Genomic DNA, 230,686 nt, shown 5'->3' with positions numbered 1-230,686 from the left:
GTCCAGCGGCTGACGCGGCGCCAGGAGCGCCAACGCGCCGATGAGCACGCCCACGCCGACGAGGTGATACCAGGCGGACACATCGTTGAGCCACGCGACGACGCGCACGCCCACGTGGTTGAGCACCGCGTGGGATACGAGGATGACGACGTACAGCGGCAGCACGTGCCACCGGTCGCGCGTCCCCGAGAGCATGTCCGCGACGAACTCGGCGAGTCCGTAGTCGATGCCCGCGGTGATGGCGAACTGCCCCAAGGTGTTGAGCCACGCGGTGAAGAAGCCCACGCGCGGCCCGCCCAGCATCGCGGCCCAGTGGTACAGGGCGCCCGCGGTGGGGAACGACGAGGCGAGCTGCGCCAGACTCGCCGCCACCGACAACGTCATCACCGCCACCAGGGGCCAGCCCACGCCCATGACGAAGGGCCCACCGAAGCGCAAGCCGTGGCCGTAGAGCGTCACCGCGCCGGTGAGGATGGAGATGATGGAGAAGGACACCGCGAAGTTGGAGAACCCGCCCATGCTCCGCAGCAACTGCTGCGCGTAGCCGAGGCGCTGGAGCTGATCGGCGTCGTCCTGGAGCTGACGCTCGGAGGGGGCCATGGCGCCAGCATGGTCTGGCCCGTGCGCGGAGGGGACGCGCGCGGGGAAGGGCTACTCACTGCTGAACAGTCCCTCGGAAAGTCGGCATACTCCCGGCCCGATGGCCCCCACCGCTCGACGAACCCCCGCCTCGCGGACGCGCGCCCCACGGCCTGTCATGGGTCGTGTGAAGTCGCCCGCCGACCTGGCATCGGTGCGAGGAGGGCCTCGGTCGGGCTCTCGGGCTTCAACCTCCCTGACCTCCTGACGCAATCCCTATCGTGCGATGATGAAGGACAATCCCAACCTGGAAGCACTGCGCGCGGCCATCGAGCGGATCGACGAGGAGATCCTCGATGCCTTTCGTCGCCGCATGGCGGTGGCGGAGGATGTGGCCCGGACGAAGCTCGCGGCGGCCTGGCCCTTTCGCGATCCGCACCGCGAGGACCTGCTGCTGCGCAAGGTGCGCGCTCGCGCCGCGAGCCACGGCCTGGATCCGCACGAGGTGGAGCGCATCTACCGCCTGCTGCTGGACATGTCGGTGGCGCGGCAGCAGGGGCTCGTGGCCCGGCTGGACACCACGCCTCTTCGCGTGGGCTACCTGGGCGTCGAGGGCTCGTACAGCCACCTCGCCGCGCGCCAGCGGTACACGGGCCGACCGGGCGGCGTGCTCCTCACCGGCTTCAACCTCGCCCGCGAGGCCGTCCAGGCCCTGCGCAGCGGCGAGCAGGACTTCGTGCTGTTGCCCATCGAGAACACGACCGCGGGCAGCATGAACGAGACCTACGACGTGCTCGCCGAGGGCGGCGTGGTCATCACCGCGGAGCTGGTGAGCCAGGTGGATCACCGCCTGCTCGTGCTGCCGGGGACACGCATCGAGGACGTGCGCGAGGTGCACTCCCATCCGCAAGCGCTGGAGCAGTGCGAGTCCTTCCTGCGCACCCACCTGCCCCACGCGAAGCTCGTCCCCGAGACGGACACCGCGGGAGCAGCAAGGAAGGTGGCGGAGAAGCACGACCGGAGCGCGGCGGCCATCGCCAGCGAGTCCGCCGCGCAGCGCTTCGGCCTGGAGCTGCTCTCCAGCGACCTGCAACCCGCGCTGGACTACACGCGGTTCGTCGAGGTGGGCCGAGAGGCCACGCCGCTCGCGCCCGATGTCCCGTGCAAGACATCACTGCTCGCGGTGCTGGAGCACAAGCCGGGCGCGCTCGGACAGGTGCTCCAGCGAATCACCGAGCGCGGCGTCAACCTCACCAAGCTCGAGTCCCGGCCCATCCCAGGCGCGCCGTGGAAGTACCGCTTCTATCTGGACGTCGAGGGCCACGCCGCATCGGCCGCGCTCACCGCGGTGCTGGAGGACCTGCGGCCGTTGACCTCGTCGCTGCGCGTGCTGGGCACCTACCCACGCGCGGAGCAGCGCGATGCCTGATGCGTCTCCACGCATCGCCTTCCAGGGCGAGTTCGGCGCATTCGGCGAGGAAGCCACGCGCGCGCTCTTCGGCGCGGACGTGAACGCCCTGCCCCACCCCACCTTCCGCGCGGTCTTCGAGGCCGTGGCGCAAGGGCGCGTGGATGGAGGCGTGGTGCCGGTGGAGAACGCCATCGCCGGCCCCGTGGTGGACAACCTGGATCTGCTGCTGGAGTTCCAGCCACCGCTCGCGGGGGAGTGGGTGCTGCGCGTGCGCCATTGTCTGCTCGCGCCGCCCGGTCTCGCGCTCGCGGACCTCGAGCGAGTCCTCTCCCATCCGCAAGCGCTGGCCCAGTGCGCGAGCTACCTGCGCACCCAGGGCCTGCATCCCGTGCCTGAGTCCAACACCGCGGCGGCCGCGAAGCGTGTCGCGCAAGAGCGCCCACCGCGCACGGCCGCCATCGCCAGCCTTGCCGCCGCGCGGCGCTACGGCCTGACGGTGCTGGCGGAGGGCATCGAGGACTCGCCGGACAACGCCACGCGGTTCCTTGTGCTGGGGCGCGCGCCGCCACCGAACGTGGGCACGCGGCGCAAGACGACGCTGTGCGTGAGCGTGAACGACACCGCGCGGGGCCTGCGCGATGTGCTGGGCGCCTTCGCCTCGCGGGACCTCATCGTCACGGGACTCTTCCCGCGCCCGGGAGCCGACACCTGGCGCGCCGTGTGGCTGATGGACGTGGAGGCGGCGGAGGACTCGCCGCGACTCCTCGCCGCACTGCGGGACGCGCGCGCCGCGAGCACCTCGCTTCGGGTGCTCGGCGGCTACGCGACGGGGTGACGCCTAGCGCGCGACCGCGAGGGCCGGGGCACGCGACTCGCTGCCCATGCCATCGCCGTTCGCGACGACCTCGTCATAGGCGCCACGGACGATCTGCACGTAGCGCTGGAGCGCCTTGAGCTGCTCCAGGCGCAGGGCCTGCGGGCCATCGCACAGCGCGGCCTCGGGCTGCGGGTGGAAGTCCACCAACACCATGGAGGCGCCCGCGATGATGCCCTGGCCAATCGCGTGGAAGATGTCCGGCAGCCCGTCCGGCGGCGCCTCGGCGCGACCGATGGCGTGCGACGGATCCACGCACACCGGCAGGCGCGTGAGGCGGCGCACCACGGGCACGTGTGCGAAGTCCACCATGTTGCGGTGCGGGTCGCCCAGGTGCGTCTTCACGCCGCGAAGGCAGAAGATGATCTTCGCGTTGCCCTCGCTCGCCACGTACTCGCACGCGTTGAGGGACTCCTCCAGGGTGATGCCCATGCCGCGCTTGAAGAGCACGGGGAACTCACGCTGCTGGCCGATGCTCTTGAGCAGCTCGAAGTTCTGCGCGTTGCGCGTGCCCACCTGGAGCATGACGCCCGTGGGGTTGCCGGCCTTCTCCAGCGCGTCGCGGATCTCGTCGATGTGGCGCGGGTGCGTCACCTCCATCGCGACGACCTTCACGCCATGCCGGCCCGCCGACTCGAACACCCAGGGGAGGCAGGACGCACCCAGGCCCTGGAACTCGTACGGGTTCGTGCGCGGCTTGTACGCGCCCATGCGCGTCGTCTGGATGCCGCAGCGAGCGAGCGCCGCCATCATCGCGTCCACGCTCTGCGGCGTGTCCACCGCGCACAGGCCCGCGAAGATGTTCACCGAGCGGTCATCGAAGGTGACGCCGTTGTACTCGAAGCCCGTCGTGACGCGCTGGCCACTGTGCCGGCCGATCATCCGGTACTTCTGCGACACGCGGACCACCTGCCGCACGCCCGCGAGCTGCTGGAACGCCTCCACGGGAACCTGCGCCGTGGAGCCCAGCAGGTAGATCTCCGTGATGGTGGACTCCGCCCCGGAGATGACATGCGTCCGAGGCGTCACGCCCTTGTACTGCGAGACGACCTGGAGGACTGCGGACACGACGGACTCGGGGGAATCCGGCTCGAGCATCACGATCATACGGGCTTCTCTCCTGTGGGGCGGCCTCGGCGGGCCGGCCAGAAAATGAGGGGCGAGTGCGCTGTAACACCCGGGCAACGCCCCGCCCTCCGGCCCCGCGCGTGCGCGCGAAGGTCGCCGGAATGGCCGGGCGGGGACGGGGCAACACGCGGAGCAGGCGGGAGGATTCCCGGCGGCTCAGGCTCCCGCCGGGCGCAGCCGACTGGCGAGCTGCGCATAGTGGTCGCGCTGGGCCGTGTCGCCCAGGTGCGCCCACACATCCGACAGCGCCTTGGCGGCTTCCACGTAGGCGGGGGACAGCTCCAGCGCCAGCTCGAAGACCTGCCGAGCCAGGCGATAGCGCGCCTTGTCCGGACGCCGAGGGCCCTGGGTCAGCAAGGCGTTGCCCACCGTGTAGACCTCGACGGCGGCGGCCTCGCGGTAGCCCGGGGCGCTGTTGAGCTGGACGGCGCGCTCCATGAGGGCCGCGCCCGCCTCGGGCTCTCCCAGCTCCAACTGACAGAGGGCGGCGTCGCGGTGCGGATCCGCCAGGGTCGGCTCCAGCTCGATGGCGCGCTGAAAGCAGCGCAGCGCCTCGGGGGTCCGACCGAGCTGCTTCAGCGACGACGCCTTCGCGGTCAGCGCTGGAAAGTGACTGGGGTCCTCGGCCAGGACCTTGTCGAACGCCTGGATCGCGGCCTCATGGCTGCCGGCCATGGAGCGGTGAACGCCCTCGCTATAGGCCGCGAACAACGACTTGGACGACATCGTGACCCCTCGGGACAGGGTGGCGATGGCCGCGCGGGAGCGCGACCGGGTTCGCGAGCCTGACACCGGAGAAGGCCGGATGGAAAGGCGCCCCCCCGACTCGGACTGATGGCACCTATTCAGATGCGCAAGCCGAGCTGCACGCCCGGCCACAGCACCACCTTCCGCGTGCCTGCTTCGCTCGCCAGCCGACTGATGTGCCCCACCGTCTGGCCGCTCGTGGCGTGAAGGACGTTGAAGGTCGGGCCGCCGATGAGCGCCAGGTGCGAGGTGAGCTGCCAGCCGCCGATCAGCCGCGCCTGATGGAGCAGCCGGTTGGAGTCCCACCCCTCCTCGAGACCGAAGACGTTGTGGGAGATGACATCCACGTCCGCGAAGAGGCGGTCGGTCAGCGGCAGGTGCGCGCCGAGCCCCAGACCGAGCGTCCAGTGACGCTTCTGGCCCGGCATGTCCCCGATGCCCGCGACGAGCGTCGTGTAGAAGGTCCGGCTGCCCAGCTTGAGGGACACGTTGCCGGGGTTGATGTCGCTGCCGAACACCTCCAGGTGGAACTGCCCGTTCTGCGCGATGCTCAGCAGGCCCACGGGCACGCCCTCCATGTCGGTGGCCACGTTGACGACGCCGAGCTGCAGGCCGCGCATCTTCCCCGCGATGTTGATGAGGCCCACCTGCGCGCCCGACACGTCCGTGCCCACGTTGACGATGGACAACTGCATGCCCTCGGCGGTGTCCGCCCAGCTCAGGCCCGCGGCCCCCTGGATGCCCTTCATGTGGCCGCGCACCATGTTGACGCCCGCGGAGAGCTGCACACCGGAGAGGTCCCCCTCGATCCAGTTGGCCCCCGCGCCCAACTGCGCGCCGCGCAGCGACCCTCCAGAGATGTTGGCGCCCGAGGAGAGCTGGTACGCCGAGCCGCCCTTGCCCGCCATGTTCACGCCCGAGGAGGCCTGAACGCCGTCAATCCGGCCACGCACCCAGTTGGCGCCCACGCCGAGCATCACGCCCGAGGCATCGCCCTCCGAGTAGTTGCCGCCCAGGCCCAGCATCACGCCGCGCATCGATTCCGTGGCCCAGTTGCCGCCCAGCGCCAGCCCCACGCCATCCAGCCGCGACATGCGCGCCACGCCCAGTGAGAAGGACACCGAGTTGTCTCGCTCGCCGCCCCCCATCATGTCGTTCGTCTGAACCCCAGGGGCGATGCCCAGGTTGAGGAAGGTCTGCTGACGCGGCGCGGCCTGCTGCGGCGCATCCACCGCACCGGCGGCAACGGGACCGCCCACCGCGGGACCGCCGCGAAGGGCCGTCAGCTCACCCGTGACGGCGTGGAAGTCCGCGTCCGCGAGCGCCGCGCGCGCGCCCTCGCGCACCACGATGGCCGCCTCGGAGCCCTCGCCCCGGCGCTCACGGGTGATGACATAGCGCCCGGGCTGGAGGCCCAGCTCGGTCGAGCGACCCGCCAGCTTGTTCAGCTCCACCACGAGCCGGCCGGGCTCGTCGCGCACGAACATGCGCCCCTCGAGACCATCCTCCAGCACGAGCGCGGCGGACGTGGCGCGCAGGTCCGTCATCACCAGGTCGCCCGTGCCCGCCAGCTCGATGTCATAGGCCGGGTGCTGCGCGCCCGCGCGCGTCTTCTCCGTGCGCGCGAGCGTCTCGTGGAAGGCGAACTGGTAGGCCTCGTGCAGCGTCACGCGGCCGTCCCCCGTGGAGTCCGCCGCGCCGCGCAGGCCCGACACCAGGTTGTGCGTGAAGAACGAGCCGCCGATGCGATCCGACTCCTGGGACACCTCGTCCTCGGAGGACGACGTGAGGATGGCGTGGCCCCGCACGGCCGACGACGCGTCCACGAGGAACGCGGGACGCAGCACGCCCCCCTTCTGTCGCGCCAGGGTGCCGGACGCGCACGAGTCGAGGATGGCGATGCGCACATCGGCGGGCAGCGCCTCCAGCGCCTTGCGCAGCTCCGAGTAGCCGAAGCGATCATTCTTCAGCAGCAGGCCCTCCTCGTCCGAGTGGCCCGAGTAGTAGATGAGCGCCTCGGTCCGCCCCGCCCCGCGAGCCGCCTTCACGCGGTCTGAGAAGCGCCGCAGCGCATCCACCAGCCCCGCGCGGTCGCTGTCCACCAGGAGGATCCGATCCGCGGGCTGCACGCCGCCCAGCTCCACCAGGACGTCCCCGAAGGCGCGCGCATCCGACGCCGCGTAGCGCAGCGGCAGGCGGTTCGTGCCGCCATCGTTGACGCCGACCAACAGCGCGAAGCGGCGCACCGTCACGCCCGAGGGCTCGTTGGGGGCCGCCGAGGCGAGCCAGGGAAGCAAGAGGAAGGTCCAGGGGAGCCAGCGCATCACGGCACCTTTTCCAATGTGAAAGACGTCTGGGCCAGCGATTCTGGCAGAGGGAGGCGCACTTCACGCGCGGACTGCGGCTGCTGCGCCACCCGGCGTGCCGCCTCTAGCACGGCTGCGACGTCGACCGGCGAATCACTCGTCACGAAGACGAAGCGCTCGAACGAGGGGGCGTCATCCAGCTCGTACGCGTTCGGCAGGGACACGGCCTCCCCCGCCTTGAGCGCGGTGGAGCCCGTGAGACGCTCGGGGAAGTGCAGCGTCACCGCGCCCCGACCGTCCAGGGACACCACGGCACCATGGCGGCGGCCACCGGACAAGTAGCTCAGCTGCAACAGGTCCCCACGGTGCGCCTGGGAGTGGTTCGACAGCGATTCGGGCTCGCGCGCGCCCTGGCGGTGGACGAGCAGCCGGGCCGCGCCCTTGATGCGCACCGTCTCCCACTCCAGCGGCGAGACTCCGGTGGCGCGCGTCTCGGGCGTCAGGTCGCGCGAGGCGCTCAGGACCAGGAGGACCAGGCACGCCGCCACGGGAAAGCCCAGGGTCAGCGAGCCGAACCAAGGGTGCGCCACGGTCGCGCGCTCGGCGGCGAGCGCCTGGGTTCGGCGGCGGCGCTCCACTTCAGCGGCCACCTGGGCGGGCGCGAAGCGCTCCAGGGTGCGGCGGGAGTCCTCCTCCAATCGGGCCAACCGAGCGGGGCCATCCAGCTCGGCCAGGAGGCGGGTGCGAGCGGCGACGTGAGAGGCGGGCAGCTCGTTCAGGGCGATGCGCTCCAGTAACCACTCCGGCGTGTGGGCGACCATGGCTCAGGCGACCTCCCGACCCAGACAGCGCGGACCCGAGACCTGGCGGCCTGCCTCGGCCCCTTCGCCCACCTGCGTCTCCCCCGGCTCATGTGTGGAATCCACGGTGTTCTCCTGGTCTCGCGCGGGGGATCAGCGCCCTCACACGCCCAAACGAACACCAGGGCGGGCCGGGAGTGTCACCGGCCCCGTCCACGCTCCCTACTGTCAGAGGGAGAGCACCATGAACTCCTCGTCGAGGTAGGTGTCCCCCATGCGCAGGGCGCGGCGCTCCAGGCCATACGGCTCGAACCCCAGCGACAGGTAGAGCGAGCGGGCCGCCACGTTGTCCGCGACCACCGCGAGCAGCAGCCGCTCCACGCCGGGCATCCGCCGCCCCTCTTCGATCAGGGCCAGCAGCAGGCGCCGACCCAAGCCCGTCCCGCGGGCCTCGGGCGCCACGTACATGCCCCACACGGTGGCCTTGTGCCGGGTCTTGTGGCGCCCCTCGCGCCGCAGCCCGACCACGCCCACCAGCGAGCCCGCGAGGAACGCGCCCACCGCGACCCGCTCCTCCGGTGCCCCCGCCCCGAGCCGCGCGCGCATCTCCTCGATGGGCAAGGCAGCATCCTCCTCGGGAAGAGAGCCGAAGGAGTGGGCGCTCTCGCGCAGCGCGCGCTGGCGCAGGGCACGAACCTGCTCGGCTTCATCGGGGCGAAGTCGTCGCAGGGTCACGGCATCCGTCGAACTCACCGGGCATCCTCCTCGAGGACTCTTCCGAAAGCGTGGGCGCTCTCGCACGGCGCATGAACCGGATCAGCGTCCGCGGAGCGAAGCCGCCACAGGGTCACCGCGGCGGTCAGTCGCACCGGGACTCTTCCTCCAAGACAGCAGTGAAGCCAGCCTCGAAGTCCGGATGCAGAGGCGCCCAGCCGAGCGCCTTCAAGCGCGCGGCGGAGATGGCGCGGTCGCCGCGCAGCGACTCGTGCATCTGCGCCAGCGGGACCGTCGAAGGGAGCGGCAGCCCCAGGCGCTCGCAGAGCCAGCCCACCGTCTGCGCGAGCGTGGCGGGCCGGTCATCGGCCACGCAGTAGACGGCGCCTGGGACACCGCGCTCCAGCACGACGTGGATGGCCCGGCCCAGATCGTCCACGTGAATGCGACTGAGCCGCCCTCCCCCCGACTCGGGAAGCCGCAACGCCCCGGTGCGCAGCCGCAGATGGGCACCACGACCCGGCCCGTAGATGCCCGCGATGCGCAGCACCACGGCGCCCACCGCGAGATAGCGCGCCTCGGCCTCCAGCCGCCCCCGAGACATGGGCGTCGAGGGGTCCACCGCGGTGTCCTCGTCCACCTGGCCCCGCGCGGATCCATACACGCCCGTGGAGGACAGGTAGACCAGCCGCGCGGGAGGCGCCGTCGCGAGCACCTCGGCGACCCGCGCATCGAGCCCCGCCTCTGGAGGCAGCGACACGACCACGTGCGCGCCGGGCGCCAGCAAGAGCGCCGCCTCCAGCGAGCCCACGCGAGCCCCCGCCTGAGTAAGCCGCGCGCGCCGGTCCGGGTCACGCGTCGCGGCCAGGACCTCGCGGCCCGCCGAGGCTTCCGCCACGGCAAGGCGCGTCAGCGTGTACCCCGAGCCCAGCAACACCAGTGGAGGCGACATGCCCGCGCGATAGCGGGCTCGGGCTCCGCGCGCAAGTCGGCGTCAGAACTCAGCGCTCGCGCGCGGGTCGACGATGCCGCACTCCTTGATTTTGTAGAGCAGCGCCTTGTAGCTGATCCGCAGCTTGGTCGCGGCGCGCCGCTTGTTCCAGGCCGTGCGCTGGAGCATCACGAGGATGGCCTCGCGCTCGGCCAGCATCGCCGCGCGCTTGCCAATGTCCTTGAGCGACAGCTCCCCGGCAGGCGGAGGTGGAGGCGGAGGCTGGGGCGCATCGAACGGATTCGCGTAACGAGTCGGCGGCACGACCGCGTTCACCACCGGCTCGGGGACACCACTCCCCGAAGCCCCACCCCGCGCGGGCATCTCCAGCACCTGCACACCGGGGCTCACGGGCGCGCGAGCCGGCTCCTCGGCGCGCGGCAGAGGCGTGCCATCGTCGCCGCCATACGCGGTGGGCAGCGAGGGCGCGCTCGCGGGGCTGCGACTCGCCGCATGCAACTCATCGAGCACCAGCGTTGGGTCCTTCAGCACGCACAGCCGCCGGACCATGTTCTCCAGCTCGCGCACGTTGCCGGGCCAGTCATAGTCGGCGAACGCATGGAGCACCTCCGAGGGCAGCTCCGACGCGGCGTGGATGAAGTTGCGGCCGTACTTCTTCAGGAAGTGATCCGTGAGGGGCAGCACATCCTCTTTGCGCTCACGCAACGGAGGCAGTCGGATGGCCACGACATTGAGGCGGTAGTACAGGTCCTCGCGGAAGTTGCCGAGGGCGATCTCCTTCTCCAGGTCGCGGTTCGTGGCCACGACGACGCGGCTGTCCACCCGGACACTCTTCTTGCCACCGACGCGGAAGAACTCCTCGTCCTGGAGCACCTGGAGCAGCTTGGCCTGGAGGCGGATGGCCATCTCACCAATCTCGTCCAGGAAGATGGTGCCCTGATCCGCCAGCTCGAACTTGCCTGGCTTCTCCGCGGTGGCGCCCGTGAAGGCCCCGCGCTCATGGCCGAACAGCTCGCTCTCCAGCAACTCACCCGGCAGCGCGGCGCAGTTGACCTTGATGAAGGGCCGGCCGCGTCGCTGACTGCGCGCGTGAATCTCCCGGGCGATGACCTCCTTGCCCGTGCCGGACTCGCCCAAGAGCAACACCGGCACATCGGTGTCCGCGATGCGCTCGACGAGCGCGCGCGCCCGGCGCATGGAAGAAGAATTGGAAATGAGCGCTCGAGCATCCACGCCCGAGTCCGAGGTCGCCGCCAGTGCCCGCCCCCCTCCGGCTCCCGCACGCTCGGGGACACGAGGCCCCAGGGCTCGCGACAGCACATCCTGGAGTTCGTCATTCCCGAACGGCTTCGACAGGTAATCGCTGGCCCCCATCTTCATCGCGCGCACCGCGTCGTCCGCGCCCGCCAGCGCGCTGAGCACGATGACCGGCGCGCTGCCCCCTGAGCTGCGATAGCGTCGCAGCACGTCCAGTCCACTCAGCTCCGGCATCACCACATCCAGGAGCATGGCGTCAAAGGAGCCGCCCGAGAGCATCTCCAAGGCCTGGGCCCCGCTGGCGGCACAGCGCACCTGATATCCCGCGCTGCCCAGCAGCTCGGACAGAAAGGTGCGCACCGACTCCTCGTCATCGACCACCAGTACCGCGATCCGATCCATCCCCTCGCCTCCGCTCGCCCTGTGCATCGAACCCTCCCGCCTTCCTCACACGGACAGCCGGGTCGGTGCCCCGGCGGCCCGCCGAATCTCGCGCGTGCGGCGCAGCGTCTGGAGGGCAGCGCTCAGCAACTGCATGGGCGTGCCCACCGTGTCTGGGAAGCTCACCGCCCCCAACCCCAGCGCCGTCTGCACCACGCGCCCCTCCACCTGGAAGCGCGCCGCGTCGAATCGAGCCCCCACCCGGGCCACCACGTCCTGCACCGTCTCCGTGGGCGTCCCCGGCAGCAGCACGGCGAACTCGCATTCGCCCACGCGCGCCACCGCGTCCGCCTCCCGCACCGTCTGCCCCAACACCACCGCGCAGTACACGAGCAGCCGCTCCGCCATCCCCCGCCCATACTCCTTGCGGAACGATGCCCAGCCATCCACCCGCGCCGTCAGCACGCTGAAGTTGCCGCCGTAGCGCTCCGCGCGCCGCATCTCCAAGCCGATCAACGCGAGCAGGAACGGTCGGTTGTAGAGCCCCGTCACCGCGTCATGCAGCGCCAGCGCGGTGCTCGACTCCTCGCCCACCGCCGCGCGCTCCACCGCCTGCTTCAAGCGCAGCTGCGCATGCAGCTTCATGGGCAGCTCGTCCCCACTCCCCGAGCGCGGCGCCACGTCCACGCACTGCCCTTTCTGCAGGCAGTGCCGCCACGCCTCGGGGTCGTGTGGATCCACCAGGTACATCAACGGCACCGTGCCTCGGCTGATCTGCCGCAGCCGCCTCGCCACCTGCACCGCCGCGAAGTCCGGCGCCTGCGCGGCCAACAGCGCGGCGTCCGGACGCACCACTTCGAACAGGGGCGCCGCCGCGTCGAAACGCGTCACGGGAACCACCCGGAACCCCGCCTCCCCCAGCAGGGCCCGGGTCCGCTCCAGGGCGTCAGCCCGGGGCTCGACCAGCAGCACCGTGGGAGGCTGTCCCGCCCGCCCCACGCGCTTGTGTCTCACACCCACCGTCGCGCCCTCCCCGACAGCACTTTTTGACCCACGATGCCCTCCGCCCGCCGCCCGGAATTACAGCCCCTCCCCCTCCTCCACGGCGTGCATCCCCCTGGATTTCCAGGTGAAGGGCGCGGCCCTACCCATCCCGGGCGAGCGATTTAGCAACGGGTATGCCACCCATTGCCTCACGCACCCGGGCTTCCAGGGACTCGGCATCCACCTGGAGCGTGAAGGCGGGCACCCCGTCGATGACCACCACGGGGATTTCGTAACGCCAGCGGGTCAGAAGCTCAGGGTCCTCGAGGATGCTGAGGATCCGCAGCTCGAAGGGGATGCGAGCACGCACCTCCTCGACCACGACCCTCGCCTTCTCGCAGAGGGAGCAATTGGGTTTCGAGTAGATATCGACTCTCATGCGTTGCAGGATGGGCGTTCGATGCGTGGCCTGTCTGGTGACTTCTCGACGATGCCCCTCAAGGACCTCGTCGTCCATCTCGGGAATCGCCGCGCCACAGGCACCCTGAGGCTGGAGCGGGGGGACGTGCGCAAGCAGTTCGCGCTGAGCGAGGGCCACGTCACCAGCGCCAGCTCCAATCAGGCGCGCGAGTTCTTCGGTCAGTTCCTCATCAACATGGGGCACCTGACGGAGGACCAGTTGGAGAAGGCCTTCGCCACGCAGGCCGAGACGCGCATCTTCCTCGGGAAGATCCTGGTGATGACGGGCCTGGTGCCCGAGTCCACGGTGCGCAACACGCTGAGCCACAAGTTCCGCGAGATGCTGCTGGACGCGTTCCCCTGGCAGGACGGCGACTTCGCCTTCGAGGCCGCGGACGACGCGCCCGACATCGAGGGCCTCGACATCCGCGTGGACCTGCTGGACGTGCACCGCGAGGGAGAGTTCCGCGAAACCGCGTGGGAGGCCATCCGCGCCGTGTTCCCAATGGGCGGCGTGCGCCTGACGGTGGACGAGCGCAAGCTGCCCGAGCGCAAGCCCGGCGGCGTGGACGAGCGCATCGTCCAGCACATCAAGGAGGGCCTCTCCATCGACGGCATCGCCATGGCGATGCACGCCACGGACTTCTTCCTCTATCAGCGCCTCTATGCGCTCTATCGCCTGGACGCGGTGAAGGTGTCGGACGAGCCGCCCGAGGCCGCGCCCGTGCGAGCCTCCGGCCCCGTCGTCGTCGTGGAGGACGAGGACGCGCCCAGCGACGGAGTCATCGGCTCGGAGTCCTCATCCGACGAGGTGCTCCAGGCCGCGCAGATGTTCATCGACGCGGGCAACCTGCGAGACGGCGAAGCCCTGGCGCGCCGCGCGCACGAGATGTCGCCCTCCCCTGCATCCACCGCGCTGCTCAAGTCCGCCGAGGCGAAGCTGCTGACGCTGCTGCGCAAGGAGCTGATGGAGCCCGGGCGCGTGCCCGGCTTGCTGGTGACGCCCGCGCAGCTCAAGTCGACGCCGCTGTCCGCGCCCGAGCGCTATCTCCTGTCGCGCGTGGATGGCCGGCGCGACGTCGCCGCCATCGTCCACGTGTCGCCGCTCCAGGAGTTGGAGGCGCTGAAGTTCTTCCAGGGCTTCGTGGACGCGGGGCTCTTGCAGCTCACTCCGCGCTGAAGCCTCAGTGCTTGCCCGCCGCCGAGGCCGGCGCGGTGAGCTCCACCGGCGCGGGCACTCGCTCCAGGCCCAGGCGCAGCGCCTCGCGGCCCAGGTACGAGCCGCGGATCCGCCACTTCGGATCATTCACCACCAGCGCCGCCACAGCGACGCGTGGATGCTCCTTGGGCGCGAAGCCCACGAACCACGAGTAGTCGTGGAACGGCTCGCGATCCGCCAATGTGCCCGTCTTGCCCACCGCGCCATCCACGCGGAAGCCCCGCTCCCGGAAGATGTGGCGCGCGGTGCCGTGCGTGACCGTCTCCTCCATCATCGCGGTGAGGGCGCGCGCGGTGGTGGGCGTGAGCACCGCCTCGCCCTCGGGCGGAGGCGTCGTGACGTCGGGCTCGAACAGGACGGGGTCCACCCAGCGGCCTCCATTGGCGGCCACGGCGGCCAGCAGCGCGCCGTGCAGCGGCGACAGGAACACGTCACCGAAGCCCGCGCCGGTGTTGGCCAGTCCGAACTCGTCCTCGGGGATCGCGGCCAAGGACACGTCGGTGGGGACCGCGAAGGGAATCTCCCGATTGAAGTGGAAGCGCGCGGCCATGCGCCGCAGGACGTCCACGCTCAGGTGCTTGTGCGTCATCTTCGCGAAGATGACGTTGGCGCTCTTGCCCATGGCCAGCGCCAACGACAGACATGCGCCGTCGCGCTCGCTGTCCTCCAGGTGCTTCTCGGACAGGCGCCGCTTGCCGCCGTGGAAGCACTCCTCGGTCTCGGGCGTCACGCCCGCCTCCAGCAGCGCGCTGCCGGTGACGAGCTTGAAGATGCTCGCCGCGGGGAACGCCGCGCGCACCGCCAGCCCGCGCAGGTCCGGCCGCGATTGCGAGTGCTCGGCCATGGCCAACACCCGGCCCGTGGCGGGTTCCAGCACCACCGCCGCGCCGAACGGCACTTCATACGTCCGAAGAATCTGCGTGAGCGCGGCCTGGAGCACCGGATCGATGGTCAGCGCCCGCGCCTTCGCGCCCTTCCCCTCCTTCACCACCAGTTGCTCACCCTCCAGCTTCGCGCGGGCGAGGAGGTCAACAGCATGAGGCAGCCCCTGGACCTTGAGCAGCGGAGGCGCCTTCTCGCGCGACGGCACCGCCGACGGAGGCACGAGCCCCAGCATCGCGAGCGTCCCCGCGTCCGCGCCAGCTCCCCCAGCGGCCAGGCGGCCTCCCACCGGCAGTCCCGCATCCGCGACGGCCACCGCCGAGGACTCCGGAGACACACCTGAATCCAGACTTCGCCCCGCGGTAGCCGCCGCCTCCGCCGCGGAGGAAGCCTGCGCCGCTCCTGCGTCCTGGCTCCGTTCCGTCACAGCACCCGCATCGACCACGGCCAGGGGCTCGACTCGGGGTGAACTCGGTGACGGAGCGGGCTCCGTGGCACCGAGGAGGAGCGCGAAGGGAACCAGGAGCGCGGGGACGGCGAAGAGGCGACGGTGCATCGTGCTCGGGGGGTTCGGGGGGCGGGGGGATCCTATTCGCTCCCGGCGCGCTGTCCACGTCCGCTTTCCCGTCTGCTAGGGTCCGCGCCCATCTTGGACGGATTCAAAGAGACAGTGGTGATTTGGAGCGCCGAGCTGCGCCGAGCCGTACGAAGCGGCCGCGTCGTGGTCCTCCTCGGGCTCTACAGCATGTTCTCGGCCCTGGTGCTGCTCGTCGTCGGCTATGCCACGCGGGAGATCCAGGCCCAGGTGAACGCGAAGCTGGCGGAAGTGGGCGCGGACGCAGAGGCGTCGGCGCGCGCCGCGGAGGAAATGCACAAGGGGATGCTGGGCATCCTCACCAGCAACGACGCCGCGATGATGGAGGCCTTGTCGCAAGTGCCTCTCGTGGTGCTCATCGTCTTCAAGGTCACCCTCTTCTTCTTGCCGGCCTACGTGGCGCTGATGGGGTTTGATCAGCTCAGCGGTGAAGTGGGCCCGCGCTCCATCCGCTTCCTCACGGTGCGCGCGCGGCGCTCGTCGGTGCTGACGGGCAAGTTCCTGGCGCAGGCCACGCTCCTGGTGGGGCTCGTGCTCGTCGTGGACCTGGCCATCTTCATCTACGCGCGGATGACGAACCCGGACTTCAGCGCCGCGATGCTGGTGCTGAACCTGGTGAAGTTCTGGTTGGCGGCGGTGGTGTTCTCGCTGGCGTACGTGGCGCTCACCGCGCTGTGCTCCAGCCTGTTCCGGCTGCCGGCCGTGAGCCTCGTCTTCAACTTCGTCCTGCTCTTCGTCTTCTGGCTGATGGACACCATCGGGCGCGGGGTGGCGGACACCAACCCGATGCGCTTCGTGCGCTACCTGTCGCCGTCGTACTACGCGGGCAATCTCCTGCACCCGCAACTGTCTGAGTTCGGCGCGAGTGGCGCGGCCTATGCCGCGTTCGCGCTCGTCTTCCTCCTGGGCGCCCACGGCGTCCTGCGCGCGAGGGACCTGTGAGCGAGTTGGCCATCGAGCTGTTCAACGTCACCAAGCGCTTCGGCCCCAAGGTCGCCGTCAAGGCGGTGAGCCTCCAGGTGCGCCGCGGAGAGGTCTACGGACTCATCGGCCCCAACGGCGCCGGCAAGACGACGACCTTCTCCATGATGTGCGGCTACCTCTATCCGTCCGAGGGCTCGCTCCAGGTGATGGGTGTGGACCCGACGTCGCCCGGAGCCCTCAAGCGCGTCCTGGGCGCCCTGCCCCAGGACGCCGTGCTTCCGCCCGGCTGGGAGGTCGGTGCCCTGCTCACGTACTGGGCCAAACTGTCTGGTCTTGAACAGCCGGAGACCGAAGCGCGCGGCGCTTTGGAGAAAGTGGGCCTCACGGAAGCGTGGTCGGTGCAGACCCAGGCGCTGAGCCACGGCATGGCCAAGCGCGCGTCCATGGCGCAGGCGCTGATGGGCCGCCCGCCGCTGGTTCTCCTGGATGAACCCACCGCCGGATTGGATCCGCGCATCGCCGCCCAGGTGCGGCAGGTCATCAAGGACATGCGCGGCCAGAAGCAGACGGTGGTCGTCTCCAGCCACAACCTCCAGGAGCTGGAGGAGCTGTGCGACGCGGCCGCCATCCTCGACAAGGGCACACTGGCCAAGGCCGGCACCATGACGGAGCTGACGGGCCAGGGCGCGGAGTTCCGCGTGCAGATCGCCCAGGGCGACGTCATCCTCCCCGAGCTGACGGCCATGCCCGGCGTCACGGCCGCGCGCATGGAGTCCCCGGGCGTGCTGCTCGTGCGCTTCGAGGGACAAGCACACCCTCCCGAGCAGGTCATCAGCCGTGTCGTGGGCCACCTGATCCACCACGGCGTGCTCATCCTCGGCGTCAGCCGGGGCCAGCGGCTGGAGGATCGCGTGCTTCAGCTGGTCTGAAGTCGCGGGCTCACCCTGCCTTGCGCACCCACCCGACGTAGTGGTGGGTGCCTCGGCGCTCCAAGCGAACGAGCAGGTGGCCGGTCGCCTCGCACCACGCGGGGAGATCCGCTTCCAAGCCCACGTCCGTGGAGATGAGTTCCACCAGCGTCCCGGGCGCCACGCGGCGCATCGCCTTGGCAATCTCGAGGATGGGCACCGGGCAGAACGCGCCGGAGGTATCCACACGCACGGCTGCTTCCATGGGGTGAGTCTGTCATGCGCCCCCCTTCGCCGCCGAGGTGGAATATTTTCGAAAAGCGGTCAGTTTCCGGCCCCTTGGGGGCCTGGACGCGGCAGCCGCGAGCGCTCCCGCATGGCTTGCGGTTCTCGAAATCCCTCTGTTAAGTACCCCCGCCTTCCTCCACACCACACACACTGACACCCGCTTGGCGTCCGCAGCCGGACCGATGGCGAAGGAGCAAATCCAACCCATGAAGCCCCATGTCATCGTGGCCCTGCTGGTGGGCCTGGTGCTCGGGTTCGTTGGCGGCCGCGCCACCAACGCCTCGAAGAGCACGAGCAACACGCCCGCCGCCCAGGCCGCTGCCCGGCCGAACGCGCGCCCCGTGGATCCGACGGTGTTCAAGGTCCCCATCGAGGGATCTCCCGTGCGAGGCGGCGAGAACGCGCTCGTCACCATCGTCGAGTTCTCCGACTACCAGTGCCCGTTCTGTAGCCGCGCGCATGTGACGGTGAAGAAGCTCGAGGACGACTACGGCAGCAAGCTGCGCGTCGTCATGCGGCAGAACCCGCTCTCCTTCCACCCGCGCGCCCGGCCGGCCGCGCTCGCCGCGCTCGCCGCCGGTGAGCAGGGCAAGTACTGGGAGATGCACGACATGCTCTTCGCGAACCAGAAGAGCATCGAGGACGCGGACCTGGAGAAGTACGCGACCCAGTTGGGGCTCAACCTCGAGAAGTGGAAGAGCGACATGGCCAGCCCCAAGCTGGCGGACATCATCGCCAAGGACTCCTCGGCGTCCTCGCAGTTCGGCGCCAACGGCACCCCGGCCTTCTTCATCAACGGCCGCTTCCTGTCCGGCGCGCAGCCCATCGAGAACTTCAAGGCGCTCATCGACGAGGAGATGACCAAGGCCGAGGCGCTCGTGAAGAGCGGCGTGCCCGCCTCGCAGGTGTACGCGAAGACCATCGAGAAGGGCCTGGAGCGCGCCCCGTCCCGCCCGCAGCAGGGTCAGCCGGCCGGCCCCACCGTGTTCAAGGTGGACGTGCCCTCGGACTCGCCCGTGTTCGGCCCGTCCAACGCCAAGGTCACCATCGTCGAGTGGTCCGACTTCGAGTGCCCGTTCTGCGGCCGCGTGATGCCCACGGTGCAGAAGATCAAGGAGACGTACCCGAAGGACGTGCGCATCGTGTGGCGCAACCAGCCGCTCTCCTTCCACGCCAGCGCCAAGCCGGCCGCCATGGCCGCCATGGCCGCGCATGAGCAGGGCAAGTTCTGGGAGATGCACGACAAGCTGTTCGCCAACCAGCGCGCGCTCGATGGCGCCTCCCTGGAGAAGTACGCCCAGGAGCTGAAGCTGGACATGGCGAAGTTCAAGGCCGCCGTCTCCACCAACAAGTTCAACACGAAGATCGAGTCGGACATCGCCGCCGGCAACGTGGTGGGCGCCAACGGCACCCCGACCTTCTTCGTGAACGGCCGTCAGATCGTCGGTGCGCAGCCCTTCGAGGCCTTCAAGACGATGATCGACGAGGAGATCGCCAAGGCCGACAAGGCGCTCGCCGCCGGCACGAAGCCGGAGGACCTCTACACGAAGCTGAACGCGGACAACGTCGCGGCGGCTCCGGCCGCTCCGTCGGCCCCTTCCGCGGGCGCGCCGCCCGAGGGCGCCGTGCAGAAGATCGAGCTGGGTGAGGCGCCGGTGAAGGGCCCGAAGGGCGCCCCTGTCACGCTCGTCGCCTGGTCCGACTTCGAGTGCCCGTTCTGTGGCCGCGTCATCCCGACGCTCCACCAGCTCGAGCAGGACTACAAGGGCAAGGTGAAGTTCGCCTTCAAGCACCAGCCCCTGCCCATGCACCCGAACGCGAAGCCCGCCGCGCAGGCGTCCATGGCGGCCCACGAGCAGGGCAAGTTCTGGGAGATGCACGACAAGCTGTTCGCCAACCAGCGCGCGCTCGACCGCGCCTCGCTGGACAAGTACGCCCAGGAGATTGGCCTCAACATGGCCAAGTTCAAGGCGGCCATGGACAGCAACAAGTTCGACAAGCAGATCGAGGCGGACATGGCCGCCGGCGCCGCGGTGGGCGCCAGCGCCACGCCCAGCTTCTTCATCAACGGCCGCCCCCTCGTCGGCGCGCAGCCGCTCGAGGCCTTCAAGCGCGTCATCGACGAGGAGCTGAAGAAGGCGGGCGGCGCGGTGGCGGCGGACGCCAAGTAGTCGTCCCCTCCCCTCGCATCCGTTGAAAGCACAAGGCCGTCGGACTCCACTCGGAGCCGACGGCCTTCGTGTTTCCGGGCGTGGGGAACTCAGGAGACGGCGATGGCGTCGATTTCCACCTTCGAGCCACGCGGCAGCGCGGCCACCTGCACCGTCGCGCGCGCCGGCGGAGCGCCGGTGAAGTAGCGGCCGTAGACCTCGTTCACCCGGGCGAAGTCACCCAGGTCGGTGAGGAAGATGGTGCAGCGCACCACGTGGGAGAAGTCACAGCCCGCGGCGGCGAGCACGGCCTTCAGGTTCTCCATCACCCGCTCGGCCTGCGCGACGACGTCGCCCTGGACCATCTCCATGGTGGCGGGGTCCAGGGGAATCTGGCCGGAGAGGAACGTCATCTTCCCCGCCTCCACCTGGACGGCCTGCGAGTACGGGCCAATGGCCTTGGGGGCCTGGTCGGAATGGATGACTTTGCGAGCCATGGAGCGCACCTCGGAGTGAAGCGGCGCCCCAAGCGGGGGCCGCGGGTTTCCGGGGCCCTGTAGCACAACCGCGCGCCGTTAGATTCGCTCGACGGAGTAGACGCCGTTGAGACGCTCGATGGTGCGCATCAAGTCGGTGAGCTGCTTGAGGTCGGAGATGGTGACCTCGAAGGTGTTCACCGCGCGGTCATCCCCCGTGGCGCGGCAGTTGGCCTGGGAGATGTTGACGCCCTTCTTGGAGAAGATGTTCGTCATGTCCGCGAGCAGACCGGGCCGGTCCGCCGTGAGCACTCGCAAGGTGACGGGCCGCTTGAAGTCGCCTCTCACGTCCCACGTCACGTCCACGCGCCGCTCGGGGTCCGTGGCCAGGGCCTTCTCGCACCCCACCGTGTGCACCGTCACGCCCCGCCCACGGGTGATGAAGCCAGCGATGGGGTCACCCGGAACGGGGTTGCAACAGCGCCCGAAGCGGACGAGCACGTCATCCACGCCGCCAATCTGCACGCCGCTGCGGCTACTGCGGCCCACCAGGCGCTTGGCCAGGTCGGTCATGCGCGACAGGCCCGGCAGCATGGAGGTGGACGAGCCCGAGGTCGCGGCCGTCGCGCCCGAGGCGTCACCCGATCGGGCGTTCGCCTCCGCAGCGCTCAGCTTCTCCTGGGGCACGAAGCGCTGGACGAGCTGCTGCGGCGTCACCTTGCCGTAGCCAATGGCCACGAGCAGGTCGTCCTCGACGCGGAAGCCGAACTCCTCGGCGACCTTCTTCATCTCGCCGGACTTCATCTGCTTGTTGAAGTTGAGCTGGAAGCGGCGGAACTCGCGCTCGGCCAGCTCGCGTCCCAGCTGCAGGCTCTTGTCGCGCTGCTGCTGCTTGATGAAGCCGCGGATGCGCTGCTGGGCCCGGCTCGTCTTGACGAAGGTGAGCCAGTCCTTCGAGGGGTGCGCCTGCGGACTGGTGAGCACCTCCACGGTGTCGCCGTTCTTCAGCTTGTAGCGCAGCGGGACAATCTTCCCGTTCACCTTCGCGCCCACGCACCGGCTGCCCACGTCCGAGTGGATGGCGAAGGCGAAGTCCACCGGCGTGGCTCCGCGCGGCAGGCTGCGCACGTCGCCCTTGGGCGTGAAGACGAAGACCTCGTCGGTGAAGAGGTCCACCTTCACCGTCTCGAGGAACTCCTTGGGGTCCTTGAGATCCTGCTGCCACTCCATGAGCTGGCGCAGCCACGCGAACTTCTCATCGTCCTTGGAGATGGACGCGCGCCCTTCCTTGTAGGCCCAGTGCGCGGCGATGCCCTCCTCGGCGATCTTGTGCATGTCCGGCGTGCGGATCTGCACCTCCACGCGCTCGCTCAACGGACCAATCACCGTGGTGTGCAGCGACTGGTACATGTTGGGCTTGGGGATGGCGATGAAGTCCTTGAAGCGCCCCGGCACCGGCTTCCACATCTGGTGCACCATCCCGAGCGCCTCGTAACACGAGGGCACCGAGGGCGTGACGATGCGGAACGCGATGATGTCGTGGATCTGATCGAAGTCGATCCCCTGCGCCTTGATCTTCTTGTAGATGCTGTAGACGTGCTTGAAGCGACCGCTGACCTCGCCCTTGAGGTTGCGCTCCTCCAGCTTCGAGCGCACCAGCGCGACGGTGTCCTCGATGTACTTCTCGCGCTCCTTCTTGCGCTTGTTGAGCTGCTCCTGGAGCGCGAAGAACTCCTGCGGCTTCACGTAGCGGAAGGACAGGTCCTCCAGCTCGGTCTTGATCCACGAGATGCCCAGCCGGTTGGCCAGCGGCGCGTAGATGTCCAGCGTCTCCTGGGCAATGCGCGCCTGCTTCTCTTCGGACATGTGATCCAACGTCCGCATGTTGTGCGTGCGGTCCGCCAGCTTCACGAGGATGACGCGGATGTCCTGCGCCATCGCGATGATCATCTTCCGGAAGTTCTCCGCCTGCTTCTCCTCTTGGGAGAGCGTCGCGGACGCGGAGAACTTGGAGAGCTTTGTGACGCCGTCGACGAGCTGCGCCACCTCCGGGCCGAACAGCTCGGTCAGCTCCTCGGCGGTGGCGAGCGTGTCCTCGATGGTGTCGTGGAGCAGACCCGTGACAATGGAGGCTTCGTCTAGCTTCAGCTCCGCGAGGATGCCGGCAACCTCCAGCGGATGGACCAGGTAGGGCTCCCCGGACTTGCGGAGCTGTCCCTGATGGACCTTGGCGGAGTAGACGTATGCCTTCTTGATGATGTCCAGATCAGGGTCAGGGTGGTACGAGGCAACCCGCTGGAGAATGTCGTTCAGGCGAATCATCGAGGCGTTGGCAATCGTAACTGCCGAAATCATGAGGGGCAATGTTGCCCCGGGGTCGATTTGCGGCCCCGAGTGACCGGACCGCATGCGGCCAGCCCAGTGCCGGCGCATTTGCTTTCATTGACCCGACGTTTTACGCGCCAATAGATTCGCCCCCCGCCCATGTCACAGCTCCTGCTGTCCGCACTTCCCGTGGTGTGCCCGAACTGTGACGGCCTCAATCCGCCTCGCTCGGCGGCCTGCGCCCTGTGCAGCCAGGCACTCGTCTCGGCCCCCGCAGCCAGGCCCGTGGCGCCAGCGGGGACCCCTCCACGCCCCGCCGCGCCCCCGCCCGCCCCAGCGGGACGGCCTGTCGCGGTCGCCACCTTCCCCCGAGCGGGCGAGCCCACCGCACCCCCGACCCCTCCGCCGCCCCCAAGCGCCGTGCCGCCAGGCATGAGGCCGTCCGCTCGGACGCCGCCCCCCACCGCGGCGGCAGGCCTCGCCCTCGAGCCCCGGACGCCCGCGCGCACCGCACCGCCCGTGCTGGGCCCCGCCCAGGCCCCCGCGGCACCTCAGCCCGCGCCTCCGGGTCGGACGCCCACGGCGCCGGCGAACACCCGGCCGCCCCCGCCCGTGCCCGACAGCGCCCTGCCCAACCGCCCGGGCACCGCCCCTGCCGCCGCGCCGGCACGGCCAGCCCCGGTGGCTTCGCGGTTCGGACTGGCCGTCATCGCGGGCTCCATGCGTGGCCAGCGCTACAAGCTCCCGGTCACCGGCTGCGTGGTGGGCCGCCAGCGCGGCGCCATCCTCTTCGCGGATGACGTCTTCGTGTCGCCGCTGCACGCCACCTTCCTCGTGAAGGAGGGGGCGCTGTTCGTTCGAGACGAGACGAGCGCGTCCGGCGTCTACGTCACCATCTCCAGCACCGAGGCGCTGGTGCCTCGCGCGCTGTTCAGCGCCGGCCAGCGCCTGTTCCGCTTCACGGGTCGCGCGGATGCACCGGCGCCCATTTCGGGCCGGCCGGCCATCTACGGTGCCCCCGTGCCGCTGGGGCAAGCGGTGTACGGCGTGGAGGAAGTCCTCATGGGCGGTCGCGCTGGCCGAGCAGTCGTGACGGCCGCGCCGCTGCTCACGCTCGGGCAGGCGCACTGCGACCTGTCCTATCCCAATGACGAGGGCATGTCGGGTCGGCACTGCGAGCTGAGCCCCACACCCATGGGCGCGCTCCTGCGCGACCTCTCGGGAGGACTGGGCACCTACGTCCGCGTGCCGCCCATGGTCGAGCGGCCGCTGCGGCCCGGCGATCGCGTTCGCCTGGGCCAGCACGTCGTCCAGGTGGAGACGCTGGGCTAGCGGAGCCTTACGGCTCGGGAGCGGCCACCACCGGCCCGCCGAGCCGCTCCTCGATGTACGTCCGCGCCTTCGAGTCGGACGCATCGCGCAGGTGGCGCGTCCACCAACCACGCGCCTCGCCCAGGTTCTCCCGCTGCCAGTACAGCTCGCCCAGCTTGAGGGCCAGCTCGGGATCCGGATTGAGCTGGAACGCCTCCTTGTACATGGACGTCGCGAGCCCCAGGTCCTTGGCGGCCAGGGCCCGGTCTCCATCCAGGCTACGCTGCCGCGCGCGATCCACGTTGCGGGCGGTGTTGGGGATCTCCTGCTCGTACAGGGGACGCTCGGGGTCCGGCTCGCCGCCAGTCAGCGGCACCGGCGCGTTGCGGGGCAGCGCGTAGGGCGCGTCCGGCCCGCTGCTCGAGCTGCCCATGAAATAGAAGTAGTAGACGAAGAACCCCACCGTCCCGATGACGAGCATCAGGGTGAGGGCCTTGAAGAACAACGACAGGCCCCCTCCCCCTCCGCCGGGGTTGGTGGCCACCATCGAGTCGGTGCGCTCGCGCCCGGCGGACATCTCGGCCGCCCCCGCGGGCAACGGCGCTAGCACGTCGGGGAGCGCGCGGACCGTGGCCTCCACCGTCTGATCATTCCAGCTGCGCGCGCTCGCATCCTGGGTGTCGTGCGACTGTGCGTTGGGGGCCAGGGCCTTGCGCGGCAACGGCGCCAGCACGTTGGAGGGCTGCGGCCGGCGGGGCGCGGCGTCCGCGCGACGGCGCTCCTTGTCCACCGCGGCCAGCTCCGCCTTGAACGCCTCGGCGTTGGCGGGGCGATCATCCGGGTTCTTGGAGAGCGCGCGGAGGATGAGCCGCTCCATCGCGGGACTGATGCGCGCATCCGGGCGACGCTTCGTCGGCGCGGGCGGCTCCTCCGTGAGGTGCTTCGTCGCGAAGCCCACCGCGGAGTCCGACTCGAAGGGCAGCAGACCCGTCATCAGCTGGTAGAGGATGACGCCCACCGCATACAGATCCGAGCGATGGTCGAGCTGCGCGCCCCGCGCCTGCTCCGGCGACATGTACTCGGGGGTGCCGCAGACGAAGCCCGCGCGCGTGAGGGCGGGACCGTCGTCCTGGGAGTCGGTGATCTTCGCGATGCCGAAGTCGAGCACCTTGACGAAGTCCGGCTCGTTGCGCCGCTGCTCCACCATGATGTTCTCGGGCTTGAGATCCCGGTGGATGACCCCCGCGCCGTGGGCGTCGGACAGCGCGCTCAGCACCTGGTTGACGATGCGCGCGACGCGGCTCTCGGCCAGCGGCCACTCACGGCTGAGGATCTGGTGCAGGTCCTGGCCGGCGACGTACTCCATCGCGATGAAGAGCGCGCCGTCCTCGGCCTGACCGAAGTCCAGCACGCTGATGGAGTTGGGGTGGTTGAGGCGGCTGGCGGCCTTGGCCTCGCGCTGGAAGCGCGCCACGGTGCGCTCATCCGACAACAGCGTGTGGCGCAGCACCTTCAGCACCACCACCTTGTCGAGCGCGATCTGCCGGGCCCGGAACACGCGGCCCATTCCCCCTTCGCCGATGAGGGCCTCGACGCGGTATTTGTGGGCGATGGTCTTGCCCACGTACTCGTCGCCTTCCGGCGCGCGCACGAGTGTCGCCCCGCAGGCGGGGCAGTACCGGGAGGAATCTTGGGCGTCAGCGCCGCAGGAGGGGCAGAGCAAGTCAGCGTCCCGTGAGGTGGGGCCGGGACTTCACCACGTCGCTCGGGTCACGAGCAAGCCACGCGTAGTGCCCCCATCGTCGGCCCACCCCTGCTAGAACGCGGAGACTCCCATGGACGCCGTGGAATATTGCCCCCGCTGTGACACCGAGAACCCTCGGGACGCCACCGTGTGCCGCGCCTGCGGCTCGCCGCTGCGTTCCGGCACGATGGTGATGGCCGTCGCGGCCGTCTCCTCCCGGCCTCAAGTCTCCATCCGCGTCGTGCGCGCCGACGGCGGCCCCGAGTCCCTCGTGCGCATGCAGCGCGACACGCTCACCTGCGGGATGCAGGCGGACATCGCCCTCAACGATGATCCGTTCATCATGCCGGTGCAGGCGCGCTTCTTCTTCTCCGGCTCCCGGCTCGCGGTGGAGGACGTGGGCGGCGCCAACGGCGTCTTCGTCCGCCTGCGCCAGGAGCGCGAGCTGCCCACAGGCGGCGAGCTGCGCCTCGGACGTCAGCGCATGGTGCTGGAGCCCATCCCCGCGCCCGCCCTGGGCCCCGGAGGCACCCAGGTCTGGGGCTCACCGGATCCGGGCTACCGCCTCCGCCTCGTGCAGCTCCTCGAGGGCGGCCTGCGCGGCGCGGCCTTCCCCCTGCGCGAGGGGGACAACCTGCTGGGTCGAGAGCAAGGCGAACTCACCTTCCCCACGGACGGCTTCGTGTCCGGCCGGCACGCCTCACTCACTGTGAGAGGGGATCGACTCATGGTGCGGGACGTGGGTTCGTCCAACGGCACCTTCATCCGGCTGGCGGGCCCCACGTTCGTGGACAACGGGGACCACTTCCTCATCGGACGTCAGCTGCTGCGGGTCGAGATTCAAGCCGCGGCGGCCTGAGCCTCGAGGCGGGGCCGCACGGTGCATGGCGCCGCGCGGCCCCAACGTCCTGCTCACCCGTACGACTTCTCCTTCTTCTCCTGCTCCTCCTTGCAACGGATGCACAGGGTCGTCACGGGACGCGCCTCCAGGCGCTTGGGCGAGATGTCCTCCTCGCAACGCTCGCAGATGCCGAAGGTCCCGTCCTCGATGCGAACGAGCGCCTTCTCAATCTTCTGCAGGAGGAACTTCTCCCGGTCACGCAGGCGGAACACCATCGACTGCGCGTACTCGGAAGACGCCAGGTCGATCTCATCCGGCAGGTCGTCCGTATCGAAGGAGGACTCCTCTACCAGGGTTTTCTTGGCGCTCTCGATCAGGCTCGTCTTGCTGTCCTCGAGCATCTTCTTGTAACGCTTGAGATCTTTCTGGTTCACAGCGAGTGCTCCGGTGCGGCGAGGGGAAGAGGCCCTACCCTCAAAAAAAGGGCCCGAAAGCTTTATTCATGCGGTGGGCAGTGTCAAGGTGACCTGACCCGGATCCGGCGGTAACGGAGGGACAGCTTGAGCGAGAACACGAAGTTCGATCGGGAATTCTTGCGCTCGGTCCTCGCGCTGGCCGGCAAGCCGGACGTCGATCACTTCCTCTACATCTGCGACACGCCCATCCCTACTGAGGAACTCCGGGGAAGGCAGGCGCGCAAGAAGCTCGTCTACGCGGTAACCCTGGACAAGCTCGCGCAGGAACTTCTGGCGAAGAAGTTCCGAGCCCTGGTGATTCCCGCCTATGACTATTCGCGGACAGAGCGAGTGAAGGTGGCGCTCGTGTCCGCGCTCTCCCAGGGAGCGTTCAAGGAAGGCGATCTCGTCTTGTGCATGACGGGGAAGGTAGGACGCCCCCCTGACACGCTCATGCAGATGCGCATCGGAGGCTCCCTCGATGACCGGCTGGCCATCGAGGGCGTGAAGCTCGGGGAGGAGTTCAACTCCCAGGTCGTGGACGCCCTCATCCAGCTCGCGCTCCAGATTGGCCAGGAGGGCTTCGAGGGTCACCCCATCGGGACCATCATCACGATTGGCGACCACACGACGGTCCTGGAGAAGAGCCGCCAGATGACCATCAATCCATTCCAGGGCCTGTCCGAGGCGGAACGGAACGTGCTGGACCCCAAGATTCGCGAGGCCATCAAGAACTTCTCCGTGCTCGATGGCGCGTTCGTCATCCGCGAGGATGGTGTCGTGCTCGCGGCGGGGCGCTACCTGTCGGCCACCGACGACTCGGTGAAGATTCCCTTGGGGCTGGGAGCACGCCACGCGGCCGCAGCCGGCATCACCTCCACCACGGACTGCATCGCGCTGGTGGTCAGCCAGACCTCGGGCGCGGTCCGCCTCTTCAAGGGCGGCAACATCGTCCTCGAGCTGCACCAGACGGCGCGCCGCACCTGATCCACGCGCCGCGGGATGGAACGCGCCGCCCGGAACTCACGGACGGCCCCGCGCCCCATCCTCCCGAGGAGTCAATCCGCGGGCGTCCGCTCTGGGCCGGAGCGCTGCTCCTCTCGGTAGATCTCCGCCAGGGCGTGCGCCTTCTCGACCTCGTCGCGGGCCGCTTCGAGCGCGAGCACCTGCTCGAAGCGCTGCACCCGTGCCCGCAGCGCCTCGGTGACGACACCACCCGCCGCGATGCGCGCCGAAGCACTCTCTCGCTCCGAGCGAAGCTCCACCACGCGAGCCCCCAGCTCCGCCGCGGCCTCGAGCAACAGCCGGGAATCCTGCTCCACGCGTTCGAGTGAGGCGCGCGCGGCGGCGCGGAGCTGCTCGGCCTGAGCCCGATCTCGCTCCAGCACCTCCACCCCGCGCGCATCGCCCCGGGTCTCCGCCGTGAGCCGTCGCGAGGCGATGTCCTCCAGCCGGCGGGTGTATCGCTCCACGGAGCGACTCAAGTCCCCCTTCAAGGCCAGCAGGGTGGCCGCCGACTTGCGCACCTCCGAGCCCTGGCGCTCCAGGCCCTCGATGAGCGAATCGAACGTGGCCAGCGGACTCACCGGCGCCACAGGCGCCTTCTTCTTCCAGAAACCGAACATGGCGCTCCCGCGACGAGCCTATCCGAATGGCCGACACAACAAGCGGACCCGCGCGAGGGCCTCGGCCACCGGCTGACCACCGGCCGACAGCACCGTCAGGTAGCGCCCCGACGAGAGCCCATAGACCGTGAGGAGGTGCTGCAAGAGCACGACGCTCTCAGTCGCGCGCTGGTCCGCGGGAGCGAGCGAGGCCGCCTCCGCCAGCGCCTCCAAGATGTCCCGCACCCGAGCAACCGTCTCCGAGCCAGGCAGCTCGCCCGAGAGCGACCGCGCGGGATGCTCGGGGAACAGCGCGTCGAACGATGCCTCCACGGCCACGACCGCTGGCGCATCCCGCTTGGCCGCCACGGCCTCCAGCGCCTCCAGATGCGGGGCGAGCGCATCCAGCGCCTCGGCGGTGGCCTCCACCTCGCGAGGAAGCAGCGTGTGCCAGGGCGTGTCGAACTCGGTGCGGGCCCAGCGGATCTCCTCATCCGAAAGCTGGTGATAGAAGGCGCGCCCACCCGCGGCCCGCTGCTCCAGGACCAGGGACTTGAGGTCGGGGTTCTCTTCTCCCAACGAGATGAAGCTCAGCGCGATGTCGAGCGCATCGATGGGCGCGCGCATCCGGCGGATGAGTTCGAGGTCCACCCGGTCCTCGCCATCGGTGACCAGGACCACGGTGGCCCGAGCGAGATAGGGGTCCTTGCCCTGCGCGGCTCGGATGGAATCGAACGCGGACAGCAGTGCCAGCGAGATGTCCGTCTGCCCCTCCGCGGGCGAGAGACGGAACAACTTCTCAATCTGCCGAGTCGCCTCGCTCGACGTGTCCACGCGGGCCAACTCGGTGGGAATGTCGTTGAAGAAGCTGAAGTAGATGGGGTCGAAGGGCTCGCCGCGCCGGGCCTTCACGCGCAGGTTGTTGAGCTCCGCGATGATGAGGGCGTCGCGGAACCGAGCACGCGCGCCATGCATGGACCCGGACGCGTCGCACACGTAGACGCGAACCGCGGTGCGCTTCACCTTCTTCGAGCGGCGGGGAGGAACCTCCTCCAGATACGCACGAACGAGCTGTCGGTGCGCCGCGAGGTCATGCAGCAACAGCCGTGGATCCGTGACGACGAAGTGCTGCACGTCGTGCAGGCTGCCCGTCGTCTCGAAGCTCATCCGCTGCGTGGGATAGGGCACGCGACGAGGCTTCGGCCGAGCCGAGGCAGGAGACTCCTCGACCACCTCGGCGGACAGCGTGTCCTCGACGTCAAAGTACCGAGCACATCCCGCGGCAAGCTCGAAGGTCGCGAGCTGCTCTGGCTTCAGTGAGAACGCCAGGTCCGCGAGGAGATCATCCGCGCCCCCCAGCTCTTTCCGCCCCTCCGGGGACACAGGAGTCTCGCGAGGGGCCTCTCCCAACCATCGAGAGAGCGTCTCCCGCTCCGCCTGCTCGACCATCGTCGTCAGCTTCGACTCCGCGGGCAGGAGAGGAACCAGAGCCCCACGAGCCACCGCGGCGAGCTGCGCATCCCCAGCCTCCAGCGCGGTCTCATACAATCCCCGCAGCGCCGAGTACGCCACCCGAGGTTCAGTCCGAGCCCGCGTGCGCACCTCCTGAATCAGCTCGCCCAACGAGCGCGTGACGGGGCCCATCCGAACGCGCTCACGCGCCTCTGCCACTTCATTGCGCAGCGCCATGCCTCGCTCGCGGTCATCCTCCAACCCCAGCCGGAGCAACAACTCATGGGCCACGTCGAGATCGCGCCGCTTCTGCGCCACATCACTGACGTTCGAGCGAGCCCGCTCCGCGAGAACCTCGGCGACCGCGAGGCGTGCACTCGCCGGCGGGCGAACGTACGAAGTCGACGCTGCGCGCGGGAAGACTTCGAATGCCTCATTCCCTTCACGGGTCGTGGCTTCGCGAGAAAACAACTCAGCCACTCTCACAGCGCGGGCCAGCTGAACGAAGCCGCGCTCGATGGCCGTAAGCGCTCCGTCAGGCAGTTCCCGAGCACGGTGCGAGCGCTCCGCGCGAGCCACGCACTGAGCATACTCGTCGAGGGCTTCAGCGGCACGTCCCTCAAGTCCCTGGGCCAGCGCCCCCGCCCTTCCCCGCTTCACCCCCAGACGACGCAACAAGCGCGCATCCGCCGACGTGTGCACCCCGACGCGATCCAACGCCTTGTCGAGCGCACTCAGCACCGGCAGCGACAGGTCCTCCGGACCTCGAAGCCTGCGACCCAACAGCGCCCACGGCATCGCTCCGCCGGCAGAAGGCTGCCGCAGCGCATCCACGCGCGAGCGCAACTCGGAGAGTCGACGCGAGAGCACGACTCAGGCCCCTTGCCCGTCGACGGCGCGGTGCACTCGTCGAAGCGAAGTCATGCCGCGGTCCGCCGCTCCAGGACGTGCCGACTGAACTGGCCGAACTCCTCATCCATGCGCTTCAGCATCGCGACCAGCTCGCGCGCCCGACCGCCTACCTCGCCCGAGATGCCACTCAGCACCGCGAGCGCGGCCTGGAGACGAACCAGCTCCCCCTCCTTCAATGCCAGCAACGGGAAGCGGCTGCGCACGAGCCGGTCGAAGGTCCGTTCCGCATCGGTGCGCTCAGTCAACGACTCAGGCGGCGGAAGCACCGAGAGGAGTTGCGACAACCACCCCCGCAAGTACGTGACCCGAGACGCAAGGAAGACAAGCTCCGCCCGCGCGACGGCGTCGCGAACGCTCTCGGAGAAAGTCTCACCCGAGGCGACTCCATCGGTTGGCGCGAGCAGTCCCTCCAGTCCGATCAGGGCTGAGAACTCACCTTCGAGCGCCCGAGCAGACACTTCCTCGCGATAGTGTGCGTACGCATCGCCGTTCAGTGCCGAAGCGGGAGCAGGAGGAGTGCTCGCGGGCTGTCGCGCCAAGGAACCAGCATGCTCACGGATGCGCATCTCGATGAGTTCGCGGCACTCGGTGATGAGCGCCTCGGGAGCCACGCCCTCACGGCGAAGGTTCTCGGTGACGGACTGGAGCGCGCGAGCGTATTGCTGAAGCCGATCGAACGGCGTCGACCCCAGCACTTCACGCGCATAGGCCACGCCGAGTGGCCGAAGCAGTTCCTGTTTCAGCCCTGGCTGGCTCGCATCGAGCGACAAGAGCGACTGATCAATCTGGGTGAGCCGGCGCGAATCGGCCGTGAGCGCATCGAGCGGATCCTTCCGCGCTCTCTGAGGCTGCCCTTGATAGGCCACGACCACCCGTCGCCGCAGCGCCGTGACGACCCGCTTTCGCGCCACGCTGTCCGCCTCACGGAGACGGATCTGGGCCTCTGGAAGCCCTTCCATGAGAATCGCCGCGAGTTCGCTCGTCATCCCGAACTCTTCTTCCAGGTTGCTCGCGAGCCCCACCACGCTGTCGACCTTGAACCCATCCTCGAAGGCCAGCCCTTCCGCGGCCAGTGCCCACAACTCGAGCGCCTGCGACAGAAACCGAGCCGTGAATGCGCACAGGTTCGGAAAGACGGATTGCAGTTCGGGAACAGCTCGGCACAGCGCGAGGACGTCACGAACCGCGGCCAACAGCGGCATGCCCATTCGCCCCTCGCCGGGAGCAGACATGCCGCGAGCCAGCCGCTGCTCTGTCACAGCAACGAGCGAGCGCGCTGCGCCCAGGAGTGGGGTCCGGTTCTGCGCATGGCGAGGCCCTGGAACAAGCTTGCCCAACAGGCCCTTCGCCGTGAGCGAAACCGCCGCCGGCTGCCACGCACGTCCCAGGGACTCAACGCTGGCGGCATCCTCGCTCGCGGCCAGGGCCGCAGCCTCTCGCTCCAAACCACCGCCCAACTCTTGACGCACCTGGGCCAGTGCATCATCGAAAGCGCGCTGCTCAAGTCGGACAATCTCCAACTGTGCCCGCTCGCGAGGATCCACCGAGGCCTTGAGCAACGCCTCGGTCTCGGCGCCATGCGGCCCGCCCAGCAAGAAGAACCATCGCAGGGCATCCAGGTCCTCTACCGTTGCTTCCAGCGCCCGGTCCGGGCGCCGGTAGATCTGATCGCGCACCACCGCAGCCTTGAGGGCCCACATCGCCTTCACAATGGAGCGCTGCGAGAAGTACTTGGTGGGCACGTAGTCGGGGAGCTTGGAGACTTGCGCGACCAGCACGCGTTCCAGCGCATCCGCCAGCAGTTCCACGCCCTCCAGGACATGGCCTGGAACGGTGACTCGCTCCACTTGCGCCTGGAGCATGTCCAGTTGCTGCAAAGTCAGAGCGGCCTTCAGGTCGGGCCGAGCCCCGCCAACGAAGCGCTGCAACATCGCCGCCCGGCTCTCTCGTCGGGCAAACGCCTTCGGGACGAAGCAGATGAAGCTCATCCGGTCCGCGAACGCCAACAAGAGCTCGGGAGACTGAGCAAGGACCTCGGAGAGGTACCGATTGCTGGTCATGATGACGCATTCGGTCCGCCCGACCGTCACGCGCCTTCCGTGCTTCAGCTCCCGCTCGTACAGGACGTTGAGGATGGAGCGCAGCAGCATGTCCCGGCCATCGAACACCTCGTCGAGGAAGGCATGCACCGAACCCAGCATGCCCTCCTCGGTCAGGTACTCCGTCCGGCCCGTCTCCGTGAGCACCTTGAAGTCCACCGGACCGATGAGGTCCGCCTGCACGGTCGACTCGGCGATCTGCTTGGAAAAAAGCGATGGGAGGCCAGAGGCCTCGTCCGTGATGCGGCCCAGCACCGAGCTTGCGATGGCGCTCTTGGCCGTTCCCGGAGGCCCCACGACGAGCACATGCTCTCGACACAGCAGCGCCAGCTCAATCTGCGTGAGGACCGCCTCGCGTTCGAGGAACGTCTCTCTGAGTTCACCAAAGAAGCGACGAAACGCCTGGGCAGCCTGCGGGTACGTCGACATGAGAGGAGTCACGGGGCGTCTGGAGCAACGTGGAGGGCGGCATGGTAGCCGCCCTCCTCCGCCTATTTGAAGTGCACCGCACAACTCCCATCCGAGCACTGCCGCCCGGCGATTCGAAAGCGATACCGCGCGAAGACCCGGTAGGCCATGTCGATGACCTGCCGCAGACCGGGCACGTAATAGACGTACAGCAAGCGCCCCAAGGGGCGACGGCCCAGGGCACGCACAATGGCCTCGGCTCCTTCGACCACCCGACCATCCGCCTGGACCAGTTGCATGGCCCGCTCGCACCGATCCGCCGAGATGCCAGGGAATGAGTCCAGAACACCTTCGTCCCGAAAGGAACGCAGCTCCGTTCCCTGGCCTCCGAGCAGCCGCTTCATCTCCCGCGCTGCCCCACTGCAGATGCGGCAATGCCCGTCGTAGAGGACGACATCATGGCCTGGCGCCGTCGTCTGAAGTCGCGTCATGGACCACCTCTCCTGGATGGATATGTCAGCGCGCCCGCAGCATGTCATGGAGCTTCCCGTGCACGCTGCGCCAGATGTCATGCTGCCGTTCAATGGGGTCCATCAGCTTGAGCCCCACGCTCGTGGCTGGGGAGCTACCCTGGAAGGCTGAGTACTGGCGAACACGCGTGCCGCCCCGACCGTCGTCCTCGAACACGAAACGGTTGGTACCGCGCAGCGGATGGCCATCCAGGGTGGTGATGTGCACCGTGCGTTTCTGAGCGTCGAGGTGCACGGAGATGGGTGCCCACACCGGGGGCATCCCTTTCTCCTCGAGGAACAACTTGGCGCCATCCGCCAAGGAGGTCGTGGCCGGGCGCAGGACGATGCCCGCCGCGCCAAAGAGGGCGTTGGGCTCGCGCACGAACGTCCGATAGGCCGTCTCCGCCGACACACCCGGAACCACGCTGGCATAGTCCGTCAGCGACGTTGGCGCCCCAGCGATGGGCGGGCTGGGCTCCAACATCTTCAGATGCTGCCGCGCGTACGCATCCACCGCGGCGCCACCGCGCAGGAGTTGGCTCGCTGCGGCCGCTTCCGATTGCATCGCCGTCAACGCGCCCTGTTTGGCCTGCTCACGCAGATTCCCCGTGGGCCGGGGCGGAAACATGCCACCAATCGCGAAGTCGAACTGATTGCCCTCCCCAGTCCGAGGCCTCTCGGCTCCACCGGTCGCAGCCTTCGGATGGGGCATCTCGCCTCGAAAGACTTCCACGGAGTTCCGAACCGAGTCGCTGCGTTCCGACACGGAGCTGCTTGAGAAACCACGCAGCGATGAACTCGGCACGGGCACAGCGTCAGCCGGTGGCGTTTCCGGCAGCACAGGGTTGGTCGACGACTCGATACGGGACATGTCAGGCACCTTCGAGACAACGAGGTGCCGGCCCACGTTGCAGCGCGAGGACCACCGCCCCCGAGAGCGAAATCAAGGGGTTGTCACGCTCGGACGTCCAGGCCCTCGCACGACCGTCTCGCTCGGCGGAAGCAAGCAGAGCAACCGCGCACAAGCGCTCCAAGAACACGAAGGCCGGCGCCCTCGAGGAGGACACCGGCCTTCAGCTCAGCTCAAGCGCGAGCCACGCGTGGCTCGACGATGGTGCTCAGCGACTCAGGACTGACGGAACTCCGCATCCACCACGTCGTCCTTCTTCGCGCCCTGCTGGCCACCAGGAGCGGCCTCAGGCCCCGCGTCCGCACCCGGCGCGCCCTCGGGGCTGCCACCCGTGGCCCGGTACATCGCCTCAGCCGCCTTGTAGCTGGCCTGCTGCAGCTTATCGAGCGCCGCCTTGATAGCGTCCTTGTCCTGGCCTTCGCGGACCTTGTTCAGCTCCGCCACCGCCTCCTCGATGGACTTCGTCACGTCCGGACCGAGCTTGTCCTTGTTCTCGCGGATCATCTTGTCCGCGGCGTAGGACTGGCTCTCGGCCTGGTTCTTGACCTCCACCAGCTCGCGACGCGCCTTGTCGGTGGCCTCATTGCTGCGGGCGTCGTTGACCATCTTCTCGACCTCGTCCTTCGCGAGACCAGACGAGTGGGAGATGGTGACCTTCTGCTCCTTGCCCGTCGCCTTGTCCTTGGCGGTGACGTTCAGGATGCCGTTCGCGTCGATGTCGAAGATCACCTCGACCTGGGGCACGCCGCGCGGCGCCGGAGGAAGGCCCGTCAGGTGGAAGCGGCCGAGGCTGCGGTTGTCGACCGCCATCTCGCGCTCACCCTGGAGGACGTGAATCTCCACCTGGGTCTGTCCATCCGCCGCCGTGGAGAAGGTCTCCGACTTGCGCGAGGGAATCGTGGTGTTGCGCTCGATGAGCTTGGTCATCACGCCACCCAGCGTCTCCACGCCCAGGGACAGCGGCGTGACGTCCAGCAGGAGGATGTCCTTCACCTCGCCGGAGAGCACACCCGCCTGCACCGCGGCACCCACCGCCACGACCTCGTCGGGGTTCACCGAGCGGTTCGGCTCCTTGCCGAACAGCCGCTTCACGGCCTCCTGGACCATCGGGATGCGCGTGCTGCCACCCACGAGAACGACCTCGTTGAGGTCCTTCGCCTCCAGCCCCGAGTCCTTGAGACACTTGCGGCAAGGCTCCAGCGAGCGCTCGACGAGCTTGTCGATCATCGCCTCGAACTTCGCGCGCGTGAGCTTCACGTTCAGGTGCTTGGGACCCGACGCATCCGCCGTGAGGAACGGCAGGTTGATCTCCGTCTCCATCGCGCTCGACAGCTCGATCTTCGCCTTCTCCGCCGCCTCCTTCAGGCGCTGGAGCACCATCTTGTCCTTGGAGACATCGAGCCCCGTGTCCTTCTTGAACTCGGCGATCAGCCAATCCATGATCGTCAGGTCGATGTTGTCGCCACCGAGGTGCGTGTCGCCGTTGGTGGCGAGCACCTCCACGACGTTCTCGCCCACCTCGAGGATGGAGATGTCGAAGGTGCCGCCGCCGAAGTCGTAGACGGCGATCTTCTCGTCCTTCTTCTTGTCCAGCCCGTACGCGAGCGCGGCGGCCGTCGGCTCGTTCACGATGCGGCGAACCGTGAGACCCGCAATCTCACCGGCGTCCTTGGTGGCCTGGCGCTGGGCGTCGTTGAAGTACGCCGGAACGGTGATGACCGCCTCGGTCACCTTCTCGCCCAGGTAGTTCTCCGCGGCGCGCTTCAGCTTGAGCAGCACCTGCGCGCTGATCTCCGGCGCACTGTACTGCTTGCCGTCGATCTCCACGCGAGCATCGCCGTGCTGGCCCTTGGACACCTTGTACGGAACGAGCTTGGCCTCGTCGCCCACTTCCTCGTACCGGCGCCCCATGAAGCGCTTCACGGAATAGATGGTGCGCTCCGGGTTCGTGATGGCCTGCCGCTTCGCCACCTGACCGACCAGGCGCTCCCCGTCCTTCGTGAACGCGACCACCGAGGGCGTGATGCGGCTGCCTTCCTCGTTGACGATGACCTTGGGCTCGCGACCCTCCATGATCGCGACCACGCTGTTCGTGGTGCCCAGGTCGATCCCGATAATCTTGCCCACGGTTGCTATCCTCCGGAAATGACTGCGGTTTTCCTACAAAGTCCTGATGTACGCCCAACGTAACCACCCACCCCTCGGTGTCAAACGAGCGAGGGGATTTCCGATCCTCCTGGTGGGAAGGTGGGGCTGGTGAAGGCGTCGCGCAGTCCACATCGGCGGGTTCGTCCCCCACGTCACCCGCCCGCCACCTTCACGGAACGGGTGCGTAACGCGCTCTACACCGCTGTCACCCGCCGGTAGCAACCCAAGCCCTCTCCGATGACCAGCGAACCTCGCAACCCGCTGGAATCACAGTGAGTCCCACCCGCTAACGCCCCGCGTCAGCGACTGGCGAGAAAACTGCACAAAGGGGCGAGCGTCGCGTCACGAGCCTCCCTGCCCCCCTCCTTGGAGCCCATCATGATGGTTCAGCCCCTCCGCTCTCCGGACCTCCGTCGAGCCCCCGCGGCCGAGTCCGAGCCGAAGGTCGCGGTCATGCTGAACGCCAACGCGCGCAAGGTCGACGCCCGGGTCGTGAAGATGCTGTCCCACGTGGTTCCGGAGCAGGACCTGTTCCTCTCTCGCTCGGAGCTGGATGCGCGCCGCATCGCCCAGACCGTCCTGGAGCGCGGGTACCCCACGGTCTTCACGGGTGGCGGCGACGGCACGTTCATGGGCTTCGTGAATGAGGTCCTCCAGCAGGTGGGGCCTCGCGGACGGTTCGCGGGGCAGCAGGCGCCGCGCTTCGGCATCCTCAAGCTGGGAACGGGCAACGGCATCGCCGCGCACGTGAATGCCTCGGGGGCTCGCGGCGACGGCATCCTGAACGACGTGCTCCGCGCGCGTGCGGGAGAGGTCCCCGGTCACCGCGCCATGGACCTGTTGCTGGTGGATGGCCAGCGGGCTCCGTTCGCGGGCCTGGGCGTGGATGGGAAGATCCTCAACGACTACATCTGGGTGAAGGAGAGCCTGGGCAAGGGCATGCTCAAGAGCGTGCTCACCGGCGGTGGCGGCTACTTCTCCGCGGTCGCCTTCAAGACGGTGCCCTACTACCTGACGGGCTCCGTCCAGGTGGAGTGCGAGGTCATCAACGGCGCCTCCGAGGCCTATCGCATCGGACCGGACGGGCGTGACGTGGGCGAGCCGCTCGCCCCCGGCGCGGTGCTCTTCCGTGGCGAGGTGATGATGGCCGCCGCGGGGACCATGCCCTACTACGGCTATGGGTTCCGGATGTTCCCCCATGCCAGCGCGCGGCGGGGCTTCATGCAACTGCGGCTCGGCCAGGTGACCCCCACGCAGGTCCTCACCAACCTCCACAAGCTCTGGAACGGTCGGTGGAACCACGAGGGCATCCACGACTTCCACACTCAGGGCGCCACCATCCGGTTCAACCGCCCCATGCCCTTCCAGGTGGGTGGGGACGCGGCGGGCTACCGCGACGAAGTGACCCTGGCCGTGGCGCCCGAGTCCATCGAGTTGCTCGACTTCCACGGCGCCATGCAGTGAGGCACCGGGCCTCCCGCCCCGAGCTTCGGGCGGGAGCAGCCCAGGTCAGCCGCGATCCCTTGAGGCCGGCGGCTTCTCCCCCGGCTCCTTGCGGCGGCCCACGACGAAGGCATAGCTCGCCCCCGTCCGGCCATTGTGCTCGCGATGCAGGGCCAGCTCCGCGCGCGGGCGAGCCGCCTCCTCAGCGGACATCTCTGCGAGGTGGGCTTCCATCTCTTGGTAGAGCGCGTCCAGCTCAGAGTCGTGGAGCGTCTCGGCGGCCTCGGGCTCGAAGCCAGCGGACTCCATCGTCTGCATCAGCTCGCGCGGGACCAGCAACGGAGCACCGAGCCGCTGCTCCCAGAAGTCGAGGGCTGCCTTGGGCGCGTGCCGCCCCACCCGGGCCGGATAGGTAAAACCGAGCCGGCCTCGCTTCGCCAGCAGCGGGCGCAGCCGCCCCAGTGCATCCGTCAGCGCGTAGGGCACTCGCCCCGCGATCAGAATGGCATTGAAGCTCGCCTCGGGAAGGTCCAGCGCGGTCAGTGAGACCTTGCGAAGCTCGACCCGCTCCAGGACGCCGCGAGCCAGGGCTTGTTCTCGCACGGAGGCAAGCAGGCCATCGTCCGTGTCCGCGGCCACGACCGCGCAGTTCAGCTCTTGAGCCAGCAGCAGGGCCGCGCGACCATCAGGACCCGCGCCCAGCACCAGGACACGTGATCCCGGCTCGAGCTGCGCCACCTTGGCGAACCGGCGCGTCGCCTCATCCGTGCCGAACGCGCGCTGGGCGCTGGCGGGTTGATACAGCGGGAAGTGCACAGCGAGGCTCATGTGGTTCCCTCTTATACCCACCCCGGCTGGACTTCCAGCCGGGGACCACCCGAGCCGACCCGCGACAGGCGCCTCCACCCTGCCCGCCTCACAGGTAGTAGACGATCCGCTTGTCCTGGTGGAGCTGGGCGTAGATGGAGCGCCGTTGCTCCTCGGAGAGCAGGTACACCGAGACGCTGAGCGACACGTACTTGCCCTTGCTGCTGGGCTGCTCGTGGATCGAGTCCGGAGAGATCTCCGACCCCATCATCCGCCGGAAGAGTTCACGGACGTGCTCGGCGAAATCGGGAGCCTGAGCCCCCATGACCTTGAACGTGTAGACCGACGGGTACTCGATGAGCGGCTTCTTCTCCTCGTCGGGAGGAACTGGCGACTCTGGGGATTCGTTCTTCATGAGGCTCTCGATGCGTGGCGGCGAACGGCCCGCTAGAGGAGGTTCGCCGCGAGCTCTGCCAGGGCGCTTCGTTCACCCTTGGCCATGGTGATGTGACCCGCGATCTTCTCGCTCTTGAACCGGTTCACCACGTGAACCAGTCCGTTGTTGGTCGCGTCCACGTACGGGTTGTCGATCTGGAACGGGTCGCCCGTGAGGATGATCTTCGTGTTGTCACCCACGCGGGTGATGATGGTCTTCACTTCGTGCGGCGTGAGGTTCTGGGCCTCGTCCACGATGATGTACTGGTTGGGGATGCTGCGGCCGCGGATGTACGTGAGCGGCTCGATCTCCATCAACCCCAGGTCCAACAGCTCGTGGTAGCCGCGGCCGGCCTTCTTGTCCGCGCGGCTGAGGTTCATCAAGAACTCCACGTTGTCGAAGATGGGCTGCATCCAGGGATTCAGCTTCTCCTCGACGCTGCCGGGCAGATAGCCGATGTCGCGTCCCAAGGGGAAGATGGGCCGGCTGACGAGCAGCTTCTGGTAGAGCCCCTCCTCGGTGACCTTCTGGAGCCCCGCGGCGATGGCGAGCAGTGTCTTGCCCGTGCCCGCCTTGCCGACGATGGTGACCAGCTTGATGTCGTCGTTGAGCAGCAAATCCAAGCAGAAGGCCTGCTCCATGTTGCGCGGCCGGACGCCCCAGGTGCCCTCCTTGCTCTGGCGCGCCAGCGGGACGAGCCGCCCCTTGAGGCCGTGGAAGCGCGCCATGGCGGTATGGGAAGGATTCGTCTCGTCCTTGAGCAGCACCAGCTCGTTGGGGAAGAGGCGGTCGGCCTGGGCGATCTCCTCCTCGGCACCGGGGCGGTAGAGCTGATCCACCTGGTCTCGCGGCGCCAGCAGCTCGGTGAAGCCGGTGTACAGCTCGGTGATCTCGACCCGCTCGGTGTCGTAGTCCTCGGCGATGAGGCCGAGCGCGTCCGCGCGGATCCGGAGGTTCGTATCCTTGGTGATGAAGACCGCCTGGGTCTCCGGCTCCTTGCCCATCAGGTCGATGGCCACCGCGAGGATGCGGTTGTCCATCAGGTTGCTGTCCGCCATGGAGAGCGGCAGCTCGCGGGACGAGAAGCACACGCGCAACATGCCTCCGTGCGGCAGCGGCACCCCCTCCTTGAGCGAGCCCTCCGCACGGAACGAATCGAGGTAGCGCGCCACCAGGCGGGCGTTGCGCCCCAGCTCGGAGAGATCGCGCTTGAACTGATCAATCTCCTCGATCACGTAGATGGGGATGATGACGTTGTTGTCCTTGAATCCGTAGATGCTGCGGGGATCGTGAAGCAGGACGTTCGTGTCGAGGATGAAGTTCTTTCGCATCGTGGGTGGCGCGACCTGACGAGGTTCGGGTGCGACCGCTGACGGCGTGCGACGGGGGTGAGAGTCCAATATAGGCTTCGCCTCACGAGGAAGCAGCCGCCTTCCCGTCCGAAAGGCGAGCTGTCGGAAAGTCCACGCGGCAGGAGTGCCGCGTTCGGGCTCCCTAGGTTGAACGCCCAGAGCGTGCGACCGCGTCCCGTCTGACCTCGGGCTCGGCCCGACGAGGATGCGGAGCGAGCGGATCATACCCAAGCATCTCCGCGACCCGCTCGGGGGGCGGCCCAGGCGGCATCCGCTCCCAGGGGAAGCGTGCCTGGAGGGCCTCCTCGTCGATGGCCAACAGCGCGTCCGCGTGCTGCCGATATGCCTCGCGCCACGAGCGGGACTCGAAGCGCCGGGCCATCCGCCGTGACAGCGGCGTCACCATGGGCAACGGCGTGAAGAGCGCGGGCTGCTCTTGGCTGTCGCGCAGACATCCCAGCTCCACGGCCCACGCGAGGAGCCACCGCGGGCGCTGTCGCCCCGCACGGCGCAAGGCCGAGAAGCGCCCCTGCGCTGCGCCATCCACGAACCGAAAGGTCCGCTCGTACACTGACGCGGCGGCGAACGTGGAGGGAGTCAGCGCGAGGGCCTCGGCGCCGATGCGAGTCGCCATCAGGAGGAGAATCTCCAGGATCTCCTTCGACAACGAGAGGCCCGGATGAGACTGCCCAGGAAGGGGCGGCCGGGTCCAATCGAAGTGACGACCCGGGTGCTGAAGCAGAATGCTGTCGAGGTAGAGAATCTCCGTCTCGGCGAGTGTTCCCGTCAATCCAATCTCAGCCCCCGTGGTCCGGCGTAGGGCGAGATCCGCGACGGGGGCGTAGAACCGACGGCTCCAGAACGTCAGGCGAGGATGGAACGGGTCCTCGCTGGAGAGGCGCAGCTCCAAGGGCCCCACCCGGTCCTCGACCCTCTGGACGAGACCGTACGCGCGCAGGGCATGCACCACGCCCTCGCGACTGTACGTGCCGAACGCGAGGCTCGCCCGGTGAGCGTTCAGCTCCAGCCCCAGGTCCTCGAGCGAGAGTTCGTCACTCGACGACGCCGAGAGATCCGCCGTGCGCAGGCGCTGATAGATGCGGCGGAAGGCGGGGCTGACCTGCTGCGTCCGGGACATGGAGTCTTCTCAATCGTAGCGGATCTCGACGAGGGTGAGTTCGATCTCCCCACGTGGGCGGCGGACCTCCACCGTCTCGCCTGGGGACTTGCGCAGAAGCGCGCGGCCGATGGGGGACTCGACGCTGATGCGGCCTCCCGAGGCGTCGATCTCATCCGAGCCGACTATCTGGTAGGTCGTGCGCTCGCCGTCTTCGTCCTCCAGGGTCACAGTGGCGCCGAAGTAGACTTTCGAGCGATCGGTCTGTTCAGCCGGGGTGACGATGGTGGCCGTGTCCAGGCGGCGCTGGAGGAAGCGAATGCGCCGGTCGATCTCCCGCAGGCGCTTCTTGCCGTAGATGTACTCGGCGTTCTCGGAGCGGTCCCCCTGGGCAGCCGCGGCGGAGACCTCGGCTGTCACCTTGGGCCGGGCTTCGTTCAGGAGTTGGAGCAGCTCCCGGTGCATGCGCTCGGCGCCCGCGCGCGTCAGGTAGCGGCGGAAGGGAGCAGCCTCGGCGCCTTCGTCGAGGTCATCGTGCTCGTCGGGAGATGCGTCCTGGGACATGCCCCTTCTATACCGCCCCTGGGTGACAGCGCGGCGGCCGCATTGGCCGAGACGTTCACCGGGAGTCCTCCCTGCCCCGTCAGGAAAGGTGCCATGCGCACGCCAGTGGAAGTCCCGCGGCACTGCTGGTAGGAAGCGCGTCGCCGGTCGGGCAGGCGGCCCGTGACTGCAGGTTTTCGAAAAAAGAATAGTGCGAGTCGCTAGCTCAGCTGGTAGAGCACCGGCCTTTTAAGCCGAGGGTCGGGGGTTCGAGCCCCCCGCGACTCAAGTACGTGTCGTCCCCGTCGTCTAGAGGCCCAGGACGCTGGCCTTTCAAGCCGGTAACACGGGTTCGAATCCCGTCGGGGACACTGGAACAGCCCCGTAAGCACCTGAAGCACAGGTGCTTACGGGGCTGAACCGTTCATAGGGATTCGCTGGAGTTCGGTCGATTACGTACAGAAATCGTCCCTGAAACTCGCCGCTCCACTCCCCGGCTGATCCTCGAATGGAATCAGCCTAGTTCCAGTCGCGATCCAGCACCCGTCGGCCCCGGCTCAGCGGCAATCACGTCAGCCCTCACAGGGGTGCCAGACGCCCGAAGTCCGGCACTGCGGAGCAGAAGCGAAAGCCCCGTAAGCTGGAGGCTCAGCTCGAAGGTTGTGCGGTGCGGTATGGTCCACCTCCGATGGATCTCTCGTCCCGCCTACCTCCGCAGCAACGTCGTTCCGCGCTTGAACAGCTCTCCCGTGACCGGCTCATCCGCCTTTCCGACCACTTCGGCCTAGATGTCGGTGACCGTCGAGTGGCCGAGAACCACATCGACGCCATCATTCGGTCCAGGTCCGTAGACTTCGGGGAGCTGCTTGGCCTGCTCAAACGCGAGGAGCTTCAGTCCATCTGCGAAGCTCTGGGACTGGACCGAGGTGGTCGCGAGAAAGAGGTTCTCGTCCGGCGCATCCTGAACCTCGGCGAAGCCGATGACGAAGCTGGGCCTGCCGCTGAGGATGTGTCCGTGGACACCCTGCCTCAAGCGGGAATACGTAAGCAGGCCCGCACCTCGAAGAACGGCGGCGATCTCGGCTTTGAGGCCACCCTTTGGCAGGCGGCCGACAAGCTCCGGAACAACCTCGATGCCGCTGAGTACAAGCATGTGGTCCTCGGCCTGATCTTCCTCAAGTACGTCAGCGATGCCTTCGAAGAGCGCCGGACCCAGCTTCTGGCCGAAGCCGACCAGGGTGCAGACCCCGAAGACCCGGACGAGTACCGGGCCGAGAACTTCTTCTGGGTACCAAGAGAGGCCCGTTGGGCTCAGCTCCAGGCGCAGGCGAAACAGTCGACTATCGGCAAGCTCGTGGACGACGCAATGGTCGCCATCGAGCGTGACAACCCCAGCCTGAAGAGCGTCCTGCCGAAGGAGTACGCACGCCCGGGACTGGACAAGCAGCGCCTCGGTGAGTTGATCGATCTCGTCGGCAGCATCGGCCTCGGAGACAGGGAGAACCGCAGCAAGGACATCCTTGGCCGGGTCTACGAGTACTTCCTCTCGGAGTTCGCCAGCGCCGAGGGCAAGAACAGCGGCCAGTTCTACACGCCGCGCCCCGTCGTGAAGCTGCTGGTGGAGATGCTCGCGCCCTACCGGGGCCGCGTCTACGACCCCTGCTGCGGGTCAGGCGGCATGTTCGTGCAGAGCGAGAAGTTCGTGGAGGCGCATGGTGGCAGGCTGGGGGACATCAGCATCTTTGGGCAGGAGTCGAACCCCACGACCTGGCGCTTGGCGAAGATGAACCTGGCGATCCGGGGCATCGACGCGAACCTCGGACCGGAGAACGCCGACAGCTTCCATCGGAACCAGCACAAGGACCTCAAGGCCGACTATGTGCTGGCGAACCCGCCCTTCAACGACAGCGACTGGGGCGGGGAGCGTCTGCGCGAGGATGTCCGGTGGAAATTCGGTGTCCCGCCGGCCGGCAACGCCAACTTCGCCTGGGTGCAGCACTTCATTCACCACTTGGCCCCTACTGGCACGGCCGGATTCGTGCTCGCCAACGGCAGCATGTCCTCGAACCAGAGCGGCGAAGGAGAGATCCGCCGGGCGATCATCGAGGCTGACCTGGTGGACTGCATGGTGGCTCTGCCGGGCCAGCTCTTCTACTCGACGCAAATCCCGGTGTGCCTGTGGTTCCTGGCACGCGACAAGAAGAACAACAGGCTGCGGGACCGGCGCGGCAAGACGCTCTTCATCGACGCCCGGAAGCTCGGGCGGATGGTGGATCGGACTCACCGGGAGCTGACCGACGAAGAGATCGCCCGCGTGGCAGCCACCTACCATGCTTGGCGCGGGGACAAGGGCGCCGGCAAGTACGAGGACGTGGCCGGCTTCTGCAAGGCCGCGCGGCTGGAGGAGATCAGCAGCCACGGCTTCGTCCTGACCCCTGGCCGGTACGTGGGCGCCGAGGACGTGCAGGATGATGATGAGCCCTTCGCCGCGAAGTTCCACCGCCTAACCTCGACCCTGGAAGCACAGTTCTCCGAAGGGGCGCGGCTGGAAGCGGCGATCCGGGAGAACCTTCGTCGGCTAGGTGGTGCGAACCGATGAGCGGTGCCTGGACGGAAGTTCGACTTGGCGATCTCGTCTCGGTTCGGCATGGGTGGCCGTTCCGGAGCGAGTTGTTCTCCGACGAGTTGACGGGCCGCCCCATCGTGGTTGCCATCGGCAACTTCAATTACTCGGGCGGGTTTCGATTCGATTCAACCGCCGTGAAGGAGTACACGGGCGAGTACCCGAAGGAGTATGAGCTGGCTCCTGGCGACGTGCTTCTGGTGATGACCTGCCAGACGGCGGGAGGCGAGATCCTAGGGATTCCTGCTCGCGTTCCGAACGACGGAAGGACGTACCTCCACAACCAGCGTTTGGGGAAGGTCGTGCTTCAGCGCCGCGATGCCGCGAGCCTCGACTACCTGTACTGGGTGTTCCTCTCGCGGCCATTCAACCAGCATCTGTTTCAAACCGCCTCCGGCACGAAGATCCTCCACACCTCTCCCGGACGCATCGAAGCGTGTCCCGTGCGGTTGCCTCCGCTCGATGAGCAAAAAGCAATCGCAGGGGTTTTGGGCGCCCTCGACGACAAAATCGACCTCAACCGCCGCATGAACCGGACCCTGGAGGCCATGGCCCAGGCGCTGTTCCGGTCCTGGTTCGTGGACTTCGATCCGGTCCGGGCCAAGGCCGAGGGTCGCCAGCCGGAGGGCATGGACGCGGAGACGGCGGCGCTGTTCCAAAGCCGGCTCGTGAACTCGGAGCTGGGCGAGATTCCGGAAGGGTGGAGTACCCAGGCCCTTTCGTCGTGCATCGAATTACGTACCGGAGGAACGCCCCGGACAAGTGAATCTCAGTACTGGGGCGGCGAGATCCCATGGTTCTCCGTGAAGGATGCTCCAGCCGACGGTGACGTGTGGGTAATTCATACCGAAAAGACGATCACGCAACTTGGCCTGGAGAACTGCGCTGCTGAGCTGCTCCCACCAAGGACAACGATCATCAGCGCGAGAGGGACAGTCGGAAAGCTCGCGCTGACTGCTGTGCCGATGGCGATAAACCAGTCCTGCTATGGAGTCCGATCCAAACAACACGGAGCGGATTTCTTCGCCTACTACCTATTGAAGAGTACGGTAGACCGCCTTCGGGCGCGCACTCACGGGTCGGTCTTCGACACGATCACGCGAGAGACCTTTTCGACCCTGAGCGTGGTCCTCCCTCCGGCCGCAGTGCAGAGGCGCTTCGAATCCGCGGTTTTCAGCATCCTCGGCCGAATCGAGCTGAATCTGCGGGAATCGGTGACGTTGGGCCAACTCCGCGACCTGCTCCTCCCGAAGCTCATCTCCGGTGAAATCCGCGTCAGCGACGCCGAAGCCCAACTCGCTGCCAGCGCCTGACCATGAGCCCGACACTCACCGAGTTTGTCGCAGAAGAAGAGGCGCTCCGGTACTTCGAGGAGCTGGAGTACTCGGTGGTCGTCGCCCAGAAGAACGAGCCTGGGCCTGATCGCAAGAGCCTGGGCGAGGTCACCTTGGTGAACCGGCTCCGGACCGCCATGGAGCGGATAAACCCCGGGCTGCCGGCAGCGGCTCTGGACGAGGGGCTCCGGAAGGTCCTGATTCAGGAGCACCCCTCCCTCGTTCAGGAGAACCGCCGGAATCACCGGCTTCTCGTCGATGGCGTGGAGGTCGAATACCTTCGGGACGGTCGCGTCGTCGGGGATCGGGTGCGGCTGATTGACTTTGAGGACCCCGACAACAACGACTGGCTGGTGGTGAGCCAGTTCACGGTGGTCGAGGCGGGCCACAACCGCCGTCCCGACATCCTCGTCTTCCTCAACGGCATCCCCGTCGCCGTCATCGAGTTGAAGAACGCCGCCGCCGAGGACGCCACCATCTGGACGGCCTTCCACCAGCTCCAGACCTACAAGAAGGACATTCCGTCCCTCTTCCGCTTCAACGAGATCCTCGTCGTCAGCGATGGCCTGGATGCGCGCATTGGCTCGCTCACGGCGAACCGGGAGCGGTTTGCCCCATGGCGGACCATCGAGGGTGAGGCTCTTGCGCCCTCAAACCTGCTCGGGCTGGAGGTCCTCGTCCGGGGCGTCTTCGAGAAGCGCCGCCTCCTAGACTTCATCCGGCACTTCGTTGTCTTCGAGGAGGACGGCGCGGAGGTCGTGAAGAAGCTCGGCGGCTACCATCAGTTCCATGCCGTGCAGCAGGCGGTGGAGGCCACGGTTCAAGCCGCACGGCCGGAAGGAGATCGGCGCGTCGGCGTGGTCTGGCACACGCAAGGCAGCGGCAAGAGCCTCACCATGGCCTTCTACGCCGGCAAGGTCATTCTGCATCCAGCCATGCAGAACCCGACACTGGTGGTTCTCACCGACCGGAGCGATCTCGATGACCAGCTCTTCGCGACGTTCAGCCGCTGCCATGAACTACTCCGGCAGAAGCCGGTTCAGGCGGTAGACCGCGCTGACCTCCGGCACAAGCTGCGGGTCAACAGCGGCGGCGTGGTCTTCACGACCATGCAGAAGTTCGCACCCGAGGAGAAGGGCGACCGGTTCCCGCTGCTCTCGGACCGCCGGAATATCATCGTCGTCGCCGACGAAGCGCACCGGAGCCAGTACGACTTCATCGACGGGTTCGCCCGTCACCTTCGCGACGCCCTCCCCGGAGCCAGCTTCATCGGCTTCACCGGCACGCCCATCGAGACCACGGACAAGAACACCCGGGCGGTGTTCGGCGAGTACATCAGCGTCTACGACATCCAGCGTGCCGTCGAGGACGGCGCCACGGTGCCGATCTACTACGAGGGGCGCCTCGCCAAGTTGGAGCTGCAGGACTCGGAACGTCCCAACATCGACCAAGAGTTCGACGAGGTCACGGAGGGGGAGGAGGAGGTCCGCCGGGAGCGGCTCAAGAGCAAGTGGGCCCAGCTCGAAGCGGTGGTCGGCACCGAGAAGCGGCTTGCCGTCATCGCCAAGGACCTGGTGCGGCACCTGGAGCGCCGGCTGGAGACCATGGAAGGCAAGGCCATGGTGGTCTGCATGAGCCGGCGGATCTGCGTGGACCTCTACCGCGAGCTGACCAAACTGCGGCCGGAGTGGCACAGCGACGATGACGAAAAGGGCAGCATCAAGGTCGTGATGACCGGCTCGGCGTCGGACCGACTGGACTGGCAGCCACACATCCGCAGCAAGGGGCGTCGCGAGGCGCTCGCGACCCGCTTCAAGAACCCGAAGGACGAGCTGAAGCTGGTCCTCGTCCGGGACATGTGGCTGACCGGGTTCGACGCCCCCTGCGTCCACACCATGTACGTGGACAAGCCGATGCGCGGTCACGGGCTCATGCAGGCCATCGCCCGCGTGAACCGGGTGTTCAGGGACAAGCCAGGCGGTCTCGTCGTGGACTACCTGGGCCTCGCTGATCAGCTCAAGTCCGCCTTGGCCACGTACACGGAGGCCGGTGGCAAGGGCAGCACCGCCATCGACCAGAACGAGGCCGTGGCAGCGATGCTGGCGCGCTTCGAGGTCTGCCAGGCCATGTTCCATGGTCTCGACTACCAGGCGGCGCTCAGCGCGCCAAAGGTGCTGCTCAACTTCCTGCCCACTGCACAGGAGCACATCCTGAAGCAAGAGGACGGGAAGGACCGCTTCGTCCAGACCGTCACCGAGCTGAGCCGCGCGTTCGCGCTGGCAGTGCCACACGAGGACGCTCTTCGGGTTCGCGACGAGGTGGCGTTCTTCCAGGCGGTAAAGGCGGCGCTGGTGAAGCGAGCGGCAGTGGACGCCAAGCCCGAGGAAGACCTCGACCACGCCATCCGACAGATCGTTAGCCGCGCCGTTGCCGCATCCGAAGAGGTCGTGGACATCTTCCAGGCAGCCGGCCTGAAGAAGCCGGACATCAGCATCCTCTCGGATGAGTTCCTCGCCGAAGTGCGCGGCCTGCCGCAGCGAAACCTGGCCTTGGAGCTGCTCCGGAAGCTGTTGAACGACGAGCTGAAGAAGAGATCGCGGACCAACCTCGTCCAGTCCCGGAACTTCTCGGAGATGCTGGAGCGCGCGCTCCGGACCTACCGGAACAGGGCCATCGAGACCGCACAGGTGATCGACGAGCTGATCAAGCTCGCCCATGAGATGCGTGAGGCCCAGGCGCGTGGCGACGATCTCGGACTCTCCGACGACGAGCTGGCCTTCTACGATGCCCTCGGCCTGAGCAATGCCGCGCTCCAGTTCATGGGCGAGCCGGTGTTGAAGGCCATGGCCCGGGAACTGACCGAAATCATCCGCCGGAATGTGACCATCGACTGGGCACAGCGGGAGACCGCCCGGGCGAAGCTCCGAACCCTGGTGAAGCGGTTGCTCCGCAAGTACAAGTACCCGCCGGATCGGCAGGAAGTGGCGACACAGACGGTGATGGAGCAGGCAGAGCGACTCTGTGAAACCTGGGCCGAGGACGGACTATTGGGGGCGCCAGCGCCTGCGAGCCCGGACGCTCCGACCAGCGTGGTTCAACTGCCGACGCAGGAGTATCGGCACGGTCCGGCGAGGCCGCTAATGGCCGCTGAGACTGGCCCGAAGTTGGATCCCCCACCGAAGCCCCGCCGCCGGTAGTGGGTGGGTCAATCCAGCGCGCCTCAGCTCTCGAGCGCCAACGTCACGGCCTTGAACTCCTCCGTGTAGCTACGCCGTGGACGTCGCGGCTTCTCCTCTTCCTTCATATCGGACACCGTACCTGCCTCTTCCTTGGTGTCCAGTGAGGTGGATCAAGCCCAGTCCGTTTGAATTGGGGGATACACCAGTGCGACCACCTGCCCACGTGCCGATCCAGCCGGACGGGATTCGAACCCGTGTTACCGGCTTGAAAGGCCAGTGTCCTGGAGTCCTTGGGCGCGGAAGCACACGTTATAAGCGATTGGAGTGACTGAGCTTTTGGGGGCCGTCCAAAGCCAGCGGGTCCCCATGTTCGGCGGTCATAGGTAACCCCTACGACGTAATGGGTAGTTGACGGCTGGGACACTGGAACAGCTCCGTAGGAGCCTGAAGCACAGGTGCTTACGGGGATGAACCGTTTTCGGCGCCTGCCGGAGCCCGCCTCGGCGTCTTCTTCCTCGTCAGAAGCCATTCCTCGGCTTTTCGTGGAATACCGGCACGGCTAAGGTCCGCGGCCGTGAATCATCCGGCGACAGCTCGACTCTCTGGCTGGGGCAACAACCTCCGGGTCGACTGCGTGCTGCGCGAACCGGCGTCGACCGCGCAGGTGGCGTCCGTGATGGATCGCTCGGGCACGATCGCGCGCGGGCTCGGCCGCAGCTATGGCGACGCGGCGCTGAACGCGGGCGGGCAGGTGCTGGGACTGCGGTGGCTCGATCGCTACCTCGGATTCGAGGCCGATACCGGCGTCTTGACCTGTGAAGCCGGCGTCAGCCTGGAACAGATCATCCACGACTTCGCGCCTCGCGGATGGTTCCCCCTCATCACTCCCGGCACCAAGTTCGTCACGGTCGGCGGGTGCATTGCCAATGACGTGCACAGCAAGGCGCACCACGCCCATGGCAGCTTCAGCAACTGCGTCGAGGCCATCACCGTCCTCCTCGCCAGTGGCGAAGTCGTTCAGGCGAGCCGCGATGAAAACGCCGACCTGTTCTGGGCGACGTTCGGCGGCATGGGCCTGCTGGGCACCGTGCTGAACGCGCGCATCCGTCTGAAGAAGATCGAGACCACCTACTTCCGGCAGAAGTCGGTGCCCGTGAAGGACCTCGAAGCCATGCTGGCCGCGTTGGAGGAGAACGATCGCGCGTTCTCCTGGTCGGTGGCGACGTTGGATGTGATGGCGACTGGCGCACGGCTCGGCCGTGGCGTGGTGTCGGTTGGCGAGCCCGCCACGCTCGCCGAATTGCCCGCGCGCCTTGCCGCCAACCCACTGCGTGTGTCGGGTCCGCCCAAGCTCGCGGTGCCATTCGAGCTGCCGAACTTCACGCTCAATCGGCTCACGATTCGCGTGGTCAACGCTGTCATTCAATGGCTCCTGCGTGGAGCGCCCGCCTTTGGCCATTACGAAGGGTTCCTCTACCCGCTCGACAAGATTGCCTATTGGAACCGCGGCTACGGCCGGCGCGGCTTTACCCAATATCAATTCGTCATCCCGCTCGAGGATGGCCTGCGCCGCATGCGCGAAATCCTGGGCACCATCCTCTCGTCGGGAGAACTGCCCTTTCTCAACGTGCTCAAACGCCTCGGAAAAGAAAGCGGCGGCGTGCTGTCCTTTCCTCGCGAGGGCTATACGTTCGCGATCGACTTTCCCATTCGGAAGAACACGGTGACGCTGCTGCGCAGGCTGGACGCGATGGTGCTGGACGCGGGTGGGCGTGTCTATCTTGGCAAGGACTCCTACGTCGAAGCCTCCACCTTCCGCGCGATGTACCCCGCGGTCGAGCGCTGGCTCGCGGCCAAAGCCAAATATGACCCCCAAGGGGTCTTCACGTCAGACATGGCACGCCGCCTGGGTTTGACGTCTCGGCCCTGAATTCCAAACCCCAGAGGACACCCTCCCGGACCACCTATTCACAACATTGACTCTGAATTGTCGCGGAGTGGTAGGCTCTGATCAGTGATGGTGGTTCGCGTCGATTGTTCACCTCGGGGGCTGACTCTTGGACGTTGGAATTGTTGGTCTGAGCGGCCGCTTCCCGCAGGCCCATGAACACCATACGTTCTGGCAAGGGCTGTTAAGGAATCACAATTTCGTCGAGCCGGTTCCCGCCGAGCGCTGGTCTCATGCGCACTTCGTCGGTGACGCGGCCTCGAAAGCGTTCGTCGCGCATCAGTCGCGGTGCCGACACGGGTCGTTCGTCCCCGACTATGACTGCTTTGACGCCGGGTTCTTCGACGTCGATCCGGATGGCCTGGCCATGCTCGATCCCCAGGCGCGGATCGCGATGGAGGTGGCCTGGTCTTGCATCGAGGATGCGGGATACCGCCCGTCACAGCTCGGGCATGACGTGGGCGTGTTCGCGGGGTTGACCTACGCGGACTACCAGAAGCTCATCCCCCAGAGCACGCACCTGTACGCGCTGGCCTCGCGGCTCGCGTACTTCTTCGACTTCCGAGGCATCAACACCACCGTCGACGCGGGCTGTTGCTCCTCGCTCATGGCGATCCACCTCGCCTGTCAGGCCCTTCGCTCTGGCGAGTGTCGGCGGGCGCTGGTCATCGGGGCGAACCTCCTGATGCACCCGGACCACTACTCCACCTCCTCCTCGATGATGAGCCCCTCCGAGGAACCACGGTCTCGTCCGTACGGTGCGGACAACGGATGGATTCCCGCCGAGGGCGTGGTGGCGCTCATGCTCCGGCCCCTGGACTCCGCGCGGGATGACGCCGACCACGTCTACGGCATCATCAAGTCGAGCCACGTCGCCCAGGAAGGTCGAACCTCGTGGTTCACCGCCCCAAGCGCGGCACGCCAGGCTCAATTCCTCATCGAGAGCTTCGACCGCGCGAAGATCGACCCGGCGACGATCAGCTGCGCCGAGACCGCAGCCAACGGTTCTCTCTTGGGCGACGCGATCGAGTTCGATGGCATGAGCCGGGCGTTCCAGCACTCCACCGATGCGACCGGCTTCTGCGCCATCAGCTCGGTGAAGTCGAACGTCGGCCACGGAGAGAGCGTCTCGACCCTGCTTCAGCTCAGCAAGGTGCTGCTCCAGTTCGAGACCCGGACCCTGCTCCCCACGCAAGTGTCTGGCGAGCGCAACCCGAACATCGAGTTCGAACCCTCGCCGTTCTTCTTCTTGGCCGAACCGAGGCCCTGGAAGCCACAGCTCTCCATCCTGGGCTCGACTGTCGACATCCCACTGCGGGCCTCGATCACTTCGTCCGGGACGGGCGGGATGCTCGGTCACCTCATCCTCGAAGCCCCCGAGGACGCGCCGCCGACCGTCCACCGCGCCTTCGCGAAGTATCTGATCCTGCTCTCCTCCAGCACCCCGGAGCAGCTCCGCGAGACGATCCAGACCTACCTCTGGTTCTTCAAAGAGTCTGGCGTGCGCCAGCGCGCTGGAGCGCAGCGCTACTCGCCCCTGAACATCATGTACACGCTCATCGTGGGGCGACAGGCGTTCCCCGCTCGCGCCGGCTTCGTGGTCGAGACGCTCGACGATTTGATTCGCCTGTTCGACCACTTCCTGGCTGGCGAGCAGAATCCATCCATTCTCACCGCCTCCGACGTCGCGGTGGATGGCCCGACCGCATCCGAGTGCATCCGGAAGCGTGCCTGGCATGAGCTCGGCCGACTCTGGGTGCAGGGGCAGGACTTCGACGCCGAAGCGATGTTCGAGGGACTTCCGGTGAGGCGGCTCTCGCTTCCCACGTATCGCTTCCGCCGGACTCGCTTCCCGCTCCCGCGCCCGCGCCACCCGCATGAGGACACCGCGCCGTCGGCGGAGCGCGTGCTCGCGCCTGCTCCCGAGTCCACCGCGCGCGCGACTCCGCCTCCAGCGCGCGGAGATGTGCCAGCCACGACAGCACGAGCGCTCCTTCTTCAGCTCGTCGCCGAGCGCCGAGGCACAGCAGTCGAGTCTTCGGATCTTCAGCGGGGCTATTCCGAGCTGGGGCTGACCTCGCTCGAGTTGGTGGCGGTCGTGAAAGGACTCGAAGCACGGACCGGACTCCGCATCCTCCCGTCGGTCTTGTTCGATCACCGAACCCTGGCCGAGCTGGCAGACCATCTCGAGGCGAAGCACCCCGGGCGGTTCACGGTGCGGCCTTCCGCGGATCCGATTCCCTCCCCACCGAAGGCTCCGGCCCAAGAGCAGGGAGAGGCGGATCCCCTGTCACGCTTCAAGCAAGGCCGCATGACACTCGAGGAACTGGAAGCACTGCTCGACGAGCAAGGCGCGTGAGAGCCCCGAATCCATCGATCATGCCGCCCGCGACAACGAGCGTGGACGCGCTCCCCATCCTCTTCGAGCGCTTTGAGGCGGAGTTCCTCCAGGCGTTCATGCTGCGGACCGTCGAGACGAAGTTGCTCGAGTTGTTCCGGCAAGGACGGGTCTTCGGCACGGTCCACACCTGCATCGGCCAGGAATTCTCCGCGGTCATGGTGGCCAAGTACCTCGAGGCCCGGGACGTGGTGCTCTCGAACCACCGGTGCCATGGGCATTACCTCGCTCGGACGGGTGACATTCGCGGCCTCATCGCCGAGGTGATGGGCAAGGCGAGCGGCGTCTCGCGCGGGATGGGAGGGAGTCAGCACCTGTCGGCGGACGGCTTCTTCTCCAATGGCATCCAAGGGGGAATCGTCCCAGTCGCCGCGGGCGTGGCGCTCCACCATCGGCTCGCGACGAACGGCGCCATGAGCGTGGTCTACCTGGGTGATGGCACCTTCGGCGAAGGCGCCGTGTACGAGACCTTCAACCTCGCGTCCAAGTGGGAACTGCCGGTCCTGTTTGTCGTTGAGGACAACGGCTACGCCCAATCCACCGCGTCACACCAAACACTCGCGGGGAGCTACTCAGCTCGCGCCGAGGCCTTCGGCATCCCTTATCTCGAGGCCTCCATCTGGGACCTCGCGCATCTCGACGACACCGTGCGGGAGGCCGTGGCGCGCGTCCGTCGTGAATCGCGAGCGGTGATGCTGCGGATTCGCCTGTATCGACTGGAGGCGCACTCCAAGGGCGACGACGACCGAGAGCCCTCGGAGATCTCGGCGTACCGGGACATTGATCCGCTGACTCTTTTCGTGCGGGCACATGCACGGGACGAGCGCGTCCGGTCGCGGATGGATGCCATTGAGGCCGAAACCTTGGCCATCGCCACCGCGCTTCTCGATGAGCCGGTCAGCACGCTCACGCTGCCTGCGGCCGCGCCCGGGGTGGTCTCCACCGCTCCGGTGTCCTTCGAGGCACTCCCTCAAGCACAGGCCATCAACCAGGCGCTGTCGCGCTTCCTGGAACGCGAGCCGCGCGGCGTGGTGATGGGCGAAGACATCCACTCGCCCTACGGTGGCGCGTTCAAGGTTTGCAGTGGCCTATCGGATCGGTTTCCGGGTCGCGTCCTCACCACGCCGATCAGCGAGGCCGCGATCGCGGGCCTCTCCAATGGCCTCGCTCTCATGGGGACTCCGGTCGTCGCCGAGATCATGTTCGGCGATTTCATCACCCTGACCTTCGACCAGATCCTCAACCACGCGGCCAAGTTCAAGCTGATGTACGGAGACGACCGGAGCATGCGCGTCGTCTTGCGGGCGCCCATGGGTGGCCGGCGGGGCTACGGCCCCACCCACAGCCAGTCCCTGGAGAAGCACCTCGCGGGGATCCCCGGCACGGAGCTCTTCATCCTCCACGGCCGGACGCGAGTGGGCGCCTTCTACGACACCCTGCTGACCCGGTCGACCACGCCCGCGATCGTCATCGAGAACAAGCTGCTGTACACGCGGCGAGGTGACCGGAGCGCGCCCCTGCATCACTCGCTCCTGGAGACCACTGAATCCTATCCGGCGACGGTGCTGCGCCCAGCCGGTCCTCCCGACATCACGCTCGTGGCCTTCGGCCAGACGAGCGATCTGGCCGAGGAGGTCGCGACCCGGCTCTTCGAAGAGGAGGAGATCGCTGTCGAGGTCATCCTCGTCCTTCAGGCCTCTCCGCTGCACCCGGAGCCGATTCTCAGCTCCGCGCGCCAAACCGGACGGCTCGTGGTCGTCGAGGAAGGTTCTTCAGGTCACGACCTGGGCGCCGAAGTGATCGCCATGGTGAGCGCGCGGTGGACGCAGCGCACACCCCTCGCGGTCCGCAGGCTCGCGGCGAGACCGATGGCCATCCCCTGTTCGAAACCGCTTGAGGAGCAGGTGCTGCCCAGTGCCGATGAGCTGCACGCACTCTGCCTGGACGTGTTCTCGTGCTGACGAAGATCTTCGTTCCCCGAGTCAACGCCAACGACGACACCGCCGTCATCGTCGAGTGGTCCGTTCCTCCCGGTACCCGCGTCGAAGAAGGCACGCCCATCGCGGTGGTGGAGACGTCCAAGGCGACGCTCGACGTCACCGCGACCGCGGCCGGCTACCTCTACCCCGAGCACGCGGCTGGCACCGAAGTGGCCATCGGCGCGCTCATGGCCACGGTCAGCGATGCTCCGTTGAGCGAGGACGAGCGGCGGGGACTGCACCGCGACGTCTCGGCATCGACCGCCGAGTTCGTCAAGGTGACCGCGAAGGCGCGCAAGCTCATCCAGGAACATGGGCTGTCGGAGGCGGACTTCCCTGGGACGGCCCGCATCGCGGTGGAGGATGTCGAGCGACTCCTCCAGCAGCGCTCGACCGCCGCGACTCCCGCGCCGACTCAACGCCCGCCGCGCGCGCCTGAGGAGCCCGCTGCTTCCCTCCCTCCGAACCTCGAACGGCTCGAGCTCACTGCGTCCAAGCGGCACGAGGTCCGCGCGATGGCCTTGAGCAGCACGCGGACTGAACGCCCGCCGCGCGCACCCGAGGAGCCCGCTGCGTCCCTTCCCCCGAACCTCGAACGGCTCGAGCTCACCGCGTCCAAGCGGCGAGAGGTTCGCGCGTTGGTCTCGACCAGTGCCTCGGTCGTCCCGAGCGAGGTCGTGGTCCCCGTGGACTTCCGCAGGCTGCAGCGGAACCTCACCCGGCTGTCCGAGCTGCACCAGTACCCACTGACCGTAAGCGATGTGGTGCTCCACCTGTGCGGTCAGCTCCTGCCTCGCTACCCGGCATTCAACGGCGTCTTCGAGGCAGGCCACCCGCACCGATACAAGTCCGTGAACATCGGCTTCGTCCTGAACACGGGCCAGGGGATCGAGGTGCCGGTCGTCCGCGACGTGGACCGGCTCGCGCTGCTGGAGGTCGCCAAGGAAGTCCGCGCCTGCATCCTGAAGTACACGAAGGGACAACTCTCGAGCCGCGATTGCAGCAACGGCTCCTTCACGCTGACGGACCTGTCCGGCGAGGGCGTCCTCCAGTTCCGCCCGGTCCTCAACGCGATGCAATCGGCCATCCTGGGCATCGGCATGCATCGCCCGAGCGGGCAGGCCAATCTCATCCTGGCCTTTGATCATCGCATGGCCGATGGCCTGCTCGCCGCGCGCTTCCTCAACGAGCTTCGGACGGCGCTCGAAGGCAGCGCCGAGCCTCTTCCGATTGAGCCGCCGCGGCAGAGCGAACGCGTTCTCCGAGGACGTTCACGGGCCGAGCTGCTCCAGGCCTTCAAGCTCGACCAGATCAATGAGGACGTTCTCAAGGCGCACCTCCGACGGAAGAAGGAGGTCCACGGCGTGCCACTGTCGCATCGGCAGGCCGGATTCTGGGTCCTGCAGCGGATGGCACCCGCGACGACGGCCTACAACGCCTCGATCGGTTTCACGCTCGAACATCTCGACATCGAGAAGTTCGAGGCGGCCTGCCGCCTGCTCTTGGAGGAACATCCGTTTCTCGGCAGCACCTTCGCCGAAGAGCGTGGCGCTCCCGTCCAACTCACGCCGGCCGAGCCCGAGCTCGCGTTCTCGTACGAACAGGCGGTGCTCGATGGTGATGCCGCGCGCGAGCGGCTTCGGAGCGTCGCCAACCGCCCTTTCTCGCTCGAGCGCGGGCCGCTGTGTCGCATCCATGTGTGCCAGAGCGGAGCGCGCAGCTGGGTGCTGATGTGCGTGCACCATGCGCTGATCGACGGTTACTCGACGCCACCGCTCCTGACGTCCCTCTTCGAGAAGTATGCGCGCCTCGTGCGGGGTGAGGTTCCCCGCCTGCTGCCCCCTCGCGCCGACCACGCGGCGTTCGCCGCTTGGGAACGGGACCTGGTCGACGGGCCCTCGGGACATGAGCACCGCGCCTTCTGGCTCGCCGAACTCGACGGCCCCCTGCCCCACCTGGAGCTCCCGACCCACCGGCCGCGAGGGCGAAAGCCATCCGTGCGTGGTGCGACCGTCTCCCGGTGGCTCGAACCCGGACGCGCGGCCGCGGTCGAACAGTTCTCGCGGAGCCAGAACGTCTCCAAGCCCGCGATCTTCCTCTCCGCCTTCGCGACCCTGCTCCATCACTACACGGGACTGGATGACATCATCATCGGGGTCCCCGGCCGTGGCCGTCCCCCCGAGTTCACGGACGCCATCGGCTGCTTCATGAACATGTTGCCGCTGCGCGTTCGTGGAATCGCCGCGCGCTCGTTCCTGGGCACCAGCCAGCGGGCACGGTCCGCCCTGCTCGATGGGCTCTATCACGGCGACTACCCGTTCCAGGCCATCGTCCGAGAGCTCGCCAAGCGCCAGCCGCTCGCGACCCCACCGGTGTTTCAGGTCGCGTGTGTGTACCAGGATCTCCCGTTCGCACGGCTCGAACAGGAGCTCGGCATCCAGCTCCTCGACGACCTCGTGCAGGAGGGCCAGTACGAGTTGAGCCTGGAGATTGTCGAGAAGGCGGGACGCTATCGCCTCCACCTCAAGTACGACGCCGAGCTGTTCGACGCGACGACCCTCGAACAGGTGATGGAGGATCTCCTCCAGCTCCTCGACGCATCGCTCGCCGACCCCACGCGGATCCCCGCAGATGGCGAGCGGCGGCGCTTCCCGATTCGCGAGCCCTTGGCGGCTCCGGCCACGGTCGCTTCGCCCGTGCAGTCAGCGTCGACGCCGGAGCAAGTAGGGGCTGTCGAGGCGGCGCTCCTGGAGATCTGGCGCGACGTCCTCCGCACCTCGGAGATCCGCACGACCGATCGCTTTGCCGAGGTGGGCGGAAGTTCAGCGCTTGCCGTCGTGGTCGCTGACCGCATCGCCACTCGCTTCGGCTGTGAGGTCGACGTCACCACGTTGTTCAAGTGCCCCACGATCGCGGCGCTCACCGCGCATGTCCTCGCCAACGCGCCCGCATCTGCTCCCGTCGCCCCGGTGAGCCGGGGACAAACGCCCCCTGCTCGCGACGACGCTGGGCGAGCCACAGACAAGGACGAGCGGCTCGCGATCATCGGGATGTCCTGCAACCTCCCCGGTGCGAACAACCCCCGTGAGTTCTGGGAGAACCTCCGCCACGGCCGCGAGAGCGCGACCTGGTTCTCGCCCGACGCGTTGCGCGCGGCCGGAGTGTCCGAAGCGACAATCCAGGACCCTCACTACGTGCCGGTCCAGTACAGCCTCCGTGGCAAGGAGCACTTCGACGCGGGGTTCTTCAGGATCCCCGCGAAGAACGCGACCCTGATGGACCCGCAGGGCCGCCTGCTGCTGATGCATGCGTGGAAGGCCATCGAGGACGCGGGCTACGTCCCCGAGGAGATTCCGGACACCGCGGTCTACGTCGCCACGACCAACGCGCTCTATCTGTCCCCCGTCATCTCCGCGGCGGAGCAGCGAAGCAACTCCGAGGGCCTGGTGAGCTTCATGTACGCCCAGGCGGGGACGATCCCCACCACGATCTCGTACCACCTCGGACTGCAAGGCCCGAGCGTGTTCGTGGGAACGAACTGCTCCTCGTCCTTGGTCGCCCTTCACTCCGCCGCACAGGCCCTGCGCGCCGGAGATGCGCGATTGGCGCTGGTCGGTGCGGCCAGCATCTCGTCCTTGCGGTCATCTGACATTGGCTACGTGTTCCAGGAGGGGATGAACTTCGCGAGCGATGGCCATTGCCGGGCCTTCGACGCCAACGCTGACGGCATGGTGCCCGGCGAGGGCGTAGGCGTGGTCCTCCTGAAGCGAGCCTCGGACGCGCTGGCGGACGGTGACCGCATCTATGCGTTCGTGCGCGCCACCGGGATCAACAACGACGGCGCCGAGAAGATGGGCTACCACGCGCCCAGCGTCTCGGGACAATCGCGGCTGGTCGAGCAGGTCCTCGCGCGGAGCGGCGTGACCGCCGACACCGTCACCTACGTCGAGGCGCACGGCACGGGGACGAAGCTCGGCGACCCCGTGGAGATCAAAGCGCTCACCGAGGCCTACCGCCGCGACACGGACAAGACCCAGTACTGCGGGATCGGCTCGGTGAAGCCGAACATCGGCCACCTTGACGCCGCAGCGGGCCTCGCGGGGCTCATCAAGCTGAGCCTGTGTCTGTCCAAGGCCGAGATTCCGCCCTCCATCCACTATGAGCGCCCCAACCCCGCGATCGACTTCGCGCGGACGCCTTTCTTCGTGGTTACCGACCACCGGCCCTGGCCTGCGTCGCCCGGCCCTCGGCGAGCGGCGATCAATTCGCTCGGCATCGGCGGAACGAATGCCCACGCCATCCTCGAGGAGCATCGCGAGGTCCGAGGCCCGAGCCCCACGGACACGGGGCCCATACCGTTTCCCCTCTCCGCCCGGACCGACGAGCGGCTCCGTGCATATGCCAGCGAGTTGGCTGCGTTCCTCTCCGGGCCCGACGGCTCCTCCTTGTCCCCCACGGACGTCGCGTTCACGCTGCAGCGGGGCAGGAAGGCCATGGAGCGGCGGCTGGTGATCTTCGCCAGCGACCTCGTGGCCCTGCGTGCGGCGCTCGGTGAGTTCGCGCGCGACGGAAAGGGCGGCGCGGGCTGCTACGTGGCCTCGACCGATGCGGAGGGCTCGCGGGGCTGGCCGGAGCTTGCCCAGCGATGGATCAACGGAGGGGCGGTCGACTGGAGCGCGCTCCCCGGATCCACGAAGGGCCGGCGGGTGAGCCTGCCGACCTACCCCTTCGAGGAGAAGCGCTATTGGGTATCCGAGGAGCGCTCCGCCGCTCCGGTGCCACCGCCCCGCTCCGATGACGCGGGAGAGACTCGGGTCCTCGCGCCGCGCTGGTGCCCCATCGACTTGCTTCCCGCTCCCAGGGAGGAGACATCGGGCGAGGTCCTCGTCGTCGGCGGGACCCGCGAGCAGGCCGATGCGCTGAGGCGACACCATTCTGGGCTCCGTCACCTGCCCTCCCCCGAGGAGGCGCTGGGCTCGGCGGGTTTCCCGGCGCATGTGGTCTGGATTACCGACGCCCCTCGGATCAACGACGTGACCGCCGAGCACACCATCGCTCGCTGCCACGAGATCCTTCGAGGCGTGTTCCGGTTCGTACGGGCGTGCCTCGCGGCGCGTGTCGCGTCACGTCCCATCCACTGGACCTTCGTCACGACACTCGGACAAGCGGTGTCGAGCGGCGACGAGGTTGATCCGTGTCACGCGGCGCTCCACGGGCTCGTGGGTTCGCTCGCAAAGGAGCATCCCGAGTGGCGGGTGCGCCTCCTGGATGTCGAACCGGGTTTCGACTTCACGACCCGCGCATGGATGGAGTTGCCGTGGAGCGCGCGCGGCGACGCGCTGGCACTTCGAGCGGGCCGCTGGCACGAGCTGAAGCTCGCCCGCGTGGACGGCCTGGAGCGCGGCGGCCCCCCGTACAAGCACGGCGGCGTCTACGTCATCGTCGGAGGCGCGGGCGGCATCGGTGAGCTCTGGTCGCGCTGGATGATCGAGCGCTACCGCGCCCAGCTCGTCTGGATTGGCCGCCGAGAGGAAGACACGGAGCTTCGAGCCAGATTGGACTCGCTCGGGAGGCTCGGCGCGCGCCCGGTGTACATCCGCGCCGACGCGACGGATCGCGGCCAACTCGAAGCGGCGCACCGGCAGATCAAGAGCCGGTTCTCGGAGATTCACGGCGTCGTCCACTCCGCGGTCGGCGTTTTCGACCAGCGCATCTCGGAGGTCGACGAGGGCCGCTTCCAGGAGATCCTCTCGGTCAAGGTCGATGTCTCCGTGCGCCTCGCGCAGGTGTTCGGATCCGAGAAGCTCGACTTCGCCCTGTTCTTCTCCTCGATCGCGGCGTTCGAGAAGGCAGGCGGGCTCGCGGGGTACGCCGCCGGGAGCTGCTTCAAGGATGCCTTCGCCGAGCGGCTCGCGGCGCAGTGGCCATGTCCGGTCAAGGTGGTGGACTGGGGATACTGGTCAGTGGGTACCGGGGCCGCGCTCGCCCCCCAGGCCAAGCAGCGGCTGGTGCAGGGCGGGATCGCACCGCTCGAAGTAGAGCCCGGGATGGGCGCGCTCCAGGACCTCATCGCGGGGCCGTTCAACCGCCTCGTCGTGGTCCGAACGAATCGGACCGATGCCCTCGACGGCATCCTCGCTCCTGGGCGGCTCACCGTCCTGCCCGGCCCGTCCGTTCTCCCGGGCGTCCCGCAACCCTCGGCGGCGGACCTGAAGGCCCACGAGCAGTTTGCCAGGGAGTTCGAGGGCTCCCTCGCCGCGAACGCGGAGCTGATGCAACGGCTCGGCGAGTTGCTGGGGGCCATCCTGCATGAGCCCGGCCTTCGCTCGCGGGTGAGCCAGCTCTCGCCGATGTACCGGCGCTGGTACGAGACCGCCCTCGAACTCGTCCCGTCAGGGCCCGACACCGCCCCTCTGGCGGAGCGATGGGACCGCTGGGACCGGAGTGTGGAGGGCGTGCGCACGCACCCGGAGCTCCCCGCGCGAGCCCAGCTCGCCGATGCGTGCCTCCGCGCGCTCCCGGACATCTTGCTCGGGCGGCGCAGCGCCACGAGCGTGATGTTCCCCAACGCTTCGATGGCGCTCGTCGAGGGGATCTACAAGCACAACCGTGGCGCGGATCACTACAACGCCGCCCTCGCGGATGTTGTCGCCACATACCTCGCTCGCCGCCTGGAGGTGGACCCCTCCACCCCGCTGCGGATCATCGAGGTGGGCGCGGGCACCGGCGGGACGAGCGAGGCGATCCTCAAGCGCCTCGAACCGATGGCCCGGCACGTTGGCGAGTACGCGTACACGGACGTGTCCAAGGCGTTCCTCTTCCATGCGGAGCGGACCTATCAGCCCAGGTACCCCTACCTGAGACCTCGGCTGTTCGACATCACGCAGGCGGCGTCGACGCAGTCGATCGAGCTCGGGACCTACGACGTGCTCGTCGCCGCGAACGTCATTCACGCGACGCCTGACATCCGAGCGACCCTGCGCAACCTCAAGACGGTGCTGCGCAACGGCGGACTCGTCGCGCTCAACGAGATCAGCGACCGGAACCTCTTCGCTCACATCACCTTCGGACTGCTGGAGGGGTGGTGGAACGCGGTTGACGCTCCCTTGCGAATGCCGGGCTCACCGGGCCTCACTCCCGACGGATGGCGCCAGGCGCTCGCCGCCGAGCACTTCGCCGGTGTGACGTTCCCAGCGTCCCCCATCCACGGTCTCGGCCAGCAACTCGTCATCGCGCAGAGCGACGGAGTGGTCCAACACGGCGAGGTGCTCACGTCCGCGCCCAAGAAGACGGCGCCCACGCCGGCACCGGCGGCCGCTGCGCAAGGGATGCGCGCCACGGCCACGCGGTACCTTCGCCAGCTCTTCGCCGACGTGTTGAAGGTGAGCATCGACGAGATCGCCCCGTCCGCGGGCTTCGACGAGCAAGGCCTCGACTCGATCATCTTCAGCCAGATCAACAGCCGGCTCGCGGCCGATTTCCCCGGAACGAGCACCAATCTTTTCTTCGAGCACCGGACGATCGAATCGCTCGTCGAGCATCTCCTCACCGAGCACGGAGACAAGGCCGCTGAGCGGTTCTCGCCGTCCGCGTCTTCGTCCACACCCGTGGCACCGATGGCTCCCGCACCGATGGCTCCGGCTCCGCGCCCGAGCGTCGTGGCATCAGCGGACGATCCCATCGCCATCATCGGCCTGTCGTGCCGCTTCCCCCAGGCCGACTCGATTGAGGCTTACTGGAGTCACCTCGAGGCGGGCCGCGCCTGTTTCCAGGATGTTCCCGCGGAGCGATGGTCGCTCGCGGACTTCTACGAGCCGGACCCGGAGCGCGCCGTCGCCCTGGCTCGCAGCTACTGTCGACGCGGCGGGTTCATCGATGGCTTCGCGGACTTCGACCCGCTCTTCTTCAACATCTCGCCGCTCGATGTTCGCGACATGGATCCGCAGGAGCGGTGGGTCCTCACCTGCTGCTGGGAAGCGCTGGAGGACGCCGGCTACTCCCCACGGACCTTGCGCCGACACCAGGGCACGACGGGGGTCTTCGTTGGTGTGACCAAGGCAGGATTCAACCTGCACACCCATCGCGGCTCGACCTTCGCGAACTCGCGGATGCCCGTCACATCCTTCAGCTCGATGGCGAACCGGGTGTCCTACCATCTCGACCTCAACGGTCCGAGCATGGCCATCGACACGATGTGCTCGTCCTCGCTGACCGCGCTGCATCAGGCCTGCGAGTCGCTGCGCCGGGGAAGCTGCCAGGTCGCCATCGTCGGGACCGCCAACCTGTACCTGCACCCGAGGACGTTCACGGATCTGTGCCTCGGCAGGATGCTGACTCCGGGCGACACGATCGAGTGCTTCAGCGCGACTGGGCGCGGCTTCCTCCCCGGTGAAGGAGCCGCGGCGGTCGTCCTGAAGCCGCTGTCCGCGGCGATGGCCGACGGCGACCGGATCGAAGCCGTCATCCGTGGCACGGCCGTCAATCATGGCGGCAGGACCAACGGGTACACCGTCCCCAGTCTCGCGAGTCAGCGGGACTTGCTCTCCGAGGCGATCCGTCGCTCGGGCGCCCGTTCCAACGAGATTCAGTACGTCGAGTCGGCGGCGAACGGATCCGCCCTCGCCGACGCGAACGAGTTCCATGCGCTCCGCGCCGCGCTGGGTGAGCGGCGGGAGAGCTCATGCCTCGTGGGCACCGTGAAGCCGAACATCGGTCACCTCGAAGCGGCCTCGGGACTGTCGCAGCTGTTCAAGGTGGTGATGCAACTCCGTCACCGGAAGCTCGCGCCGACCCGGCTCGGGCCTGGAGGGCTGAATCCTGCCTTGGACTGGAACAGCGCGGGCCTCGAACTCGTGACGGCGTCTCGGCCATGGCCTGCCCCGTCCTCGGGGCCTCGCCGCGCCGTAGTGATGTCGGTGGGAGCGGGCGGCTCGAATGCGGCCGTGGTGGTGGAGGAGCATGTGTCTTCGTCTCCTCCCGCGAGCCTGGAGACAGCGGGCGCTCACCTCGTGCCGCTGTCGGCGCGCACCACGGAGCAGCTCCGGAAGATCGCGGAGCGGCTCGCGAGCCACCTGGCGACGACCGACGTCCCGATGGATGCGGTGGCGTACACCCTCGCCACGGGCCGCCAGCCCTTGCGCGTGCGGCGTGCCTTCGTCGCGCAGGACCGCGCGAGCGCGGTGCGCATGCTCACGTTGATCGCCGCCGGTGAGGAGGTTCCTGGTCTCTCCAGCGGTGACTCGAAGGGCCACGCGGAAACGAGCCAAGCGGAGCTCGACGCCGCGGTTGAGCGACGCGACCTGCCCGCGCTTGCCCAATGGTGGGTCCAGGGACACGACACCTTCGATTGGGCGCGGCTGTATCCCCATCCGCGCCGGTGCCGCCTGCCGGCCTACCCGTTCGAGCAGCGCCGCTTCTGGTACGAGCCGCTCCCGGCCGATGCGGAAGCGTCCCCGGGCTCGTCGAGCAGGGGTCCCACGCAGCGTGTGCCGGACGAAGTGCGGGCGTCGATTGTCAGCGAGCTCAAGTCGGTGCTGCTCCTCGACGGCGAGGTCGAGATCGACGCGGAGTCGACGTTCCAGGAACTCGGACTGGACTCGCTCGGGGTCGTGAAGTTCATGCAGGCGCTGGCGCAGCGTCTCGGGTTGAGCCTGCCCGAAACGCTCGTCTTCGATTACCCGACGCTCGGCGCCCTCGCGGGCTACATCGCCGAGCGCACCACTGCGGTGAAGCGCAGCGCGGCTCCGCCCGCCCCCGCTCGGACTCCCTTCGAGCACCACGTGGCCCAGGTCATCGGGGGCCACCCGGAGGTCGTCCCGCTCCAGCTCGAGGGCGAAGGCGAGATCCTCTTCTGCATCCATCCGATGTCGGGCGACGTCGGGCTGTACCAGAAGATCGCCGATGCGAGTGAGCGCCGCTTCCGGGTCCTTGGGATCAAGGCACGCGGCTGGCTCGCGAATGACGAGCCACTCCGCTCCATCGAGGCGATGGCGGCGCATTACGCGGGCGCGATCGCGGCGGTCCAACCCGAGGGCCCGATCCACCTCTTCGGCGCCTCGATGGGCGGCACGGTCGCCTACGAGATCGTGCGCGCACTGCAGTCCCGGGGTCGCCGCGTCGGAGCGCTGTTCCTCGCGGAGTCCCCCGTGGTCGAGGACCCCGAGGGCGCCGCGCTGTGGGACTCCGACGCTCGGCAGAACCTGATCATGAACGCAAACTTCCTCATGATCACCCTGCTGCACATGGACCCGGAGTTCCGGCGTCGCAAGGCGGCGGGCCAGCTCCGGTGGGCGGACCTGGAGATCCGCGCCGATCGTGTCGCCGAAGTCCCCCTGGAGCAGCTCGCGCGGCACCTCGTGGAGCTCGTGCGCCACACCGGTGTCCGAAAGGAGGCCGAGGGCCTGGCGGCCACGTTGCGATCGATGGCGGACATCCACCTCGCCAACCTCAAGGCGCTCAATCGCTATCGCGCGAGTCCCCTGTCCGGGGCCGATGGACTTGTCGCGGTTCTGCTGCGGACGCAGAGCGCCCACGCGTGTTCACCGGACGTCTACAACCCCGACTACCTACTCTCGGTCCAGCGGGCCCGTGGCTCGATGGCGCCCTTCTTCCAGGCATGGGGCCGGGTGCTCCCGGGGTTCGAGACCCATCTCGTCCCGGGCGCGAACCACTTCGACCTGATGAACACGGAAGCGGCGAGCCGCGCGATCGCCAACCGAATCGCGGACCACATGCTGCGCGCGCCGGCGCCACGGACCGTGGCGAGCACGCCCGACGACCTGGAGGGGATCGCCATCATCGGGATGTCCGGGCGATTCCCCGACGCCGACGACGTCTCCCAGTTCTGGAGGAACATCCGCGACGGCCTCGGCAGCGTCCGCGCCGCGCCGTCGGATCGCGGATGGAACATCGAGGACTACTACGACCCTCGGCCGCAGACCCCGCGAAAGACCTACGCGCGCAAGGGCGGCTTCCTCTCCGATGTCCAGAGCTTCGATCCGCTGTTCTTCAACCTCACGCCGCGCGACGCCGCGCTGCTGGATCCGAGCGTCCGAATCTTCCTCCAGGAGTCATGGCGGGCGATCGAGGACGCCGGGTACTCCGCCCCCGCCAGCGCTGGCCAACCTTGGGGCGTCTTCGCGTGCGCGAAGGGGGACTACGCCTACCGGATTGGCCAGGGCGACCCGACCTACATGGCGCCCACCGACGCCACCGCCGCCGGGCTGCTGTCCTACTTCCTGGACCTCGTCGGACCGTCGCTGACAGTCGACACCGCGTGCTCCTCGACGTTGGCGGCGGTGGCCATGGCGTGTGACAGCCTCTCGCAGGGGCAATGCTCCGTGGCGATCGCGGGCGGCGGAGGCATCTACACGACGCCGAACATGCTGATCTCCTCCAGCCAGTCGCTGCTCTATTCACCGGACGACACCTGTTACACGTTCGATGAGCGCGCGAACGGCACCGTGATGGGAGAAGCCGTCGCGTCCGTCGTCCTCAAGCCGCTCCGCCAAGCCATGGCCGATGGAGACCGCATCCACGGGGTCATCCGTGGGTGGGGGATCAACCAGGACGGCAAGACCCACGGCTTCGCCGCGCCGAGCGCGAAGTCGCAGAGCCAGTTGCAAGAGCAGGTGTATCGCCGCTTCCGCATCCACCCAGAGACCATCAGCCTGGTGGAGGCCCACGGCACCGGGACGAAGCTCGGGGACCCGATCGAAGTGCGGGCCCTGACCCAGTCCTTCCGTCAGTTCACCCAGGCGCGCGGCTACTGCGCGCTGGGCTCGGTCAAGACCAACATCGGGCACGCATTCTTTGGCGCCGGCGTCGTCGCGCTGATCAAGGTGTTGGGCGCGCTCCGACACCGCCAGCTCCCACCCACGCTGAACTTCGAGACCCTCAACTCGCAGATTGAGCTCGCCGACAGTCCCTTCTACGTCAACACGGCGCTGCGGAGCTGGGAGGTGCCGGCGGGCACTCCGCGACGGGCGGCGATCAACGCCTTCGGCGCCACGGGGACGAATGTCCACCTCGTCGTCGACGAGTGGCCCGAGACATCACCCGCCGGACGCCCGGAGCGGGCCACTGAGCCTCTGCCAATCGTGCTCTCCGCCAAGACTCCCGAGTCGCTCCAGGCGGCCGTCCAGAATCTGCGGAGCTTCCTCACGGAGGGTCGGGAGGAAGCCAGTCCCCGACCACGCCTCGAGGATGTGGCCTTCTCGCTCGCGGGCCGGACGCACCTGAGCGAGCGACTGGCGTTCATGGCGCGCGACCTCTCCGAGTTGGAGCGGATCCTCGGCGCGCTCACCGCGGGCGACGTACCGCAGGGATGCCATCGCGGGCGCGCGAAGGGCTCGCGGCCGAATCGGAGTCCATCCGCCAGCGGGGGCGCAGGCGTAGAGATCGCGCAGGCGTATGTGGCGGGTGAGACCATTGACTGGACGCAGGTCTTCCGAGGTCGCTCCCCCACGCGCATCCGCCTCCCGACCTATGCCTTCGCGAAGGAGCGGTGCTGGGTCGACATGCCGGTGTCGCCGGCCTCGCGGACCGCAGAGCCCTCGCCGCGCGCCGAGACGATGTGCTTCGAGCGGAGCTGGGTCCCCGCGGGCTCTTCGTCCACACCAGGAGACGTGGAGCAGCACGCGCTGCTGTGTGACTTCCCCGGGGACTTCGACGTCGCAGCCGGAGCGAGCGGTCCGCGCCTTCACGTCTCGCGTCTGTCTTCGTCGGCGGTGAACCCGGCCGAACATTTCCGCGACCTCGCGGCGCAGGGTCTCACGCAGACCCAGGCCCTCCTCGCCGGGCCGCGCGAGCAACCCGTCCTGGTGCAACTCGTCATCCGAGCGACGCCCGAGTCCGAGCTCACCGCGGGAGTCGGTGCGCTCCTGCAGACGGCCGCCCAGGAGGATCCGAGGTTCCGGGCACAGATTGTCCGCGTCCCCTCGGAGGCTTCACCGGCCGAGGTGCGAGCAAAGCTCGTCGAGGCCAGGGCGTACGCGACCACTCAGATCCGCTGGCGCGCGGGCCGCGCGGAAGGAGCGGACTGGGCCCCCGCGAAGGTGGCGCCCCCTTCCGTCGGTACTCCGTTCAAGGAAGGCGGCGTCTACCTCATCACAGGGGGCGCGGGAGGAATCGGCCGGCTCGTCGCCCAGGCAGTCGCGCGGTCCACTCGCAAGGTCACCCTGCTGCTCGCGGGCCGCTCCCAGCCCGGGCCCGAGCTTCAGCACATATTGGATGGACTCAGCGCGCCCGGCGTGACGCTCCGCTACGAGCGATGCGATGTCTCCCACCCAGGCGACGTTCGCCGTCTCGTCCAGCTCGCGACCCAGGAACATGGCGGGCTCCACGGCGTCTTCCACTGCGCGGGAGTGACGCGCGACAGCCTCGTCCGGAACAAGCGCCGAGAGGACTTGGACTCGGTGTTCGCGGCCAAGGTGTCGGGGGTCGTGGCCCTCGATGAGGCGACGCGCGATCTCGACCTCGACTTCTTCATCCTGTTCTCGTCCGGAGCAGGCGCGTTGGGGAACGTGGGACAGGCCGACTACGCGATGGCCAACGCGTTCCTGGACGGCTTCGCCGAGCTGCGAAACCAGCGGGTGGCATCCGGAGCGCGGGCGGGACACACGCTCTCGGTCGGCTGGCCGCTCTGGAAAGACGGCGGCATGAAGCTCGACGCCTCACACGAGGCACGGCTGCGGTCGGAGCTTGGAGTCGTCGCCATGCCCGCGGCGGAGGGGATCCACGCGCTCGTCGAGCTCCTGCGCGCACGGGTGACCTACGCGTGCGTGGTCCACGGGTACCGCGCCGTCGTGGAGGCACGGCTCGCCACCGGGATGAAGACCGCTCCGGCACCCATCGCGGAGAGGGAGAGCGCGCCCGCGTCCGCCACGCGTGAGAAAGACCTCCGAGGCCGCGTCCTGGACCGGGTTCGCTCGCTCGTCGCGGACGTCATCCAGCTCGACCCAGCCCGACTGGACACCGAGGAGCCGCTGGACGGGTACGGCATCGACTCGATCGTCATCGGCGAGATCATGAACCGGCTCGCGGCCGCCTTCGGCGGTCTGCCGAGAACGCTCTTCTACGAACATCAAAGCCTCACGGCGATCGCCGCGCACCTGGCTTCCACACGTGCCGAGGAGTGCATCACGTGGACGGGAGGCGGCATCGCGGAGCAGGTCCAAGAGCGACCGGCGGCCCCGGTCCGCGCCCCCGCCAGAGCCCGCGACGACATCGCAATCATCGGCGTGTCGGCGCGCTTCCCAGGGGGTGCGACACCCGACGAACTGTGGCGCACCCTCGTGGATGGCGCGTGCCACATCCAGACCGTTCCTCCCGAGCGATGGTCGCTGGACGGGTTCTACGAGCCCTCGCGCGATCGCGCGCTCCGGACCGTCAAGAGCTACCTGAAGCACGGAGCGTTCCTGGAGGACTTCAGCAGCTTCGATCCCCTCTTCTTTGGGATCTCTCCGAGCAGTGCCCGCGACATCGATCCGCATGAACGCCTGATGCTGATGTGCTGCTGGCATGCCCTGGAGGACAGTGGGTACTCACGGAGCACGCTGCGGCGGAAGCATGCGGGGAACGTCGGAGTCTTCGTCGGAGTGACGAAGTCCGGCTTCGCGCTCCACACGCACCTGACCGACGACCTCGAGAGCGCGCGACTGCCGCTGACTTCGTTCGGCTCGTTCGCGAACCGGGTCTCCTACAGCCTCGATCTTCAGGGCCCGAGCCTCGCCGTCGACACGATGTGCTCCTCGTCGCTGACGGCATTGCATGAAGCCTGCGAGCACATCCGTCGCGGCGACTGTGAGGTGGCCTTCGCTGGCGCGGTCAACCTCTACCTGCACCCTCGGAACTTCATCGACCTGTGCCAGATGCGGATGGCGAGCGGGGATGGACAGGTCCGCTGCTTCTCGAAAGACGGAGACGGCTTCGTTCCTGGGGAGGGCGTCGCCGCCATCCTCCTGAAGCCGCTCGAGCAGGCGCTCGCCGATGGTGACTCCATCCGTGGCGTCATCACCGGCAGCGCGCTCAACCACGGCGGCCTGACCCACGGCTACAGCGTGCCGAGCCTCGCCCGGCAGCGCGAAGTCATCGACCGGGCGCTCTCGCGCGCGGGGTGCGCGGCCAGCGAGATCGACTATGTGGAGTCGGCCGCGAACGGCTCGTCCCTGGGCGATGCGCTGGAGGTCGAGGCGCTCAGTCAGCTCTTCGGCCACGCCGGGGCGCAGAAGCCCTTCCTCGGAAGCGTGAAGCCGAACCTCGGACACCTCGAAGCCGCTTCCGGGTTCTCGCAGTTGTGCAAGGTGCTGCTCCAGTTCGAGAAGGGCTGCATCGCGCCCACGCTGTTCAACCCCGAGCAGCTCGATCCCAAGCTGGCCACGAAGGACGCACCGCTCCGACTCGTTGACCGGCCCGCGCCGTGGAAGACCTCCACCTCCCGTCCGCGAACAGCCCTCATCACCTCCTTCGGAGCTGGGGGCGCCTACGCGGCCGCCGTCGTTCGCGAGCCCCCTGCGGCACCCGCTCCCGACCGCGCCCCTCGCTCCGAGCTGATCGTCCTGTCCGCGCGGACCGAGGAGCAGCTCACCCAGGTGATGGAGCGCCTGCACGATCGGCTCTCGCGACGTGACGAAGCGCTCGATGCGGTGGCGTGGACGCTCCAACAGGGACGGGATCCGCTTCGCTACCGGGCCGCTCGGGTCGTGGACTCCACGGCGAGCCTCGTCTCGGCGCTGGCGAGTCACCTGACGGGGACTCCCACCTTCCGGATCCGCGACGCGCAGAGCGCCGAGCGGCGACTGGACGCGAACCTGGACACGGCGCTCGCCGAGCGTGACCTGGAAACCATCGCGGCGCTGTGGCTGGAAGGGGCCGACAAGATCCCCTGGGAGCGACTCCACCCGCCGTCCGTGCGCCGCTGCCAGCTCCCGGGCTATCCCTTTGACCGGCGCTCGTTCTGGTACGGCGAGGCGAAGGTCGAGCCACGCGGCGCTCAACCGCGGAGGGAGGACGCCTCGGCCCCCGCTGTCCCGGCGGCGCCGACGGCCCCGGTGCTCCCCGGCGCGGACGCGATGCGGCGGCATCTGCTGGCGGAGATCCGGTCGATCCTCATGCTGCGCCCGGAGGATCCGCTCGACTCGCGGTCGACGTTCCTCGAACTCGGCCTGGACTCCATCACGGCGCTTCGGTTCATGCGCCGCCTGTCGGACAGCCTGGGGCGCGACCTCCGTGAGACGCTCGTGTTCGAGCACCCGACGGTCGAGGACCTGACGCGACACTTGCTGGCGGAACGCGCGCTCCCCGCGAGTGCGCGCGAGCCCGCCGCGCCCCAGCCGTCCGGACCGCGCGAGCGGCTCGCCGAGGTCATCGCCGAGCATCCCGAACTCGTGCCCCTCCAGCTCGAGGGGAATGGCCCCCTGCTCTTCTGCATCCACCCGATGTCAGGCGACGTCGGCCTCTACGAGAAGCTGGCCGAAGCGTCTCGAAACCGCTTCCGCATGCTGGGGCTCCGGGCGAGGGGCTTCCTCACCGACCGGGGGACTCTCGATTCCATTCCGGAGATCGCCACGTACTACGTGGAGATCGCGACGAAGGCCGACCCGGTGGGCCCGTATCACCTGTTCGGTTCATCGATGGGAGGAACTGTCGCCTACGAGATGGCCCGTCAACTCCAGGAGCGGGGCAAGCAGGTCGAGCGCCTGATTCTCGTCGAGTCGCCGCTGGTCGAGAACAACGCCGACGGGCTGCTCTGGGACTCCGACGAGCGCCACAACTGGGTGATGAATGCCAACTTCCTGATGATCTCGATGCTGCACTTCGACCCGGAGTTTCGCCGGGCGAAGGAGGAGGGGCGGATCCGCTGGTCCGAGATCGCCCTGACTCATGACGAGGTCGCCGGGCTCGATGGGCTCGAACTGGTTCGGCAGCTCGTCGCGCGCATCGAGCAGCGTGGCGTGAAGACCGGAGCCGAGATCCTCCGAGGTCGACTGGTGTCGATGGCGCGCACGCACCTCGCCAACCTGCGCGCGCTCAGGCGATACCGCGCCACGCCGCGCTCCTGGGCCAAGCCCGTGCAGAGCCTGCTCGTGCGGACCCGCTCCGCCGCCGCGACGTCCGGGCACGTCTACAACCCGGACTATCTGGTGAAGGTGCAGCAGGCCAAGGGTTCGATGGAGCCGTTCCTCGCGGGCTGGACGCGCCTGCTCCCGGGGATGCGGACGGCCATCGTGGAGGGCGACAATCACTTCGACCTGCTCGGCACGCGGCACGTCGTCCAGAGTGTGGCCGACCAGATCGCGAGCGAACTCGGCGCCGGAGCCCGGACCGAGACGCCGCATGTCCAGCCCTCGCGCCGGCCCACGGATGCAGACGCGCGGATCGCGGTGATTGGCATGTCCGCCCGATTCCCGGGCGCGGCCAACATCGACGACTTCTGGCGCCTGCTCGAACGGGGCGAGTGCGCGGTCGGCGAGTTCCCCACGAACCGTGGCTGGGACCTCGACCGGCTCTTCGGCGCCGAGCCCGGGAGCTATGTCCGTCGCGGAGGATTCCTCCAGGACATCGCCGGATTCGATCCCGGGTTCTTCCGCATCACCCCGAAGGAGGCGGAGCTCCTCGACCCGACGGAGCGGCTCTTCCTCCAGGAGTCCTGGAACGCCATCGAGGACGCCGGGGTTGATCCCACGGCGATTGGCGGCCAGCGGTGGGGGGTCTTCTGCGGAGCGGGGGGCGACTATGGGCTGCGACTGCGGGAGCTGACGGGCATCGCGCCCCAGGTGACCTCATCGAGCATCCCCGGGCGGGTGGCCTACACGCTCGACCTCACCGGCCCCGTGCTCGCCTTGGACGCGGGATGCGCTTCGTCCCTCGTCGCAGTGAGCCACGCGTGCGAGCAGCTCGCCTCGGGGAGCTGCGACGTGGCGCTCGCCGGCGGAGCGCTCGTGTACAGCACGCCGAACCTGATCGTGACTGCGTGCCAGGCCCGCCTGTTCTCGCCCGACGGCAAGTCCCGGGTGTTCGACGCCGGCGCCAACGGGATGGTCCCCGGAGAGGCGGTGGCCGTCCTGGTGTTGAAGCCACTGCGGCAGGCGCTCGAGGACGGAGATCGCGTCTACGGCGTGATTGACGGCTGGGGCAGCAACCACAACGGCAAGACGAACGGGATGGCCTCGCCGAACGGGGCCGCTCAGCGCGCGCTGTACGCGGGGATCTCGGAGCGCTTCGGCATCGACCCGTCGACCGTCGACCTGGTCGAGGCGAACGCGAACGGCTCGCCCGTGGGCGACGTCATCGAGGTGCAGTCGCTCAACGAAGCGTTCGCGCCGCTCATGAAGGCCGGGCGCGAGTGCGTGCTCGGGAGCGTCGAGGGCAACATCGGGCATGCGTTCCAGGCCTCGGGCATGGGGCATCTCGTGAAGGTCCTCCTGTCCCTGCACCACCAGGCCATTCCGCCCACGGTGGGCATGAGCGCGCCTCACCCGAGCCTGCGACTGGCCGAGGGTCCCTTCAAGGTCACCACGGAGCTGCGCCCCTGGCTCCCCAGCCCGGAGCGCCCGCGCCGCGCGGCCATCAGCTCGTTCGGCGCCACCGGGGCCAACGCGCACCTCGTCCTGTCCGAGGCGCCCGCCACCGCGACCACGACGGCGCCCACGCTGCCCGCGCTGATCACCCTGTCGGCCCACGCCGAGGAAGGCGTGCGTCGCCGGAGTCAGGACCTGCTGGACTGGACGCGGCGGCAGCGCGGTTCGATCGACCTGGGGCGCCTCTCCGGCACACTCCTGTCCCGGCGGGGCCACTTCGCGCATCGCGCCGCCTTCGTGTGCGCCGACGCCGAGACGCTCGCGCGGCGACTGGCGGATCTCGCCGAGGGGCGGCCCGCGGAGCATCTCTTCCGTGGGCACGAGACAGCGCCCGCGAGCCCCGCGCTGGTGCGGCTCGGAGAGCTGACCCAGCCGAGCCTGGCCTCCGGTTCCTCGTCCCGCGAAGAGGACCTGCTCGTCCTCGCGGACCTCTATTGCCGAGGCGTGATGCCCAAACGGGGGGCCGTGGTCGCCGTGCCGCCGCTCTCCCTGCCCGGCTACCCGTTCGCCCGTGAGGCGCATTGGTACGGGGGCGAGGTCCGCCGCGAACCGGCACAGAGCCGACCGCGTCCCCCGCCGCCGACGCGACCGTTGCAAGACACGCTCACGGCCCTCGTGTCCGAGCTTACCGGCTACCCGCCTGACAGCATCGACGCGGACCTGCCGCTCAGCGCGATGGGGTTCGACTCGCTGTTGAGCATGCGGCTGCAGGCGTTGATCCAGGAGCGGCTGCGCGCGGAGCTCGCCCCCGACGTGCTCATGCGGGCGAAGACGATCCGCGGGCTCGCCGAGCATCTCCGCGCGATGGAGCTGCCCGTGGCGCGGACGATTGCGCCGGGGGCGTCACCCACCCTGCCCTCCTGGCTCGAGGAGCGACTCGCGCCCGCCGCGCCGGCCCTCCAGGGCATGGCGCTCCCGTGGCTCCAGCCGCGTGATGGCGCGGTCGAGGACATGCTTGCTTCGGAGATCGCGGAGTTCCTCCGGGGTGGGAGCGCCCTCGCGCGGAGCGACTCCCAGGTCTTCGCCGTCGGGCCTCGTGCAGCGGGCCTTGCCTCGCGGCTCGAAGGTTCGCCGGGGCTGTCCATCGCATTGCCGTCGCGGGCGATCATCGCGCCAGCCTCGCGCGAGCAGCGCCGCAGCCTCTACCACTCCGAGGTCCTCGGCCGGTACGCGCTGAACCTCCAGCACGCCTTCCTCGTCTCCGGGCGACCGCTCGACTTCGAACTCCTGGAGCGCGCGTTCACGCAGGCCGCGAGCCACCACGACATCCTTCGGACCCGCTACCTCCGCGCTGGCAAGGATTGGGTGCAGGTCGTCTCGCCCGAGGCCACACTCCGCCCGAGGCGGGCACCCACCGAGACGCTCGAAGGGTTTTACCGATTCCTGCTGGAGCGACGCTCGCGCCTCTTGGACGTGAGCGAGGGCCCGCCCCTCGAACTCTGGGTCATGGAGCGCTCGCCGGACTTCGTGGTGGGCGTCGTGGCCCATCACGCCACGGCCGATGCGTTCACGGCGCCGCTGCTGCTCGACGAGGTCCTCGGTGACTATGACGCCTTGCTCGCGGGCCGGGCTCTTCCCGAGCGCGGCCCCACCGAGCAGTACTGGCAATACGCGCTCCGCCAGCACGACTCCGGGCTCGACCGATCCGAGTTGGACCTCGCGTTCTGGCGGCGCCTGCTGCCCGGCGCCGGAGCGGCGATGCGGCTCCCGTATGCCGCGGACGCAGCGGAACTGTCGCCCGATGAGCTTGAGCTCGGAGACGGACACCTCCTCGAACTGCCCGCCTCGCTCGGGGAGACGATCGACGCGTTCTCGGCCGCCCATGGGCTGAGCCTCACCCAGATCTTCGCGGGCGCCCTGGGACTGGTGCTGACCGAAGGGCTCGGAAACGAGCGCGCCGTCCTGCGACTCTTCAACAACCAGCGCGACCGCGCGCCGCTCTTCCGCGCGCTCGGAGAGTTCAGCAACGTCCTTCTCCTGCCGATCGATCCCCCCACGGAGGGCTCGACCCTGGAGTACCTGTTCGGCGTCAGGGCGAGGCTCATGGACGGCCTGCGCCATGCGCGCGTCGACCTCGAGGCACTGCTCCCGCTCGCGGGGATCGATGGCCTGCGGGGCTACTATCAGTCTCCCGGAGACGTCGTCCTCGACAGCGCCGACGTGGACTCCGGGACGAAGGGCGCGAAGAGCCCCGGCGTTCGTTCACTCTTCGTCGACGCGCTCCGGGCGCACGAGCAGCACCTGGCCCAAGGGCAGGCGCTGGCGACCTGGTTCATCCAGGTCCTCCGCGTCGACGGGCGCATCCACCTCTTCTCCGTGTTCCGCAAGCGCCTGTTCGAGCCGACGCGCATGAGGAGCGTGGCGGAGTTGCTCGTCGCGATCGCCGGTGCGCTGTGCGCGCCCGACCATCGCTCGGTGGGGGACCTCCTCCAGGACTTCGCGGAGCCGCTCCGGGTGCTGCGGGACCAGGCCGCGCGGCCCCCTTCCGCGCGCGGGCGTTTCCCCGAGCTCGTCCGACTCAACGAGCGGAGTGAGGGGCGCCCGGTGTTCTGGATCCACGCGGGACTGGGTGGCGTGGAGCTGTACCGGGGACTTGCGGCCTCCATCGATCGCCCCTTCTATGGGATCCAGGCGCGCGGCTGGATGACCGACCGCGCACCGCTGCGCGGCATCGAGGCCATGGCCTCGTACTACGTGCACGTGCTCACGTCCGTCCAGCCGCACGGCCCCTACGATCTCGGTGGGTACTCGCTCGGCGGGATGCTCGCGTACGAGGTGGTCCGTCAGCTCCAAGCGATGGGCGAGGAGGTCCGCTCGCTCGTCATGCTGGACACCTTCGATGCCGAGACCTTCCAGCGACTGGAGTTCTCCGAGCGCACCGCGATCCTCCAGGCGGCGAACCTCGCGCTGCACGCGAGCGCGGGGAATCGCGCGGCGCCGCTCGAAGAGTGCCTGGTGCACAGGGACGCGCTCGACGCGGGGTTGGAGCCGTCGGCCTTCCTCACGCGCATCACCGAACTCGCGAAGCAGCGCGGGATGATCCAGAGCCCGACCCAGCTCCGCCTGCTGATCCAACAGATGCTCAAGGTGCAATCCACCTTCGAGGCAGGCCGCTACGCGATGCCGCCGCTGCCGTCCGCTGGGACGGTCCGCGGCTACTACGTCCGGAACCGGAGCGGGCGTTTCTACGGGGACCTGTCGCCGTACTACCTGTGGCGCGACGAAGAAGCGTCCATCGACGGACGCGACTCTTGGACGGCCTGGCGCGAGCGTCTCCCCGGGCTCGGCCTCGCCGACGTCGACGCCGCCAATCACATGACCTTGCTCGCGCAAGCGGAGCCGCACGAAGTCATCCGCCGACTCTGCGCCGAGCTCTATCGAACCGACATTGCCGTCGAGAGGTTGAACCGTGGACCGTAACTTCGAGCACGAGAGCTTCGACGCATTGGTGCGGCAGCGCGCCGAGCGCGAGCCCGACACCCGGGTGTTCACCTTCCTCGAAGGCGGCGAGCGCGAGGAGGCGAGGCTGACCTATCGGGACCTCCACCACCGTGCCCAGGCGATTGCAGGGTGGCTGCGGCAGTTCGGCCAGCCCGGCACCCCGGTGGTCCTATCCTATCCCGGCGGCGCCGACTTCATCTGCGCGTTCCTCGGCTGCGTCTACGCCGGGATGCCCGCCGTCCCCACGCCAGCGCCCTCGGGCCGTCCAACGGGGAGGTCCGTGCCCTGGCTGGAGCACATCCTCACGGATGCCAAGCCGGCAGTCATGCTGGCGCCGGCGTCGGTCCTCGAGTTCCTGCGGCCGTTCGCGGACACGAACGGCGGGGACTTCCGCTTCGTCGGCACGCCGATCCGCGAGCTGCCGCGAGACCTCGAGTCCTGGGCGGGCGCCTTCCGCGCGGTGGACAACCGTGGGGACTCGGTGCTGCACCTCCAGTACACGTCGGGGACGACCACCGCTCCTCGAGGCACGCAGATCACGCACCGCAACGTGCTCGTGAACTGCGGGATGATGCAGCGGAGCTGGGACTTCCGCGCGGACAGCGTCGACATCGTGTGGGTCCCGAACCATCACGACGATGGTCTGGTGCACGGCCTCCTGTGCCCCATCTTCAACGGCCATCACGCGGTGGTGATGCAGCCCAGCGACCTGCTGCTGAAGCCCGTGGCCTGGCTGCGCGCCATCACCCACTACCGGGGAACGCACACGGGCGGCCCCAACTTTCTGTACAACTACGCGGCGGAGCGGGTGCAACCGGCGGAGCGGGAGGGGCTCGACCTCCGATCCCTGCGCGTCGCGTACTGCGGCGCCGAGCCAATCCGCCGGGAGACGTTGGAGCGCTTCGCGCGCCTGTACGCGCCACACGGCTTCTCCCGTCTGGCCTTGTATCCGTCCTACGGGATGGCCGAGACGACGCTGCTCATCACGGCCAAGGCCCACGGCGAGGAGATGCGCTTCGCCGTGGTGGATGACGCGGCGCTGACGCGCGGCGTGGTGGCGTGGCGGCCCCCCGAGGAGGACGGACGGCCCGGGACGCGCACGGTCGTCGGCTGTGGCCAGCCCTGCCCTGGCTCCCTGCTTCGCATCGTCGACCCGGAGACCTGCCTGCCTTGCGCGTCGAGCCGCGTGGGGGAGATCTGGATCCAGGGGTCGCACGTGGCGGCCGGCTACCGGAACCGCCCCGAGAAGAACCGCGAGACGTTCGAGGCGCGAATCACGGGCGCGCCCGAGGAAGGCCAGTTCCTGCGGACAGGGGACATGGGCTTCATCCAGGACAACGAGCTGTACATCACCGGGCGGCGCAAGGAGATGATCATCCTGCGCGGCCAGAACGTGTACCCGCAGGACGTCGTGTGGGCGCTCGACTCATGCCACGAGGCCTTGAGGCAGGGCCGGTTCGCCGCGTTCGCGTTCGAGCACGAGGGGCAGGAGCACCTCGGGGTGGTGGCCGAGGTCAAGGAGAAGGACCTCGAGCGCGCGCGTCGCCAGGACTGGAAGGACGTGTTCGGCGCCATCCGGGAGACCCTCACCGAGCGCCTCCAGGTCCAGCCCTCGACCGTCTGGCTCGTCGGCTACAACGCCGTCCGCAAGACGAGCAGCGGCAAGCTGCAACACCTCGGCACCAAGGCCGCGCTCGAAAAGGGAGAGCTCGCGGTCGTGAGCACCTGGTCGCGGCTCGCCCCGGCGGCCAGCGCCCCGACCGAGAGCGACCTGGCGGGCTGGCTCCGCGCGCGGATCGCGAAGCACGTCTCGGCGAAGCCCGAGGAGATCGACCCGAACGCCACGTTCTCGAGGTTGGGGTTCGACTCGGTGAGCGCGGTGGCGCTCGCCTCGGAGATCCGCGAGCACCTCGGCCGGGATGTGCCCGCGACCCTGTTGTGGCGCGCCACCACGCCGGGACAGCTCGTCACCTACCTCCTCAAGGGCGAGGTGGCCGAGACCCGCGAACCGGCGCCCGTCGCCGAACCCGTCGCCGTCCAAGCGGCGGAGGGCCCCGAGCCCATCGCCATCATCGGGACGAGCTGCCGGTTGCCCGGCGGCGTGGATTCCGCCGAGGCGCTGTGGCGCCTGCTGTCCGAGGGAATCGACGCGGTGACCACGGTTCCCAAGGACCGATGGGACACCCACGCGCTCTTCGACGCCGACCCGGCGGCACCGGGGAAGATGTACACGCTGGCGGGCGGCTTCCTCGACGACATCGCCGGTTTTGATCCGGCGTTCTTCGGGATCAGCGACGTGGAGGCCCAGGCGATGGATCCCCAGCAGCGGATGCTGCTGGAGCTCTCGTGGGAGGCGTTCGAGGACGCGGCGCTCCCGGTCGATCAGCTCTCGGGTCGGCAGGTCGGCATGTTCGTGGGCTTGTGCAACACCGACTATGCCCAGCACGGCTACTTCTCCGGGGATCCGAGCACGCTCGACGTCTACTCGGCGACGGGAGCCATCCCGAGCATCGCCGCCGGCCGTCTGGCGTATGTCTATGGGACGCGCGGCCCGTGCCTCTCGGTCGACACGGCCTGCTCGTCCTCGCTGGCCGCCGCCCATCTGGCCATCGAGTCACTCCAGCGCGGCGAGTGTGAACTCGCCTTCGTCGGCGCGGCCAACGCGCTGCTCGCCCCCGAGCCGACCGTCTACATGTGTCGCACGGGCGTGGTCTCTCCCACGGGGCGCTGTCGCAGCTTCTCCGACGCGGCGGACGGCTACGTGCGGAGCGAGGGCGGCGCGGGAATCGTCCTCAAGCGACTGGCCGACGCGAGGCGGGATGGAGATCGCGTCCTGGCCGTGATCCGCGGCTCCGCGCTCAACCATGATGGCCGAAGCAACGGCCTGACCGCCCCGAGCGCGGCCGCCCAGGTCCAGCTCGTGCGCCGAGCCCTGGCCCGCGCGGGCGTCCGCCCCGACGAAGTCGGATACGTGGAGGCCCACGGCGCGGGGACGCAGCTCGGTGATTCGATCGAGGCGGAGGCACTGGGAGAGGTGTTCGCCGGACAGCGCGCGCAGCCGCTGTGGATCGGCTCGCTCAAGTCCAACCTGGGTCACCTGGAGTCGGTCTCGGGGCTGGCGGCGCTGCTGAAGGCCGCGCTGACGCTGCACCACCGTCAGCTCCCGGCGAGCCTCCACTGCGAGACGCCCAACAAGCTGATCCCCTGGCAGTCCATACCGCTGGAGGTCGTCACCCGGCGCATGCCCTGGCCCTCGGGGCGGCCCGCCATCGCGGGCGTGAACAACTTCGGCCTGTCCGGCACCAACGTCCATGTGGTGCTCGAGGGCTTCACCCCACCCGCCCCCGGGCCCAGCGCCCAGGGGCCGCACCTGGTCACCTGGAGCGCCAAGACACGGACCGCGCTCGCGACGCTGGGCAGCCGCTACGCGGACTCCGCCGGTGGGCGCGCGCTCGCCGACATCGCGACCACCGCCAATCGGGGCCGGGCCGCGCTGCGCGAGCGCGCGTTCGTCGTCGCGGATGACGCGGGCGATCTGGAGCGGCGGATCCGCGCGGGCGGCGGGTCGGCGGCGACGACCGAGTCGGGTCCGCGCCGGATCATCTGGCTGTTCACGGGCCAGGGCAGTCAGCGGCTCGGAATGGGGCGACAGCTGTACGACGCCGAGCCGGCCTACCGTGAGAGTTACGACCGGTGCGCCGCCGTCGTGCGCGAGGTGACGGGCGTCGACTTGTACCGCTGCATCGAGGACACCGCGGCCCTCACCGAGCCACGAGCCCAGCAGCCCGCGCTCTTCGCCCTTCAGGCGAGCCTGGCCGCGCTCTGGGCCCACCTCGGGCTGCGGCCCGATGTCGTTCTCGGGCACTCGCTGGGCGAGCTGGCCGCGGCGCACGTGGCCGGCATCCTGAGCCTGGAGCACGGCGCGGCCCTCGCGGCGAAGCGCGGCGAGCTGACCGGAGCGCTGCCGCCCACCGGCGGGATGCTCGCGGTCCGTGCATCCGAGGAGGCGGTTCGCGAGCGGCGGGTGGAGTGCGGCCTCGCCATCGCCGCGGTCAACGGTCCGGAGTCGCTCGTCCTTTCCGGTCCCTTGGAGGCACTCGCGCGATTCGAGGCGGGCTTCACGGGCGAGCACAAGCGACTCGCCATCGCGCACGCGTTCCACTCGCCGGCCATGGTGGCGGCACGCGGGCCCCTCGAGGACTTCGCACGGTCCCTCGCGCTCAAGGCCCCGACGATCTCCTTCGCCGCCACGACGGACGGCTACGCGCCGACGGATCCCCGCTACTGGGGTGCGCAGCTCGTGCAGCCCGTCCAGTTCGCCCCGGCGCTGCGGAAGCTGGACATCACCGGCGCGGACCTCGTCCTGGAGCTGGGGCCGCACGCGGTCCTCACCCCGCTCGCGGATGCCATGGAGATCCGCGTCATCCCCAGCATGCAGCGCGATCAGGATGAGCGCCGCTCGATTCGGGAAGCGGCCGGCGAGTGTTTCCTCGCCGGAAAGACGCTGGCGCTGGGCGCTTTGTCACCGGGTGGCAGGCCCATCCGCCTCCCCACCGCTGTCTTTGAACGCCGGCCGCTCTGGCTCCCTCGTCGGCAGCGGCTCGGCGGCGCGCGCGCGGATGCGTATCGCGGGACGGAGCTTCCACTTCCGGGACCCGCTCGCCACTTCCGCAGCGATCTCGACGCGGCCGAGCTGGCCGACCTCCGCGATCACCGGGTGTCTGGCCGGGCGCTGGTGCCCGCCTCCTATCACCTGATGGCACTCTGGCAGTCGGGCGCCTCGCGACTGCGGGACATCCGCTTCCTGTCTCCGCTCCCCATCCACCCCGGCACGGCCGTCCACTTCCGCTTCGAAGGCGACCAGGCCGCGAGCTTCACGCAGGACGGCACGGGGTGGCGCACGCTGGTCGAGGCGGAGCTCGCCACGGAGCGGAGCCAGCCCCCGGCCGTCGACCTCACGGCCGCAGGGAGGAACCTCGTGCACGCGCTCGCCCCCGAGGCGTTCTATGCGCGCGTGGCGGAGGCGGGCCTGGACTTCGGTCCGGCCCTGAGGCGGCTCACGGAGCTCCGGTTCAATGAGCGGTCGCTGCTCGCGCGGGTGAACGGTGGGAAGCACTGGGCCCCCGCCATCCTCGACGCGGTGATGCAACCGCTGCTGTGCCTCACCCCGAGCGGAGGCGAAGGGCCCCGCGTGCTCGCGGCCATCGAGGAGGCCGAGCTGTTCGCCCCTCCCGTCGACGAACTCTTCGTCGTGGGCCGCGAGGGTGAGGTCACCGTCACGGACGCGCAGGGGCGGGTGCTCGCGCGGCTGTCGGGCATCCAGACCCGCGCCCGGGCCACGGAGCAGCTCGGCCTCCGCTACGCCGTCCGGTGGGAGTCCGCACCCAAGCGGCCCGCTGCCTCCGGGTCGCTCGCGGTGATGAGCCCGAATGCGGAGCTCGTGCGGGAGGTCCAGGCGGTGTTCCCGAACGCGCGGGAGGCCCGCCGCGATTCGCTGCGCGGAGAGCGGCTGGTCTACCTGGTCCCGGAGCTCGCGGAGCCCTCGGCCGAGGGGCTGGCGCACCTGGTGGATGTGATCCAGGCAACCCTTCGCGGCGAGGGACCGGACCACCTCACCCTCGTGACCCGGCGAGGTATCGCCCTCGATGAAACCGAGGAGATCCGACCGGGCTCTGCCGCGGTCTGGGGCATGGCGCGCGTGCTGGCGACCGAGCATCCCGAGCTGTCGCTCACCCTCGTTGACGTGAGCGACGCAGCCCACCTGTCGGATCTCGCGGGCGTCGTCGGACGGTCTGGCGCACAGCTCGCGCTCCGCGCCGCCGGCGTCTTCCGCCCCGTCCTGGAGCGCCTCCCTGCCCTTCCGGTGCCGCCGCTTCCCAAGGACTTCGCGCTCGTGGCCCGCGAGGTGGGCTCGGCGGACTTCGTCCACTTCACCGAGCGCCCCGTGCCCGCACCGGCGGCGGGGCAGATCGCGATCCGCGTCGAGGCCGCGGGCCTGAACTTCCGCGACGCGTTGCTCGTGCTCGGTCGCATTCCCGGGGACCTCGGCGCGCTGGGTTGCGAATGCGCTGGCACCGTCGTGGCCGTGGGCGAGGGCGTCCGGCGGTTCTCGGTCGGTGACGCGGTGATGGCATTGGCGCCGGGCGCGTTCTCGCAGACCGTCGTTATCGACGAGCGTTGGGCGGCGCGCCGCCCCGCGGGGCTCACCTCCGTCGCGGCCTGCACGCTGCCCGTCGCCTTCCTCACGGCGTGGTACGGGCTCCGGGACATCGCCCATGTGAAGCGCGGTGAGCGCGTGCTCATCCACGCGGCGGCCGGAGGCGTGGGGATGGCCGCGGTGCAGGTGGCGCGGATGCTCGGCGCCGAGCCGATCGGGACCGCGAGCCAGGGGAAGTGGGGCGTCCTGCGCATGATGGGGCTCGAGCCGCACGACTCGCGCTCCGTCGCCTTCGCGCAGGCGCTCTCGGCCCAAGGTGGAGTCGACGTCGTCCTCAACGCGCTCACGGGCGCCGCGATCCCCGCCTCCTTGTCCGTGCTCCGTCCCGGCGGCCGGTTCGTCGAGTTGGGCAAGACCGAACGCTGGACGCAGGAGCAGGTGACGGCGGTCGCCCCGAACGCCGCGTACCACGCGTTCGACCTCATGCAGCTCGACCCGGAGGAGATCGCGTCGATGTTCGACGCCCTCGTTCGCGCGGTCGAGGCGGGTGAATTGCGCCCGCTGCCTTCCCGCGTCTTCCCGATGCGGGACGCGGCCCGGGCACTCCATGTGCTTGGCCAGGGTCGGCACGTGGGCAAGGTGGTCCTCGATGTCCAGGCCGATGCGCCGGGGTTCGCCGCAGATGGCGCGGGGACGTACCTGGTCACGGGTGGGCTCGGAAGCCTGGGCCTGCGGATGGCTCGCCACCTGCTGGAGCGAGGGGCTCGCAACATCATCCTCTGTGGGCGCTCGTCCCCCTCGGAGCACGCGCGGGCGGCCATCGCGGACCTCCGCGCGGGCGGTGTCCGCGTCGAGGCGATGAGCGTCGACGTCGGCGACGAGGCCGCGGTGGCCGCGCTGGGCCGGACGGTGGCGCAAGACTGGCCCCCCCTGCGCACGGTCATCCACTGCGCGGCCACGCTCGAGGACGGAGCGCTCGTCACGCTGGATCCAACGAGCCTGGACCGGGTGGCGCGGCCCAAGGTGCAGGGGGCCCGGAACCTCATCCATCACCTGAGGGGGCCTCACCTCGAACAGATCGTGCTGTTCTCGTCGCTGTCGGCGCTCATCGGTGTCCCGGGTACGGCCGCGTACTCCGCCGCGTCGGCCGCGCTCGACGCACTGGCCCACCAGTGGCGCCAAGAAGGTCTCGACGTTCTCAGCATCGGCTGGGGCTCGTGGGCCGGAGACGGGATGAATCTCCGGACGCGGTTCTCGAGTCGGGTGCAGCCGCTCGCGGACGATGATGGCTTCCGGGAGTTCGAGGCCGTCCTGTCCGAAGGGCGCGCCCACACCGTGGTCGCGGCGGGACAGATCGACGCCTTCGGGAGCGCCCGGAGCGAGCAGCCCTCGCCGCCCCCCGCGGCGGGACTCGACAGCTCCCCTCCCGGCAATTTGGAAGAGCTCGCCGCCTTGGTGAAGACGGAGGCGTCGCGCATCCTCGGGGTCGCGCCGTCGGCGCTGGCGTCCGATGCGCCCTTCGGTGAGGCGGGCCTCGATTCGCTGATGTCCGTGCAGCTGCGCTCGAAGCTGGCGAACCGGCTGAAGCTGCGACTGCCGGCGACGCTGGCCTTCGACTACCCGACGATCGAGCGGCTCTCGAAGCACCTCTGGGAGTCACTGGCCAGCGCCACCGTGGAGGTGGCCGCCCCACCGCCCGCGCTGGCGGGCCCGCAAGCCGTCGCGGTCGTGGGGATGGCGTGCCGCCTGCCGGGGGGCATTGATTCGCCGGAGGCCTACTGGCGAACCCTGTGCGAAGGGATGGACGGCATCGTCGAGGTGCCGGGAGATCGGTGGAGCGCCGAGCCGCCGGGTGCTCGACCCCAGCCGCGCCACGCGGGCTTCATCGACGGGGTCGATCGCTTCGACCCGGAGTTCTTCCAGATCACTCCGCGCGAGGCGGCCTACCTCGACCCGCAGCATCGACTGCTGATGGAAGTGAGCCACGAGGCGCTCGAGCGCGCGGGCCTCACCCGGGCCGCGCTCAAGGGTGCGCCCGTGGGCGTGTTCGTTGGAATCGGCGGCAGCGACTACGCGCGGATGCAGTTCGCCAATCCAGACCTGCTCTCGGCGTGGACCGGGACGGGCACCTCGGCCAGCACCGCCGCCAACCGGCTCTCCTACTGGATGGACTGGCGCGGCCCGAGCCTCGCGGTCGACACGGCCTGCTCGGCGTCGCTCGTCGCGCTTCACCTCGCCGTCAAAAGCCTCCGCCAAGGCGAGTGCTCCATGGCGCTCGCGGGCGGCGTCCACCTGATCCTCGGACCCGAGTCCGGCATGGTCCTCTCGCAGGCGGGGATGCTCGCGCCCGACGGACGCTGCAAGACGTTCGACGCGAAGGCCGATGGGTTCGGTCGCGGCGAAGGCGCGTGCGCCATTCTCCTCAAGCGCCTCGAGGACGCGCAGCGCGACGGAGATCCCATCCTCGCGGTGGTGAGAGGAAGCGCGGTGGGACAGGACGGGCTGACCAGCGGGCTGACCGCGCCCAACGGCGTGGCCCAGCAGGCGGTTGTCCGCGCCGCGCTGGCGGACGCGGGCCTGAACCCCGAGGACATCGGCTACGTCGAGACCCATGGGACGGGCACCCGACTGGGTGACCCGATTGAACTGCACGCGCTGAACGCGGTGTTCCGCACCGGGAAGCGCGCACAGCCGCTGCGCGTCGGGGCGGTGAAGGCCAACCTCGGACACCTGGAGGCCGCCGCGGGCCTCGCGGGCGCGATGAAGGCCGTGCTCTGCGTGCAGCACGGAGAGATCCCAGGTCAGGTGAACTTCGAGCAGCTCAATCCGGAGATCGACGTCGATCCCGCCACGCTCCAGGTGGCGGCGCATCGCGAGCGGTGGACGGGGGCGGGGCTCCGGCGAGCCGGCGTGAGCGCCTTCGGTTTCGGCGGCACGAACGCCCACGCGATCTTCGAGCAGGCACCCGCGACTCCCTCGTCGCCAAGAGGTGACGCGCGCGGCGAGCACCTGCTGCTGCTGTCCGCGCCGAACGCCGAGACCCTCGCCGTGCTGACCGAGCGGTTCGAGCGCTTCCTCGACGCAGACGTCTCAGAGGCCATGGTGGCGGCCACGGCCGCGACCCGCCGAGCGCACCATCGCGTGCGGCGTGCGGTCGTCGGCAATCGCGCGGCGTGGCGCCGAGCGCTCGCCGAAACGAGGCCGCCCTCCGAGCCCATCCACCGCCTCGCGTTCCTCTTCTCGGGGAAGGAGGAGGAGTGTCCGCCCGTCGCGAAGGTCCTGGAGCATCCCTTCCTGGACCCGGAGCTTCGTGAGTGGCTCCGCTCGCGGTCCAACGAGGTGCCGAACCGTCGCGTGGTGTTCCTCGCGTGGCAATGCGCCCTGGTCGCGCAGTGGGCCCACTACGGGGTGAAGCCGAGCGCGGTCGCCGGGTGCGGCATCGGCGAGTACGCCGCAGCGGTGGCCGCGGGGGTGATGAACGCCGCCACGGCCATGCGCCTCGTCACGGGCCAGGCGAACCGCAGCACGACCTTGCGTCCGCCGCGCATCCCGCTCGTGTCCACGGTGTCGGGGATCCAGAGCGGCGACGAAGTCACGCGCGCCGAATACTGGACGTCGCGAGCCACGGCGCCCGCCCGCGCGGCCGATGCGCTCCGCACCCTGGTGGAGAGCGGGGTGGATGGCTTCGTCGAGGTGGGACTGCCCGGCGCTCGTGGAGAGTGGCCGGACGGTGAGCGGATTCCGAGCCTCCAACCGGGCGGTGGGCTCGAGGTCGCCCTGACGTCACTCGCCGCGCTCTACGAGCGAGGCGTCGACCTGAGCTACGCGAACGCGGTGCCTCACGCGCCCGCCATCGCGCTTCCGCCGACCCCCTTCCGGCGACAGCGGCACTGGCTCGAACGGCCCGCGCCTTCCGCTGGTGGACGCCTCCACCCGCTCGTCCACCGGAACACCTCGACGCTGCGCGGGACCTCCTTCCGCGCCGCGTTCTCGGGACAGGAGCCCTTCCTCCGCGACCACCGCGTCGCGGGCGAGCGCACCCTCCCCGCGGTGGCGTACCTCGAAATGGCCCGAGCAGCGGCGACGGCCGCCTTCGGCGAGGCCGACCGTTTCGTGGCGATGCGGCTCACGCAGTTGGTGTGGGCGCGCCCACTCCAGATGGGGACAGCGCCTCCGCTCGACGTGCGCATCGAGTTGGTGAGCGGCGCCGCGAACGAGGCCGCCTACACCGTGGCTCCCGCGAACGACACGGGCAGCGCTCCGTACCATCGGGGGACCGCCTGGTACGCCGTGGAACTGGAGCCGGCGCGCATGGACGTCGAAGCCGTGCGCCACCGAACCTCCGCGAACGTGGTGGCACCGGAGTCCTGCTATGCGGCGCTCGAGCGTCGCGGCGTCCACCTGGGCCCGGCGCACCGCGCGCTCCGCCACGTCCAGCGTGGCAACGGCGAGGTGCTCGCGAGGCTGGAACTCCCCCCGGAACTCCAGCCCGAGGCGAAGTCCTTCGTCCTCCACCCGAGCGTCATGGATGCGGCGCTGCAGGCGATGATCGCGCTCGACGCTGGCGAGGATGCGCGGAGCTACCTCCCGTTCGCGCTGCGCTCCCTGGAGGTCCTGGGGCCCAGCCCCCTGGCGGGATGGGCGCACGTGCGGAACGTGCGCGGCGCCGCGCCCTCGACGCGAGAGCTCGACATCGATGTCTGCGACGACCAGGGGCAGGTCCGCGTCCGGCTGCGCGGCCTGTCGCTCCGCGAGCGCGCGGACGTGGATCCCACGCCAGTGGGTTCGGGCGAAGTGCGGCTGTTCCAGCGGCGGTGGGCCGCGAATGCATCGAAGGCGTGGGAGGGGACGCCGGCGCACCACCTGGTGATCGCGCCCGAGCCCGACGGCGAGACGAAGCGCAAGTTGGCCGCGACACTCTCTGGGGCCACGTTCCTCTGGCTGCCCACGGGCGGCGGGGAGGAGCAGCTCGCGCGCGAGTTCCCAGCGCGCGCGGCTGAGTTGCTTGAACGCATCCAAGCGCTCACGGGAGCGTCCACCCGAGGAGAGCTCTTCGCGCAGCTCGCGCTGCCACCCGGCCCCGAGCACCGGCCCTGGCATGGCCTCTCCGGGCTGCTGCTGACCGCGAGGAAGGAGGCACCGGCGCTCCACGTTCAGTTCGTCGAAGTGGACGCAAGCAGCACTGCCTGGGCGAACCAGCTCATCGAGGCGCGGGCTCATCGCGCCCTCGTCCACGTCCGCTTCCGCCACGGAGAGCGGCAGGCCGCCGAGTACGTCCGTGCGGAGCTCTCCGAGGACCGAGCCACGCCGCCGTGGAAGGTCGGCGGAACCTATCTGGTCACCGGCGGCGCAGGAGGTCTGGGGTCCATCTTCGCCGAGGAGATCGCGAGCCGCGTGGCACCCGTCACGATCGTGCTGGCGGGCCGCTCACCCGTGAGTGACTCGCAGCAGCGGCGGATGGAAGCGCTGCGCGAACGCGGGGCGAAGGTCGAGTATCGCCAGGTCGATCTCGGCGACGCCCACGAGGTCGAGGCCCTGATCAGCTCACTCGTGGAGAGGCACGGCCACCTCGAGGGAATCATCCACGCCGCGGGCGTCCTCCGAGACAGCTCGCTGCACCGCAAGACCCGAGCGGAGCTGACCGCGGCGCTGCTCCCGAAGGTCCAGGGGACGCTGCACCTGGACCGGGCGACGCGCGAGCTGGACCTCGACTTCTTCGCCCTCTTCTCGTCGGTGGCGGGGACGTTCGGCAACCCAGGCCAGGCCGACTACGCGGTCGCCAACGCCTTCATGGATGCCTTCGCGGAGGCCCGAAACGCGCGCGTCCTGAACGGCGAGCGCCGAGGGCACACGCTCTCGGTGGCGTGGCCGTACTGGCGCGACGGTGGCATGCGGCTCGACGCGGCGGGACTGCACCGCCTGCGACAGAGCGGAGGGCTCACGCCGATGCCATCGGCGGCCGGAGTCCAGGCGTTCTACCAGGCGCTCTCGCTGGGTGACGGCCACGTCGTGGTCATGCACGGCCCCGCCGAAGAACTCGAGCGGGCCGTGCGCCAGGAAGCGCGATCGCCGGAGCCTTCGCAACCCAAGCCCGCCGCGCGCACCGGTGCCAACTCCGCCGCGCCCTCGCTGGCGACCGTCCGGCGGCTCGTCACGAGTCGGGTCGCCGCGCTGGCCAGGCTCTCCGAGGACGACCTCGACCCATCCCGGGAGTTGGGCGAGTACGGGTTCGACTCCATCTTGCTGACCGAACTCACGAACGCCCTGAACGCGGAGCTGGGGCTGTCGCTGGTTCCCACCCTCCTCTTCCAGCACCCCACCATCGGCGACCTCGCCGAGGCGCTGCTGCGCGAGCACCCGGAGGTCTTCACCCGCTCGAATCCGGTGCCCTCCTTGCTCCCACCAGCGCACGCGCCGAACGTCGAGGCCGCGCCCGCCCCCGCGCCGCGCGCGGTACGTCCCCCCGAGTCGGACGAGCCCATCGCCATCGTCGGGATGAGCGGCCGCTTCCCGGGCGCTCGCACCCTCACCGAGCTCTGGGACAACCTGCTCCAAGGGCGGGACTGCATCACCGAGGTCCCGGCCAGCCGCTGGGACTGGCGCGCGATCTACGGAGACCCCGACACGGGCGATCGAACGCGCGCGAAGTGGGGCGGCTTCATCGACGGGATTGACGAGTTCGACCCGCTCTTCTTCGGCATCTCCCCCAAGGAGGCCGAGGCGATGGACCCGCAGCAGCGCCTGCTGATGCAGCACGTCTGGTGGGCGCTGGAGGATGCTGGCCACTCCCCCGGCGCTCTCGCCGGCAGCGCGACGGCGCTCTTCATCGGCATGTGGGCCAGCGGCTACGACAAGCGCGCGACCGCCGCGGGGATACCCATCGAGGGCTTCAACGGCGGAGCCACCCTCCCGTCAGTGGGCCCCAACCGCCTGAGCTACTTCCTGGATCTGCACGGCCCGAGCGAGCCCGTGGAGACCGCCTGCTCTTCGTCCCTGGTCGCCATCCACCGGGCCATGGAGGCCCTGCGCAGCGGCGCGAGCGACGTCGCCATCGCCGGAGGCGTGAACGTCCTCGTGGATCCCGCGACGCAGATCAGCCTCAGCAAGGCGCGGATGATCTGTGACGACGGGCGATGCAAGACCTTCTCGGGCCAGGCCAACGGCTACAGCCGGGGCGAAGGCATCGGCATCCTCGTCCTGAAGCGCCTGAGTCGCGCCGAGGCGGACGGGGACACCATCCGCGCGCTCCTCCGTGGCAGCGGCCACAACCACGGCGGGCGGGCCAACACGTTGACGTCGCCCAACCCGCTGGCGCAGGCCGCGCTCATCGAGGCGGCGTACACCCGTGCTGGCGTCGACCCGCGCCGGGTGGGTTACATCGAGGCGCATGGCACCGGAACCCCGCTCGGGGATCCGATCGAGGTCGAGGGGCTCAGGCGTGCATTCGCCACGTTGCGCGAGCGGACGCCCGGCGCGACGGACGCCGCCGAGCCGCACTGTGCCCTGGGTTCGATCAAGACCAACATCGGCCACCTGGAGACAGCGGCGGGCGTGGCCGGACTGATGAAGGTCGTCCTCCAGCTCGAACATCGGACCCTCGTCGAGAGCCTGCACTGCGGCGAGGTCAATCCCTACATCGACCTGCGGGGCAGCCCGTTCCGCATCGCGACCACTCGGACCCCGTGGCAGGCGCCACGGGAGGGAACGCGGGTGGGAGGCGTGAGCTCGTTCGGCGTGGGCGGCGTCAACGCGCACGTCATCGTCGAGGAGTACGTCCCGAGCGCGAAGCACGAAGCCGACGTGGCGGGGCCATACCTCGTCGTGCTGTCGGCGCGAGACGCGGACCGACTCGCCGAGAGCGCGCGAAACCTCCACGACGCGCTCATCCGGGAGCCGCAGCCGATCGCGGACGTCGCCTACACCCTGCAGGTGGGCCGGCAGGCGATGAACGAGCGACTCGGGATCATCGCTGGAGATCTCCCCGAGCTGCTGGCGAAGCTGCGATCCGTGAGCACCGGCGCTGGCGGCGGAGGCGTGTTCCGCGGGCAGGTCCGGTCGCACCGGCAACTGCACGCGCTGTTCGCCGACGAGGATGTCCAGCACGTCGTCGACCGGTGGTTGGCGAAGGACCAACACGACAAGCTGCTCGAGCTGTGGGTCCATGGCTTCGACATCGACTGGGCACGGCTGTATCGCGGGAATACGCCTCGGCGCGTCCGCCTGCCGGGCTATCCGTTCGCGAGGGAGCGCCACTGGCTCGCGCCGCCGCGTGCGGCGTCTCGAGGTGGCCGCTCGGTGCTGCACCCGCTGCTGCACGAGAACACCTCCGACCTCGAGGCACAGCGCTTCACGTCCCGGTTCGACGGCACCGAGCCTTTCCTCGATGACCACCGCGTCGGGGGACAGCGCGTCCTGCCGGGCGTCGCCTACCTGGAGCTCGCGAGGGCGGGCCTCCGGTTCTCGTCGCGTGGCGGCCAGGGCAAGGACACTCCCGTCGAACTGCGCGACGTCGTGTGGAGCCACCCGCTGGTCGTCCCGGAGGAGCGCACCGCCGACGTCGAGCTCCACGTCGAGTTCGTCGAGGACGCGCAGGGCGACAGTGGGGTCGCCTTCGAGGCGTACACCACGCCCGCCGGCATGGAGGCCCCGCGCGTTCACTGCCAAGGCAAGGTGCGCTGGGGTGCGGCGCGTCCGCCTCCCGCCCTCGACGTGCGCGCATGGCAGGCGCGGCTCGACACAATGGAGCGCTGGACGGGCCAAGCCTACTACGACGCCTTCGAGCGGCTCGGCGTGGGCTATGGCCCAAGCCACCGCGGGCTCCAGACGATCTACCGCGACGGCAACGAGGTGCTCGCCCGGCTCGTGCTGGCGCCGGAGAACCGCGACTCGGAGTCCGCGGACTGGGTGCTGCACCCGGGCCTCATGGATGCGGCATTGCAGGCGGCCATGGTGTTCGTGCTCGACGAGGGGCGCCCGTATCTCCCCTTCTCGGCTCGGGCGGTCGACGTCCACGCCCCGTGTCCAGCAGAGGCCTGGGTGCACGTCGTCCGCCGGACCGAGCACGCGCTCGCGGTCGACGTGAGCATCTGTGATGGCGACGGCGCGGTCTGTGTCCGGATGCACGAGGTCGCGGCGCGGCCGATAGCCTCCGGGCAGCAGCTCGGCGAGGGATTGGAGTACCTCCTGCCGGTGTGGGAGCCCTTGCGTCCGGAGGAATTCCTCGACGCGCCACGGTCCGCGAAGGGCTCGCTGCTCGTCATCGGGGCCGACGCCTCCTTGCGCGCCGAACTCTCGCGCCAGCACGACGCGCGCTTCCTGGAGTTGGACACCGGGAGGGAGCGCCTCGCGGCGGCCTTCGCTGAGCACGCCTCCATCTCGGACATCGTCTGGGTCGCTCCCCGGCCGGACTCGATGTCGCCCTCCAGCGAGGGGCTCATCGAGGGGCAGGAGCACGGCGTCATGGCGCTGCTGTCCTGTCTCCAGGCCGCGATCGGCAACGTGCCCGGCTCGCGCCCGCTGCGCTTCACCCTCGTGACCCGCCAGGCTCAGCGCGTGGGCGCCCATGAGCCACTGAACGCGACGCACGCGAGCCTCGCCGGGCTCGTGGGCTCCGCGGCCAAGGAGCATCCCCACTGGAGCATGCTCCTCGTCGATCTCCCGGCCGAGGAAGCGATCTCGGTCGACGCGCTGTGGCGCCTCCCTCCGTCCTCATCGGGCGACGGGTGGGCCCTGCGCCACGGACAGTGGTTCCGTCAGGTGCTCGCCCCCCTGCGACAGCAGGGCGAGGGACCGCTGCCCTATCGCCGAGGCGGGGTCTACGTGGTCATCGGCGGCGCCGGCGGTATCGGTGAGGTCTTCACCCGGCACGTCATCCAACACCACGCCGCTCAGGTGGTCTGGATCGGACGCCGTGAGCTGGATCGCACCATCGAGGCGAAGCTCGACGCGCTGGGTGCCCTCGGGCCACGGCCGCTCTACGTCCGCGCCGATGCGACCCAGCGCGCGGACCTCGAGCGCGCGCGTGAGTTGATCAAGCGCCAGTTCGGCGCCATCCACGCGGTCATCCATTCGGCCATCGTGCTCGATGATCGGCCGATCGCCGCGATGGAGACGGAGCGGTTCCGCCGAGCCCTGGCGGCGAAGGTCGAGACCAGCGTGAGGCTCGCGCAGGTGTTCGAGGACGAGCCGCTCGACTTCGTCCTCTTCTTCTCCTCGATGCAGACGTTCTCCAAGGCCCCTGGCCAGAGCAACTACGCGGCCGGGAGCACCTTCATCGACGCCTTCGCGCAGCAACTCGGGCAGGCGGGGCGCTTCCCGGTCCGGGTGATTGACTGGGGTTACTGGGGCAGCGTGGGCGTGGTGAGCAACGACGTGCACCGGCGGCGGATGGCCAGCGCGGGCTTCGGATCCATCGAGCCCGACGCAGCCATGCGGGCACTGGACGCGGCGCTCGCGACAGGGCTCGCGCGGGTCGCGATCCTCAAGTCCACCGGCCGCCTCGCCCTCACGCCACTCTGGGACGGCGCCTGGGCGGGAGCCGCTCCCTCGCGAGAGCCACGAGCCACGCTCCCGGAGGTCCGCCGCATCCAAGCGCCTCAGGAGCTCCTCGCGCTCGGACAGCGCCACGACGAAATGGATGCGCTCGCCGCCGAGCCGCTGCTTGCCCAACTCGTGGCCTGTGGTGCAACGCTCCCCGCCGAGCCTCCGGGGCTCGCCTCTCGCTACCGGCGGTGGTGGGCCGAGTCGTGCCGGCTCCTCGATGAGCACGGCCACGCCCGCTCCGGAGCGGGCTGGGACCGATGGGCGCGCGCCGCCGCGAAGTGGGCGGAGGACCCGAGCCTGCGAGCCCGCGTGGCGCTGATGGACGCGTGCCTGCGAGCGCTGCCCGATGTCCTGCTGGGACGACGCCAGGCCACGGACGTCCTCTTCCCGGGCGCCTCCACGGCGCTCGTCGAGGGAATCTACAAGGGAGAGCCCCTGGCCGATGCCGCGAACGCCCGGCTGGCCGAAGCGATGCTCGAAGCGCTCACGCCCCTCACCCGAGGCTCCGGTCGCAAGCTCCGAATCCTGGAGATCGGCGCGGGCACGGGTGGATGCACGGCGGGAGTGCTGGCCGGCCTGAAGGAGCGCGGGGTGCCCGTCGAGACGTACGTGTACTCCGACGTCTCGCGAGTCTTCCTGGAGCAGGCGCGGGCGCGCTTCGCCCCCGAGGCGCCCTTCCTGGAACCGCGCCTCTTCGACGTGAGCCAACCGCTGTCCGCACAGGGCTTCGTGCCGGGCACGTTCGACGTCGTTCTGGCCGCCAACGCCCTCCACGCCACGGCCGACATCCGCCGTGCCCTCCGCAACGCGAAGGCACTGCTGCGCCGGGGTGGCATCCTCCTGCTGAACGAAATCAGCCAGAACAGCCTGTTCGCCCACCTCACCTTCGGCCTGCTGGAGGGCTGGTGGCTCCACACCGACAGCCCGCTCCGCATCCACGGGTGCCCGGGGTTGCGTCCGGAGGCATGGCGCGCGCTCCTCTCCCAGGAGGGCTTCCTCGACACGCGCTTCGTCGCGGAGGAACTCCACGCGCTGGGGCAGCAGGTCATCGCCTGCGTGAGCGACGGCCTCTACCTTCAGCAGCCGGAGCCCGCCCAGGCTCACACTTCGCGGCGGCGCCCCGTGGAAGCCGCCGCGCCCACCGTCGCCCCCATCGAGCGAGCGCAGTCCAAGAGCACGGAGCCGCTGCGTGCGCGGACCCACGCCTACCTGAAGCGCACGGTGGCCTCGGTCTTCGATCTGCGACCCGACCAGCTCGACGCCACGGAGCCGTTCGCGAGCTATGGGATTGACTCGATCCTCGTCGTGAAGCTGGCCAATGCGCTGTCGCAGACGTTCCGAGACGTGACGACGACGCTCTTCTTCGAGCTGCAGACGCTCGAGGAACTCGCGGAGCATCTGCTCGCGACGCAGCCGGACCGGCTCGCCGAGCTGCTCGGTGCAGAGCAGCCCTCGCCAGAGCCCGCGCGAGCGTCCGCGCCAAGCGCCAACGACGAGCCCCTCCCGCAGCCCCAGGTCGGGCGGCGTCGCGGGCCTCCACGAATGGATCGAGCCGCGCCAGTCGTGGAGAGAGGGGGCCAGGAGATCGCCATCATCGGAATGAGTGGCCGCTTCCCAGGGGCCAACACCGTCGGCGCGTTCTGGGACAACCTCCGCGCCGGCGTGAACAGCGTGACGGAGATTCCCGCGGAGCGCTGGCGCTGGCAGGCGCAGCCTCCCTCCATCACCAGCAGGTGGGGCGGCTTCCTCTCCGACGTGGATGCGTTCGATCCGCTGTTCTTCGAGATCGCGCCCCGCGAGGCGGAGCGGATGAATCCTCAGGAGCGGCTCTTCCTCCAGGAGGCGTATCGGGCGCTCGAGGATGCGGGCTACACGCCCTGGACGCTCTCATCGACCCGCCAGGTCGGCGTGTTCGTGGGCGTGATGAACGACACCTACTCCGCGCAACCGGCACACTGGTCGGTCGCCAACCGCGTGTCCTTCGCCCTCGATCTCCGAGGACCGAGCCTCGCGGTGGACACCGCGTGTTCCTCATCGCTGACCGCGCTCCATCTGGCTGTCGAGAGCCTCCGCGCCGGGACGAGCGAATGCGCCATCGCGGGCGGCGTGAACCTCATCCTCCATCCGCTCCACTTCCATGGCCTGAGTCAGGCGGGGATGTTGTCGCCACTCGGGCGCTGTCAGACGTTCGGCGAGGGCGCGGATGGCTTTGTCGACGCCGAAGCGGTGGGAGCGGTCCTGCTCAAGCCACTCGATCGCGCGCTCGCCGACGGTGACTCGATTCATGGCGTCATTCGAAGCACGATGATCAACGCGGGGGGCCGGACGAATGGCTACACCGTCCCGAACCCGAAGGCGCAAGCCGAGGTGCTCGAAGCCGCGCTGCGACGCGGAGGGGTCAACCCACGGCACGTCAGCTACATCGAGGCGCACGGGACCGGGACGTCGCTGGGCGATCCGATCGAGGTGGCCGCGCTCAGCCGCGCGTTCGCGAGCTCGGACGAGAATGCGGGTACGGCGCCGTCGCAGTTCTGCGCGATCGGCTCCGTCAAGTCGAACCTCGGGCACGCCGAGAGCGCGGCGGGAATCGTGGGGCTGATCAAGGTCCTCCTGCAGATGAAGCACCGCCAGCTCGCGCCAACGCTGCACGCCGAGCAGCTCAACCCTCGAATCGACTTCGCTCGGACGCCGTTCAAGGTTCAGCACGTCCTCGAGGCGTGGGAGCGGCCGGTCGTCGAGGTGGGAGGCCAAAGAATCGAGTGCCCTCGCATCGCCGGCGTGTCCTCATTCGGCGCAGGCGGAGCGAATGCCCACCTCATCGTCGAGGAGTACGTGGGCGAGTCCTCACCGCCACCCGAGACCCGAGCTGTCCCTCCGCACATCGTCCTGCTGTCCGCGAAGCAAGAGGCCGAGCTGGTCGCCACCGCGCGGCAACTGCTCGACTTCGTGTCGCGGGCACCGGAGGAGTCCGTCGACCTCGCGGCGCTGGCGTTCACGCTCCAGGTCGGGCGTGAGCACCACGAGGAGCGGCTCGCCATGACCGCCGCGTCCTGGACGGAGCTGAAGGAGAAGCTCCAAGCATTCATCGACCATGGCGGACGGGCCGAGGGAGTGATCCGGAGTCGAGCCGAGACCGAGCGCACGCCCCCCGAAGAAGACGAGGCGCTGGCGGCCCTGGCGCGCGCCTGGGTCCGGAGCGGAAGACATCACAAGCTCCTCGCGCTCTGGGGACGAGGGATGACCTTCGACTGGCGCGCCCTCTACGAGGGGGGCGTTCCCCGACGCATCAGCCTCCCGACGTATCCCTTCGCGAAGGAGCGGTACTGGAAGCCCGGTCGCGAGGGCGAGCGCGCCAGGAGCGACACGCTCGGAGTCCAGGAGGTGTTCCCGAAGGACGACCCGCTCTTCTCCGACCATGTCGTGCGGGGCCAGGGAATCCTGCCCGGCGTGGTGTTCCTCGAGATGGCGAGGGAGGCGATGTCGGAGCACGCGACGTCCCCCTCGGTGGTGCGGCTGCTGGAGGTCGCATGGCCCGCGGCCGCGCAGCGCGAGGACCAAGCGCGTCAGGTGCGGCTGTCCCTGCGCCCGGGAGCCAACGGAGCCTTCGAGTTCGAGGCCACTTCCGAAGCCCGGCGCGAGCGCATCAGCCACTGCCAAGGTCAGGCGCGTCTCGAAGCCGCGGCGCGTCCCGACGCGCACGACGTCGCGGACCTGTCTCGGAGGGCGCGAACGACGCTGGACGGAGCGAACCTCTACGAGCGCTTCGCCCACCTCGGAATCCAGTACGGCCCGCGCCTGCGTGCGATCCAGAGCGTCTCCATCGGCGAGTCCTTCGCCGCCGCGAAGCTCAGGTCGCCCGCCACGCGCGAGCGAGATCGGCAGGTCGCCCTCCTCGACGCGACGCTCCAGTCGGTGCTCGCCCTCGCGGGAGAGGGCGAGGAGCTTCACCTCCCCTTCTCGATCCGTCAGGTGACGTTCCACGCGCCCTGCCCCACGGACGCCTGGGCGATTGTGCGCCCGAGCGCCGGGACAGTCCGCGCCCAGGCCCACGAATTCGATGTGGATCTCTGTGACGCCTCGGGCAACGTCTGCGTGCGCTTCGAGGGGTTCGGCATCCGCGCCCTGCGCGACCCAAGCCGCCGCAAGGAGCGGGCCCGCCTCTACCGCGAGCAGTGGCGCGAGGTGAGCCGCGCTACTGCGTCCGGTGGCGCGGAGCCGGCGTCCTTCGACTCGCATCAGGTGGTGCTGTTCGGCTTCGGCGCCGATCATCGCGTGGAACTCGAGCGCAGCGGACTGTTCACGCGCTGCGAGCACGCCACGCCCCCCATCGACGAGCCCGCCCCGAACTTCGAGCGGATCGCGCTCCAAGCCCTGGAAACGGTGAAGCGAGGACTGAGAGAGACCCAGGGCGGCGCGGCCCTCTTCCAGTTCGTGGTCCCTCGTGAGGAGCGCGCGCTCTATCGCGGACTCGTGGGGCTGGTCCGGACACTCGCGCAGGAGAATCCGGACTGCATAGGTCAGCTCATCGAGGTCGACGCCGCGGAGTCGCCCTCGGGGATGACGCAGAAGCTCCGGGACAACCAGCGCTGGCTGGACGCGTTCCACGTTCGCTACGAAGCGGGCCGACGGTTCATCGCGACCTCCGAGGCGCTCGACTTCGCCGCGGAGCCGCCGGTGCCCTGGAAGGTCGGGGGCGTGTACCTCGTGACCGGTGGCGTCGGCGCGCTCGGGTTGCTCTTCGCGCGGGAGATCGCCCGGCTCGTGTCCGAGGCGACCATCATCCTGGTCGGCCACCGGCCGCTGACCGAGGAGCGGCGTCAGGTGCTCCAAGCGCTCGGGGCGCGGGTGCACTACCGAAACGCAGACGTCGCGAAGAAAGAGGACGTGGTGGCGCTCGTGCGCGCGGTCCAGGCCGAGCATGGGCCGCTGAGCGGAGTCATCCACGCCGCCGGCGTCCTCCGCGACGCGTACCTGCCGAGCAAGACGCCCGAGCAAGCGCGGGAGGTCCTGCGCCCCAAGGTCGCCGGAGCCGTCAACCTCGACGAGGCGACGAAGGACCTGGCCCTCGACTTCTTCGTGCTGTTCTCCTCGGCGGCCGGAGTCCTCGGCAACGCAGGGCAGGCCGACTATGCGATGGCCAACGCCTTCCTCGACGGCTTCGCGGAGCACCGCAATGCCCGGGTGTCGGACGGCCGCCGCTCGGGCCGCACCCTGTCGCTCGCTTGGCCTCTGTGGGCCGAGGGCGGCATGACCATCGACGCGGCCCATCGAGCGGTGCTCGAGCGCACCATTGGCCTCACCCCGATGCCGACCGGAACGGGCCTCCGGAGCTTCTACGAGGCGCTCTCGACCGAGGGGCCCTCGGTGCTGGTGCTCCATGGCGATCCGGAGCGACTGTCCGCGGCGTTCGCTGAACCCAAGCCGCGCCGCCAGCCACGCGAAGCCACTCCAGCGCGGGGCGCTGACGAGGGGCTCCGAGGCCGGCTCCTCGCGCACGTGCACACCACCGTCTGTGCGTCGTTGCAAGTCGAGCCGCAGCGGCTCGGACACGACTCGGAACTCGGTCGCTTCGGCCTCGACTCGATCGTCGCGCTCGAGGTGACGCGGCGCCTGGAGGACCTCTTCCGAGGACTCCCGAAGACGCTCCTCTTCGATCACGGGTCGGTCCGCGCGTTGGCGGACTACCTGTGGACGTCGCGCCGCGACGATGTTGCACGGGTCTTTGGCGAGGCGGAACCGGCACGGCCGAAAGAACAAGAGGCTCCGCCGCCGCGCGCCGCCGAGCCACAAGGCGAGTCCCCCGAGCAACTCTTCCGGCAGGGGAAGATCGGGCTCGATGAGCTGGTGCGACGCGCCGGCCGGACCGGCGTGAAGCCCGCGCTCCCCGGGAAGGCGAAGGAGCAAGAGAAGGCGAAGGAGACCGCCCGGCCGGAGCCTCGCCTGCTCCACGTGGGCGAACTGGACCGACACCCGTCCGTGCGCCAGCAGGTGGAGCGGCTGGAGCGCAACGGCCTGGCCGTGGCGTACGAAGCGGCGCTCTACCCGCACCTCTTCCTGAACCGCGCCGGGGACGACCTGGCCCGCGGAATCCTCATCGAGGAGGCGCGCCTGTTCGTACCGTATCTGCCCGTCCTCGCGGGCGTGTACGCAGAGCTGCAGGAGCACGCGCAGCGTGACGGCTTCCAGGTGTTGCTCGTGGATCGCTACCACGCGTGGGCGCACACGGCGGACACCAAGCTGCTCCCGCTCGGCGAGTGGCAGGACCTTCCGATCCAGGGCTTCAGCCTCGGCGGCCGGAAGATGCGGAAGCTTCGCTACCTCGTCGAGAAGTTCAAGGCGCGAGCGGGCGCGAGGGTCGAGGAGTACGACGCGTCAGCCGACCTCCCTCTGCAGCAGATGCGCGACGTGATGGCGCGCTGGAGCGAAGCCAAGGGAACGGTCATCCGACACTCGGTGGACTGCATGCAGGAGTTGCTCTCGCGCAGGCTGCGGCTCGGCTACCGAGCGTTCCTGACCTACGACGAGAACACGCTGTGCTCGGTCATCGTCATCGGCGAAGGCGAGCCCGGCTACTACGTCATGGATCAGGAGTTCTACGATCCGGCCAGCGCGCCCCTCGGCCACATGGAGTACGCCATCGTCGAGATCATGGAGCGGCTCGGGCGCGAAGGGGCGCACACGTTCTCCCTGGGCCTCACCTGGTATCCCTTCGCGGTCGAGGAGGATCCACGCCGCGATCCCGAGGGCTGGGCCTGGCTCCAGCAACAGGTGGAGCACCGGACCCTCCTCGGGCAGATCTTCGAGCAGGCCCGCTCCAACCATCAGTTCAAGAGCAAGTTCGGGGTCGAGGGCGAGCCCGTCTATGCCTACCTGCCCAAGGCCGCCCCGCTGGCCACCGTGCTGAACTACTGGCCTATCTTCTCGCGCAACTCACTCCCGGGCTCGGAGGTGGCGTCGCGCCTCGGCGAGCCGGTGGAGAACGCGCGAGAGCACCGACAGCGACTGCTGGCGGACCAGCCCCTCCACGCGCTCGCGACCGAGCAGGTGCCGCTCGATCTCATCACGGACTCCTGGTTCAGCGTGCGCTCCCGAGCTGGCGCGCGGCGCGCGTTCGAGCTGCGACGGTGCGAGCCCCCAGCGGAGACCTCGCTCGCGAGATGGCTCCCCTTTGAGCACCTCCTGCCCTTCAGCCAAGGCCGCGATGCGGAGCAGGTCTTCTACCGCGCGCTCTTCGAGAAGAGCGCGCGCGAGGGGCGCCGTCGGATCGTCGGCAGCATCCCCTGGCTCTCGACGTTGCACGCCCAGCTCGAGAGCGGATTCGAGGTCATCGAACTCCCCTCACCGGACGTGCTGTCGGACGAGCCGCGGCTCTTCCGTGGAGAGATGGACCTCGTCGCGATGGAGCGCCACCTCGGCGAGTCGCCCGGGACGCTGGCCATGGTCGGCCTGGAGGTCCTCAGCAACGCCAGCGGTGGCCACCCCGTGCGCCTGGACCATGTCCGCCGGCTGCGGGCACTGCTCGAACCCCACGGCGTGCCGCTCGTGCTCGATGCCTCCCGGGTGGTGCGCAACGCGATGCTCCTGCACCGCCACGGCGCGTCGGGCGGAATCGACGACGTCTGGTCAATCGTCACCGCGACGCTCGAGCTGGCGGACCACGTCGTGATGAGCCTGAGCAAGGACTTCGCGATGCCTCGGGGAGGGGTGATCGCCACGCGCGATGGAGCCCTGAAGCACGAGCTGGCGGCCGCGCAGACAGCGCTCCGCATCGACGCGGACCCCGAGGTCCTGCGCCTGGCCAGTGCCGCGCTCCACGAGCGGGAGTCCCTTGATCGCCTGCTCGACGAACAGCTCGCGTTCGCGCGTCGACTGGGACAAGCGCTCGACGCGCTGGACGTCCCCCTGCTGCGTCCCGCCGAGGGGCATGCCGTGGTCGTGGATACCTCTCCGTTCCCTGGTGGCAGGGAGCAGCTCCTGCAGCGCCTCTTCGTGGAGACGGGCATCCGCGGCGCGGTTCACCACGCCGGGAAGCAGCGGAACAATCGGCTGGGGCACTGTGTCCGGCTCGCCCTGCCGCTGGGGGTCGACGCGGCCGCGCAGGAGCGAATCCTCGCCCAGCTCCAGCGCTTCTTCGCCGAGCTTGCTACGACTCGGCCACGACCGTGAGTTCGTCCAGGGCGAAGTAGCCGTTGTAGTCCTGGAGGTAGACAGCAGCGCGGTGGCCGAAGAGGACAACGGCCTTCGTCTTGGTCTCCAAGACGGGGCCCTTGATGACGTGGGACCGGACCTTCGTGCCCACGCCATGCTTGGCGTTCCAGCGCTGGACGCTCTCGTCCGCGCTGAGCCGCGGGGCCGCGGGGCGCCGGGCCTTGGCGATCTTCGCCACCATGTGAGTCAACGTCTTGCCCGCGCCCATCTCCTCGAACGTCATCTCGCCGAGTCCCATCAGGTACTCGATCCCCTCGGACCACTTCACCGGGTTCGCGAGCTGATGGGCCAGGTTGGCGCGAATGTCGCCGTGGCCATAGGGCCTCGCCGTGTAGTTCGAGATGACGGTGATTCGCGGGGCGAGGAGTTCGACGCCCGCCAGCAGCGCGTCGAAGCGCTCCTGCGCCGGCCGCATGTAGCGGGAGTGGAACGCCCCGCTGGTGTTCAGCGGCACGAACGGCGTCTGGCGCGCCGCGAATATCGCCCGCGCCTGTTGGATGTCCTCGGACCGACCCGAGATCACGATCTGGTCCGGCGTGTTGAAGTTGGCCAGATCGATTCCATCCAGGCCGTGGTCCCGCAGAAGTCGCCGGAGCTCCTCGGCGGGCACGTTCATGACGGCCGCCATGGCGCCGCCCTGGGCCTGGCTCATGAGCAGCCCCCGTTGCTGGGCGAGCCTCAACCCCGTCTCGAACGAGAACACCCCCGCCGCGAGCAGGGCATTGAGCTCCCCCACGCTGTGGCCAATGAGCGCATCCGGGGCTGGGCCCCGGCGCAGCCTGTGGAGGCACCCCATCGCGTTGACGACATACAGCGCGGGCTGGGTGAACTGGGTCTGCCCCAGCTCGCCCCGAGGGTCCTGGAGGCACAGCTCTCGGACGGAGTACCCCAGGATGTCGTCCGCGGTGGCCACAAGCTCTTGGAACTCGTCAAACAGCGGGCCCCCCATGCCCTTCGTCTGGGAGCCTTGTCCGGGAAACATGAACGTGGTGCGCATGGTCATGAGCCTCTGCCTTGCACCGTACTCTCTTGTTACCCGGCGCTCCAGGCATAGACATTTCAAACGGGATTAGCGGGCTCCAATCCCATCGGGCCGTCCCCATACAACGTGGGGGTTTGACCCATCCAAGCAGGTATGGCCAATCGCGTGGGGCATGGATGGACTCGACGGGAGTTGGCGGAAGTCCGCATCATCTGGACATGCCCCTCGGTCCCCGCCCCCTCTCGCTGTTCGCCGTCGGTGTCCTGACCTTGTCCGTCGGATGCGCCAGCACCGCGGTGAGCACTCGCACCTCCTCCATGTGGGACTTGGGCGCGGTCGATGCCCTGTTCAGTGAGTACACGGGCGAGGAACAAGCGGGCGCCAGTGTCATCGTGGTCCAGGATGGGCACGTCGTTCTTCGCCGCGCTTACGGGCAGGCCCAACTCCTCGCCCCGGTGCCGGCCACGCCCGAGAGCCACTTCCGACTCGCCTCCCTGTCCAAGCAGTTCACGGCCACCGCCATCCTGTTGCTGGTCCAGGACCAACGCCTGCGGCTCGACGATCGCGTCGTTGACGTCCTCCCGGGCTTCCCGCCAGCGCTGCGCGAGGTGCGTGTGCGCCACCTCCTCCAGCACACATCCGGCGTCTGGGATTACGAGGCCTTTGTCCCCGATACCCACCCTGTCCAGGTCAAGGACCGCGATGTGCTGGAGCTGATTGCCCGCACGGACCAGACCTACTTCCCGCCAGGGACGCAGGTTCGCTACAGCAACTCGGGCTACGCCCTGCTTGCCCTCATCGTGCAGCAGGTCAGCGGCATGCCCTTCGCCCAATTCCTGCGCGAGCGAGTCTTCCTCCCGACCGGTATGGCCACCACCGTGGCCCACGAAGAGGGCATCTCCACCGTCCCACACCGTGCGTTGGGTTACGCCCCCGCGCCCAGCGGGTTCGTCCCCTCGGACCAGAGCCCCACCAGCGCTGTCCTGGGCGATGGCGGCATCTACTCATCCATCGATGACCTCGCCGCGTGGGACGTGGCCCAGGAGGAGCACCGCATCCTTCACGCGGACCTTCAATCCCAGGCATGGACTCCGCCGGTTCTTCCCGATGGATCGGTATCCACGTATGGCTTTGGCTGGTTCGTCGATGACGACCAGGGCCTCCGACGCCTGTCTCACCATGGCGAGACGTGCGGCTTCACCAATGCCATCGTGAAGTACCCGGAGCGGCGCCTCACCGTCATCGTCCTGACGAACCGCCGCGGGTGGACGCCCTGGAGAATCGCGCAGGAACTCGCGGACATGAGGCTCGGGAGGCAACCCCAGACGGATCCCCAAGCCGTCCACCCCTGGCCCTTCGAGGCGATGCCCAACGCTCGCTGACCCGCCGGGCCTCCCCTGCCGCCTTCGGCGCAGACGCACATCGTGGCGTTCCGAGCCCCCGCACTCCAGCGACACGGCCCTCCTCCGCCGTGTCTGAATGCAGCGGCATTTCCATACAACGCTGACGCCGCACCCCACTCGCCCCACATTCACGAATAAGCAGCAATTCGCCACAATAAGGCATCACTCGAAGTGGGGGAGTCTTCGATGACAAGCGCGTTGAGAAGTCTATGGGCAGCCTGGGCTGGCCTGTCGCTTTGCATGGGCGGCATGTCAGCGGAAGCCTCGGCGGATGCGCAGGCGACGAGCGAGCAGGACATCCAGGCCGCGCTGAAGAATCTGCACGATGCGCGGAGCCTGGGAACGCAAGGAGGCATTCCCTATTTCATCCGAGGCGACCTCGGGCGAATCGACAGTGGCTCGGAGGCGCAGCAACTGCGCGCCGCGCCTCGAGTTCAGGCGTCGCTGCGAGGCATTGCCCCCGCGTTCCGCTTGCGCGCCGAGGACCTCGCCCTGTCGAGCGTGAACGTCGACGCGATGGGCCATCGCCACTTGCGCTTCCAGCAGTTCAAGAACGGCCTCCGCGTCGTGGGCGGCGAGCTGCTCCTCCACGCGGACGTCACCGGACGCATCTATGCGGCCAACGGCTCGGCACGCGACGGCGTGACGGCGGCGGTGACGCCTTCGATCTCGGAAGCCGTGGCCCTGCGCGTCGCGGTGCACGACCTGGACGTCACGGCTCCCGAGGTCGAGCGCCCTGCTCCGCTCGTGTACTTCCTGGGCGAAGACGACCGCCCGATGAGACTGGCCTATGAGGTGCGCGTCACCGGACAGCGCGGTGAGCTCCCCGTCGATGAGCGCGTGTACGTGGACGCGGAGACGGGCACTCGGCTGGCCGTCCACTCGCAGATCCAGACGGCGCTGAATCGGCAGGTGTACTCCGCCAACAACGGCACCTCCTTGCCCGGAACGCTCCGACGTTCCGAGGGAAGCTCGGCCACCGGCGACACCCACGTGGACATGAACTTCGGCCACCTGGGCACCTTCTACCAGTGCTTCTTCCAGAACTTCGGCCGTGACTCGTTTGACGGAGCGGGCGCGCGGCTCCGCAGCTCGGTGCACTACAGCTCCAACTACGTGGGCGCCTTCTGGAATGGAACCCAGATGGTGTACGGCGACGGTGACGGCGTGAACGCCATCGCGCTGGGAAAGTCCCAGGACGTCACGGTCCATGAGCTGACCCATGCCGTGACGACCTACACCTCGAACCTCACCTTCTCCAACCAGTCGGGTGCGCTGAGCGAGTCGCTGAGTGACATCTTCTCCGCCTTCTGCGAGTCCTGGATGAAGGGCTGGGTCATTGACAGCGGCGTGTACAAGATTGGCGACGACGTGTGGACGCCCGCCATTCCCAACGACGCCATCCGCTACATGAACGACCCGGCGCTGGATGGCGCCTCGCTCGATTTCTACCCGAGCTACACGACCGGCACGGATGTGCACTACAGCTCTGGCATCGCCAATCTGGCCTTCTATCTGCTCGCGCAGGGTGGCAGCCACCCGCGCGGCAAGACCACCAACATCGTGACAGGCATTGGACTCGAGAAGGCCGGACAGATTTTCTATTGGGCCAACACGAACCTCTTCACGCCCAACACCACCTTCGAACAGGCCAAGCTCTACACGCAACAGGCCTCGGACATCCTGGGCTATGGCTCCGGGGTGACCCACTCCATCGAGGGCGCGTGGCGCGCCGTGGGGGTCGCGCCCCTCGGAGTCTTGGAGCTGACCAACAACGTGCCCGTGTCCGGACTGGGTGGCGATACGGGCGGCGCGCTGTACGCCGAGTTCGTCGTGCCGAAGTCGCCAGATGGCGCGCCCTGCACGGAGTTCGCCCCGGGCGCTCCGGATGCCCGTTCGCTGGTGTCCACCCCGAGCAAGCTCACCATCACCCTGAGCGGCGGCACGGGCAACGCGGATTTGTATGTGAGGTTCGGGGCGCAGCCCACGCTCACCACCTTTGATTGTCAGTCCGCGCTTCCTGGCAATGAAGAGGTCTGTGCGTTCGTCGCCCCGACGCCCGGGCGGTACTACATCATGGTGTATGGCAAGGCGGACTACACCAACGTCACCCTGAAGGCTTCGTTCACGTCCGCCACGTACGACCCGGCGATGCGAGGCAACATCGCGGCGGGAGAGCAGATCCTGTATGGCCCGCTCTGCGTCACAGCAGGAAAGAAGATCCTGGCCACGATGACCGGGACGGGGAACCCAGACCTGTATGGCCAATGGTCTCAGCCCCCCACCCTGGTCAACTACACCTGTCGCTCGAACTCCGGAACCGCCACCGAGCAGTGCCTCATGACGGTGCCGGCCGCGGTGAAGAACGTCTACTTCCTGGTCTACGGAAGCGCGGCGGGCACCTACGACCTGAAAGTGAACTTCAACGCCCCATAGCGAGGGAGGTGCTGGATCCGCCTGGGCGAAGGCGCAGGGCGTGCCGTTGCCCCTGAACGGCACGCTCGGATTCGCGAGGCGCCCGCGCCTCCTCCGTTGGGCCTCTACACAACCGACGCGTCGATACGCTGCCTGGCGACCGGCGTCAGGACCACAGCCCGGAATCCAGCGTGTCGAGCAAGGTCATCGCGACCTGCGGCGTGGGCAGGCCCACTTCGGAGACGAGGCGGGAATCCACGGGGGCCGCCATCTCCTCGCGCAGGAGCGCGACCGCGCGTCGCTGAGCTTCTCGCACCGCGGACTGCTCCTGCGGCGACAGCCGAGGGCTGCCCCACTGGTGAATGTCCCAAGACAGCTCCGCGTGGTGCGTCTCGTCTTCGGCGATCCGGACCATGGCCTCGCGGACCTCGGCATCCCGCGCCTTCAGCGCCTGATGGTGAGCGACGAGCGCACCACAGGTCTCGCGCACGCAGCCCTCCACCGCGTTGTCCAGGATGACGTCCAGCAAGGGACGCAGGGGGCAGTTCGTCGAGCCCCAGGCTCGAGGTGCTGCACTCGGCGGGCGAGTAGCCATCCAGGTCCACAAATTGACCGCAGCCCTCCAGGACCCGCGGGGTGGCAAACGAAGCACGTAACGCCCGGGAGAAGAGATGGCGCAAGCGGGGTGTATTCACGAGGAGGCTCCAGGGCAGTGAGACACCTGCCGGCACAGCAACGGCGATGCCAGAGCCACACCTCGGCGTCCAGCTTCAGGGCTCGCCGAGACTCACCGTGACTTCAGCGTCTTGAAGACATCTCCCCGCCCAAGGGGCCCACCTGGGCGGGACTCACGTCATCTTGCGTCACGCGGGCCCCTCCCTCCGGTCAGGTGCCTTCCACTCGCATCGGGATGGGGCGCGATTGCGCCTCGATGTCTCCCGAGGCCTGGACGTGGAGCACGACCTGTTTCAAGTCCGTGCCCTCGCGGCCTCCGGCGCCTTGATTGGCGATGACATCAAAAGAGCCATCGGGATTGGCCCTCACGCCTCCCTGGCCCACCCGGTGCGGGACGTAGGTGTAGCCCGAGGCGAAGACGAGCAACGTGGCTTCCTGAGCCGTGTCGATGTCCCCCAGCAGCATGCGGAGCGCCTTCACCGTGGCGTAGGTGTGAATGTCGTCACCTTGAGTCGTGACGATGTGGAACGCCGTGCAGGTCTCCGCGCAGACCGGATTGAAGCCCTTCGAGCCCCCCGTCCGCTTCAGACACTCCTGACACAATGCGGCGTCCGTGGCCGTTCCGCAGGTCTCTCCCGATTGAGACACCGTGATGAACGATGGCTCGCCAGGCACGACACGCGCGACCGTTTGCCGCAGCTCGATGGAATCCGGCGCGGAAGGGATGCGCAGGCCATCCAGGACGGGATACCCCTTCGGGTTCAGTTGGACCTCGCTGAATCCGTCAAGTTCGCTCTCGCCGTCAGCGGTGACATCTCCCCCACCGCAGCCCGCGAGCCACATCGACGTGGCGAGACAGAGCCGGAGAATCGGATGGATGCGCTGGCGAAATCGCGTGGTCGTCACGAACTGTCCCCCTGAGAGTGGAAAGCGCGCGGCGATAGCAACGAGGGTGCCAACCGTGCGTCCTGGGAGACGGCCCACCCACGTGCCTCAGAGAGTTGAGGCGGCCTCAAGATCCTGAGACGGCGAACAGGTGCTGAGGCTACGCGTCCTCGATGTCGACGAGGTTCTCCAGGGTCCCCGCGTACACATGGTCGTAACGGTAGCCCGTCAACGTCTGGCAGACCTCGAGAGGGACCGAGAAGACGTAGTCCACGCCACGGCCCTTGGCGCGCTGCTCCGCGAGCAATCGCTGTCGAATCCCCATGTAGCAAGGGGGTGGCGTACCGGTCGCCTCGATGTGGAAGCGGTTCAGACTGGCGTGGTGCTCGATACTCCAGAGCATCTCTCCGTCGCGATAACCCCGGGCGAGGGACGACATGGAGGTCTCGTCCGCGTACAACTGAAGGACCTCTCCCTGCTCGGACAACGCGCACGGAATGTCCTCGTCATAGCCCCGGATGTAATTGCTGATGGAGTTGAACGAGATGAGATTCCAACCCGAGGGCAGGACGGTGCTGGTGATTTTGTCCGAGTCGAAGTCCGACGGTGCCTTCGTCAGCCCGAATGCCGACCACAGCGCGTCCATCTCGATGCCCCGCGTCGCGATCCAGGAAACGTGAAACCCCAAGAGCTGCCTCCGCGTGAAGCCCCACCCGAGCAGGCGGGTACGTCGTTGGATTGACGGGCGGAACACTACCGCAGGCGTCTGACAGATTTGAGACTCCAGGCCCACCCGTGCTTGGCTCAGCCGCGCTGCACTCGGCGCAGTCCCTCGCCTCACGGAGGAAGCATGAAGAAGACCCTGATGCTGCCGTGCGCGTTGTTGTGGCTCACCGCTTGTGGTGGATCCGAGGCTCCGGAGCCCACTGCCCCAGACTCCAGTCCCTCGTCGCTCGTGTCGCAGGAGGCAGCCATCGGACCGCTGTACTGGTACACGTGCAATCTGCCCTGCCCCACCGGGTATTGCCCCACCAGCTCCGTCTACTACCCGGACTGCATCCCCTACGGCTCGTCCACGCGGTACACCTGCACGCCGTGCAGCGGCGGAGGCGACCCCACGCCCCCGTGAGTCCCGTCGCTTGATCCGCACGATCCGGCGAAGCGATGGCTTTGCCGGATCACTTTCTCCGTGTCATCGGAGTGGCCATGACAGACAGCGCGTCGTTGCAGGAGACGGTGCCCCCGTCCGGGGCGGTCCCCACGAAGCAAACGGGAGTGGTGCGCACGGGCGTCAGCAGTCTGGTGGGCATTGCCCTGCTTCCGTGGGCGGTCGCGCAGGAGTGGAGTTGGAACCTGTTCATCTTCGAGCCCATCGCGCTGGCACTCGGGATGGTCCAGACCGGCATCGCCCTGTGGGCCCTGCTCGCAATGAAGCCCGCGAGACCGGACTTGGCGCGGCTCGTCACCCACTTGAAGGTGCTCGCCTGTCTGGCCCCGCTCATGACCGGCTGCGCCATGGTCTATGCGTGGACCCATACCCACGGCGGCTGCTGAACTCCGAGCCTCGTGGCCCGCTCCTGGCGCGTGAGCGGACCGCCGCGCGCCGGAAATAATGCGCCACGAAAATCCCACCGCGCTCCTCCTGGGGACGAGTCCCTCTCCCCCTCGTAGGAGCCTCCCATGGGTTTTGACTTCGGAGTCCGTTCCCGGCCGACCGCGGCCCCCCAGACGCAGCAGGCCACGACACCCGCCGCAGCCACGCAAGCGCCCCAGGCCACGACGGGTCCCGCTCAGGTCCAGGATGGGTTCGATCCTCCCGCGCGAATCTACGGATCCACGCTCTCAGGGGGCGATGCTCCTCCCGCGAATCTGCCTCCCGCCAATGTCCCTCCCGCCAACGTCCCGCCCGTCACCGCGGCGCCGTCACCCGCGGAGGAGAGCGCCCGAGTGGATGCGGAGAAGGTGGCAGAGGCGTTCTCCAAGGATGGCTCGGACAAGGCCACCAAGAAGCTGGAGGAGTTCGTCAAGAATCACCCGAACGACCCCGCCTATGCGGATGCCCTCATCGCTCGCAGTGACGAGACGCTGAAGAAGATCTCTGAGTCGGTGGTGAAGGAGGGAAACAATCCCATCTCGCTCGTTCCCGGTGGCAAGGCGATGGATGACCTCCAGCGACTGACTCGGCTCGCGGAAGCGGCCAGCCCTGCCGGACGCGCCCAGCTCGGTTCGCGGCTGGCCGAGGCCATTCCCGACTCAAGCAAGATTGGGCCGCTGTCAGATGCCTTCAAGCTCCTGGCGAAGGAGGGACGCGGCGCCCTCATTGACATGACGATGGCGTCAATCGAGGCGAGCAAGCCGCAGGCCGCGAAGGAGATGACGGGGGTTCGTCTCAAAGAGGTGGAACGCTCCACCGACAACCTGGAGGACGCCCAGAAGAAGGCCTCGGAGATGGACGCGCGTCTGCAGTCAGACCTCGCCCAGTTCGGCCAGGCGATGGAGCCAGCACAAATCTCCGAATACCAGAAGGCATTCTTGGAGAAGCACAAGGACGTCTACGACGCGGTCGATGCCGCGGCGAACGACCTGGCCGGGGTGCTGGATCGCAATCACGCCGCGCTCGAAGCCGCGGGAGCTGGCGGCGACAAGGACGCCGCCAGCCAGCTCTATGATGGCTACAAGGGGCTGGCGCATGCCCCGGGCCACGCCGATGAAGCCGTCCAGTGGATGGGCCGCGTCGCCCAGGCCCCCAAGGAGCAGAACCCGTTCTTCGCGACCCTGGAGAAGGACCAGGGGAAGGACTTCCAGAAGAAGCTTCGTGACGAGTTCCTCGCGCCAGCGATGCCCCTTGTCCAGGCGGAGATTCTCGCGAACAACTCTGGCGGCAGTCCCGAGGAGGCGAAGAAGGCGGCCTATGAGCAGACGTCGGCCATCGTGACTCCGCTCAAGGGGGCGGCAGCATTGACGGGTGTGGCGGACGACATCAGCATGCTTCTGGCCGTCACGGGCCCATCGCCACTCCCCATTTCTCGCGATGCCCTCGCCGCGAGCCGGCTGCTCTCAGGATGGGGGGACAAGAACCCCTTCGACAAAGCCGTGTCGGTGATGGCCGTCACACAGAGCGCCTTCGGGGCAGTGGGGGCGGCTCAGGATGGAGATTACTTGGAGACCATCCGCAACTCGGCGGCGTTCGCGGATGGCGGCCTGGAGTTGTCCGCAGGAGTGCTTCACACGTTGCGATACTCATCGGCCGGCACGCTCCGCCCGATGGCGAATGGGTTCGCGAACCTCAGCGCCGATGCGGGCGCAAAGTTCGCTCCCGTGCTGGGGATCGTCGCCGATGGCATCCAGATGCAGAAGGACATCCAGGCTGTCCTCAAGTCACCGGACAATGCGGGGCGCTACTTGGAACTGGTGGGCACCGGAATGTCCCTCGGTGGGGATTTCGCCATGCGCGCGGGCCCGGTGGGGCTGATGGGTGGCCTGCTGCTCAAGGGCGTGGGGGCGGCGCTCAATGGCTTTGGCGGCGTGGTGGCGTCCGTCATCGACGGGAACAAAGAGAAGAAGAACCTCACCAAGGAGCAGGCGGAGCTGCTCACCCGCGCCACGGGACTCGACGACAAACAAGCGAAGGAAGTCATCAATGCTGGAAGCGATGACCTCCAGCGACTGCAAGCGCTCGGTGTCACGCCCACGCAACTCCAAGACCTGGCAAGGGACCCCAACGTCAAGCTGGACTCGCTCGCCACCGCGCTGTTGACGAAGACAGCCATTGGCTTCGGACTCCACGGGCAGGACGTCGTGGACCTGCTCAAGTCGTATACGGGAGGCGACCAAGACCGAGTGACGACAGCGCTCGCGCGGGCGTTCAACACCACCGAGGCGAGGGGTGGCGCCGCCAACAGGGACCTCTCTGCGTACCGGACCAAGCTGCATGAGATTCTCAGTCCCAACGAGAAGGGTCGGGCCATCCTGGCCGTGCTCGATCGCGCGCAGAGCCCGAACGTGGACTACGGCGCTTTCCTCCGCGCTGACATCCTCAAGGGTGATGGCATCGAGGTCTCCGCCTGACCTCCGTCACGTCGGCGACCAGGGGACGCGTGAGCACTTCGCGTCCCCTGCCCGGCCTACGCACTGACAGACAACAGCTTGTCTGAAACTTTCCCACCCAAATCCATGCATCAAGGAGGAGGGCCTGGTTTGTCTTGCATTTCGGTTGAGCGGACCCGTGGCGCACGCTAAGCCGTGGAATCATGGCCAAAACAGGACTCCCCCTTGTCGTGGCGTTGGTTGCACTGGCTGGCTGTTCACCGGAGGTTGGGCCTGTCTCCGGCGCTCCCCAGCCGGGGACGGCGCCCCCATCCCAGACGTCCACCGCGACGCTCGCGCGGGGATGCCCGCTGCCGGATCACCCCACTCCGGACTGCACCGGCGTGCCCCCGGGAACGGTGCTGACGAACTTGCCGCTCAATGACTCGGGAACCACCTACCGCGTCACCACCGCGGGTGCCGTCATCGATGGCAAGCACATCGCGGGGAACCTCCTCATCGCCGCCAACAACGTCACCGTCGTGAACAGTCAGATCGACGGCACGGTCATCAACGAAGACGGCCCCAATCACTATCCGTTCACCATCACCGACTCGACCGTCGGTCCGGCGACCGGATGCATCACCGCCCCTGGCGTGGGCGAGTCCTCCTACTCCGCGCTGCGGGTCCACGTGCGCGGCCATGACGACGGCTTCCGGATGTCTGGCAACAACGTGACCATCCGCGACTCGTTCGTGAAGCAGTGTGCCAATGCCGCCAGCCACGCGGATGGACTCCAAGCCTACTGCCCCGACGCGGCCTGCACCCAGCTCGCCTTCGAGCACAACACCGTCGACGCGCGCGGCATCGACGCGACGTTCATGGTGAACCTGGTGGACCCCAACGTCGGCGGGGTCTCCGTGCGGGACAATCTCCTGATGGGCGGCGCCTTCACCCTCGTCACCGAGTGGCACTCGGGCGCTGCTTGGGAGATCCATGACAACCGCATCGTCGACGGCGCCTGGGCCTATGGTCCGGCCAGCGCCGAGGGGACGTGCAGCCACCAGAACTGGTCTGGCAACTCCATCGTGACCATCGATACCACCTACGCCATCACGTCCACCGTCAGCCCCCTCGCCTGCATTGACTAGGAGCGGGCTGCGCTCGCGCTACACGGGGCCGGCCGGGAGGAAGGCCTGCTCATACGCCGAGAGCAACTCCGGGAAGGCGACGCACTTCTGGGTTTCGGGATACACGCCGGTGGAGTAGCGGATCGCCGCGTAGCTCCAGATCTCGGTGAACAGGGCCAGCCGCGCCTCGCGTGGCGCCCGGCGCACGTGGTCGTGGAACGCGAGCACCTCCCCTTCGAGCGAGAAGGTCCGCAGGTAGCGCGCGTGCGGCACGATGTCGTGCGCGACGCGGAAGATGCAGTTCTCCTCGGGCGTCCACAGCGGGTGCTCGCAGTGCTCGGTGTTGATCTCCAGCCGTCCTCGCTCCATGTCCGCGAGGATGTCCTCCGGGCCGGAGTACACCGTGCGCGTCGAGTAGGTGATGGACAGACGCGACTCCACGAACGCGTAGACCTCTCGCGCGTGCTGGAGCAGCGCTCGCCATGAGTCCGCGTAGACAGGGTCGACGGCTCTCGCGTCGGCCTTGTAGGCCTGGGTCACGCGCGTCGCGAACGCGAACAACGGCTGCGTCTGGAAGCGCTCGGGGACCGGGTCGGGATAGGCCACTTCGGGAAAGTTCGCATCCAGCCCCGCCCACAGCTCGCGCATCGCTGAAGTCATCACACCTCTCCGATCTTCCACGATATCACTTCGAGCGAAGTCGCCATGTGGGAGATGCTCCGCCCCGCCCTCGAAGCCCTCGTCCATTCCAGGGGCGACTTCCGCGCTGCGGTCCCCTTCGCATCCCTCGGCGCTGGCCTCGCAGGGAGGCTCCCTCCGCGTCTGACGCGTGACGCTCCCGGGTCGCTTCCGCGTCCGCACTGGACCTCGCACTCGGGTTGAGGCTTGCTGTCTGGGCATGAGTTCCCATCCCATCGATCCGGTCGAGCGTGAGCGCCGCCTCGCGCGCCTCGCCGCGGCGCTGAATTCCGAGCAGCCCTCCCCTCCCCCGGTCCAGCGGGAGTCCGGACCGAACGTGCCCGTCATCGCGGCCTGCGTGACGTTGGCGGCGGGACTCATCGCCGTGGCCTTCTCCACTGGCGACTGGGCCTGGGTGATTCCCGCGCTCATCCTCGGGGTGTTCGCGGGCATCGCGGCGCTGGGGCGCTCGAGCAACCTCGTCACGAGCAACCTGCCCGCCGGACTCGTGCCGGCGGATCCCACGCAGGCGCGCATCGGCATGGGCGCGGAGATCGCCGAGGACGCGGTGGTCGAGCCCGGCGCCACCGTGGAGATGGGCGCCACCATCGGTCCTGGCGCCATCATCCGCAGCGGGGCGGTGGTGCGCATGGGCTCCACCGTCTTGGACGGAGCCATCGTGGAGGAGGGAGCCATCGTCTCGTGGGGCTCGACCGTCTACGAGGACGCGGTGGTCGGACGCGGGAGCGTGGTGGGCGCGGGCTCCACGGTGACCGAAGGCGCGCACGTCCCCGCGGGGCAACACCTCATGCCCGGCTCGACCTGGGCCACTCGGGCGAGCCTCCCTGCGACCTCTTCCGCGCCGTCAACGTCGCCTCGCGCCACGGAGCCCACGCGGAGCGCCGAGGTGGATCCCCGTCAGGTCCGACTGGATGGCATCTGCGACCGGCTGGAGTTGGAGCTGCGCCAGTCATCCCCCGAGCTGCGGAAGGCGATGGGCGTGTCCGAATCGACGGTGACGGCCCTCCGGCAGATGTGCCTCCGCGTGCTCACGCGCGAGAAGCTGCTGCGCGCCGAGGCAGCCCCCCAGACGATGTCCCTCCTTGAACAAGAGAAGGCCGAGTTGGAGCGCAAGCGCGACGCCGCATCCGACCCCGCCGTGCAGCGCTCGCTCGGCAGCGCGGTGCAGGCCATCTCCGAGCAACAGCGGCACCGCGCGCTCCTCCAGAAGAGCGCTGACCGACTGGACGCCGAGCTGACGCGCCTGCAGTGGACGCTGGACGGCATGTCGACCCAGCTGGTCCGACTGCGGAGCGCGGGGCTCGAAGCCACCTCACCCGACGCGAACACACTGGACGGACTCCAGCAGCTCTACGGCGAGATCGACGCCATTGCGGAGGGACTCGAAGAGGTCGCGAAGGTGGATCAACACGTCCACGGCTTCGAGCCCATCGCCGACATCGGGTCCGCGTCTTCGCCCGTGCCCGTGGGGCGCACCCGCACCCGATAGCGTCGTGCGCTAACCGCGGCTCCGCCAGGAGCCCAGCATCTGGAGCGCCACCGCGACGAGCACCGCCACGGCCCCCACCGGCGCGAACACGATGCCGAGTGATGGATCGCCTTCCGGATGCGCGATGCCGCCCAGCAGGAAGCCGAGCGGTAGCGCCAGACTGCCTGCACGCAAGAGCCCGGAGGCCCACCTCCGGCTCGCTTCGCTCAACGCGGGCGCGTCCGCCCAGCCCACGTAGACGAGGTGGAGCACCCCCAGCGCCGCGCCATGAAAGTGGGCCAGCGACCAGAGTCGATGCGCCCAGGCATCGCCCACCAGCGGGGCCCATCGGAAGCCTTCCATCGCCTCCAGCACCACGCCGAAGGTGAGCGAGACGAACAGGAGGGTCCACCCCCAGCGAGCATGGGCGCGCGAGCGTCCCTCCGTGCGCGATTGCGTCTGCGTGTCCGTCACGTCACTCGCCTATCTGGATCGCGGGCTGTGCCGCGCGCCGCCGAAGCAGTTGTTCGATGATGAGGGGTTGAGGCCTCAGCGCGTCGTCCAGAGGGACGGCCGCGTCCGGGCGAGGAATGCCCCGCGTGTCCAACTTCTCCCACCACGCTCGCCACTGGGCAATCACGGCGGCGCGCTCGGCAACGGGCGCCTGGAAGTCAAAGCGCGGCAGTCGTGCGGACGCGCCCGCCAGCGCCGGGCGCACCCCACCCGCCTGGGTCACGAGCCGCTCCAGGGATTGCCAGGCCACTCGCCGGACCGCGGGATAGTCGTCCTCCAGCGCCTGCGTGAGGAAGGGCACGGCCCAGAGCCGCGCCAGAGGCTGAGCGGTGGCGCTGCGTGCATCGCCCAGCGCCGAAGCCGCGACCACGCGCTGCACCACATCCCCCGCGAGCAGCGCGCGGAGGCTCTCAGCGACTTCGAAGCTCGAATCCTCCGGGAGGTCCTCCCGTGGTGACAGGCCCCGCTGCGCTTGAAGCGTGGTGGCCGCCCACTTCGCGCTCCGGTCGGTGTGACACAAGGTGCAGGCCTCCGGCATCTCGTGACGCCACGCGCGCGAGGGGTCCGGCGTCTGGATGCGATGCGAGGGATGCACCGTCATCACGCCATAGACCAGCTTCGGCATGTGGCAGGCGTAGCAGTCCGTGCCCGGTGAGCCCTCGCGGTGACGGCTGTGCTCGGCGGCGCGCGCGACGATGTCCGCGTGACAGCTCCGGCACGCCTCGGGCCCACGCATCTCGGGTTCGAGCATCCCGCGGGGATCTCCCGCGTGCATCGCATGGCAGTGCGTGCACGTCAGCCCGCCGCGCTGGAAGTCCTTCGAGAGCAACAGGCCCTGGTACTCATACGCCGTGAGCCGAGGCGTGCCGTCCCGCCAGAAGCGCAGCGACACGTCCACGCCACTCAGGTGACTGTCACGCTGAAGCGGTGCGGTGTAGCGCGCGAGGTCCTCGCCCGCCGTGTATGGGTCCCCATTCGACAGGAACTCGCGAATGCGCTCCAACGGCTCCGGCGTGCGTTGGCCGTGACAGTGCCCGCAGACCTGCACGCGAGGCAGCGCGTCCAGGCGGTCTGGATTCAGGATGGAAAGGTCCGCGGCACCCGAGTAGTGCAGGTAGTAGCGCCGCACCGGCGAGGTGTTGCGCGCCACGTGCTCGGCCCCCGGGCCATGGCAGGCCTCACACGCGATGCCCAGCTCCGCCACATGGCTGTCGAAGCGGGCGCGCGCCCAGTCGTAGCCAGGCTGGGCCTTCACGTTGTGGCAGAAGATGCAGTTGCCGTCCCACAGCGAGCGGTGCGCGTTGAAGTCCAACCCGTCGGGGTCCAGGAACCCCGCGCTCAAGTGGAACCAGCGCCGCGCCTCGATGTCCCACGCGACGGGCAAGCGGATGTAGCGATCGCCTTCGCGCACCAGGAACTGCTGCACGCGCCGAGAGCCCACCGTGCGCGCCACCACCTGCTGGCGCATGCGCCCCTCGCCATCCCGCGTCTCGACGAGGAAGCGCCCACCCTCGCGAAGGAAGCGCGAGGTGACGCCCTCCACGCTCAAGCTCACGCCGCTGAAGTCACCCAGCACCGAGTCGGCCGTCGCCTCCTGCGTCATCGTCCGATGGAACGTGCGGCGCCAGCTCTCCTCGTGCACGGGATGGCACGCGCGACACGCGTCGGAGCCCACATACGCCACGGGCGCCAACGCCACGGGAGTCCGCGCATCGCGCGCGGCGGAGCGCACACTCCACGCGAGCAGCACCGCCCCCAGAACGAGCGCGAGACTCCACCCCAGGGCGCCCCTGCGATGTCCCTCACGACTTCGCGTCATGAGGTCAGCTCGGCCCCAGGCTTCACGCGACTATTCCTGAGCTTTCCCGAGATGCATTCACGGTTCTTACCTCTGGCTTGATCAATTGTGATTCCGTCCCATGCATGGTACCAAATCCGCTCCGGCGGGATTGATCCGCTGGAGCAACACGGGCCGGCGAATTGGATGACAGGTCGCGGCCCGACATGCGGGGCCTCACTTGAAGAAGCAATCTGCAACGCGACGGTCCGGGAGCTCCCGGACCGCGATCGCCGCGAAGCTCTTGGGCGCGGTCTGGCTGGCGACGACCCTGGGTTGTCACGGCGCGGGCCAGGATGGCCAACCCACTCCCTTGGATGAGACGTCGAGCAGCGGAGCGACCCACAAGGTCCAGCTCAGCGCAGCGTCGGCCGCCAAGCTGGAGAAGCAGGGCGCGAAGGTCGTGGGCGACTACGGCGCCTTCAAGGTGCTCGAGGTCAACGAGTCCGTGGCGAGCACCCTGCCCCAGGACGCGGAGATCCGCGATGACTACAACGAGATCCTGCTGAACACGGGGACGCTCGACACGTCCTCGGCGCATGGCAAGTCGCTGCGCGCGCTGACGGCGCCCGTGGGCAAGGGCTTCCACATCGTGCAGTTCGCGGGCCCCGTCCGGCCCGAGTGGTACCAGGCCCTGGTGGCCACGGGCGTTCGGGTCGTGACGTACATCCCGAACAACGCATACATCGTCTACGGCGACGCGCCCACGCTCTCGGGCCTCCAGAAGCACGTGTCGCGCGTCGGCTCGGGCATCCAGTGGAACGGCGACTACCTCGCCGACTACAAGCTGCACCCGTCCATCCAGTCTTCGGATGCCAAGGTCTACAGCATCCAGCTCGTCAAGGATGCGTCCGAGAACGCGCTCACGCTGAACCTCCTCCGGCAGCTCCAGTACCGCGAGCCGGTGGTGCAGGAGAGCCAGGACTACGTGAACGTGGTGGCCTACGTGAACCGCGAGGCGGTCTACGAGCTGGTCTCCCGTCCGGACGTGTTCTCCGTCAACCCGCGGGCGGCCCGTCGGAAGTTCGACGAGCGGCAGAACATGATCGTCTCCGGTCACCTCAACGGGACGAACCCCACGGGGCCGGGGTACCTGGCGTGGCTCGCGTCCAAGGGCTTCACGCAGGAGCAGTTCACCGCCTCGGGCTTTGGCGTGGACGTCAGCGACAGCGGCCTGGACAACGGCACGACGACGCCCAACCACTTTGGCCTGTACCTGGGCGGAGACATCACCAGCACGAGCCGCGTGGTGTACAGCCGCCTCGAGGGCACGCCGAACTCGGGAAGCACGATCCAGGGCTGCGACGGTCACGGCACCCTGAACACGCACATCATCGCGGGCTACTCGAACCGCACCGGCGCGCCGTTCGCGGACGCGGCGGGCTACGACTACGGCCTGGGCGTTGCCCCGTTCGTGAAGGTGGGCGCGTCCGTGGTGTTCGATCCGGACTGGACCGACGCGGACTACGAGGACCTCCAGTCGCGCGCGTACCGGGATGGCATGCGCATCAGCAGCAACAGCTGGGGCGCGGACGAGAACATCTACGACGCCGACGCGCAGCGGTACGACACCCTCGTGCGTGACGCGCAGCCCACGGGCGCGGCCGTCGCGGCGCCGGGCAACCAGGAAATGGTCATCGTGTTCGCGGCCGGCAACGCGGGCCCCGACACGAAGACCATGGGCACCCCCGGCACGGCGAAGAACGTCATCACGGTGGGCGCCTCGGAGAACGTGCAGTCCTTCGGTGGCGAGGACGGATGCAAGACGCCCGACAGCGAGGCGGACAGCGCGCTCGACATGGTCGGGTTCTCCAGCCGCGGCCCCACGACGGACGGCCGCAAGAAGCCGGACATCGTCGCGCCGGGCACGCACGTGTCGGGCGGCGTGGCGCAGAGCGCGGAGCAGCGCGCGAACCCGCCGGCCTTCCCCAACGGAAAGGCGCTCTCCTGCTTCATCGCGATTGGGGATGGCGTCTGCGGCGGTCCCAGCAACTCCCAATTCTTCCCCACGACACAGCAGTGGTACTCGGCTTCGTCCGGCACCAGCCACTCCACGCCGGCGGTCGCCGGTGGCGCGGCGCTCGTGCGCCAGTACTTCATCAACCAGGGCATCGCTCCGCCCAGCGCGGCGATGACCAAGGCGTACCTGATGAACTCCGCCCGCTACCTGACAGGCACGGACGCCAACGACGACCTGTACTCCAACAACCAGGGCATGGGCATGATGGACCTGGGCATGGCGTTCGACGGCGTCGCCCGCAAGCTCGCGGACCAGACGCCCGAGGACCTCTTCACCGCCACGGGCCAGACGCGCGTCTTCACGGGCGCGGTGAAGGACTCCAGCAAGCCGTTCCGCGTGACGCTGGCCTGGACGGACGCGCCGGGCTCCACGACGGGCAGCGCCTGGAAGAACAACCTGAACCTGACGGTGGACGTCGCGGGGAAGAGCTACAAGGGCAACGTCTTCGCGAAGGGCGACTCCGTCACGGGCGGCACGGCGGATGACAAGAACAACGTGGAGAGCGTCTTCCTGCCCGCGGGCGTGTCGGGAGCCTTCACCGTCACGGTGACGGCGGCGAACATCAACTCCAACGGCGTGCCGAACAACACCCCGGCGTTGGATCAGGACTTCGCGCTCATCGTCTACAACAGCTGCAACGACACGTCCGCACAGCCCACCAGCATGACGGCCTCGGTGGGTGGCGACAACGTCATCAACCTGGCCTGGGCGGCGAACGACGCCACGGCCTACAACGTTTACCGCGCCACCACTGCGGGCGGCCCGTACACGCGCATCGCCACCACCACCAGCGCGGCGTACTCGGACACCAGCGTGTCCGGCGGTACGCAGTATTTCTACGTGGTCCGCGGCGTCGTCTGCGCCGAGTCCGCCGCCTCGGACGAGGTCTCCGCCACCGCGACGGGCCTGTGCACCTTGCAGCCCGATTTCGATGGTCTCACCTCGGCCACGAGCGCTGGCGCCAGTGTCTGCGCCGACACGCTGTCGTGGTCCGCGGGCACTCCGCACTGCGACGGCACGCTGAGCTACTCCGTCTACCGCTCCACCACCGCGGGCTTCGCGCCGTCCGAGGACACGCGGATCGCCACGGGCCTCACCGCCACCACCTTCGCGGATGACGCGCAGCTGACGTCCGGCACCCGGTACTACTACGTGGTGCGCGCGACGGAGACCGCCGGTGCGGCAGTCGAGGAGAAGAACACCGTGGAGAAGTCCGCCACGCCGTACGGCGCCTCGCTTCCGGGCCTGCGCTACGGCGACGACTTCGACAGCAACCGTCCGGCCAACGCGGCCGCGTACTGGATTGCCACGGCGCAGACGGGCAACGCGAACACGCTCAACATCGTCACGAACTGCCACTACCAGTCCGCGACGAAGTCGTATCGCTTCGGCGCGGCCACGGCGAACTGTGGCGGCACCTACCCCATCAACACGGCGACCACGTTGGCGCTGGGCGGCAACGGCACCACGGCGGGCATCAACGGCTTCGCCATCCCGGCGGGCACCACCGCCGCGACGCTGTCGTTCAACGTCTGGTACAAGTTCGAGAACCTGTGGGACGGCGCCTACCTTACGTACAGCACCACGGGCGCGAGCGGTCCCTGGACCAACGTCCCCGACACGGTGACGGCGAACGCGCCGTACATCACCGCCGGTGGCTATGACGGCGCGCTGACCAGCACCCCCACCACTCGCGTCTGGACGAACAACAACGCGGGCGCGAACGGCGCGCTGAAGGCGGTCTCCGTCAACCTCAACGCGCTGGCGGGCCAGACGGTGTGGTTCGGCTTCCGCTTCTACAGCGGCAGCAAGACGGTGGCCGAGGGCCTCTACCTCGACAACGTCAACCTCGTCGCGGACAGTGTGGCGAGCTGCACGACCAAGCCGCAGAACGCGGGCCCGGCCGTGGGCTACACGCTGAGCGGTCTGTCCGGCACCACGCCGGTGGGCTCGCCCGCGACCTTCACCGTGAAGGCGGTTGACGCGCTGGGCCTGGTGGCGACGGGCTACACGGGCACGGCGGCCATCACCTCCACGGACACGAACGCGGAGCTGCCGGCCAACCTCACCTTCACGCAGGGCGTGGCGACCAACGTCGCCATCACGTTCCACACCCTGGGCGCGCAGAGCGTCACCGCGACGGACACGGTGAACGCGACGTTCACGGCGACGGCAAACACCACCGTCACCCCGGGGGCGACCAAGTCGCTCACGTTCACGTCCACGGTGGGCGATGCCGTCGCGGGCACCGCCTTCTCGCCGGTCGTGAAGGTCGGCCTCAAGGACGCGTTCGGCAACGATGCGACGTCGAGCACGAACAGCGTCACGCTCACCCTGGGCGGCGCCTCGGGTGGCACGCTCTCTGGCACCACCACCGTGGCGGCCGTCAACGGCGTGGCGACCTTCAGCAACCTGTCGATCAACAAGGTGGGCACGGGCTACACGCTCGTGGCCTCCAGCACGGGACTCACTGACGCCACCAGCTCGGCGTTCAACGTCACCGAGGGCCCGGCCGCCAAGCTCGTCATCCGCGCGCAGCCCTCCGACGGCACCGCGAGCACGACCCTGTCTCCGGCGTTCCAGGTGGCTGTCGTGGACGCGTTCGACAACGCCACGCACGGCACGCAGCAGGTGACCGTCACGCTCACGGGCGGCACGCTCTCCGGCACCACCACCGTGACGGCCGTGGATGGCGTCGCGACCTTCAGTGACCTGTCCATCGCCCAGGCGGGCACGGGCTACACGCTCGTGGCCTCCAGCACGGGACTCGCTGACGCCACCAGCGCGGCGTTCAACGTCGCCGCGGGCCCGGCCACCCAGCTCGTCATCCGCACGCAGCCGTCCAACGGAACCGCGAGCACGGCCCTGTCGCCGGCGTTCCAGGTCGCCCTCGTGGACGCGCTCGGAAACACCACGCACGGCACGGATCAGGTTTCCGTCACCCTCACGGGCGGCACCCTCTCCGGCACCACCTCCGTGGCGGCCGTGGACGGCGTGGCGACCTTCAGCGACTTGTCCATCGCCCAGGTGGGCACGGGCTACACGCTCGTGGCCTCCAGCAACGGACTGCCGAGTGTGACCAGCGAGTCCTTCGCCATCGCCGAGGGCCCGGCCGCCAAGCTCGTCATCCGCACGCAGCCCTCCAATGGGACGGCGGGCTCGCCCCTGTCGCCGACGTTCCAGGTTGCCCTCGTGGACGCGTTCGACAACGCCACGCACGGCACGCAGCAGGTGACCGTCACGCTCACGGGCGGCACCCTCTCCGGCACCACCTCCGTGGCGGCCGTGGACGGCGTGGCGACCTTCAGCGACCTGTCCATCGCCAAGGCGGGCACGGGCTACACGCTCGTGGCCTCCAGCAACGGCCTCCCGAACGCGACCAGCGAGTCCTTCGCCATCGCCGCGGCTCCGGCCGCCAAGCTGGCCATCCGCGCGCAGCCCTCCAACGGCACCGCGGGCACGACCCTGTCTCCGGCGCTCCAGGTCGCTGTCGTGGATGCCTTCGACAACGCCATCGTTGACGCCTCCTCCATCACGGTCGCACTGAAGGGTGGCGCTGTCGGCGCGACGCTGTCCGGCACCACCACCGTGGCGACGACGGCGGGCGTGGCGACCTTCGGTAACCTGTCCATCGCCAAGGCGGGCACGGGCTACACGCTCGTCGCCAGCACCGGCTCCGTGCCGGGCGCCACCAGCAGCGCTTTCGACATCGCTCCGGGCGCGCCGCACCACGTGGCGATCGTGCAGCAGCCTTCCACCGTGGCCGCGGGCAGCGCCATCGCCCCGGCGGTCTCGGTGCAGGTGCTGGACGCCGCGGGGAACCTGGTCACCCAGGGTGGCACCACCGTCACCGTCGTGCTCGGCAACAACCCGAGCAGCGGCACGCTGTCCGGCGCCACCTCCGTGGCGGCCGTCAACGGCGTGGCGACCTTCAGCACCCTGTCCATCAACAAGGTGGGCACGGGCTACACGCTGGCGGTCGGTGGCAATGGCCTGACGGGCGCGACGACGGCCGCATTCGACGTGCAGCCGGGCGTCGCGGCTCAGCTCGTGTTCGAGCAGGGCCCGGCGGCGGTGCTCGCCACGGGTGAGGCGTTCTCCGCTCGCGTGGCGGTGCTCGATGCGCAGGGCAACAAGACGCACGGCACGACGCGGGTCACCCTGTCGCTCGTCAATGCGGCGGGCGCGACCCTGAGCGGCACCACCGCGGCGAACGCCGTGGACGGCGTGGTCACCTTCACGGGCCTGTCCGTCGCCAAGGCGGGCACGGGCTACGCGCTGAAGGCGGAGGCCACGGGCACGGCCGCCGCGACCTCGTCCACCTTCCGCGTCAACGCGCCTGCGGCGACGCAGCTCGCCTTCCGCGCGGCTCCGGGCAACATCCAGGCGGGCGCGACGCTGTCGACCCTTGAGGTCGAGGTGCGCGATGCCTCCGGTCAGCGCGTCACCGAGGGAACGGTCCACGTCACGCTGGCGCTGGGCGCGAATGCCGCCCAGGGCTCGCTGCTGGGTACGCTCGAGGCCGACTCCGTCAACGGCGTGGCCACGTTCAAGACGGTGTCGCTGCGCAAGGCCGGCACGGGCTACACGCTGGTGGCGAGCGGCACGGGTGTCTCCAGCGCGACGAGCGCGGCGTTCACGGTGGCTCCGGCCGCCCCCGCCCGCTACACCGTCACGCTGGCGGCGACCACCGCGGCCGGTCAGGAGACCTCGTTCTCCGCCGCCGCCTTCGACGCGTACGACAACGCCTGCACGCAGTACACGGGCGCGGCTCGCGTGACGTCCACGGACGCGGCGGCGGTGCTGCCCTCAACCGTGACGTTCGCGGCGGGCGTGGTGACGGACGCGAAGGTGACGTTCAAGACGGGCGGCGCGCAGACGCTGACCCTCACGGACGTGGCGCAGACGAGCCTCACGGCCTCCGCGCAGACGACGGTGTCGCCGTACGCGGCCCCCACCGTGGCCATCACCAGCCCGACGAACAACGCCAAGGTGTCCGGCAGCGTCAGTGTCATCGCCAAGGCGACGACGGCGCCGGGGACCACCATCGCCAAGGTCACCCTGTTCGTGGACGGCACGGAGATCGCCTCGGGCAAGACGGCCACGGTGTCCGGCTCGTGGGACAGCCGGGGCGCCAAGTCGGGCACGACGCACACCCTCACCGCCGTCGTCGTCGACAGCGCGGGTAACACCGTGACGTCCGCCCCCGTCACGGTCGTCATCGAGGCGGAGAGCGGCGGCTGCAGCGCGGCCTCCGGTGGCGAGGCGGGTCTGTACGCCGGCCTCCTGGCGCTGGCGCAGGTCGTCGCCCTGCGTCGCCGTCGCAACCGGGCGGCCTGATGTCGGCCCCTCCTCCGAGGCGCTGAGTCTGGCGCCTCGGAGCTGCTCGGGCGGGAAAGTGCGTCCCGCCCGAGTGTCACCCCATCGATAAGTGGTCACGAACGCGCCGGCGGGAGCTGCCTCCCTCCGGCGCGTTTCCATTGGATGGGGGACTCGTCGAATCCCCGCGGCTCCTCTTCAGCCACGGCGTTGCAGCGCGTGAGGGCGACCGTTGAATCTCCGCCCAGCAGGCTCCGTCCTCTCGCCATCTCGGAGGTTCGCCTTGTCACGACCGTGGAGCAGGTGGTGGGCACAGAGCGCGGCGCTGATGTTCCTCGTGGGGACAGCCCATGCGACCGAGCCCGCTGAGTTGAAGTCTCGAGCCGACCAGCTCGCACAGGAGGCGCGAGCCCTGGCGAACCCGAGCGGCTGTGAAGAAGTCACGCAGTGCGAAGTGGCGGGCTTCGGCCACAAGGCGTGTGGCGGCCCTCGCGAGTTCATCGCCTACTGCACTCGCACCACGAACGTTCCGGCCCTCCAAGCGAAGCTCGATGCCCTCATGCAGGCGGAGCGCGACTGGCAGCAGGCCGTGGGACTGCACTCCAACTGCGGACTCACCCGTCACCCCCGGCCTCGGCTGGTGGACGGCCGGTGCGTCGCTCGGTGAGCAGGGTCGCTCGGACCCATCCACCCAACCACGTGCGTGCTCCCCGTCGGCGCCGGCCCGTGTTAGCCAAGCGCCGTGGACACGCGCATCACCCTCCTCGATGCCCCGGCGACGGACTCGCGCGACCCCGGGGACTTCCCCAGTCCCTTCGATGAGCTGGGCCCCGCTCCACTGGCCCGCCTGGCGGCGGAGCGCATGCAAGCCGAGTTGCGCGCGGGCCAGCTCGCGCCGGGACTCGCGACGACCGTGCTCGAAGGCCCCGAGGACGGAAAGATGTTCGGCGTGCTCGTCGTGGCGCTCCCCGATGGGCGCCTCGGGTTCACCCGCGCGTTCTCCGGGATGCTGGGCGGGAAGTGGGAGCACGAGGGCTTCGTCCCGCCCCTCTTCGATGCGAAGGCCCGCGCCCGCGTCGAGATTCCCGGCGAGGCCGAAGTCAAAGCACTCTTCGCACGCGCCGAGGCTCATCGCACCTCACCGGAGCATCAGGCACTCGGTGCGGAGTTGCTTGGACTCGACGCCCGCCATGCCACTGAGCGCGCGACGCTGCGCGAGCAGCACGAAGCCAGGCGCCGTGAGCGACACGCGCGTCGGGCCGAGCTGACCGTGAGCCTGCCAGTGCCCGCACGGGCCGAGGCACTTCACGCGCTCGACCAGGAGAGCCGCGGAGACAAAGCCGAGCGCCGTCGCATGGAAGCACGGCACGACGAGGAGCGCGCGAGCATCCTCCCCCGCGCGCGACGCTCGGAGCGCCGGCTGCGCGCATTGGAGCGACTGCGGCACATCGTCTGTCGCGAGCTCATGCGCCGCATCCATGACAGCTATCGCGTCCCCAATGCGCGCGGGCAGGTGCGTGCCTTGCGTGAGCTGTACCTGCCGGGTGAGCCACCCTCGGGCGCGGCGGACTGCGCGGCACCGAAGCTGCTCGCGCATGCGTTCGCGCAGGGACTTCGCCCCGTGGCGCTCGCCGAGTTCTGGTGGGGCGCGCCGCCCAGCGCGGGAGGCCGCGCGAGTGGCGCGTACTACGCCGCGTGCCGAGACAAGTGCGGTCCCCTGCTGCCCTTCATGTTGGAGGGCCTGTCGGTCGCGAGACCGCGCACGTTCATTCCCCCCGCACATCCTCCGGCACCGCTGGACATCGTCTACGAGGACGCGGCCGTGGTCGTCCTCGACAAGCCCGCCGGGCTGCTCTCCGTCCCCGGCCGGGACAGCGCCCTCACGGACTCCGTGCTGACCCGACTGAGGGAGCGCCATCCGAGCGCGGCAGGGCCGCTGCTCGTGCATCGGCTCGACCTCGACACCTCGGGCCTGCTCGTCGCGGGGCTGCATGCCCAAGCCCATGCGGAGCTGCAGCGTCAGTTCACCTTGCGCGAGGTCACCAAGCGCTACATCGCCTGGGTCGCCGGGAGCGTCCAAGGAGAGCGCGGCGTCATCGACTTCCCGATGCGCGTCGACCTCGATGACAGGCCTCGGCAGATCCACGACCCCGTCCACGGCAAGCCCGCGCTGACCCGCTGGCAGGTGCTGGAACGACAGCCGTCGCGCACACGCGTGGCCTTCTTCCCGCTCACCGGACGAACACACCAGCTCCGCGTCCATGCAGCCCATCCGCTCGGGCTCGGCGCGCCCATCGTGGGAGACCGCCTCTACGGACACGCGGACGCGCGCCTCTTCCTGCATGCCGAAGCGCTGTCGTTCTGCCATCCAGTGACAGGGCAGCGCCTCGACTTCGAGCGACCCGCGCCCTTTTGAAGCGACCGCTCAGGCCGCTCCATCGGCGGCCGGCGATCCGCTCGACGACCGCTGGGCCAGCCCCGTGTGCAGCTTCTGCATCAGGTGCGTGAGCTGCCGGAACTCCGCGTCGGTGAGGCACTGGCGGGCCTCGGCGTCCAGCCACAGGAGCCCCGCGCGCAGCACCTTCAGCTCTCGGCGCCCCGCGTCCGTCACTTCCAGGTGGACATTCCGCCGGTTGGTCCCTGCCCGGCGCTCGATCAGCCCATCCTCCGCCAGTCGATCGACCAGGCGGCTCACCGCTGGTGCGTCCACCATGAGCCGCTCCGCGATGAGCGACTGGTGCCGCAGCCCTTCAGTCTCGACGACCTTCAGGACGAGGAGCTGCATGAACGGACGGCTGGTGTCCTCTCCCACACGTTGCCGCACCAGACGACCAATGACGCGCTTCAACGCGCCCACTTGCTCCGCGAGGGTCATTGCGCGAAAAGATGATTGCGAACCACAACAGTTGTCAATTACATCCCCGCCGCTGTCCGCAGCCTGGGGGGACCACCGAACACGCTGCACCCACCTCTCCCGCCAGGTATGCACTCCGCCTCCCTACTGATTCTGGTGCTCGCCGCCGCCTCGCCCCAAGCCGAGCCGGCCTCGCCACCGGTGCCCTTCCAGCCGACCGTGGAGGACCCCATGCTCGCGCCCGTCGCTCCGGCGGCGCAGCAGGTCGGCACCTGGGATGAGGCGCTGACCCTGGTTCGAGAGAACTCGACCAACCTCCACACCGCCGAGGCCGGCGTCGAGCGCGCCGATGGTCGCTGGCGACAGGCCCTGTCCGCGCTGCTGCCCAATGCACGGCTGACCGCGAGCGTCAGCTACGATGTCCTCAACCCCGATACCCCAAGCGCAAGTCCGACCGCGGCGGGAACGGGACGCACCCTCACCTCGCCGCTGGGTACCGCCACCGCGTCGCTTACGCAGTCCGTGGTGGACGTGAGCGCCTGGCGAGGCCTGTCGTCGACCTCGTCCGGGCAGAAGAGCGCGGTCGCCAGCCTCCAGGACACGCGCAGGCGCCTCACCTTGGGGCTCGCGCAGACGCTGGTGGCCACGGTGGCCGCCGAGCGCGCCGCGGAGATCAACCGCGTGGGCCTGCGGCAAGCGCTGGAGCGCTCCGCCCTCACGCAGCGCTCCTTCGAGCTGGGCGCGAGCAATCAGCTCGACGTGGTGCGGGTGAACCAGGACGTGGCCGTGGCACGTGGCGCGCTCGTCTCCGGGGACGAGCAGCTCCGTCGTGCCCGCGAGGCGCTGGGCGTATCGCTCGGCTTCGACCACGCCATCGGCGTGAGCCCCGCGTTCCAGTTGCAGGGATTGGTCGACAACGCGCGGGCTGTCTGCGCGCCGCTCGACACGGTGAACGCCCGCGCGGACCTGGTGGCCGCTCGCGCGCAGGTGGACGCGGCCCACGACAGCAAGCGGCAGGCGTCCGCGGGCTACCTGCCCACGCTCGGGGTGACGAGCAACACTGTCGGATACACGACGGATCCAGGCTTCGGCCGGGTGGCCACCTGGAACATCGCGGCGGTGCTCACCGTACCCATCTGGGAAGGTGGACTGCGCGAGGGCCTGGTGCGCGAGCGCGCGGGCGTGGAGCGGCAAGCCGCCGAGGCGCTGGAGAGCGCGCGGCGCGAGGTGGAGATTGAAGTGGCGCGGGCTCGCCGAGGCGTGGAGGTGGCCGAGGCGCTGGTGAAGACGGCGACGGAGTCCCGCGACCTGGCGGACCGGACGGACCGGCTGACGCGCCGCGCGTTCGAGGTGGGCCGGGGCGGCAGCCTGGACCTGGTCCAGAGCGGCGCGGCCCTGCGCCAGGCGGATCTGACTTTGGTGTTGCGTGAGTTCGAGCTTGTCCAGGCGCGCCTGGACGCTTTCCTGACGGAGGCCCGGTGCGACTGGTGAGAAGGGTGCGCCCCCTGACGGCGTTGGTGAAGACGGTGTGGTGTGCGTCCCTGATGACGGGGGCGGTGGCATGCACGGGCAAGGCGGCGCCTCCTGCCGCGCCGCCCCCTCGCGAGGTGGAGGTGCTCACGCTGGCGCCCTCGCCCGTGCGGGACACGAGCGAATATCTGGGCTCGCTCCTGTCGCGGCAGAGCGTGACGGTGCTGCCGCAGGTAGCCGGCTACGTGCGCCGCATCCACGTGAAGCCCGGGCAGAAGGTGGAGCAGGGAGCGCCGCTGCTGGAGGTCGACTCGCGCGAGGAGACCGCCGCGCTCGACAGCGCCCAGGCCCAGCACAGCTCGTCCGAGGTGAACCTGGCGCTGGCGCGGCGCACGCAGACGCGCACCGAGGCGCTCTACAAGGAAGGTCTCGCGAGCGGCCAGGAGCTGGAGGCCGTACAGGCCCAGGTGCAGGCGGCCGAGGCCGCGTCGCGCTCGGCCGCGGCGCAGGTGGCGCAGAAGCAGGTGCAGCTGCAGTACCACGTCGTGCGCGCGCCCTTCGCGGGCACCGTGGGCGACGTCGTCGTTCGCCTGGGTGACTTCGTGGGCGCCACCACGCCCGTCACCAGCGTGGCCCAGGCGGACGCGCTGGAGGTCAGCGTGTCCGTGCCCGCCTCGCGTGCCCGCTCGCTCAAGCCGGACACGTTGCTCGAGGTGCTCGACGGCCAGGGCAAGGTGATGCTCAGCAGCACCGTGTTCTTCGTGGCGCCCCAGGCGGATCCACGCACGCAGCTCGTGGAGGTGAAGGCGGCCTTCCGCAACACCGTGGGCCTGCGCCCCAGCGAGCTGGTGCGCGCGCGCATCGTCTACTCCACGCGGGATGCGCTCCAGCTCCCCGCGCTCGCGGTGGTGCGCCAGAGCGGCCAGCCCTTCGCGCTCGTGGTGCAGGACAAGGGCGGCAAGACGGTCGTCGAGCGCCGGCCCATCACCCTGGGCACCCTGGGCGACATGGCCTACGTCATCGAGGCCGGCCTCAAGTCGGGAGATCAGGTGGCGGTGTCCTCGCTCTACGCGCTGCGAGATGGCACGGCCGTGAAGGTGAAGCAGACCGCCCGCGCCGAGGCGCCTCCGGCCGCCGCTCCGACGACGGCGCCGGGTGGCGGTCCCGCCGGGGGCAGCCGCTGAGCGAAATCCGAGGCACCGGGCCGTGGGCGCCAGTGCGTCCGGCCCGGACACCGCAGAGAGAATGAGGGCGTTCAAGCCGTGTTCGTCAATTTCTTCATCCGCCGGCCCGTGTTCGCGGCCGTCTGCTCCATCCTCCTGACGCTGGTGGGGGCGATCGCCATCCCCTCGCTGCCCATCGCGCAGTATCCCGACCTGGCACCGCCCCAGGTGACGGTCACCGCCACCTACGTCGGCGCGAGCGCCGAGGTGGTGGAGAGCGCCGTCACGATTCCGTTGGAGCAGGAGCTCAACGGCGTGGAGGGCATGCGCTACATCACCTCCACGAGCAGCAACGACGGCACCAGTCAGATCACCGTCACCTTCGCGCCCACGCGCGACATCGAGGTGGCCGCCGTCGACGTGCAGAACCGCGTGAGCCGCGCCGCCGCCCGCCTGCCCTCGCAGGTGAACCAGACGGGCATCGTGGTGAACAAGGCCTCCAGCCAGATGCTGCTGACCGTGGGCCTCTCCAGCCCGGACAACCGCTACGACGCGAAGTTCCTCAGCAACTACGCAGACGTGAACCTGAAGGACGCCATCAAGCGCGTGTCCGGCGTGGGCGACGTGCGCATCTTCGGCGAGCGCAAGTTCTCCATGCGCCTGTGGCTGGACCCCACCGAGCTGGCGCGTCGCAACCTGACGCCGCAGGACGTGGTGCGCGCGCTGCAGGATCAAAACCTCCAGGTGGCCGCGGGCCAGGTGGGGCAGCCGCCGTCCGCCGATGATCAGCCCTACCAGCTCGCGGTGCGCGCGCACGGCCGTCTGGTGGAGCCCGAGGAGTTCGGCGACATCGTCATCCAGCGCGACGCCGACGGAAAGCTCGTGCGCGTGCACGACGTGGGTCGCGTGGAGATGGGCGCGGAGAACTACGGCACGCTCTTGCGCTTCAATGGCAAGACGGGCGTGGGCCTCGCCATCTTCCAGCTCCCCACCGCCAACGCGCTGGACGTGCGCGACGGCGTGTTCCGCGAGCTGGACCGCCTGGCCAAGCAGTTCCCGCCGGGCCTCGAGTACCGCGCGGGCACGGACACCACGCTCGCGGTGCGCGCCTCCATCCACGAGGTCATCCAGACGCTCGTGGAGGCCATCGCGCTCGTCATCCTGGTCATCTTCCTGTTCCTGCACGGCTGGCGCAGCGTGCTCATCACCGCGCTCACCCTGCCCGTCTCCCTGGTGGGCACGTTCGCGTTCGTCCACCTGCTCGGCTTCTCCATCAACACCCTCACCCTGTTCGGCCTGACGCTGGCCACGGGCCTCGTGGTGGATGACGCCATCGTCGTCATCGAGAACATCGAGCGCTTGATGGCGGAGAAGGGCCTGACGGCGAGGCAGGCCGCGCGCGAGGGCATGAAGGAAGTGGCCGGCGCGGTCATCGCCATCTCCATCGTGCTGGTGGCGGTGTTCGTCCCGGTGGCCCTCTTCCCCGGCACCACGGGCGCCATCTATCGCCAGTTCGCGCTCACCATCGCCGCGTCCGTGGCGCTGTCGACCTTCTGCGCGCTGACGCTGACGCCCGCGCTGAGCGCCCTGCTGCTCAAGCACCACCACGGCCCCAAGTGGGTGTTCTTCCGCTGGGTGGACCGCGCGCTCGACGCGACCAAGAACGCCTACGGCGCGGCGCTGCGCGGGCTGCTCAAGCACCCCCTCATCGTCTTGCTGGCGTTCCTCGCCTGCCTGGGCGGCACGGTGATGCTGTTCCGCTCGGCGCCCACCGGCTTCATCCCGGACGAGGACCAGGGCTACCTCATCATCTCCGTGCAGGGCCCCGAGGGCATGTCCCTGGCCCAGACGGAGAAGGTGCTGGCCGAGGCCGAGCAGGTGCTGCGCGCGCAGCCCGAGGTGGCGAACATGTTCGTCATCGGCGGCTTCTCGTTCCAGGGCACGGGCCCCAACCTCGCCACCCTCTTCACCACCCTGAAGCCGTGGGAAGAGCGCACGAAGCCCGGCCAGTCCGTGGCCGCGCTGGTGGAGCGGCTGCGCGGTCCCTTGGGCAAGATTGGCGGCGCGCGCGTCATGCCCTTCCAGCCCCCCGCCATCCGCGGCGTCGGCAGCGTGGGCGGCTTCCAGTTCATCGTCGAGGACACGGCCGGCAACCACTCGCTGGACGACCTGGCGTCCGCCACGCAGGATGTGGTGGCGGGAGGCAACTCGGACAGCAAGCTGCGCGGCGTCTTCACCGCCTTCAACGCGGACACTCCGCTGTTGGACGTGGAGGTGGACCGGCAGAAGGCCAAGGCCCTCGGCGTGCCCATGAGCGAGGTGTTCGGCACCCTGCAGCTCTACATGGGCAGCCAGTACGTCAACGACTTCAACTACGCGAGCCGCACGTACCGCGTCTACGTCCAGGCCGAGCAGCAGTTCCGCGACAGCCCAGCGGACATCGGCGCCTTCTACGTGCGCAGCGACAGCGGGCAGATGATTCCGCTGGAGTCCCTGGTGACGGTGAAGCCCACCGTCTCCGCGCAGGTCATCCGGCACTACAACCTCTTCCGCGCCGCCGAGGTGAACGGACAGGCCGCGCCCGGCGTGTCCTCTGGACAGGCGCTCGAGGCCATGGAGACGCTCGCCACCCAGCGACTGCCCCAGGGCATGAGCGCCGAGTGGACCGGCATCAGCCTGGAGCAGAAGGAGAGCGGCGGGCAGACGATGATCATCTTCGGGCTCGGCCTGCTGTTCGTCTTCCTGGTGCTCGCGGCGCAGTACGAGAGCTTCACCCTGCCCTTCGTCATCATCCTGTCCGTGCCCCTGGCCATCATGGGCGCGCTCGCGCTGCAGTTGGCGCGCGGCTACGCCAATGACGTGTTCTGCCAGGTGGGACTGGTGATGCTGGTGGGTCTGGCCAGCAAGAACGCCATCCTCATCGTGGAGTTCGCCGAGCAGCTTCGCGCCAGCGGCAAGAGCGCGCTCGACGCGGTGGTGACGGCCGCCGAGGTGCGCCTGCGCCCCATCCTCATGACGTCCATCGCCTTCCTCCTGGGCGTGGTGCCGCTCATGACGGCCAAGGGCGCCGGCGCCGCCTCGCGCAACTCCCTGGGCACGGCCGTGTTCGGCGGCATGCTGGTGTCCACCGTCGTCAACCTCATCTTCATCCCCGGCCTCTACGTGCTGATGCAGCGGCTGCGCGGTGACTCGCGCCCCGCGCAGGATGAGGACGAGGAGTCGGGCGTGGCGCACGCACCCGCGCCGTGAGGCTCCGGGATTGAGGTGCGGGGAGCCGGGCGTGGGAAATCGCCCGGCTTCCTCCCGCGGGCCCGCGTATCCTCCGGGCATGAATTCCGTCCGTCAGCCCGCAGCGACCTACGTGCTCATCGATGCCGAGAACATCGACTGGGCCGTGTCCAACATCGTGGGGCGCCGCCCCGAACCCTTGGATCGGGTGCAGTTCGATCGCCTCGTCACGTTCTGCGAGAGCTACTTCCCCACCCCGGTGCGCTGCATCGTCGTCCTCAACGCCAAGGGGGAGCAGCTCCCCGACGCGATGATTGGCTTCGTGCGCGCCCTGAAGTCCGCTGGGTGCGAGGTGGCGCTGCTGCACGGCCGCCCGGACCAGAAGGTGGTCGACATGGGCGTCCTCAAGCTCCTGGAGTCCATTCGGACTCAGCGCCCCAAGGCCTCGGTCGCGCTCGCCAGTCATGACGGCGCCGACTTCGCCGAGGCGCTCAAGCCCCTGCTGGACGAGGGCCGGCAGGTGGCGGTGCTCGGCCTGCGCGAGTACGTGAGCCAGCGCTTCCGGGAGCTCGTCCCCTCGGGCCTGAAGATCCTGGACCTGGAGCTGAACGCCAAGGTGTTCCAGCGCCCGCTGCCTCGCATGCTCCCGGTCAACGTGGACGAGTTCGACCCGACGCTCTTCCTGTAGGCGAGGGGGCGCGGCCCGCAAAAGAAAAAGGCCCAGCCCCCGAAGGGCTGAGCCTTTGTCGTTCAGGACGCGAACTGTCTCAGACCGGACGGACGTTCTGCGCCTGCAGGCCCTTGGGGCCGCGGGCCACGTCGAACTCCACCTTCTGGCCCTCCTGGAGGGAGCGGAAGCCCTGGGTCTGGATCGCGCTGTGGTGGCAGAAGAGGTCCTCGCCCCCGCCATCCTGCATGATGAAACCAAAGCCCTTCGCGTCGTTGAACCACTTCACGGTACCAGTCGCCATTACTCTTGCTCTTCTTCTTTCTTTTCCGGCTTCATGAATTGAGCCGGAGGCCACACTCGACTTGAAGCTCGTGCGGCCGTTGCCATGTGTCACGTTTCGAGGCACTTGCCTAGTGGGCCTCATCTAAAAAGCCCCGTGACCTTGGGTTGGAAGTGGAACCTCGGGGCCCGGAAGTACATTCCTGACCCTATTTTCGGCTCGGGACATCCGGAACACACCTTCGACGCACACTCACCTACCTGCTGAGCGGCGTGGCGACAGGAGCCCTGCCAGCACGTCCACCCCGCGCAGGGCCACCTCCGGGGGCACGCAGGTGAAGCACAGGCGCACGTGGTGGGGGAACGGCCCGAAGGACGGGCCCGGGGACAGCAAGAGGCCCCGCTCAGCGCAGGTATCCAGGAAGACGGGCAGTCCGCGCGCATCCAGGTGCGCGGACACGTCCAGGAAGAGGAAGGTGCTGCCCTCCGGGGGAGGCACGCCCAGCCGTCGAGCCGCCTCGTTGCCCACCTCGCGGTAGCGCGCCGAGGCATTCGCGACCCACGCATCCCCCACGCTCCCCAGCACCCGGGTGGCCACGACCTGAGCCGCGGTGGGCGTGGCGTAAAAGCTGTGCGTGCTCACCTTGCGCAGGTGCCCCATGGCCTCGGTGGGCCCCACCACATAGCCGCACCGATTGCCCGCCATGCCGTACGCCTTGCTGAACGAGTACGCGGAGAACGTGCGCTCCGGCGCGAGCGCCCGCGTGGAGACGTGCTCGCCCGCATAGACGTAGTCCTCGTAGACCTCGTCTCCGATGAGCCACCAGCCCTGGCGGCGCGCCTCCTCCACCAGCGCCTCCACCCACGCGCGCGGCAACACCTTGCCCGTGGGGTTGTTGGGCGTATTCACATACAGCGCCACGGTGCGCGGGCCTGCCTTCGCACGCACGGCCGCCACCAACTCCTCCGGTCCCTTCACGTCCAGGAACGGCACCGCCACGGGCACACCGTGGAACGAGGCGACCACGCCCGCGACCAGCGGCCAGTACGGCGCGAGCAGGAGCACCTCGTCGCCCGGCGCGAGCAGCGCCCCCATGATGGAGCCCAGGCCGCCCGTGGCCCCCGTCGTCACCAGGACGTCCTCGCGCTCGGTGGCCACGCCCGTCCGCATCCGCGTGCGCTCCACGATGGCATCAATGAGCGACGGCAGGCCCTGGATGGGGGCATACCGGTGCAGCCCGGGATGGTCCGCCGCGCGAAGGTCCTCCATGTGGCAACCCTCCGCGGGCGACAGCCACGTGTCCCCCACATGCAAGGGATACATCTCCCCCTTCCACGAGCGCGTCCGCTCCGCTTGCGAGGAATAGACCGCGCCAGGGATCACCGAGACCGAAGGAGAGAAATGGGGAGGACGGGGCATTTGCCCAGACTAGCCAACCCCACCCACGCATGACGCCTCCCGGCCCGCGCCCCGCTTGTCATTGGCCCATGCCGCGCTGCGGCGCAAGGAATTGCGGCCAACCCCTCACGCACCGCGTCAGTGTTTGAAAAGACAACATGCGACGGCGGCACCGCTATGCTGCGGCGCCCAACATGACCATCCGCATCGGTGTACCGACGGAAACGGTCCCGGGAGAGCGCCGCGTGGCGGCTACTCCCGAGTCCGTCAAGAAGCTGCGCGAGCTTGGCTTTGACATCCAGGTGGAGCCCGGCGCGGGACTCGCCTCCAACATCCCCGATGAGGCGTTCGTTCGCGCGGGAGCCACCCTGGCGCCTCGGGAGCAGGTGTGGGGTGCGTCCGACGTGCTCGTGAAGGTGCGAGCCCCCTCCCCCGAAGAGACAGCGCGGGTCCGCGAGGGCGCCACGCTCATCGCCATCCTCCAGCCGGAGCGTCACCCGGAGCTGGCCGCGGGCGTGGCGGAGCGCAAGCTGTCCACGCTGGCGCTGGAGCGCGTCCCTCGCGTCACGCGCGCGCAGAAGATGGACGTGCTCAGCTCGATGGCCAATCTAGCGGGCTATCGCGCGGTCATCGAGGCGGCGCAGGCCTACCAGGGCTTCTTCGGGCCGCAGATGACAGCGGCGGGCGCCACGCCTCCGGCGCGGGTGTTGGTGATTGGCGCGGGCGTGGCGGGACTCGCCGCGGTCGCGGCGGCCCGCTCGCTGGGCGCCGAGGTGCGTGCCTTTGACACGCGCGCCGCGGCCAAGGAGCAGGTGGAGAGCCTGGGCGCGGCGTTCCTCCAAGTGGACATCAAGGAGAGCGGCGAGGGCACGGGCGGCTACGCGCGGGTGATGAGCCAGGAGTTCATCGACGCGGAGATGGCCCTCTTCCGACGCCAGGCCGCCGAGGTGGACATCATCATCACGACCGCGCTCGTGCCCGGCACGAAGGCCCCCGTGCTGCTGCCGCGCGACGTGGTGTCCGCGCTCCGTCCGGGCGCGGTGGTGGTGGACATGGCCGCCGAACAGGGCGGCAACTGCGAGCTGACCGTCCCTGGACAGGTCGTGGAGTGGAACGGCATCCGCATCCTTGGCTACACGGACCTGGCCAGCCGCATGGCCGGCACCGCGAGCCGATTCTTCGCCAACAACCTGGTGCACCTGCTCCAGGAGATGGGCGGTGGACAGGGCTTCCGACTCGACCTCGACAACGAGGTCATCCGGCCGGCCCTGCTCTTCCACCAGGGCGTGCCGCTGCCGCCCCCGCCACGCAAGGAGCCACCCCCGCCCGTTCCGGTCGCCAAGGTGGTGCAGCCACCGCCTCCGGACGCGAAGCCCGAGCAGGCGGACCTCAACAATCCGGCGCGCCGCGCGTGGGGCAGCACGCTGGGAGGGCTCCTCACCATTGGCGTGCTCTTCGCGCTCGGCCGGTTCGCGCCCGAGGACTTCCTCAAGCACTTCACCGTCTTCATCCTGGCGTGCTTCGTGGGCTGGCAGGTCATCTGGAGCGTGACGCCCGCGCTGCACACGCCCCTCATGAGCGTCACCAACGCCATCAGCGGCATCATCATCGTCGGCGGCATGCTCCAGATTGGCCATGGCCTTGACCTGGCCACGGTGCTCGGCGCGCTCGCGGTGCTGGTGGCCGCGGTCAACGTCGCCGGCGGATTCCTCGTCACCCAACGCATGCTGAAGATGTTCCGGAAGAACGCCGCGCCCGCCACACCTCGCGGCGCTCACGGAGGTCGGACATGAGCGGCACGGTGACCATCGCCTATCTGCTGGCGGGCGTGCTGTTCATCCGCAGCCTCGGCGGACTGTCGCGGCAGGAGACGGCGTCGCGCGGCAACCTCTTCGGAATGCTCGGCATGGGGCTGGCCGCGGGCGTGGCCGCGTTCACGTGGTGGATGCGCCATGAGGACTCGGCGGGCCTGGGGCTGGCGGTCCTGGTGGGCTCGGTGGTGGCCGGTGGCGCCGTGGGCGCGGTGCTCGCCCGCCGCGTCGAGATGACGGGCATGCCCGAGCTGGTCGCCATCCTCCACAGCTTCGTGGGACTGGCCGCGGTGCTGGTGGGCATGTCGTCCTACTTGGAGCCTCGCTCGGGGGAGCACGCCATGGCGGTGGCGGCCTCGGCGCTCGCGGGCGAGCCGCTGAGCGCGGCGCGTGTCATTCAACTCCTGGAGGTCTGGGCCGGCGTGGCGGTGGGCGCGCTGACGTTCACGGGCTCCATCGTGGCGTGGGCGAAGCTGCGCGGCACCGTCACGGGCAAGCCGCTGCTCCTGCCGGGTCGGCACCTGCTCAACCTCGCGCTGGCGGGCGTGCTCGCGGGCTGCGCCCTCCCCTTCATCCAGGCCGCAGAAGCCACGTCCGGAATGCCGTGGCTGGTGGGCGTGGCGGTGGTGGCGGGCGTGCTGGGCATCCACCTGGTGGTGGCCATTGGCGGCGCGGACATGCCGGTGGTGGTGTCGCTACTCAACAGCTACTCGGGCTGGGCGGCGGCCGCGGCGGGCTTCACGCTCGGCAATGACCTGCTCATCGTCACCGGCGCGCTGGTGGGTTCGAGCGGCGCCATCCTGTCCATCATCATGTGCCGCGCGATGAACCGCTCCATCCTCAACGTGGTGTTCGGCGGCTTCGGTACCGCCGACGCCCCCGCGGCCAGCAGCGCCGCGCCTCCCGCGGGCGAGGTGCTGGAGCTGTCCGCGGACGAGGTGTCGCGCGAGCTGTTGGACTCGCGCCGCGTCATCATCGTCCCCGGGTACGGCATGGCCGTGGCACGCGCGCAGAGCGCGGTGAACGACCTGGCGCGCGGCCTGCGCGAGCGGGGCGTGGAGGTGCGCTTCGCCATCCACCCCGTGGCGGGCCGACTGCCCGGACACATGAACGTGCTCTTGGCCGAGGCGGGTGTGCCCTACGACATCGTGCTGGAGATGGAGCACATCAACCACGACTTCGAGCACACCGACGTGGTGCTGGTGATTGGCGCCAACGACATCGTGAACCCTGGCGCGCTGAACGACCCCGCCAGCCCCATCCACGGCATGCCCGTGCTGGAGGTGTGGAAGTCCCGGCGCGTCGTGGTGCTCAAGCGCGGCATGGCCGCGGGCTACGCGGGCGTCGAGAACCCGCTGTTCTACCTGGGCAACACCCGGATGCTCTTCGGGGACGCGCGCAAGTCCATCGACGCGCTGGTGACGCGGGTGCGGGACGCGGCGGAGCGGGCCGCGGCCTGAGCGCTGTCGCGAGAAGCACCGGGTGGCGAGGCGACGTCAGGCTTCGCCGCCGCTGGGTGATAAGCCTCCGGGCACTGGCCCTCGCCCGGCGCGGCATCCCTGCCACGACGGGCCGAGCGGCACGGAGGAACCATGACGGGAGTCGTCAGCAAGCTGGGGTGGGCGGTGCTCGCCCTCCTCGGAGCCTTCTGCCTGGGCACCGTGGCGCTGCACCGGGGCGAGAGCATCAACGCCACCTGGCTCGTCGGGGCCGCGGTGGCGACGTACCTGCTCGGGTATCGCTTCTACAGCCGCTTCATCGCGGACCGGGCGCTCCGGCTGGATGCCACGCGGGCCACTCCCGCGCGGCTGCGCGACGATGGGCTGGACTACGTCCCCACGGACAAGTGGGTGCTGTTCGGCCATCACTTCGCCGCCATCGCGGGCGCGGGGCCGCTGGTGGGTCCGGTGCTCGCGGCGCAGATGGGCTACCTGCCCGGCACGCTGTGGCTCCTCACCGGCGCGGTGCTCGCGGGCGCGGTGCAGGACTTCATCATCCTGTTCTTGTCCGTGCGCCGAGATGGCAAGTCGCTGGGTGACATGGTGCGCATGGAGCTGGGCCCCGCCGCCGGCGTCGTCACCATGGTGGGCGTGCTGATGATCATGATGATCATCCTCGCCGTGCTCGCCCTGGTGGTGGTGAAGGCGCTGGCGGGCAGCCCCTGGGGCACCTTCACCGTGGCGATGACGATTCCCATCGCGGTGGCGATGGGGCTGTACCTCCGTTACGTGCGACCGGGCCGCGTGCTGGAGGTGTCCGTCGCGGGCTTCGTCCTGTTGATGCTCTCCATCTGGCTGGGCGGCCGGGTGGCGGACTCCGCGGCGTGGGCGCCCCTGTTCACGTACGACAGCAAGGTCCTGGCGTGGCTGCTCATCGGCTACGGCTTCTGCGCGTCCGTGCTGCCGGTCTGGCTGCTCTTGGCGCCTCGGGACTACCTGTCCACCTTCTTGAAGATTGGCACCGTGCTGTTGCTCGCGGTGGGCATCCTGTTGGCCATGCCGGAGCTGCGCATGCCGGCGCTGACTCGCTTCACCGATGGAACAGGGCCCGTGTTCGCTGGGGGATTGTTCCCCTTCTTGTTCATCACCATCGCGTGTGGTGCGGTGTCCGGCTGGCACTCGCTCATCTCCTCGGGCACCACGCCGAAGATGCTGGCCAACGAGGCCGACGCGCGCATGGTGGGCTATGGCGCGATGTTGATGGAGTCCTTCGTGGCCATCATGGCGCTCATCGCGGCCACGGTGCTCCAGCCCGGCGTCTACTTCGCGATGAACTCGCCCCCGGGGTTGATTGGCACCGACGTGGCCCACGCCGCGCAGGTCATCAGCCAGTGGGGTTTCGTCATCACGCCGGAAGTGCTGACCCAAACCGCGCGCGACATTGGAGAGACCTCCATCTTGTCCCGCGCGGGCGGCGCGCCCACCCTGGCCGTGGGCATGGCGCAGATCCTCCACGGGCTCGTGTCTGGCCAGGGGATGATGGCCTTCTGGTACCACTACGCCATCCTCTTCGAGGCCCTGTTCATCCTCACCACCGTGGACGCGGGCACGCGCGTGGGCCGCTTCATGATCCAGGAGCTGGCGGGGCTGGTGTACGCGCCGCTCAAGAAGACCGAGTCCTGGAGCGCCAACCTCATCGCCACGGCGCTCTGCGTGGCGAGCTGGGGCTACTTCCTCTACCAGGGCGTGGTGGATCCGCTGGGCGGCATCAACACGCTGTGGCCGCTGTTCGGCATCGCCAACCAGATGCTGGCCGCCATCGCGTTGACGCTGGCCAGCGTCACCCTGGTGAAGATGAAGCGGGAGCGCTACGTGTGGATTCCGCTCGTCCCCGCGCTCTGGCTGGTGTGCTGCACGCTGACGGCCGGCTGGCAGAAGGTGTTCGGCGCGGACGTGAAGGTCAGCTTCCTGGCCCATGCGCGAGCGTTCGCCGAGGCGGCGGATGCGGGCAAGGTGCTCGCGCCCGCGAAGACGCTGGAAGACATGCGACAGGTCATCCTCAACGACCGCGTGGACGCCACGCTGACGTTCCTGTTCATGCTGCTCGTGGTCGCGACGGTGGGGTTCGGACTTCGGGCCGCGCGAGCCGCCCGCCGCACCTCCGAGCCCACCGCGAAGGAGACACCCCATGTCCCCGCGCTCGACGTGAGGAGCGCGGCGTGAGGTTCACGAACGACTCGCTGCGAGCGTTCTGGGAGCGTGCGGTGCGGACCGCGCGGCTGATGATTGGCGTGCCGGATTACGACACGTACGTGCGGCACATGCGCACAAGACACCCGAGCCGCCCCGTCATGAGCTACGCGGAGTTCTTCGACGAGCGACAGCGGGCGCGCTATCGGAGCGGCGGCGGGCGCTGCTGCTGACGTCGACACATTCCGAAACGGCCGCGAAATCATCGCGGTATGCGCGGGGCGCAGGGTGTGCATCACACGCTCGGCGCGGTGGGTGATGGGCACTCCTCGCGCCGGGCGCATTTGCCACGAGCGACCCGGAGCGCCTCGCCCCATGAAAACCTCTCTCATTGCCCTGTGCTGTCTCGTCCCCCTGCTGGCTGTCGCGCAGCCCTCGGGCGGCCCGCCACATCCTCCCTTCATGGAGCGCAGTTGGGTGAGCCTCCTGCTGGAGCACCGCCAGGACCTGGGGTTGTCGGACACTCAGGTGGCTCAGCTCCAGGGCATCCAGGATGCACTGAAGTCCAAGGCGGCCCCGATGATGCAGACGCTGGAGTCGCTTCGCCCCGAGCCGGGAACGACGTCCTCCGAAGAGGAGATGCTGGCGCACCGGGAGCAGGTGCACACCACGATGCGCCAGCTGCGCGACGCGGACACCGCCGCGTATCAGCAGGCCGAGGCCCTGCTGACGGACGCGCAGAAGACGAAGGCGCGAGCTCTCGTCAGCGAGGAGACCGCCGCGAGGGAGAAGCGCCGGCAGGAGCTGGGCCCGCGCATGCATCCGCGCGGCGGCCCCGCGCCTCACTGACCTTGCGGCTCAGGCCAGACGGGCGCCGCCATCGCATTCGATGACGGTGCCGGTCATGAAGCCATTGCCCGCGACGAAGACAATCGCGTCCGCGACGTCCTCGGGCGTGCCCACGCGGCGCACGGGCAGCGTGGCCGCCGAGGTCGCGAAGATGGCGTCACGCTGAGCCGCAGGGGCTTTGTCCCACCACGGCGTGTTGATGACACCCGGTGAGACCGCGTTGACGCGCAGGGGCGCCAGCTCCAGCGCGAGCGGTGGAACCATCGCCTCCAGCGCACCATTGATGGCCGCGAGTCCCGACGCTCCCGCGAACGCCGTGCGCGCCGAGGCCGCTGTCACCAAAGTCACCGAGCCGTCCGGACGCAGCGTGCCCAGCGCCGCCTGGACCACCGTGAGGTGCGCCCAGAACTTCGCCTCGAAGCCTCGCCGCAGCCCGGCCAGGTCCAAGTCCCGGAACGCGCCCGCGCCCTCCGCTCCGCTCAGGCACACCACCAGGTGGTCGAACGCGCCCAGCTCCGCGAAGAACGCGCGCACCGCCGTGGCGTTCGTCCCGTCCACCACCACCCCGCGCGCCTGCGCCCCCAGCGACGTGGCCACCCGCGCCAGCTTGTCCGCGTCCCGCCCCGTGATGACCACCCGCGCCCCCTGCGCCACGAGCCGCCGCGCCGTCGCCTCCCCCACGCCCGAGCTGCCACCCATCACCACCACCTGCTTGTTTCGCCAGTCCATGGTGCCTCCTAGAAATACGAACCGAACCGTCTCGAAATTAATAATTCGAGACGCAGCGTCTCGTCAAGCCGAACTGAGGATGGTAGAAAGGGCGCGTGGACGACGCGTCGAAGGGCCGCCCTGGGCGGAAGCGGAGCGAACAGTCACGTGCGGCGGTGCTCGAGGCGGCGCTCAAGGTCCTGCGCGAGCAGGGCTATGCCGCGTTGAGCATCGAGGCCATCGCGCGTGACGCAGGCGTCGGCAAGCAGACCATCTATCGATGGTGGACCTCCAAGGCCTCGGTCGTGCTGGAGGCGCTGATCGCCCAGGCCCCCACCCCGCTCGTGCCGCCGTTGCATGGCTCGCTGGGAGAGGTGCTGGAGGCGTTCCTCGCCTCGACGTTCCAGACGCTGAAGAACCCTCGGGGAACAGGGGACATCCTCCGGGGGCTCATGGCGGAGGCGCAGCTCGACGCGCAGTTCGCGACCGAGTTCCGCACCGGCCTCATCGAGAAGCGCCGGGAGCTGCTCCGCTCCGTGCTCGCCCAGGCCCAGGAGCGCGGTGAGCTGGCCGCGGATGCGGACCTGTTCCTGCTCGTGGACATGGCGTTCGGAGTGATGTGGTACCGGCTCCTCGTGGGCCACGCGCCGCTGGACCGCGCGCTCGCGCACGAGCTGGCCACGCTGCTGCTGCGCGCGGGAGCCCCCTCGGGTCCTCGCCGCGCACCCCGTCCCACGAAGACGTGAGGAGCGCTCCGTTGCCCGGTTGAGTGGGGACCGGGAGGGCCCGGCGTGCTTGGCCCGGACTGCCCTCGGGTCCAGGTTGAACGGCGGAGCGAACGTCGCCCCCACCCGAGGCCACCGGACAGCACACCGCCGGCACGGCCGGCACCTCCGGGCGGGCGCCAGCCGAAGGAGCCGGAGCGCCATGGAGACCGGACGCCAGGAAGAGCACCTGAACCAGGTAGAGGAAGTGGTGAGCGGGAACCTCGTGGACTCGGGGCCGGATCACCTGACGGTCCATGACATCGCCACGGGCGATGACGTCACGCTGCGCATCGACGACCGCACCCAGTACGAGTGGCTGGAGGCGCGCGACGCCGGTCGACTGACCGACAACGCCAACCTGCGCGTGGGCTACTTCATCGCGGGGGGCGTGCACGTGGCCGCGGAGGTCATCGTGTTGGAGCCCGGGGACGGGGTGTCCCTGGCGGACCGAATTCCGCGACAGGTCCACTGAGCCGCCAGGGCTGTGGCAGACTGGGCCCTGCATGTGGGATTGGGTCCGGCGGCTCGCCGAGTGGTCAGGGGGCGATACGCCCTTCGCCGTCGTCACCGTGACGGCATGTCAGGGCAGCACACCGGCGGAGGCGGGAGCCAAGCTCCTGGTCCGCGCGGATGGCGTCTTCCACGGCACCGTGGGCGGTGGCCACCTGGAGCAGCTCGTGCTGGCGGACGCTCGGGCGTGCCTGGATTCTGGCAAGGCGCGCGCCATCCGCTACCCGCTCGGCGCGAAGCTCGGTCAGTGTTGTGGAGGGGTCGTGGACGTCTTCGTGGAGCCCGTCAATCACGGCCCCCGCCTGTATCTCTTCGGCGCGGGCCACGTCGGGCAGGCGCTGTGCCGCACCCTGGAGGGCACGCCCTTCCAAATCCACCTGGTGGACGAGCGCCCCGAGTGGATCCGCTCCGAGCGCGTGCCCGAGGGCGTGGTCCGCCACGAGGAGCCCTGGGACACCGTCGTCGAGCAGGCCGCCTGGGACGCCCGGCGCACCTACGTGGCCGTGATGACGCATCGGCACGACCTGGACCAAGACATCATCGCCCACGCCATCGAGCGGCCCGCGCGATACATCGGCCTGATTGGCAGCAAGACGAAGTGGGCCCGGTTCCGCCAGCGGCTGGAGGCTCGGGGCGTCCCCCCGGAGCGGCTGGCCCGCGTCTGGTGCCCCATGGGCCTGGAGACGGGCGGGAAGTCCCCCCAGGAGGTCGCGGTGAGCATCGCCGCGGGCCTCCTCCAGGTCCATCACGGGCTGTCCGGGGATGAGCGCGCCCGCATCGCGGACGAGCAGCCAGGCCCTCCGCGCCTGCTATCCTCTGGAGAATGAGCAACACGTTCGAGTTCCAGCTCAACGGCCAGCCCGTTCGCGTCGAAGGCACCTCCCCCAACACCACCCTGCTCGACTTCCTCCGCGCTCGCGGAGCGACGGGGACCAAGCAAGGCTGCGCCGAGGGCGACTGCGGGGCCTGCACCGTGGCCCTCGTCGACCGGGACGCCCAGGGCAATCGCTGTCTGCGCGCGTTCAACAGCTGCATCACCTTGTTGCCCATGGTCGCCGGGCGCGAGGTCGTCACCGTCGAGGGCGTGGGCCGCCGCGACGCGCCCCACCCCGTGCAGCAGGCCATGGTGAAGCACTACGGTTCGCAGTGCGGCTTCTGCACGCCGGGCTTCGTCATGTCCATGACGGAGGCGTACTGCCGCAAGGACGTGCGCTCGCCCGAGGCCGTGGCGGATCAGCTCTGCGGCAACATCTGCCGCTGCACCGGCTACCGCCCCATCCGCGACGCGATGATGGAGGCCCTGGCCGCTCGCGACGCGTCCTCCGCGCACGCCTCACTGCCCGGCGTCTCGCTGGAGGGCCCGGCCACCCCCGTGCCCGCGATCCAGTACGAAGTGCGCGACCAGCGCTTCCTGCGGCCCACCACCTGGGCGGACCTGTTGTCGCTGCGCGCCGCGCACCCGGAGGCCACGCTCGTCGCGGGCGCCACGGAAGTAGGAGTCGACGTCACCAAGAAGTCCCGCCGCTTCCCCTTCCTCATCTCCACCGAGGGCGTGCCCGAGCTGCGCGCCATCCGCCGAGGGACGGATGCGTGGTACGTCGGCGGCGCCGCCTCGCTCGTGGAGCTGGAGGACGCGCTCGGCGCCGAGCTGCCCGAGGTCACGAAGATGCTCAACGTCTTCGCGTCCCGACAGATTCGCCAGCGCGCCACGCTCGCCGGCAATCTGGTGACGGCCTCCCCCATTGGAGACATGGCGCCGGTGCTGCTCGCGTTGGACGCGCAGCTGGTCCTCGCCTCCACGCGCGGCGAGCGGACCGTGGCGCTGTCTGACTTCTTCCTCGCCTATCGCAAGACGGCGATTCAGCCAGACGAGCTGGTCCGCCACATCGTCATCCCGCACGCGCGCATGGCCCAGGGACACCGCCGCATTGCGGATTCGTTCAAGGTCTCCAAGCGGCGCGAGCTGGACATCAGCATCGTCGCGGCGGGCTTCTGCGTGGAGCTGAGCGCGGAGAACACCGTGGTCAGCGCGCGCCTGGGCTTTGGCGGCGTCGCGGCAACGCCCGTGCGTGCGCGAAAGACAGAAGCCGCGCTCGTGGGACAGCCGTGGACGCGCGAGACGTTGGCGCGAGCGACGGCCGTGCTCTCGACGGAGCTGTCTCCCATCAGCGACCTGCGAGGCAGCGCCGAGTACCGTCGGGGACTGGTGGTGGCCCTGCTGGAGAAGCTCTTCACCGGCGAGCGCAGCCCCCATCTGGACGCGGCCCCCGGCTTCCTGCCCGGTGAGTCGGGCGTGAGCGCCGACCACGGCCGCGAGCTGCGCCATGACAGCGCGCTCGGACATGTGACGGGGAGCGCGCAGTACGTGGACGACGTCGCGCAGCGCCGCCCCATGTTGGAGGTGTGGCCGGTCTGCGCGCCGCATGCGCACGCGCGCATCCTTCGACGCGACGCCTCGGAGGCGCTGACCGTCCCGGGCGTGGTGACCGTGCTTCTGGCCGAGCACATCCCGGGCATGAACGACACGGGCCCCATCCGCCATGATGAACCGCTGCTCGCGGATCGCGAGGTGCTGTTCCACGGGCAGGTCGTGGCGCTCGTGGTCGGAGAGTCCATCGACGCGTGCCGCGAGGGCGCCCAGCGCGTGCGCGTGGAGTATGAGCCCCTGCCCGCCATCCTCACCGTCGAGGACGCGATTGCTCGGGACAGCTACCACACCGAGCCGCACGTCATCCGTCGCGGAGACGTGGACGCGGCGCTGGCGGCCAGTCCGCATCGGCTCGCGGGCACGTTCTCGCTGGGTGGGCAGGAGCACTTCTACCTGGAGACACACGCCGCCTTCGCCGAGAAGGGCGACGACGGCGACGTCACCGTGACGTCCTCCACGCAGCACCCGTCCGAGGTGCAGGCCGTGGTGGCGCACGTGCTCGCGCTGCACCGTCATCAGGTGGTGGTGCAGTCACCGCGCATGGGTGGCGGCTTCGGCGGCAAGGAGACGCAGGGCAACGCCCCGGCGGCCCTGGTGGCGCTGGCCTCGTGGCACACCGGCCGGCCCGTGCGGTGGATGCTGGACCGTGACGTGGACATGATGCTCACGGGCAAGCGCCATCCCTTCTACGCGGCGTGGGAGGTGGGCTTCGACGCCACGGGCCGAGTGCTCGCCCTGCGCGTCCACCTCGTCTCGAATGGTGGCTGGTCCCTGGACCTGTCCGAGTCCATCCTCGACCGAGGCCTGTTCCACCTCGACAACGCGTACCACGTGCCCGCCGTGTCCTTCTCCGGACGCGTGGCGCGCACGAACCTCGCATCCAACACGGCGTTCCGCGGCTTCGGTGGCCCGCAGGGCATGCTCGTCACCGAGGACATCCTGGACCGCGTGGCGAGGACGCTCGGCGTCGCGCCCGAGGCCGTGCGCGAGCGCAACCTCTACGACGGCAAGGGTGACACCAACACCACGCACTACGGCCAGGAGCTGGATGACAACCGCCTGCCGCGCATGTGGCGCGAGCTGGTGGCCTCCTCCGAGTTCACCCGTCGGCGCGAGGAGGTGGCGGCCTTCAACCAGCGCAGCCCTCGCATCAAGCGCGGCCTCGCCATCACCCCCGTGAAGTTCGGCATCTCCTTCACCGCGACGTTCCTCAACCAGGCGGGCGCGCTGGTGCACGTGTATCGGGATGGCTCGGTGTTGCTGTCGCATGGCGGCACGGAGATGGGCCAGGGCCTGCACACGAAGCTTCAAGGCGTGGCCATGCGCGAGCTGGGCGTCAGCGCCGAGGCGATCCGCGTGATGAAGACCGCCACGGACAAGGTGCCCAACACCTCGGCCACGGCCGCGTCCAGTGGCTCGGACCTCAACGGCGCCGCGGTGCGCGAGGCGTGTGTCACGTTGCGAGGACGGCTGGCGCCCGTGGCGGCGCGACTGTGGGCTGAGCAGCGAGGCCAGACACTCGCGCCCGAGGCGTTCATCTTCCGCGACGGTCGCGTGGCTCCCGCGGAGGCTCCGCCCGAGCGCGCGCTGACGTTCGCGCAGGTGGTGGACGCGGCCTATCTGGCGCGCGTGGGCATGTCCGTCACCGGGTACTACCAGACGCCCGGAATCGGCTACGACAAGGCCCGGGGCCGAGGACGCCCGTTCCTCTACTTCGCCTATGGCGCCGCCGTGACGGAGGTGGAGGTGGATGGCTACACCGGCATGAAGCGCGTGCTGCGCGCGGACCTGCTGGAGGACGTGGGCGACTCGCTCAACCCCGGCGTGGACCGAGGACAGGTCGAGGGCGCGTACGTCCAAGGGCTCGGGTGGCTCACGGGCGAGGACCTGCGGTGGGACGCGCAGGGGCGGCTGCTCACCCACTCGGCCAGCACGTACCCGGTGCCCGCGTTCAGCGACGCGCCCATCGACCTGCGCGTGCGACTGCTCGATGACGCGAATCAGGCGAACGTCATCCACGGCAGCAAGGCGGTGGGCGAGCCGCCGCTCATGCTGGCCATCTCCGCGCGCGAGGCGCTGCGGGACGCCGTGGCCGCGTTCGGCCGGCCCGGAGGCACGGTGGAGCTGGCCTCGCCGGCCACGCACGAGGCCCTCTTCCTCGCCATCCAGAAGCGGCTGGCGCGAGACGCGGAGAAGGACGGACGCGAGGCCGCGTGAGGCACAGGTCCCGGTGAGCCCATGGCCTGGGCTCATCGGCGCCAACGAGGCGGGTCCCTCGCGACCGGCCTCGCGTTGCATGGAAAGCCCTGGGCTTCGCGGCGGCGTGCGATACAACGCAGCCTCCAACCTGAAGCAGCGCGCGGTGAGGCTCCCATGCACATTCGCGAAGCCGCCGTTGAAGACATCCCCGAGTTGATGCGCGTGAGGTGGGCGGTGAGAGAGAACCGGCTCTCCCATCCCTCACGCGTCCCGCCGGAGATGGTGCACGACTACATCGTCCACCGAGGCAAGGGCTGGGTCTGCGAGCACGAGGGCCGCGTCGCGGGCTTCTCCATCGCGGACCAGGAGACGGCCTCCATCTGGGCCCTGTTCATCGATCCTCCGCACGAGGGACAGGGCATCGCGCAGGCCTTGCTGGCCCAGGCCACCACGTGGCTCTTCGCTGGGGGTGCCAGCCGCATCGTCCTGAGCACGGCACCGGGGACTCGCGCCGAGCGCTTCTATGCGCGCGCGGGTTGGCTACGGACCGGGCTGACCCCGGATGGCGAGATGGGCTTCGCCCTGGACCGCCCCGCGTCTCGTTCTGCCTGACGCTTGCATCCGCCATGCGCGACGCCTTCGACCGAGTCCTCCGCTTCCCGCCGCATCTCCGGCTGGAGATTCTCGACGAGCAGCGCGCGCTCCTGATGAGCGAGCGCGAGCAGTTCCTGCTCACGGGGACCGCCCAGATTCGCGCGGCCCCGCTCCTGGATGGCCAGCGCACCGTCCGTGAGGTGCTGGCCGCGCTCGCCACGATGAGTCCCCCCGTCCCTCGCCAGGATGCGCTCTACGCCATCATGCGCTTGGAGCAGCGCGGCCACCTCGTGGAGGTTGTCCACGAGGGCGATCCCGCGGTCACCGAGTACTGGCACGCGACCGGCGTGGCCCCGCACGAGGCGCGAACCTGGCTGTCCGCATCCCCGGTTTCAGTGCTCGCGTTGGACGGGCTTGAGTCAGGCCCGTGGCCCGAGGCCCTGACGGGCTCTGGCCTCACCGTCCGTGAGGACTCTCCCCTGCGCGTGGTGCTCGTGCGCGACTACCTCTCGCCCGAGCTGGAGGCGTGGGTCCGCGCCCCAGCGTGGCCGAAGGCGCCGTGGCTGCTCGTGAAGCCGAGCGGCACGAGCCCCTGGGTGGGCCCCGTGTTTCGGGGCGCGGAGAATCCCTGCTGGGCGTGCCTCGCGCATCGGCTGCGCAGGAACCGTCCCGTGTTGGGGTTCCTCGAGGCGCAGAATCTTCGCAAGGGCCGCCCTCACCTGACGGCGCTGCCCACCAGCATCCAGGCCGCCGCCTCGTTCGCGGCCCTGGCGCTCGCGCGGTGGGTCGCGAGTGGCGGCCAGGGCACGCTGTCGAACACCCTCTTCGTCCTGGAGCCACACAAGCTCCACCTCACCGAGCACCGGGTGGTGCGCCGACCTCAGTGCCCTGCCTGCGGAGATGCGGGCCTGCTCGCAGCACGCGCACGACAGCCGCTCGTCCTGGAGGCGCGTCCGCGCCGGACCACGGATGACAATGGCTTTCGCGGCGTGACGCCCGAAGAGACGTTCGCGCGGCATGAGCACCTCATCAGCCCACTCACGGGCGTGCTCAGCAGCCTGGGTCCAGTGGAGGGGCGGAACCATCCTCTGCGCCCGGTCTTCGGCGCGGCCTACTTCACGCAGCCCGAGACGCAGCGGCCCTCGGTCGATGACTTTCATGCGATGAGCGCGGGCAAGGGACGAACGCCCGCGCAATCGCGAGCGAGCGCGCTGTGCGAGGGGCTGGAGCGCGTGAGCGCGATGTTCCAAGGCGACGAGCCGCGCGTGAAGGCACGACTCACCGAACTGGGAGACGCGGCGGTACATCCGCGCGACGTGCTCCTCTTCAGCGACGCGCAGTACCGCGACCGCGAGGCGCTCTCCGCGCGATACGGCGCGACTCGTCGGGCCGTGCCGGAGCCCTTCGACGCGGAGCAGCCCGTGGACTGGACACCCGTGTGGTCGCTCACGCACGAGCGCCTGCGCTACCTGCCCACGGCCCTGTGCTACGCGCGCTATCCCCACGACACCGCCCCGCGCTTCGGCCAGCAGGACTCCAATGGCCACGCGGCGGGCAACAGCGTGGAGGAGGCCATCCTCCAAGGCTTCCTGGAGCTGGCCGAGCGGGATGCCGTCGCGCTCTGGTGGTACAACCGCCTGCGCCGCCCCGGAGTGGACCTGGAGTCCTTCGGCGAGCCCTACTTCGCGGAGCTGGTGGAGCATCACCGTGGCCACGGCTGGCGACTCTGGGCCTTGGACCTCACGCACGACCTGGGCATCCCCACGTTCGTGGCGCTCGGTCGGGCTCCCGATGCAGGACGGTTCTGCGTGGGCTTCGGAGCGCACCTCGACGCGCGGCTCGCGCTGATGCGCGCGCTCACCGAGTTCAATCAACTCTTCGACCCGAGCGCCCAGCTTCCTCCCCCTTGGGACGCGGCGGCGCTCGATGACCTGGCCTTCCTCTTCCCCGATGAGACGCAGGCTTCGCGCGTGCGAGCCGACTTCGCGCCCGTGCCCCTGAGAGACCTGCGCGAGGACGTGCTCGACTGCGTCGCGCGCGCGGCACGGGTGGGCCTGGAGACCTTGGTGCTGGATCAGACGCGGCCAGACATCGGTCTATCGGTGGTGAAGGTGACCGTGCCCGGGCTGCGTCACTTCTGGCCACGCCTGGGCCCAGGGCGTCTGTATGACGTTCCCGTGCGCCTGGGGTGGCGAGACGCGCCCCTGGACGAAGCGCGGCTCAACCCCGTTCCCCTCTTCCTCTAGCCCCTTCGACCCGCTTCGGAGCCAGCGCATGCGCGACGGCCTTCGCATCCTCGACGCCGACCGCCACGTCATCGAGCCCCTGGAGATGTGGCGCGAGTACCTGCCCCCCGAGTACCGCGCGGGCGCGCCGTATCAAGAGCTACTCGCGCCCCGCGAGTCCCTGCCCCAACGCGCGGCCCGGCTGGGCGCCAAGGGGCTGCTCCCGGTGCCGCCCACGCTCATGCTCGATGGGCAGCCCGCATGGAACAAGGTGTCCGAGCGGGCCCACGTCGAGATGGCGTGGACGCTGTATCAGCGGCAAGGAAGCCTCGCGGTGGGTGCTTCACCGCAGGGACAGCTCCGCGCCATGGAGCGCACGGGCTTGGACGTGGCCTTCCTGTACCCCACGTCCGCGCTGTTCCTCTTGCGCATCGACTCGATGGCGCCCGAGCGGGCCACGGCCTTCACGCGCGCCTACAACGACTGGCTGCGCGACTTCTGCCGCGAGAACCCGGAGCGACTGCGCGCCGTCGGAGCCATCCCCATGCACGACCCCGCCGCGATGGTGCCCGAGTTGGAGCGCGTGGCGAGCTTCGGATGGAAGGCCGTGGTGCTGCCTCCCAATCCCGTGCGAGGCCGCACGCTGAGCCATCCGGACCACGAGCCCTTCTGGAGCGCGTGCGAGCGCCTGGGCATCGCGGTGGCGCTCCACGAGGGAACGCACGCGCGGCTGCCCGCGGCCGGCGCGGATCGCTTCGACACGCGCTTCGCGATGCACGCGTGCTCGCATCCCATGGAGCAGATGATGGCGCTGCTCGCGCTCATCGAGGGTGGCGTGCTGGAGCGACACCCGGCGCTGCGCGTGGGCTTCCTGGAGGCGGGCTGTGGGTGGTTGCCGTCCTGGCTCTGGCGGCTGGACGAGGTGGCCTTCAAGTACATGGGCGGCGAGGTGGCCGCGCAGGTGCGCCACAAGCCCTCGGACTACTTCCGGCGACAGTGCTTCATCGCGCTGGAGCCGGGCGAGCCGGGCATCGAGGAGGTCGTGCGCGCGGTGGGCCCGGACTGCCTGCTGGTGGGCACCGACTTCCCCCATGTGGACCATGACGACGCCATCGTGGACGAGATGGCGTCGCTGCGAGCGAGGCTGCCGGAGGACGTGGTGCGCAAGATCCTCTGGGACAACCCCGCCCGGTTCTACGGGCTCGAGCCCGGCATCAGCACGTCGTGAACGGATAGGTGCGGCCGGCGCTGGAGAAATCCGCCAGCGCCACGGCTTCGATGGCCACGTCCTGCGGTGGCGGCGGCAGCGGATAGACCAGCAGGCTGCGAGGCAGGATCCACTCCGTCCGAGCGCTGGGGTCCCTGTTCAGTCGAGCCAGGTACTGCTCACGCGTCTGAATCTTCTGGATGGGCGGCGTGGTGAAGTACCACCCCACCATGTCCAGCGACGACACCGCGTTCTCATCCGTGCCCCAGCCAACGGGATACTCGAGCTTCACGGGCAGCTTCGGCGACAGAAGGTCCACCACGCGGAAGTCGAGCATCTGGGGCAGCTTGTAGTTGAAGTACTCGACCAGGGCCGCGCGCGCGTTCTCCAGCAGCCGTGCCTTGAACCTGGCGTCGGTCCACGCGAGCGCGATGGCCTTCAGCCAGATGTCCTGCCACTCCAGCATCGTCTCCCAGGTGTCCCAGGAGTAATCGCTCTCGTCCTCGTTCTCGTAAGAGTACGGCGAGCGGGGCAACACCGTGTTCGAGGCAGCGGCGGCCGTGTTGAGTGAACGCGCCTTCGGTTTCGCGGACTTGGACTTGGGAGGCATGGTGCACCTTTCGGGGGTCAACTCCGGGGGGAATCCAGTGCGACGAGCAGGTCACGCGCCGCGGTGACATCCGCGAGCGCCGCGCCCTCGGTGAAGCCATCGAGCAAGGGACGCAGCGCGCTCACGGCATCGGCGGGCCGGTGCGTGTCGCGCAGCAGACGACCCAGCGCCAGCGAGGCCCGCAGCTCGAGGAGTCGAGTGCCATCCTGGCGCGCGAGCGTCACGGCCTCGCGCAGGAGGGCCTCCGCCGCCGACGTGTCCTGCGTGGTGGCCAGAACGCTGAGCGCCTTCAGCCGCAGCAACTCGGGCACATAGTAGGTCTCGCCCAGGGTGCGCCCGCGCCGCAGCAGGTCCTCCACCCGCGTGAGGGCCTCCGCGTGCTGCCCGCGCGCGGCCTGCAACTCCACGAGCAGCGAGGCGTAGTAGGTCGCCCCCAGCTCGAAGCCCAGCGTGTCCTGGAACGCGAGCGGCCCCACGAGCGCGTCCGGCTCCTGGGTGGCCCAGCCTCGAACAATCTGCGCATAGGCGCCGTGCACGGGCATCCCCTGACGCTGCGTCATCGCGAGCGCCGCGTCGGCCACCTCCACCACGCGCTCCCGCTCGCCGCGCTGCTGGTGCACCATCAGCAGGTAGATGTACGCGAGCCCCAGCGTGCTGGCGTGGTTGATCTCCAGCGCCCAATCCACCGCGGCCTTCGCCTGGGCCAGGCCTTGATCCGGCAGGCCCACCAGGCACAGCACCTCGCCCAGGCCCATGCCCGCGTAGGAGCGGGAATCGAGCCCGTAGACGTGGGCCTGCTGCGCGTGGCGCGCGGGCACGTAGAGCGACAACGCCCGCTCGAACGCCTCGCGCGAATCCCCCATCCGACCGTCGATCCACGCGGCATGGCCCAAGGCCGGCAACGTGGCCACCTGGTGGTCGACGTCCTGCGACAACCCTTCCATCGACACGAGCCGCTCGGCGAGCGCCCGGGCTTCGGCGCGCTGGCCGCGCGTATGGTGGAAGGTGAGCAGCGCCCAGAGCGTGGGCACGGCATGAGGCCCATCGCCCAGGAGGTCGATGAGCGCTCGCGAGCGATCCACCTGGGCCTTGATGGCGGCGTCGGACCAGCCTCGGCTTCCCATCAGCGCGGGCGTGATGATGCCGTTGAGGCTCAGCTCCACCTGGGCGCGCTCGCGCTCATCGGCCAGGACATCCAGCCAGGCGAGGGCCTCGGTGGCGTGGGCGATGGCCTCCGCGTTGGCGCTGCGGATGAGGGCCGCCAGGCCCGCCTTGCGCGCGTACTCGAGCGCCTCGCGCTTCTGCTCCGCCTGCGCATGGTGATGGGCCAGGAGATCCGGCCGAGACTGCACCACGTCCGGGAAGCGCAGCTCCAGCGTCGCGGCGATGCGCGCGTGCACCTGCCGCCGCGCGGACTTCAAGAGCGACTCCAGCGCCGTGTCCCGGATGAGCGCGTGCTTGAACAGGAACGTGGTGCCGCGCACTCCACGGCGCCGGTGCACCAGGTCCGCGGACACGAGCGCGTCCAGGTCGCGCTTGAGCGCCGCCTCGTCCCGCGCCGACACCGCCCGCAGCACGTCATGGCTGAACTCTCGCCCCAGCGCCGCCGCGAGCTGGGCCGTCTCCTTCGCGGGCCCCAGGCGATCCAACCGCGCCATCAACGAGTCGCGCAGCGTGGCGGGAATGGTGGGCCGTGGCGACGCGGAGGACTCCCTCGCGCCGGACAGGCCCTCCACCACCATCCGCGTCAGCTCCTCCACGAACAGCGGCACGCCATCCGTGCGCCCCACCACCTGCTCCACCACGTCACGCGGCAACGGTGTGTCGCGCGTCAGCTCCGCGACCATCTCCTCGGCGCGCTGGCGATCCAAGCGCCCCAGTTGCACCTGCAGCACCTTCGCCGCGGGCCACGGCACGGAGAACTCCGGGCGCGCGGTGAGCAGCGCGCACAGGCGCGACGTGGCGGTGTCCTCCACCAGCTTCCCCAGCAGCTCCAGCGTCGTCGGATCCGCCCAGTGCAGGTCCTCCACCAGGAACAGCACGGGCTGCTGCTCGGCCATGGCGGACAAGAGCGCGAGGATCGCTTCGAGCGTCAGGTCCTTCTGCCGCTGCGGCGACACGTCCAGCGGCGGATAGCGCCCCGAGCCCCCCTTCACCGAGAAGAGCACCGCGAACAGCGGCATCACCTCGGTCAGCTCGAAGCCATACCGGCCCAGCATGTCCTCCAGCGCGGTCTCCAGGCGGTCCGGCGTCCAGTCGCGCTGGAAGCCCACCAGCCGCTCCAGGAGATCCACCACGGGACGCAACGTGCTCAGCCGACCTTCCGGCGCGCATCGGCACTCCAGGAAGGTGTGCGGCACCTCCCCCGTCCTGCGCGCCAGCTCCAGCGCGAGCCGGGACTTGCCGATGCCCGCCTCTCCCGCCAGCAGGATGGCCTGCCCCGAGCCGCGCGTGGCCTGCTGCCAGCGCTGCTGGAGCAACTCCAGCTCCTGCGAACGTCCATGCAACACCGAGGGCCGCGCCCCGCTCACTGCCGACATCGCGGCGGGCGCGCGCAGCTCACCTCGCAGGCGAAACACCGGGCCCGCCTTGGCCCCGGACCCAGCGCGCACCGCGCCCACGGGCTCCAGGACGAAGCCCTCGCGCAAGAGCCGCGAGGTCGCCTCGCTCACCCACACCGCACCGGCCTCGGCCTGGGCCTCCAGGCGGCTGGCCACGTTGGGCGTCGCGCCGAGCAGCGCGGGCAGCTCCGCCTGATGACGGCCGCGTGCCTCCTGCCGGCTGACGAGCCCCGTGTGCAGCCCCGCCCGCACCTCCACGCTGATGCGCTGCTCATTCGCGAGCCGAGCGCCCCGATGCTCCAGCTCCTCGACGATGGCCAGCGCCGCGCGCGCCGCACGACGGGCATCGTCCTCGCGCGCCTGCGGATAGCCGAAGTACAGGAGCATGCGCTCGCCGAGGATGCTGCCGACGTAGGCGTCGAAGCGTCGCGCCACGTCCGCGCAGGCCGCGTGTTGGGCACGCAACAGTCCATCCAGCTCCTCGGGATCCACCGCGTCCGACTCCGGCGTGAGCGACAGGCTCACGCACAGGGCGGTGAGCTGTCGGCGCTCGCCTTCAGGGGCGCGCTCCGGCGTGGGTGGCGTGGGCAGTCGCGCGGCCACGGTGGGTGCCGCGCCAACCGCGGCTTCACTGTCGGGCCAGCCCTCGGACGCGCAGGCCTCCAGCTCGCGCAGCGCCTCCTGCGCCGAGATGGAGCGGGTCTCCACGTCCTTGCTCGTCACGCGCCGGAGCAACCAGCCCAGGCGATGCCCCTCCAGCCACGACGGCACGCGGATGGGCTCCGGCCCGAGCTGCTTGTAGAGCACCTCTTGCAGCGTGCCGCCGTCAATCACGCGGCGCCCCGTGAGGCACTCCAGGAAGATGAGCCCCCACGCATACAGGTCCGAGGCCGCGGTGGCCGGCTCGCCGCGCAGCTGCTCGGGCGCCGCGTACGCGGGCGTGCCCAGCACTTCGCGCGTGCGCGTGAGGCGCGCCAGCTCCTCCGCCTTCGGCCCACTGACCAACGTCCCCAGACCGAAGTCGAGCACCAGCGCGTTGCGACGCACGCCGGTGTGGGTGACCATGATGTTCTGCGGCTTGAGGTCGCGGTGCACGACGCCCTGGTTGTGCGCGCAGCCCAGCGCATCCAGCACCTGGAGCATCAAGTGCGCCGCCTCCCACGGAGCCAGCGCGCCGTCGTCCGTCAGCACCTCCGCCAGCGTGCGCCCCGGCACGTACTCGAACACGGTGAACAGCACCGACTCCTCGGACTGTCCCGAGTCGATGAGCCGCACGATGTTCGGGTGATACAGCTGCGAGCACAGCTGCATCTCGCGCTGGAAGCGCGCCACCTGATGGGCACTCTCCGCCTGCGGCGCTCGCAGCACCTTGACCGCGACCTCTTGATTCGTCGCGCGCTGCCGAGCCCGGTAGACCTGCCCGTAGCCCCCCTCCCCCAGCTTGGAGAGCACTTCGTAACGCCCTTGGAACACCGTGCCAGCGGCAATCTGAGGTTCCTGCGTTCGGTCCATGAGAGTCCCTGAACTTCGGAAAGGGCGGGATTCAATCTCAGGGCCGTGCGGGTGTCGAGGCAGGCGAAGGCGCGCGGGGCTCAGGAGGCTCGCGGATAGGGGAACCCCTCGGTCGGCTGCGACGGCTGGGTGTCGTGGAACCTCCGCAGGTCCAGCACGAGGTCGCCGTCGGGCGCCTCGGAGAGGATGTCCACGAGCCGCTCGCCCCAGCGCAGCCCCGCGGCGAAGTAGCGGTGGCTCGCGTGGAGGCTCTGCATGGTGATGTCGTCCGTCCCCAGGACCATCACCTGGATTTCCACTTCCTGCGCGACGATCGACTCGGGGGATTGGCCGTACAGCGGGCTGTCCGCATCGATGACGTGCATCGCGGTCCATGAGCGCTGCAGCGAGAGCGCGCGGTCACGCGCCAGCTTCAGGTCATAGGAGCGGTAGAGGCGCAGGCCCTCGGCGGTGGACTCGGAGCGCATCAGCACCACGCGGATCTCCGCGCTCACGATCTGGTTCCCCCGCTCGTTACCCAATCGGAACATCAACGTGGGGACGCCATTCAGGGGGCAGATGACCGGGTGACGCGAGAAGACAATGCGCCCCTGCGGGCGTGAGAACTTCGCGAACACCAACCCGGTGGCCAGCGCCGTGGTCAGCAAGCCCACGAGCGACTCCACTACCACGAGGGCGTGCGCCGCCGGGGCGTCGGGATACATGGCGCCGTAGCCGATGGTGCCCAGCGTCTGCACGCTGAAGCAGAAGGCATCCCAGAACGAGCCCGCCGCGGCATGCGCGACGCCGCCCGTGGCCAGGTAGCCAGCGGCGAACAGGGCGTTCACCAGCAGATAGAGCGCGCTGAGGAGGGCGAAGGTGGCCGACCAGGGCAGCTCGAGCAGCGCGTGGTAGAAGTCGCGCAGCGGGGTGGGCCGATGCCCCAGGACGCGAATCTGGTAGTCGGCGCCGGGAGGTCTGACAGTCACGGGACGCAAGGACACGGGCGGCAGTCTCGGGCGGAGACTCCCGAGCCGGCAAGTCCCGCGAGGCCCTCATCCCCCGCGGCCGCGGGTCACAGCTTGCGCAGCCGCACGCGGCGGACCCGGTGGTCCGGCCCCTTCACCAGCACCAGCCGCGCCCGCGAGCGCGTGGGCGCGATGTTCTGCGCCAGGTTCGGCCCGTTGATCTCCGACCACACGGTCTCCGCGCGGGCAATGGCCTGCGCCTCGGTGAGGTCCGCGAAGCGGCGGAAGAACGAGCCCTCGTCGCGGAACGCCGTGCGCCAGAGGTGGAGGAAGCGGTCCACGTACCAGCGCCGGATGTCCGACTCGTGCGCGTCCACGTAGATGGAGAAGTCGAAGAAGTCCGACAGGAACGCCTGCGGCAGCTTCCCGCCCGCGGCCGGCCCCGTCTGCAGGACGTTGAGCCCCTCCAGGATGAGGATGTCCGGGCGGCGGATGATGAGCGCCTCGTCCGGGACGATGTCGTAGTTCCGGTGGGAGTACACGGGCGCGGCGACCTCGGCCCGGCCCGCCTTCAGCTCGGCCAGGAAGCGCACCAGCGCGCGGCGGTCGTAGCTCTCCGGGAAGCCCTTGCGCGTCATGAGGCCGCGCTCGGCCAGCACGCGGTTGGGGAACAGGAAGCCGTCCGTCGTCACCAGCTCCACCCGGGGGTGGTCCGGCCAGCGCGCCAGCAGGGCCTGGAGGATGCGCGCCGTGGTGCTCTTGCCCACCGCCACGCTCCCCGCGATGCCGATGACGAAGGGCACCTTCTGGTTGTCGCCCCCGAGGAAGGCCTGCTGCGCGGCGAACAGCTCCTGCGTGGCCGAGACGTGCAGGTTCAAGAGGCGCGACAGCGGGAGGTAGACCTCCACCACCTCGTCCAGGTTGAGCTGCTCGCCCAGGCCGCGCAGGCGCTCGATCTCCTCGGCCGTGAGGGTGAGCGGGGTTGCCGCGCGCAGGTTGTGCCACGCCTCGCGTTCGAGGTCCGTGTACATGGAAGCAGCCTGGGGCCGGGTAGCAGACATCGCAGTCCTCCGGGGGCGGACCATGCCATGTGTCAGGCCCGGGGCTTCAACATCGTCGCGCTGCCGCCTCCATTTTGGAGCGCATCTGCCGGCAGCCTTCACATTTCTTCACGTCCGCCCAGCAATCTCGCACCCGCGCGCAGCGTAGGTTGCCGGTCGCTGTCCCTACCGTGAGCTCCCCCCATGGCCCTCCCCTTGTTCTTCATGCCCATGCTCTTCGGAGTCGCCCCGAGCAAATCCGGGCCTCCGCCTCGCACCGCGCTGCCCCCTGGCCCGCCCCCGCTGTCGGCGAGGGACCGCAAGGCCATCCAGGCCCTCATGGGCGCCCTGGACCATGACTGGGGCCTGCGCCAGGTGGACAGCTACCTGTCGCACCTGTCCGAGGACGTCGAGGTCATCAGCCAGAGCGGCGCCTTGCTGCGCGGCAAGGCCGCCCTGGAGAAGCAGGTCCGGCGGAAGCTGGAGGCCGGCCTCCCCGAGCGCTTCATCCCCCGCACGCGCATCGAGTCCCTGCGCCCCGTGGCCCGCGGCGTGGTGGTGCTCGTGCAGCACCGGGAAGAGGGACCGCGCACCTCCCGCGCCACCTTCGTCCTGAGCCGCCAGGCGACGCGCTGGCGGGTCCAGTCCATCAGCGTCTCGCCGGTGGACACCGTCCCGACCGCGCCCGCGCGCCTGCGTGAGCGCCCCGCCCGGACGCGCAAGCTGCGGGCACGTTCACGGACCGCGCCCGCCGCCTCTCGCGCCTGAGTCCGGCCCGCGCGCCCGCTAGCGCCGGGCCTCCCGGGCGCAGTGGTGCGCGAGCCGGTGCAGCAGCTCGACGTTCTCCGCCTCGGCGGCCTTGAGCTTGGGCAGTTGGGACCTCAGCTCCCCGAGGTCCTTGCCCCGCTGCACGAGGCCCTCCCCGCCCAGCTCCAGCCAGTGCCCCAGCTCCGCCGCGGTGAGCTCCAGGTGGAACTGGAAGCCGTAGGAGTTGCCCAACCGGAACGCCTGCTGTGAGTAGCGGTCCGTGGAGGCCAGCAACGTGGCGCCCGGCACGGGCTTGAACGTGTCGCCGTGCCAGTGCGCCACCACCGAGCGCGGGCGCGCGCCGCCAATCACCGCGTCCTTCAGCCCGTCCTGCGTCCAGCGCACCGGGGCGACGCCCACCTCGAAGCCGTTCTTCCCCGCGAACACCTCGGAGCCTCCAGCCGCCGCGAGCAGCTGCGCGCCCAGGCAGATGCCCACGCACGGGCGCCCCAGGGCGATCCGCTCCGCCAGCACCGCCAGCTCCTCGTTGAGGAACGGGTGCTGATCCGCCTCGTACACGCCCATGGGGCCGCCCATCACCACCACCAGCTCCGCGTCCACGTCCTCCCGCCGCACCGCGCGGAAGCGCTTCACCAGCGAGAACCCCGCCTGCTCCAACACCGGCCCCAGCAGCCCCGGCCCCTCGTGCTCCTCATGCTGGAAGACCACCGCGCGCATCGTCCACCACCTCCGCCGCTCTCACCTCGAATCCCGCGAACCCAGAGTGCGGTTTATTTCCGAGTATTTCGAGACATGGCAAATAAGCTGGGCTTCACCTATAAAGCAGATTTTACCGGGATACCCATCGAACCCGGACTGCCTGTAGTGACCTCAACAAGGGGAGTTCACGTGAGCAAGAGCCTTCGCGGTAACTTCAAGTGGCTGGTCGGCGCGGTTGTCGGCGTTTCCCTGCTGGGCGGCTGCGGCGCTCCGGCGGACACGACGGACGCCCCCCAGGCGACCGGCGAGCAGACCGCCAACGGCGTGACGGCGACCGTCACCCTGGCCAAGGCCTCCCTGGCCGCGCGCGAGGACGTCACCGTGACGGTGACGCTCACGAACACCTCGTCGCAGCCGGTGTCGCTGCTCAAGTGGTACACGCCGGGCGAGGGCCTCAAGGAGGGCCGCCTCTCGGTGACGCGCGATGGGCAGGCCGTGAAGTACATCGGCCCCCACTTCAAGCGCGTGGCGCCCCGTCCCGAGGACTACGTGACGCTGGCCCCGGGCGAGAGCATCAGCGGCCCGGTCTCGGTGTCCGGCCGCTATGACCTGTCCCAGACGGGCAGCTACTCCATCCGCTATGCGCAGGAGGCCCACGACAACGTCGGCGGCGTCTCCGCGTTCGCCTCCAACGAGGTGAGCGTGTGGGTGGAGGGCCGTAGCAGCGCCCTGGAGTCCGACCGCATCGTGACGGCCGAGAGCCTCTCCTACTCCGGCGCCTGCACCACGTCCGAGAAGTCCGCCATCACCACCGCGGTGAGCGGCGCGCTGACGTACTCGACCAACGCGTACAACTACCTCAACACCACCACGCCGAGCGGCACCCCGCGCTACACCACGTGGTTCGGCACCTACTCCAGCAGCGGCTGGAGCACCGTGAAGGGCCACTACCTCAACATCAAGAACGCGTTCGCGAGCGCGGCCATCGTGGTGGACTGCAGCTGCTCCGACTCCGGCACCTACGCCTACGTCTACCCGGACTCCCCGTACAAGATCTACGTGTGCGGCGCCTTCTGGAGCGCCCCCCAGACGGGCACGGACTCCAAGGCCGGCACGCTGGTCCACGAGATGAGCCACTTCACCGTGGTCGCCGGCACGGATGACTGGGCCTACGGCCAGTCCGCCGCCAAGAGCCTGGCCAAGTCCAACCCGACCAACGCCCGCGACAACGCGGACAGCCACGAGTACTTCGCCGAGAACACCCCCGCCCAGAACTGACGTTTCCGGGAAGACGGGTTAAGAGTCCGAGGGACGGGAGCGCCAGGCGCTTCCGTCCCTTTCTCTTTGTGGGAGCGACATGACCATGGGACGTCGACACATCGGCCTTCTCGCGCTGGGACTCGTCTGGGGCGCAGGGGCGTGCACGCAGCGCCAGGAGCCCGAACCCGCCAAGCCCCCCACCCCCGCCCCGGAGCGCCCGGCCCCGGTGGCCCCCTCCGAAGTGAAGGAGCCCGCGACCATGGCCGTCTCCCTGCGCTGCACGATGAGCGTCCCCGCGCGAGTGACCGCGGGCCAGCCCGTGGAAGTGACCTTCCGACTGGACAACCCCGCGTCCCAGCCCGTGCACGTGCTCCGGTGGAACACGCCGCTGGAGGGGCTGATGGGCAACATCTTCCAGGTGACGCGTGACGGGGTGGAGGTCCCGTACCGAGGCCCCATGCTCAAGCGGGCCGACCCGGGCGCCACCGACTACACGACGATTTCTCCGGGCGGCTCGGCGGAGGGCAAGGTCGAGGCGTCCCTGGCGTACGACTTCCGCGAGCCCGGGACGTACCGCATCGCGTTCCGCGACACGCTCTTGGATGTGGCCCCGGGCGCCACGGCCCTGCCTCGGACGCGGGATGGCTTCCAGTCGCAGTCGGTGACGTGCCCTCCGGTGGAGACCCAGGTCGCCAAGCCCTGAGAACAGCCGGGGAGGAATCGTTCCACGGGACCCTCCAAATCAGGGCCCAGGCGCGATACACCTGGGCGCACCATGGCGGAGACCTCCCCGATCCACATCCCTACGGTCGACCTGACGGACCTCGCGTCGGGCGACCCAGCCCGAGTCGAGCGCGGCGCGGCGGCAATCCGCGAGGCGTTTGGCGTCTTCGGCCTCGTCTACATCAAGAACCACGGCGTCGACACGCAGGCGCTCGACCGGTACTACGACGCGTTCAGCGCGTTCGTCGCGCGGCCCGACGCCAAGAAGCGTCCCTATGGCCGCGCCGACATCTGGTACCAGCGCGGCTGGACTCCGCCGAACACGGAGATCGCCGTCGCGGGCAACGGGCAGCCGGACTTCAAGGAGTGCTACTTCGCCGCGCCCTACCCCAACGACGCCGCCTCCGCGGCCGAGTTCCCGGAGCTCTACCCGGAGAACGTGTGGCCGGACGCGCCGCCCGCCTACTTCGAGGATGGGATTCTCACGCTCGGCAGGTCGCTGCACGAGGCCGGCCTGAAGCTGCTGCGCGGCGCCGCCGTGGCGCTGGGGCTGCCCGAGAACGCGTTCGCGGCCACGTGTGACCGGGGCCCGCACGTCACGCGCGCCCTGCACTACCTGCCGCTGGGCCCGTCCCAGGTGAACACCGGCATCGTCTGGGGCGAGGAGCACACGGACTTCAACCTGCTGACGCTGCTGCCCGGCGGCCGGTTCCTCGACCCGAGCGGCAAGCCCGCCCCCAAGCCGGACGACAAGAGCGGCCTGTACCTGCGCACGCGCGCGACGCCCGAGTCGCCCCAGGGCCAGATGGTGCGCGGCAACGCGCCCGCCGGCTGCATCGTGGCGCAGGTGGGCCAGCAGCTGGAGATCCTCACGGGCGGCACGTTCCTGGCCACCCCGCACGTCATCACCGCGCCGGGCGTGCCGGGTTGGTCGCGCCAGTCCGCCGCGCACTTCATGCACGTGCACACGAGCACGGTGCTCTTCCCGATGGAGAAGTTCCGCTCGCGCGAGGCGGTCACCAACTACGCGCCGCCGGTGCTCGCGGGCACGTACGACATCAAGACGCTGGTGGACATCGGGCTGGCGCCCCCGAGCGCGCTCGACAAGCTCGGATACCGGCACTACGACCGGCTCAACCGGATGCGCTCGGGGAGCTGACGTCCCACGCTCCTGGATTGTCCCTGGGCTCAACCTCCGAGCCCTGGGGGCAGCCATGAGAGCGCCTGCTCTGCGTGCCTCAACGTGACTGGCGAGGGAGCAGGGCGTGCGTTAGAGCCAGGGACTTCATGGCCCCCGCCAACGCTGACCCCCTCCCCTCCGTCTTCCGCCATCGAGATTTCCGCGTGTACCAGCTCGCGCGCCTGTGCGCGGTGCTCGCGACGCAGATCGAGTCGGTGGCGATTGGCTGGCAGGTGTATGCGCTGACGGGGAGCGCGCTGGCGCTGGGCTACACGGGCCTGGCGCAGTTCCTCCCCTTCCTCGCGTTCAGCCTCATCGGCGGACAGGTGGCGGACCGGGTGGACCGGCGCCTCATCCTCGCGGTGTGCCAGAGCGTGATGGTGCTGTGCAGCCTGATGCTGCTGTCCTTCACGCTGGGCCACGTGCAGGACGTGCGCTTCGTCTACGGCGTGCTGGTGTTGTTCGGCACGGCGCGCGCCTTCTATTCGCCCGCGGGCTCGGCCCTCACGCCGCGCCTCGTTCCGCCTGAGGAGCTGACGCGCGCGGTGGCCGTCAACTCCACCACGTGGCAGGTGGCGACCATCGCGGGTCCGGCCGTGGGCGGCATCCTCTACGGGTGGGCGGGCGCCAAGGGCGCGTACATCGCGTCCGCGTCGCTGTGCGCGCTCACCGTGGTGTGGATCCTCTCGCTGAAGGTGCGCACGGGCAGCGTGTCGCGCGAGCCGTTCTCGCTGGAGACCCTGGTCGCGGGCCTGCGCTTCGTGCGCGGCCAGCGGATGCTGCTGGGCAGCATCACCCTGGACTTGTTCGCGGTGATGCTCGGTGGCGCGGTGGCGCTGCTCCCCATCTACGCGCGGGACGTGCTGCACACGGGGCCCTGGGGCCTGGGGCTTCTGCGCAGCGCGCCGGCTGCTGGCGCCGCGGTGGTGGCCATCATGCTCGCCTTCCGGCCGCTGGGCGGACGCGCGGGCTGGAAGATGTTCGTCTCGGTGGCCATCTTCGGCGCGGCCACGCTGGTGTTCGGCGTGAGCCACTCGCTCGTGGTCTCCGTGGTGGCGCTGGCCATCGGAGGCGCGGCGGACATGGTGAGCGTGGTGGTGCGCTCCACGCTGGAGATGGTCGTCACGCCGGATGACATGCGTGGCCGCGTGGGCGCGGTGAACATGATGTGCGTGGGTGCCTCCAACGAGTTCGGAGAGTTCCGCGCGGGCTGGTTGGCCGAGCAGGTGGGCGCGGTGCCCGCGGTCGTCTCTGGCGCGGTGGGCACGCTCGTGGTGGTGGGGCTGTGGGCCTGGGCCTTCCCGGAGCTGCGACGCGTGGATCGGCTGGAGAAGGCCGCGCGCGAGGCCGCGGCCCAGGCCGCCGCGAACCAGGGCGCCGCCCCCGCGTCCTCCTGAGTCCCCGCCCGCATGGCCACCCTGGGCACGACGGAAGCGGTCCTCTTCCTGCTGTCGCTCGGGGGCCTCCTCGCGGGCCTGGGCTCCATCGTGGTCTACACCCTGCGCACGGGCATCTCGCCCATGCCCACCTCGCCGGGTGTCCGGCGCGAAGTGCTCGCGCTCGTGCCACCTGACACGCGGGGCGTCGTGCTGGAGCTGGGCGCGGGCTGGGGAACGCTGGCGTTCGCGCTGGCGGATCGCTGTCCCCAGGCCCAGGTGGTGGCCTACGAGCTGTCGCCTCTGCCCGCGGGCTTCTGCTCATTGCGACAACGCCTCGCGCCCCGCCCCAATCTCCGGGTGGCGCGCGAGGACTTCTTCCGCGCCCCGTTCGCGGGCGCGTCCACCGTCGTCTGCTACCTGTACCCCGGGGCCATGGCGAAGCTCGCCCCGAAGCTGCTCGCCGAGCTGCCGGCGGGCGCGCGCGTCGTCAGCCACACCTTCGCGCTGCATGGCTGGCGTCCCGTGCACACCCACCGGCTCGACGACCTGTACCGCACGCCCCTCTACGTCTACGAGGTCCCCGCCTCAGCGCCCCGCGCCGGTGGCGAGTGACGCGCCCGCGCCCAGCTCCAGCACGCTCGCGGCGAACTCGCCTTCCAGCTCGGCCTTGAACGCGCCCGGCTCGCTGCGCGCGCGGATGCGGCCGTGGGCCGTGCCTCCCTCGGAGATGAGCGACACCGTGGCGTCCTGGAGCGCGTACACCTCCGCGGGCCACGTGCGCGTCACCCGCAGCACGTAGCCCTGGCAGTCGCGCAGGTCGCCGGGGCTGTCCAGGTCCGTGCGCGCGCACGCGAGGGCCAGCGAGTAGATGGCCCGCGTCGCCGTGCTGCCTCCCGTGGCCTCGCCGCGCACGGTGCCGAGCAACACCACGCCATCCCCCGGGACGAGCGTGCGCGCCGCGCGCATCAGCTTCTGCGGATCCCCCTGGCCCGCGCCGGTCTCCGCGGCCTTCAGCAACTCGGCGGGCCGCAGGTAGCGCAGGTTCGCGGCCCCCATCAGCGTGGCGTTCAAGATGCCCGCCTCGCGCACCCGCTCGTGCACTGCGCCGCCCGCGGGTGACTCGAAGAAGCGCATCTCCACCGCCGGCCGCGCGCCGCCCGCTACGCAGCCCGAGAGTCCCATCGCCGCCAGGGCGGCCATGCCCATCCATCTCAAGTTCATGCGTGTGTCCTCGCTGGCTCGGGGTTACCGGCTCGCCGACTTCGACTTCGCGCCCGGGGCCTGGTCCTCGGGAGCCAGGACGATCTCGATGCGGCGGTTGAGGCTCTTTCCCTGCGTCGTCTTGTTGCTGGAGATGGGGTGGTGCTCGCCGTAGCCCACCGCCGACAGCTTGTCCGCGGACACGCCCTTGTCCTGCAGGAGCTTCAACACCGTCAGCGCGCGCGTGGTGGACAGCTCCCAGTTGCTGGGGAACGGGCCCTTGGGGTCCGTGGGCACGTCGTCCGTGTGGCCCTCCACGCGCACCAGCTTGCCGCTCACGTCCTTCAGCGCCTCGGCCACCTTCGCGAGCGCCGCCTGTCCCTCGGGGTTGATCTTCACGCTGCCGGACGAGAAGAGGATCTTGTCCTTCATCTTCACCACCATCCGGCCCTTCAGCTCGGACAGCTCAATCTTCCCGGCCTTGATTTCATCCTTGAGGCTGGAGGCGAGCGACTCGTACTGCTCCGACTTCTTCTCCAGCTCCGCGCGCGCCTTCTCCAGGGTGTCCTTGCTCTGCGCCAGGGAGGCGTTGAGGGCGTTGAGCATCTCCACCTTCTTCAACAGCTCCTGCACGCGCGCCTCGCTGGCGGACAGCGCCTCGTCGGCCTTGGCCTGGTCCTTCTTCCCGGACTCCAGCTCGGCGACGCGGGCCTCCAGCGCCTTGACCTTCTCGGATTCGTCGCCGTACTGGCGCCGGTAGTTCTCCGCCTCCAGCGCCTTGGCGTCGAGCTGTGCCTTCGGCACGCCACATCCGACGAGGAGCTGCACCGCGGCCAGCGTGACAATCGTCCGGTTCATTGAACCCTCCCAGTGGGTCGCACTCTCGCAAGGGCGGGGTGTGCGCGAAAACGGGCCGGGGTGCGAACCATGCACGCGTTGACACAACGCTGGCGCAGTCGTGCAGCCAAGCTGTGCCCCGGACCGCCGGTTCCTGGGATGAACTCCCCTTGTGGCTCGCATGCGGGCAAATGCCCGGCGCCCGCCCGCCCCCCGGCCAGGGGTTGCTCAAACCATCTCCCCTCCCAGCCGCAATGGAGGTAAGCCTTCGCCCACCCCAGCGCCGTGGAGTGACGACACGATGAGCGACTTCCAGTTCCAGGACATGCTGCCGCTCGGCAAGGACGAGACGCCGTACCGGCTGCTCACGAAGGACTCCGTCTCGACGTTCGAGGCGGGCGGGAAAACCTTCCTCCAGGTGCAGCCCGAGGCGCTGACGCTGCTGACCCGCGAGGCGATGCGCGACATCTCCCACCTCCTGCGGCCCGGGCACCTCGGGCAGCTCGCGCACATCCTCAAGGACCCCGAGGCCTCGGCGAATGATCGCTTCGTCGCGCTGGAGCTGCTGAAGAACGCCAACATCGCCGCCGGCGGCGTGCTGCCCTCCTGCCAGGACACGGGCACCGCCATCGTGATGGGCAAGAAGGGCCAGTACGTGGTGACGGGCGGCGGCGACGAGGCGGCCATCGCGCGCGGCGTCTTCGACACCTACCGCACGGCCAACCTGCGCTACTCGCAGATGGCGCCGCTGGACATGTACCGGGAGGTCAACACCCACAACAACCTGCCCGCGCAGATCGAGCTCTACGCCACGGACGGTGACGCCTACAAGTTCCTGTTCATGGCCAAGGGCGGCGGCTCGGCCAACAAGAGCTACCTCTTCCAGGAGACCAAGGCCGTCCTCAACCCGGCGAGCCTGCTGTCCTTCCTGGAGACGAAGATTCGCTCGCTGGGCACCGCGGCGTGCCCGCCGTACCACCTGGCCATCGTCGTGGGCGGCACCTCCGCCGAGTTCGCGCTGAAGACGGCCAAGTACGCCTCCGCTCGCTACCTGGACTCGCTGCCGCGTGAAGGCAACGCGCTGGGCCGCGGCTTCCGCGACGTGGAGCTGGAGCAGCAGGTGCTGGCGCTCACCCAGCGCACGGGCATTGGCGCGCAGTTCGGCGGCAAGTACTTCTGCCACGACGTGCGCGTCATCCGCCTGCCGCGCCATGGCGCCTCGTGCCCGGTGGCCATCGCGGTGTCGTGCTCGGCGGACCGGCAGGCGCTGGGGAAGATTACGCGCGACGGCGTCTTCCTGGAGCAGCTGGAGACCGACCCCGCCAAGTACCTGCCCGAGACGACGGACGGGGACCTCGCGGGCGAGGTGGTGAAGATCGACCTGCGCCGCCCCATGAGCGACATTCGCGCCGAGCTGTCCCGCTACCCCATCAAGACGCGCCTGTCGCTCTCCGGCCCCATGGTGGTGGCGCGCGACATCGCCCACGCCAAGCTCAAGGAGCGCCTGGATCGCGGCGAGGGCCTGCCCCAGTACATGAAGGACTTCATGGTGTACTACGCGGGCCCCGCCAAGACGCCCGAGGGCTACGCCTCCGGCTCCTTCGGCCCCACCACCGCGGGCCGCATGGACGCCTACGTGGACCAGTTCCAGGCCGAGGGCGGCAGCTACGTCATGCTCGCCAAGGGCAACCGCTCCGCCGCCGTCACCGAGGCCTGCAAGAAGCACGGCGGCTTCTACCTGGGCTCCATCGGTGGCCCCGCCGCCCGCCTCGCCAAGGACTGCATCAAGAAGGTCGAGGTCCTCGAGTACGAGGAGCTGGGCATGGAGGCTGTCTGGAAAATTGAAGTGGTGGACTTCCCCGCCTTCATCGTCGTGAACGACAAGGGCCACGACTTCTTCGCCGACATCAACAAGCTGTCCCCCAAGAAGGCCTGAGCCGCTGCCCTCCCGCCGCGCCTCCCGCTAGAGTCCTCGCTCCCAGAATCACAGGGATAGCGAGGACTCCATGGAAGAGAGACGTCGGTACCGGAATGGGGAGGCGATGGTGGCCCTGGGCAACCCGTCCTTCGAGGCGGCGCGGCGGCACGGGGTCATCGACCTGAGCGTCCACCACCTGGGTGGCGGGCGCCTGGGCCTGGAGGACGGCCGCGAGTTCCTCAACCTCTCGTCGTGCTCGTACCTGGGCCTGGACGCGCACCCGGCGGTGCTGGATGGCGCCATCGAGGCGCTCCAGCAGGAGAAGCTCATCGACACGGGCATCTCGCGCGTGCGGGTGCGCCTGTCGCTCCTGGACGCGCTGGAGCAGGAGCTGGGCTCGCTCTGGCGCACGCGCGCCATCACCGCGGTCTCCGCGAGCGCGGCCACCGCGGGGCTGCTCCCCCTCGTCGCGGGAGGCCAGCTCTGCGACGACGGCCAGCCGCGGGTGATGGTGTTCGACAAGTCCTGCCACTTCTCGATGAACCTCATCAAGCCCATCTGCGCCGACGAAGCGCCGGTGCTGACGTGCCCCCACAATGACTTGAACTTCCTGGAGGACGTCTGCCGGAAGCACCCGCGCGTGGCCTACGTGGCGGACGGCTTCTACTCCATGGGCGGGGCCGCGCTGGTGAAGGACCTGCTCGCGCTCCAGGAGCGCTATGGCCTCTATCTCTACTTCGATGACTCGCATGGCCTGTCCGTGCACGGCGAGCACGGCGAGGGCTTCGTCCGCGCGCTCCTCGGAGATGAGATTCATCCGCTCACGCTGGTGGTCGCCTCGCTGGCGAAGGGCTTCGGCACCTCGGGCGGCGTGGTGATGCTGGGCGCGCGGCACCTGGAGGACCGGGTGCATCGCTTCGGTGGGCCGCTGGCCTGGTCGCAGGGCCTCAACGTGGCGTCCATTGGCGCGGGGCTCGCGTCCGCGAAGCTGCACCGCACGCCCGAGCTGGGCCGACTGCAAGGCGCGCTCAAGGCGAACCTCCAGCGCTTCGACTCGCAGGTGGAGGCGCCCAACCGGGGCAGCCTGTCGCAGATCCGCGTCGTGGAAGTGGGCGCCGAGGAGCAGGCCGTGGAGCGCTCCCGGCACATGTTGGACAAGGGCTTCTACACCTCGGCGGTGTTCTTCCCCATCGTCGCGCGGGGGCGCGCGGGCCTTCGGGTGATGCTGCGCGCCAACCTGTCCGATGACGACATGACCCGGCTGTGCACCGCGGTGCGCGCCGTCGCGGGTGCGGACGCATGAAGCGGCCGGGCACGGAGCAGGAGCGCATGCGCGCGGTGGTCATGGAAGGCACGGGCGGCCCCGAGGTGCTGCACGTGCGCGAGGTGACGCGCCCCCGCCCCGGCCCGGAGGAGTTGCTCGTGCGCGTGCGCGCCTCGGCGCTCAACCGCGCGGACCTCCAGCTTCGCGCGGGGGAGTTCCCCCTGCCCTCGGGCATGACGCCCATCCTGGGGGTGGAGGTGGCGGGCGAGGTGGTGGACCTGGGCGCGGACGTGCGCGGCTTCGAGCGCGGGCAGCGCGTGGCGGGGCTCGTCAACGGCGGGGGCTACGCCGAGTACTGCGTGTTGGATCACCGCATGGCGCTGCCCGTTCGCGCGGGCGAGTCGTTCACCCACGCCGCGGCCCTGCCCGAGGCGCTCGTCACCGCGGACGAGGTCCTCTTCGAGCTGGGCCAGCTTCGCGCGGGCCAGTCCGTGCTCGTGCATGCGGGCGGCAGTGGCATGGGCAGCATGTGCCTCCAGATGGCCCACCACGCGGGCGCCACCGTCTACTTCACGGTCAGCACCGAGGAGCGCCTGCGTCGCGCGCGCGAGCTGGGCGGAGACGTGGGCATCCTGCGCGCCACCGAGGACTTCGCGAGCGCGGTGCTCCGGCACACGCAAGGCGCGGGCGTGGACGTGGTGGTGGACTTCGCGGGCGGCGCCACGCTCGCGCGCAACCTCCAGGCGCTCAAGACCGGCGGCTGCCTGGTGCTCGTGGGACTGCTGGAGGGAGAACGCGCGGAGCTGGATGTGGAGGCCGTGGTGATGCGCCGGCTCCAGCTCAAGGGCACGGCCTTCCGAGGGCGACCGCTGAACGAGAAGCGGGCCATCACCCACCGCGCGTGGGCGCGGTGGGGGCCCGAGCTGGAAGCCGGACGGGTGCGCCCCGTCGTCGACTCCGTCTTCCCGTTCGAGCGGGTGGCCGACGCCCATCGTCACATGGCCGACGGCACCCACTTCGGGAAGATCCTCCTCGCGCTCGAGTAGCGCGAGGCAGCGCCTACTTGGAGGCAGCGCCTACTTGGTGGACGAGCCGCTGCCGCCGTAGCCCTGCGCCGACTCCTGCTTCTGCTTCCAGTCCGCGCGGGCCTGCTGCTCGCGCTGACGCTGCGAGTCCACGTTGCGCTGGGCCTCTTCTTCCTTGCGGCGAGCATCGGCCAGCTCGGCGTCGAACTTGGAGGCGCTGAGCTTCTGCGCGCGCACGTCGCCGCTCTTCTTGAGCGCCTGGTACTGCTCTTGCGCCAGCTGCGCCTCCGCCACCGAGCGCTCGCGCTCACGCAGCGTCTTCGTGGCCTCCTTGGTGGCCACCGCGCGCTTGCGGTAGGCGACCTCCGACGACGCGGCCACCACGCCCGCGTTCGCGTCCTGCAGGTCGTTCTGGGCCTGGCTGATGGCCTCCGCCCGCCCCTTGGCCATGGCGGCCTCGAGCGTCTTCTGGCTCGCGGCCCGGCGGCTCTTGGCCGCGTCCTCATTGTGCTTGGCCGCCGACTCGGCGCTCTTCGCGTCCTGGACCTCGACCTCGGCGCGCTTGACACTCTCGTCGGCCTTCTGCTGCGCCATCTGCGCCTGGCGCACGTCTCCCAGCTGCGCGTCCGGAACGCGCGCCATCCATTCGTCATTCACCTTCGCGTTGGCGCGCGACGTGCTGCAGCCTCCGAGCACCAGCAGGCCCGCCCCGAAAATTCCCACGAGTCCTCGACGCCAGGTCGAACAAACCATGCGCTCCTCCCTGAGCGGTGTTGTGCACCCCACAGGGTAGGCACGCATGGACCGGAAGACAGGCCGTCATTCCGCAGGACAGGCCCCACGGGGCGCGCGGGCCCGGGGGTCGCTCCCCCGTCCGCCCCGCCCTCTGGACCGACGGCTCACGCCACGGCGGGAAGCTCGGGCGCCGCGCGGGGCACGAACGCTGCCGCGGCCACGACGACCTCCGGGCCCGCCCCTGCCTTGTGGGCGTTCTCGCTCAGGTGGCGCCGCCACGCGCGCGCGCCGGACAACCCCTGGAAGAGCCCCAGCATGTGGCGGGTGATGGCGCCCAGCGGCGCGCCTCGGACGCGCTGCGCCTCGATGTACGGCAGCATCGCGTCCACCACCTCGTGGCGCGTGAGCGGCGGGCGCGTGCTCCCGAAGAAGCGCCGGTCCGCGTCCGCCAGCAGGTACGGCGTCTCGTAGGCCGCGCGGCCCACCATCACGCCGTCCACGTGCTGGAGCTGCTCGGCCACCGCGTCGAGCGTCTTGATGCCGCCGTTGATGGAGATGTCCAGGTGGGGGAACTCGGCCTTGAGCCGGTGCACCAGCTCGTAGCGGAGCGGCGGCACGTCGCGGTTCTCCTTGGGGCTCAGGCCCTTCAGCCACGCCTTGCGCGCGTGCACGATGAAGCGCGTGCAGCCCGCGGCGGACACGCGCCGCACGAAGTCCTCCAGCGTGGGCCACTCCTCCATCTCGTCGATGGCGATGCGCGACTTCACCGTCACCGGCACCCGCACCGCCTCGCGCATCGCCGCCACTCCGCGCGCCACGGTGTCCGGCTCCGCCATCAGGCACGCGCCAAAGCGCCCGGACTGCACGCGGTCACTGGGGCAGCCCACGTTGAGGTTGATCTCGTCGTAGCCCCACGCCTCGCCGATGCGCGCGGACTCGGCCAGGTCCGCGGGCTCCGAGCCGCCGAGTTGGAGCGCGACCGGGTGCTCCTGGGGCGAGAAGCCCAGCAGGCGCTCGCGGTCCCCATGGAGGACGGCGCCCGTGGTCACCATCTCCGTGTACAGCAGCGTGCGGGGGCTGATGAGCCGCAGGAAGTACCGGCAATGGCGGTCCGTCCAGTCCATCATCGGCGCGATACACAGCGGCATGGGCGAGGGGGGCGTCGTCATCGCCCCCTCCCATATCCGGACTGACGCCCCACGGCCAGGGGACTTCAGCCGCCCGTGTCAGGTGAGCTGGAGCGGCCGGACCTCGAGCTGCTTCGTCGCGAGGAACTCCGGGTTGAACACCTTCGAGGCGTACCGGCTGCCGTGGTCGCACAAGAGCGTGACGATGCGCAGCCCCTCGCCCGAGTGGCGGCGGGCCAACTCCCAGGCGGCTCGGACGTTGAGCGCCGCGGACGTGCCCACCACGAGCGCGTCCTGGCGGGCCAGGTGGTACAGCATCTCCAGCATGGCCTGGTCATCCACCCGCACGGCCTCGTCCACCCGCGCGCGCCGGAAGTTCTCCGTCACCCGCATGATGCCAATGCCCTCCGTGATGGAGCTGCCCGTCGACTCGAGCTTCCCCTCGCGCACGAAGCAGTAGAGGCCCGAGCCCAGCGGATCCACCAACACCACGCGCAGCGCGGGGTTGCGCTCCTTGAGGTAGCGGCTCACGCCCGACAAGGAGCCACCACTGCCCACCGAGGCCACCAGCACGTCCACCCGCCCCTCGCACTGCTCCCAGATTTCGGGACCCGTCGTCTCGAAATGAAAGTCACCGTTGGCGGGGTTCTCGAACTGGTTGGCCCAGAACCAGCCGTGCTGCTCGGAGAGGAGCCGGGCCTGATGGAAGAAATGATTGGGATTGGCGAAGGGCACGACGGGGACCTTGCGGACCTCCACGCCCATGGCCTCCAGCAGCTCGTATTTCTCGCGGGCCTGGTTGTCCGGCATGGTGACGACCACGCGGTAGCCGCGCTCGCGGCCCAACAGCCCCAGGCCGATGCCGGTGTTGCCGGCGGTGCCCTCGACGATGGTGCCCCCGGGCTTCAAGAGCCCGTCCTGCTCGGCGCGGCGAATCATGCCCTTGGCGGCCCGGTCCTTGATGCTGCCGCCGGGGTTCATGAACTCGGCCTTGCCCAGGATGTCGCAGCCCGAAGCGTCGCTGAGCGAACCGATGCGCAACAAGGGCGTGTTGCCCACCGCGTCCCAGAGTCTTCCAATGCGTGGCGCCATGTCAGGTCCCCCGAGGGAAAAGGGCAGGACTCCCCCGTAATGGAGTCCGCCCGGCCAGGCAACCCCCACCCCGCGCGACGCCTCGGCGCAAAGCTGCTATCCCTGTCACACCACCCCATCCCCATCGCGAGTCCGCTTTGACAGACACCGACGTGGCCCTGCCCGCAACGCCCTCCGAGCGCTGGTCCTGGCCGCCCCTGTTCGCCCTGCTCGACTTCCAGTTCGGCGCCGCGGTGGGATTGATGCAGACGGCGGTGCCGTACTGGCTGGCGAAGGACGGCTTGAGCCTGGCGCAGATTGGCGTCCTGTCCGCCACCGCGTTCACGCCGCACGCGTGGAAGCTCCTGTGGGTGCCGCTCATCGACCTGGGGCCCTGGCGCCGCGTCTGGTACTGCGTCAGCGCGCTGCTCACCGCCGGGCTCCTCTTGGCGTGCACGCTCATCTCCGAGCCGGCGCAGCACCTGGGGCTGCTCACCGTGTTGCTCACCACGCTGCAGGCCGTGGCCACCACGGGCCACGCCGCGCTCAATGGTTTGATGGCCAACACCACCCGCACCGAGGACAAGGGCAAGGCGGGCGGCTGGCAGATGGCCGGCAACGTGGGCTCGACGAGCCTCCTGGGGGCGATGGCCATCTGGCTGGCGAGCGCGTTCTCGCGGCAGGTGGCGGGCATCGCCCTCACCACGCTCGTGCTCGCCACCAGCGCGTGCATCTTCTGGATTCACGAGCGCGAGGACAGCACCCCGCGCAGCCGGGAGCCGCTGCTGCGCGCCGCCATCGCGCGGGTGAAGGGAATCGTGACGGACCTCTTGCGCACGGCGTTCAGCCGCGACGGCATCATCATGCTGGTGCTGTGTCTGGCGCCGGTGAGCTGCGGCGCGCTCACCAACCTGTTCAGCGCCATGGCCGGCGAGTACCACGCCCCCGAGCACCTGGTGGAGCTGGTCAACGGCCTGGGCATGGGCATCTCCGGCGCGCTGGGCTCGCTGGCGGGCGGCTGGCTGTCGGACCGGATGAACCGCAAGCTCGCGTACGCGCTGATGGGCGGCACCACCGGGTTGTGTGCCTTCGCCATGGCGCTGGCGCCCATGACGCCCGCTACGTACACGTGGGGCACGCTGGCCTACAGCCTGGCCAATGGCGCGGCCTTCGCGGCGTTCGCGGGCATGGTGCTGGAGATGGTCAGCGCGGGCGCGGCCATCACCACCAAGTACACGCTGTTCGTCGCCGCCTCGAACTTCGCCATCAGCTACACCACCGCGCTCGATGGCCGGGCCTCGGCTTTCCGGGGCATGGGCGCGCGGGGCAGCATCGCGTTCGACGCGCTCATCACCCTGGGCGGCATCTGCGTGGTCATCGCCATGTTCGTGCTCTTCCTGCGCAAGAAGCCCCAGGCCGCCGTCGCCACGGCCTGAGGCCCTCGCCGCGCGGCTCACCCGTCTGGCGTGAGCAGCGCCGCGAAGAGGTCGCGCGGATCCACCGCGGGCGGCAGCCCCGAGACGCCGCCGTCGTTCACCTCGACGACGGCCCAGCCGCCGTCCTGCAGCATCGCCACGTCCATCGTGAAGAAGGGCGAGTCGATGCGGCGCGCCAGCGCGGTGAAGGCCGTGAAGTCCGGCACCTCCACGTCGAACTCGTGGTACGGCTCCGCGGCCAGCAGGCCCCGCCGCGAGAAGAACAGGCGGAACTCCAGGTGCGCGGGGCCCGCGGGCGTGCGGCCCATCACCTTCAGCGGCAGGTAGCGGCGCACCACCAGCCCCCGCTCGAAGCGCTCACCGCGCGCGTCCACCAGGTTCTCGCAGGTGCGCGCGAAGTCTTCCGCGGTGGCGCCCTCGGGCACGTAGCAGGCCTCGGCCCACTGCTCCTTGGCGGACTTCACGTGGTCCTTGAGGATCCACGGCGGAGGCCCCAGGGCGCGCGCGAGGCGCCACGCTTCGGCCGCGTCCGTCCCCTCCGTCCACACCGAGCGGGCGGTGTAGCGCGCCAGCTTCGGATACCACTGGGGCAGATAGAGCGCGCTGGCGTACTGCGTGGGGGAGGTCATCAGCCGATGCCCTCGCTCGGCCACCGCTTCGGCCAGCTCGCCGTACTCCGCTTCTGTGAGCATCCAGCCCCGGTAGAGCAATCGCAGACGGCCTCTCTCAGGAAGGTGCTCGACCGCTCGCGCGCTGTCTCCCGACAGGAGCGCCGCGAGGTCCACCGGATAGGTCTCGACTCCGAGCGCCTCCGCCGCGTCCGCCTCGACGTCGAAGGGGTCCGACTGGTGAGGGTTGCGCCCGAACGCGATGGCGACACCTCGGCGCGACGGACTCATCGTCCACCTCCGCGCGTCACCTCCCCATCCACGACAGCCACACCGGAGTGAACTCGAGGACCTTCACCGACACAGGAGACACGCGGCATCCGAGAGCGCCTTTCACCTGGGAACAGCGGGGGCGCACTCCGACGGGACCTCAAGCCATGCCTGACACACGCTCGGCCCAGAAGAACCAAGTCATTCAACTTGGAGATTTTTCTCGTTTTGCTGCTTTAATCACACACGCCCGCGAGCGAGGATGTGCCCATGCCAAGTTCACGCATGTGGAGTCTGGCGCTGCTGTGCGCCGGGTTGGGCTGCTCGGACGTCGCGGTCCCCTCGCTGCAGGATTCGTCGGGTGTGGCGCCCCAGGGTGCGCTGACCGCGGATGGCGGGAGCGAGCCGTCCGATGGGGGCACGGGCTCGGTGTCCGTCAGCATCCACACCGCCGAGTACCAGGCGTTCTATCTCGTGGACGGCAAGGTGCTCGGCATCGGCTCGAACCGGCTGGGGCAGCTCGGGTTCGGAACGTCGGTGGCCTACAACCAGGTGCCGGCGGCGCCCATCGCGGTGGACCCCTCTCTGCGCTTCCAGGGCGTGGCGGGCGGTGGCTATCAGAGCATCGCGCTGGATGTGCTCGGGCGCGTGTGGACATTCGGAGACAACCGCTTCGGCCAGCGGGGCGACGGCACCACGAACGACCTGCCCAACTCTCCCGCGCCCGGCAACAACGGCATCCCGTACCTCATCCCGCAGGACGCCAGCGGTCAGCCCTTCAACGGCGTCGTCTCGGTGCGCTCGGGACTCCTGTTCAACCTGGCGCTGAAGCAGGACGGCTCGGTGTGGGTCTGGGGACATAACGGCACCGCGGTCGGCAACTCGACCGGCATCGCGGGCGACGGGGACACGGTGGGCCGCAACATGACGCGGCCGTTCAAGGTGCCCCTGCCCACGGGCACTCGCATCGTCGACATCGCGACCAACGACTTCATCGCCTTCGCGCTGGATGAGCAGGGACACGCCTGGGCCTGGGGCGGCGGCGCCGTGGCGCAGGAGAACCTCGGCACGGGCCGGCCCACCGAGTACGCCCAGCCGCGACAGGTGGCGATCACCTCGCGCATCGTGCAGCTCGCCCCGGGTGGAGACGCGTTCGCCTACGCGTTGGACGACCAAGGACGCCTGTGGGGCTGGGGCGTTCGCGGCACGTACCTGGGCCTGGGCAGCCCCACGGGCGGATGGAACCCGGTGGCCACGCCTCGGCTGCTCTCCTTCCCCGAGTTCGGCGCGCATCGCGTCGTCCAGGTCGCCGCCTCCGGCCACACCACGCACGTCATCCTGGACGACGGGACGCTGTGGGGATGGGGAGACTCGGCCATGGGCGAGGTGGGCAACGGCGCCATGCTCGACTTCGCCACCTACCCCACGCCCTATCGATGGGACTGGGGGCTGTTCGAGAAGCTCGTCTTCCGTCCCGTGCAGATCGCCCCGGGCGTCACCTTCCGGAGCATCTCCACCACGAGCGAGTCCTTCTATTGCTACGCGGTGGCCACCGACGGCCGCGTGTTCTCCTGGGGCCGGAACAAGACAGGCATCCTCGGCAACGGCGTGCTCCCCACGGGTGACCTGGCCAACCGGCCAGACAGTTGGAACGTGGCCACCGCCGCGCCCGTGCCCGCCCACCTGCTGACGAGCGCGACGCCCACGCCGAGCCGCTGAGCGTCCGCGCTCAGTCCTCCAGGAGCGCCAACCGAATCGCCGCGTGGGCCCAGTCCCATGCGGCCTCACGCCCCGCGACAATGGACTCCCCGAGACGACGCAGCCGCAGCCCGAGGTCCCTCAGGCCCGCGTCCTCCAGCGTCACGGCCAGCGCGCAGGCACGCTCGGGATAGTCCCCTTCCAGGTGGCGCAGCCCTCGGTGCAAGGCCTCCTCCAGCAGGCCCGCCAGCGCGTCGATGCGCGCACGCAGCGGATCCGCCGCGTCCCCGCGCGAGGGGCCTCCACGCAACGGGCGCACGGCCTCGCCCGCGTCCAGGTCCGGCACCACCACGCGGTCCGCCGTGAGCAGCGTGGGCTCCAGCTCCAGGCCCGAGCCGCCCCATCGCATCGGCCCCGCCACCCACCGCACGGGGCCGTGGTCCGCCTCCAGCGTCGCGGCGAGGATCTCCAAGGCCCGCGGCGCCGCCGCCCGAAAGCCGCGCACCAGCGTGAACGGCTGTCCGTGGACGTCCTCCAGCGTGGCGCGCAGCTCCTGACGGGCCGAGTCGAAGGCCACCTCGTGGACGGCGCCCACGCGCACGGCGTGCACATCCTCGGCGCGGGCCTTGGGACGGAGCATCCGAGGCGGTCGCGCGAGCCACGCCTCTCGCAGCGCGCGCACGTCCTCCACGCGCACGGGTGAAGGCAGCGAATCAAAGTCCCCGGTCTGGAGCGTCACGGACGTGGCCACGGTGCGGCTGCCCTCCAGTCGCACCTCGCGGTTCGCGCGGCGCACCGCGGCTTGCGTCACCACCTGTCCACGCGCGAGCACGTCCCATGTGGCGCCCGCGACGCGACGCCGCCCCAGCTCCGGTCCCGAGGGCAGAGGCTCGTCCTCCGGAGTGTCCCAGGTGTGCTCCATCGCGAAGACCGAGGCCATGTCCGGATCCGCCAGGAACACCTCCAGCGTGCGCCGCCGCCCATCCGAGTCCACGCGCGCGCCCAGCGACACCCAGCGCACGCGATCCAACCGAGTCTCCAGGGCCTCGCCCTGTCCCACCACCGCGCGCGCCGGCAGCTCGCCTCCGGGCGGCGACGCGGCACGCACCCGAGCAAAGAGCTCGGCGAGCAGGAAGCGCAGCTCCGCGGCGCGGTAGCGTGCCGAGCGCGCCCGGTGCCACCCCAGCGCCCGCTCGATGTCCTCCAGCCCGAGCGCCAGCCACGTCGCGCCGGACAGCTCCGCGCGCGCCACCGCGAAGGCCTGCCCGAGCGACGCGCGGGATTGGTCCACGCCCTCACAGAGCAACATCACCGCGGGCTCCAGCGCCCGAGCCCAGCCGGCATCCACGGCCGTGGACGCCTCTCCGTCCTTGAGCTCGAGGAGCAGCGAGTCGCGCGAGGCATCTCGACGGTCCGCCTCACGGAACGCCCAGCACGCCAAGGCCACGTGCACACAGCCACCCCCCGTCACGCAGTCGCAGCGCGCATGCGCCAGCTCCGCGTGAGCCAGGAAGCGAACAGTCGCCGAGGGCAACCGCACCGTGGGCACGTCGCTCGCCGACCCGGCTCGCATGACTTCGCACAGCACGCCCCGTCGCCGGGCACTCCGTGCGTCACTCATCACCCGAGCGCCGAGCACCGCCTCCAGCGCGGCATCCTCCAGCGTGCCCGGTGAGACTTCCTGTCGCGTCTCGGGAGTGACAGCGGCAGCAGCCTCTTGCGCGACACGCGCATAGGCCAGGACGAGCGCCACGCGATGACGGCACACGAGCTTCGCGTTGCAGCCACAGGGGGCATCCTTCAGCGCCTTGCCGGGCGGCAAGCGGGTGACGACGCCCTCGGTGAATGTCCCCACCACGGTGCCATCCGGCTCCTCGTGGACCTGGGGCCCATTGCCCTCCTGGAGTTCCTTCTGGGCTCGCTTGACCACGCCCACGTTCGCCAGCGCGGCGAGCGACTCGGCCGTCAGCGTCAACAGGTCGCTTCGCATCAGCGCCCCATCTTCTCGGCCAGCCAGCCCACGAGCTGCCCAGGCGTCATCGCCGCCACCTCGGCGCCCGCATCCACCAACCGCGCCGCGAGCGCCCGGTCATAGTCCGGCTCGGCCTCGGCATCGAGCGCCGCGAGGCCCAGCACCTTCGTCCCCTGCCCCACCAGCGCGCGCACCCGTCGCACCAGCCACTCGGGGCTGGTCCCCTCGTAGAAGTCGGAGATGAGCACGACGATGGCCCGGCGCGGCGCATCCACCAGCTCCTGCGCGTACTCCACTGCCTGCTGGATGTCCGTGCCTCCGCCGAGCTGCACGTTCATGAGCAACTCCACGGGGTCCACCACGTCTCGCGTCAGGTCCACCACGCTCGTGTCAAAGGCCACCAGGTGCGTGCGCACGCCCGGCAAGCCCCACAGGCACGCCGCCGTCACCGCCGAGTGGATGACTGACGTCACCATGCTCCCGCTCTGATCCACGAGCAGGATGACCTGCCAGGGCTCCAGCATGCGGCGCGAGCGCGAGAAGAACCGAGGACGGTCCAGGTACAGCTTGCGCTCGTCGGGGCGCCAGTTCTTCAAGTTGCGCGCGAGCGTGCGCTTGAAGTCGAGCTGCGCGGCCACCTTCCGCGTCCCAGGACGGCGCCGATCCCTCGTGCCACCGAAGGCCTGGCGCACCTCGGTGCGCAGCGTCTCCATCAGCTCGCGGACCACCTCGGCCACGAGCGCGCGAGCGAGCGCCAGGACCTCGGGCTTGAGCAAGTGACGGGTGCGCAGCACCGCGGCCAGGAGCGAGGTGCTCGGCTGAGCGCGCCGGAGGACCTCGGGATGCGTCACCATCTCGTCGATGTGGAAGCGCTCCACCGCATCGCGCTCCAATCGCTCGATGGTCTCCCGAGGGAAGAGGCGGTGCACGGCGTTCACCCAATCGGGCACCGACAGCGTCGAGTCACCTCGGCCGCCCTCGCGGGTGTCGCTCCGGTGAATCTCTCGTTCGCCCAGCGACTCATCGCGGCCGTAGAGCCACTCCAGCGCGCTGTCCATGGAGCGCGCGGCGTCCGACAAGCCCGAGCCCAGCGCATCCTCCGCGGCATCCCCCAGGATGAGCCGCCAGCGAGCAATCGGTGGAAGTCCGCCCGTCATCCGCGCACCTCCGAGTCCGCGGCGTCGCGGAGTCCCCATCGCGCCGCCAGCTCGCGCGCGCGCGTTTCGAGCGCCACGCCACGCGCCACCTGCTCGGCCTCCAGGTCCAGCGACAGCAGGGTGTGGGCAGCGCCTTCGTCCGCGCCCTCCAGCCGGAGGACGGTGCGAGCCAACGTCGCTCGCTCCATGGGCGGGAAGAACGAGAAGGCCAGCCGCAGCGCGGGCAGTGCCGTCAGGAAGTCTGCCTCCGTCATCGCCTTGACAACGTCGTGAACGGAGCCCAGCAGTGCCTGGGATTGCAGCATCTGCGCGCGGGCCACCGCCGCGAGCCCCGCCAGGAAATCTCCCAGCGCGGCCGGCTGAGCCAAGGCCCGCATCGCGCGCACCGCCGTGGCCTCCGCCGTGCTGTCATCGAAGCGGCCCAGGCTCCACAGCGCGCCCAGACACGCGCCCCGCACCTCGGGCGCCGCCGCCCCGTCCAGCGTCTTGCGCGTCCAGACTCCGTCAGCCCGAACAGCCAGGGCTCGCGCGCGATCCGGCCCGCCTCGCAACACGTCTCGCAGCGCCACCACCGCCGCGACCACCTGCCCCTCCGCCGTACTCCCCGCCCCCTCCAGCAACCACAGCCCGCGATCCACCGCCTGCGCCAACAAAGGCTCGAGTTGCGGCGCCCGAGCCGCCCCCATCAGGGCCCCGTGGTGCCACACATCGAGCAGTGTCCCCAGCGCAGTCCCGAGCTCACCCAGAGAGGACTCGTTGCCAACCGTCCCCGCCGCGCGCCCGACCACCTCCAGCGCGAGCCCCTCCAACCCCACGAACACCGCCTGAAGCAACGCGTCCGCGAGCGCCCCCAGCCGTCCCTCGGCCTGGAGCAGCCGCTCCTCCAGCAACACCAGCGCCGCGGACTCCAACGTCGCGCCGTGCGCTCCGGCTTGGATCAGCGCCGAGAGCTGCTCCGGATTCGTCCCCACCTCCCAGCGCTCTTCCAGGACCACACCCGTGGGCGTGCGCGGCCCGTGCCTCCGAGCGAAGCCCGGGATGCCCAGCACGCGCAGGCGATGCAGCACGCGGCTCTTCTCCCGGTCCTCGGACTCGGTGAGCACGAGCTTCACCGCGCGGCCCGAGCTCCCAGGCTCCAGGCCCCACTTGCGCAGCACCTCCGCGACATCCCGCACCAGCGGCGGATGGGGCGTGCGCGCATCCAGCTCTCCGCGCTCGTCCCCCGCCAGCGCCGCGACCATCTCCACGAACAAGGGCTCCGTGCGCGGCGGCAACGGCCCGCGCCCCGCCCACGGCGGTGGAACCTCCAGGCCCTCTTTCACCAGCGCCGCGGACAGCCCATCCAACACATCCGTGCGAGCCAGCGCCGCATGTCCTCGCAAGCGAGCCAGGCCCTCCGCATGCGTTCGCGCCGCGATGAGGTCCGCGGTGCTCACGGGCTGGCCCTTGTCCCGCAGGCGCCGAGCCACCCGCGTCAGCAAGGCCTCGGCGGCCACCTCCGGCCCATGCGTGTGCACCAGCGCATAGAACCCCGGCGACGGCATCCCCGCGTCGTATCCCGCGAAGGCATCCATCTGCTTCGAGTCATACGGCACCAGGAAGCTCCCCCACCGTGCCCCCGCGGGCGGAGGCGGCGCCACCGGGAACGCGTCCCGAACCCGTCCCCGCGCAAGCTGCTCCAGCGCCGGAGCATGGAAGCCGCCGCACACCACCACCACGCCGTCTCGCCCATCCGCGCGGCGCGCGACGTCGCCTTCGGCCCAGGCCACCGCATCGGCCATGAAGTCCTCGCGCGGACCATCCCTCGGGCCTCCGGGCGCGTCGCCCCGCAGCAGCGCGAAGTATTGCCGCAGGCGCTCACGCAGGACCTGGGCATCACACGGCAGCTCGAAGAGATGATCCCAGAGCGCGTCCTCGTCATCGAGGCGGTAGTGGCGCAGCAGCGCCTCCAGCCACATCCGAGTCCGCTCGCGCCCCACTTCGCCTCGGCGATCCGCGAAGCGATTGGCCACGCCCGTGAAGACGTCGTGCCACGCGGGCAAGTCGATGAAGCGCGCCTCGGCCCCCACCTCTTCCGCGGTCTCCAGCGCCACCCACTCGGGAGACCCCGCGCAGAAGGGACTCCAGCTCGCGCGGGAGCGCCCCTCCACGTGCAGGTAGGTGAACACCGCGATGGGCAGCCGATGCCCGAGCCGCAGCTCTGCCCACCGCACGTTCATGTCCGACGGTCCCTCGATGAGGACGTGCCGGGGTCGAACTTCGCGGATGACCTGCCGCACCACGCGGGCACAGCCCGGACTGTGGTGCCGGATACCGAGGACGTGGAGCGTCATCCCGGCAGGAGGAAGCGCGCTTCGTAGAGCGCCTTCCAGTGCGCGCCCGTCCGATGGCCCACGCGCTGCTCCAGATAGCGGCGGATCTTCTTCAGGTCCTCCGCGTTGTCCTTCGCGGCCGTGCCCGCCAGGCACTCCACCACGTCCGCCGGAGTGCCCCCATCACCGCGCAGGTACCAGCCACGCACGCCCACCGCGTGCGCCACCGACACGGCCTCCGCCGTGGACAGCACCGTGGAGAGCTTCTCCACCGCCTGCCCGTCCTTCACCTCGCCCGTGCGCAGCTCGCGGAAGGTGCGCACCAGAACTTCGAGCACTTCGTCCGGCGGCGTCACCGGCACACCCGAGCGCGCGAGCAGTCGCGCGGACTCTTCCTTCACGAGCTGAAGCTCCGCGTCCGCGTCCAGGATGGGAAAGAGCGTCTCGAAGTTGAAGCGCCGCTTGAGCGCGGCGGACATCTCGTTGACGCCCCGGTCCCGCGTGTTGGCCGTGGCGATGATGTTGAAGCCCTCGCGAGCAAACAGCATGCCCTCGGGGCCCTCCAGCTCCGGCACCGCCAGCACCCGCTCGGAGAGCAGCGACAGGAGCGCGTCCTGCACCTCCAGCGGGCAGCGGGTGATCTCCTCGAAGCGCACGAGCTGGCCCTGCTTCATGCCCAGGTACATGGGCCCCGGCACCAAGGCGCGCGGCGAGGGGCCCTCGTTGACCAGCAAGGCGTAGTTCCACGAGTACCGGATGTGGTCCTCCGTGGTGGCCGCCCCCCCTTGAATGGTCAGGGTGGAGACGCCGGACACGGCCGCCGCCAGCAGCTCGGACAGCAGGGACTTGGCCGTGCCCGGCTCGCCCACCAACAAGAGGCCCCGGTTGGTGGCGAGCGTCACCATGCAGCGCTCGACGAGCGACGCCGGACACACCAGCTTGCGCCGCAGCCCCTGGGCCGCGTCGCCCAGGATGAAGGCCCGCACGGCCTGGAGCGACAGCTGCCAGCCCGGAGGACGTGGCCCTGTGTCCGCTTCGCGCAACCGCGCCAGCTCCTCCGCGTGGAGGACCTCGGCCGGAGGGCGCTGGAGCGCCGGAGCCTTCGCCGTTTCGCTTCGTCGCGCGCGCGTCATGCCGGGTGCCCTAGGCCTTCAGCCGCTCGATGTCGAACATCAGCTCGGAGAAGCTCACCGGGTCCAGTTCCTGGAACGCGCAGCCATCCAGCCGCAGCTCGCCCAGCGTCTGCGTGGCCTCCTCCGCGTCCATGCCCACGATGAAGCCCGGCTCGAAGTGCAGCCAGGCCATGACGGGCCGCGCGCCGGGCCGATCCACGAAGCAGTAGTACGTCGAGATGCCACCGCCATCGCTGATGTCCCGCGACCAGCGCCGCGACTCCAGCCCGCGCAGGGCCTTGGTCGGCACCTTCACGCCCTGGAAGCGCTGGCTCACCGCGCCCTTCTCCGTGGCCTGCGCCGCGAAGACGGGACGACCCAGCTGCGGGAACGGAACGATGAGTTCGTAGTCCGCGAACACCTGTCCCCAGGCCGCCTGCTGCGAGGCCTCGATATGGACAGGGTGCGCCACCACCACGCGCGCGTCCGCGGGCAGCTTGAAGGCATCGTCCTTCACCGTGGCGAAGGTGCCGTCCTCGGCCACCCGGAAGGGCACGCGCCGAGCGCCGTCCAACACCGCCCAGAGCAAGCGCCGCGTGAGGTGGAACACCAGCGGGTGCTTCACGAAGAACGCGATGAAGTCCGCCGCCGCCACGCTCCGCTGCGACATGAGCATCCGCTCCAGGCGCTTCACCTGGAGGCTCGCCACGGACCGCACGTCCTTCTTCAGGCCCGTGAAGCGCGCCGCGGCATCCTTCGCCTTCGCCGCGGCGTCGGACTTGGCCGGCTTGGGCAAGTCCTTCAGCAACTCGCCCGCCTCGTTGCGCACGAGCGGCCGCAGCGCCTCGTCGAAGCCGACCGAGAACTTCCTCGGCCCGAAGTCCAGCACCGTGCCGCCCGCGTCATCCAGACCGAAGGTGGGCACCAGGCGATCCGCCAGCTCGTCCGCGGTGAGCCCACGCCGACGCGCGAGCAGGTCGATGCGCTCCCGCGCCGCGGTCTTGAAGGCAGGGAAGCGGGACTTCTCCGCCAGCAGGTTGATGAGCACCAGCGCCGTCTCGCTGCCCTGATTGTAGAGCGCGTCCAGCGCCGCCTCCGCGCGCTTGCTCGCGTTCTCGCCGGGCCACTCCCGAGCCAGCGCCGTCAGCTTGCGCGCGCACTCCGCATCGCCCAGGAAGCCCACCACCTGCAGGCACCAGCTCTGCTTGGCGTCGTACTTGGCCTTGCCCCAGGCCTCGAACAGCGCCCAGGCGAAGGCGGCACGCGACGCCTCGGTGAGAGCCTCGCGCGCGTGGAGCACGCCCGGGTGCGGCTCATCCGAGACCGAGAACGCCAACTGCACGAGCAGCGTCTCCACCTCCGCGGCGGACAGGCGGCGTCCATCACGCGTGGTCAGCGCCGGCAGCTTCGCTGGCGAGGCATAGGCGGGCAGCTCCGGCTTCTTCACCTTGGGCGCCGCGAGCGGATCCGCGTCCAGCAGCGCCGTGACGGCCGCCACATCCTTCGCCCCGCCCTGGGCCGCCAGCTCGAGGATGGTCCCGCGCTGCTCCATGGATGCCAGGTAGCGCAGGACCCGCGTGGCGGCCTCCTGCTCGGCGCCCGAGCCATCCAGCGCCAACGACAGACAGCCCGCGGCGGCGATGCGCGGATGGCGCATCAGCCACGCCCGCGCCCGCGGCTTGTCCTTCTTTCCCGCGAACCACGCGGCGATGTACGGCACCAGCGCCACGTGCCCGAAAGGTAGGAGCGCGTTGTTGAACTCGGCCGCGGCCACGTCGAGCGTCCACGGGAGCATGTCCAGCCCGTACTTGGCGATCCACGTCCCCAACCGGTTGTAGCTGTAGGAGGCCGAGCCATACGGGAGCTGGACCAGGCGCAGGACGAGTTCACGCGAGAGCAGCCCGACGCCGTAGTCCGGCACCTCCAACTGGTAGCGCTCCAGGTGGGCCACGTAGGCCTCGGTCTCGGCCCGGTCGAGCTTGCTCAGCGGCTTGCCGTCCCATTCCTGCTCATGGCCTCCGTCCTCCTCCGAGGGCAGGTACCCCAGGCGCTCCTCCTCGTCCCGCCAGACGATGGCCGGCTCGGTGGTGAAGCGGAACGACACGGAGCGCCGCTGATAGGGCTTCGCCTCTTTCGGCACCGTTCCTACGTACGAGTCCACGTGGACTCCTTCCGCATGCACGTCGTCGCCGGAGCCAATCACGGGGGCGTGGACGTCTCGCACGCGGAACGTCAGGGGCACGGGGGAACCGTTGGTGATGGACAGTGCCGCCGCCTTCGCGCGCTTGTCCCCCGCCGCCTCCAGGAGCCGATTCACCCGCGCGCGCTGCACCGCCGCGGCGACATGGAGCGAGGCGGTCGCCCAGGGGGCCTCCTCCGTCTCACGCTTGAGATGCTTGATGAGGACCTCAATCGCGGCGTCATCGTCGATGTGCGCCAGGACGAAGCAGTACAGGCCCTGGTAGTGGCCATCGTCCTCCCACGGGTCGCCCACCTGGAGCTTGATGAGGGCCTCCAGCGCCGCCTTGCCTTCCAGCTCCAGCAGCGAGGTCAGGTAGAGGCGCTGCGACTGATCGAACGACCAGAACTCGTGGCTCACCTTGCGGTTCTTCCGCCGGAACGCCTCCAGGCACGCCAGGCCTCCCGCCGCCAGGACAGAGGCGTGCGTGACGTCGAGGTCCCCGAACTCGCCCACGGCATCCAGGGCGGCCTTCAGGGCGGCCTCTTCCTTCGCCCCCGCCCAGGGCCCCAAGGGGAACAAGAACGAAGCGGCGCTCAGGAGGTCATTGGCCGCGCCATCGTCCTTCTGGCGAACCGCGGCGGCGCACGTCGCGAAGACGGGCAAGCAGGTGTCCCGCAGGGAGCGGTAGGTGGCCTCGTCCGCGAGGCTGATCAACTCACGGAACCGAGCGAAGAGCCCCACGCCCGTGTAGGGCAGCTCGTCGTCGACCGCGCGAGCGCTGCGCAGGAGGGCCTGCTCCAGGCCCACCGTGGCCACCAGGAAGTCCGCCACGCGCTCGTGCTGGGACTCCGCGAACCAGTTGGAGGGATAGCGGTACTGGACGAACAGGTCGCGCACCAGGGCGATGTCCTCGGCCTCGGTCCCCACGCGGGGCGTCGGCGAGTCGAAGCGCTCCGCCATCGCGCGCTCGGCCGCGGCGTAGGACGTGCGCCACTGCCACTGCCGAGGCTTGTCGGTGGAGCTGCCCTCCTTCAACTTCTCCACCGCCATGATGTCCTGCGCCAGGAAGGAGCGGCGCACGGCGGCCCACGCCACCTCGACGCTCGGCACCGGACGCACCACCGCGCGCAAGCCACCGGGGCGAGGCACCAGCATGTGGCGCAGCGCGGGCGTCCAGTACACGCCCTTCACGCGCTCGGTGGGGAGTTCCTCCGGGGTCCACTTCTGGACCGGCCCACGGTCCTCGGCGGGAGGGGCCACCGCAGCGGGCGAGGACTCCTTGGCGGCCGAGGCCACTTCAGCCCCCTGGGCCTTCTTCGCCTTCGAAGCCGCGGCAACGCGAGCCTCGGGCTCGGGCTCCACCGGGACAGGCACCGCGGCGGCGGCCAGCGCGCCAGCCACCAGCGAGTACCCCTTCTTCACCTTCTCCGCGACGAGCTTGTCGTGCTCGGTGCGAGCCTTGTCCTCGGACGCGAATGACTTCTCCTGCGTCTGGCCTTGCGTGCCCTGCCGCCCAAACCGCACGGTGAACGACGCGCCCTGGAGGGTGATTTCCCAGAACTTCTGCGAAGTGCCTTCGGTGAATTCGTAGCGAGCCATGGAGTGGCGCGACCATAGCCACTCCAGGTGACAAATGCGCCACCCTACCCTTCAAGGGGTATCCGGGATTAGGGTCATCGCATGGCTGACCCGATGCGCCGCCTGCGTCCGTTCCTGATGACGACGGACACGCTCTTCCTCGCCTATTGGCTCGCCACGAGCCTCGCGGCGCTGGGAGTCTTCACGCCGCCCGAGGGGTGGCTGTTCAAGGACTACCACGACGCAAGGGTGGTGGCCTGGAACTGGTCCTTCCTTCCCCTCGACGTGCTCTTCGCGCTGACCGGATACCTGAGCGTGTATCTCCACGGACGAGGCCGGCCGGAGTGGCGCGCCATGGCGTGGGTCTCCCTGACGCTGACCTTCTGCGCGGGGCTCATGGCGGTGGCGTACTGGACCATCCTGGGCGAGTTCGATCCCACGTGGCTGCTGCCGAACCTGGCCGTGATGCTATGGCCGCTGTTCTTCGTCCGCCCGCTGCTGCGCGCCCCCGAGGCGACCGTCGCCAGCCCCTCGCGCCCGAGCCTCTTCGAGGCGCTGGCGACGTGCCTGTGTGGCGCTACCCGTTAAGCGCTCGGCTCACGGAATGGGGACGCAGTGGCCGCGCCGACCGCACTTGCGGCCGGTGCCGCATTCGGCGTTGTGCAGACAGACGGGCTCGGCGCTGTCATCCCAGACATTGCCCTGCCACAGGTTGCCGCGCACATCCTCCTCGAAGCCCGCCACCGTGCCGTAGATGCCGCAGTCCGGGTGGTACGTGGTCATGAAGTGGTTGTCGAGGTAGCGGACGTTGGAGCCCTGCGGAAACGGCTTGTTGCTGAGCGAGCCACCGTAGGTGCAGTACGAGCCCGTCGTCGCCAGCTGGTTGCCTTCAATCAGCACGTTGTCGATGGGCGCGAAGTTGCCGTACAGCGACACGGCGGATGAGCACGCGTTGGCGACACACTCCATGCGGTTGTGCCGCAGGACGACGTTCCCGCCGCCATGCCCCGAGGCCGCGCTCTTGTGCGTCTCCGGGCTCAGCGACTGCGCGTCATGGACATACGAGTCCTCCACCACCACGTTGCTGGAGAGACCGAAGCCCGTGCGGCCGTGGTGCAGGTTGCAGCGGCGGCACGTGTAGCCCGACGAGCCCACCAACACCTGGCCATCGCTGGGCGCCTGACTGCCATCCACTTCCACGTCCTCGATGAGCAGTCCCGTGTACTCACCGAAGCCGGTGTAGATGCCGCACCGCTCGTTGGCGATGATGCGCGTGCGCCGGATGATGACGTCATTGGCCTGCACCTGGATGCAGCCGGTGACCTCCACGTCCTCGATGATGGTGCCCGGGACACGGATGGTCATCGCGGGCACGGACTGCAGCGGGTTGCCCACGGGAACACCGGTGTTCGTGGGCCCGGGCCACTCGGACAGCACGGCCGCCTGGGTTGACTGGGTGGCCGCCCCCTCGACAGGGGCCGCGCCCTCACCGCACGCGACGGACAACCCCAGCAGGAATGCCAGGGTCACGACACTGCGCTTCTCGAACATGGTCAGGCTCCAGCAGGCCATCGCCGCGCGGCCATCCGCGCCAACGAGGTCCCGCATCACCTGAACGCCCGAGCAGCCGAGGCATATCGCCCGCCAGTGCTACTTCGTGTGCACCGTCACTTCGGCCGACAGGCCCGCGCGCAGCGCCAGCCCCTGGGGCGCATTCACCCAGGCGATGCGGACCGGCACGCGCTGCACCACCTTCACGAAGTTGCCCGACGCATTGTCTGGAGGCAGCAACGAGAAGCGCGCGCCGGTGCCGCCCGACAGGCTCTCCACCGTGCCCTCCAGCTTCTCGCCTGAGTACGCGTCCAGCACCACCTCGACGTGCTGCCCGGGCACCATGTGCCCCACCTGGGTCTCCTTGAAGTTGGCCACCACGTACGTGCGCGAGGGCACCAGCTCCGCGACAGCCTGACTGGGCGACAGCAACTGGCCCACGTGCACGGACAGCTTGGACGCCTGACCCTCCGCGGGCGCCACGATGCGGGTGTCCTCGAGTTGGAGCCTCGCCTGCTCCAGCGCCGCCTCCGCGCCCTTCACGCGCGCATGCGCCAGCGACGCGCTGGCCTGGGCCGCGGCGATCTTCTCGTCGATGGGCGAGCTCATGTCGAGCTGGCCCCGCGCCTCGGCCACCTTGCTCTCCGCGGCGCGGCGACCCTCCTCGGCCACCGCGAGCTGCGCCCGAGCCCCTTCCAGCGCGGCCAGCGCGGTGTCCTGCCCTGTCTGCGCATCATCCAGCGCCTGCTGCGACACCACGTTCTGCGCGTGCAGCTGACGGGCCCGGTCCAGGTCCAGCGCCGCCTTGCGAGACTGGGCCTCCGTCCGAGCCACGGCCGCGCGCGCCGAGGCCACCTGCGCCTCCGCGCTGCTCACCGCCGACGTGCTGCTCGACACCTGGGCGCGCGCCGTGGACAAGCCACCCTTCGCGCCCGCCGCCGCCACCGTGGCCTGGGCATCCGCCGCCACGGCCTGCGCGCGCGCCGACTCCAGCTCCGCCTCGGCCTGCTTCACCCGCGCCTCATAGGGCCGCGGATCAATGCGCACCAGCACGTCCCCCTTGTGCACGAGCGCGTTGTCCACCACCTCGACTGACACCACCGGCCCGGACACGCGCGCGGCCAGGGGCACCACGTCCGCCTCGACCTGCGCGTCGTCGGTGGTCTCCTGCCCCGCGGTGATGACCTTGAAGCCTCCCAAGGCCACCAGCACCGCCACCACCACGCCGCCGAGGATGAAGAACCCACGCTTGCCGCGCTTCGCCGCAGCCTCGGCCGCGGGCGCTCCCGCCTCGGGCTTCACGAGCTGGGGGGCTGTCGTCGTCGTCATGTCTCAAATCTCCACGTCGATGTGGGGCTTCTCTTGAGGAGCCCCGCCGCTGGGCGCGGCCTTGAGGAAGTAAACGAGCGGCAGCACCACCACGAACAACGCCGCCGCCAGCACGAAGAGTCGGTCGAAGGCCAGCACCGCGGCCTGCCGCGACACGCTGCCCGCCATCATCTGGAGGCTGGCCGCCTTCGCGCTCACCACGTCCAGACCGCGCGCCATCAGGCCCTTCTGCATCAGCGCCATGCGCGTGGCGACCTCCACGCGCTCGGGCGTGACGTGCGCGGCGATGGCCGCCTTGGCCTCCACCGTGTGGCGCGTCAGCATCGTCGCGAAGATGGCCAGTCCCACCGAGCCACCAATCTGGCGCAAGAGCGAGTTGAGGCCCGTCGCGTCCGCCATGCGCTCACGCGGCACGTTCGACAGCGCCGTGGCGCTCAGCGGGACGAACAGGAGGCTGAAGCCCACGCCCTGCAACGCGATGGCGCTGATGATGTTGCGCGCGCCCGTGTCGAGCGAGAAGCCGCCCATCTGGTAGGCCCCCAGGCCCGCCAGCACGATGCCCGCCACCACCATCACCCGCGCCGGCACGCGGCCGTACATCCGGCCCGCCAGCGGCATCATCGCCAGCATCACCAGCGTGCGCGGCATGAGCGCCAGACCCGACTGCGTCGCGGTGAAGCCGAGCAGCTCCTGCATGAACAGCGGCAGGAGGAACATGCTCGCCATGAGCACGGCGAACACCACCGCGTTGAGCATCGTGCCCGACGCGAACACCGGGTCCTTGAAGAGGCGCAGGTTGACGGCCGGCGCCACCGCCGTCAGCTCGCGGATGACGAAGGCGATGAGGCAGGTGACGGCCAAGAGCGTGCAGCCGGTAATCAGCGCCGAGTCGAACCAGTCATGGCTCTGCCCTTCCTCCAGCAGGTACTGGAGCGAGGCCAGGCCCACGCACAAGAGGACAATGCCCGACCAGTCCATGTGCTTGCGCTGCCGAGCGGCCTCCGCTTGCGCCGCGGTCCGCAGCTCCTCGTCCTCGTGCACGAAGCGCACGACCATGAAGAAGCCGAGGATGCCCACCGGCACGTTGATGAAGAAGATCCAGGACCAGTGCCAGTTGTCGACGATGTAGCCGCCGAGCGTGGGGCCAATCGCCGGGCCCACCATCACCGCCATGGCGAACACGGCCATCGCCGTGCCCTGCTCCTTGGGCGGGAACGTTTGACGGAGGATGGCCTGCTCGGTGGGCTGGAGCGCGCCGGCCCCCAATCCTTGGAGGAAACGGAAGAGCACCAGCGTGGGCAGGTTCCACGCGAGCCCACAGAGGAACGAGCCCGCGACGAACAACACCAGACACGCGAGGTACACCCGCTTCTGTCCGAAGAGGCGCCCGAGGAAGCCCGTGAGCGGCATCACCATCACCGTGGCGATGACGAAGCCCGTGCTGGCCCAGGTGATCTCCTGCACCGTGGCGCCCACCGCGCCGCGAATCTGAGGAAGGGCCACGTTGACGATGGACGAGTCGATGGCGCCCATCAGCGTGCCGAACGTCACCGACAACGTGACCAACCACTTGTTGACGGGCGGGCGCGTTGCGGCGCCCACCGGCACGGACAAGGCGGCGGACACAGCCATGGTTAGACCTCGATGCCTTTCAGGAAGACGCGCACGACCTCATCGACCCAGGCGCCGGTCATCGCCTCCGCCCCCAGCGCCTCGCGGCGCAGGATGAGGGCGCGCACCATGCCCATCAGCAGCGTGGGATAGAGCGCGCGCCCCTCGGCCCGCACCTCGCCGGCGCGGATGCCCACGTCGAGGAGCACCTCCAGCCGGCGGTGCAGCTCGGCCAGCGCCTTGGTGTGGCCCGCGTTGCGAACCATCTCCTCTTGCTGCTGCATGAGCAGCCGCGCGAACGCGTCCTTGTTGCAGACGTGCGCGAAGAGCGCTTCCACGAACGCTCGCACCTGCACCCGGAAGGGCTGCCCCGTCAGGGGCTCCAGCGTCTCGTCCAGGCGGTCGAACAGCCACTGGCGACGCTGCGTCTTGAGGGCCTCCAGCAAGGCCGCTCGGTCAGCGAAGTGGTTGTAGAGCGTGCCCACCGACACGCCCGCCCGCTCGGCGATGGACTCCATCCGCGCCGAGTGGAGCCCCTGGTCCACGAACACTTCCGCCGCCGCCTTCAGGATGGCCTCGGAGGTGGCCTCCTTGATGCGCGAGCGCAGTTTCTGGACGGGCGCCTCAGATTTTGAATCTGGATTCATTTTCTGAGCAATGATTTACCCGGCCTCGGACTTCCGTCAAGCGCGCGGGTCGGCCGCCGAGCGATAGGGCAGCGGTGCCCACGCAGGCCCGCGGCTCACGGCCCGAGCGCTCGGGCGCCTCGGTGGCTCCTGGAAAGACGACGCGCCGTGCCCCTCGGAAAGGGGACGGCGCGCGGGAGGGACGGCTGGGAGCGAGTGCTCAGTAGCCGACAGTGAAGCGCTGGCGCAGGTGCTTCGGCTTCTCCAACTCGTCGACGAGCGCGACGGCGTAGTCCTCGGCGGAGATGTGGCTCTCGCCCTTGGCGTCGACCACGAGCTGCTCGGTGCCCAGGCGGAACTTGCCGGTGCGCTGGCCGGGCTGGATGAGCGCGGCGGGGCTCAGCGAGGTCCATTCGAGCGGACACTTCCGGAGCACGTCGAGCGCGTCCCGGTGCGCGATGGCGATGGGCTTCCACGACACGGGGAACTCGGGCGCGTCCACGAGCTGCTTGCCAGGCGCCACCTCCAGGCTGCCCGCGCCGCCCACCATGAGGAGCCGGCGGACGCCCGCGCGCTGCACACCGTCGATGAGTGAGCGCGTGAGGGCGACCAGCGAGCTGGGGTTGCCTCCATCCGGTGCGAGCGCGGAGACCACCACGTCCTGCCCCGCCACGTGACGGGCCACGTCGGCGGGGTCCTTCGCGTCGCTGCGGGCGCTCGTGAGCTGGGGATCCTTCAGGTCGAGCCTGGACGGATCTCGCGAGAGGGCGAGGACCTGATGACCTCGGGACAGGGCCTCCTGGGCGATGCGACGACCGAGGACACCGGTGGCTCCATATAGGGCGATCTTCATGGAGGAATGCTGAGCCGCGCGCTCGGGCGACGACACTTGCCCCGCGGCTGGGCGCGCTGTCCGGAAGCCAACGGGAACGCATCCGCCCTCATGGGTCGGCCGCATCGTCCGCTGTCCAACCGTCGCGTGGGTTGGGTGCGCGGGCCGCGCGCGAGTTGGCATGGAATCACCGCGAGCGCTCCGATGGCGGCTCGCGTTCAAGCCGGAGCGGGCGAGGCGCACCGCATGAAGACGACCGTGGCGGATCAGTTCGTGGAGACCCTGGCCCTGGCCGGAGCGAAGCGAATCTACGGCGTGGTGGGTGACAGTCTGAACGCGCTCACGGACTCGCTGCGACGGCGCGGGGACCTCGAGTGGGTCGCGCTGCGCAACGAGGAGGCCGCGGCCTTCGCGGCGGGCGCGGAGGCCCACCTCACCGGAACCCTCGCGGTCTGCGCGGGGAGCTGCGGGCCGGGCAATCTGCACCTCATCAACGGCCTGTTCGACTGCCACCGCAGCCGCGTGCCCGTGCTGGCCATCGCGGCGCAGATTCCCTCGCCGGAGCTGGGCTCGGGTTACTTCCAGGAGACCCATCCCGAGGCGCTCTTCCGCGACTGCAGTCACTACCGCGCGCTCGTTTCCTCCGCGGAGCAGATGCCTCGGACGTTGGAGATCGCCATCCGCGCCGCGGTGGGCCAGCGGGGTGTCTCGGTCATCGTCATTCCGGGCGATGTGGCGCTGCAGAAGGCGGTGTCGGCGCGCATGCCGAGCCTCGAGTCGCTCACCCTCCCCTCGCCCCACGTGCTTCCGCGCGCGACGCTGCTGGAGTCCGCGGCCACGCTGCTCAACGGCGCGGCCCGCGTCACGCTCTTGTGCGGCGCGGGCTGCGAGGGCGCGAGCGAGCGGGTGATTGAACTGGCGCGCAAGCTCAAGGCGCCCGTCGTCACCGCGCTGCGCGGCAAGGAATACCTCGAGCCGGACAACCCCTGCTTCGTGGGCCTCACCGGGCTCATCGGCTATGCGTCGGGATACTGGGCCATGCTCGACTGCGACGTGCTGCTGATGCTCGGCACGGACTTTCCCTATCGCCAGTTCTATCCCGACAGCGCGAGCACCCGCGTCCTCCAGGTGGATGTGCGCCCGGAGAACATCGGACGCCGCGCGCCCGTGGACCTGGGCCTGGTGGGCACCGTGGCGGACACGCTCGGGGCGCTGCTGCCGCTCCTCGAAGAGAAGACGAAGCGGGAGCACCTGGACCGGGCGCTCGCGCACTACCAGAAGACGCGCGCGGAGCTGGACGCGCTCGCGGAGGGCACGCCCGGCAAGACGCCCCTTCATCCGCCGCAGGTGGCGCGCGCGTTCAGCACCCACGCCACCGAGGACGCCATCTTCACGTGCGACGTGGGCCTGCCCACGGTCTGGGCCGCGCGCTACGCGACCATGACGCGCCAGCGCCGCTTGCTCGGCTCGTTCAACCACGGCTCCATGGCGAGCGCGCTCGCCCAGGCCATTGGCGCGCAGAAGGCGTTCCCCGGACGGCAGGTCATCGCCTTCGCGGGCGACGGGGGCTTCACCATGCTGATGGGCGACGTGCTCAGCCTCGTGCAGCACGGGCTGCCCATCAAGGTCGTCATCTTCAACAACGGCTCGCTCGGGTTCGTGCGCATGGAGCAGCAGGTGGCGGGCCTGCTCGACATGGGCACGACGCTGCGCAATCCCGACTTCGCGGCGCTGGCCCAAGCCATCGGCATGCGCGGCATCCGGGTGCAGGACCCAGCGGACGTCGACGCCGCGGTGGCCGAGGCGCTCGCCACGCCGGGCCCCGCGCTCGTGGACGCCGTCGTCAGTCGCTCGGAGCTGGTGATGCCTCCGCGCATCACCGCCGCCATGGCCGCGGGCTTCACCCTCTTCTCCGTCAAGGCCCTGCTGAGCGGCCGAGGCGATGAAGTCCTGGAGCTGGCGCGCACGAACCTCTGGCGCTGAAGCCCTACCCCGTGAGGGCGATCCACTGCTTGAAGTTCTCGGGCGTGGCGGTGTTCGCCAGCCGGTGCTGATCATCCACTTCGATCAACCGCGCGGCCCGAGGTGCCACGAGCGCGCGCGAGTGCTCCAGGGGCACGGTCTCATCCTGGCGCCCGTGCACCACCACGATGCGGGACACGTCGCTCGGCAGCACGGGCGCGGTGTCCCCCACCCGTTCGGCCACCAGCCGTTGCGCGGGGCACAGCAGCACGGTGCGGCCCGTCCAGGCCCCCCGCGCCAGCAACTCCAGCGCGATGGCCCCGCCGAACGACGAGCCGACCACCACGTCCACGGGATACGACTTCAGCATCGCGAGCTGCACGTCGATGCTGCGCCGGACCGTGCGCCGCACGAGCCAGCGCTTCGCGAAAGGCCGAAGCCCCAGCAGAACGACGCCCGCGACGAGGAAGCCCACCCAGCCGAGCGCCCACGTCCCCACGCCCAGCAGCGCGAGCGCCACCAACACCGTGCCGATCACAAACGGATCGCGCACCACCGCCGAGCGGTTGCAGGGCATCTGCGCGGCCACCACGCGGAAGCCCGCCTGCTCCAGCACGCGGGCCTTGGTCCCTCGCGGCCCCGATTCGAGGCCGTGGACATAGAGAACGGTGGTCATCGCGAGCCTTATAGCCGGCCGGACCAGGCCCCGTGCAATCCACGCGACGCAGAGGCCCCAGCCGCGTGAGCGAACGTCACGCGCGTGTGAAGCCCGGCCGCACCACGTTGACCAGGGGCTGGCCGGCGGCGAGCCGAGCAAGCTGCGCCCGCAACAATCGGATGGCGCGCGGCGCGAACGCCGAGCTGTCTCCGCCCAGGTGCGGCGTCATCAGCACGCCCGGCGCGGTCCACAGCGGATGGCCCGGAGGCAGCGGCTCGGGGTCCATGACATCGAGCGCGGCGCGCAGACGTCCCTTGAGGACCTCCGCGGTCAGCGCCGCCGTGTCCACCACCGGGCCGCGCGCGACATTGACCACCAGCGCGCCCTCCGGCAGGGCCGCGAGCACCCGCGCATCGACAAGACCACGCGTCGACTCGGTCAGCGGCGTGATGACGACCAGGACCTCTGCATCCCGCGCCAGCTCCACCAACTCCGCCACGCCGTGCACGTGCCCATCCGCATCGTCGCGCGCGTGCGTGCCCACTCGCGTGAGCACCACCTCGAAGGGCGCCAGCCTTCGAGCAATCTCCTGACCGATGCCGCCCACGCCCACCAAGAGCACCTTGCGGTCCGCCAGCGACGTGCGGGTGACGTGATTCCAGCGGCCCTCGGGCTGGTCTCTCGCGGCCAGGTCGATGCCGCGCAGCGAGGCCAGCATCAACCCGATGGCCAGCTCCGCGGTGGACGCGGCGTGGACTCCCGACGCCGTCACCACCGTCACGTCATCGCCCACCGCGGCGAGCACGCCGTCGTAACCCGTGGTCAGCGTGTGCACGAGGCGCAGGCGCGGCGCCCGCTGGAGCGCGGGCAATCGCTTCACCGCGCCGATGTACGGCAGCACCACCGCCTCGATGTCTCCGAGCGCGAGGCCCTGGGGCTCCGACTGGAGGTCCCAGAGCCCGACCCGCAGCGCCGGAGGCAGCGGCTAGAGTGCGTCCAGCAGCCACGGCTCCGGCAACGTGACGTGGCGAATCGGCGAGGCTTCGGGGAGGGTCACCATCCCCGAAGTCTAACCAGGGCCCCGTGCCCGGGGCACGACGCCTCAGCGCATGCCGAGCGTGGGAGCGGGGATGTCCACGGACACGTCCTGCGTGAGCGAGTCCGGGGCGTGGTAGCCCTTGGTGCTCACGTCCGCGCCGCGGAACAGCGCCCAGCCCTGGAGGCCACGCTGGAAGGCATGCGTCATGTGCCACAGCTCCAGGCCGCTGTTGGCCAGGAACAGGTACAGCGCGCGCTTGGGGTTCCACGGGTTCGGCAGCGCAATGGCCAGACCGTCATCGGCGCGGCCATACGTCTTGCCCTGCCAGCGGAAGAAGCGACGCCCCGCCTCCAGCGGCAGCTTCTTCTCCGCCGCCAGCCGAGCGATGAGCCCGTTGTCCTCCGCGCCGCCGAAGACGACCAGGTCGCGGTCCGCCAGGTCCGCGTCCGTCACTTCCGCGTCCGGCTTCACGTTGGCGAGGATCTCCGCCGACGCGTCCGCGAGCGCCTCGCGGTAGCCGAGCGCCAGCGTGCGCTCCGACTCCACCTGCCGCGCCGAGCCGTACACGAACAGCAGGCGGTCCCAGTCATCCACCGTGTTGCCCAGCGTGTAGAAGCGCTCGCGGCGCACCGGGATGTCGCTGGACGCGTTGAACACCACGCGCACCGGCTTGTCCGCCGTGCGAACCGTGAAGGTGTCGCTGCCGCCCTTCACCTCCACGCGCTCGAACACGGAGCCCTTGTCCGTCTGGACCTCCACCAGCGTGGAGAAGCGCCACGGCGCGCCGGACTGGTCCACCTTCAGCGTCACCTCGAAGCCCTCTTTCGCCTTCACCGCGCGCGTGGAGATGCGCGGCTCGGGCAGCCCGCTTCGCTCCACCCACTGGCTGATGACGGGCTTGAGGTCGCGACCAGCCACCTCGCTCGCGGTGCGCACGAAGTCCGCCGTGGTGAGCTTCTTCCCACCAAAGCGCGTGTGCACCGTGCCCATCACCTGGGCGAACTGCTTGTTGCCCAGGAGGAGCCGGAGCTGGTGCAGGAGGAAGGTGCCCTTCACGCGCGGCACCAGATAGGCGCCATAGCGGCCGTAGTCCGTGCGGGCCGCGCCCGGCACCACATCGGCCTCGCGCGAGGTGACGTAGAGATAGCGCGTGTTCAGGTCCGACAGCGCGTCGCGCTGCTGCTCGAAGGCCTTGTCCAGCTTGTCCTCGCCCTCGGGCAGCTCCTTGAGGAGGTTCCAGTACGCGGCCGAGCCGCTGGAGAACCAGTTGTCGCCATCCGTGGCGGGGAACACCGTGTTGGCCCACAGGCGCTTCTCGTCGAAGCCCAGCGACTCCTTCACGCGCGACAGGTCCCGCTTGGGCGTCTCCGCCTTCGGCTCGGCGGGCTGGCGGGCCTTGGCCGCCTGGAGCTTCTCCGCCACGAAGAGGGGGCTGAACGCCGTATAGCCCAGCGACAGGTGCGGCGTGGCGCCGGGCAGGTCGGGGATCCACCGGCCGCCCACCATCTTCTCGCGCAGCGTCGTCTTGCCGTAGTGCGCGAGGAACATCAGCTTCTCGGTCATCTCCGACGTGGTGATCTTCCCGTCACACGCGTGCGGCCGGTTGATGGGACTGGAGGCCATCATCCGCGTGGCCACGTCCACGTCGATGCCGCCCTGCCCGTTCTTCGCGTAGAAGTCCCAGAAGGCGATGTCGCGGTTCCACGTGTTGAACGCGAGGTCCACCGGCGCGTTGCTCGGGTTGGGCACGTACTCCTTGCGGACCTCGGGGTCTCGCGTGTTGTTGTTGGCCCAGATGAAGTCCTTGAGGTTGCCCGGCGTGTCGCTCGCGCGACCATTGCCGCCCGTGCGCCACAGCCTGGTCTTGTTCGTGCCCAGCAGCAGGCACGCGCCCTCGTCGGACTTGGTGTCGGCCAGGGTCCAATCGTTGGTGTAGAGGCCGTTGTTGCGGTCCTTGAGGATGCGCTCCACGTCGTCGATGGACGAGGCGTACTGCGCCGCCTTGCGGATGCGGTTGGACTGCGGCGTGCCGTCCGCGTTGAACGGCGTCTGGCCCACCGTCGTCTCGCCAATGACGATGCCCGCGTCGTTGATGAACCAGTCCGCGCCGCTGTGGATGCCGCCCGGGAACGTCTGCATCACGAAGCGGTGGCCCTTCGTCGGCTGCACGTCCAGCACCACGTCCCAGTGGACGCCGGTGTAGCCGTTCCACATGAAGATCTGCCCCATGACGACCCGGCCATTCTTCGTCGCGGACTTCGTGGCGACGAAGGACGAGCAGTGGTCGCCCTCTCCGGCCCGGCCGTTCTCATCCTCGCCCTTGACGAAGTTGCGGCCGGTGAGGGGCGACGCCGTCACCTTGTTCGCGGACTCCAGCTGGCTGATGTCCACCGCGGAGTTCAACGCGACGATGTCGAGCAGCTCCAGGTCGCGGTCCTTGAACTTCGCGCCGCCCTTGTTGGCGCCGTCCGCGATGCCCTTCATCTCCTCCAGGTACTCGGTGTCGTACTTGCGCAGGAAGAGCGAGTCCGCGAGCAGACGCGTCTGCTCCCACCCCTTGCTCGCGTCCGACTTGTCCTTCTGGATGCCCAGCTTCTCGATGTAGCGGACGATCTCCTGCGAGGCGAGCTCACCGAACTGCTTGCCGCGCTCATAGGGCTCGCCCTCGACGTGGACGTAGATCCATCCACCGTCGTCGTACCGGAAGCCCTTGCCCGCCCAGCGCACGCTCTCCAGCGGGATGTACGCGGTGATGTCATCCACTTCCTCGACGCGCACGTCATCGAACCACGCGGTGCCGGTGGCCTTGCCGTTGTGGCCCAGGTACGCGCGCACGTAGTCCTGAGCCTGGGTGGCGAAGAACATCACCGACACGCGCCCGCTCGCGTCCGCGCCCTGCGGCGGCGTGCAGTTGGTGAACGGGAAGCTCTTCATGGCCAGACACGCGCCCACCGCCGTGGGGTAGCGGGCCTGCGGATCCGCCTGCACGCCGCGCGTGCGCACCCAGGCGCTCAGCCGGTACAGCCGCCCCACCTGGAGCTTCAGCGGCTCGGACTGGACGGCGGTCTCTCCGCCGCCCGCAGGGTTCTCGATGACGAGGCTGCGGCCCCCCTCCGAGCGCGCCTCCGAGCTGGCGGACACCTTGCCGGACCCGGTCGCGGTCCACCCGGTCGGAATCCCATTTCCGGTCAGGGACTCGAAGCCGGCGTTCCCCACCGGCACGGATGCGGCCCACGCGGGGCCCGCGAGGAACATCACCATCGCCGGCAGCAACAGGCCCTGGCGAGTCAAACTCAGGCGGAGATCGGTCATGTCATTCCCATCCCGGTCGGGTGCCGGGGGCGGCGCGGAGACGGACGCGGCAACACTTCTCACGCCTCCTTCTTCCCGGGTCAACCCGCGCGGGCACTCTCCGCGACTGACGCGACGCGGCGCCCTGCGACCCGGCCCCGAGCTGCTACGGTGCACCCCTCTTCCGGGGTCATCCCGTGCGAGGTCATCCCGTGCCGCACCTGCGCACCGCGCGTCTGGAGTTGAAGCCCTTCACGCAGCACCTGGCACGCGAGGCGCTGGAGGATCGCCAGCGCTTCGAGGCCGCGCTCGGCGTCCGCGTGCACCCCGCCTGGCCGGGACGTGACGTCGCCGAGGCCCTGCCCTTCTTCTCGAGCCAGCCCGCGCTGGGCGAGTGGGACACCCTGCTCGTGCACAGGGAGGACGCAGTGCTCGTGGGCGACATGGGCTTCAAGGGAGGCCCGGACGAGCAAGGCGACGTGGAGCTGGGCTACTCGGTGGTTCCCGAGTACCGCCAACAGGGACTGGCGACCGAGGCCGCGCGGGCGATGGTGGCGTGGGCGTTCCAGCAGCCGGGCGTGCGCGCGGTGGTGGCCGAGTGCCTGCGCGACAACGCCGCGTCCATCGGCGTGCTGCGCCGCGTGGGCTTCCGTCCCGTGCCGAGCGAGGAGCCGCTGCTGTTGCGCTGGCGGCTCTCGTCCGGCCGGGACTGAAGCGAGGGCGTCAGTACGACCAGGGGAAGCGCTTGAAGTCGCGCTTGCGCTTCTGGACGAACGCGTCGCGGCCTTCCTGGGCCTCGGCGGTGCCGTAGGCCAGACGCGTGGCCTCGCCCGCGAAGAGCTGCTGACCCACCATGCCGTCATCCGGCAGGTTGAAGGCGTACTTGAGCATCTTGATGGCGGTGGGGCTCTTCGTGTTGATCTCCGCGGCCCACTTCAGCGCGAACTCCTCCAGCTCCGCGTGCGGGACGACCGCGTTGACCATCCCCATGTCGAAGGCCTCCTGCGCGGAGTAGTTGCCCCCGACGAAGAAGATCTCCCGGGCGCGCTTCTGGCCCACCTGCCGCGCGAGCAGCGCCGAGCCATAGCCGCCGTCGAACGAGGCCACGTCCGCGTCGGTCTGCTTGAAGACCGCGTGCTCCTGGCTCGCGATGGTCATGTCGCAGACGACGTGGAGGCTGTGGCCACCGCCCACCGCCCACCCAGGCACCACGGCGATGACGGCCTTGGGCAGGAAGCGAATCTGGCGCTGCACTTCCAGGATGTGCAGGCGGCCCAGCCCCGCGGGATCGGACGCGCCCTCGTCGCCCTCGTACTTGTAGCCGTCCTTGCCGCGGATGCGCTGATCTCCGCCCGAGCAGAACGCCCAGCCCCCGTCCTTGGGCGAGGGGCCGTTGCCGGTAATGAGCACGCAGCCCACGTCCGTCATGAAGCGCGTGGCCTCCAGCGCCTGGGACAGCTCGTCCACGGTGCGCGGACGGAAGGCGTTGCGCACCTCGGGACGGTTGAACGCGATGCGCACCGTGCCCTGATCCACCGCGCGGTGGAAGGTGATGTCCTTGAACTTGAAGCCGTCCACGGTCCGCCAACGCGCGGGATTGAACAGCGGCGAGATGGAAGAAGTCATGGGCGCGGACCCTACCAGTTCCCCCCTCACCGCGCGCCGGTTAGCCTCGCGCGCATGCCGAACAGCCTGCTCATCATCCACGTCGCGGTGCACGTCAAACCCGAGTCCGTCGACGCCTTCCTCCAAGCCACCCTGGCCAACGCCCGCGAGAGCGTGAAGGAGCCCGGCATCGCGCGCTTCGACGTGGTGCAGGACACCGAGGACCCCACGCGCTTCATGCTCGTCGAGGCCTATCGCACCGCCCAGGCTCCCGCCGCGCACAAGGAGACGCCGCACTACCTCACCTGGAGGGACACCGTCGCGCCGATGATGGCCGAGCCCCGGACCAGCCGCCGCTACGTCAACCGCTTCCCCGACGACGCGGGGTGGTGAGATGACCGCCGCCTTCGAGTTCGCCACCGCGACGCGCATCGTCTTCGGCCCGGGCCGGCTGGCGGAGGCCCCGGAGCTGGCTCGCGGACTCGGCGCCACCCGCGTCCTGCTGGTCACGGGCAAGGACCGTGCGCGCGCCCAGCCCCTGCGCGATGGCCTCCACCGACTGGGCATCCCCACCGCGGACTTCTCCGTGGAGGGAGAGCCCACGGTGGAGGTGGCCCGCGAAGGGACGGCCCACGCCGTGGACGCACGCTGCGACGCGGTACTGGCCATGGGCGGCGGCAGCGCGCTGGACGCGGGCAAGGCCATCGCCGCGCTCGCCGCCAACGGAGGAGACCCGCTCGACTACCTGGAGGTCATCGGTCGAGGCCAGCCGCTCACGAAGCCGTCCCTGCCCTTGCTCGCCCTGCCCACCACCGCCGGCACGGGCTCGGAGGTGACGCGCAACGCGGTGCTGGGCTCGAGGGAGTCGCGGGTGAAGGCCAGCCTGCGCAGCCCGCACATGCTGCCGCGCGTGGCGCTCGTGGATCCCGAGCTGCTCCAGGGCGCGCCCCCCGCCGTGCTCGCGGCCGGTGGACTCGACGCGCTGTCCCAGCTCATCGAGCCCTTCGTCTCCGCGCGCGCCAACCCCGTCACGGATGCGCTGGCCCGTGAGGGCATGCACCGCTCGGCGCGCTCGCTGCGCGCGGCCGTGCTGGAGGGACTGGATGCCCCTCGCCGTGAGGACCTCGCCCTGGCGAGCCTGCTGGGCGGCCTGTGTCTGGCCAACGCGGGGCTGGGCGCGGTGCACGGCTTCGCGGCGCCGCTGGGTGGAATGCTCGGGGCCGCGCATGGGGCGCTGTGCGCCACGCTCCTGGCGGCCACGTTGGAAGTGAACCTGCAAGCGCTGCGCACCCGGGCCCCCCAACACCCCGCCCTGCCGCGCTTCCAGGAAGTGGCCGTGACGCTCACCGGCCGACCGGACGCGCGCGCCGAGGACGGCATCGCGTGGGTGCGCGACCTGGTGCACGCGCTTCGCGTCCCAGGCCTGCGCGCACAAGGGCTCACGGAGGCGGACGTCCCCACGCTCGTGGAGAAGGCCCGGGCCGCGAGCAGCATGAAGGCCAATCCCCTGCCGCTCACGGACGACGAGCTGCGCGAACTCGTCACGCGTTCGATGTAACGGCACCACTCTCGCGATGACGTCGAGCGCCCCGCCGATTACCTTCTCCCCGTCCCCATGAAACCCACGCCTCCGTCCATCCCCGAGTTGCTCCATCGACTGCGCGAGAAGTACCCGGACGCGCGCTACGAGCTGAACTGGTCCACGCCGTTCGAGCTGCTCGTGGCCACCATCCTGGCGGCGCAGTGCACGGATGAGCGCGTCAACCGCGTCACCGCCACGGTGTTCCCCAAGTACCCGGGCCCGCGCGCCTTCGCGGACGCGGACACCGCCGAGTTGGAGGAGGACCTCAAGCCCACCGGCTTCTTCAAGCAGAAGACGAAGACGGTGCAGGCCATGAGCCGGGCCCTGCTGGCTGACTTCGGGGGCGAGGTGCCACGGGACATCCAGCAGCTCATCCAGCTGCCGGGCGTGGCGCGCAAGACGGCGAACGTGGTGCTCAACACCGCGTTCAACATCCCCTCGGGCATCATCGTGGACACCCACGTGGGCCGCGTCAGCCAGCGACTCGCCCTGACGAAGCAGGAGAAGGGCGAGGCCATCGAGAAGGACCTGATGGCCCTGGTCCCCCAGGAGGACTGGACCTTCTTTGGGCCTGCGGTGGTGCTGCACGGCCGCTATACGTGCGTGGCGCGCAAGCCCAAGTGCGACACGTGCATGCTCGCTGATATCTGCCCCAAGGTTGGCGTCGAGCGCTGACCCTTCTCCCCCGGAGCCCCGTCATGCGCACCACGCTCGTCACCTCCCCGTCCGAACTGGAACAGGTGCTCTCCCTCCAGCGAGAGAACCTGCGTGGCCACGTGTCGCCCCAGGAGGCCCTGGAGCAGGGCTTCGTCACGGTGGCCCACACGCTGGACACGCTCGAGCGCATGCACGCGGTGGCGCCCAGCATCATCGCCCGGGATGGCGAGCGGCTCGCGGGCTACGCGCTGGTGATGCCCGTGGAGACGCGCGCGTTCATCCCCATCCTGGAGCCCATGTTCCAGCTCTTCGACACGCTGTCGTGGAAGGGCAAGCCCCTGGGCGCCTACCGCTACTACGTCATGGGCCAGGTCTGCGTGGCGCGCGACTACCGGGGCCAGGGCATCTTCGACGCGCTCTACCGTGAGCACCGCTCAAGCTACGCGAATCGCTACGAGCTGTGCCTCACGGAGATCGCCTCGCGCAACACGCGCTCCATGCGCGCCCATGCCCGGGTGGGCTTCCAGCCCGTCACCACGTACCGCGACGAGACGGACGAGTGGGTCGTGGTGGCGTGGGACTGGACCTGACGCCCGCTCAGTGGACTTGCAGGGCAATGGCCAGCGCGAGCTTCCAGTCGAGCCCGAGCTGGATGCCGAAGTACGACCCGCCCACCGACGTGGTGCCGAACGCCACGCCAAGATGACCGATCTCCCCGAGGATGAGCTTCATGCCCACCTCGCCGCCGACGTTGAGTTCGGGGGTGTTGTTGTGCCAGCCCGCCCCCAGGAACATCCGCGCGTAGGGCGCCGCCCAGCTCGTCAAGAAGTGCTGGTAGCCCACGTAGGAGTTCAGCTCCGACTTGCGGTGCGTCATCGCGGACATGCTCAGTCCCAGGTTGATGCGCCGAGCCAGGAAGGACATGGGCTGCACGTGGATGTCGAACATCATGCCCGTCTCGCCGCCCAGCCCCAGCCGGGCCCCGAGGACCGCCTCCACGAGTGACTTCTCCACGGCGAGCGCCGCCCAGCGCAGGCGCTCGGCCTCCGCCGCGTCGCCTCGCGCCGCGTGGAGATCCGCCAGCGCCAGGGTGGCCTCCTCGTTGTCCGCGTCGAAGCCCTGGCGCAGCGGCGGCTCGGCGCCATCGAGGTCGCCGTGGTCCATGCGGATGCGGCCCGCGGTGATGCAGGACGCGACATCGCCCTGATTGCATGCCTTGGCGAAGGCGTCGGCCGCGTCCTCGGGCTTCCCCTCCCCCATCCGCTGCCCGCCGAGCGACTGGCACGAGGACACGCGGCCCGCGTCACACTCGGCCTGCAGGTCCGGCGGAGGCGGGGGGACCCTGGGAACGGTGACGCAGGCCGAGAGCGCGCCGAGGAGCAACGGACCGAGCCAGCGGACGAGCACAGGACGAGCAAGCGAGGGGGGGAGAGCCAGCATGAACGGCGATTCAACCACGGGACGGTGCGGGCTGCTCGCTTGGGCGCCGCGCCTCACCCAGCCAGTCGGGTGCTCCCCCACGTCCCTTCCGAGCGCGCCGTGGCGCCCTCTCCCCTCGCGGGGAAGTGCGTGTTCGCCCAGCGCACCAGGTGCTCCACGGCCCGCTCGCCAGCGCCCCCCGTCGTGAAGATGTGGTTGGTGCCGGTCAGCTTGAAGCGAGACACGTTGGGGTGAGGCAGATGCGCGAGCGCGGCCTGGTGGATGCGCTCGAAGAAGACGTCGCGCAGCTTGCCCTCCGCGGTGAGCACCAGGGCGGGCGTTCCGCGCTGCACCACCCGCTGCCACGCCTGCACCAAGGGCACGTTGGCCACATCCGGCAGGACGTCGCGATCCAACAAGAGGTCGAGCAGCGCCTGACGCGGGAACGGCACGTAGCGGAACAGCCGCGAGTACTCGTTCTCCAGGGTGAGCATGCGCATCCAGCCCCAGAAGGAGAACACCTTGGAGGTGACCCGCCGCGCCCGGCCGAGCCAGCGCTCTCGGCGGCCCTGCGGGCGCGACGCATCGGGAGGCGCTTCGTCCTGGACGGGCTCCGTCACGTAGAACTCGGGCTCGAAGAGGAAGACGCCTCGGACGCCGCGCGGGTCTCGATCCGCCAGATACGTGGACGTGGTGGCCGCGCCGCACAGGCCGCCGAGCACCAGTCCGTCCAGGCCATGGCGCAGACACAGCGCCTCCACCAACGCGAGCGACACGGGCACGAAGCCGCCGTCACACACCTGCCGGTACAGCTCCGCGGTCGTGTCCGGCAGCGGCCCCTCGGTGTCCCCCAGGCCCGGCAGGTCCACCCGGAAGCAGGGATAGCCCTGCGCGGACAGGCGATCCGCGGCGCGCGCGGACAGGCCCGCGTGCCCGTCGCGAGGCACGTGTCCGGGGTTCAGGAAGAGAAAGCCCACCGTGCGCGGCGACACGCCCGCGGGCACCGGATGCGCCGTGCCCCAGAGCCGGTGCCCGAGCACGTCCACCTCGAACAGCTCCCTCATGACACCGCCTCCTGCGCCTGCGGTCGCGCGCTCGCCTCGGCAATGAAAGACAGTCCGTCCTCGAAGACCTGGGACATGTCCGGCAGCAGCTTGTTGCTCGCGGTCCAGAAAAAGGGCCGGGGGATGCGCGCCGTGAGGCTCCGCCCCGGCACGAGGCACTTGTCCGCCGGGCGCCCATCCAGGTGCACCACCCGCCACGGCCGCGCGTCATCACGCGGGGGCAGCGCCAGTCCGTAGGACTCCGTGCTGCGCCACAGCTCGCGCGACCACGGATAGCCCTCCACCTCCATGAGCATCCCGGACTCCAGCTCCGCCACGTAATCCTCACGCGAGCGGCGCGGTCCCCCCGTGCCTTCCAGGTTGTCGGACGCCACCTTGCGCCTGAGCAAGTCCATCAGGTGCGCGCGCCCGGACTCGGGAGGGTCCCACAAGAGCAGGCCCGCCAATCCCTCATCCGCGAACACGCGCGCGCCCAGCAGGGCCCCCAGCCGCAGGCCATGCACCACCACCGGCACGTCAGGACAGGACGCCCGCAGGTGCCCGAGCGCGGCGCGCACGTCCTCTTCCCATCGCGCCAGCGTCATCTGCTCGAAGCGCCCCGTGCTCTCCCCCACGCCGCGGTAGTCGAAGCGCAAGACATCCACGCCGCGCTGCGCGAGATGGCGCGCCCACCGAGCCCAGACCACGTAGCCGTGCGTGCGCTCCAGGGCCATGGGCCCCACGAGGAGCACCGCCGCCCGGCAAGGGCCCACGGCATGGTGATGCACGAAATAAAGAGAGTCCGCGCCCTGGGGCAGGTACCCAGGCGTTTCCGGCAACGTCTGCATGTCGTGAACAGCCCCCTCGGCCGAGCGTGATGGTAGGGACGCGCCCCCAGTCCGGTCAAACCCTCACGCGCCGTTTATCAGCCCTTCATTCCCAGACATCCCGGTGATTCAGACCCGTGGATTTCCCTTAGCGAGCGCTGCGTCCGACCTCGCGGGACGCCAAAGTACGAAGCCCTTCGTTGACTTCTACGAACGAATTCGTAGATAAGGCTGACGCGGCTGCGGATCCGCACCCAGGGGAAGTCAGCGAGGACTCAATCCCTGCGAAATGAAAGTTCATCTGGAGCGTTTGCGGCCATGCGCTGCCGCGGCTTGGGGGCGGAGCGCGCGCATCGAGGAGCGGCATGTCGTCTGGAGTCATGAGGGGTTGCGCACTGGCGGTGTTGTTGGGGGCCACGGTCGCGCAGGCAGCGGAGCCCATTCAGGCCGTGAGGGCGGGCGGGCCACTCCGCGTGGATGGCCGTCTTGATGAACCCGATTGGGCGAAGGCGCCCGTGTTCGATGCGTTCGTGGAGCGCTATCCGGTGTCCGGACGGACGCCCAGTGAGCGCACCGAGGTCCGGGTCCTCTACGACGCGGACATGCTCTACGTGGGCATCGTCGCGCACGACTCACAGCCCGAGCTGATCGATAGGCGCCTGGGCCGGCGCGACGACTTCCCCTACTCGGACTCGGTGCGCCTCATCATCGACCCGATGAACGACCGGCGGACCGGCTACGGGTTCTCGGTCAACGCGGGTGGCATCCAGGAAGATGGCCTCTATTACGACGACCGCAACTACACCACTGACTGGGGCGGCGTCTGGGACGCGGCCGTGGGCAACGTGGAGGACGGCTGGGTCGCCGAGTACGCCATCCCTCTGTCGCTGCTGCGCTTCCCCGAGGCCCCGGTGCAGTCGTGGGGCTTCTCGGTGCGCCGGGAGATCGCGCGCAAGAACGAGGAGCTGGAGTCCGTCGAGAACCCGCGCGAGGCGAGCGCGAACGTGTCTCGGCTGGGGCGGCTGACCGGGCTGGTGGACCTTCAGCCCCGCGGACGCTGGGAGCTGGTGCCTTATGTGGCGGCGCGCGGGGTGATGCGACCGCAGTTCTCGGACGCGACGCAGCCCACGCCCCGGATGATGAGCCCGGTGCTCGACGTGGGCCTGGATGTCCGAGGCGCGCTGAGCAGCGGGCTGATGCTCAACGCCACGTTCAACCCGGACTTCGGCGAGCTGGAGGCGGATCAACTCCTGCTCAACCTCTCCACCTTCGAGTCCTACTACAACGAGCGCCGGCCCTTCTTCACGCAGGGCATGGAGCTGTTCCAGCCGGTGGGCTGGGAGGGCGGGCGCTCGCCGCTGACGATGTTCTACTCGCGGCGCGTGGGGCTGGAGACGCCCATCCTCGGCGCGGCGAAGCTGACGGGCACGGTGGGGCCGGGCGTGCAGGTGGGCGTGCTGGACGCGCTCGTCGCCGGGCCCTGGCAGGAGCAGGACGAGGCGAATCCGGACCGACGCCTGCGCGTGCACGCCAGCCGGCCGCTGCACCTGGGGCCGGACGCGGAGCTGCCTGGTGCGCCGCTGGCCACCACCAACTTCCTGGCCGCGGCGGCGCGGGCGCCAGTGGGCACGGCCTCGCGCGTGGGCGTGAGCTTCGCCTCGGCGCTGCCCATGGCCGGGCTGTGCCGCGACGAGGACGCGGCCCTGGATGACGAGCGCCAGCCCGCCGAGTGCCGGACGCGCGGCGGCAACGTGCTGGGCATGGACTTCGACCTGCGCTCGGCCAGTCGCGAGTGGGCGGTGTACGGCCAGCTCAATGCCTCGCAGGTGGTACGGGGGCTGCCCGAGCGGACGCTGCACGACGGCACGGTGCTGCGGCGCGGTGACATGGGCGTGGGCGGCTACCTGCGCGCCGGACGCTTCAGCGGCAACGGCTTCCGCGCGGACGTGGGCGTCGACTTCGCGTCCCCGACGCTGTCGCTCGTGGCCACGGGCTTCCAGCGCGCGCAGAACGAGCAGACGCCTCGCTTCTCCCTGCGCTACGAGCGCCAGGACGGGCTGGGGCCGCTCAAGTTGTTCAGGGCCATCCTCGCCGGCGGCGCGAAGTGGACGGCGGACTCGCGCGCGACGTTCCGGGGCGCGTTCGTGGACCTGAACCTCATCGCCGTGCTGCCGACCTTCGACCTCATCGAGCTGGACGTAGGCACCGACGTCGGCGGCTACGACGTGCGCGCGCTCGACGGCGCCGGGGTGCCGCTGGAGCGAGAGGGCGCCCACTACGTCAACTTCTACGTGGAGACCAACGCGAAGCGCGCGGTGTCCGTCGGCGGCAACGCGTCCATGGGCCTGCACCGCGCCGGAGGTCCGACCCCGGCGCGCGTGGGCTGGGGCGGCGACGTGTTCGTCTCCGTGCGGCCTCATCCGTCGCTGGAGACGCGCGTGGAGGTGGGCAATGACCGGACGCCCTACATTGCCCGCTTCGTGGAGGACCTGGGTGACGAGCACTTCGTCCTGGGCGACCTGAAGTCCAACTTCCTGTCCCTCACGCTGCGGCAGCAGTGGATCCTCACGCCGCACCTGACCCTCCAGGGCTACGCGCAGCTCTTCACCGACTACGGCGCCTATGGGCGCTTCTACAGCGCCAGCTCGAACGAGGCGAAGGCGCCCATCCACCTCGCCGACCTCACCCCCGTCGACCGCGCCGACGGGGAGAGCTTCTATGACACGGCCCTGAACGTGAACGTGGTGCTGCGCTGGGAGTACCGCCTGGGCTCCACGCTGTTCCTCGTCTACTCGCGCGCGCAGCAGGGACTGCCGGCGCCCGAGGGGGACAGTCCCGCCGCCACCCTGCTCCCGAAGCGGCTGCTCGCCGGTCCGGCCAACGACGCCATCCTCCTCAAGTGGAGCTACTTCTGGGGCGCGTGAGCGAGCACGACGCTACAGCGTGAACCAATAGGCCAGGCCGTTCAGGTCCGCGAGGGACAGCGACACCGTCAGCCCTCGCAGCGACCCTCCGCCCTGGAACGGTGACTCGCGCACGCCGACGCTCACGCCCAGGCGGTCCTGGAGAATGGCGGCGTGCAGCGCGAAGCCCCAATCGAAGCGGCGCTCGCTCCCCGTCCAGTGCACCGAGGCGCGGGGGCCCAGGCCCAGCGACACGCCGTTGATGTGCAAGGTGGGCCGGATCCCCACGGTGCTCGACAGTCGGTCGTGCTCGCTCTCGAAGTCGATCGGCTCCACCTGGGACACCAGGGACAGGTTCGGCGACAGGCGCAGCGCGGGCTCCAGCCACGCCGCCGCCACGCCACCGTTCGCGGCATCGAACGCCACGCGATAAGGCAGCAGGTGCAGCGCCCACGGCTTCCACGCAGTCGCGCCTGGCGGCGCGGTCCTCGGCACGCTCGAGGGGTCCAACTCGAAGCGCGGCGTGGGCCCGTTGAGCGCCGAGCGCCGCGTCCAGAGCTGCCCCGCCGCCAGCACCCAGCGCACCCCATCCCTCGCGGTGGACGGCGGCGCGTCCGGCGAGTTGTTCGCCTCCTGGAGCTCCACCACCGTGGCGCGATCCACCACGCGCCGCAGCGTCGTGCCCCACCAGCGCGCGGGGTCCTCCAGCGCCAGCTTCATGCTCGGGTCCTGCGCCTGGAAGCCCTGGGCGCGCAGCCCCGCGAGGAACGCATCGAACCCGGGGTCCTCCAGGCACAGCGCCTCCGTGTCGCGCGCGCCACACGCCCGCCGATGCGAGCGCGCCGCCGCCAACGCCGCGGCCACCGCGTCGCCTCGGGGCAGCGACACATCCCCGCTCGCCCAGGCCCACGAGGGCTCGCTCAGCAGGGCCTCGGCCCGCGCGCGACTGCCCAGCGTGGCCGCCAGCTCCTCTCCCGCGAGCGTCACCAGCACGTGCCGCGCGCGCGGCGAGGCCAGCAGCCCCATCCGCTCCGCGCTCAAGCGCATCCCCTGCCCCACGCACCGCTGCGTGTCGGGCGCCTCCAGGTCCAACTCGTCCGAGGGCGGAGGACGCCGCACCGGCATGGGCGCGCCCCGCGCGTAGGGGTCCTGTCGCGCGCACGCCTCCACCGCGAAGGTGTGCACCGCATCGTAGATGCCCGAGTAGTAATCCAGCTCGCGCAGCGGCCGGTCCAGGAAGCCCGCGAAGTTGCCCAACTGCGAGCTGGCCAGCGGCGCGAACCGCGTGGAGACATACAGCCGCCGCTCCGGAGAGCGCCCCCCCTGGAGCGCCTGGGCCTGCTCGGCGAGCGACTCCAGCGACGCGGCCCGAAGCTGAAGCGCGGGCACCAGCCCCACCAGCGTGCCCAACAGGCGCGTGCGATGCGCGAGCAGCGCGGGATCCGCGTCGTGCGCGGTGGCCCCATCGGGCTCTCGCTGGAGCGCCGCCACCTGCTCATCCACGAGCAGCGACAGCCCGGCCTCCACCACGCGGCTCGGAGCATCGGGGGCGAAGAGCACGCCGGGCGGCTTGGCTCGGAGCGCCTCGCGCGCGTCATGCGCGGGCGTGGCCACGGCGGAGAGCGGCATGGCCTCCATGCCCTGGAGCTGCGAATCCAGCACCGCGTTGGCCAGCAGGTTCGTCGCGAACGAGAGTCCTCGACACAGGCGCATCACCTCCAGCATCGAGCCGCGCAGGCGGACCTGCTGAAGCTCGGTGAGGCCCCCGCGCACCATGGACTCCAGCTCGCCCGCGAAGAACTCCAGCGTGGAGGCGCTCAGCTCGACGCCATCGCGCACCACGTCCTGGATGCGCAGTCGGTCCACTCCGGGCATCCAGGACGCAGTGAGCGGTGCGTCCACCTGACGCCGGAAGGGGTTGCCCTCGCTGAACATCGCCGCCAGCGCCGTGCCCAGGTCCACCAACTCGTCCATCGAGAGCCGCGCCCCTACGCGCGACGACTGCGCCGCATCCGCGCGCAAGGGGTCCACCCCTGACTCGCCTCGAAGCGCCCGCGCGCAGTCACGCAGCAGGGCTTCCCCCTCGGGGCCGCTGATCGCGCCGCGCAGCCGAGTCACACACGAGAGCAGCAACCGGCCGCGATACAGGCGCGCCTCCGCGGTGAGCCTCGGGCGCGGGTCGGGCGCGTCGAGCATGCGCACCGCCTCCAGCTTCTCGTGCGCCAGGTCGGACAGCACGCCATGGAGGCGCGCGTACTGGCGGCTCTCATAGGCGGCCCGCAGCAACAAATCTCTCGACGTGCGGTTCCACTGCATCGCGCGAGCCGCGCGCCCCAGCTCCGAGTTGCGCGCGGTGGTGACCAGCCCGGCGAACAAATCGAGGCTGCCCGCGAGGCTCGCGTCGGACGTGGACTCCTGCGCCGGTCCCGCGCCCAGCCCGCCCTGCAAGCGCCGCACATCCGGATCCACGAAGACGTACGTCACGGGCCACCACGGGCGCGCGGTCCGCGTCGACTCCGCCAGCTCGATGGCCAGCCCCACCGGCGCGTTGTCGAACACGCCGCCATCCACGTAGGGCCGTCGGCACAGCGTCACCTCGCGCCCCGGCGTGGAGCGCGCGGCGCACGTCAACCCGGTGAGGGACTCGCCCGCCACCGGCCCAGGACACGTGCCCCGGCGGACCTGCTGCGACGCGGGACAGGCCGTCGCGCAGTCACACAGCTCACGCGGGCTGAAGGCCAGCGGAAACGCCGCCGAGGACATCAGCGCCTGACTCACCTGGGCCGGGCTCACCGCGGTGCCGGGCGCCTCGGGGTCCGGGCTCTCACCGAGCGACAGCGCACTCGACGCGAGGTCGCTCCCCTCGGGCAACGGCTGATAGCGCAGGCGGACACGGCCCGTGGGCGTCACCTCGAACAGCAGCGGCACCACGAAGCGCTGGGTGACCGACGGCAGGCCCGCGATGGTGCGCACCTCGGGCGACAGGCGCGTGACGCTGAACCCCAGCGGCACCACGCAGCCCGGACGGAAGCGCCGCAGCCCTTGAGGCTCGAAGACCTTGGCGCGCACGTCCGCGAGCACCCGCTCCAGGGCGGCCCGCGTGAGCAGGCCATCGTCCGCGCGATAGCGCCTCGCGTCCTCGGGCAGCAGGTCATCCAGCCCCACGGGCAACCACGTGTCCCGCATCAGGTTGGAGTCCACGCTGTCATCCGCGGTGGAGTCAGGCGCCTGACACCACAGCGCCGCCGCGAGCAACGCGTTGATGCTGCCCGCGCTCGCGCCCGTGACCCCCGCGAGGTGCGGCTGAATGACGGACGCACCAGGCGTGGGCGATTGAAGCAACCGCAGGAAGCGCACCGAGGCCCAGGTGAGCCCCGCCTCGTACGCCCCCAAGCTCACGCCGCCGCTGATGGTGAGCGCGATGTCACCTCGCGCGGGCGGCGACGACTCGGCCGCGAGCGCGACGCACGCCAGCAGCCAGACTCCCAGCGTGATTCCCCGAAACTGCCGCTGCCGCACGACGCCTCCCCAACGGGACGAAAGTGCGGCGCAGTCTATCCAGACCCGCACCCACGGCTACCGCGAGGGTCCCCGGGTGAGCACCAGAGGCGAGGCATCCAACACGTGCGCGTCCGGCCTCACCCGACGCGCGAGGATGAGGTGGGGAGCGAACACCTCGTCCACCTCCGAGAAGGCCGCATAGGGGACGAGGAAGCGTCCTCGGCCACACGCCCCCACCACCGGCCGGTATTCATCGCGGTGCTCGTTCTCGGAGAGCAACAGCCCCTCCGGGTCACGCACCACGCCCCGAGTCGTCAGGCGCGCCCCTCGGATGCGGCGCCCTCGGGAGGCTCCGTCCTGCCAGACGACGAGCGACCGTGACTTCTGGTGCGCCACGGAAGGGAAGCGCTGGTCCTCGGGCCCCGTCGCGATGGCGATGCCCTTCGGGTCCACCACGTGGCCCTGCCGCTCCACCCGCGCGCCGTAGATGTCCCAGTCCGAGCCGTGGCGCTGGTCCTCCCACACCACGAGGAAGCGCCGTCCGGTCCAAGCCACTTTCGGGTTGCGCTGGGCGCCCGGCGCCGCGCCGATGGGAAAGCCCCCCTCCTCCAGCACGATGCCATCGGGCCCCACGCGCGCGCCGTAGATGTCGGGCGCATCGAGTCCACCGCGCGAGTCCGTCCAGGCCACGAGGAACTCCCGGCCATTCCACGCCACCGCGGGCTCTCCGCTCAGGCGCGCACCGGAGAGCGGATTGGGCTCGGGGTCGAGCACCTCGCCCGTGCGCGGAGACACGCGCACGAAGCCCAGGCTCGAGCCCACGTCGTCCTTGAGCATGAAGACCACGAGGCAGACATCGCGACCGCAGGCGAGCGCGGGGATGCCCACGACCTGATGCGAAGTGACGACAGAGAAGGACTGGACCTGGGCACCGCTGCGGTCGAGCCGCGCGCCCGCCACGCCGTCCGTCGCCTCCCACACCACCACGAACGAGTGGCCCGCATCCGCGACCGCGGGCGCACCTCCGGGACGCGCGGTGGGGTTGAGCCGCATGCCCATCGGCTCGGGCGAGGTGCCGTCCGCGCGCACGCGCTGGCCGTAGACGCCGCCGTCGCGCACGTCCCACCACGCCACCAACGCGTCCCGGCCTCCCGACGTCACCGCGGGGCCCAGCAGCGCGAGCGGCCGGCCCTGCGCGCCTTGGGACTCGTGCACCGGCCCCGTGCGCAGAGGTTCCGTTGTTCGCGGAGGAAGCGGGTCCTCCTCCCCTGGGCTCGCCTGCTCGATGGCCCCTTCCACCGGTGCCGCCTCGCACGCCAGCACCAGCGTTCCCAGCAGCACGCTCCCCCGCCATCCGAGCCCCGTGGTCCGCCGCGTCGCCGCCATGTGCAGTCCCCCCAAGCCCAAGGGAAACCTCGCCCCCTGCGAGGGCGACGGCAATCAGGTCCGCACGGGGCTCCAGGGGCTCGGCCACCCGCCCGCGACACACCCGAAGGTCGATGCGCGGGCGGGGACCGGACGTTGCCCGCCCTAGCTGTCGAGCATGGGCTTGCCCTGGTGCGCCACGAGCAGGTCATGCATGTCGTTGGCGTGCTCCTCTTCCTTGCTGAGGAGGTCTTCCAAGAGCCGCCGCGTCGTCGGATCGTGATTGGCGAAGTAGCGGATCATGTCGCGATAGGTCTCGACGGCGATGCGCTCGGCGACGAGGTTCTCGCGGATCATGTCCACCAGGTTCGAGCCCTCGATGTACTGGCTGGCGCTGCGCGACAGCAGGCCCTCGGGATTGAAGTTGGCCTTGCCGCCGAGCTGGTTGATGCGCTCGGCCAGCCGCATCGCGTGCTCTTGCTCCTCGCGCGCGTGCTCGCCGAACTCGGCCTTCACGGCCTCGCTCTGGATGCCCACCGCGCTCACGTAGTGGAACGTGTAGCGCAGCACGCAGACGATCTCCGTGGCGAGCGCGTCGTTCAGGAGCTTGAGGGTCGTGTCCACGTTGCCCTCGTAGTTCGTGGTCCGCGCGCCCTCCTCCAGATGCTCGCGCGCGCGACGACGGATCTCCTTGATGTCGGAAACGAACGGCTGGGACTGAGTGGTGGCCATGACGTCCTCCCCTGAGACGGCGATGCGTTCGGCCGCAAACCTATGAAGTGCCGCCAGGGGCCGCCCACCACTCACGCCGGGCCGCTCGCCGCCCAGGTGCCTGCCTCCCCTGCCCTTCAGGGAGGGGCGACCCGGAAGCCCAGCGCTGAACTCACCGCGGACGGTGTCCTTCGGGATGCGACGCCGAGTGACCGTGGGAGGGCGGCGGAGCTTCGGTGTGCTGCGAGGACGGAGGATGCGAAGGGGCCGGCGGCGGCGGACTCGCGGGCGCCGGCGGCGGAAGATGGGCGGGTGCCGGTGGGGGCGGACGCGCGGGCTCCACGGGGGGCGCGGGCGCCACCACCGTGGGATGCGCGGGAGCAGCAGGACGCGGTGGCCTCGGCTCCGTTGGGTGGGTGGGCTCCATGGGACTCACGGGTGCCGGCGTCACGGGCCTCGCCGAGCGCGCGGACGGCGGGGGCCTCGCAGGCGCGGGGGTCCGAGCCGCGCCGTGAGGAGCCCCTCCTGGCAGCGCGGGAGTGGGCTCGATGGGTCGCGGCCGGAGCGCCGTGGGAGGCGCGGTCGGCGGCGCGCGCGGTGGCGGCTGCCCCGTGGCCTGCTCCACGTCTCGCGGCGAGGGCCCCCGGGTCCACGCCCCACGGAAGCCATGCACGCGCTCGCCCACCGGCGCCGTCCTCGGCAGCAGCTCCACCACCCGCGCTCGTGGCACCACGAAGAGGAACAGGTTCGGCTGCACCAGGTCCGCGAGGGACACGAAGCTCCAGAAGGGCGCGATCGTGAGGCCCGGTGGAGGCACGGGCTCCCAGCCCACGAAGCCATCTCCCCAGCGCCAGTCCACCCACGCCGGAGCCCACTCCTCATCGGGCCACCACACCCAACCCCGCCCCGGCTGGACGAACCACCGGCCGTAGTGGAACGGCGCCCAACCCCAATCCCACTGCGTCTGGAAGACCCAGCCCCGGTCACTCTCCATCCACTGGCCGCCGGTGACATAGGGCACGAAGTCCGTCCCCACGACGGCGGGGTCCGGCTGCCACACCCAGCCCACCGAGGGGAGGTTCACCCACTGGCCCGCATCCCCGAGCACATCGCGGAAGGTGGCCACCGACTGCCCGAGCCCCGTGGACTGCACCGAGGTCTGAGGACCGAAGTCCAGCTCCTCCTGCGGGCCCGTGCACCCCACCGCGGCCACCGTGACCAGCGCACCGAGCCCACTCGCGCGCAACCACCGCGAGATCATCGTCCTGGCGCGCATGGCGTCTCCTCTCCTGGGGGCACAAGTCTCACGCCTCCCCTCTCAAGGTGTGTCGTCCCTCGCGCCCTGGAGGCCCTCGCGTCCCGAGCCTCTCCGGCACGACACCCCTGCGGACTCGCCACCCGGGCCTCGCTCCGCCCGCCGCCGTCCAGGTTCGACGCAGCGGGACATCGCGAGAGCGCGAGAAAAGCGGCCTCCCACCCTGTCCGGGCTTCGCCTCTTGGTCCTACAATCCGGCTCGGAGTTCGCGACGAACATCGGGGGTAGTCGGAGGTTCCTGCATGGCGGGGAAGCAGGCCGCGCCGCTGAATGTGGCCGGCCGCGCGGGAGGCGCACGGTGGGCCTTGAGCCTCGTGGTGCTGCTCGGCCTGGGACTCTGGGGGCTGTCGTGGCGCAAGCTCGGCGGCCAGCGTGACGCCCCCGAGCTATGGCGCGCGTCGGAGCCCACCCGCCCCCTGGAGGCACGGCTGAGCGTGCCCGCCGCGGATGTGTACCGCCGCTACGCGCCTCCGCACGGCCCCACGCCGGATGCCATGCCCGTGCCCCTGCGCGCGCTCGCGCGACTGGAGGCCCGCGACGACGCCCTCGCCATCGCGGCGGCGTACCTCACCCACGGGGACATCGAGCAGGCCCTCGCCCACCTGCGGCGAACGCCCGCCTCGCTCGCGCGCGACAACGACCGCGCCGCCGCGGCGCTGATGGGAGGGCACCTGGACGAAGCGCTGACCCTGCTGGACGCCGTGCTGGAGGAGGAGCCCGGACACCCTCAGGCGCTGTGGAACCGAGGACTCGTGTTGCGCGAGCTGGGCCTGCCGCTCATGGCCGCCCAGTCCTTCGAGGCCCTGGCCGCCAAGGCGGAGCCCGGCTGGAGTGACGAGGCCCGACAACTCGCGACCCTGCTGCGCACCCGCCTGCGCGAGCGAGCCCAGGCCTGGGGCGTCACGCACGAGGCGCTCATCGCGCGCCTCACCCGCCCCAGTGCGCCCGTGCCGGTGGAGGCCGCCCGGAGATTCCCGGGACATGCCCGCGAACTCTTCTATGAGCTGGTGCGCGCCGCGCCGGACGCGCGGGCCGTCCAGGCGCTGCAGCCGCTCGCCGCCGAGTTGGACCATGTCGCGGGGACGGACCTGCTCAGCGAGCACGTGCGCGAGGCCGCACGGCGGGACTTCTCGAAGCGAGGCGCCCTGGCCCACGAGTACGCCCAGCTCGCGTTGGACAAGCACCCTTCCCCAGAATCACTCGTGAAGCGCCTGCGCGCGGCGGACGCACCCGACATGCTCCTCGGCGCGCTGCTGCGCAACCCGCTGCTCGCCGAGAACATCGACGAGTTGGAGTCGTTGGTCCGCGACTCGCGCGACCCCTGGCTTCGCCTGCGCGTCGAGGAGGAGTCCGCGCGCTTGGAAGACCTCGCGGGCCAGGGGCTGCGCGCCAGTCAGCGCCTGCGCGAGGCCCTCATGAGCTGCCGCGCGAGCAAGCTGCCCCTGCGGTGCCTGGACCTGATGGCGCAGATGAGCCTGCGCGCCACGACCGCCAACCGCCTGTCCGAAGCCGAGGAGTTCGCGCGCGCGAGCTGGACCGAAGCGACCGCGCTGGGGGAATGGGAGCGCGAGGAGCTGGCGCTCTACATGCTCGGCAATGCCGCGCGCTTCCAGGTCCGCCTCGCCGTGGCGCGCGCCGTCCTCTCCGAGGCCCTGGCGCGCGAGCCCGAGAGCTGCCGCATGCGCACGTCGCTGCACCGCATCCAGGCCTCCCTGGCGCTGATGCGGTTGCGGCCTCGCGAGGCGCGTCGGGAGTTAGAGGAGGCCCTCTCATGCGGCCAGCCACCGGGATTGCTCGGCGCCTGGATTCTCGCGGACCTCGCCCGCCTGGAGCCGCGCCCCACCGACGAGCCCCGCCTGCGCGATGCGCTCGCCCGCGTCTCTCCCGCCAGCGAGTCCCCAGGGCGACGCGTGCTGGCCACGCTCATCCAGGGCCGCTTCGAGGTCGAACGGGATTGGCGCGCCGGACAGGCCACCCTGCGCCGCGCCATCTCCGAAGCCGAGCCACTCCTCACCCTCGACGCGGACGCACGCGACGCGCGCGCCGTGGCCTACCAGACGCTGGCGGTGAGCGCGGGCAAGGCGGGCGCCTTCCCCGAGGCCCTCTCCATCATCGCCGAGGGGCTCCACGTCCAGGTCCCTGACGGCTGCGTGGTCGCCGCCTCCGTCGAGGCCGAGCGCACGGTCGCCGTGGTGCGCGGCGCGGATGGCCAGGTGCGAGGCCACTTCGACGCCGCCCGCCGAGCGCCCCTGCCCGATGACCTCACAGGCCTGGTGCCCGCGGACCTCGTGTCGCGCCTGCATGACTGCACGCGCGTCGCCGTGCTCGCCGCGCCGCCCCTGGATACCCGCTCGGGACTCCTGCCCTCACACCTCGCCTGGAGCTACCACGTGGGTCCCGGAGAGCGCGTGGTGGCGCCCACCCGGCCCCCACTGCGGCTCATCGTCGCCAACGTGGACACGCCGCCGTCGCTCCGCCTGCCCCGCCTCCCCGCCTGGGAGCCCGAGGTCCCCACCGTCCCCCACGCCATCGAACTGACCGGCGCGCAGGCCACGCCCGAGCGCGTGCTCACCGACATGGAGGACGCCACGGACATCGAGATCCACGCCCACGGCATGGTGGACCGAAGCCTCTCCGATGCCACCGTCATCGCGCTCGCGCCGGACCCGGGCGGACGCTACGCCCTCACCGCCGAGGCCCTGCGCCGCATCCACCTGAACGGCGCACCCATCGTCCTGCTGGGAGCCTGCGGCGCGGCGCGACTGCCGCCCATCCTGCACCAGACGTCCTCGCTCCCACAGGCCTTCGTCGCCTCGGGAGCACGCGCCGTCTTCGCGGCGACGCAGGACATCCCGGATGCCTCGGGCCGCTTCTTCCGCGACGTGCGCGAGCGAATCCTGGCCGGCGCCGAGCCCGCCCTCGCCCTGCGCGACGAGCGGCTCCGCTGGCTCCAGGAGTCGCCCGACGCCCGGTGGGTGGACACCGTCCTGCTGTATCAGTGACGGCGCGCTACCCGGGGAACGGGGTGAGTTCGGGCGCACCGTCCAGTTCGTCCCAGTGCACGTTGGGCACGGTCGTCGCGAAGGCCTCGAACGAAATACCCACGCTGGCCTCGGGAGCATGAAGGCCGTACCGCCACCCCACCGGAATCAAGAGCAGCTCGCCCGGAGAGAGGGCCACGTCGAGCCGCAGCGGTGCCCGCCCCTCGGGGTCCTCTCCCCGGACGCGGATCAGCTCGAACGCGGGGACCAGGCTCACGTCGAGCCGCCCTCGCACCTGTCCCAGCAAGAGGTTCTGGTGCGCGACACGCAAGGACACATCCGAGCCACCGGGCGTCCACCACAACCGCGGCTCGGACGCACGCGCCGAATCCGCCACGTAGCCGCGCGGCAAGCACAGCGTGTCGCGCAATGACGCCAGTCGCGCATCCTCGAACAAGGGAAGACAGACCGAGTCCGAACCCAGCAACTCCGCCACGTGCTCCGCGCTCCACGCAGGCGCACCCGGTCCTCCCGCCCAGACCTCGGGGCCAAGGACCACGGGCAGGTTCTGGAAGTAGTACCGAGCGAAGAATTCCTCGGGAGAGAGCGACGCGCGACGCGCCACCTGAGTGGCCGACGCGCCCTGACGGTGGAGGTCCGCATACACATCCAACAGGCCCTCCAGCTTGCGCTGCCGCTGCACCGCGCGCAGGGCCCCTTGGAGATGGGGCTCGGCCTGCTCCGCCACCACGGCCTCCCGCGCGACTTCCCCCGAGACGCCCGCGCCCACCAGCTCCGTCACCAGGTCCTCCGGCGCGGTGCCACGCAGCAGGTTCTCCACCAGCCACTGACGCCACTCCGGAGCCAACGCGCGGCGCGCGCCACGAGATGCAACGTCTGTCATCGCCTCACCTCGGCGGGCACCGGGCCCAGCCAGTAGTCCCGCCAGTATGTGTTGCGCCGGGGCACATCGAAGTTCACGAACGTCACGGACACGCTCACGTCCAGCGCGCGCACCGCGTGCCACCAGCCCACGGGGAGGAGCAGTGCATCCCCAGGCCCCACCTCGCAGGTGGACAGCGTCGCCCGAGCGAACTCGGGGAAGCGCTCGACGTCGGGCGCCTCGATGTCCACCTCGCTATAGAGCCCCTGCCCGTTTGCCAGACGCGGCGTCTCCCAGGACGGCACGAGCCAGACGCGCTTGCGTCCCACCACCTGGCAGAAGAGGACGCTGAGATGATCATGATGCAGGTTGGACAACGTGCCCGCGGGACCGAACCACAGGTGCGCGCACTCCGGAGCACTCACCTCTGGATGGATGATGCCAGCGGGCGCACGGACGTCTGACAACAGGGCGCGGAATGGCTCACGTTGGAACAGGCTGTTGCGCGCCACCAGATAGACATCGTTCGTGGGCCCCCCACGCATACGGGCGACGAACTCACCGAAGGGCACCGTGCGGCGCAGGCGCTCGGCGTGCAGATCCGGTGAGGGCTCCGCGTCGCGACCGTCCATCACCTCCACGGGAGCATCACCGAAGCGCGAGTGCAGACCGTCCAGCGTCCAACGGGTCAGGGCCGGCCAGTCCCCCAACCACCCCTCGACGATGACCGGACGGTTGCGAAAGTAATAGCACTCGAAGAACTCCTCTCGCGAAAGCCCCCGCCGACGCTCCACCGCGGTCCCTTCACCCGACTGGGAATGCAATACCGAGCGAGTCCTCAACCAACGCTCCACGCGCCCGCCCTGTGACGTGCGCGCTCGAGCAGCAACGAGCGCGGGGTGAGCAAGGGCGTCGTGGACCATCTCGACTGCGACAGAACTCGCCACGCCGGCCTCGGACAACCGAGCCACCAGACGTTCCGTCGACACACCTCGCGCGAGGTTCTCCGCGACCCACGCCCGCCGCTCAATGCCCGCTGATTCATTCACAAACAGCCCGCATCCGGTGCGTTATAAAGCCAGGGCCTGTCTCCCTGTCGACGAGGGCTGTTCATGAGTCCGTCTTCGAATCTCCCCATCATCGTCCCCAATCCATCACCCGCGCCCATGCGTCCGCACGAAGCCCCGAGCGCCCAGCCCCGCCGCCCCCCACCGACGCGCCCCCCGTCGACACCGCCCTTCCCGCCCGGGCCGTGACGTCGAGCGCTCACGCCGCGAAGCGCCACCACGTGTTGCCACCGGGGACATCGAGTTCCTGAAACGTCACCGAGACACTGACGTCGAGCGCGTGGACCTGATGCCACCACCCGGCGGGAATGAGCAACATCTCGCCGGGCTCGACTACCGCCTCTTGGACGTGCGCCTTCTCGAACGCGGGAAAGCGCACCGGGTCCGGATGCTCGGCGTCCACTTCACTCCAGACCGAGTGGTGGTTGTAGACGCGCTCCGTCTGGAATGAAGGCACGAGCCAGAAGCGCTTGCGCCCGGACACCTGTCCAAACAGCACCGAGCCCAGGTCATGGTGCAGCGCGGTCCGAGTACCCGCCGGACCGATCCACAGCTTGAAAGCCCCATGCGCGGACGAGGGACGCAGGAATCCCGGTGGGAAGCGCAGGTCATCACGCAGCCCGAGCAACTCCTGACGCTCCAGCGCGAAGTTGCGAGCGGTCAGGTACAGGTCATTGGTCGGGCCCCCCTCCAGGAGTCGGCGGATGAAGTCTCCGAGCCGCATCCGCGCGCGACACGGCTCGGGCTCCAAGTCGTGGTCCGCGCGGGACTCGCGGCCCGTCATCACCTCCACCTCCACGTCGCCGTGCGAGCGCATCAACGCGAGAGGCTGCCAGCGCGCCATCAGCGGCCATCCCTCCATGAACCCCGAGAGGATGACGGGCCGGTGCGGCACATAGAAACGCTCGAGGAACTCAGGCGCAGAGAGGTCGCGGATCCGCTCCACATGCGAGTGCCACCCCGCCTGTTGGAACAGCATGGAGCGAAGGTCCATCACCGAGCGCAGCGCGTTCCCGCCGCCCATGCGCTCCGAGGCCGCGCGCACCGAGGGATGCGCCAACGCCGCATCCACCGCCGCCCGAGCGACCGACGCCTCCGTCCCGCGACGAACCAGCTCGCGCACAAGCGCATCCGCGTCCACGCCTCGACTGAGGTTCTCCGCCAGCCAGGCTCGACATGCATCGTTCATGAGAAGCCTCTCGTGCGCGCGCGGCCCGGGCACTGTAGGGCGCGGCCGAGCACAGGCACCAGCACACCGAGCGCCCCGCCGCGCGGCCCCTGGTGTCAGACGCAACGGGACGGCCGGACAAGCGGCCGCGCCCCCGTGAACGGGGAACCGAGGACGCCCTACTTTGAGGCCAGGAGGTGCGCGATGGCGCCACGAGACAGCCGGTGGCAGCGCGTCCGGAGCGCGGGCGGGTGGCTCTCCCTGGGGAGCGCCCTGCTGCTCGTCGGTCCGGCGGTGAGTCGAGCCGAGGAGCCGCCGCAGCTCTCCTGCTTCGAAACAGCGCGACAAGGTGGCCTGGTGAGCGACACCACGGCCTCACAGCTCTGCCAAGGCGCCAGCTCCGAAGCACCCGCGCGCTGCTTCCTGCGCGTCCAGCACCAGAGCTTCCTCGACGAGCCTCAGTCGTTGCAGCTGTGCCAGTACGCCTCGCCGCGAGATGACCCCGCGAGCTGTTACCTGCGCACCAAGGCCCAGACCTTCTTGGACGAAGCCCGGATCGTCCAGCTCTGCCAGCCTCCCGTCACCCAGCTCCTGCAACACTTTCCCTACGGCCCGTGAGCGGCTCGGCGGGCTCCGCTCGGCCCCTGTGCGCGAAGCGGTGCATCCCTGAACAGTCGGGGCCCGCGCCTGCCGTCACAGTGTGATGTCCCCCATCACAGCTCGCCCTCGAGTACGGGCGAGCCAGGGCGGACACCCCTCGTCGATTCACGGGGTTGCGCGCGAGGACACCCTGGCCCGGTGCTTGCTCTCCGGGGGCGAACTCACTGGCGGCCCGGCCGCCCAGCCCTCTGAGAGTCTCATGCGTCAAACACTCTGCATCCTCGCGACCCTCTTCTCGCTCTCGGCCCTGGCGGACACGCCGCCCTCTCATGCAGGGGGCTCGCACGCCGCCGCGACGCCCGACGCGGGCACCCAGGTCTACTCCTGCGAGATGCACCCCGAGGTCCGCGCCGACAAGCCGGGGCGCTGCCCGAAGTGCGGCATGAAGCTGACACCCGTCGCACCGGCGGACACGAATGCGAAGCCGCAGGGAACGGGAACCTCCGGACACGACCACGGGGCCCATCCGTGAAGAGAGCCGCGATGCTGTCCCTCGCGCTGCTCGCGGGGGGCTGCGCCTCGATGCAGAAGGAGCGAGGCCACCAGGAAGTGGCCGCGCTCGTCGAGGCGCGAACGGGACTGAAGACCCGGTGGGATCAAGGCACCCCCGAGGACGCGGAAGTCTCAAGACACCTCGACACGCTGCTCGGGGAGCCGCTCACCTCGGACCGCGCGGTGGAGGTGGCCCTGCTCAACAACCCCGCGCTCCAGCAGACCTACGAGGAGCTGGGCGTGTCGCAGGCGGACATGGTGCAGGCGGGCCTGCTCAGCAACCCGGTGCTCAGCGGAAGCGTCGGAGTGCCCATCGGAAACCTGGGAGTCACCGAGCACGAGTTCTCGCTCGTGCAGGAGTTCGTGGACATCTTCACCCTGCCGCTGCGCAAGCGCGTCGCGAAGGAGCAGTTCATCGCGGACACGCTGCGCGTGGCGCACGAAGCGCTCTCGACGGCGGCGGAGGTGCGCAAGGCGTTCCGTGAGTTCCAGGCGCGCCGGCAGTTGGTCGAGCTGCGCCGCGAAGTCCTCCTGGCGGCGGAGGTATCCGCCGAGTTCGCCGCGCGCCAGCGCGAAGCCGGCAACATCACCGAGCTGGAGCTGGCCACCGAGCAGGCCACGGCCGAGCAATCGAGGCTCGACCTCTCGCAGGAGGAGCTGACCCTGGTCGAGGACCGGGAGCACCTCAATCGCCTGATGGGGCTCTGGGGCCCGCGAATCCAGTGGACCCTCTCCGAGTCTCTCCCCGAGCTGCCCGCGAAGGAAGCCCCGCTGGAGCACCTGGAGACCACCGCCATCAAACAGCGCCTGGACATCGACGCGGCCCGCAAGCAGGCGTCGTTGATGTGGAACGCGCTGGAGCTGGCGAAGACGACGCGGTGGTTCGGCCGAGTCGAAGTCGGGGTGCACACGCACCGGGACTCGGATGGGCCAAGGCTGTTCGGCCCGACGCTGTCGCTGGAGCTGCCCATCTTCGACCAGCGACAGGGATTGATTGGAAAGCTGGAGGCGCAGTATCGGCAGAGCGAGCGAAGGCTGACGGAGCTCTCCGTCAACGCGCGCTCCGAAGTGCGAGCCGCGAGGGCCCGCTTGCAGTCCCTGCGAATGCAAGCCGAGCACTACCGGACGACGGTGTTGCCCTTGCGAGACAAGGTCATCGCGCAGTCGCAACTCCAGTACAACGCGATGCAGATTGGCCTGACACCGTTGCTCACCGCGAAGAAGGAGCAGGTGGAGTCCTACCGAGGCTATCTCGAAACCGTCCGCGACTACTGGATGGCCCGAGCGGAGCTGGAGCAGTTGCTGGGAGGCCGACTCCCCGGCTCCACCGAGCCGCCTCCGTCCCCCGCCCCGCCCCCAGCCCCCGCCGCGCCAGAGCATTCCCATGAGCACTCGCATCCCTGAGTCCGGCGCCATGTCCACGCACCAGCCCCACCCCACCGAGCCCCACCCGATGCGAGAGCCCACCGACCCCGCGGAGCCCCTCCAAGCCAGCGACGCCGTCGCGAGCATCGACCCCAGCGCGACCAGCGAAGCCGTGCCGGTCGTCGAAGCCGCCGCACCCCAGGGCTTCGGTGCGCTCACGAGGCGAGGCATCCTGTCGACAGCAGGAGCCGCCCTGGCAGGGGGCGCGCTGCTCCTGAGAGGCGCCCGAGCCGAAGCCCAGCCCGCCTCACCCTCAAGACCCGAAGCGCCGAAGCGAGCGAGCTACGCCGGAGCCCCGCCGGGAATGCCCCACCGCGACTATCAGCCGGTGGTGGTTCCGAACGGAACGACCCTGCCGTGGAAGCTGGTGGACGGGGTGAAGGTCTTTCACCTGGTGGCGGAGGAAGTGGAGCACGAGTTCGCGCCCGGACTGAAGGCACTCTGCTGGGGCTACAACGGGCAGGTGCACGGACCGACCATCGAGGTGGTGGAAGGCGACCGGGTGCGCTTCTACGTGACCAACCGGCTGTCCGCGCCAACGACGGTGCACTGGCACGGAATCCTGCTGCCGAGCGGAATGGACGGAGTGGGAGGGCTCAACCAGAAGCCCATCGACCCGGGCGAGACGTTCCGCTACGAGTTCACCTTCCGCCAGTCCGGCATGGGCATGTACCACTCGCACCATGACGAGATGACGCAGATCGCGATGGGCATGGTGGGGCTCATCGTCATCCACCCTCGGCATCCGACGGGTCCGAAGGTCGACAAGGACTTCGCGCTGATGCTGCACGAATGGCGCATCGACGCGGGGACACGTCGCCCGAACCCAAACGAGATGACGGACTTCAACATGCTGACCTTGAACGCCAAGGCCTTCCCGGCCACGGCGCCGCTGGTGGTGCGAAAGGGAGAGCGAGTCCGAATCCGTCTAGGAAACCTGGGCCCGATGGACCACCACCCCATCCACCTGCACGGCTACCACTTCCGAGTGACGGAGACGGACGCAGGAAGAATCCCCGAGTCCGCGCAGTGGCCCGAGACGACGGTGTTGGTGCCGGTGGGGAGCACGAGGACCGTGGAGTTCGTAGCCGACGTCCCAGGCGACTGGGCGATGCACTGCCACATGACGCACCACGTAATGAACCAGATGGGGCACGCCTTCCCGAACGTGATTGGAATGAAACCAGGAGGCCTGGACGCCAAGGTCCGCAAGCTCCTGCCGGGCTACATGACAATGGGCCAGGCCGGAATGGGAGACATGGGTGAAATGGGAATGCCCGTCCCGGAGAACTCCATTCCGATGTCAGGAGGTGAAGGCAAGCACGGCTACATCACGATGGGAGGCATGTTCACGGTCCTCAAGGTAAGGGAACACACCAACGGCCAAGAAGACCCAGGCTGGTACGAGAATCCCCCCGGAACCCAAGCCACCACCGCCACCGCCGCCGAACTCCAGCGAGACGGAATCGAAGTCCCCAAACCCAGCTGATCAACCCAGCCCAGCAAGCCAACGCCAGGGTCAGCAGAACTGAAGGAAGGCGATGCAGTGGCGAAACCACGCCGCGAGCTTCACCAGCGGAGTGTCCATGCGTCACTGCATCACCGTTCGTGCCAGACATTCAACGGTCCGAGGTGCGAGCCAACGAAACTGCCGCTCCAGATCCGCCTCGCGCAGAATCGCAACCATCTGCTCTTCGCTGAACCAACTCTTCTTCACCGCCTGCCTCCGTCGTGCCCGGAGCGGCATCCCCTCAAGCTTCCGGTGAGCGTCAAGGTAGTTGTCGCGTGAGAGGGTTCAGC

140 protein-coding genes, 2 tRNA genes and 1 pseudogene (1 of these 143 cut by a window edge) are annotated in these 230,686 nt (G+C 69.5%); 70 read left to right on the top strand and 73 right to left on the bottom strand.

From position 1 onward, the window contains the following. On the bottom strand, window positions 1-600 hold the 5' portion of the coding sequence (locus tag JGU66_24205; protein MBJ6763886.1) for an amino acid permease. 867 nt of this gene lie to the left of the window's left edge; the window shows 600 of its 1,467 coding nt (coding positions 1-600); its start codon is at window positions 598-600; the stop codon falls past the left edge of the window. A 268-nt stretch (window positions 601-868) separates the two neighbouring features. Between JGU66_24205 and pheA the strand changes: the two genes are divergently transcribed. Beyond that, window positions 869-2,008, top strand: a complete 1,140-nt coding sequence (gene pheA, locus JGU66_24200; protein ID MBJ6763885.1) for a prephenate dehydratase — start codon at window positions 869-871, stop codon at window positions 2,006-2,008. Then, window positions 2,001-2,825, top strand: a complete 825-nt coding sequence (locus JGU66_24195) for a prephenate dehydratase (protein ID MBJ6763884.1) — start codon at window positions 2,001-2,003, stop codon at window positions 2,823-2,825. Before pheA ends, JGU66_24195 begins: the two co-directional genes overlap by 8 nt. Before the next feature lie 3 nt (window positions 2,826-2,828). On the opposite strand, the gene JGU66_24190 is transcribed toward JGU66_24195, so the two are convergent. From JGU66_24190 to JGU66_24150, 9 genes are all read right to left on the bottom strand, one after another. Continuing rightward, entirely contained in the window at window positions 2,829-3,971 is a 1,143-nt protein-coding gene (locus JGU66_24190; protein ID MBJ6763883.1) for a 3-deoxy-7-phosphoheptulonate synthase, read from the bottom strand. Between the two features lie 177 nt (window positions 3,972-4,148). Next, window positions 4,149-4,718, bottom strand: coding sequence for a tetratricopeptide repeat protein (locus tag JGU66_24185; protein ID MBJ6763882.1), 570 nt, complete (start codon window positions 4,716-4,718; stop codon window positions 4,149-4,151). A 119-nt stretch (window positions 4,719-4,837) separates the two neighbouring features. Continuing rightward, window positions 4,838-7,063, bottom strand: a complete 2,226-nt coding sequence (locus JGU66_24180; protein MBJ6763881.1) for a caspase family protein — start codon at window positions 7,061-7,063, stop codon at window positions 4,838-4,840. After that, window positions 7,063-7,866 carry an ActD protein gene (locus JGU66_24175; GenBank protein ID MBJ6763880.1) on the bottom strand — a complete coding sequence of 268 codons (804 nt, stop codon included), beginning with the start codon at window positions 7,864-7,866 and terminating at the stop codon, window positions 7,063-7,065. Before JGU66_24175 ends, JGU66_24180 begins: the two co-directional genes overlap by 1 nt. Window positions 7,867-8,073: 207 nt before the next feature. Beyond that, window positions 8,074-8,598 carry a GNAT family N-acetyltransferase gene (locus tag JGU66_24170; protein MBJ6763879.1) on the bottom strand — a complete coding sequence of 175 codons (525 nt, stop codon included), beginning with the start codon at window positions 8,596-8,598 and terminating at the stop codon, window positions 8,074-8,076. Window positions 8,599-8,704: 106 nt separating this feature from the next. Continuing rightward, complete coding sequence (locus JGU66_24165) at window positions 8,705-9,511, bottom strand: NAD-dependent epimerase/dehydratase family protein (GenBank protein ID MBJ6763878.1); 807 nt, start codon at window positions 9,509-9,511, stop codon at window positions 8,705-8,707. A 42-nt stretch (window positions 9,512-9,553) separates the two neighbouring features. Then, complete coding sequence (locus JGU66_24160; GenBank protein ID MBJ6763877.1) at window positions 9,554-11,170, bottom strand: sigma-54-dependent Fis family transcriptional regulator; 1,617 nt, start codon at window positions 11,168-11,170, stop codon at window positions 9,554-9,556. A gap of 45 nt (window positions 11,171-11,215) precedes the next feature. After that, window positions 11,216-12,148 carry a diguanylate cyclase gene (locus tag JGU66_24155; protein ID MBJ6763876.1) on the bottom strand — a complete coding sequence of 311 codons (933 nt, stop codon included), beginning with the start codon at window positions 12,146-12,148 and terminating at the stop codon, window positions 11,216-11,218. Window positions 12,149-12,293: 145 nt separating this feature from the next. Next, window positions 12,294-12,572 (bottom strand): glutaredoxin family protein, encoded by a 279-nt coding sequence (locus JGU66_24150; GenBank protein ID MBJ6763875.1) that lies wholly within the window; start codon window positions 12,570-12,572, stop codon window positions 12,294-12,296. Between the two features lie 21 nt (window positions 12,573-12,593). Between JGU66_24150 and JGU66_24145 the strand changes: the two genes are divergently transcribed. Next, window positions 12,594-13,772, top strand: a complete 1,179-nt coding sequence (locus JGU66_24145; protein MBJ6763874.1) for a DUF4388 domain-containing protein — start codon at window positions 12,594-12,596, stop codon at window positions 13,770-13,772. Between the two features lie 4 nt (window positions 13,773-13,776). Here JGU66_24145 and JGU66_24140 read toward each other — a convergent pair whose 3' ends face one another. Then, the gene (locus tag JGU66_24140) at window positions 13,777-15,249 is read right to left on the bottom strand and encodes a penicillin-binding protein (GenBank protein ID MBJ6763873.1); all 1,473 of its coding nucleotides are present in this window, start codon (window positions 15,247-15,249) and stop codon (window positions 13,777-13,779) included. Between the two features lie 114 nt (window positions 15,250-15,363). On the opposite strand from JGU66_24140, the gene JGU66_24135 reads away from it, so the two are divergent. Further along, the gene (locus JGU66_24135; protein ID MBJ6763872.1) at window positions 15,364-16,230 is read left to right on the top strand and encodes an ABC transporter permease subunit; all 867 of its coding nucleotides are present in this window, start codon (window positions 15,364-15,366) and stop codon (window positions 16,228-16,230) included. Continuing rightward, window positions 16,227-17,141 carry an ABC transporter ATP-binding protein gene (locus tag JGU66_24130; protein MBJ6763871.1) on the top strand — a complete coding sequence of 305 codons (915 nt, stop codon included), beginning with the start codon at window positions 16,227-16,229 and terminating at the stop codon, window positions 17,139-17,141. The genes JGU66_24135 and JGU66_24130 overlap by 4 nt, the downstream gene beginning before the upstream one ends. Before the next feature lie 10 nt (window positions 17,142-17,151). On the opposite strand, the gene JGU66_24125 is transcribed toward JGU66_24130, so the two are convergent. Then, on the bottom strand, window positions 17,152-17,385 hold the full coding sequence (locus JGU66_24125; protein MBJ6763870.1) for a sulfurtransferase TusA family protein: 234 nt from the start codon (window positions 17,383-17,385) through the stop codon (window positions 17,152-17,154). A gap of 229 nt (window positions 17,386-17,614) precedes the next feature. On the opposite strand from JGU66_24125, the gene JGU66_24120 reads away from it, so the two are divergent. Next, window positions 17,615-19,579, top strand: a complete 1,965-nt coding sequence (locus tag JGU66_24120; GenBank protein ID MBJ6763869.1) for a thioredoxin domain-containing protein — start codon at window positions 17,615-17,617, stop codon at window positions 19,577-19,579. 89 nt (window positions 19,580-19,668) lie between these two features. Here the strand turns inward: JGU66_24120 and JGU66_24115 are convergent, their stop codons facing one another. Together JGU66_24115 and JGU66_24110 are read right to left on the bottom strand one after the other, a co-directional pair. After that, complete coding sequence (locus JGU66_24115; protein MBJ6763868.1) at window positions 19,669-20,064, bottom strand: RidA family protein; 396 nt, start codon at window positions 20,062-20,064, stop codon at window positions 19,669-19,671. A 69-nt stretch (window positions 20,065-20,133) separates the two neighbouring features. Next, on the bottom strand, window positions 20,134-22,356 hold the full coding sequence (locus JGU66_24110; GenBank protein MBJ6763867.1) for a bifunctional (p)ppGpp synthetase/guanosine-3',5'-bis(diphosphate) 3'-pyrophosphohydrolase: 2,223 nt from the start codon (window positions 22,354-22,356) through the stop codon (window positions 20,134-20,136). A 162-nt stretch (window positions 22,357-22,518) separates the two neighbouring features. On the opposite strand from JGU66_24110, the gene JGU66_24105 reads away from it, so the two are divergent. Beyond that, window positions 22,519-23,691 carry an FHA domain-containing protein gene (locus tag JGU66_24105; GenBank protein ID MBJ6763866.1) on the top strand — a complete coding sequence of 391 codons (1,173 nt, stop codon included), beginning with the start codon at window positions 22,519-22,521 and terminating at the stop codon, window positions 23,689-23,691. A gap of 7 nt (window positions 23,692-23,698) precedes the next feature. On the opposite strand, the gene JGU66_24100 is transcribed toward JGU66_24105, so the two are convergent. Further along, complete coding sequence (locus tag JGU66_24100; protein MBJ6763865.1) at window positions 23,699-25,393, bottom strand: protein kinase; 1,695 nt, start codon at window positions 25,391-25,393, stop codon at window positions 23,699-23,701. Window positions 25,394-25,505: 112 nt separating this feature from the next. Between JGU66_24100 and JGU66_24095 the strand changes: the two genes are divergently transcribed. After that, window positions 25,506-26,273, top strand: coding sequence for an FHA domain-containing protein (locus JGU66_24095; GenBank protein ID MBJ6763864.1), 768 nt, complete (start codon window positions 25,506-25,508; stop codon window positions 26,271-26,273). A 53-nt stretch (window positions 26,274-26,326) separates the two neighbouring features. Here JGU66_24095 and JGU66_24090 read toward each other — a convergent pair whose 3' ends face one another. Further along, window positions 26,327-26,689 (bottom strand): TraR/DksA C4-type zinc finger protein, encoded by a 363-nt coding sequence (locus JGU66_24090; protein ID MBJ6763863.1) that lies wholly within the window; start codon window positions 26,687-26,689, stop codon window positions 26,327-26,329. Between the two features lie 126 nt (window positions 26,690-26,815). Here JGU66_24090 and JGU66_24085 point away from each other — a divergent pair, with 126 nt between their 5' ends. Then, complete coding sequence (locus tag JGU66_24085; GenBank protein MBJ6763862.1) at window positions 26,816-27,697, top strand: DNA integrity scanning protein DisA nucleotide-binding domain protein; 882 nt, start codon at window positions 26,816-26,818, stop codon at window positions 27,695-27,697. A gap of 71 nt (window positions 27,698-27,768) precedes the next feature. Here JGU66_24085 and JGU66_24080 read toward each other — a convergent pair whose 3' ends face one another. The 6 genes from JGU66_24080 to dnaK all read right to left on the bottom strand — a co-directional run bounded on the left by JGU66_24080 (window position 27,769) and on the right by dnaK (window position 36,734). After that, window positions 27,769-28,335 (bottom strand): hypothetical protein, encoded by a 567-nt coding sequence (locus JGU66_24080; protein ID MBJ6763861.1) that lies wholly within the window; start codon window positions 28,333-28,335, stop codon window positions 27,769-27,771. A gap of 18 nt (window positions 28,336-28,353) precedes the next feature. Next, window positions 28,354-30,636, bottom strand: coding sequence for a VWA domain-containing protein (locus JGU66_24075; protein MBJ6763860.1), 2,283 nt, complete (start codon window positions 30,634-30,636; stop codon window positions 28,354-28,356). Between the two features lie 50 nt (window positions 30,637-30,686). Then, window positions 30,687-33,206, bottom strand: a complete 2,520-nt coding sequence (locus tag JGU66_24070; protein ID MBJ6763859.1) for an AAA family ATPase — start codon at window positions 33,204-33,206, stop codon at window positions 30,687-30,689. A gap of 62 nt (window positions 33,207-33,268) precedes the next feature. Beyond that, window positions 33,269-33,676, bottom strand: coding sequence for a DUF393 domain-containing protein (locus JGU66_24065; GenBank protein ID MBJ6763858.1), 408 nt, complete (start codon window positions 33,674-33,676; stop codon window positions 33,269-33,271). A gap of 25 nt (window positions 33,677-33,701) precedes the next feature. Continuing rightward, window positions 33,702-34,568, bottom strand: coding sequence for a hypothetical protein (locus tag JGU66_24060; GenBank protein ID MBJ6763857.1), 867 nt, complete (start codon window positions 34,566-34,568; stop codon window positions 33,702-33,704). A 255-nt stretch (window positions 34,569-34,823) separates the two neighbouring features. Further along, a complete protein-coding gene (gene dnaK / locus JGU66_24055; GenBank protein MBJ6763856.1) occupies window positions 34,824-36,734 on the bottom strand; it encodes a molecular chaperone DnaK in 1,911 nt (636 codons plus the stop codon). Window positions 36,735-37,133: 399 nt separating this feature from the next. Between dnaK and JGU66_24050 the strand changes: the two genes are divergently transcribed. Beyond that, window positions 37,134-38,219, top strand: coding sequence for a hypothetical protein (locus JGU66_24050; protein MBJ6763855.1), 1,086 nt, complete (start codon window positions 37,134-37,136; stop codon window positions 38,217-38,219). Between the two features lie 45 nt (window positions 38,220-38,264). On the opposite strand, the gene JGU66_24045 is transcribed toward JGU66_24050, so the two are convergent. The 5 genes and pseudogenes from JGU66_24045 to greB all read right to left on the bottom strand — a co-directional run bounded on the left by JGU66_24045 (window position 38,265) and on the right by greB (window position 42,474). Continuing rightward, window positions 38,265-39,026 carry a methyltransferase domain-containing protein gene (locus JGU66_24045; GenBank protein ID MBJ6763854.1) on the bottom strand — a complete coding sequence of 254 codons (762 nt, stop codon included), beginning with the start codon at window positions 39,024-39,026 and terminating at the stop codon, window positions 38,265-38,267. A gap of 88 nt (window positions 39,027-39,114) precedes the next feature. After that, complete coding sequence (locus JGU66_24040) at window positions 39,115-39,420, bottom strand: DUF493 domain-containing protein (protein MBJ6763853.1); 306 nt, start codon at window positions 39,418-39,420, stop codon at window positions 39,115-39,117. 32 nt (window positions 39,421-39,452) lie between these two features. Continuing rightward, window positions 39,453-40,772, bottom strand: a complete 1,320-nt coding sequence (locus JGU66_24035; GenBank protein ID MBJ6763852.1) for a PhoH family protein — start codon at window positions 40,770-40,772, stop codon at window positions 39,453-39,455. 229 nt (window positions 40,773-41,001) lie between these two features. Continuing rightward, window positions 41,002-41,931 (bottom strand): annotated as a pseudogene (locus JGU66_24030) (deacetylase). Window positions 41,932-41,940: 9 nt separating this feature from the next. Continuing rightward, window positions 41,941-42,474 (bottom strand): transcription elongation factor GreB, encoded by a 534-nt coding sequence (gene greB, locus JGU66_24025; protein MBJ6763851.1) that lies wholly within the window; start codon window positions 42,472-42,474, stop codon window positions 41,941-41,943. A gap of 194 nt (window positions 42,475-42,668) precedes the next feature. Here greB and JGU66_24020 point away from each other — a divergent pair. From JGU66_24020 to JGU66_23975, 10 genes are all read left to right on the top strand, one after another. Further along, window positions 42,669-42,741: transfer RNA gene (locus JGU66_24020), tRNA-Lys, on the top strand. Window positions 42,742-42,751: 10 nt separating this feature from the next. Further along, window positions 42,752-42,824: transfer RNA gene (locus JGU66_24015), tRNA-Glu, on the top strand. A 317-nt stretch (window positions 42,825-43,141) separates the two neighbouring features. Further along, on the top strand, window positions 43,142-45,052 hold the full coding sequence (locus JGU66_24010; GenBank protein ID MBJ6763850.1) for an N-6 DNA methylase: 1,911 nt from the start codon (window positions 43,142-43,144) through the stop codon (window positions 45,050-45,052). Beyond that, window positions 45,049-46,389: a restriction endonuclease subunit S gene (locus JGU66_24005; GenBank protein MBJ6763849.1), complete on the top strand. Its 1,341-nt coding sequence runs from the start codon at window positions 45,049-45,051 to the stop codon at window positions 46,387-46,389. Before JGU66_24010 ends, JGU66_24005 begins: the two co-directional genes overlap by 4 nt. Window positions 46,390-46,391: 2 nt before the next feature. Continuing rightward, the gene (locus tag JGU66_24000; protein ID MBJ6763848.1) at window positions 46,392-49,607 is read left to right on the top strand and encodes a type I restriction endonuclease subunit R; all 3,216 of its coding nucleotides are present in this window, start codon (window positions 46,392-46,394) and stop codon (window positions 49,605-49,607) included. 556 nt (window positions 49,608-50,163) lie between these two features. Continuing rightward, complete coding sequence (locus tag JGU66_23995) at window positions 50,164-51,519, top strand: FAD-binding oxidoreductase (protein MBJ6763847.1); 1,356 nt, start codon at window positions 50,164-50,166, stop codon at window positions 51,517-51,519. A gap of 127 nt (window positions 51,520-51,646) precedes the next feature. Continuing rightward, a complete protein-coding gene (locus JGU66_23990) occupies window positions 51,647-53,896 on the top strand; it encodes a hypothetical protein (GenBank protein ID MBJ6763846.1) in 2,250 nt (749 codons plus the stop codon). Window positions 53,897-53,916: 20 nt separating this feature from the next. After that, entirely contained in the window at window positions 53,917-55,896 is a 1,980-nt protein-coding gene (locus JGU66_23985; protein ID MBJ6763845.1) for a hypothetical protein, read from the top strand. Then, window positions 55,890-77,912: an SDR family NAD(P)-dependent oxidoreductase gene (locus JGU66_23980; protein MBJ6763844.1), complete on the top strand. Its 22,023-nt coding sequence runs from the start codon at window positions 55,890-55,892 to the stop codon at window positions 77,910-77,912. Before JGU66_23985 ends, JGU66_23980 begins: the two co-directional genes overlap by 7 nt. After that, a complete protein-coding gene (locus JGU66_23975; GenBank protein ID MBJ6763843.1) occupies window positions 77,902-102,798 on the top strand; it encodes an SDR family NAD(P)-dependent oxidoreductase in 24,897 nt (8,298 codons plus the stop codon). Before JGU66_23980 ends, JGU66_23975 begins: the two co-directional genes overlap by 11 nt. On the opposite strand, the gene fabD is transcribed toward JGU66_23975, so the two are convergent. Beyond that, complete coding sequence (gene fabD / locus JGU66_23970; protein ID MBJ6763842.1) at window positions 102,776-103,837, bottom strand: ACP S-malonyltransferase; 1,062 nt, start codon at window positions 103,835-103,837, stop codon at window positions 102,776-102,778. The genes JGU66_23975 and fabD overlap by 23 nt on opposite strands. Before the next feature lie 203 nt (window positions 103,838-104,040). Here fabD and JGU66_23965 point away from each other — a divergent pair, with 203 nt between their 5' ends. Beyond that, window positions 104,041-105,204 (top strand): beta-lactamase family protein, encoded by a 1,164-nt coding sequence (locus JGU66_23965; GenBank protein MBJ6763841.1) that lies wholly within the window; start codon window positions 104,041-104,043, stop codon window positions 105,202-105,204. 207 nt (window positions 105,205-105,411) lie between these two features. Further along, entirely contained in the window at window positions 105,412-107,661 is a 2,250-nt protein-coding gene (locus JGU66_23960) for a M4 family metallopeptidase (protein MBJ6763840.1), read from the top strand. 145 nt (window positions 107,662-107,806) lie between these two features. Here JGU66_23960 and JGU66_23955 read toward each other — a convergent pair whose 3' ends face one another. The 3 genes from JGU66_23955 to JGU66_23945 form a co-directional block, all read right to left on the bottom strand. Next, on the bottom strand, window positions 107,807-108,235 hold the full coding sequence (locus JGU66_23955; GenBank protein MBJ6763839.1) for a hypothetical protein: 429 nt from the start codon (window positions 108,233-108,235) through the stop codon (window positions 107,807-107,809). Between the two features lie 290 nt (window positions 108,236-108,525). Continuing rightward, on the bottom strand, window positions 108,526-109,221 hold the full coding sequence (locus tag JGU66_23950) for a hypothetical protein (protein MBJ6763838.1): 696 nt from the start codon (window positions 109,219-109,221) through the stop codon (window positions 108,526-108,528). 139 nt (window positions 109,222-109,360) lie between these two features. Next, window positions 109,361-109,888, bottom strand: coding sequence for a hypothetical protein (locus JGU66_23945; GenBank protein ID MBJ6763837.1), 528 nt, complete (start codon window positions 109,886-109,888; stop codon window positions 109,361-109,363). Between the two features lie 162 nt (window positions 109,889-110,050). Between JGU66_23945 and JGU66_23940 the strand changes: the two genes are divergently transcribed. The 4 genes from JGU66_23940 to JGU66_23925 all read left to right on the top strand — a co-directional run bounded on the left by JGU66_23940 (window position 110,051) and on the right by JGU66_23925 (window position 114,377). Further along, the gene (locus JGU66_23940) at window positions 110,051-110,329 is read left to right on the top strand and encodes a hypothetical protein (GenBank protein ID MBJ6763836.1); all 279 of its coding nucleotides are present in this window, start codon (window positions 110,051-110,053) and stop codon (window positions 110,327-110,329) included. A 77-nt stretch (window positions 110,330-110,406) separates the two neighbouring features. Further along, window positions 110,407-110,754, top strand: a complete 348-nt coding sequence (locus JGU66_23935) for a hypothetical protein (GenBank protein MBJ6763835.1) — start codon at window positions 110,407-110,409, stop codon at window positions 110,752-110,754. Between the two features lie 126 nt (window positions 110,755-110,880). Then, a complete protein-coding gene (locus JGU66_23930; GenBank protein ID MBJ6763834.1) occupies window positions 110,881-113,268 on the top strand; it encodes a hypothetical protein in 2,388 nt (795 codons plus the stop codon). Between the two features lie 209 nt (window positions 113,269-113,477). Beyond that, window positions 113,478-114,377 carry a hypothetical protein gene (locus JGU66_23925; GenBank protein ID MBJ6763833.1) on the top strand — a complete coding sequence of 300 codons (900 nt, stop codon included), beginning with the start codon at window positions 113,478-113,480 and terminating at the stop codon, window positions 114,375-114,377. A gap of 18 nt (window positions 114,378-114,395) precedes the next feature. On the opposite strand, the gene JGU66_23920 is transcribed toward JGU66_23925, so the two are convergent. Then, on the bottom strand, window positions 114,396-115,016 hold the full coding sequence (locus tag JGU66_23920) for a hypothetical protein (GenBank protein MBJ6763832.1): 621 nt from the start codon (window positions 115,014-115,016) through the stop codon (window positions 114,396-114,398). A 238-nt stretch (window positions 115,017-115,254) separates the two neighbouring features. Between JGU66_23920 and JGU66_23915 the strand changes: the two genes are divergently transcribed. Continuing rightward, entirely contained in the window at window positions 115,255-116,544 is a 1,290-nt protein-coding gene (locus JGU66_23915) for a hypothetical protein (protein ID MBJ6763831.1), read from the top strand. 9 nt (window positions 116,545-116,553) lie between these two features. On the opposite strand, the gene JGU66_23910 is transcribed toward JGU66_23915, so the two are convergent. Both JGU66_23910 and JGU66_23905 read right to left on the bottom strand, forming a co-directional pair. After that, on the bottom strand, window positions 116,554-116,997 hold the full coding sequence (locus tag JGU66_23910) for a hypothetical protein (protein MBJ6763830.1): 444 nt from the start codon (window positions 116,995-116,997) through the stop codon (window positions 116,554-116,556). A gap of 1 nt (window position 116,998) precedes the next feature. Beyond that, window positions 116,999-118,855 (bottom strand): hypothetical protein, encoded by a 1,857-nt coding sequence (locus tag JGU66_23905; protein MBJ6763829.1) that lies wholly within the window; start codon window positions 118,853-118,855, stop codon window positions 116,999-117,001. A gap of 199 nt (window positions 118,856-119,054) precedes the next feature. On the opposite strand from JGU66_23905, the gene JGU66_23900 reads away from it, so the two are divergent. The 3 genes from JGU66_23900 (at window position 119,055) to JGU66_23890 (ending at window position 128,628) form a co-directional block, all read left to right on the top strand. Then, window positions 119,055-126,233, top strand: a complete 7,179-nt coding sequence (locus tag JGU66_23900; protein ID MBJ6763828.1) for a S8 family serine peptidase — start codon at window positions 119,055-119,057, stop codon at window positions 126,231-126,233. 307 nt (window positions 126,234-126,540) lie between these two features. Next, a complete protein-coding gene (locus JGU66_23895; GenBank protein MBJ6763827.1) occupies window positions 126,541-126,879 on the top strand; it encodes a hypothetical protein in 339 nt (112 codons plus the stop codon). Window positions 126,880-127,074: 195 nt separating this feature from the next. Then, window positions 127,075-128,628, top strand: coding sequence for an RluA family pseudouridine synthase (locus JGU66_23890; protein ID MBJ6763826.1), 1,554 nt, complete (start codon window positions 127,075-127,077; stop codon window positions 128,626-128,628). 9 nt (window positions 128,629-128,637) lie between these two features. Here the strand turns inward: JGU66_23890 and JGU66_23885 are convergent, their stop codons facing one another. Further along, complete coding sequence (locus tag JGU66_23885; protein MBJ6763825.1) at window positions 128,638-129,087, bottom strand: MarR family transcriptional regulator; 450 nt, start codon at window positions 129,085-129,087, stop codon at window positions 128,638-128,640. 108 nt (window positions 129,088-129,195) lie between these two features. On the opposite strand from JGU66_23885, the gene JGU66_23880 reads away from it, so the two are divergent. The 4 genes from JGU66_23880 (at window position 129,196) to JGU66_23865 (ending at window position 135,615) form a co-directional block, all read left to right on the top strand. Further along, the gene (locus JGU66_23880) at window positions 129,196-130,557 is read left to right on the top strand and encodes a TolC family protein (GenBank protein ID MBJ6763824.1); all 1,362 of its coding nucleotides are present in this window, start codon (window positions 129,196-129,198) and stop codon (window positions 130,555-130,557) included. A gap of 53 nt (window positions 130,558-130,610) precedes the next feature. After that, window positions 130,611-131,720, top strand: coding sequence for an efflux RND transporter periplasmic adaptor subunit (locus JGU66_23875; GenBank protein ID MBJ6763823.1), 1,110 nt, complete (start codon window positions 130,611-130,613; stop codon window positions 131,718-131,720). Between the two features lie 78 nt (window positions 131,721-131,798). Continuing rightward, the gene (locus JGU66_23870) at window positions 131,799-134,948 is read left to right on the top strand and encodes a multidrug efflux RND transporter permease subunit (protein ID MBJ6763822.1); all 3,150 of its coding nucleotides are present in this window, start codon (window positions 131,799-131,801) and stop codon (window positions 134,946-134,948) included. Window positions 134,949-135,027: 79 nt separating this feature from the next. Further along, entirely contained in the window at window positions 135,028-135,615 is a 588-nt protein-coding gene (locus tag JGU66_23865; protein MBJ6763821.1) for an NYN domain-containing protein, read from the top strand. A 79-nt stretch (window positions 135,616-135,694) separates the two neighbouring features. Here JGU66_23865 and JGU66_23860 read toward each other — a convergent pair whose 3' ends face one another. Together JGU66_23860 and JGU66_23855 are read right to left on the bottom strand one after the other, a co-directional pair. Continuing rightward, entirely contained in the window at window positions 135,695-135,898 is a 204-nt protein-coding gene (locus tag JGU66_23860) for a cold-shock protein (protein ID MBJ6763820.1), read from the bottom strand. A gap of 231 nt (window positions 135,899-136,129) precedes the next feature. Further along, window positions 136,130-137,296, bottom strand: coding sequence for a pyridoxal phosphate-dependent aminotransferase (locus JGU66_23855; protein ID MBJ6763819.1), 1,167 nt, complete (start codon window positions 137,294-137,296; stop codon window positions 136,130-136,132). Between the two features lie 173 nt (window positions 137,297-137,469). Here JGU66_23855 and JGU66_23850 point away from each other — a divergent pair, with 173 nt between their 5' ends. The 5 genes from JGU66_23850 (at window position 137,470) to JGU66_23830 (ending at window position 143,564) form a co-directional block, all read left to right on the top strand. Continuing rightward, window positions 137,470-139,068 carry a Re/Si-specific NAD(P)(+) transhydrogenase subunit alpha gene (locus tag JGU66_23850; GenBank protein MBJ6763818.1) on the top strand — a complete coding sequence of 533 codons (1,599 nt, stop codon included), beginning with the start codon at window positions 137,470-137,472 and terminating at the stop codon, window positions 139,066-139,068. Then, on the top strand, window positions 139,065-140,546 hold the full coding sequence (locus tag JGU66_23845) for an NAD(P)(+) transhydrogenase (Re/Si-specific) subunit beta (GenBank protein ID MBJ6763817.1): 1,482 nt from the start codon (window positions 139,065-139,067) through the stop codon (window positions 140,544-140,546). The genes JGU66_23850 and JGU66_23845 overlap by 4 nt, the downstream gene beginning before the upstream one ends. Before the next feature lie 132 nt (window positions 140,547-140,678). Then, window positions 140,679-142,748: a carbon starvation protein A gene (locus JGU66_23840; protein MBJ6763816.1), complete on the top strand. Its 2,070-nt coding sequence runs from the start codon at window positions 140,679-140,681 to the stop codon at window positions 142,746-142,748. Then, window positions 142,745-142,948 (top strand): putative selenoprotein, encoded by a 204-nt coding sequence (locus JGU66_23835; GenBank protein ID MBJ6763815.1) that lies wholly within the window; start codon window positions 142,745-142,747, stop codon window positions 142,946-142,948. The genes JGU66_23840 and JGU66_23835 overlap by 4 nt, the downstream gene beginning before the upstream one ends. A 142-nt stretch (window positions 142,949-143,090) precedes the next feature. Further along, window positions 143,091-143,564: a Spy/CpxP family protein refolding chaperone gene (locus tag JGU66_23830; protein MBJ6763814.1), complete on the top strand. Its 474-nt coding sequence runs from the start codon at window positions 143,091-143,093 to the stop codon at window positions 143,562-143,564. A gap of 9 nt (window positions 143,565-143,573) precedes the next feature. On the opposite strand, the gene JGU66_23825 is transcribed toward JGU66_23830, so the two are convergent. After that, on the bottom strand, window positions 143,574-144,293 hold the full coding sequence (locus JGU66_23825; protein MBJ6763813.1) for an SDR family oxidoreductase: 720 nt from the start codon (window positions 144,291-144,293) through the stop codon (window positions 143,574-143,576). Window positions 144,294-144,388: 95 nt separating this feature from the next. Between JGU66_23825 and JGU66_23820 the strand changes: the two genes are divergently transcribed. The 7 genes from JGU66_23820 to JGU66_23790 all read left to right on the top strand — a co-directional run bounded on the left by JGU66_23820 (window position 144,389) and on the right by JGU66_23790 (window position 154,223). Beyond that, window positions 144,389-145,018: a TetR/AcrR family transcriptional regulator gene (locus tag JGU66_23820; protein ID MBJ6763812.1), complete on the top strand. Its 630-nt coding sequence runs from the start codon at window positions 144,389-144,391 to the stop codon at window positions 145,016-145,018. A 181-nt stretch (window positions 145,019-145,199) separates the two neighbouring features. Continuing rightward, window positions 145,200-145,511 (top strand): hypothetical protein, encoded by a 312-nt coding sequence (locus JGU66_23815; GenBank protein MBJ6763811.1) that lies wholly within the window; start codon window positions 145,200-145,202, stop codon window positions 145,509-145,511. Between the two features lie 31 nt (window positions 145,512-145,542). Then, window positions 145,543-146,376, top strand: a complete 834-nt coding sequence (gene xdhC / locus JGU66_23810; protein ID MBJ6763810.1) for a xanthine dehydrogenase accessory protein XdhC — start codon at window positions 145,543-145,545, stop codon at window positions 146,374-146,376. Next, window positions 146,373-150,194: a xanthine dehydrogenase molybdopterin binding subunit gene (gene xdhB, locus JGU66_23805; protein ID MBJ6763809.1), complete on the top strand. Its 3,822-nt coding sequence runs from the start codon at window positions 146,373-146,375 to the stop codon at window positions 150,192-150,194. The genes xdhC and xdhB overlap by 4 nt, the downstream gene beginning before the upstream one ends. Before the next feature lie 156 nt (window positions 150,195-150,350). Beyond that, window positions 150,351-150,788 carry a GNAT family N-acetyltransferase gene (locus JGU66_23800; protein MBJ6763808.1) on the top strand — a complete coding sequence of 146 codons (438 nt, stop codon included), beginning with the start codon at window positions 150,351-150,353 and terminating at the stop codon, window positions 150,786-150,788. Between the two features lie 14 nt (window positions 150,789-150,802). Continuing rightward, window positions 150,803-153,016, top strand: coding sequence for a TOMM precursor leader peptide-binding protein (locus JGU66_23795; GenBank protein ID MBJ6763807.1), 2,214 nt, complete (start codon window positions 150,803-150,805; stop codon window positions 153,014-153,016). 28 nt (window positions 153,017-153,044) lie between these two features. Beyond that, on the top strand, window positions 153,045-154,223 hold the full coding sequence (locus JGU66_23790) for an amidohydrolase (protein MBJ6763806.1): 1,179 nt from the start codon (window positions 153,045-153,047) through the stop codon (window positions 154,221-154,223). Here the strand turns inward: JGU66_23790 and JGU66_23785 are convergent. The 4 genes from JGU66_23785 to JGU66_23770 all read right to left on the bottom strand — a co-directional run bounded on the left by JGU66_23785 (window position 154,210) and on the right by JGU66_23770 (window position 160,893). Then, window positions 154,210-154,812 (bottom strand): BMA_0021/BMA_0022 family TOMM bacteriocin, encoded by a 603-nt coding sequence (locus tag JGU66_23785; protein ID MBJ6763805.1) that lies wholly within the window; start codon window positions 154,810-154,812, stop codon window positions 154,210-154,212. The two genes, JGU66_23790 and JGU66_23785, sit on opposite strands and share 14 nt — an antisense overlap. Before the next feature lie 17 nt (window positions 154,813-154,829). Next, entirely contained in the window at window positions 154,830-158,885 is a 4,056-nt protein-coding gene (locus JGU66_23780; protein MBJ6763804.1) for a TOMM system kinase/cyclase fusion protein, read from the bottom strand. Between the two features lie 80 nt (window positions 158,886-158,965). Then, the gene (locus tag JGU66_23775) at window positions 158,966-159,868 is read right to left on the bottom strand and encodes a hypothetical protein (protein ID MBJ6763803.1); all 903 of its coding nucleotides are present in this window, start codon (window positions 159,866-159,868) and stop codon (window positions 158,966-158,968) included. A gap of 71 nt (window positions 159,869-159,939) precedes the next feature. Continuing rightward, window positions 159,940-160,893 (bottom strand): type I pantothenate kinase, encoded by a 954-nt coding sequence (locus tag JGU66_23770; protein MBJ6763802.1) that lies wholly within the window; start codon window positions 160,891-160,893, stop codon window positions 159,940-159,942. 183 nt (window positions 160,894-161,076) lie between these two features. Here JGU66_23770 and JGU66_23765 point away from each other — a divergent pair, with 183 nt between their 5' ends. Beyond that, complete coding sequence (locus JGU66_23765) at window positions 161,077-161,640, top strand: nuclear transport factor 2 family protein (protein MBJ6763801.1); 564 nt, start codon at window positions 161,077-161,079, stop codon at window positions 161,638-161,640. A gap of 18 nt (window positions 161,641-161,658) precedes the next feature. Here the strand turns inward: JGU66_23765 and JGU66_23760 are convergent, their stop codons facing one another. Beyond that, window positions 161,659-162,357 carry a glutamine amidotransferase gene (locus JGU66_23760; GenBank protein ID MBJ6763800.1) on the bottom strand — a complete coding sequence of 233 codons (699 nt, stop codon included), beginning with the start codon at window positions 162,355-162,357 and terminating at the stop codon, window positions 161,659-161,661. A gap of 171 nt (window positions 162,358-162,528) precedes the next feature. Between JGU66_23760 and JGU66_23755 the strand changes: the two genes are divergently transcribed. The 5 genes from JGU66_23755 (at window position 162,529) to JGU66_23735 (ending at window position 167,493) form a co-directional block, all read left to right on the top strand. Then, complete coding sequence (locus tag JGU66_23755; GenBank protein MBJ6763799.1) at window positions 162,529-163,617, top strand: peptidase M35; 1,089 nt, start codon at window positions 162,529-162,531, stop codon at window positions 163,615-163,617. Between the two features lie 85 nt (window positions 163,618-163,702). Then, on the top strand, window positions 163,703-164,302 hold the full coding sequence (locus tag JGU66_23750) for a protease (GenBank protein ID MBJ6763798.1): 600 nt from the start codon (window positions 163,703-163,705) through the stop codon (window positions 164,300-164,302). A gap of 72 nt (window positions 164,303-164,374) precedes the next feature. Beyond that, a complete protein-coding gene (locus tag JGU66_23745; protein ID MBJ6763797.1) occupies window positions 164,375-165,481 on the top strand; it encodes an isopenicillin N synthase family oxygenase in 1,107 nt (368 codons plus the stop codon). A gap of 128 nt (window positions 165,482-165,609) precedes the next feature. Then, window positions 165,610-166,899 carry an MFS transporter gene (locus JGU66_23740; protein MBJ6763796.1) on the top strand — a complete coding sequence of 430 codons (1,290 nt, stop codon included), beginning with the start codon at window positions 165,610-165,612 and terminating at the stop codon, window positions 166,897-166,899. A gap of 12 nt (window positions 166,900-166,911) precedes the next feature. Then, window positions 166,912-167,493, top strand: a complete 582-nt coding sequence (locus tag JGU66_23735) for an SAM-dependent methyltransferase (protein ID MBJ6763795.1) — start codon at window positions 166,912-166,914, stop codon at window positions 167,491-167,493. Here the strand turns inward: JGU66_23735 and JGU66_23730 are convergent. Further along, window positions 167,467-168,102: a hypothetical protein gene (locus JGU66_23730; GenBank protein ID MBJ6763794.1), complete on the bottom strand. Its 636-nt coding sequence runs from the start codon at window positions 168,100-168,102 to the stop codon at window positions 167,467-167,469. The two genes, JGU66_23735 and JGU66_23730, sit on opposite strands and share 27 nt — an antisense overlap. A gap of 24 nt (window positions 168,103-168,126) precedes the next feature. After that, window positions 168,127-168,939 (bottom strand): OmpA family protein, encoded by an 813-nt coding sequence (locus JGU66_23725; protein ID MBJ6763793.1) that lies wholly within the window; start codon window positions 168,937-168,939, stop codon window positions 168,127-168,129. A gap of 280 nt (window positions 168,940-169,219) precedes the next feature. Here JGU66_23725 and JGU66_23720 point away from each other — a divergent pair, with 280 nt between their 5' ends. From JGU66_23720 to JGU66_23710, 3 genes are all read left to right on the top strand, one after another. Further along, entirely contained in the window at window positions 169,220-170,854 is a 1,635-nt protein-coding gene (locus tag JGU66_23720; GenBank protein ID MBJ6763792.1) for a fumarate hydratase, read from the top strand. A 70-nt stretch (window positions 170,855-170,924) separates the two neighbouring features. After that, window positions 170,925-172,139, top strand: a complete 1,215-nt coding sequence (locus JGU66_23715; protein MBJ6763791.1) for an aminotransferase class I/II-fold pyridoxal phosphate-dependent enzyme — start codon at window positions 170,925-170,927, stop codon at window positions 172,137-172,139. Window positions 172,140-172,165: 26 nt separating this feature from the next. After that, the gene (locus tag JGU66_23710) at window positions 172,166-173,146 is read left to right on the top strand and encodes an NAD(P)H-quinone oxidoreductase (GenBank protein MBJ6763790.1); all 981 of its coding nucleotides are present in this window, start codon (window positions 172,166-172,168) and stop codon (window positions 173,144-173,146) included. A gap of 30 nt (window positions 173,147-173,176) precedes the next feature. Here JGU66_23710 and JGU66_23705 read toward each other — a convergent pair whose 3' ends face one another. The 3 genes from JGU66_23705 to JGU66_23695 all read right to left on the bottom strand — a co-directional run bounded on the left by JGU66_23705 (window position 173,177) and on the right by JGU66_23695 (window position 176,079). Continuing rightward, window positions 173,177-173,878, bottom strand: a complete 702-nt coding sequence (locus tag JGU66_23705; protein MBJ6763789.1) for a hypothetical protein — start codon at window positions 173,876-173,878, stop codon at window positions 173,177-173,179. A gap of 146 nt (window positions 173,879-174,024) precedes the next feature. Beyond that, window positions 174,025-175,029, bottom strand: coding sequence for a tRNA dihydrouridine(20/20a) synthase DusA (gene dusA / locus JGU66_23700; GenBank protein MBJ6763788.1), 1,005 nt, complete (start codon window positions 175,027-175,029; stop codon window positions 174,025-174,027). 57 nt (window positions 175,030-175,086) lie between these two features. Continuing rightward, a complete protein-coding gene (locus tag JGU66_23695) occupies window positions 175,087-176,079 on the bottom strand; it encodes a cysteine synthase A (GenBank protein MBJ6763787.1) in 993 nt (330 codons plus the stop codon). A 137-nt stretch (window positions 176,080-176,216) separates the two neighbouring features. Here JGU66_23695 and JGU66_23690 point away from each other — a divergent pair, with 137 nt between their 5' ends. Then, entirely contained in the window at window positions 176,217-177,494 is a 1,278-nt protein-coding gene (locus tag JGU66_23690) for an MFS transporter (GenBank protein MBJ6763786.1), read from the top strand. Between the two features lie 17 nt (window positions 177,495-177,511). Here the strand turns inward: JGU66_23690 and JGU66_23685 are convergent, their stop codons facing one another. Continuing rightward, a complete protein-coding gene (locus JGU66_23685) occupies window positions 177,512-178,393 on the bottom strand; it encodes an ATP-grasp domain-containing protein (GenBank protein MBJ6763785.1) in 882 nt (293 codons plus the stop codon). 249 nt (window positions 178,394-178,642) lie between these two features. Here JGU66_23685 and JGU66_23680 point away from each other — a divergent pair, with 249 nt between their 5' ends. After that, window positions 178,643-180,091 carry a hypothetical protein gene (locus JGU66_23680; protein ID MBJ6763784.1) on the top strand — a complete coding sequence of 483 codons (1,449 nt, stop codon included), beginning with the start codon at window positions 178,643-178,645 and terminating at the stop codon, window positions 180,089-180,091. A gap of 10 nt (window positions 180,092-180,101) precedes the next feature. Here JGU66_23680 and JGU66_23675 read toward each other — a convergent pair whose 3' ends face one another. From JGU66_23675 to JGU66_23655, 5 genes are all read right to left on the bottom strand, one after another. Then, a complete protein-coding gene (locus tag JGU66_23675) occupies window positions 180,102-182,060 on the bottom strand; it encodes a hypothetical protein (protein MBJ6763783.1) in 1,959 nt (652 codons plus the stop codon). Beyond that, window positions 182,060-183,199 carry a VWA domain-containing protein gene (locus JGU66_23670; protein ID MBJ6763782.1) on the bottom strand — a complete coding sequence of 380 codons (1,140 nt, stop codon included), beginning with the start codon at window positions 183,197-183,199 and terminating at the stop codon, window positions 182,060-182,062. The genes JGU66_23675 and JGU66_23670 overlap by 1 nt, the downstream gene beginning before the upstream one ends. Further along, entirely contained in the window at window positions 183,196-185,418 is a 2,223-nt protein-coding gene (locus JGU66_23665) for a hypothetical protein (protein MBJ6763781.1), read from the bottom strand. Before JGU66_23665 ends, JGU66_23670 begins: the two co-directional genes overlap by 4 nt. Window positions 185,419-185,528: 110 nt before the next feature. Beyond that, window positions 185,529-186,644 carry an AAA family ATPase gene (locus JGU66_23660; protein ID MBJ6763780.1) on the bottom strand — a complete coding sequence of 372 codons (1,116 nt, stop codon included), beginning with the start codon at window positions 186,642-186,644 and terminating at the stop codon, window positions 185,529-185,531. A 10-nt stretch (window positions 186,645-186,654) separates the two neighbouring features. After that, window positions 186,655-190,404 carry a DUF4132 domain-containing protein gene (locus JGU66_23655; GenBank protein MBJ6763779.1) on the bottom strand — a complete coding sequence of 1,250 codons (3,750 nt, stop codon included), beginning with the start codon at window positions 190,402-190,404 and terminating at the stop codon, window positions 186,655-186,657. Between the two features lie 81 nt (window positions 190,405-190,485). Between JGU66_23655 and JGU66_23650 the strand changes: the two genes are divergently transcribed. Next, on the top strand, window positions 190,486-190,971 hold the full coding sequence (locus tag JGU66_23650; protein MBJ6763778.1) for a DUF5360 family protein: 486 nt from the start codon (window positions 190,486-190,488) through the stop codon (window positions 190,969-190,971). Window positions 190,972-190,980: 9 nt separating this feature from the next. Here JGU66_23650 and JGU66_23645 read toward each other — a convergent pair whose 3' ends face one another. From JGU66_23645 to JGU66_23625, 5 genes are all read right to left on the bottom strand, one after another. Further along, window positions 190,981-191,991 (bottom strand): hypothetical protein, encoded by a 1,011-nt coding sequence (locus tag JGU66_23645; protein MBJ6763777.1) that lies wholly within the window; start codon window positions 191,989-191,991, stop codon window positions 190,981-190,983. A gap of 42 nt (window positions 191,992-192,033) precedes the next feature. Further along, complete coding sequence (locus tag JGU66_23640) at window positions 192,034-193,263, bottom strand: HlyD family secretion protein (GenBank protein MBJ6763776.1); 1,230 nt, start codon at window positions 193,261-193,263, stop codon at window positions 192,034-192,036. 3 nt (window positions 193,264-193,266) lie between these two features. Beyond that, the gene (locus tag JGU66_23635; GenBank protein MBJ6763775.1) at window positions 193,267-194,895 is read right to left on the bottom strand and encodes a DHA2 family efflux MFS transporter permease subunit; all 1,629 of its coding nucleotides are present in this window, start codon (window positions 194,893-194,895) and stop codon (window positions 193,267-193,269) included. A 2-nt stretch (window positions 194,896-194,897) separates the two neighbouring features. Next, window positions 194,898-195,521, bottom strand: a complete 624-nt coding sequence (locus JGU66_23630) for a TetR/AcrR family transcriptional regulator (protein ID MBJ6763774.1) — start codon at window positions 195,519-195,521, stop codon at window positions 194,898-194,900. Window positions 195,522-195,720: 199 nt separating this feature from the next. Beyond that, on the bottom strand, window positions 195,721-196,353 hold the full coding sequence (locus JGU66_23625) for an NAD(P)-dependent oxidoreductase (protein ID MBJ6763773.1): 633 nt from the start codon (window positions 196,351-196,353) through the stop codon (window positions 195,721-195,723). Window positions 196,354-196,578: 225 nt separating this feature from the next. Between JGU66_23625 and poxB the strand changes: the two genes are divergently transcribed. Then, on the top strand, window positions 196,579-198,315 hold the full coding sequence (poxB, locus tag JGU66_23620) for a ubiquinone-dependent pyruvate dehydrogenase (GenBank protein MBJ6763772.1): 1,737 nt from the start codon (window positions 196,579-196,581) through the stop codon (window positions 198,313-198,315). A 4-nt stretch (window positions 198,316-198,319) separates the two neighbouring features. On the opposite strand, the gene JGU66_23615 is transcribed toward poxB, so the two are convergent. The 3 genes from JGU66_23615 to JGU66_23605 all read right to left on the bottom strand — a co-directional run bounded on the left by JGU66_23615 (window position 198,320) and on the right by JGU66_23605 (window position 203,303). Further along, on the bottom strand, window positions 198,320-198,970 hold the full coding sequence (locus JGU66_23615; GenBank protein MBJ6763771.1) for a hypothetical protein: 651 nt from the start codon (window positions 198,968-198,970) through the stop codon (window positions 198,320-198,322). A 76-nt stretch (window positions 198,971-199,046) separates the two neighbouring features. Further along, window positions 199,047-199,853 (bottom strand): 2-hydroxyacid dehydrogenase, encoded by an 807-nt coding sequence (locus JGU66_23610; protein ID MBJ6763770.1) that lies wholly within the window; start codon window positions 199,851-199,853, stop codon window positions 199,047-199,049. 201 nt (window positions 199,854-200,054) lie between these two features. Continuing rightward, window positions 200,055-203,303, bottom strand: coding sequence for a hypothetical protein (locus JGU66_23605; protein MBJ6763769.1), 3,249 nt, complete (start codon window positions 203,301-203,303; stop codon window positions 200,055-200,057). Between the two features lie 176 nt (window positions 203,304-203,479). Here JGU66_23605 and JGU66_23600 point away from each other — a divergent pair, with 176 nt between their 5' ends. Continuing rightward, window positions 203,480-203,995, top strand: a complete 516-nt coding sequence (locus JGU66_23600; GenBank protein ID MBJ6763768.1) for a GNAT family N-acetyltransferase — start codon at window positions 203,480-203,482, stop codon at window positions 203,993-203,995. Between the two features lie 10 nt (window positions 203,996-204,005). Here JGU66_23600 and JGU66_23595 read toward each other — a convergent pair whose 3' ends face one another. Continuing rightward, entirely contained in the window at window positions 204,006-204,908 is a 903-nt protein-coding gene (locus JGU66_23595; protein ID MBJ6763767.1) for a 1,4-dihydroxy-2-naphthoyl-CoA synthase, read from the bottom strand. Window positions 204,909-204,962: 54 nt separating this feature from the next. Here JGU66_23595 and JGU66_23590 point away from each other — a divergent pair, with 54 nt between their 5' ends. The 4 genes from JGU66_23590 to JGU66_23575 are packed head-to-tail and all read left to right on the top strand — an operon-like array spanning window position 204,963 to window position 207,716. After that, window positions 204,963-205,280: an antibiotic biosynthesis monooxygenase gene (locus JGU66_23590; protein ID MBJ6763766.1), complete on the top strand. Its 318-nt coding sequence runs from the start codon at window positions 204,963-204,965 to the stop codon at window positions 205,278-205,280. Window position 205,281: 1 nt separating this feature from the next. Beyond that, on the top strand, window positions 205,282-206,445 hold the full coding sequence (locus JGU66_23585) for an iron-containing alcohol dehydrogenase (GenBank protein ID MBJ6763765.1): 1,164 nt from the start codon (window positions 205,282-205,284) through the stop codon (window positions 206,443-206,445). Between the two features lie 57 nt (window positions 206,446-206,502). After that, window positions 206,503-207,144: an endonuclease III gene (gene nth / locus JGU66_23580; protein MBJ6763764.1), complete on the top strand. Its 642-nt coding sequence runs from the start codon at window positions 206,503-206,505 to the stop codon at window positions 207,142-207,144. A 23-nt stretch (window positions 207,145-207,167) separates the two neighbouring features. Continuing rightward, window positions 207,168-207,716: a GNAT family N-acetyltransferase gene (locus tag JGU66_23575; protein MBJ6763763.1), complete on the top strand. Its 549-nt coding sequence runs from the start codon at window positions 207,168-207,170 to the stop codon at window positions 207,714-207,716. Window positions 207,717-207,723: 7 nt separating this feature from the next. On the opposite strand, the gene JGU66_23570 is transcribed toward JGU66_23575, so the two are convergent. From JGU66_23570 to JGU66_23560, 3 genes are read right to left on the bottom strand one after another with little or no spacing between them, the layout of a single operon-like run. Further along, window positions 207,724-208,566, bottom strand: coding sequence for a hypothetical protein (locus JGU66_23570; GenBank protein ID MBJ6763762.1), 843 nt, complete (start codon window positions 208,564-208,566; stop codon window positions 207,724-207,726). Between the two features lie 53 nt (window positions 208,567-208,619). Next, entirely contained in the window at window positions 208,620-209,609 is a 990-nt protein-coding gene (locus JGU66_23565) for a hypothetical protein (GenBank protein MBJ6763761.1), read from the bottom strand. After that, window positions 209,606-210,436, bottom strand: coding sequence for an alpha/beta hydrolase (locus JGU66_23560; protein ID MBJ6763760.1), 831 nt, complete (start codon window positions 210,434-210,436; stop codon window positions 209,606-209,608). Before JGU66_23560 ends, JGU66_23565 begins: the two co-directional genes overlap by 4 nt. A gap of 344 nt (window positions 210,437-210,780) precedes the next feature. Here JGU66_23560 and JGU66_23555 point away from each other — a divergent pair, with 344 nt between their 5' ends. After that, the gene (locus tag JGU66_23555; protein ID MBJ6763759.1) at window positions 210,781-213,339 is read left to right on the top strand and encodes a carbohydrate binding family 9 domain-containing protein; all 2,559 of its coding nucleotides are present in this window, start codon (window positions 210,781-210,783) and stop codon (window positions 213,337-213,339) included. 12 nt (window positions 213,340-213,351) lie between these two features. Here JGU66_23555 and JGU66_23550 read toward each other — a convergent pair whose 3' ends face one another. From JGU66_23550 to JGU66_23535, 4 genes are all read right to left on the bottom strand, one after another. Beyond that, the gene (locus JGU66_23550; protein MBJ6763758.1) at window positions 213,352-216,837 is read right to left on the bottom strand and encodes a patatin-like phospholipase family protein; all 3,486 of its coding nucleotides are present in this window, start codon (window positions 216,835-216,837) and stop codon (window positions 213,352-213,354) included. A gap of 57 nt (window positions 216,838-216,894) precedes the next feature. Further along, window positions 216,895-218,205, bottom strand: coding sequence for a hypothetical protein (locus tag JGU66_23545; protein ID MBJ6763757.1), 1,311 nt, complete (start codon window positions 218,203-218,205; stop codon window positions 216,895-216,897). A gap of 144 nt (window positions 218,206-218,349) precedes the next feature. After that, entirely contained in the window at window positions 218,350-218,916 is a 567-nt protein-coding gene (locus tag JGU66_23540; GenBank protein ID MBJ6763756.1) for a ferritin-like domain-containing protein, read from the bottom strand. Between the two features lie 151 nt (window positions 218,917-219,067). Further along, window positions 219,068-220,171: a hypothetical protein gene (locus tag JGU66_23535; protein ID MBJ6763755.1), complete on the bottom strand. Its 1,104-nt coding sequence runs from the start codon at window positions 220,169-220,171 to the stop codon at window positions 219,068-219,070. A gap of 281 nt (window positions 220,172-220,452) precedes the next feature. On the opposite strand from JGU66_23535, the gene JGU66_23530 reads away from it, so the two are divergent. Then, a complete protein-coding gene (locus JGU66_23530; protein MBJ6763754.1) occupies window positions 220,453-223,212 on the top strand; it encodes a CHAT domain-containing protein in 2,760 nt (919 codons plus the stop codon). 7 nt (window positions 223,213-223,219) lie between these two features. Here the strand turns inward: JGU66_23530 and JGU66_23525 are convergent, their stop codons facing one another. From JGU66_23525 to JGU66_23515, 3 genes are all read right to left on the bottom strand, one after another. Next, a complete protein-coding gene (locus tag JGU66_23525; GenBank protein MBJ6763753.1) occupies window positions 223,220-224,095 on the bottom strand; it encodes a hypothetical protein in 876 nt (291 codons plus the stop codon). Beyond that, the gene (locus JGU66_23520) at window positions 224,092-224,997 is read right to left on the bottom strand and encodes a cupin-like domain-containing protein (protein ID MBJ6763752.1); all 906 of its coding nucleotides are present in this window, start codon (window positions 224,995-224,997) and stop codon (window positions 224,092-224,094) included. The genes JGU66_23525 and JGU66_23520 overlap by 4 nt, the downstream gene beginning before the upstream one ends. A 343-nt stretch (window positions 224,998-225,340) precedes the next feature. Continuing rightward, window positions 225,341-226,330 (bottom strand): cupin-like domain-containing protein, encoded by a 990-nt coding sequence (locus JGU66_23515; GenBank protein MBJ6763751.1) that lies wholly within the window; start codon window positions 226,328-226,330, stop codon window positions 225,341-225,343. Between the two features lie 240 nt (window positions 226,331-226,570). Here JGU66_23515 and JGU66_23510 point away from each other — a divergent pair, with 240 nt between their 5' ends. The 4 genes from JGU66_23510 (at window position 226,571) to JGU66_23495 (ending at window position 230,375) form a co-directional block, all read left to right on the top strand. Next, a complete protein-coding gene (locus JGU66_23510; GenBank protein ID MBJ6763750.1) occupies window positions 226,571-226,927 on the top strand; it encodes a hypothetical protein in 357 nt (118 codons plus the stop codon). Window positions 226,928-227,168: 241 nt separating this feature from the next. Continuing rightward, on the top strand, window positions 227,169-227,441 hold the full coding sequence (locus JGU66_23505) for a hypothetical protein (protein ID MBJ6763749.1): 273 nt from the start codon (window positions 227,169-227,171) through the stop codon (window positions 227,439-227,441). Next, a complete protein-coding gene (locus tag JGU66_23500; protein MBJ6763748.1) occupies window positions 227,438-228,865 on the top strand; it encodes a TolC family protein in 1,428 nt (475 codons plus the stop codon). Before JGU66_23505 ends, JGU66_23500 begins: the two co-directional genes overlap by 4 nt. A gap of 49 nt (window positions 228,866-228,914) precedes the next feature. Further along, window positions 228,915-230,375 carry a copper oxidase gene (locus JGU66_23495; protein MBJ6763747.1) on the top strand — a complete coding sequence of 487 codons (1,461 nt, stop codon included), beginning with the start codon at window positions 228,915-228,917 and terminating at the stop codon, window positions 230,373-230,375. Window positions 230,376-230,686: the final 311 nt, after the last annotated feature.

It is taken from the genome of Myxococcaceae bacterium JPH2 (assembly GCA_016458225.1).
Classification (GTDB): domain Bacteria; phylum Myxococcota; class Myxococcia; order Myxococcales; family Myxococcaceae; genus Citreicoccus.
The sequence above is the reverse complement of the archived record's forward strand: the minus strand, read 5'-3'. Positions and strand labels throughout refer to the sequence as shown.

Coding starts and splice junctions, on each gene's coding strand:
- JGU66_23885 (MBJ6763825.1), bottom strand. CDS start 129,087: ATGACCCTCGCGGAGCAAGTGGGCGCGTTGAAGCGCGTCATTGGTCGT.
- JGU66_23595 (MBJ6763767.1), bottom strand. CDS start 204,908: ATGACTTCTTCCATCTCGCCGCTGTTCAATCCCGCGCGTTGGCGGACC.
- JGU66_24180 (MBJ6763881.1), bottom strand. CDS start 7,063: ATGCGCTGGCTCCCCTGGACCTTCCTCTTGCTTCCCTGGCTCGCCTCG.
- JGU66_23880 (MBJ6763824.1), top strand. CDS start 129,196: ATGCACTCCGCCTCCCTACTGATTCTGGTGCTCGCCGCCGCCTCGCCC.
- JGU66_23695 (MBJ6763787.1), bottom strand. CDS start 176,079: ATGGCGCCACGCATTGGAAGACTCTGGGACGCGGTGGGCAACACGCCC.
- JGU66_23965 (MBJ6763841.1), top strand. CDS start 104,041: ATGCCCCTCGGTCCCCGCCCCCTCTCGCTGTTCGCCGTCGGTGTCCTG.
- JGU66_23905 (MBJ6763829.1), bottom strand. CDS start 118,855: ATGACGCGAAGTCGTGAGGGACATCGCAGGGGCGCCCTGGGGTGGAGT.
- JGU66_23750 (MBJ6763798.1), top strand. CDS start 163,703: ATGGGACGTCGACACATCGGCCTTCTCGCGCTGGGACTCGTCTGGGGC.
- JGU66_24110 (MBJ6763867.1), bottom strand. CDS start 22,356: ATGATTCGCCTGAACGACATTCTCCAGCGGGTTGCCTCGTACCACCCT.
- JGU66_23815 (MBJ6763811.1), top strand. CDS start 145,200: ATGGAGACCGGACGCCAGGAAGAGCACCTGAACCAGGTAGAGGAAGTG.
- xdhC (MBJ6763810.1), top strand. CDS start 145,543: ATGTGGGATTGGGTCCGGCGGCTCGCCGAGTGGTCAGGGGGCGATACG.
- JGU66_24140 (MBJ6763873.1), bottom strand. CDS start 15,249: ATGCACCGTCGCCTCTTCGCCGTCCCCGCGCTCCTGGTTCCCTTCGCG.
- JGU66_23565 (MBJ6763761.1), bottom strand. CDS start 209,609: ATGAGGGAGCTGTTCGAGGTGGACGTGCTCGGGCACCGGCTCTGGGGC.
- JGU66_23920 (MBJ6763832.1), bottom strand. CDS start 115,016: ATGACTTCAGCGATGCGCGAGCTGTGGGCGGGGCTGGATGCGAACTTT.
- JGU66_23860 (MBJ6763820.1), bottom strand. CDS start 135,898: ATGGCGACTGGTACCGTGAAGTGGTTCAACGACGCGAAGGGCTTTGGT.
- JGU66_23940 (MBJ6763836.1), top strand. CDS start 110,051: ATGAAGAAGACCCTGATGCTGCCGTGCGCGTTGTTGTGGCTCACCGCT.
- JGU66_23765 (MBJ6763801.1), top strand. CDS start 161,077: ATGGCCCTCCCCTTGTTCTTCATGCCCATGCTCTTCGGAGTCGCCCCG.
- JGU66_23645 (MBJ6763777.1), bottom strand. CDS start 191,991: ATGCGGGACCTCGTTGGCGCGGATGGCCGCGCGGCGATGGCCTGCTGG.
- JGU66_23640 (MBJ6763776.1), bottom strand. CDS start 193,263: ATGACGACGACGACAGCCCCCCAGCTCGTGAAGCCCGAGGCGGGAGCG.
- JGU66_24185 (MBJ6763882.1), bottom strand. CDS start 4,718: ATGTCGTCCAAGTCGTTGTTCGCGGCCTATAGCGAGGGCGTTCACCGC.
- JGU66_24095 (MBJ6763864.1), top strand. CDS start 25,506: ATGGACGCCGTGGAATATTGCCCCCGCTGTGACACCGAGAACCCTCGG.
- JGU66_24065 (MBJ6763858.1), bottom strand. CDS start 33,676: ATGACGCGACTTCAGACGACGGCGCCAGGCCATGATGTCGTCCTCTAC.
- JGU66_24010 (MBJ6763850.1), top strand. CDS start 43,142: ATGGATCTCTCGTCCCGCCTACCTCCGCAGCAACGTCGTTCCGCGCTT.
- JGU66_23745 (MBJ6763797.1), top strand. CDS start 164,375: ATGGCGGAGACCTCCCCGATCCACATCCCTACGGTCGACCTGACGGAC.
- JGU66_23930 (MBJ6763834.1), top strand. CDS start 110,881: ATGGGTTTTGACTTCGGAGTCCGTTCCCGGCCGACCGCGGCCCCCCAG.
- JGU66_23800 (MBJ6763808.1), top strand. CDS start 150,351: ATGCACATTCGCGAAGCCGCCGTTGAAGACATCCCCGAGTTGATGCGC.
- JGU66_23710 (MBJ6763790.1), top strand. CDS start 172,166: ATGCGCGCGGTGGTCATGGAAGGCACGGGCGGCCCCGAGGTGCTGCAC.
- JGU66_23625 (MBJ6763773.1), bottom strand. CDS start 196,353: ATGAAGATCGCCCTATATGGAGCCACCGGTGTCCTCGGTCGTCGCATC.
- JGU66_23650 (MBJ6763778.1), top strand. CDS start 190,486: ATGGCTGACCCGATGCGCCGCCTGCGTCCGTTCCTGATGACGACGGAC.
- JGU66_23555 (MBJ6763759.1), top strand. CDS start 210,781: ATGTCGTCTGGAGTCATGAGGGGTTGCGCACTGGCGGTGTTGTTGGGG.
- JGU66_23955 (MBJ6763839.1), bottom strand. CDS start 108,235: ATGGCTACTCGCCCGCCGAGTGCAGCACCTCGAGCCTGGGGCTCGACG.
- JGU66_23770 (MBJ6763802.1), bottom strand. CDS start 160,893: ATGTCTGCTACCCGGCCCCAGGCTGCTTCCATGTACACGGACCTCGAA.
- nth (MBJ6763764.1), top strand. CDS start 206,503: ATGAAACCCACGCCTCCGTCCATCCCCGAGTTGCTCCATCGACTGCGC.
- JGU66_23760 (MBJ6763800.1), bottom strand. CDS start 162,357: ATGCGCGCGGTGGTCTTCCAGCATGAGGAGCACGAGGGGCCGGGGCTG.
- JGU66_23660 (MBJ6763780.1), bottom strand. CDS start 186,644: ATGACGCGCGCGCGACGAAGCGAAACGGCGAAGGCTCCGGCGCTCCAG.
- JGU66_24160 (MBJ6763877.1), bottom strand. CDS start 11,170: ATGGATCGGATCGCGGTACTGGTGGTCGATGACGAGGAGTCGGTGCGC.
- JGU66_23825 (MBJ6763813.1), bottom strand. CDS start 144,293: ATGGACTGGCGAAACAAGCAGGTGGTGGTGATGGGTGGCAGCTCGGGC.
- JGU66_23845 (MBJ6763817.1), top strand. CDS start 139,065: ATGAGCGGCACGGTGACCATCGCCTATCTGCTGGCGGGCGTGCTGTTC.
- JGU66_23840 (MBJ6763816.1), top strand. CDS start 140,679: ATGACGGGAGTCGTCAGCAAGCTGGGGTGGGCGGTGCTCGCCCTCCTC.
- JGU66_23865 (MBJ6763821.1), top strand. CDS start 135,028: ATGAATTCCGTCCGTCAGCCCGCAGCGACCTACGTGCTCATCGATGCC.
- JGU66_24040 (MBJ6763853.1), bottom strand. CDS start 39,420: ATGAAGAACGAATCCCCAGAGTCGCCAGTTCCTCCCGACGAGGAGAAG.
- JGU66_23830 (MBJ6763814.1), top strand. CDS start 143,091: ATGAAAACCTCTCTCATTGCCCTGTGCTGTCTCGTCCCCCTGCTGGCT.
- JGU66_23615 (MBJ6763771.1), bottom strand. CDS start 198,970: ATGACCACCGTTCTCTATGTCCACGGCCTCGAATCGGGGCCGCGAGGG.
- JGU66_23785 (MBJ6763805.1), bottom strand. CDS start 154,812: ATGCCTCCCAAGTCCAAGTCCGCGAAACCGAAGGCGCGTTCACTCAAC.
- JGU66_24145 (MBJ6763874.1), top strand. CDS start 12,594: ATGCGTGGCCTGTCTGGTGACTTCTCGACGATGCCCCTCAAGGACCTC.
- JGU66_23685 (MBJ6763785.1), bottom strand. CDS start 178,393: ATGAGTCCGTCGCGCCGAGGTGTCGCCATCGCGTTCGGGCGCAACCCT.
- JGU66_23590 (MBJ6763766.1), top strand. CDS start 204,963: ATGCCGAACAGCCTGCTCATCATCCACGTCGCGGTGCACGTCAAACCC.
- JGU66_23725 (MBJ6763793.1), bottom strand. CDS start 168,939: ATGAACCGGACGATTGTCACGCTGGCCGCGGTGCAGCTCCTCGTCGGA.
- fabD (MBJ6763842.1), bottom strand. CDS start 103,837: ATGCGCACCACGTTCATGTTTCCCGGACAAGGCTCCCAGACGAAGGGC.
- JGU66_23915 (MBJ6763831.1), top strand. CDS start 115,255: ATGAGTTCCCATCCCATCGATCCGGTCGAGCGTGAGCGCCGCCTCGCG.
- JGU66_23515 (MBJ6763751.1), bottom strand. CDS start 226,330: ATGAACGATGCATGTCGAGCCTGGCTGGCGGAGAACCTCAGTCGAGGC.
- JGU66_24125 (MBJ6763870.1), bottom strand. CDS start 17,385: ATGGAAGCAGCCGTGCGTGTGGATACCTCCGGCGCGTTCTGCCCGGTG.
- JGU66_23795 (MBJ6763807.1), top strand. CDS start 150,803: ATGCGCGACGCCTTCGACCGAGTCCTCCGCTTCCCGCCGCATCTCCGG.
- JGU66_23875 (MBJ6763823.1), top strand. CDS start 130,611: ATGACGGGGGCGGTGGCATGCACGGGCAAGGCGGCGCCTCCTGCCGCG.
- JGU66_24105 (MBJ6763866.1), top strand. CDS start 22,519: ATGTCACAGCTCCTGCTGTCCGCACTTCCCGTGGTGTGCCCGAACTGT.
- JGU66_24045 (MBJ6763854.1), bottom strand. CDS start 39,026: ATGAGCCTCGCTGTGCACTTCCCGCTGTATCAACCCGCCAGCGCCCAG.
- JGU66_23560 (MBJ6763760.1), bottom strand. CDS start 210,436: ATGCAGACGTTGCCGGAAACGCCTGGGTACCTGCCCCAGGGCGCGGAC.
- poxB (MBJ6763772.1), top strand. CDS start 196,579: ATGAAGACGACCGTGGCGGATCAGTTCGTGGAGACCCTGGCCCTGGCC.
- JGU66_23535 (MBJ6763755.1), bottom strand. CDS start 220,171: ATGCGCGCCAGGACGATGATCTCGCGGTGGTTGCGCGCGAGTGGGCTC.
- JGU66_23670 (MBJ6763782.1), bottom strand. CDS start 183,199: ATGACGGGCGGACTTCCACCGATTGCTCGCTGGCGGCTCATCCTGGGG.
- JGU66_24005 (MBJ6763849.1), top strand. CDS start 45,049: ATGAGCGGTGCCTGGACGGAAGTTCGACTTGGCGATCTCGTCTCGGTT.
- greB (MBJ6763851.1), bottom strand. CDS start 42,474: ATGTCCCAGGACGCATCTCCCGACGAGCACGATGACCTCGACGAAGGC.
- JGU66_24190 (MBJ6763883.1), bottom strand. CDS start 3,971: ATGATCGTGATGCTCGAGCCGGATTCCCCCGAGTCCGTCGTGTCCGCA.
- JGU66_23635 (MBJ6763775.1), bottom strand. CDS start 194,895: ATGGCTGTGTCCGCCGCCTTGTCCGTGCCGGTGGGCGCCGCAACGCGC.
- JGU66_24050 (MBJ6763855.1), top strand. CDS start 37,134: ATGATGGTTCAGCCCCTCCGCTCTCCGGACCTCCGTCGAGCCCCCGCG.
- JGU66_23720 (MBJ6763792.1), top strand. CDS start 169,220: ATGAGCGACTTCCAGTTCCAGGACATGCTGCCGCTCGGCAAGGACGAG.
- JGU66_23780 (MBJ6763804.1), bottom strand. CDS start 158,885: ATGGACCGAACGCAGGAACCTCAGATTGCCGCTGGCACGGTGTTCCAA.
- JGU66_23895 (MBJ6763827.1), top strand. CDS start 126,541: ATGTTCCTCGTGGGGACAGCCCATGCGACCGAGCCCGCTGAGTTGAAG.
- JGU66_23530 (MBJ6763754.1), top strand. CDS start 220,453: ATGGCGGGGAAGCAGGCCGCGCCGCTGAATGTGGCCGGCCGCGCGGGA.
- JGU66_23730 (MBJ6763794.1), bottom strand. CDS start 168,102: ATGAACTTGAGATGGATGGGCATGGCCGCCCTGGCGGCGATGGGACTC.
- JGU66_23505 (MBJ6763749.1), top strand. CDS start 227,169: ATGCGTCAAACACTCTGCATCCTCGCGACCCTCTTCTCGCTCTCGGCC.
- JGU66_23575 (MBJ6763763.1), top strand. CDS start 207,168: ATGCGCACCACGCTCGTCACCTCCCCGTCCGAACTGGAACAGGTGCTC.
- JGU66_23935 (MBJ6763835.1), top strand. CDS start 110,407: ATGACAGACAGCGCGTCGTTGCAGGAGACGGTGCCCCCGTCCGGGGCG.
- dusA (MBJ6763788.1), bottom strand. CDS start 175,029: ATGACGACGCCCCCCTCGCCCATGCCGCTGTGTATCGCGCCGATGATG.
- JGU66_24195 (MBJ6763884.1), top strand. CDS start 2,001: ATGCCTGATGCGTCTCCACGCATCGCCTTCCAGGGCGAGTTCGGCGCA.
- JGU66_23540 (MBJ6763756.1), bottom strand. CDS start 218,916: ATGGCCACCACTCAGTCCCAGCCGTTCGTTTCCGACATCAAGGAGATC.
- JGU66_23715 (MBJ6763791.1), top strand. CDS start 170,925: ATGGAAGAGAGACGTCGGTACCGGAATGGGGAGGCGATGGTGGCCCTG.
- JGU66_23495 (MBJ6763747.1), top strand. CDS start 228,915: ATGCGAGAGCCCACCGACCCCGCGGAGCCCCTCCAAGCCAGCGACGCC.
- JGU66_23525 (MBJ6763753.1), bottom strand. CDS start 224,095: ATGACAGACGTTGCATCTCGTGGCGCGCGCCGCGCGTTGGCTCCGGAG.
- xdhB (MBJ6763809.1), top strand. CDS start 146,373: ATGAGCAACACGTTCGAGTTCCAGCTCAACGGCCAGCCCGTTCGCGTC.
- pheA (MBJ6763885.1), top strand. CDS start 869: ATGAAGGACAATCCCAACCTGGAAGCACTGCGCGCGGCCATCGAGCGG.
- JGU66_23675 (MBJ6763783.1), bottom strand. CDS start 182,060: ATGCGAAGCGACCTGTTGACGCTGACGGCCGAGTCGCTCGCCGCGCTG.
- JGU66_24165 (MBJ6763878.1), bottom strand. CDS start 9,511: ATGTCGCCTCCACTGGTGTTGCTGGGCTCGGGGTACACGCTGACGCGC.
- JGU66_24035 (MBJ6763852.1), bottom strand. CDS start 40,772: ATGCGAAAGAACTTCATCCTCGACACGAACGTCCTGCTTCACGATCCC.
- JGU66_23855 (MBJ6763819.1), bottom strand. CDS start 137,296: ATGCCCCGTCCTCCCCATTTCTCTCCTTCGGTCTCGGTGATCCCTGGC.
- JGU66_24120 (MBJ6763869.1), top strand. CDS start 17,615: ATGAAGCCCCATGTCATCGTGGCCCTGCTGGTGGGCCTGGTGCTCGGG.
- JGU66_23605 (MBJ6763769.1), bottom strand. CDS start 203,303: ATGACCGATCTCCGCCTGAGTTTGACTCGCCAGGGCCTGTTGCTGCCG.
- JGU66_23735 (MBJ6763795.1), top strand. CDS start 166,912: ATGGCCACCCTGGGCACGACGGAAGCGGTCCTCTTCCTGCTGTCGCTC.
- JGU66_23740 (MBJ6763796.1), top strand. CDS start 165,610: ATGGCCCCCGCCAACGCTGACCCCCTCCCCTCCGTCTTCCGCCATCGA.
- JGU66_23655 (MBJ6763779.1), bottom strand. CDS start 190,404: ATGGCTCGCTACGAATTCACCGAAGGCACTTCGCAGAAGTTCTGGGAA.
- JGU66_23850 (MBJ6763818.1), top strand. CDS start 137,470: ATGACCATCCGCATCGGTGTACCGACGGAAACGGTCCCGGGAGAGCGC.
- JGU66_24150 (MBJ6763875.1), bottom strand. CDS start 12,572: ATGAGAGTCGATATCTACTCGAAACCCAATTGCTCCCTCTGCGAGAAG.
- JGU66_23630 (MBJ6763774.1), bottom strand. CDS start 195,521: ATGAATCCAGATTCAAAATCTGAGGCGCCCGTCCAGAAACTGCGCTCG.
- JGU66_23985 (MBJ6763845.1), top strand. CDS start 53,917: ATGCCGCCCGCGACAACGAGCGTGGACGCGCTCCCCATCCTCTTCGAG.
- JGU66_23680 (MBJ6763784.1), top strand. CDS start 178,643: ATGCCAAGTTCACGCATGTGGAGTCTGGCGCTGCTGTGCGCCGGGTTG.
- JGU66_23520 (MBJ6763752.1), bottom strand. CDS start 224,997: ATGGTCCACGACGCCCTTGCTCACCCCGCGCTCGTTGCTGCTCGAGCG.
- JGU66_23545 (MBJ6763757.1), bottom strand. CDS start 218,205: ATGGCGGCGACGCGGCGGACCACGGGGCTCGGATGGCGGGGGAGCGTG.
- JGU66_23790 (MBJ6763806.1), top strand. CDS start 153,045: ATGCGCGACGGCCTTCGCATCCTCGACGCCGACCGCCACGTCATCGAG.
- JGU66_23665 (MBJ6763781.1), bottom strand. CDS start 185,418: ATGAACGTGCGGTGGGCAGAGCTGCGGCTCGGGCATCGGCTGCCCATC.
- JGU66_23890 (MBJ6763826.1), top strand. CDS start 127,075: ATGCAAGCCGAGTTGCGCGCGGGCCAGCTCGCGCCGGGACTCGCGACG.
- JGU66_24070 (MBJ6763859.1), bottom strand. CDS start 33,206: ATGTCGACGTACCCGCAGGCTGCCCAGGCGTTTCGTCGCTTCTTTGGT.
- JGU66_24080 (MBJ6763861.1), bottom strand. CDS start 28,335: ATGTTCGGTTTCTGGAAGAAGAAGGCGCCTGTGGCGCCGGTGAGTCCG.
- JGU66_24000 (MBJ6763848.1), top strand. CDS start 46,392: ATGAGCCCGACACTCACCGAGTTTGTCGCAGAAGAAGAGGCGCTCCGG.
- JGU66_23570 (MBJ6763762.1), bottom strand. CDS start 208,566: ATGCTGGCTCTCCCCCCCTCGCTTGCTCGTCCTGTGCTCGTCCGCTGG.
- JGU66_23705 (MBJ6763789.1), bottom strand. CDS start 173,878: ATGGTTTGTTCGACCTGGCGTCGAGGACTCGTGGGAATTTTCGGGGCG.
- JGU66_24175 (MBJ6763880.1), bottom strand. CDS start 7,866: ATGGTCGCCCACACGCCGGAGTGGTTACTGGAGCGCATCGCCCTGAAC.
- JGU66_23585 (MBJ6763765.1), top strand. CDS start 205,282: ATGACCGCCGCCTTCGAGTTCGCCACCGCGACGCGCATCGTCTTCGGC.
- JGU66_23960 (MBJ6763840.1), top strand. CDS start 105,412: ATGACAAGCGCGTTGAGAAGTCTATGGGCAGCCTGGGCTGGCCTGTCG.
- JGU66_24060 (MBJ6763857.1), bottom strand. CDS start 34,568: ATGTCCCGTATCGAGTCGTCGACCAACCCTGTGCTGCCGGAAACGCCA.